We start from the raw sequence: 230,686 nt of genomic DNA, 5'->3' as shown, positions 1-230,686 counted from the left end.
AATCCACCCTGAACTTACCGGCAGAGAATCCTGGTTTTTTCCCTACTGGCAAAAACTAAACGGATACAGAGAGATTCTTGACTCGCTTACGCCAAGTATGCCTCGTTATTTTGAGGTGGTAGTGGGTATGGAAGCGTGTTTGGAACTGGTAAAACAGCTCACCAAATTATCCAATTTGAAACGTTTCAGCGCACTACCCGAGCAAAGCAACAATTTAAACGATATCGAACTGGAACCCCTGAAAGATATTAATACCGGCCACATAGATCTATCGGGAAGCGGACTGTCGTCAACTATCGAGCGAGCCAATATCCAACCCGCGCGCTTTGAAAATTTTTGTTCCGCTCAAATCAGGCATGCATCAATCCGCCCCAACACACTGGTTCTGATCCTCAGCAACCAAAAACCGCCCGATCTGGGCATTGTCAGAGCCCAGCAGGCCAACCCGAATGATGCTATCGGCTGGGCCCTGCTGGAAAAATTACCGGGAAACTTGCGAACCGTTGTCATCAGATATAACGAAAAAATTTGCCGTGGACTTTTACTGAGAAGAGCAAACGGAGCATTAAGCATCCTATTACCGGCAGCCCGCTATTCATCCGGAGATAAACTCGAGATAACCGGAGATAACCCCCGCATTCTGACGCTTGAACGGCTGGAAGAGACCAACGATCAATTTATTTGCTTTCAGGCGAGTGTTGATTGACTATGCCGTGCGGCACATGCGCCGAGGCAACATGCCGGGCTGCGGACTCACAATGTCCACGTTGATCGTCAAAAAAAATATCGGCGCCAAATGCATCCAAAAACTCGCCTTTGGACATACCGCCCAGAAATAACGCTTCATCAATACGAATACCCCATGCACGCAGCGTTCTTACCACTCGCTCATGAGCCGGCGCCGCTCTCGCAGTGACCAGAGCCGTGCGAATCGGAGAAAGGTCCTGCTCAAAATGGGTTTGTATATGCTGTAAAGCACTCAGAAAATCTTTAAACGGCCCGCCCGGTAACGGCTTTTTCGCCTCGTTCCGTTCATTTTCAGTAAAAGCCTGTAAACCTTGCTCCTGATAAATACGCTCGGAAGCATCCGAGAACAATACCGAATCACCATCAAAGGCAATCCGTAACTGCTCCGAACTTTTTTTCAGCGATGAGCCCGATAGAATCGTTGCCGCAGCAAATCCTGAATGCAAAGCCTTTGCTACATCATCGGCATTGGTCGACAAAAACAAATGCGCGCCAAAAGGCGGTATATAACCATAAGGCGACACACCACTGGTAAATGCCGCTCGGGTAATGTTCAGCTGAAAATGCGCAATCGAGTTAAAGACTCTTAAACCGGTATCGGCGCTGTTCTGTGACAATAAAATAACTTCAACCAGCGGCCCAATCTTACTCATATCATTGATGGCTAAAAACTTTTTGACCAGATCAAAGCCAAATCCGGGGGATAAGAGCTCATCTTCATGATCGATCTGATAACGGCAATACGCTTCTTTTCCCTGTTCTTCAAAAACACGATGAGATTCATTCAAGTCAAACAACGCCCGGGAAGAAACAGCGACAACCAGCTTATCGATTTTCATGGGTACTATCAGACTCACCGACTGGTATTGAACGTATATGAACGAACAACACCCTGATTGTCGAAGCGAATCACAAGATCTTTGGTTTCATCGTCTGCAAACAGCGAATAGCGATATCGTCCGTAAGTCCAGGTATTTCTTCCATCCTCGATACCCATTCGCCAAGGCAGCCCAAACATTTCCCTAACCTGCTGCTGAGTCGTTTGCCCAATCTTGATATCGGACACCCGGGAATTGGGAAAATCCTGACCAATCGTGGCGCACCCGTTGATTTGCAAAACGCCAAAGACCAAAACCAAAGCGCTTAAAAGCCGCTTGAATGCTGAAAATTGAACTGATAAACGAAATAAACTCATGATATTTAAAAAACCTTTTATTGAAAAAATGAACAATATAACAACCTTGCCCCAGCCCGATCAAATGTAGCCCTGATATTTTAAAAGCAAAAGTCCAGCCGTTATGCTTAAAGCACTACCTATTGTTGTCAGTGCAATAATTTCAGCCGCCATGGCGCCATGGCGAGTCATCTGTTTAGCCATGACAAAACTGGCTGATGCGCAAGGCACCGACATCATCAAAAACAGCAAACCCAGTTCCTGCGCCCTAAACCCCCAGCCGATTGCCATGACCGTCACAATAGCCGGCACAATAACCAGCTTAAAGATGGACGCCCAGATGACTTCTTTATGATTGGCTTTAAAACTGTCCCAATGTAAACTGCCCCCCGTGCAAAGCAACGCTAAAGGCAGCGTCATTTGAGAAAAATAGTGCCCCGAATTAGCCACAATTTCAGGAATGTCCACGGCAAGATAGGAGCCGGTAATTCCCAGCAAAACAGCTAGAACCAATGGATTTTTTAACAAACTCAGCCAATAGGAGGCTTTATCCGTTCGTAACACCAGAACCGCCAGAACATTGTATAAAACGGTCATCAAGGCCAAATAAATACTGGCTTTGGACAAGATCTGCTGACCATAGGCATTAAGTACCAGGGCTATACCCATGACCCCCATGTTGCCGCGAAATGCACCCTGCACAAAAACGCCTCGTTTTTCGCGGGTCACAAACAGCGCCGATGCCAACCATAACAGACCGACAATAATCACGGTGACGACAGCAGCAAACAAAATGAGCGGTCCATCCAGTGATTCACTCAGCGGCGTGGACACCGTGCCAAAGAAAAGTAGACAAGGTAAGGTGACGTTGAATACTATTTTATTGCCGACCGCTATAAAGTGATCATCAATCAGCTCTATTTTCCGGAACAGCCATCCCATACTCAGGATCAGCAGCGTAGGACCGGTCACATTTACAGCAAAAAATAACTGATCAAAATACATAGGAAGGAATTATCAGCGACTGCGCCTTAAGAGCGTATTGGTTTGACTTTCCGGATCAACTGAACGATGACCCGATTCGATGATGACACCCCGTTGCACCGTTTTGAAAAGCGAACTCGTTTAAAAGTACAACAAAGTAATTAACCCTATAAGGAATTATTCGATAATGCCGCATGTCTGAGTGTTTATCAACCCGGCTCCGGCAAACCCTCACCGCTTTACTTTAGGAATCAACGTGATTATGCGCTATTCATGGCTCTTCGTTCTTTTGTTATTGAACCTTCAAGGTTGCTCCAATTTGCCGGTGGCACTGCAAAATCCGCCTATCCCGGACCTGGCTTACCAGGACATCACGATGCAACCGGACAGGCATCTGAACAGGCCGGTTCGATGGGGAGGCACAATACTGGAAGTTCGAAATGAAGAACAATATACACAGATCGAAGTGCTTTACTACCCGTTGAGCAGCAACGGCAGACCGCAAGGTAATTCGGCAACAGAGGGACGCTTCCTGATACAAAGCCCGCGATTTCTCGATCCAGCCGTTTATCAAAAAGATCTCGATATAACCGTTGCCGGTTTATTTACGGGTGAGAGCGAAAAAAAAATTGGCAACAAAACGTTAAAAATCCCCATCATCCAGGCAAACACGCTTTATTTATGGCCTAAACAACAACCCCAATATTATTACTGGAACGAATTCGGTTACGGACCTTATTACAGTCCATTTTATTTCGGTTTCAGACCCTACCGGTACTATGGTTATCCCTATGACCGTTATTATTGGTAAGCGCGGCAGGTGTAAAAAGAGCCATCGGGTTATTTCATGACCTGATGGTGCTATTTTTATCCGCTAAAATGGGTTGAGTCTCCATTACAGCTCTTTTATCAAGCAAATACACCCAAGTTCCCTCTTCCCTGACCTTCAATGCCGTCAACTTTTTCCCTGCACATATTTCACTTAACGATTCGCCGCTAACCGGGTCATAGCAAATACTGTGCATGGAACACTGCAAATAGCGTCCCGACTCATCAAAAATGTTGCTTTCCTCACAATCCAATGCCCTGGGCATATGCACGCATTGATTCAAATAGCCGTATACCGCTCCGTTAAAACGAATCAGAATTGCGCCGAACGCGTTCCCCCGATACTTGATATTAAAAGAAAACTTACCTAATTCCGGAATTTGAAATCCCTGACAAATAGGTTCTGGAACTCTTTTTATTGCCATAGTGGTTCACCCCTGTTTTACATTAAAGCAAACATCAGGCCAGAGGTGAATAAACAAAGAAGAGCCGTCAGTAATCCCCCAATCTTTACTACAGGGACCTATTTTCGTATCCATTGAAATCAACCACCTACACCCTTAATTCAAAGCGGGCGAGTAGTTACCATTAACGACTTGATCATCCTTCAGTTAGCACCGGAATCTTGCCTATTTTAGCCTGCCATGCTTTGGGACCGGTGTTATGAACAGAAATACCGTTGGCATCGACGGCTACGGTTACGGGCATGTCTTCTACGACGAACTCGTGTATGGCCTCCATACCCAAATCGGCAAAAGCCACGATGCGGGCCTGGCGTATGGCTTTGGAAACCAGATACGCCGCCCCGCCCACCGCCATTAAATACACAGATCGGTGTTTTTTTATAGCTGCAATGGCTTCCGGGCCCCGTTCGGCTTTGCCTATCATGCCCAGCAAGCCGGTATTGTCCAGCAAGGCACCGGTAAATTTATCCATGCGTGTCGCCGTGGTAGGTCCCGCAGGACCGACTACTTCATCACGCACCGCATCCACAGGGCCGACGTAGTAGATAAATTTATTGGTGAAATCGACACCCTCCGGCAACGGTTTGCCGCGGTTAAACAAATCGATCAGACGCTTGTGCGCAGCATCCCGGCCGGTCAGTAAGGTGCCGCTCAATAACAACGTTTCGCCCGGCTGCCATGACGCAACGTCTTCCCGTGTCACTGTAGCCAGATTTACACGCCTGGCTGTTGTACCGGCATCCCAGGTCACTTCGGGCCAATCGCTTAAACTTGGCGCTTCAAGCTTGGCCGGCCCGGATCCGTCCAAAATAAAATGCGCGTGCCGTGTTGCGGCACAATTTGGAATCATTGCGATAGGCAGATTCGCGGCATGCGTCGGAAAGTCACGGATTTTTATATCCAGCACCGTGGTCAGACCACCCAGCCCTTGCGCGCCTATGCCCAAAGCATTCACTTTTTCGAACAATTCCAGACGCAGTTCTTCGACCCTGTTCTGCGGTCCGCGGGCTATCAATTCGTGGATATCGATGGATTCCATACAGGCTTGCTTGGCCAGTATCATTGCTTTTTCAGCCGTGCCACCGATACCTATTCCCAAAATGCCGGGCGGACACCAACCGGCGCCCATAACCGGCACCATTTTAAGCACCCAATCGACAATGCTGTCGGAAGGATTAAGCATGGCGAATTTGGATTTGGCTTCCGAGCCTCCGCCTTTGGCCGCGATTTCGACTTCAACGTGATCTCCGGGAACGATTTCCATGTGGACCACAGCGGGCGTATTGTCTTTGGTATTAATCCTTTTTCCGGCTGGATCGGACAAAATGGACGCTCTCAAGATATTGTCCGGATGCCGATAAGCGCGCCTAACGCCTTCATTAACCATATCGGCCACACTCATGTCGGCTTCCCAGCGCACATCCATACCGACTTTTAAAAACACAACGACAATGCCGGTATCCTGGCAAATAGGCCGATGCCCCTCCGCGCACATCCGAGAGTTTATGAGGATTTGAGCAATAGCATCCTTGGCTGCCTGACTTTGCTCTTTTTGATACGCCTCATGCATCGCCTGAATAAAATCTTTGGGATGGTAATAGGAAATAAATTGCAACGCATCAAACACGCTTTGAATAACATCGTCCTGGCGGATAAGAGTCATGGTTAATTCCTTGCTAAGTGAAAATGAGATTGTTCCCACGCTACTGCGTGAATAGTTGAATTCTTCCGGCTCATTTCAGTTTTTGCACAAAATCATTGCTGATACGACAGCCACCGACTTCAGGAAAATCAATGAGACTTTGCTCAAAATCGCGAAAAGCCGGATTCTGGAAAGACAGCCGGGCAATCTTGCCATTAACGATTTCATACTCCAGTGCGCCGCCTTTAGGCCAGGGTGATCCGTCTTGAGTGGTAAACAGCATCAACCCGATATGACCCAATGGTTTTCCCTGTTCAATTGCAGGCCTTGAACAACTCAACTCTTTGATAGCAAGCCAGTTGAAAACCTGTTCAACCTGCTGATAAGTCAGCACAACGCCCTCGCCGGAGATCGCAGTCACTCCCAGCAGATTTTCCAGACCGAAATCACCCAGATTATTTTGTAATAACACCTGGCCGTTGCCCTCTTTGGCAGTTGCAATCAACGGATAAATTTGCCGCGCCATTTCGGTTGGATTTTTATTATTGATCACGGCGGTTAATTGACGGCCAATGGATTGAACCGGTCCCACAACACTTTCCTGTTTGCGACGCCCTGTTAATAGCGTCTCCCAGGTTTCATCGGTACTGACCGACAAACCCATTTGCGCCATGGCGTCATAATCCGGTTTGGCCAGACAACCCGAAAAGCTCCTTTCGCGATACTGTTGCAGCGTACTCATTTTATAATCCCCCGCTGACAATTTGGCCGCAGGAATCGTATAGTTTTGCCAATCAGTTGAAGAACCCAGAAAATAAAACAAAACCGCATTGCGATCGTATTTATTGAAACCCAGCTCTCTCAAGACTCTTTTTAACTTGCGGCACTGACTTTCAACATCGGCGTATTTCTGCCAATCAGGCTGAAGATTGGGCTTGTCCGCCGAATCCACTTTTTCAATCAATGTTTTTAAATCGATACTGCCGTTTGCGGTTCGAATGGGCGAGCGCCATAGCTCATCGAGGCTGAGATCCTGGGCATTGGGTATATTTAACGAGGGATTTTTCAGCAGCAGTGTTCTACGCAATTCCGGATAAACTTTGAGTTCACCCAATAATTTGGGCTCGGAACTCAATATTTTGGTTGCACCATCGGCTATTTCGTATACAGGCAAACGGGTTTCATTCAGGACCACATCTTTACCCGACAAACGAATCAGCGATTGAAGGTTGTGGGTTTCACTGCTTACTTTTGCCGCCGAAGGAACCGTCTGAGCGGGGACGGGCACCTGCGCGCCAAATACCGGGGCGCCCTGAACCCACTCATTAGCCATTTTACCCATCACGGCCACGCCAAGCCCAACTCCGGTTATGGCCAATAAATTGGTCGTCGTATTGACGTCGCCGAGTAATTTGGTCACATTAGTATCGCTCTGATTACTGGTCACAAAGCTGTAATCAATGGCCGTTTCCTTACTCAAATCCAGTCTTAACCAGGGCGTTAATGCGGCTTTACGGGTCTCAAGGTTAAAATTACACTTGCCTGTCCCCGCTTTATAAACCAACGCAGTCACATCCTGCTGATAGTTAACTGCCTCGTTTTTGACCTTAAAAATAACTGCTGCAGACGTTTCATTCGTCTCATAGCTGGGTCCGATATCGGTGCAGCCTGCTTTTAAAGCATTGTCACCTTTTAATTCAAATTCAGAAATCAGCTGGACATAATAATCGTCGCCATTATCTGAAGTGATACCCTCCGAAGGTGCGAGAGAGCTGGCCTTAGGTACCGGATAATCAAGAGCCAGCTGCCTTGACGTGGTACAGCCGCCTAATACAACAGCACCCGCAACTAAATAATTTAAAAATCTAAATCTACTACACCACATGCTTTAACCTTGCTTCAAAGAAACATTACCCGGAAAGTGATAAACCTCATCACTTCTTTAACCGGTTGCTTTAAAAACTACAAACTTGGCATTGCCGGCAACCAGAGACACCTGCCTGAAAAGAGTTTTAAGTGTCTGATGGTAGCCCAAGTGCCGATTGCCAATCACCCACAAAGCGCCTTTTTTATTCAGTACTTGCCTGGCTTGCTTGAACATCCGGACGGCAATCATATCGCCCACCGTATGTTGTTGATGAAAGGGTGGATTACAAAGAATAACGTCCGCTGAACCGGGTTTAAATTCATTTAAACAATCGCCTGACCTGAATGTTGCAGCGCCGCGGTTACCGAACGCCGCGAGAAAATTTTCTCTTGCCGATGCAACTGCCATATAGGATTCATCGACAAAATGAATGACCGCTCCGGGATTTTTTGCAGACGCCATCAGACCTATCACGCCGTTACCGCAGCCCAAATCGATAATATCTCGGGCATCCGGCCACTGAGCCAGTTGCTCAAGAAAAAACCGTGCGCCTATGTCAAGACGCTCTCTTGAAAAGACATTGGCATGATTGACGATGTCAAAATCAGTGCCTTCCAGTTTGTAACAACCGGGATAAGGATTTACCGGTACCGGCAAACGGGAATCAGGCTTCACGTCAATCAGTCGCGCTTTCTTCCAAGCCAGCGAGGTCGTCGTAGGTCCTATCAGCGTTTCCAGCAAGGTCCATATCGAACCGGTTAAAGCCTTGACCATGCCGGCAACGATCAGCCGGGTGCCCGGTTTAAGCAATGGCCGCAAGCCGATTAATTGATGTTCCAGCAGGGCTAAAGTCTTGGGTGCTTTAATCAGAATCAAATCGAACAGGCCGGAAGGTTGATTCAAACTTGTCAAAAAAGTCACCTCATCTTTCGACCTGCCATTGGCATCCAGATTGATTCTGCTCGCCTGATGACTGAGATAAGAATCGGACCAGCCCACTGGCGCATAAGGTTGTAAAGCGACTGTCAAAGCCCCAAAGCCATCATTGATGATCAAAATGCGAGACCCGGCTTCAGGCAAGCCGTGTTGATTCAACTCATTCAACAGCAACTCATCTGCCGCATCCCAGGCTCTTAAGAGCTCATTCCTTCTGGCGGGCAACCGTGATAACACAAATTGTCCCTGGGGAACAATTATCCGATTATCTGCATTGCTTTCCAACTGCTTTACAACCACCATTAACACCTTGAAATTTTCCGGCTATTATACCCCAGCGCCGCGAAACGCCGATATCAAGATACGGTTGTCGCGCGCCTCTTAACCGGATAATAAACCTGATGACATGTATAAACGCACCCATTCAAACGCCTGATGACTTACTGATGGATCAACTCTGTCAAAATTTGGCCGAACAAGGCTGGGGAGTCCTTTTTGATTATTTTTCACCCATCTTGATTGAAGACCTTCGAAACGAGGTGATAAACCATGCCGGTTCAACCGGATTGACACAAGCAGGCGTAGGACGAGGCCTTGACTTTATGGTCGATCCATCGATAAGAAGCGATCAAACCCGCTGGTTATCCGGCGAGACAACGGCACAAAGCCTTTATCTGGAGCAAATGGAACACTTGCGCCAGGGCATCAATCGACAGCTTTTTCTGGGTCTGACCTATTTTGAATGTCATTTTGCGCTGTATGAGCCTGGAACGTTTTATGCCAAACATAAAGATAGCTTTAGGGGCGCAGCTAATCGGGTTCTGAGCACCGTCAGCTATTTGAATCCAGACTGGAAGGACGAGGACGGCGGCCAATTGATTCTCTTTGATCCGGAGTCCGGCGCACCAACAACGCGTATAAAACCCGAAGCCGGCACGCTGGCAGTCTTTCTCAGCGAAGAAATCGAGCACGAAGTTTTGATGTCTCATGCACAACGTTTCAGTATCGCAGGCTGGTTTAGAGTAGACCATCAACTATCCGGCTGATAAAGACACCTTTTGGCCAATTACTACAACTGCTTGATTTTTCGATAATTACGTGGACTAACCGCAGTTTTATTTTCATTTAAGTCGGGCTTGATTATAGAATGTCAGAAAGAAACACAAAGACACAATTAATGATGGAAACCATGCAACTGACGGTGGGTAAAAAATTTGATCACGACATACCTGATGAAGGTATGAGCATCGTTCTGGTTAACGGCGCGCCGTTGCTGACCTTCAATTTTTCAGTTACTAAAAAGCATATTGACTGCTTTTTGAACGGTTCTGCCTCATTTGGCTTATTTAACGAAAACGATACCTTGTTTTTTTTGTTCAAAATCGATAAGTTTCTGGACTGGTCGGATCTTGCCTTTACCATTCATTTGGCAGGCGATGAGAAAGTGGAAGACAATGAAGGCTATCTGCCATTTCATTTGGTGTTAGTGGAGTCGAAAACCAGCATCATCAAAGGCTTGAGGGTGGTTACCGTATCACCGGCTTTCAGGGCTTTGCTGAGCCGGATTACCCGGCAACAGGCCAATGAAAAATTCGATACGATCACCTATTACAAAAAAATAGGCGCAGCCTACAAGGCCTACCCGTCTGCGAGCGATATGCTAAAAAAAGCGTTGATCATCGAAAAAGGCGGCGTGACCTTACCCAAATGAAGTTTCCCAGTTTTTATAGGGTTGCCGAGGCTGGTTAGAGAACTCAGTTTGTAGTAATCATTGCCGTCGTTCCGGCAGCCCATGCAGAATGGCAGTCCGTTTTTGAAATTATTGGGAAACTTCAGCACTGAAATAATCAATAATGCTCTTCAATATACCCATAAGCCTTATTAAAAAGCTCCTTGTCCTTACCCAGTCCAAATTGCGCCAAAGTCAATAACAACGCTTTCTGAATTTCACGTGGGCCGCTATTGGATTTTTGCCAACCGTCAAAACGAGTCGCTTTAACGATCTTGTCTATCTGTTCCACGATGTCCTGAATCACTTTGGGTGTGCTATCGGGTCTGGTTTCCAGAAAGAGTTTAGTTAATGCCTGAATGTTGTCTTCTTCAGTGACTACTTTTTCATCCAGCTCACGTTCCAGATGTACTGCTTGCTTTGCAGCATCCAGCAGGCCTTTCAGCCAGTCTATGGCTTTGATAACCCCCGCTTCATAATCTTGACGTAGTTTTTCCAGACGTTCGCCCAGTGCAACAAACTTGGGATTTTCATGACCTCGCAAACGCCCCATCAGGTTAATTTCCAACTGCCTTGCGCGCTTTTCTTGTTCCTTTTCAGTCAAGGTAAAAACCGCATGTTCATCCATCATCAGTTCATCAATATCATCACGAATACGGGTTATATCGGTATTCTCGTGAATCATCTTGATCACTTCAGGCCCTAATGCCGCCCACACCAAAGCACCTGTTTGACCAATGGGTCGCACGGATTCATAGATCTGCGCCAGCCACGTAAAGTCTTGTCGATACGGCGCTAAAAACGGATCAGGACTAATCGCGGTCCACAGCTTATTTAACACACCAAACGCAGCCGCAAACGCATCACGTTTTTCATTGGTCGGTAAACATACTTGCGCGGCCATAATGCCGTCAAACCCGTCCACCGTGCGATCAATGTTGGGAAAGAATGCCAAGCACTTGTCCAGTTGCAGCGGAAACAGTTCTTTAAACGCCTCTATACCTTCAATCACTCCTTCTATTTCTTCCGGGTTATAGGCTAAAGCAGAACGTAAATTCTCAAACACACCGAGATAGTCAATGATCAACCCCATTTCCTTTCGGATGCCATCAATCTCAAACAGACGATTGGTGCGGCACATCGCTTGAAGCAAGGTATGGTCTCGAAGGGGTTTATCCAGATACATGCAATAACAAATCGGTGGATCAAAACCGGTTAATAATTTCGCGGTGACGATAAGTAGCTGTAACGCATGGCTTGGGTCTTTGTACTCTTCAATCAGGTCTTTTTGTTTTTGCTCGTCGCCATCAAAGTGTTGCCAGCGTTCAAAATCAGCTTCCTGAATCGGCAGTTCCAATTCTTGTTTCCAGCGCAACCAATCTTTATTCTGTTTGCCTTTCTTATCGCCTTCAGTGGCTTTTATCGGCGCTTGGTCAATATTCATAACCACCTCAACTGCATCAAAACCCAGACGATTGCCCAACAAGTAATACATTTGCATACAGGCTTCGCGGTCGTAGACCACCACCATGCCCTTCATCTTTTTGGGTTTAACGTGGCTGGCAAAATGCTCGGCAATATCCGCGCTGATGGCCTCCATGCGCTTGGGTGCTTTCAGTAAAATCGCAAGCTTACCTGCGCGTTTGGAAAGTGCCGCTTTTTCATCGTCATCCAGATTGTTTTCTGCAACCATTCGTTGAAATTCTTCGTCAATCGCTGTTTGATCAACACGCAATTCAGCCAAGCGCGGTTCAAACTTAACCGGATTGGTCGCGCCATCCCGAATCGACTGCTTATAGCTGTAGCGATTCATGTAACGGCCTTCATCTTCATCCGCACCGAACAGCTTGAAGGTATTGCGTTCCAGACTGGAAATCGGCGTACCGGTTAAACCGTAGAAATGCGCATTCGGCAACGCCCAGCGCATTTTGTCGCCTAACGAGCCTTCCTGCGTGCGATGCGCCTCATCCACTAACACGATGATGTTGTCGCGTGGATTCAGGCCGTTATGATCGTTGGCGTCAATTTCAACGTCTTTAAACTTAAAGATTGTGGTGATCAAAATGCCGCGACTATCTTGCTCAATCAGTTGCCCCAGCTTTTTACAACTGCGCACTTTGATCAGATTCTTTACATCCGCACCGCCAAAGGTTTCATTGATTTGCGTATCCAAATCGCGACGATCAACCACCACTAACACCGTCGGATTTTTTAGTTCGTTATCAGCACGTAACATACGCGCTGCATACAGCATCAATAGCGATTTACCCGAACCTTGAAAATGCCAGATCAGTCCTTTACGCGGATAACCGGCTTTAACCCGATCAACAATCTGTTTGGCCGCTTCAAATTGCGGATAGCGCGGTAAGATTTTTGCGCGTTTGGGTGGTGTGTTTTTGCCGGTTTTAATCGTCGAAAACAGCGCAAAAGAATGCAGCAGTTGCAACAGCGTTTGCGGATTCAACAAACCTTCGGCACTGTCCAGCACTGCCGCCAAGGTTAACGGAATCTCATCGCGTTGACTGGTTGTATGCCACGGCCCCCAGTCCTTAACACCCGCATTGACGGCACCATACGCAAAGGTTTTACCTTCACTGGCAAAGCACAATAAATTCGGCACAAAGAACGGTTCTACATTTTTCCAGTAGTGTTTTTGACCGCCCATAAAATCCGCTGCGCCATCCTGCCAACTGATGGAGGGCCGGGTAGCCGATTTCACTTCACCCACCACTAACGGAATGCCATTCACATACAGCACAATATCAAAATAGACCTCAGTGGCGGCAATATAATGAACCTGCTGCGACACCACAAAATGGTTGTTTTCAATCTGGTTAAAGTCAATCAGGTTGATGGTGACATGATCGCCATCTTGACCAAACGGCAAAGTCTTTTCCGCCATCAGCCATTCGTTAAAGTTTTCGTTGGCTTTAACCAGGCCGGTATGTTTGGCTTCTAAAATGACACCGCGCAGCTTATAAATTACTTCATCGGCATAATCGGGATTGGCGGCAATATCAGGATTTAACGAACACAATGCCGTCTTTAGCCATTCATCAACGAATATATCGTTGACCTGTTTAGGCAGAGCATCACCGTGACAGTAATTCCACTTTACACCGCTTAATTGTTTTAAGCGGTCAATAATTCCATTTTCGGTTACGGTTTGTTCTGTAAACATTTAATTTTCCAAGATTTGGTCAATATTAGGCAATGATTTCTGGGCAATTAAAATTAGTTCAAGTGTTTTATTAATTTCCTCTAAACAATCTGAAAATTTTATTTGATCAATCGTTGGAGGATAATCTATTACCAAATTTAAAAGCTCCTTTACTTTAACTCCCTGAGCAGTAGTGCCCGTAGTTCTAGTTGATAGCTTATGTTTAAATAATTTAGTTTGAAGCAGCCAAAAAAGAGTTTTCGATGATACCTTTTCTAAAACAGGGCGTAAGCAAACAGTCCTTTGCCCCAAAGCAAATTTATACGCTGGAGCAAAAGCTATATTTCCTAGCGGGGCTTCTGTTGTGAATAAAATATCACCTGGCATTGGCATGCCTCTGTTCATCCATAATAAGTATTTACTTTCAGGAATGTACTCTTTTGGTTCTTCGTTTATATATCCATGTCTAATATTTTTTGCTGTAATCAGAGGAACTCCCGAATCTGATTTTGGTGGACTTTTACCGCGATAATCAATTACCTCTTCCAATAAATCTCCTAGCTTGTCTGACTTCCACCTACTGTTTTTTCTATAAGATAAAATATTATTTATTGCTCTAAGGCCCGACTCAATAGCACTTTCATATTCAACATATAAATTGTGTCTTGTTTTGAATATGCGAACATAATTTTCCTGGTACTCTAAGTTCGGAATTAAGAAATTTTGTATGGCCAATATTTTCCATTTAATAGTTGGTGATAGAGAACCTTCTGAAATTGAAATGGCACGATTCATAAATACATCTGACTGCATATAAAACGGCAGAAACTCAGGTAACACTGTTTTTGGATTGGCTTCTAAAACCATAGCATGAGCAGAACAAATACAATCCCAATCTGCCACACCTAATTTACGTTGATACGCTCGGCGTTTACCAAAAATGATTTGGCCCTTTTTGACTAATAGTTTTTGCCCTGCAACATCGCTAGGTACGCCGTGCCGTTTTATCCGTAAGCTATCCGGGTCTAAGTGCTCAAGCCCAACATAGATATTTAAATCGGTTTCACTGGGTTCCACACGCTTGGAAATATGTTTTGCCATATCCCCAAACTTAACCATGCGCCAACCTTCCGGTAGCTGTTTGTCATTACTCATTCAAGTCCCTTTGTAAATATCGCCTCTATTACCGGCTTTTACTATAAAAATAAGCAATTTATCCGCTTCTAACTGATAAATTAAGCGATATTGACCTACACGCAAACGATATAAACCTTCATACCCTTGCATGATCTTTATATCCAGCTGCTGATTTGGAAAAGGGTTGTCTTTTAACAACTCTAATTTATCGGATATATCCTGACGCTGTTTTTCATTAAGCTTTTCAAGAAACTTGGTAACACTTTTATGCAGCAGCAAACGATAACTCATTTAACCGTTTCCCACTCATCAAACTCGCTGTAATCGCCTTGCGCAATTTGGGTTAAACATTTTTGGACATGGTGATGCTCTTCTTTTGTTAACTCATCATCGTCTAATATATGACAGCGCTGTTCAGGTAATAATTTAATAAAATCCAGAATAGTTTGATAACTATCATCTTCAACTTCTAACAGAATGGTTTTCATCGTTAATCCTCTTTATTGTCTCTGGAGTGTAACGCTTCACGATCAAACAGTTCAGTTTTAATACGGCCTAGATATTTTAGCAGCGCAGCCAGTGCTTTTGCTTTACGGTTTTGTTGATCTTCATCGTTAATTCTTTCAAAATCGACATCAGAACCCACATTAGGCATCTTGCTCAAAGCTACGGTAAAGTTTTCGTTATCCCGTTTATCTAAAACAACCAATCCAAATGCTTGAGACCCTTTAGGCGCCAAATTTTCTTCGGGGCTGTTGATTAAACCCTCTTGAGATAATTCATCATTCATAACCCAACTCCGCCAAACTTTTGAATAACGCCTCAGTCTGCTTTTTTAACTTCACCCGGCTGATTTTCCAGACTTCAATGGCGTGTTCGATGTCTTGCGCTTCGTGACCGCTATCGTTTTGCACATAAAGCGGAATAGACAGGTTGTGCTGATTCGCGCGAATATCCTCTATTGCCACCAATGCCGCGATAGTGGGCTGTTTGTCTGGCTGAAAGTACGCTTCGGTCAGTACGCTTAAATTTTCATCCGATAAACGACTATGCGCTCGTTCACGAGTGACGTGTTCCACACCGTTGATAAACAGGATTTTGTTTTGGCGGTCTGCGGGTTTATAACGACGCAGAACCACGATGCACGATTCCATCGGTGAGTTGTAAAACAAGTTGGGTCCTAGACCAATCACTGCTTCAATCCAATCCGCTTCAATGATTTGCTTACGAATTGCTTGCTCGGAATCTCTAAACAATACGCCATGCGGCCACAACATGGCAGCACGACCGGTTTTGGGATTTAAACTTTTGATGATGTGCGTATAAAACGCATAATCCGCGCAGCCTTGCGGCGGCACACCATACAGATTGCGACCATAAGGATCAGCGGCAAACTTATCGCGGTTCCATTTTTTGATGGAGTAAGGTGGATTGGCAAAAATGACATCAAACTGCTTGAGCTGATCGTTTTCAATAAACTTGGGTTCACTGAGCGTATCGCCACGCAGTACTTCAAATTCTTCAATGTCGTGCAAGAACATATTCATACGTGAAATCGCTGAGGTCAGTAAATTGACCTCTTGCCCATACAGCTTAACACTACGCCATTCCTTGTTTTGATTACGCAGTTCCATGACGCCGTTCAACAACATGCCGCCGGTGCCGCAAGTGGGATCATAGGCGGTTTCGCCAGGCTGCAAACCCATAATGCGCGTCATCAAATGCACGACGGTGCGATTAGTGTAAAACTCTGCGGCAGTGTGGCCGGAATCGTCTGCAAATTTTTTAATCAGAAACTCATACGCTTCGCCCAGATCGTCTTGATTGACGGTGTTGATGCCAAGAGGAATTTTGCTGAAATGCTGAATCAGATCAGCTAACAGGTGATCCGGCAGGCGCTCTTTGTTAGTCCATTGCGCATCACCAAATACACCATGCAAACGTTCGTTGCTGGACTCAATTAAGCGCAAAGCGGTTTGTATGGCTTCACCGATATTTTTGGTGGTATTGCGCACCACTTGCCAACGCGCTTCGATTGGAATGTTAAAGCGGTGAAACATCGGCATAGCGGCGTATTCCGCATCGCCCTCGTGAATTTGCAGTGCCTCGTTGTATTCTTCCAAATAGACATCCGACAGCCGCTTATAAAATAGCAGTGGAAAAATGTACTGTTTGTAGTCGGACGCATCTATTTGGCCGCGTAAATATTCTGCCGCGCCCCAAAGGAGGTCTTCTAGTTTCTTTTTGTTTAAGGTGTTCATGATTGTTTAAATTCCATCCTTATATATCATGGCTACCCTCTGAATAATGATCCTGCTGATAATTGCTATAGGCGATACGGGCTTTTTCTAACACGGCCTCTGTAAATGCGGAGCAAAGTGTGGCGGTGATATGCTCTTGTTCAAACAAATTGAATTTGGCACCTTCGGTTATATGGTTGGACAGTTGATTGAGTAAGTCATCTTTTTCAGACCGTGTGGCAAAGCACTCGCTCCAAATAAAAACTTGACTATCAAATGACAACGATTGAATGAAGTCGGCAACAGTTCGCTCTACATTCCGAGTTAACCTGCCAGCGCCAACAGCTAAGTCTGCGCCAATTTCAACCATTTTATCTGGATAAATGCCGCTATACAGATAGCCGTGGGTCTTTATATCCTCTGTAACAGCGACTACCAGGTTAGAAAATCTACTGGGATTTTTTATCATATTTCAAAGCCTTCTTTGATCAACAGGTCTTCCAGCTCTTGCTCAGCCTGCTCTAAGGCAGCCAGTTTATTTTTAAAATCCAACAAGGCTTGTTCCACGGTTATAGTTTCTTCTTCTAACGGTTTTTGTACGTAACGTGCAATGTTTAAGTTAAAGTCGTTTTCTTCAATTTCGGATAGATTGATCCAACGCGCGACACCTTCAATTTCCTTTGCATTCTGCGGTCCAGCTTGTTCCTGGCTTTGGTAGATTTGATAAATCTCGTCCGCTTGCGCAACCGATAAAGTGTTTTGCGCACGACCTTTGGTAAAGATTTCTTCAGCGTTAATGATCAGTACATGACTTTGATGGTCAAACGGACGTTGTTTTCTGAGTACCAGAATGCAAGCGGGAATACCGGTGCCGTAAAACAAATTCGTTGCAACGCCAATAACGGCCTCAATACGATTTTGTTCCAGCAGTTGTTTACGGATACGGCCTTCAGCGCCGCCACGGAATAACACGCCATGCGGGAGAACTACGGCCATGCGTCCGTTATCGTTTAACGAGGTAAACATGTGTTGTACCCAAGCAAAGTCGCCATTGGTTTGCGGGGGTAAACCAAATTGTTTACGTCCATAAGGATCGTTTTGCCAAAGTTCGTAGCCCCATTCGCTTAAGCTAAAGGGCGGATTGGCAATTACATTGTCAAAGGTTTCTAAATGATCGCCTTTGATGAATTTGGGATGACGCAGGGTATCACCACGCACAATGTCAAAATCTTCCATGCCATGTAGAAACAAATTCATACGCGCAATGGCTTCGGTGGTGAGATTTTTTTCTTGGCCTTTGATTTTTAACAAGCGAGGATCGCCGCCCTGTTCTTTGACGTGATGGATGGTTTCCAGCAACATGCCACCTGTACCGCAAGCAGGATCGTAAACGCTTTCACCGGCTTTGGGGTCAAGAATATTAACCATTAAACGCACGATGGTGCGCGGGGTATAAAACTCACCGGCCTTTTTATTGGCTTTATCGGCAAAGCGTTTGATGAGGTATTCGTAAGCACGACCCATGTCATCATCGCGAACACTGGATACGCCGAGATTCACTTTGTTGAAATGATTCAGCAGCGTGCCTAGCAATTCATCGGACAACCGTTCTTTATTGGTCCAACCCGCGTCGCCAAAAATACCGTGCAAGCGTTCATTAGCGAGTTCTATACCGCGAAATGCTTCTTTAAGCGCCTGACCAACATCTTTGGTTTTATTAAAAACCTGTTGCCAATGGCATTGTTCCGGAATTTGAATGCGGTGAAACATGTCGCCTTTAGCCAGCTCCGCATCACCGATTTGTGCTAACGCGTCTGCAAATTCTTCATCGTACACGTCGCAAATACGTTTGAAGAACAAGATAGGGAAGATGTAGGTTTTATAGTCTGAGGCGTCAATAGGGCCGGTAAGAATATGCGCGGCATGCCAAAGGTGGGCTTCCAAGTCCTTTAGGGTGATCAATGTCATTGCTATCCTATTAAATTTTCAAATACTTAACTGATTATAAAGATAATTCAGCTCTAACTTTTTTTCCCTAGTCGACCGCATCATTTCGGCAGAGCCTGCCCCGGTCAGGGAATGCCGGGGGATTGCCGAAATCCGGACCACATGGATAGCTCGAAGCTACCATCCATGGCACTGGATGCCCGTTTCCCGACGGGCATGACGGGCGCTTAGGGATTTAGCTGAAACATCTTGCTAATCAGGAAAAGTTTTGTATAAGAGGAAAGTTTAATCTAACGGCACATCCTCCACCATTAATACAATCGAACAAATTTTCAGAATGAACAGAGTAACAGGAAAAAAGCATCGCTTAGCCGTTATTGCTGAAGAAGACAGATATTATCAGTTATAGGGAAACATCCAGTTGATGAGCTTTTAACCCCCAACTGAACAGACTGGCAAAACGTTTGTTACCTTGGCGAATTCGAGGCAACATCATGGTTATCCAATAATACAAAAGGTTGAAGCCTATTTCGGGATGATCCCGCAAAAAAACCTTAAGCTTTGCCGCATCGATCACTGCGAGTTCACAAGGTGTAATTGTTTTAACCGACGCACTGTGCGGTTCGTCATCAAAAAAACAGGAATGCGCAAATTCTTCCCCGTCAAATAATTCGCAAAGCCCCGAAAGCATATTCCTGGATTCTGAAATCTGGACCTGAGTACACACTGAAACCTTGCCGCTCAGAATTGCGTAAATTTCATGACCGGCCTCGCCTTCCAAAATCACTAACTCCTCGGCTTCAAATGTCTTTTTGTACCAATTTTCCCCTTCATAAAATCCAGGATGATTCAGTAACGATTTTAGTGAATGGTAATGATGTGCAGCAGTCATAAATTTAGACTCAATCAAAAAATGTGAAATATGTGGGACAGTTAACATTATCAGTATAATTTTTAAATCAACACGCCGCAAATGCCTGTTAAATTCAAAGGGAAACACCATTACAGGTTTGCCAATAGCAAGAAACGGGCGTTACAATGACCCGGCCCTTATAAGGCAGATCCCGATGGGCCGTAACATGCGAGTATTCCGGCTCCGGAGACACAGAGACTGAAGTTCATCAAAGACAAAAACAATAAACTTCAGCCGCATCAAAGCAAAATAAAGTTACGCAACTTTTTGGAGAATCCTATGAAAAAATCAGTTTTTCTTGCCACCTTGACCTTAACCGCTTCCGCCGCTGTATTTTCAGGCGCAGTAAGTGCAAATGAAGTTTTTGACAAAAACTGCGCGTCTTGCCATAAAGGCGGGGGCAATATTATGAACCCTGCAAAAACCTTGATGAAAGACAGCCTTGATAAAAACGGCGTTGCAACAGTAGATGCAGTAAAAGCGATTGTTACTAACGGCAAAGCACCGATGCCCGCTTTTAAAGCCTCGCTGGATGAAAAACAAATTGAAAGCGTATCCGCTTATGTCATTGAGCAAGCTGGAAAAGGCTGGAAATAATTTCCTCATCATCAATGCTTATTACAGTTTAAAACTGAAGACGATTGAGTTTTCAAGCCAGAAACTGTCATCAGTGTGAATCAGACTATCCACGGCAGAATGCTTGCCGTGGATAGCAACCTGCACAAAATCATCAGTCATTTACCCCGTTCTTAAATGCCGAATCCAAATTCCGAGTATGCCAGATCTGACTCCGAGAGCGTCCTGGAACGCTGGGGAGTCAAATATTTTCATCGTCTCTCCGGAAAACTGAACAAACAACGAGAAAATAAGGCTCTGGATGCCAGCCTTTTTGACGATAGCATTCGTCACTTTTTATCCGTACTGATTACTGACTATGCCGCAATCATTGCCTTTTGTATCGGTGCGGCCACTACCATTCCCACAGTACTGGTGGAATGGTTTTATTTTGATTCGCTGGACTTTTACGCGTACATTTTCTTGCAGATTGGCGTTGCCTTGCTTTCGTTAATCATTGAATTGACCTTACTGTTCTGGCTGGGCTTGAAAACCGTTCACAGTATCGCCTGCTTAAGCCATTCCCAACCCTCTGAAAGCGATCCTTTGTTACCCGGAAACGATACTGTCGCCAACTTGCTGGCTCGCGCCGCATTGGAATTGCCGGATCCGGTTATCCGCTATTTGGGAATCGATCCTTTAAAATATGTTTCCAAACCCAAATTACTGATTATTGGTCTTCTTTATAAAGCCAAAGTGATTCTGACCAGCGTCGCAGTCAAATTTTTGTTAACGCGTATGGGCGGAAAATTAGGCTTGAGAAGCAGTTTCAGCTGGATAGCAATACCGATTACCGGCATCTGGGACGCCATCGTTATCTACAAAGTCGTTCGCGAAGCGCGGCTTAGAATCTTCGGGCACAGCCTGGTGCAATATATCAGTCAGGAAGTATTGACCCAGCAGGTTATGGATAAACTTTCAACCCAGGCCCAGGAAGGCGCCATCCGTGCCATTGCGACGATGATGGTGATGACGCAAAATCACCATCCGAACATGTTGATGCTGATCTATCGATTTAACAGTTGCTTTAACCTGGATCAGCAAGGTGATTACGATGACTGGCCTCTTTTTTTAGCGTTGCTGGGGCAAATGCCGGATGAAGAACGTTTTTTTCTTTTGGACCTGCTCTGCCTCGCGGCCGCATTTGATGGCCATCTGTCCAAAATGGAAAAGCAAGAACTACCCAAAGCGTTTGGCGACTACACAGCCATTTACATGAAACGCATCGAGTATTTAAAAAACCATTTGCTGAATGGCGAGCTAGTTGCAGCTCAATCCCTGTGCCAGTTAAATTTCAGGCCCGATATCCAATAAATCAGGCTCTGGGTGCGCTTGATCCGTTTCACATTTAATCAGCCGCAGCAAAATTGTCCGTCTCAAATAAAAAAAATTAATGTGCGACTGAACTCTTAAAACGAAGCACTGTCTTTCGTTTTGGAGATAGTAAAGGAATGCCCGGTCAATGCTGTACGGTACTTTTTGTGCAGTTGTTGATCGGGCTTTTCTGTATAAGAGCAGCTAACCCACCCTAAAAGCCATGCTTTTAACGTGGAATCGTCGCCTTTTTCAAGCGATCATTGATGGCTCGCCAGTCCTCATTCTCGGGAGGCTGCTCAACGACAATGATGTCTAGATTCAAATGATCCAATTGCCGTAAGGCCGCATAAAACATCTGCGCATAAGGCTCAGCTTTCAACGGCGCCTGAATGACATGCAGATTTTCTATTTCTGCAAACATTGACTGGTATAGCAAAACCCCCACTGATTTGCCTTCCGACGTTAATTCGTAAAGCATCTCATCCAAACGCGCTGAATTACACCGTATTGCAGTGGTTAACGGCGCATAGTGAACGGCCAAAAGACCGGGCGCTCGCAAGCCGGGTTTATTCATATCAGGAAACGACACTTCCGTCTGAAGAGCTGTCTCCAACTCCTCCAGACTGATATGGCCGGGCCTGATCAAAATCGGCCGTTTGCCGCTGAGATCGATGATTGTCGATTCAACACCCACCTGACAGTTGCCGCCATCCAGGATCATATCGACTTCATCGCCCAACTCTTCTTCGACATGATCGGCGCAGGTAGGACTGATGCGGCAAAAACGATTGGCCGATGGCGCCGCGATGCCGCCGCCAAAGAGACGCAGCAGATACAATGCAACCGGATGATTAGGAACCCGCAAGCCTATGGTTGACTGCCCGCCGGTAACTACCGACGGCACGTAAGCTTGTTTTTTTAAAATTATCGCCAAAGGTCCGGGCCAGAACTCCTGTGCCAATTTAAAAGCGGCATCAGGGATATCGATGGCCCAGTCATTTAATTGATGACTGTAAGCAAGATGAACAATCAGAGGATGATCGGCAGGACGTCCTTTGGCGCTAAAAATCCGCTTTACCGCCTCAGCATTACTAGCATCTGCGCCCAAGCCGTAGACTGTCTCGGTGGGAAATGCAACCAAGCCGCCCTGCTTTAATAATTCAGCCGCCCGCTCAATGGCGACCGAACTGGCTCTGATCGGTCTCATTAATTTGCGAAGTTGGATTCAGAAGGGTTGCCTGGCACACCGCTTATGATCAAGCGCTTCATTCAGGCACAATTTCTATCAGCACTTCATTCGGATTGGCCGGCTCACCCTTAACCACATGAACGGCTTTGACGATACCGGCAATCGGCGAGGTAATTTCGGTTTCCATTTTCATCGCTTCGGTTACCAGCACCGCTTGTCCTGCATCCACTTTTTGCCCGTGTTTAACCAGTACTTCAAGAATGTTACAAGGCATGCTGACCACCACATCACCCGGTTCACTGGGACGGCGGCGTTTGCTGGAAATACTGCCTTGAACCGCGCCTTGTGTACCGCCGTCGAGCACTATTTCATCCAGCGTTTCGACGACAATCTCTTCAGGCACGCCATCGACCATAAAATAAAAGTGACGCAGCGTTTGATTCTTAGGCCCCGCTCCGGTCACTTTGATGTGGTAAGCCTCTCCGTGCAATGCCACATTAAATTCGGTAGGCGCGGTTTTTAGGCCATTTTCAACCGGCGCTTCAAGTTCCAAAGGCTCTGCGACCAAATGATCAGTGGAACGTAATTCCAGAAATTGTTTGCCGATTTCAGGGAACATCGCATAACTCAAGACGTCCTCATCATTTTTGGCCAGATGAGCAATTTCCTGACGCAGATGTTCGAATTCAGGCTTGAGCAAATCGGCCGGACGGCATTCAATCAAGTCTTCTTTACCAATCGCCTTATGTTGTAATTCCTTGTTCACAGGTGCAGGAGCTTTGCCGTATCCGCCTTGCAAATAACGTTTTACTTCGTTGGAAATCGTGTCATAGCGCTTACCCGTCAGAATATTCAGTACCGCCTGAGTTCCGACGATTTGTGAAGTCGGCGTTACCAAAGGCGGGTAACCCAGGTCTTCACGTACTTTGGGAATTTCTCTGTACACTTCTTCGATGCGATCCAACGCATTACGCTCTTTCAACTGGTTGGCCAGATTCGAAATCATGCCGCCCGGCACCTGAAAAACATGAACCCGCGTATCCACGCCGGTAAATTCACTTTCAAAACGGCGGTATTTTTTTCTGACATTGGCAAAATAGGCATTTGCCGCTTCCAGTTTATCCAAATCCAGACCGGTATCATAAGGCGTGCCGCGCAGCGCGGTCACCAAACTCTCTGTAGGCGGATGGCTGGTGCCGCCGGACCATGAGGACAAAGCCGTATCGACATGCTCGCATCCTGCTTCAATGGCTTTAAGCTGGCACATTTCTGCCAAACCGGATGTCGCATGCGTATGTAAATGCAGCGGTAAATCCAGTGCGTCTTTAAGTGCTTTGACCAAGTCGCTAGCGGCAAAAGGTGTCAGCAGTCCGGCCATGTCCTTAATCGCAATCGAATCGCAACCCAAATCCGCCAACGCTTTGCCCAAAGTCACAAAACTTTTGACATCATGGACCGGGCTGGTGGTGTAACAAATGGTTCCCTGCGCATGCTTGCCGGTCGCTTTGGTCACTTCAATAGCGGTTTGGAGATTTCTGACATCATTCAACGCATCAAAAATACGGAATACGTCCATCCCGTTAGCTGCTGCTCGCTCAATGAACGCTTTAACAACATCATCGGAGTAATGACGATAACCCAGCAAATTTTGTCCGCGCAATAACATCTGCAAGCGGGTTTTAGGCAAAGCGGCTCTAAGCTTGCTTAGCCGTTCCCAAGGATCTTCTTTCAGAAAACGCAGACAGGCATCAAAAGTCGCCCCGCCCCAGCATTCCAAGGACCAATAGCCGATACTATCGAGCATCTCGCATGCGGGCAGCATGTCCTCAGTGCGCAGCCGCGTTGCAATCAATGACTGGTGTGCATCGCGAAGTATAACGTCAGTAATGTGTACTTTTTGCATCGGGTATTCCTAGGAAAAACGGATTCAAAGACCGGTATGCGCGGCCATGGCTGCAGCAATTACGCTGGCCAATACTTCAGGTCTGGGTTTTAACGAATAATTGACCAGTTCGGGATGACTTTCGACAAAGCTGGTATTGAAGCGGCCGGATCGAAACTCAGGGTGGCTCAAAATTTTCAAATAATAAGGGATCGTCGTTTTAATGCCGAACAAACCCATATCTTTGAGCGCTCTTTCCCCACGCTTGATGGCATCTTCCCAGGTATGCGCATTCACAATCACTTTAGCCAGCATGGAGTCATAAAATGGCGGGACTTCATAGCCGGTATAAATAGCTGTATCGGTACGCACACCCGGACCGCCCGGCGCGTAATAACGGGAAATATGTCCGAAACTGGGTAAAAAACTGTTTTTCGGGTCTTCGGCATTGACGCGAAACTGAATGGCGTAGCCCCTGCGTTTGATTTCCTCTTGCTTGAAACGCAAGGGTAAGCCGGCAGCAACCCGGATTTGTTCTTCGACAATATCCACGCCAGTAATGGTTTCAGTAATGGTATGCTCAACCTGAACGCGGGTATTCATTTCCATAAAGTAAAAACGGTCTTTGTCATCCAGCAAGAACTCTACTGTCCCCGCATTGGTATAACCCACCGCTTTGGCCGCCAACACGGCAAGCCCCCCGATATACTGGCGCTGAGCTTCATCGAGCTGGGGCGAGGGGGCTATTTCGATCAACTTTTGATTGCGGCGCTGAATGGAACAATCGCGTTCGTAAAGATGAATGGTATTGCCGTGATGATCGGCCAGCACCTGCACTTCAATATGCCTTGGATTGACGACACATTTTTCCAAAAATACGTCGGCACTTCCAAAAGCTTTGGTCGCCTCGGAAATAACCCTGTCGTAGTTTTGCAGCAATTCCTGCTGACTATCGCAGCGGCGAATGCCCCTGCCGCCCCCGCCGGACGTTGCTTTCAACATGATCGGATAACCGATTTGTTCCGCTATGGACAGTGCTTCTTCGACATTGGCAACATTGCCTTCTGAACCGGGCGTCACCGGAATACCGGCTTTAATCATTGCTTTACGGGCTTCGGTTTTATCGCCCATGCGATGAATGACATCGGGCTCCGGACCTATAAAAACCAGCCCACGGTCTTTGCAGATTTTAGCAAAAAGTGCATTTTCAGACAAAAATCCATAACCCGGATGAATGGCATCGCAGCCGGTTGCAGCAGCGAGGTTGACTAAGGCGTGAGGGTTAAGATAACCCGCAAGAGGTTCACTTCCTATGCAGTAGGATTCATCCGCCTTTTTGACATGCAGTGCAAAACGGTCCGCCTCTGAATAGATTGCTACCGAGCGAATGCCCATTTCTGCACAGGCCCTGATAATTCTGACAGCAATTTCGCCGCGATTGGCGATAAGAATTTTGCGTAACATAACAGCTGGAGACCCCGTAATGATATTAATTTGGTATCTGCTCACACCCTTCCATTTTATTGGGTGTAGACGCTTGATTTCAAAGGGCGCATAAATACATCCCTGAAGCTCTCTGCAACATCCCCGTTGCACAATCCTGTTCAATCAAGCACCTAAATCCTCTATTCCAGGTGAGCGAGTAGTTACTTAATTTGTAATGTTTCAGAGTAGGTTGGGTTAGCTCGGAGAGCCTAACCCAACTACCCGGTGCATCTTCTTCGTTTTGTTGTTTCGCTGGACAGTTACTTGATTTTAAGCATAAGCCAGTTAGCAACTTAAATACATTTAATTATTTTAACGGAATAGTTAAATAAAACTAAACGATAAAAGCCATGATAACGCCGTTAACCTATTCCTCGAAAAACCGATTTTAGCTCTCCAAATGCACTAAATGACCTAGAATATCAGACCGTTACAGAAATACACTATTCCCCTTGACTGTAAAAGTGCACGATCATAACCAGGTACTTTCATTTTCCAGGATAATATATACATCGTTAGGGTCGTTAGGTTATGGTTCTGCAACGAGCTATCGCCTTGAATACTTTCGTGGTTTTAACTTTTCCGTGGATAAACTTATTGTTAATGTACCGTACCAGTAACTACTCGCCCGCTTTGAATTAAGGATGTAGGTGCTTGATTTCAAAGGACGCGTAAACACGTCCCTGTAGCTCTCTGTAACATCCCTGTTGCAGAAGCCTTTTCAATCAACCACCTACACCCAATAAAATTGGAAGGGGGTGAGCAGAGACCCGTACTATTTATTTCTTCGAACAATTTTCAAATAGCTCTTAAGCGTTAAGCTATCGATACAGTTGTTCCACTTCATCCAGCATTATCTGTCCATTAGCAACAATAAATTTGATGAAGGCCTCGGCAACCGGTGAAAGTTGCTTGCCTACGCGGTAAACGACATACCAGGACCGCACATCAGGATAGCCCTGTACATCCAACTGCTTTAAAAAGCCCGTTTTCAATTCCAGCCACACGCAGTGGCGAGAGAGTATGGAAATACCCAAACCCGCCAGAACGCCTTGTTTAATCGCCTCACTGCTTCCCAACTCCATTGCCACTTTCATCGCCGCATTGTGGGAACTGAAATACTGCTCAACCGCCATTCGGGTTCCTGAACCGCTTTCCCTGATTAAAAAAGGCTGCTGCGCAAGTTGTTCAAAGGATATATTTTTGACATTCACCAACGGGTGATCCGGTGAAGCAATAACAATCAGAGGATTATCCAGAAAATCTACGGCCTTTATATCAAAGGCATCGGGCACATGCGCCATGATCACCAAATCATCTGCATTATTTTCCAGCCGCTCCAGTATTCGGGTGCGATTGGCAACCATCATGTTGAATTCTACATTAGGATAAACCCTTTGAAAGGCACCAAACAAATGCGGCGTAAAATATTTAGCACTGGTCACGATGGCGATACTCAACTTTCCCGCCATACCGCCACGCAGTTGCGTGAATCGCATATCCAGATGATTCAGTTCGTCAAAAATGCGGTGACAGACTTGCTGAAGTTCCAAGCCCGGCGACGTCAGGTATTTTTTCTTGCCGATCTGCTCAAATAGACTGACGCCCAGGGATTCTTCCAGAATTTTAAGTTGAATACTCAAGGCTGGCGGACTCAAATTCAACGCCTCGGCTGCTGCTTTAAAACTGGGCATTCTTGCTGCCGCATCGAAGAGTTGTAATTGATGTAACGTAATCCGCATCGGCATTATTTAGAAAAGTGATTTGACAGTCATTCTATGCCATAACGTTTGCGTTTTCGCCAAAATGTAACGCGACTCATACCCAGCATGCCGGCCGCAGCCTCAACTGACCCTGAAGACCGTTTAAGTGCCTCGCGGATAAAGTCCTCTTCATTTTTCGCCGTAAGGACAGGTGTCTGCAGTATCGGTTCCGGTTTGGCCGCTTCCCTGAATTCGGGGGGTAACTCACTCAATCTCAGACAAGCTCCCCGTCCAACGGCAAAGGCGTATTCTATAATATTATGTAATTCCCTGATATTACCCGGCCAGTGATAATCCAGCAAAACCCGCATCGCTTGCGGATCAATTTTTTCTATTTTTCTAAAATTCTGGGCGTTGTGTAATCGGATGAAATGCCAAAGTAAAAGAGGAATATCTTCTCTTCGTTCACGTAAAGAAGGCAAAAAAATAGGTACAACCCGCAAGCGGTACATTAAATCTTCACGAAATTGCCCTGATTTCACCTCTTCACGGAGCGAACGATGGGTGGCCGCAACCAGACGCACATCCACATCCAGTAATCGGTCTCCGCCAACCGGATAGTAATTTCGTTCCTGAATGACCCGTAATAATTTGGCTTGAAGTTCCAATGGCAGTTCAGCCACTTCGTCCAAAAAAAGCGTGCCGCCTTTGGCTCTTTGAAATAACCCCGGATGATCTTTGATGGCACCGGTAAAAGCACCCCGAACATGCCCGAATAATTCGCTTTCCAGCAAGTTTGCAGACAATGCCGCGCAATTGATGGCCAAAAAAGGTGCCTGCCTGCGCATACTGAGATCATGAATTGCCCGGGCAACCAGTTCCTTGCCGGAACCGCTTTCCCCTCTGACCAGAACGGTGGCTTCTGTTTGGGCCGCGTTCTGTATAATTTGAAATACCGCTTCCATTGCAGGCGACCGACTGATAATGCCATGAAAGTTTTGAGTGGGTTCAACAGGCTTGATGGCGGGCTGTTTGTCAGATTCAAGATCACGGTCAACGGCGACCCATGCAACAGCGCCGGCCAGTTCGCCATCAGGTCCAAACAGCCCCCGCTCTCTTACTGTCAGTTGCATGACTTTTCCGGCGTTAGATTGAAATTCGATCGACCGGATTAAAACATCATTCGGATAATCACGCGGACAAGCGATCGGCGATGGCTGCCCTAAAAGCTCAGTTTGCATGAAGCCGGTGATATCCTCAAGAGCCGGATTCCAGAACAGGACGCGGCCAGCTTCATCTACGGCATAAAAAGGCAGATCGTTGAATAATTGAAACAATCGCGCCAGAAGTTCGGCATCATTGAATTGCTCCATCCAGGTTAAAAAGGACTCATTCATTTACATGGGATCATTATGAATTATGCAACCGGTAAAGTTAAAAGCCAGCAATTCCCAGTGAGATGATAAAAAAGGGATGGCGCAAGCTTTGCGGGGATGCCGGCAGCAGGGATGCCGCCGCTCCCGTTGGATGGGTCTACGGCGATCCTCGCAAGGCCTACGCCAACCCTCAAAGCCACCTTAAAAGTTTAAACTGGGTATTTGCTGGTTAAAAGCCCCATTTAACGCGTGACATTACATTAAATCACTTTTGAAAATGCCGCATTCTTTTTAGCCAGATACCGGTCAAAAATCATACAGATATTGCGGATCAATAACCGCCCTGCCGGCAAGACCTTGATGCCGGATGATGAAACAACCAGCAGTCCGTCTGCCTGCATGTTTTCCAATTCGCGCAATTCTTTTGCAAAATAGTCATCAAATACAAGGGCAAACTGTTGTTCAATAGCGCCGAAATGTAATTCAAAATGGCAAATTAATTGGGTGATGACTTCGCGGCGGATTTTGTCATCCTGAGTTAACACCACGCCTTTAAATACCGGCAAATAATCCCGGCTTAAGGCCTGCGCATAGGTTTCCAGTTCTTTGGCATTCTGGATATAGGCATCCCCCACCCGTCCAATCGAGGTAATCCCCAAACCGATCAAATCGCAATCTGAATGGGTGGAATAGCCTTGAAAATTCCGATAAAGCTTGCCTTCGCGCTGAGCAACCGCCAACTCGTCATCCGGTTTGGCAAAATGATCCATGCCGATATAGACATATCCGGCCTCTGTCAGCCGTTGAATCACCGTTTGCAAAATAGCCAGCTTGACTTCAGCCGAAGGCAAATCGGCTTCATAGATCTGCCGCTGGGTTTTAAAACGCTGCGGCAAGTGCGCATAATTGAACACCGAGAAACGATCCGGCTCGACCGCCAAAATTTTATCCAGCGTGACCGAAAAACTTTGTACCGTCTGCAAAGGCAGCCCATAGATCAAGTCAATACTGGCCGATCTGAAACCTTCCTTGCGGGCAGCCGCCAAAACAGCAAACGTTTCCTGCTCGGATTGGATCCGGTTGACCGCTTTTTGCACATTAACGTCAAAATCCTGCAATCCCAAACTGATACGGTTAAACCCTAGCCGCCTGAGTTCAGCTATTGTGCTGTCGTTGGTTTCTCTGGGATCGACTTCTATTGAATACTGACCTTCATCATCGGATCTAAAATGAAAATGCTCACGCAGTGCGTTCATTAATGCCTGCATTTGAGCATTGTTTAAAAACGTCGGCGTACCTCCGCCCCAATGCAACTGATCGACGATCCGCTTACGGTCAAAAAGAGCGCCTTGCAAGGCAATTTCTTTTATCAAGTTTTGCAGATAAGGCTCGGAATGTTGCCGGTTGTTAGTAATAATTTTGTTGCAGGCGCAATAAAAGCAGACAGTATCGCAAAATGGGATGTGAACATACAAAGACAGCGGTCCGCCCCTGGCGTTGGAAAGTTCAATTTGGCGCACATAGTCTTGCTCTTCAAACCCGTCATGCAGTTCCAGCGCGGTTGGATAAGAGGTGTAACGGGGTCCAGCTGTATCGTAACGATTGATTAAATCGCTGTCGAAAGTCAGATTTTGATTCATTTGCCTGTATTATTTTTTGGGCTACACGTTGCTTGAGGCTAAGTTACTTTTTCACTATAACTTAAGAGCTGAATTCTAATTCAACCCGAGGTCAAAATGGTATAACAGGCCTGAGCATGCTCTGCCGCCGCCCGTCCCAGATCGGTCAAATAGCCGCCATCATGCCGCGTGACCAAGCCTTTATGAAACATACGCTCTACCGCATCAATCACCGAAGCATCCGCTGACTTATGGATCTTGATACCTTCTAAAGTCGTAGTCAGGTTATAGTGCAATAAAATGTTCAGCTCATCTACTAGTTCTTGTTTAAGCATAAAATCCCCTTATCTTGGTTAAAAGTGTTAACCGCACACGCTGCCATGAGTGGTAGCGAAACGCTAATAATACTTAGTTTTGCCGGGAAACGCTGAATAAATCTAACGTGAAAAAAGACTGATTCGCCTCAAACTAGACTGAACAAGGAAAAAAATTAACAACTGTTCAATTTTTGATTAACCAAAAACCATTGATAAACCATGTGTTTATTAAAATTTATGCTCATTATGCAATTCGTTAGAAAAAATTAAATTGCTTTCCTAAAATCAGCGTCTTATCATAGCCTTGTTTATTTCAACGCTGCGTTTGAGCGGCATATTAAAAAAGTAAGAGAGTGTTATGGCAAATCAAGTTACAGGTACCGTCAAATGGTTCAATGATGAAAAAGGTTTTGGATTTATTGAACAGGAAGGTGGTAAAGACGTTTTCGTTCACCACAGTGCAATTAACGGTTCTGGCCGTAAAACCTTGCATGAAGGCCAAAAAGTTACTATGGAAGTAACTCAAGGTCAAAAAGGCCCTCAAGCGGAAAACGTAACACCCGCTTAAAAAATAATCCAATTAAACTGCCCAATTAATTTTGGGCAGTTTTTTAATTAAAGCTTCAAAAATCGTTCTTGTTTACCGATGTCTGCTGACAAAGTGAAAATTCAAGTTCGAGGTCTAACGTATTCCTGCAAAAAAAATCACACGCTTCAAACATTACAGTCAGCTTTTATCAAACTGCCTATTCGTGTCGAAAGCTTTGACCTGAAAAATCTTTCTATTCAGGAAAAACACCGATAGCGCTATTTTTTCAATCCGCCAACAAAGCTTGGATTGCCTCCCTAAGTATGAATATCTGCAGCTTGCGATCAGGCAGCCTGATTTCTCATTACACGATAGTCCAATTAAATCTGCTCTGATCATCTTATTCGCGTTTATCAACTTAAATTTATTCTGATAAGATGGAATATTAGCCTCAAGAAGGTTTAAATCATTAACTCAAGGCGAATTACCTAAAGAATATGGCTCAATACATTTATTCCATGAACCGGGTCGGCAAAATTGTCCCGCCCAAAAAATATATTCTCAAAGATATCTCCCTGTCATTCTTTCCAGGCGCCAAAATAGGCGTGTTAGGCTTGAACGGCTCCGGAAAATCGACGCTGCTCCGTATCATGGCCGGCATTGACAAGGAAATTGAAGGCGAGGCAATACCATTAAAAGGCATCAATATCGGCTATCTGCCGCAAGAACCTCAACTTGATCCCACCAAAACCGTCAGAGGCAATGTCGAAGAAGCCGTCGCCGATATCAAAGCAATACTGACCCGTTTTGACGAAGTGAGCAATGCCTTTGCTGATCCGGACGCTGATTTTGACGCCTTACTGACCGAGCAAGCCGCGCTACAAGATAAAATCGAAGCGGCAGGCGCCTGGGAATTGGACAGAAAACTCGAAATTGCCGCCGATGCATTACGCTTGCCTGACTGGGACGCCGATGTCACCACGCTATCGGGTGGTGAAAAAAGGCGTGTAGCCTTGTGCCGCCTGTTGCTCTCAAATCCTGACATGCTGCTGCTTGATGAACCGACCAACCATCTGGACGCTGAATCGGTCGCGTGGCTGGAAAGGTTTTTACACGATTATCCCGGTACTGTCGTTGCAGTAACCCATGATCGTTATTTCCTGGATAATGTTGCGGGCTGGATTCTGGAACTCGATAGAGGTTCCGGTATACCGTGGGAAGGCAACTATTCAAGCTGGCTGGAACAAAAAGGCAAGCGACTGGAACTCGAAGAAAAACAAGAATCATCCCGCCAAAAAGCCATGAAAATGGAACTGGAATGGGTACGTTCAAATCCCAAAGGGCGTCATGCAAAAAGTAAAGCGCGCTTAGCCCGTTTCGATGAACTGGCATCTCAAGAAGTCCAAAAACGCAACGAAACTCAGGAGATCTACATTCCACCCGGACCTCGTCTAGGTGATATTGTCATAGATGCCGAAAATGTCAGCAAAGGTTTTGGCGATCGCCTCTTGTTCAATAATTTAAGCTTTAAGCTACCGCCCGGCGGCATTGTCGGCATCATCGGCCCTAACGGCGCCGGTAAAACCACATTATTCAGAATGATGGCCGGCCTTGAAAAGCCGGATGAAGGCACGCTGACGCTGGGACAAACCGTCCAGCTGGCTTATGTTGATCAGTTGCGTGACAACATGGATGCCGGTAAAACAGTCTTTGAAGAAATTACCGACGGATTGGACATGATTACCGTGGGTAAATATGAAACACCGTCGCGTGCCTATGTCGGACGCTTTAACTTCAAGGGCGCGGATCAGCAAAAAAGAATAGGCGATCTTTCAGGCGGCGAACGCAACCGCGTACATCTCGCGAAACTACTGAAAAGCGGCGGAAACGTTTTATTACTTGATGAGCCGACAAACGACCTTGATGTTGAAACTCTGCGCGCACTGGAAGACGCCTTGCTGGCTTTCCCCGGTTGTGCCGTGGTTATTTCGCATGATCGCTGGTTCCTGGATAGAATCGCTACGCATATGCTGGCTTTTGAAGGCGACAGCCAAGTCGTATGGTTCGAAGGTAATTATCAGGATTACGAAGCAGATCGCCACCGCCGATTAGGCAGTGATGCGGACAACCCGCACCGCTTGAAATATAAAAAACTGACCCAGTAAATGAGCCCCCCCTATCTGATCTAAACCTATTTTGGTTCAAGAAGGTGCGGGGGGTGTTTGGCGAGGATGTCGGCAGCAGGAAAGCTGCAGTCAAGCCTTCATGGACGGATTCACGGCGGACCTCTAAAGGCACATCCCGTCCCTTTATCAAAGTCGAAGATTTTTCAATATGAAAGGAATAAGTTAGACTCCGGTTATAGAAAATCAGAACAGAGGCCTGATATACCTTTCGCACTTCAAATTCCGGCAGTGTCTAAGGAGGCAACGGGTTGTTCGGCAAAGGCTTTGCCAGCATGGATGCTGGCATAGAGCCTACATGGATGTATTTACGGCGTCCTTTGACGGGCACCCCGGTGCCGAATTTCGATCTACGATGGGTACAAACAACTACCCACGCCTGGTCAACCGGGCAAAATGCACTCATGTTGCTTTATAAATTCGGCAATTTGGTTTCTGGCAAGCAATTTAACGGGTAAACACAAATCCTGAACAGTTAAGCCGCTTTGCTCTAGCGATTCCGTTTCCGCATAAAAAGCATTAACATCGTAAACTTCCAGTGCTTCGAAAATTGAGGCAGTCGCTTTCAATCCCAGTGCATCAGGACGCTGATTTTTTTTAATTTGAAATACGCCGTCATCAATAAACAGCAAAGACACAGCCTGATCAAAAGCTGCTGCGATCATGATCTGATCAAGCGCTTCCTGAACAGACACCCCACTCGCTGATTTGCTGATAATAAATAGAAACTTTTTCATCCGGCTCACGGGAAAACGATCAGTCGATCCGCTAATAAAGAAGCCTCGATCATTTGCCCCAGACCCGAAATTCGAAAACCTTCTGCAAGATCATTATCCAATTTTCCCTGTCTTTGGGCTTCATCCGGGTGTAATAAGCCCCGGCGTTGAGCCGCCGAAACACAAATGACCAAATCAATAGAGTGCGCCTGTGACAAAGCCGACCATAAACGCGAGAAATTCAGCTCATCGTCCGGCGGCGTGGAATAACGGTAACCGTGATAGATACCTTCCCGATAAAAAAATATCCTGATGACCTGATGACCCGCCTTTATCAGCTCACAAGCGAAACGATAAGCATAGTAACCGCTTTGTCCGGCAGTAGGACTGCTGTCGATCTGAAGAGTGAATTTCATTTTTTAAGGCCTGTTATGAGACACAAATTGCTAGACGGTCTTTCAAAAGATTATAATCGGCCACGATTTAAAACAAAATGCTGACCTGCCTTTTTCTCCCCTACTCGCTTGCTCGAACTCTGAATAATATCGCTGTTGTAGTAAGATTCATCATTCAAACTCACAGTTTGACTACCCCATAAAGGGAGCTTTCCGAGTGGCAACTGATCAAGCCAGCCTTAAACAAAGGAACCAAAATTCCGCCCTTATGTCCGAACTTTCATGATAAAAAATCCCGCTAAATTTTTTGCCGTTTATTTAGTCCTTGCAACATACAGCGCTGCAGCTCTTGACCTGGAACCCGAAAAATTCAATCTGCCGGATATCGGTGATTCTTCAGGTACACTGATTTCCCCGGTACAGGAACAAGAACTGGGTGAAGCTTTTTTCAGAAGCTTGAATTCACAGATTGATGTCAACCAGGATGTTGAAATTCAAGAGTACATTGAAACCATAGGCAGCAAGCTTGTTGCAAACAGTGATTCACCCGGCAATCCGTTTCATTTTTTTGTGGTTAATGATAATGCCATCAATGCGTTTGCAGGCCCCGGCGGCTTCATAGGCGTTAATTCGGGATTAATTTTAACAACTGAAGCGGAAAGTGAATTAGCCTCGGTAATGGCTCACGAAATTGCACACGTTACACAGCGCCATCTTTACCGCGCCTTCGAAGCCGCCAGCCGCTTGTCTATTCCAACCGCAGCAGCAACGCTGGCGGCCATACTGTTAGGCACACAGTCTCCAGAACTGGCTCAGGCCGCTATTGTGGCGGTCCAAGCCAGCAGCATACAATTTCAAATCGACTTTACCCGTGATAATGAAATGGAAGCGGACAGGGTCGGCATGCAGACATTGGCTAATTCAAAGTTTGATCCACGCAGTATGCCGATTTTTTTTGAACGACTACAACAATCAAGCCGATATTACGGACGCGGCATTCCTGAATTTTTAAGAACTCACCCGGTTACATCATCTCGAATCTCAGACACTCGGGGACGTGCTGAAAAATATCCTTATCAGCAATACCCTGATTCGCTGGGCTACCTCATCGCCCAGGCAAAACTTCGGGTAAGCACGAGCCATGATTTATCTTCAGTGCAAGACTATTTTAAAATCCGGCTTAACCAGGGAACGGTCCAACAACGAGCGATAGCCCGCTATGGATTGGGTCTGGTTTATTTGAAACAGCAACAATTTAACGATGCTGCCGTACTCTTTAAGCAATTGATGACCGAATATCCGGAACAAACTCATTATGTAACGGCAATGGCTAAAACGGCTCAAGAATCCCGTGACTACCCCGCCGCTCTGAATTTATATAAAAAAGCGCTCTTTCAGTTTCCGGGGAATACAGCGCTAAAAATGGATTACATCAGCACGCTTCTGAAGATAGGCAAACCGGAAGAGGCAAGAGAAATCATGCTGTTGCTAACCCCTAAAATCAAACAGAGCGCCCTTTATCTTAAGCTCCTGGCTCAAATTTACAGTGATTTACAGCAACCTGCGGAATCTCACCGTCATCTTGCCGAATACTATTACAAACTGGGGCAAAATGAAGCGGCAATCATACAAATTAAACTCGCTCAAAAGGCGGCCGGATTAAGCCAACATCTTTCTGCGATTCTAGATGAGCGCTTGGCATTTTTTATCAACGAAGAACGCGAGCGTAAACTTGACCGATAGATTGAACTGCCTATTCAAAACAATACACAGTTGATGAACTGAAACTTAATAACATGAAAAAGCATGGCAGCCACTGCCGATCAAAATACCTGATTCAGGCTTAATATGGATTGTAAGCTTATGATGAATAACTATGTTTTCGACACGAAACTATTATTTCATTTAATTTGACTTTTTTGATAGACAACACGTTTTTTGATGGTATAGAATGCTCGACAGCTAAACGGAGTGAGCCCGATTCTAAATCGGTAATGAGGAGGATAGACCAAATCGGTCTCGTAACAATAACAATAACAAACGAGTTAAAGCTTAGTTGTCCTTGAGTCAACAACGTTCATTCAATAATAATAATAACACCTGAACATGCCCGCGAAAGCGGGCTTTTTATTGCCTGAAATAAACCCAAACCTGCTTTTTCCGGATAAAAAATGGCGGTCCATTGACCGCCATTTCATAGAAAATCAAAACTCCCGATTACATACTCAAGCGCACGCCAATCCAACCGGCTCTGGGTGCGCCCGGCGCGACAAACCGGCCATCGTCATAAGCATCGCCCAATACTTCATCCGCTTCTCCGTAAACACCAAACGAGTTATAGCGTTTATCGAATATGTTGTCGACCCTGCCAAACACAGCAAAATTTTGGGTCACTTTGTATTCAGCCTTTCCGTTAAACAACCAGTAACCGCTTAATTTGCCGTGATTGTTGGCTTCGTCACCTCTGAAGAAGCGCGCACCGCTGTAAGTTCCATCCATGCCCAATGAGACCTTTTGCCACAAATCAACGCTGACGGCCGCTTTAAACATATGCTCGGGTATCCCGGGAATCCGGTCACCTTTTTCAACCATCACACCGTCTTCATTATCTTCATCAACGGGATCCTGAGTTTTAAATTTACTTAAAAAACGGGCGTTCAAATACGTATAATTCGCCATGAAATGCCAGTCATCTATACCGCTGAATAACTGAGGATAAGTGACCGAAGCCCCTGTTTCCACTCCGTAACGACGGGTTTTACCGACATTGTCAAAATAGCCCTCACTGATGCTGTCACCGCCACGCTGGAAAATAATATCGTTAGAATTGGTGGTATGAAAATAACCCAGATTCCATTTCAAATCGCCGCGCCCCAATAATTGATCCAAATCACCTCTGAATCCCCCCTCATAAGTTTTGGCCACGACTTGCTCAAGCGGTGGGTCGGCAACGAAGGAGTTCGGCAATTTACAAGGCGCTTCCGGATCGGCGCAACTCAATTCCATCGGCGACGGAATCCGGGAAGACTCACTGTAGCCCCCATAAACCGTCAAGTTGTCTAAAATCTTGTAGGTCAAGCCACCCGATGGATTCAGACGCTCAAAAGTATGAGAACCATCTAATGTTTTATCGGGATCGTTGATGTACTGATCAATCATATTGATATGAGAATAGTTGTAGCGCCCGGCAATAGTTGCACTCAATTTCTCGGTAATATCAAACGTATCGGTCAGAAAGACGCCCACCGTCGACGTATTGGTATCCAGGCGCACTCTGGATTCATCGATGAGCACACCGCTTTGCGTCGTTCCTCTTGACCGCGTTAATGAGCCCAATTCGGTATCGGATGAAAAATTGACTTTGGCATAGTCATAACTAACGCCGGTCGTTAAACTGTTTTTGTGTTTGAACAAGTCCTGACCAAAAGTTGCTTGCAAGGTTCCGCCACGGCTGCGCATATTGGTTTGACTGGTGTTGTTGGTTGCCCCTTCAACATCGTCGGAAGCAAGAATATCATTACCGAAAATATCGGCGACACGCGCTTCATCACCATCATCCTCTTCGCAAAGAAAGCCTGCATTACCGGCATCCTCACACGCTTCAAAATCACTGTCATCACCATTAAACGTCTTGATACGATTCTGACGAAAATAAGCATTACCGCTGAGTTCAATATCATCGGTCACTGAATAGCTGCCTTCCAGTTCGGAAAAAAACATGCGGGTAATCGTTTGATCCGGATGGGTAAAAACTGCTTTTTCATGCTCATCCAACAACTGTACCGGCACCGCACCGTTGCCTCTCAGATCGTTATCATTGCCGCCTAAAGTCAAATCCAGAGAGCCTTTATCGCCCCGCCAGCTTAAGGTGCCGAAAGCCTGATCGGCCTTGGTAGGAGAAAAATCCCGCCAACCCTCTTCTTCAAAATGATGTAGAGCTAAAAAATAACCCCAGGTACCGTTATTCCAGCCGCTGGTTAATTCCTCCGAATGCCTGTCCCAGGAGCCGCCATAAGCCTCAACTTGATGGCCTGGCGCAGAAAAACCGGTTTTGGTTCTGACCGAAATAGCCCCACCCAGACTGTTTAATCCGTAGACAGGGTTTGAGCCGGGATATAAAGCCATAGATTCGATTGCCCCTTCGGGGATCAAATCCCAGTTAACCGTATCGCCGAACGGCTCGTTAAATCGGACGCCATTAACATAGGTAGACAAGCCTTGCGGCAAGCCCAACAAAGGTGAGGCGACAAAACCACGGTAGTAAATATCGGGCTGTAACGGGTTATTTTGCGCTTCGTTGACGTGCACACTGCCAAGATAACGATTTAAATACTCAGCCAATGAAATAGCCTGAGCATTTTGCAGTTCTTCGGATGTTACAGTTTGAATGTTCGCGGGGATTTTATCGACAGGCACATCCGATCCGGGCAACGGCGTCACACCGATCACTTCCATAGTTTCCAGCTCCATCGCACTGTCATCAGCAAGAACTGTTCCGACGGTTCCCATAGAGGCGACACCCAAAACTGTGCAAAAAAATCGTTTCATTCCTTTTATCTCGTAAAAATCTGGATCGCTATGATATTCAGATGATTCAAACATAACTATCGGCCTTGAATAAAAAGGAAATATTCCTACTACCTTAGCGAATGCCCCCACGAAATTGAAGTGATTCAGCCTTAATTGTTTATAATAAGCACGACCAACGGTACTCTGATAGGTGATTGTCTGTTTACAGGCAACAGACCCGGCTAGAGTTCGAAGTGTTAACCAACCCAGCTCAAGGCCCACACTGCGTTTTTCTGACTCCTTGAGCAGCTTTTACATTCATTCACCAGCTCAGGGTACTTTCATGACTAACCCACCCATTGCCACAAAAATTCAGCAATTTTACGGCTCTCAAGTACAAAAAGTTCAACAAAGCGAATACTACAAAAAACTCATGGATATGCCTCCACCCAAAAGATGGATGACCTTAGCCGGAGTTTTTGCCGCATCCCAGGTCATCGTATTCGGTGGGCTTTATCTGATTTTCGGCAAAATAGTGGTCATCGGCTTCCTCGCCAGTATTTTGGCAGGCCTCGCGACAGGCGTCGGCGCCATACCTGCTTTATTTTTTACAAACATTTCCAGAAACCTCTTCAACAGCATGCTGGGCGCAGCCGCCGGTGTGATGCTCGCGGCAACCGCTTTTTCGTTGCTGGTTCCCGGCATAGCCTATGGCAATGAGATATGGCCTGGAAATGGCCTATGGGTGGTCTCGCTAGGCATGGTGATAGGCGCTTTGTTTCTTGACATTGCAGACCGCCAGTTACCGCACATCCATTTTGATGCGGCGCTGGATAACCAGTTAACTTCGTTAAAAAAGATCTGGCTGTTTATTATTGCCATCACGATACATAACTTTCCTGAGGGCATGTCGGTAGGCGTAAGCTTTGGCTCCGGTGATATGAAAAACGGAATCGTATTAGCGACGGCAATCGCCTTACAAAACCTTCCTGAAGGCTTGGCCGTAGCCTTGCCTTTGGTAGGACTGGGATACAACAAATGGCGAGCCGTTGGGATAGCCACAGCAACAGGATTGGTTGAGCCTGTCGGGGGATTGCTGGGGATTACCATGGTCACCGTGTTTTCACCTATACTTCCCATCGCCATGGGCTTTGCTGCCGGCGCCATGCTGTTTGTTATCAGCGAAGAAATCATCCCGGAAACCCATTCTAATGGCCGCTCGCGTCTGGCGACTTTTGCATTAATGATCGGTTTTATCATCATGATGGCTCTGGATAATATGTTGGGTTAACTCAGAACCTTTAAACACGACCCTCCCATTCCGAAAAAACGCGTCGCTTCCCATCATGCGACGCGTTAAACGACCTCAATCATTCAACTGCCCACTATCAACCTTTATGGAAACCGCTCAAATTGCATTGCAAAACCTGACAAACTCTTTTATGGCTATCAACTTCGCCGAGCTGTCCTTCACCGGACTGACCAGTTTTACACTGATCGCCGCCGCTGAAATCGGTGATAAAAGCCAATTGGTTTGCATGACCCTGGCAGCAAGACATCGGTCATTTCCGATTATTTTTGGTGCCATTGCGGCTTTTGCCTTACTGAATACCTTGGCGGTTATTTTTGGCGCAGCAATCGCCAGCTGGCTACCGGATTATATTGTTGCATCGACCGTTGCATTACTGTTTGCCGTCTTCGGTATTCATGCCTTGCTATCCAAGGAAGAAGAAGACGATGAAGTTATCAAGGAAAAAAGCGGGCACGGCATTTTTTTCACCACGTTTTTACTGATCACTTTAGCTGAATTTGGGGATAAAACCCAGCTAGCCGTTGTCGCTTTAAGCAGCACATCACAGCCCATTGCCGTATGGCTGGGGGCCACCTGTGCACTCACTTTTACATCGGCCTTGGGGGTTATTGCCGGTAGAACGATCATGAAAAAAATACCGTTGGTGTTACTGCATCGTATCAGCGGAAGTATCTTTCTGATTTTGGCCGCTGCCGCAGGCTATCAAGCTTATTTAAGCTTTGCCGTTTTATAAAAAACGGGCAAAACAAACGCTTTTGATTAGTAAGATTGTCTGATTACCATAAAATTTTCAGACAATCCCGGCACTCTGCTTTTTTAGCCGCGCGATAAAAATAAATAACCATGTGTTTCAATGCCTTAAATTCGCTTTAAACATCTGCCACCCTAGAATTTAACTAAAATTCCCACAATAGTTTTGACACAACACAGTCGACCATGATAAAAAGTGCCCTGTCGTAGATAATCACATCGACAGCATCCTTATAGTTTCAGCTATAAGGAATCCCCTTTGAGGAGAGGGGGTTTTTAATCATTATTAAAATAACAAAGAGGATATTAAAATGGCAGAAGCACAAGAAAAAGATAACTTTTGGTTATGGATCGGCGGAATAATTGTCGTGACAGTCGTCCTTGTTTTGGTGTTGAAAAGCAGAGAAACCGAGCATTTGGCAAGCGACGCTATACAAATCCAAAAAGCTGAAGTTGAAAAAACTTTTGCTAAAAGAAAAACTTCAAATACAGCTGTAGAATAAGTTATTCACCCCCGTTGACCTTCGACGGGGGTTTTTAAGCACCCCACAAGTAAGCCACAATTAACCCCCCTCTCTATAAAATATACTCTCCGCTTGATTAAAACTTTTTAATTGTGCTTAAAGCCTGCAATTTAATTTATACCTATCCAAACAGTGATTGATCGCTATCCAGTTGCTCTGTTTATGAACCAATTCAGATTCCCTGAAAACAAAGGATAAAGCCGCAGACAATGCTCTGCACCACTTTATACATACCACACACGATAACGCACCAAAACAATGCGCCAAAACACACCGAGTAGTACTTGACTTTCCAAGAGCGGTTCTAATTAAATGTTAACCTTTCCTGACCTTTTTAAGTACGCTCAGTAAAATCATCAAGATCCTTTCAAACAAAAAAAATCGCTAAGTCCAAAACGTAATCTTTTCTTCAGTTAAGGATATTCGCCTACCCTGCATAATAAAACCTCCAATTGGCATTTTTTATGCTTAAATCAGAGGAAAGTAACCACATAATAAAAAGTGACACTATGTCTAGTATCTGGGAAAACTATAAAACCGATAACGCCTACGATGAACTGATGTTTGCCGAATATCAACCGCGCGCCGTCAGCCATACGCTTTGTCAGTATCTAAACACCCTCAACAGGGAAGATATAGATAAACGAAAAACAGCAGCCGAACTTGCCATCCTGGAAATGGGCATTACCTTCACGGTATACAGCGATGAAGGTAATATAGATAGAGCTTGGCCGTTCGATATCATTCCCAGAATCATTGACGCGCGTGAATGGAAAATCATAGACAAAGGACTTAAACAAAGACTGACGGCATTAAATTGCTTTATCAGCGATGTTTACGACCAGCAAACCTTCATCAAGGAAAACCTGATACCGCGGGAAATAATAAGCAGCTCAAAAAACTTCAGAAAAGAGTGCGTCGGTATAAAGCCTAAACATAATGTCTGGGCAAACATCTGCGGCACCGATTTAGTGCGTGACAAAGATGGCATCATGTATGTACTGGAAGATAACCTGCGAGTACCCTCCGGCGTATCCTACATGCTTGAAAACAGGATCATTACCAAGCGCGTATTCCCTGAATTGCTTCAAGACATAGAGATCCTTCCTATAGATGATTACCCGACGCAATTGCATGAAATGCTTTGCTCAATCGCTCCTAATCCGAACGGTAAGCCTCAAATAGCGGTTCTGACACCCGGCATTTATAACTCGGCCTATTTTGAACATGCTTACCTCGCTCAACAAATGGGCGCTCAATTGGTTGAAGGTGGCGATTTGATAGTCGATGATGACGATTGTGTCTACATGCGCACCATTGAAGGTCACGAAAAGGTAGATGTTATTTACCGGCGTATTGATGATGACTTTTTAGATCCCGAAGTTTTCCGCAAAGACTCCATCCTTGGCGTGCCGGGTCTGATGCGGGCATGGAAAGCAGGCAATGTGGCCCTGGCCAATGCACCGGGAGCCGGAGTGGCTGACGACAAGGTTGTCTATGCTTACGTTCCTGAAATGATTCGCTATTATCTTAATGAAGAACCCATACTGCCGAACGTAGAAACCTATTTATGCAGCGATCCGGCGCATCTGGATTATGTTCTTAAACATCTGGCAGAACTTGTGGTAAAACCCGCCAATGAATCCGGTGGATATGGCATGTTGGTGGGACCTCATGCAACCGCCAAGGAAGTAGAAGCGTTTAGAAAAGTAGTGATGGGCAACCCCAGAAACTATATTGCCCAGCCAACATTAGCGATATCGACATCACCGACTTTGTGCAAAAATAAACTTGAACCACGACATATTGACCTGCGGCCTTTTATTCTCCAGGGAGAAAACACGTTCGTTACGGCCGGAGGATTGACTCGTGTCGCCTTGAAGAAAGGCTCATTGGTCGTCAATTCATCACAGGGTGGCGGCAGTAAAGATACCTGGATAATCAACATGGAGACAAACTGATGCTTTCTCGTTCTGCAGAGCGCTTATATTGGCTGGCTCGTTATTTGGAGAGGACTGAGAATATAGCTCGCCAAGTTAACGTGCACATGAATTTACTGATGGACTTACCCAAAGACGTAGAAATGGGCTGGCAGCATTTAATTCAAATCAATGGCTGCAAAGATGCATTCTATTCTCGATACAGTTCAAGCCAGGAAAGAAACGTAACGCGTTTCTTATTAACAGACTCAACGCACCCAGGCTCCCTACTATCCTCTTTGAGTTTTGCACGCGAAAATATCCGCACGTCTCGCGAACTGATGCCGGATGAAGCCTGGAGACAGGTTAACGAGCTTTACCTTTACAGCAATAAACAAATCGATGCGATAATTAACCGCCGAAGCCGAGTACTTTTTTTAAATGAGATTTTAGAGGGCTGCCAACGTTTCAACGGGCTTTTATCGGGCTATATGAGCCATGACAACGCTTACCGGTTCATTAGACTCGGCAGAAATATTGAGCGGGCCGACATGACCACACGAATACTCGAATTGGGCTCCATACTGTTATCGGAAGCCAGAAGCCCGAGCGCACGCCAATACGAGAACATACTTTGGATGAATATTCTGCAATCTCTAAACGCCCTGCTGATGTATCGCCGGCACGTTAGAAGCAGAATCAAGGATGATGACGTGCTTAATTATCTGCTTTTGGACGAAGCCTTGCCGCGTTCCGTCAATTGCTGTCTTTTTGAAATGGCTGACGCCATAAAATCGTTACCGAATCACAACCGGCTGCCTGAAAAATTGGCTGAACTCCAAGACTACGTCAAATTGATTGATACGCGGCAAACCACTCAGACACAGCTACGCGTAATACTGGATCATTTACAATCCAGGCTGGGTGTTTTACACGCTCAGATTGCACAACACTGGTTTCTAAACAGCACGCAGGATCAAATCCAATCTTCCCCCAAGACAGAAGAGCAAAACTCAGCTTAGGAATGTGCCAGAAACAAATCAGACAACCTGGAATTTAGCCTGACGTTGTATGGGCGGTTTTTCCGCCCTGAACCAATCTCTTTAGTGACCCACGTTATTCAGGAACGCTTCTTGAAATGACGGGTGATCAAGCATTTAATAACCGATTACAAATCAGCCAATAATGACTTGGATCTTGTTTTATCCAGTGCGGGCAGTCTTGAAAATGCTTCCCGCAAAGTTGCTTCCCAGCTTTTTCGAAGATTTAACATATAAGCGTTTTCCGATTCAAAGCAATAGTATTCGTCGAGCCTGTAACTGTCCTTTCGATAAATAACCATTTCGATAGGCGGCCCCACACTCACGTTACTACGAATTGTAGAATCCATAGATACCAGACAACACAGCGCCGCTTCGTCCAGATCACTGTCAGGCTTTAAAAAACGGTCCAATACCGGCTTGCCGTATTTTGTTTCACCTATTTGCAAAAAAGGGGTATGAGCCGAGGTGGTAATGTTATTGCCTTCAGCATAAATCATATAAGCGGCGGGCGGCTCATCGCCTATTTGCCCCGCAAGAATAAATGTCGCCGAAGGATTGAAAGCGGACTGCCCTTCTGCATCCATATGCTGTTTTTGTTTTTCAAGACTGACCTGCCCAAGATACTGGGCCGCTTCCGACAGATAATCCACTGTATTGATATTTATTTTTGCATCCTTGATTTTATCCCTTTTGAGCTGCTCCAAAACAGCTTGAGTCGTCGCTAAGTTACCCGCGCTCAATAAGACGATCGTCCTGTCCTTGGACGTTTCAAATGCGTGCATTTTTCCATAGGTACTGACGTTATCGATTCCAGCGTTGGTTCTTGAGTCAGAGACAAGAACAAGCCCTTCATTTAATGAGGCGGCGATACAATAAGTCATAATTAAATCTTTCTAAAAGTTAAAACGGTCATGCGGACCCTTAATGCCGGGTCTTTCTGATTAATTGGAGCAGTCCATACTTATAAGGCAAAATAAATTTTAATCGGGTAAACCTCGCTACGATTCCCAGTTTGATGATTAAGAGGGAGAGGCTTAAGCTTTGCGTGGATGCTGCCGCCAAAGCTCCCATGGATGGGTCTACGGCGTTCCTCGCAAGGCTTACGCCAACCCTCAAAGCCACATAAAAAGTTCATACTGAGAATTATTGTAAACCTCGCCAATTGCTGGATTTCTGATTTTTAAAAATGCTCAATCACCCCTATCGATCAGGAATCGTCCGTAAGGCCGGCTAATTTTGCCAAATACGCCATACGCCCTGATAACTGCTCAGGACTGTGCGCACGAACCGTGGCATGCGCCACTTTCCGGCCTTTTCTCGGCGCCTTGTTATAAAAGTGCGGATGAACATCCGATAAGCTCAGCAATTCTTTTAGCGACGGCAATCCGCCAATAAAATTCTGCATGGCTGAATAACCCAGAGGGGATGTCCTGCCCAGAGGCATACCTAAAATCGCTCTGAGATGATTTTCAAACTGGCTGGTTTCCGCGCCTTCAATAGTCCAATGACCTGAATTATGCACACGCGGCGCAAATTCATTGGCAACAAGATGGCTATCAACATCAAACAATTCGACCGCAATGACCCCTACATAATCCAGGCCACTGAGCAATCGGGTCGCAATTGACTCTGCCTGCTGTTGCAATGGATCATTTTCAGAACATTTGGCGACCCGCAAGATTCCGCCTTTATGATGATTTTCAGACAACGGATAGTAGGCTATTTCACCTGAAACACTTCGGACAGCAATGATGGAGACTTCCCTGCGAAACGGAACAAAGCCCTCCAATATGCATGGCGCGCCCATAAGCTCATCCCAACCCACTATCAGATCTGAAGATGAACGCAACAGGACCTGACCTTTACCGTCATAGCCCAGACGGCGGGTTTTCAGTAATGCGGGGTATCCAATTTTTGCAGCGGCATTTTCCAGATCATTCAAACTGTCGACAGCGGCAAATGGTGCCGTAGGAATATCCAGATCACGCAAAAAGTTCTTCTCTATCAACCGGTCCTGACCGATAGCCAGCGCTTTGGGAGCCGGATAAACCGTTGCATGTGCCGAAATAAAATCAATCGTCTCAGCCGGTACGTTCTCAAATTCATACGTGATCACATCGCATTGCTCAGCCATCTGCATCAATAAAGCATGATCAGTATAGTCACCCTGCAAATGAGTACCGACCTCTGCAGCGCAGACTTCGGATGCGGGATCCAAAAATAAGAACTCCAAGCCTAAAGGTTTGCCCGCCAAAGCCAGCATTCTGGCTAACTGGCCAGCACCAAAAATACCCACCATCATAAATCGAATTCTCTCGGATCTGGATTAGCTAGCACTGAATCAGTCTGTTGCAATCTGAACTGGCGCAATGCCTCTTTATGTTCCTGACATTTATTGCCCACTATAGCGGCCGCCAGCAAAGCTGCGTTGATCGCACCGGCTTTTCCAATCGCGAGGGTGCCGACTGGAATACCTGCCGGCATTTGCACAATAGACAACAAAGAATCCATGCCGCTGAGCGCTTTTGATTGCACAGGAACACCTAATACCGGAACCAGTGTCTTGGCTGCCACCATCCCCGGCAAATGAGCCGCCCCGCCTGCTCCGGCTATAATGACTTCCAGCCCTCTTGCCTCGGCCGATTCGGCATAGTTAAATAGTTTGTCCGGTGTCCGGTGGGCGGAGACCACTTCAACTTCGTGAGAAATACCTAACTGTTCAAGCTTTTCCGCCGCGTGACGCATTGTTTCCCAGTCAGACGTTGACCCCATAATTATCCCGACCAAAACACCGGCCATCAGTAAATTCCTCTCAACACCATCATCAATTGCACATGCAACAAATTAAAAAAGTTGCTAATTATACCTGAATTGACCCGGTTTAAAAATTTCTACTGTCTTAAGGCAAAAAAATAAATCTAATTCCAGCCCGGAAACCAACCCACACAGCTTAGAAACGGTTTGAACCTGTAAAGCCTTATAGATCGTCCTGGCAAATTAAACAAACATCGTAACTATTCAGCGAAACAACCAGGCAAAGGTGTTGCACCCTGTAGGTTGCGGTTGGCGATAGCCAACCCAACATTTAAAGCCAGGGTTTTAATTGTTGGGTTGCGAAAAGCAGGCAACCCGACCTACTCTGAGTGATTACCAAACATCATTGAAAAAACTTGAATAGACTGGAAACATTCTAACAACAATCACCCGCATGCAGCCGTACAGCAAGCTCGGCACGAATGCACCAAAATGAAGCACCAACGAACTTATGGTGCATTATTTTTAATAAAATGTATTATTTGCTGCTTGTTGAAGAGCGCTCAAATCTACCTATTGTTTATCGGATGTAAAAACTGGTTTTTTTACATAGAGTTAAAATAGCAATTAACAAATGGTTTACATTTTGCTTATAAAAAACAAATAATTCTTACTTTCGTAAAAACTCTAAAAATGAAACTGCTAAAGTGTGGCATACGTGATGTCGATGGCTTTAAAACGTTTCCCCCTTTTAACTTGTTAGTACGTTAAAAACTCAAAAATTTTCTCCAGTATCAAAACAATGTCATCAAAAACTTATAATCCTTGCGACTTGGTCATATACGGTGCACTAGGCGACTTATCCAGACGTAAATTACTGACTTGTCTGTACCGTCTCGAGCTATCCAATTTTATTGAACCTGAAACGTGTATCATCGGTATCGATAGAATGGAACTGGATTCACCCGGTTTTATTGAGATCGCTCATAAAAGCTTGCAGGAGTTTCTAAACACGGAACTGGATGAGGCCGTCTGGAAACGATTTTCATCACGGCTGTCATATTTGCAGATTGATCTGACTCAAATGGATCAATATTCCAAGCTTCAAGATTTCGTTGATCATTCGAAGCGCGTCATGGTCAACTATTTTGCCGTGTCGCCTGTGCTTTTCAAAAACATCTGCCAAGGGCTTGATCAATCAGGCGTTTTGAGCAGCACCTCCAGAATGGTAATGGAGAAACCGATTGGTCATGACCTTAAGTCTTCCCGTGAGATCAATGATGAAGTGGCCAAGGTATTCAAGGAAGATCAGGTTTTTAGAATCGATCACTATCTAGGCAAAGAAACGGTACTCAATTTACTGGCACTTCGCTTTGCCAATTCGATTTTTACAACCAACTGGGATCACAACACCATCGACCATGTACAGATTACCGTGGCAGAGGAAGTCGGGATTGAAGGCCGATGGGAATATTTCGATCACACCGGACAACTGCGGGATATGCTGCAAAATCATTTACTGCAAATATTGACTTTTGTTGCCATGGAGCCTCCCGCCACTCTCGAAGCCCAAAGTATTCATAGCGAAAAAATTAAAGTGCTAAAAGCACTGCGTCCGATCACCGCCAAGAATGTCAAAGAGAAAACGGTACGCGGCCAATACACGGCGGGTTACATGAAAGGCAAACCGGTACCCGGTTATCTTGAGGAAGAAGGCGCCAACACAAAAAGTATCACCGAAAGCTTTGTCGCACTGAGGGTTGATATCGACAACTGGCGCTGGGCCGGAGTGCCTTTTTACTTGCGGACGGGTAAACGGATGAACGGCAAAAGAACTGAAATTGTCATCAACTTCAAACGCCTGCCGCACAATATTTTTAGAGACAGTTATCGCGAATTGCCTCCCAATAAACTTATTATTCATTTGCAACCGAATGAGGGCGTTGAAATTCAGGTGTTAAACAAGATTCCTGGGATTGACGAAAACATCAAACTGCAAAAAACCAAGCTGGATCTCAGCTTTTCAGAAACATTTAAAAATAGCCGTATTTTTGGCGGATATGAGAAATTAGTGCTGGAGGCCATGCGGGGTAACCCTACGCTATTTCTCAGCCGTGAAGAGATCGAACAGGCCTGGACGTGGATTGACTCAATTCAGAATGCATGGACCCACCTGCTTGAATCGCCCATATCTTACCCGGCAGGAACCTGGGGGCCCATTGCTTCGGATTCTCTTCTGGCCCAGGATGGAAGAGCGTGGGAAGGCTGAGCAGAAAGATCAGTTAAACCGGCCCTTTGTCATATTCAGGAGACTAAAAGGACAGGAAGACAAATAAGCTATATATCCTATAAAGTTTGTATATGGTAAGAAAGAACTGATTAAATAAAATCCTGTAAGATAAAATTGAATCGTTCGTTATAACAACGCTTGTTTATAGAGCCGCAAAAGCGGCCAATCGAAGGAAGTAAGCTATGCACTCGGTATTAGAAAAAGTTACTCAGGATGTGATAAAACGCAGCCGCGAAACCCGCGCAGTCTATCTGGCCCGAATTGATTCTGCGGTATCGGACGGCCCATCGCGGGGAAGCCTCGGTTGCGGAAACTTAGCTCATGGCTTTGCAGCGTGTTCTGCCAGTGAAAAAATCGATTTGGCCGCGACAAAAAAAGCCAATGTCGCCATTATTTCCTCTTACAACGATATGTTGTCTGCGCATGAACCGTACAAAGACGCCCCTGCATTGATCAAAGCGGCCATCAGCGAAGCCGGCGGCATTGCTCAATTTGCATCAGGCGTTCCGGCAATGTGCGACGGGGTGACCCAAGGCCAACCCGGCATGGAATTATCCTTGTTCAGCCGCGATGTGATCGCGATGGCAACCGCAATTGGCCTGAGCCACAACATGTTCGATGCAGCGCTTTATCTGGGCGTTTGCGACAAAATTGTCCCTGGCCTGTTGATCGGCGCACTCACTTTTGGTCATCTTCCTGCTGTTTTTGTTCCCGCCGGCCCAATGACCAGCGGTATAACCAACAAGGAAAAAGCGCGGGCAAGGCAAAAATTTGCAGAAGGAAAAATCAGCCGTCAGGAATTGCTGGAATCGGAATCCAAATCTTACCATGGCCCCGGCACCTGTACTTTTTACGGCACGGCCAACAGCAATCAGATGATGGTCGAAATCATGGGCTTGCATTTACCTGGCAGTTCATTCGTCAACCCTTATACACCGATAAGAGATGAACTCACCAAGGCAGCTGCCAGACAGGTACTGAAATTTACCGCTCAAGGTAATGACTTCAGACCTATAGGGCATTTGATCAACGAAAAAGCAATACTCAACGCGGTTATCGGTCTTCTGGCAACGGGCGGTTCAACCAACCACACCATGCATTTGGTCGCTATCGCTCGCGCCGCAGGCATTATTTTGAACTGGGATGATTTTGATCAGCTTTCGCGTGCCGTGCCGTTGCTCGCTAAGATCTACCCGAATGGTCCGGCCGATGTTAACCATTTTCAGGCTGCAGGCGGCATGGGTGTCTTGATTGGCGAATTGCTGGCTAACGGCTTGCTCCATGAAGACATCATCACGATTGCTGATAAACCCGGCTTGAGTAACTATACGCAAGAGCCCAAAGTGATTGATGGCAAACTCACTTGGGAACCCTCCCCTAAAGCATCTTTAGACCCTGAAGTGATCAGCTCTGTTGCCAGTCCTTTTGCCGAAGGCGGTGGCTTGCATGTCATGCACGGCAATTTGGGCCGAGGCATTTCAAAGATTTCCGCAGTTGCCAAAGAACATCAAATTGTCGAAGCGCCAGCCTTGGTATTTGATGATCAGGATGATCTGATGGCTGCTTTCAAACGCGGCGAATTGGAGAAAGACTTTATCGCGGTCATCCGGTTTCAAGGTCCTAAATCAAACGGCATGCCTGAATTGCATAAGCTGACTCCGCCTTTGGGCTCACTGCAGGACAAAGGATTTAAGGTTGCCTTGGTCACTGACGGCAGAATGTCAGGCGCATCCGGCAAGGTACCTTCAGCCATTCATATGTGCCCGGAATGTGCCGATGGCGGCCCTCTTGCGAAAGTAAGGAACGGAGATATCATCCATTTGAATACGCAAACAGGCGAAATCAACGTATTGATCGATAAAGCCGAATTCAACGCTCGCAAACCGGCTATCAACTCTGCTAAAGATCACCATCATGGCATGGGCCGCGAGTTATTTGCCGGTTTCCGTCTAAATGCCACTTCGGCGGAAAATGGTGCCAGCAATTTATTTTTCAATGATTAACTCAGGAAACTAAAAAAACTCATGGAACAGAATCCAAGCCTTAATAATACCGGCGACATGAACTTTTACTCGCCCCACTTATCTTCTGATAGTGGAAGCTTGAATAGCTCTTTTTGAAGGCTTGATGAATCAAAATTGAAGGATGCTGCGTCATTTTGCAAACACAGCGAACTGAATAATTTAACTTTCTGAAATACGGAACCGAATGAATCAAATTAACTGGAAAATCAATCCTAAAGATGTTCTTAGCGCCGGACCGGTAATGCCCGTAATGGTCATTAAACAACTGGAAGATGCCGTTCCTCTGGCTAAAGCCCTGGTCGCAGGCGGCATAAGAGTGCTTGAAATTACGCTGCGCACACCTGTTGCACTTGAGGCTATCAAGGAAATCAGCACCCATGTCAAAGACGCCATTGTCGGAGCAGGCACTATTCTGACTCCCGAACAATTAGCCGCCGCTGAAGAGGCAGGTGCCGTATTTGCCATCAGCCCCGGACTTACGCCTCGACTGTTGGAAGCCGCCTGTAAAAGCAGGATTGCGCTGATACCCGGCATTTCAACGTTATCCGAACTAATGATGGGCATGGAATATGGCCTGGACCATTTCAAATTTTTCCCTGCTTCTGCAGCGGGCGGCGTCAATATGTTAAAAGGCATCGCTGGCCCTATTCCTGCTGCTACTTTTTGCCCCACCGGCGGCATATCGGCGGATAACTACAACGAGTATTTGAAACTACCCAATGTAGCGTGCGTAGGCGGTTCCTGGCTTGCGCCCGATGAAGCCGTCTCTACCAAAAACTGGCAAAAAATAACAGAACTGGCTAAAACAGCCATAGCAAATGCCGTGTAATAGTTCCAGAGAATTAAACATTTTTGGTAACTACTCGCCCGCTTTGAATCAAACGGAATTATTCAGCTAACAAAATGTAATGGGTAATAACTCATCCGAACGCGGTCAGACCGACCGGGGCCGGATGACATACGAATACTTAACCAGAAGGGCTATGCCATGACTGATGATAACCATGTAATTTTACAGAACGAAACCACGAAAACGTCTTGTGAACTGCCCGTTTTATCGGGAACCATAGGGCCCGATGTGATCGATATACGAACGCTAAGCCAAAAAACCGGTATGTTCACGTACGACCCAGGCTTCACTTCAACCGCAAGTTGCAGTTCCACCATCACCTATATAGATGGCGACCAAGGCGTTCTGCTGTACCGGGGCTACCCAATTGAACAGCTCGCGGAAAAATGTGACTTTCTGGAAGTGTGTTACCTGCTGCTTAAAAGCGAGTTACCTACCGGTAGAGAAATGCAGGGCTTCGTTAAGGAAGTTACGTATCACACCATGGTGCATGACCAACTGACCAACTTCTACAAAGGCTTTAGACGTGATGCTCACCCTATGGCAACCATAGTAGCGGTCGTGGGTGCATTATCCGCTTTCTACCATCATGAACTGGATATCAGATGCCCGATTGACCGTAATTTATCGGCTATTCGATTGATTGCCAAAATGCCGACCATCGTTGCCATGAGTCATCGTTACAGCACCGGCATGCCTTTCATGTACCCACAAAATCGTTTGGGCTACGTTGAAAACTTCATGCACATGATGCATGCCACGCCTTGTGAGGATTATGTTCAAAATCCTGTTCTGGTCAGAGCGATGGACAGAATCATGATTCTTCATGCTGATCATGAACAAAACGCATCGACCTCGACGGTCCGTTTGGCGGGTTCCAGCGGCGCCAATCCCTACGCCTGCATCACTTCCGGTATTGCCTGTTTATGGGGTGCCGCTCACGGCGGGGCGAACGAAGCCGTCTTGAGAATGCTCGAGGAAATCGGTGATAAATCAAAAATTGGCGAATTCATAAAACGCGCCAAGGATAAAAATGATCCTTTCCGGCTAATGGGCTTCGGCCACCGCGTTTATAAAAACCATGACCCGCGCGCCAAACTGATGCGCAATACCTGTCATGAAGTGCTTACCGAACTGGGACTGCACGATGATCCTCTGTTTGAACTCGCACTTGAACTGGAACGCATTGCTCTGGAAGATGATTATTTCATTGAAAAGAAGCTGTATCCTAATGTCGACTTCTATTCCGGCATTGTGATGCGCGCGCTGGGCATACCTACAGTCATGTTCACCGCTATCTTTGCAATGGCCAGATCCGTAGGCTGGATTGCTCACTGGGATGAAATGATTTCCGATAAAGAACAAAAAATCGGCCGCCCGAGACAATTGTATAAAGGACCCGCCAAACGCGATGTGATAGCCATTAGCGGGCGTTAATGGTTTATACTATCGCGCTTAAAAACCATTGCCGGTTCTTTGATGTTATTTTTAACTAAACCAATAAGAATCGGCTGCGATTTAACCACGTAAAATTTACAACTATACTCCGCGCGGAGTATAAAACTCTGACACAAAATCAGATATCGCGTCTGACGATGGAGCTAAAAATAAATGACAAATAACACCATCCCTGCGGTTAGTGAACAGGAAGATATTGATCCAGTAGAAACTCAGGAATGGATTGATGCACTTGATGCGGTTCTGGAACATGAAGGCAAGGATAGAGCCCAATATCTCATTGAGAAATTAGTGGCAAAAGCCCGCCAATCCGGGTCACAAATTCCTTTCAGCGCAAATACCGCCTACATCAATACTATTTCCCTAGACCAGCAAATACAGTTTCCCGGAGACATAACGATCGAGCGGCGGATCCGGTCCTATATACGCTGGAATGCCATGATGATGGTACTGAGAGCCAATAAATATAGTAATGTCGGCGGCCATATCGCCAGTTTCGCATCGGCGGCAACCCTTTATGACATTGGTCACAACCATTTTTGGCGGGGTGCATCAGAGACTAATGACGGGGATCTTGTCTATATCCAGGGGCATTCGGCACCGGGTGATTATGCCCGCGCTTATCTGCTGGGCCGTCTAAACGAAGAACAATTGGATCGTTTCCGGCAGGAAGTTGATGGAAATGGCTTGTCTTCTTATCCGCATCCCTGGTTAATGCCCGAATTCTGGCAATTTCCAACTGTCTCGATGGGCCTGGGACCCATTATGTCGATTTATCAGGCTCGTTTTATGCGCTACCTGCAAGATCGCGGATTTGCCCAAACCGAAGGTCGTAAGGTCTGGAGTTTCCTGGGAGACGGCGAAACTGACGAACCTGAATCGCTAGGCGCTATCGGCATGGCGGGACGGGAAAAACTCGATAATCTCATTTTTGTCGTCAATTGCAATCTGCAACGTCTGGACGGACCGGTACGAGGCAACGGCAAAATTATTCAGGAACTTGAAAGCACGTTTAGAGGCGCCGGCTGGAATGTCATCAAAGTCATATGGGGCCGCCATTGGGATTCGCTCTTCGCGAGAGACAAGGACGGCTTACTGGTCAAACGCATGATGGAATGCGTTGACGGTGACTACCAGACTTTTAAAGCTAAAGACGGCGCATACGTCCGCGAATATTTTTTCAATACACCTGAACTGAAAGCGATGGTCGCAGATTTATCCGATCTGGATATTTGGCAGCTCAATCGGGGCGGACATGATCCGATGAAAATATATGCCGCATTTAATGCCGCTATAAATTATAAAGGTCAACCTACCGTCATTTTAGCCAAGACCATCAAAGGCTATTCAATGGGTGAATCGGGCGAAGCGCAAAACACCTCGCATCAACAAAAGAAAATGAGCGGCGATTCGTTAAAACGTTTCAGAGAACGTTACGAACTCCCCATTGATGAAGAAGATCTTGAAAAATTGCCTTATCTGAAATTTGCCGAAGACTCCAAAGAAATGGCGTATATGCGTAAACGCCGCGAAGAACTTGGAGGCTTTCTGCCCAACAGAAGAGCAAAGTCCACACCGCTTGAAATTCCAGTTCTGGATACCTTTAAATCCTTGCTGGAAAGCACCGGCGAAGGGCGAGAAATTTCCACGACCATGGCTTTTGTGCGCATGCTAAACATCCTGGTCAAGGACAAAAACATCGGCAACCGCATTGTTCCGATCGTGCCCGACGAATCGCGCACCTTTGGTATGGAAGGCATGTTCAGACAACTGGGCATCTGGTCTCAGGTCGGTCAACTTTATACCCCGCAGGATGCCGATCAGTTGATGTTTTACAAAGAATCCAAACACGGACAGGTTTTACAGGAAGGCATCAATGAAGCGGGCGGAATCTGTGACTGGATTGCAGCCGGTACATCTTATTCGACACACAATGTTCCATTAATTCCGTTTTTCATTTTTTATTCAATGTTCGGATTCCAGCGGATAGGCGATTTGATCTGGGCAGCAGCCGATCAACGCACGCGCGGTTTCCTGCTGGGCGGCACCGCTGGCAGAACAACCTTAAACGGAGAAGGTTTACAGCATGAAGACGGACACAGTCATATTTTTGCCAGCTCCGTTCCGAACTGCGTTTCCTATGACCCCACTTACGCCTACGAAGTCGTCGTCATTATTCAGGACGGTATGCGCAGGATGTACGCCGAACAGGAAGATATCTTTTATTACCTGACGGTCATGAACGAAAACTATGAACATCCGGCGATGCCGCAAGGTATCGAACAGGATATTCTTAAAGGTATGTATTTGTTCAAACCAGGCGGCAAGAGCAAAGCACCCCGCGTTCAATTACTGGGTTCGGGAACCATATTCAGAGAAGTGGTTGCAGCTGCGGAATTGCTTAAAGCGGACTGGAAAGTTGAAGCGGATTTATGGAGTTGTCCAAGTTTTACTGAATTAGCAAGAGATGGTCAATCATGTGATCGCTGGAATCGCCTGCATCCTACTGAAACCCCTCTCAAACCCCACGTCAAACAGTGCCTGGAAAATGCCAAAGGTCCTATTGTTGCAGCAACTGATTATATTCGTCTTTTTGCCGATCAAATTCGTCCATATATTTCAGCTCCTTACACAGTCTTGGGTACGGATGGCTTTGGAAGATCCGACAGCCGCGAAGCGTTGCGCCGTTTCTTTGAAGTCAACCGGTATCATATTGTGGTAACTGCATTAAAAAGCCTTGCTGATGCCGGAGAAATTGAATTGACCACAGTTAAAAACGCTATAACCCAGTACGGCATCAACCCAGACAGCCCTGCACCCTGGCGCTTATAACAAGGAACCGGCAAATGAGTGATTTAATTGAAATTAAAGTACCCGATTTAGGCGGCGCGACCGAGGTCGAAGTTGTTGAAGTTCTGATTAAGCCGGGCGATAGTATCGCCCCTGAGCAGACGCTGGCGGTGATGGAAAGCGATAAGGCGACGATGGATTTGCCCTCTACTCAGGCAGGAACCATTGTAGAAGTCAAAGTCAAAGTTGGCGATAAAATATCACAAGGCCACATCATTGCTTTATTCAAACCCGGCGAGAGTCTGAAAACCGAGACCGTTATTCCGGCCCAGACTCCAAAAGCCGAAGCCCCGGTAGCATCGGTTGCGGAAGCACCGATCCCGGAAGCAGCAGTTGAACCGGCAAAACCAGCTCCGGCGCCTCCGGTTGCAAGCCTTCAACCGGTTTCGATCGATACCACCGGCCAGGCAAAACCCCATGCAACTCCAGCAGTGCGATTATTTGCAAGGGAGCTGGGTATTGATCTATACAAAATCGCCAAGGGCACAGGACGAAAAGGCCGTATCCTCAAGGAAGATATCAAATCGTATGTAAAACAAACCTTGAATACCGCCCCTCAAGGCGGAACAGTGGGCATACCCGCGATTCCAGCGGTCGATTTTACTCAGTTCGGTGAAATTGAAACATTGCCTTTGAGCAAGATCAAACGCCTGACCGGACAAAATCTGACTCGAGTCTGGCTAAACCTGCCGATGGTGACCCATCATGATGAAGCGGATATCACGGATCTGGAAGACTTTCGTAAATCAATCAATAGCGAAAACAAGGAAAACAAGTTAACAGGCCTGATTTTCATCACCAAAGCGCTAGCCACGGTCATGAAGCAATTTCCCCAGTTTAACGCGTCATTATCAGCAGATGCCGGTAGCCTGATTTTCAAAAAATACTGTCATATCGGAATTGCTGTCGATACTCCAAACGGCCTTGTGGTTCCTGTTTTACGTGATGTGGACAAGAAATCCATTTTCGAATTGTCGTCCGAACTGGCCGAACTCAGCGAAAAAGCTCGTGCAGGCAAACTAAAACCTACAGACATGCAAGGCGGCTGCATGACTATTTCCAGCCTGGGCGGCATCGGTGGTACGGCTTTCACACCCATAGTCAATGCGCCTGAAGTGGCCATTCTCGGCATCACGCGGGCTAAAATGCAACCGGTATGGGATGGCAAACAGTTTGTGCCGCGATTGATACTGCCGCTGGATCTAAGCTACGACCACCGCGTCATTGATGGCGCAGAAGCCGCCCGGTTTATGGTCACGCTAAGTAAACTATTGAGTGACATCAGGCGTTTCATGCTCTGAGTGATCATCTGAATAATTTTGATTGACGCAACCCCCTCGTTTTACACGCGGCTGCCTGATTGCAATCGCATTGAACCAAAATAGGAACACCTCATGACCGATAAAGCAGCATCCCCTAATGAACAAACAGAAGTGCTTGTGTTGGGCGGCGGCCCTGGCGGATATACGGCAGCCTTCAGGGCGGCCGATCTGGGTAAACAAGTTATCCTCGTTGAACGGTATCCGGTTCTGGGCGGCGTCTGCCTCAATGTCGGCTGTATTCCTTCCAAGGCCTTGCTGCATATGGCGCAGATTATTCATGAGGCACAGGAGTTTGCTCATCACGGCGTCGAGTTTGGCCACCCGCAACTGGATTTGGACAAAATCAGAAGCTGGAAAGAAAGTGTCACCAAGGGCCTCAACACAGGATTGGACAGCCTGATCAAACAACGCAAGATTACGCTAATACAAGGTTCGGGCCATTTTATCTCCGCCAATGAAGTCCAGGTGGAATCGGCTGAAGGAACCCGCGTAATTCGCTTTGATAACGCCATCATCGCAGCCGGCTCTCAACCTACGAAAATACCTGTATTCCCTAATGATGACCCTCGTCTTTGGGATTCGACTGATGCATTGAATCTGCAGACTATTCCCGAAAAATTATTGATCGTTGGCGGCGGTATTATTGGCCTCGAAATGGCAACGGTTTACCATGCCCTGGGCTCAAAAATCAGCATTGTTGAACTGATGGATCAAATCATTCCGGGCTGTGATAAAGACTTGACCCGGCCTCTACAAAACCGTATCAAAAAACAATACGACAATATTTGGCTGGAAACACGCGTCACAGCAATTGAATCTCAGGAAGAAGGCCTGAAAGTCTCTTTCGAAGGTAGCAAAGCACCAGAAACAGAAGTTTTCAACGCGGTGCTGGTGGCAGTAGGTAGAAGGCCTAACGGCAAAAAAATCGGTGCTGAAAACGCGGGTATAGAAGTCAATGAACAAGGCTTCATTCCGGTCGATAAACAGCAACGCACGAATCTTCCCCATATTTTCGCGATCGGCGATATCGTCGGCAATCCCATGCTCGCTCATAAAGCAGTCTACGAAGGCAAAATCGCTGCCGAAGTTATTGCCGGACACAAAGCGGCGTTCGATGCCATGACCATTCCTTCTGTAGCTTATACGGATCCTGAAGTTGCGTGGATGGGGCTGTCCGAAAACCAAGCCAAAGAACAAGGCATAGAATATGATAAAGGCGTATTCCCTTGGGCTGCCAGCGGACGCTCATTGAGTATGGGCCGCAGTGAAGGCATGACCAAAGTGCTTTGCGAAAAAGGAACCGGGCGTATCATTGGCGCGGGCATTGTCGGTCCGCATGCAGGCGATCTGATCGCCGAAGCCGTCCTGGCTTTGGAAATGGGTGCCGATGCTGAAGATATCGCTTTATCCATTCACCCTCACCCCACGCTTTCCGAGACTTTAGCGTTTGCAACCGAAGTAGTCACAGGCACCATTACCGACCTTTACCTCGGTAAGAAGCGTTGATCGGCCTCTGATATGAAATTAAGTTTTCTCGCTTCCCATGGAGGCAGTTCAGCCAGGCAAATAGTAACAGCGATCCGTCAAGGCGAATTAGCCGGGTATGAAATCGGCATCCTTATTACCAATAATAAAGATGCCCCCATTTACCCATGGTGCATCGATAATCAGATTACAGTTCACCATATCAGCGCCAAAACCCATCCGGATAATGAAGATCAGGCAATCAGGGACTGTTTAGTTGAATCCCGCACTGACCTGGTCGTGTTATCCGGTTACATGAAAAAAATCGGCCCGCTGACCTTGTCGACGTTTGCTGACAAAATCCTGAACATACACCCTTCCCTGCTACCAAAACACGGTGGGCAAGGTAAATACGGAGACTATGTTCACGCTTCGGTTTTACAGTCCGGAGATGGGGTTTCAGGCGCGTCTGTTCACTGGGTGAACGGCGCCTACGATGAAGGCCCCGTATTATTACAGGAAGAAGTGCCCGTTTTTCCTGGTGATACGATTGAGACGCTGGGTCAGCGAGTTCGGGCCATCGAAGCTGAACTCTACATCAAAGTATTGAAAGACATTGCCCCCCGCTAACCTTTACTTCATCCAGCCCAACCTTGCCAGCTTGTATCTGCTTGAGTCAAGTCAACGTCTTATCACTTGTCAAATGACTGTACTTGTAATGGCTAGGGATTCGATTTTTGCTTAACTTTTTACCCACCATCTCCTTCAGCCCGGAATGATCGATAGGTAAAGACGCAACAATTTGTGTCTTTACCGGTCCAGGTATTTAATTTTTTGTCTTTGCGCCTAGCGTAATCCCTTCTGCCGCCTATGCTCAGGCGCAAAAAACAAATCAAAATAAAATCAAGTTTACAAATGACTAGATGCTCATTTTAAACTCTGATAAATTGCAACCAATTTATTAAAAAAGTGTGAAGGAGGATGCAAAAAGAGTAGTTAACATATTTGCTTAGTAAACCATAAGAAAAACAATTACTAACATTTTAGGGGAACAAATAATGGCACTTTCAAAAAAATTAGGCGCAGAATTTATCGGCACATTCTGGTTGGTATTAGGGGGTTGCGGCAGCGCAGTCCTTGCAGCTGCTTTTCCTGAAGTGGGCATCGGACTTATGGGTGTTTCATTCGCTTTCGGCTTGACCGTCTTGACGATGGCTTATGGTATCGGCCATATTTCAGGTTGTCACCTTAATCCGGCCGTTTCAATTGGACTTTGGATGGGAGGCCGGTTCGGCGCTAAAGAACTGGGGCCTTATATCGCAGCTCAGGTTTTAGGCGGCATAACAGGCGCAGCGATTCTCTATCTGATTGCAACAGGTAAAGCAGGATTTGATCTGAGCGGCGGTTTTGCGTCGAACGGTTACGGTGAGCACTCACCCGGCGGATACAGTCTTGTTGCAGCATTAGTCACTGAAGTCGTCATGACCTTCATGTTTTTGATGATCATTTTAGGTAGTACTGACAGCAGAGCTCCCCAAGGTTTTGCCCCCATTGCAATTGGCTTAGGGCTTACATTGATTCACTTGATCAGTATTCCTGTCACCAACACATCAGTTAATCCGGCAAGAAGCACTGCTGTCGCAATTTTTGCAGGTGACTGGGCTCTGTCTCAATTATGGCTGTTCTGGGTCGCGCCTATCTTAGGTGCTTTGCTTGCTGGCGTCGTTTATCGCTGGTTAGGGAACACAGATCAAGCGTAATAAGCAAGACAAATCTCTCCACAGAACGCAGCGATCTTACAAATACTGTGTCTCTGTGGAGTCTTATCCTGCTTATTTTATTAATCCTAATCCGCAATTTCAGTCCACTGACATCCGTCTTTTACGATGGGGGCAGTATGGTGATTGCCGATACCCTCGGCAATTAACGCAACTACCCGGTCATCTTTGGTATAACCGACATGTGCTTCAAGAGGATTGGCAACTTTTCCAAATCCAAAAGCATCGATCACTTTGGCAACATTGATATTTACGTTAGTTACATTAACGCACAGCCTGGAATCAAGATATTTATCTACAAATCCGTATGGTATTGCATAACTCAGTAAATCATTCGGGTCACTGAAAGCAATAATGGAGGTTTCTTTGACTGCCTTCAATTCGTATTTATCACCTTCCGGCTCACAGTAAGCTTCGTTCTGCCCTGTTACTTTTGGCAATTCCCGCCCCAACTGTAGCATCGGCAGTTGGTTCGACAACATAAAGATTTGAAATCGACGATCATGTAAAAAGTTCCTTACCCTGTCAATCGCCTTGATTTTGTAGACGCCATTGGAGTGTATTTCAGGCTCATCCAGCATGGAAACCAATCGCTGCAAGCCATCGATTGTAATCCGACTGCCTAAACTATGGGATATGAAAACGAAGTTATCATTCAGACTTTTTTCATAACTCCTATCCGATGTGCAGGTATGTTTACCGGATTTTGGTAAATCCTCCCACCCACCCAAGCCCATCCAACAAAATGCCTGTGAGAAGGCCATCAGGATATATTTTCTGCTTTCACCTAAATAGATAATAGGATCAGGGCCGGTATCATTGGAAAACTTCTTCATCATGTCATTGACTTCTGCACGACGAAAAGAATATTCACCGGAATTATCAAAATCAAGCAAGGCTTTTTCGCTACGTGTAATTTCCGACCAAGTCAGTTCGTAAAAAAGTAATTCTTTGCTGCCATCCTCATTTTGCAAACGTGTAATTCGCAAATTACCCATATCTTTTTTAGGAGCTAAAGGTGACGATAACTTGATATCCCGATAGGCGCTTTGCTTTGCTGTTACCTTGAGCTCACCACCCAGTTTCTCAAAGAACTCGGTAGCATAGCCCGGCAAGCGATCACCAACACCATGAACCATCAACACTTTCGTTTTACTGGAACTGTTGGCCAATCCTGGCTCGATTCCGTCAAATGCTTTACCTTTAACCTGACAAACCCGCGTATCTTGTTCATTCGACTTCTCGAGCACAGCTTCAGCAATACCTTTACCAAAACTCGTACAACCGGATATAGAAATCATGCCCGCTATGCCGAGGAAAAATAAATAAGCTCTGCTATTTATGTAATGTCTAGTCATAATCATTAGTTCAGTTTTGTTGATGCGCATTTATAAGAGAGGTGGATAACCTGATTGATAGTCTGCGCGAAATTATCTTTTTCTTCACTCAATTCAAGTACTTAAACAGCTATTCATAGCAAGCTAAATCATAATTAATTAACCCTATTATGCCATCTTTAATTGTTTTCATGTATCTGCTCACCCGCTGCAATTTTATTGGGTGTGGAGGATTGATTGAAAAGGCTTCTGCAACAGAGATGTTGGAGAGAGCCACATGGACTTTTTCAAGCATCCTTTGAAATAAATCACCTACACCCTCAATTCAAAGCGGACGAGTAGTTACGTTTTCATAGAATAAAGCCGTCCGGAAATACACCCACGCATAATTTTTTGCTGAATCTTTATTCATTTCTATCTAAAAAGTATCTATTTTATTCAACAAGAACGTTAATTTATAGTAGAGTATTAGCACTTGTTAATATATAGGTGATGTCTTGGATAACTTTACCCCTCTTTCCTCATTTTCCGGCGGGCTTCTTATCGGTCTCGCAGCAACGCTTTTACTTTTATTTAATGGCCGAATAGCGGGCATTAGCGGCATCATGAGTGGCCTGATAAGCCCCAGCAAAGGAGAAATACTCTGGCGTCTCGTTTTTTTGCTGGGCCTTGTTCTGGGCGCCCTGCTTGTTAAAGCCCTCATACCTGAGTCGATAAAAATAAGAGAAGGCTTTCCTTATGGCCTACTGACCATAGGAGGCTTCCTGGTCGGTTTCGGTACACGCATGGCTAATGGCTGCACAAGTGGTCATGCGGTTTGCGGCATTGCGCGTCGTTCAAAACGCTCGATTGCGGCAACGCTCACCTTTATTGTTAGCGGCATGTTAACCGTATATCTTTTGCGTCACATTATAGGTCTTTCAGTATGAACAATAATGCTATTGCTCTTATGTGCGGGATTACTTTCGGAGCAGGTTTGACACTAAGCCAAATGACTGATCCAGCCAAAGTGCTTGGTTTTTTGGATATTGCCGGAAATTGGGATCCTAGCCTTATATTCGTCATGTTGGGTGCATTAACGGTAACGATGATCAGTTTCAGGCGGATTTTAAAAAAGCCGTCGCCTCTTTTGGCTCAGCGGTTTGTGATTGCCAGTAGAACAGCCCTGGATAAACCTCTCATTTTGGGTTCTGCTATTTTCGGCATAGGCTGGGGAATTACAGGTTACTGTCCGGGTCCTTCAGTTGCTGGCTTGGGACTTGGCAACACCGAGGCACTGATTATGGTCTGCGCTATTTATGCAGGCTTTTGGGCTCATGGAAAAATGAAAGTGTAACCGGATTTCAAGGAAAGAGGCGCTGAGCACTCGCTCAACGCCTCGACTTAATTAATGCCTGGATTTGGCGGATACATAGCCAATGAGTGCCAGCACGACACTCAAACCATACCACATAGCCATTGGCCACTGGGATACTGATTGAACAGTGCCCTCATTGGCAAATTCATTACTGGCCATAGAGGAATTTTCTCCAAGCAACATCAGTAGAACCAAACAACTAAAAATAACGTTTTTTCTCATCTGTTTTTGCATAGAATCGCCTCAAATTAATCTCGCATCTTTCCGTCTTATTGAATGAATTCCTTTTTAGGTGCGGAGTAAATTCTATGAAAACAACCCCTAAAAAGCCATAGTACTCGCGTACTAGAATATCAATAACATGAAGTAAATCATATAATTAGTGTGATGCAGATCATATTTACGACAATCAGCCCAATTGAAGGCTATTTATTGAGTCAAACAAGCTCGATCTGCATCAAAAAACAATAACGATAAAGCAGCTTTTAGATTAAATGCGCCCATAAATCATGCTCATCCGCTTCCTCAATTTCAACATCAACCCACTCGCCGACATTGAGGTGTGTTGCACCATCAATAAATACCTGACCATCGATTTCAGGCGCATCAGCTTTACTTCTGGCGACAGCCCCTTCTGCAACGACCTCATCAATCAAGACAGTTTCAACACGACCGACTCTCTGTTGCAACCTGTCAGCACTAATTTCTGCTTGATGCGCCATAAAACGAGCCAATCTTTCTTGTTTGATTTCCTCAGGTATCGAATCCGGCAGGTCATTGGCTACCGCACCTTTAACCGGCGAGTAAGCAAAACAACCGACCCTGTCCATCTGCGCTTCGGTCAAAAATTGCAGCAAGTCTTCAAATTCCTGTTCCGTTTCTCCCGGAAAACCCACGATGAAAGTACTGCGCAAGGTCATATCGGGACATGCACTACGCCAGGCTTTAATGCGTTCCAGATTGTTTTCAGCAGCAGCGGGACGTTTCATCAACTTAAGAATTCGGCTGCTGGCATGTTGAAAAGGGACATCCAGATACGGCAATATTTTACCTTCAGCCATCAAAGGCACTACTTCATCAACATGGGGGTAGGGATAGACGTAATGCATCCTCACCCAAATATCCAATTCGCCCAACGCATTGGCCAAATCGTAAAAACGGGTTCTGTATGCATTGCCGCGCCAGTTTCTCTCCTGATATTTAAGATCCAAACCATAAGCGCTGGTATCCTGAGAGACCACCAACAATTCTTTGACACCGGCATTCGCCAAACGCTCGGCTTCCAGCATGACTTCATCAATCGGACGGCTGACCAAATCACCGCGCATGGACGGAATGATGCAAAAGGTACAGCGATGATTGCAACCTTCGGAAATTTTTAAGTAGGCGTAATGCCTAGGCGTCAATTTGATGCCTTGCGGCGGCACCAGACTGATAAACGGGTCATGCGTCGGCGGCAAATGTTCATGCACTGCAGCTACCACTTCTTCCAGCGCATGAGCACCGGTAATGCTCAACACTTGCGGGTGCCTGGCCCTGATCTCATCGGCTCTCGCCCCCAGACAACCGGTCACAATAACGCGACCGTTTTCAGCCAACGCCTCGCCAATACTGTCCAGCGATTCTTCAACAGCCGCATCAATAAACCCGCAGGTGTTAACCACCACCAAGTCAGCTTCTTTGTAAGAAGGTGATACCTCGTAACCTTCCGACCGGAGTTTGGTCAATATTCTTTCGCTGTCAACCAAAGCTTTAGGACAACCCAGACTGATAAAACCGATATGTGGCGCACTCATTTATACTCTCATCAATTACTGTAAAAAAACGCTTAAAACTTTAATCAGGACAATCCGCCAAAACAATAGCCCGTTTCGGGGCCGGATAGCCTTCGCAGGTAAGATTAAAATCATCCGGATCAAGAAAATCCTTCAAAGAATGAAACTGCATCCATTCGGTAGAACGTTGTTCCTCAATTGAGGTAACACTGACATCAATAACCCGGCAATTAATAAAACCACAACGTTTCATCCACCCCAGCAAGGTTTCGCAACTGGGCAAAAACCAGACATTCCTCATTCTTGCATAGCGGTCTTCCGGGACTAAAACCTGACCTGACCCACCATCAATCACAAGGGTTTCCAAAACCAGTTCACCACCCGGGCGCAGACATTCCTTCAACTCAAGCAAGTGGTCGATAGGCGAACGCCGGTGATACAAAACCCCCATTGAAAAAACCGTATCAAAAGCTTTCATGCCATACGGCACATCTTCAATACCCACAGGCAATCCATAAATAGGGGCATCGCCGTGCAGTTGCTTGAGCAATTGAAACTGCATGATATTAAGCAACAGCGGATCAATACCCACCACCATTTTTGCACCCGCCCCCAGCATGCGCCAGCAGTGATAGCCGCTACCGCAACCGACATCCAGGACCAGCCTGTACTTAAGAGGCTTAATGTGACTTTTTAGACGATTCCACTTCCAATCCGAACGCCATTCAGTATCAATCATCACCCCAAACAGGTCATAAGGACCTTTTCGCCAGGGATGAAACTGTTTTAGGCAATCAATAAAAAACGCAGGGGATAAGGTATCCAGATCGGCTGAAGCCCCTATCTTGACAACACCCGCATCCAGTTCAATCAGCGAAGGTTTTAAACCCGATAACGCATCAATCAAATCACGCCATTTTTTTGAATTGCCATGCCGTTCCGGATCTAACGATTTTTTAAGCTGGTCAGGCAAGCTGTCCGCCCAAGCCTGAGCACCTGCCTCCCGCAGCATGTCATATAAAGGTTGATAGCCGTTCATTTCAGCGCATTCATTGACTCAACATTAAAATCTCGGCACTGATGAATCCGCCATTCAGCAAGTGTTTCTGATGTATAACCCTGAGCTTTTTTAAAGGTGTGGTGCATGTCTATTTGAAGTTACTGCTGTTGCGGATTGTCGAATGTGAGCTTTTGGGACAAAATTAAAATGCCTCCGGGCAGCAGTCCCTGATGTCCTCGCCAGACCAGTAGGTGTGCTTATCGCATCAGTACCCGGAATTTTTGCGAATCATTCAGTCATGGCTGGCGAGCTATTGACGGGCACAATTCGGTATCGGGGACTTGAATTTGATGCGTCAGGGCAAATGAAACTGCGGCCACTATCAGATGCCTGCCAGTCAAAACTGATGGCTAAAAAAAGCCAACCCTTCTCCTAAAACAAGAAGGGTCGGCTACCGAAATTATTTCAAATACGGACCCAATGAAGCCCAGCAATAATCAGCGTTTTCCGACTGGCATTTCTATGTTCCAAGGTTGAGTTAAGATTGGCCGGATGGGTTACCTGCGAGCGCTTCCCGGTTCCGGTCGGCTAAACCATCAATAATTGCCGACAGGGAACCTTTATTTTGTAAATCATTTTGAAATGTCGTGCGGTAGTTGGTAACCAAACTGACACCCTCAATCATGATGTCGTAGACTTTCCACTGACCATTACTCAGTACCATACGATAATTCACACCTATCGGCTGAAGGCCGGGCTGTAATATTTCAGTTCTGACGACCGCTTTCTTATCATCAGCGCCGAGTTTCAGCGGAAGAAAGCGTACCGACCAGTCTTTAAATTCAACAAAAGCACGTGAATAGGTTCTGACCAATAACGTTTGAAATTCCTTTTTGAACCGCGCGCGTTCGTCCTGTGGCGCATCTTTCCATATCTTTCCCAACACCAATGCAGAAATCCGGTTGAAATCGACATGCGGATAAATCACTGACTCAACAAATTGATTAATTTTTGCAAAATCCTTGGTAAAAGCAGGATCCTGCATGTTTTGTTTCAATTGTACCGAAGCCTGTTCAATCGCTTTCTGCGGCGCCAAAAGGTCTGCCGCAAGCGCGTTTGACAATGGCATAACCAACAATAACGAAGCCCATAAGAGCAAGCCATAAATGCCAGAGCGATGATTTTTCATAGTACCCTCAAAAAAATACAAACAACAAAAAATAAATTTAGCACGGCTTCAAGCCCTGCTCACAAAAGCCCGATCTGATTAAGTGAAACTCGTTTCAGAAACTCTTGCAGTCAACCTGAGCATGATTTCAAAAGTGTAAACATTCCCTGTTACAATGCGGACTTAAAATTTAGTCCATTGCCGAACTCACAGACCCAACCGCCAAGATGACGCATAATACCATCAAATTTCCTTCTACACGCATGAGAAGAATGCGTTTTGACGCTTTTTCACGTCGATTAATGAGCGAAAACAAACTCACAACCGATGATCTGATTTATCCCATGTTTGTCACGGAAGACCATAACATCAAACAGGCCATTCCTTCCATGCCCGGAATCGAGCGCTTCTCTCTTGATTTGCTGCTCGAAGAAGCGCGTGAACTCTGCGTACTTGGCATACCTGCCATTGCCCTGTTTCCGGTAACACCTTTAGACAAAAAATCGGATGATGCCGCAGAGGCCTATAATCCTGAGGGTTTGGTGCAGCGCAGCGTCAGAGCGCTGAAAACCAACTTCCCTGAATTGGGCATCATTACCGATGTTGCCCTGGATCCTTTTACTTCGCACGGCCAGGATGGACTGATCAATGAAAACGGCTATGTCATCAATGACGAAACGGTGGCCGTTTTAACTCGGCAAGCACTCTCGCATGCCCAAGCCGGTGCCGATATCGTTGCCCCTTCCGACATGATGGACGGAAGAATCGGCGCTATCCGCGATGTATTAGAGCAAAATGGCTTTATCAATACCCGCATTTTGGCTTACTCGGCAAAATATGCCTCCAGCTTTTACGGCCCGTTCCGGGATGCGGTTGGCTCAGCAGCCAACCTCGGCAAAAGCAACAAAAACAGCTACCAAATGGACCCGGCCAATTCGGATGAGGCGCTACGCGAAATCCAGATGGATCTGGAAGAAGGCGCGGATATGATCATGATCAAACCTGGCATGCCTTATCTGGATATTATCCGAAGAGCCAAAGACCAATTCGGCGCGCCCACTTTCGCCTATCAGGTCAGCGGCGAATACGCGATGCTCAAAGCCGCTTCGCAAAATGGCTGGCTGGAAGAAAGAGCCGTGGTGCTGGAATCGCTTCTGGCTTTTAAACGGGCGGGCTGCGACGGGATATTGACTTATTTTGCCAAAACAGCGGCGCACTGGTTGAAAGATGGCTGAGTAACATGAAACAAGCGCATTACGTTTTGAGTGTGCGAATCAATTCGCACCGGAAACTTTTATCGTCAACATTGATCGGTGTTACTCCGCTAAATTAACTTTCAACCACTTAACCCATTAGGAAACGCTTATGTCCGAAGACGAATTTATTTCCGAAAGACGCCGCAACCAGATTGAGGAAATCCTGCTGGTATTACTGATCATTTTATCCTTAGCAGGTGTCGGGCTAACCGATTACGACCCCAGTGATGGTTATTTTTACTGGCTGTTCATGATGATCGTGTTTGCATTTTCCGCTATGTTTATCGCGTGGTTACAAAGCAAACATGAAGTTGACGACCTTAAATCCATTTTACGCGAACAATCACTCCATTGGGGCGTCTCGATGTTGATCGTAGGCGCCGCCTTCATGGTCCAAAAATCCGGACGTATCGACCCAGCCAGCGCCGGTATCGTTATCTCTTTAATTCTGTCGCTTTCGACCATACTGGACGGCATTAGAATCGGCTGGCGTTTCAGCCTGGTCGGCTTTTATCTGGTCATTTCGGCCGTATTAGCCTCTTATACGCCCCATTCGATCTGGCAGGAAATTTTAGTCGCATTCACTATCATTGGCGGTACCGTGTTATGGGAAATGCAGTCACGAAAAAAGGCTGTCGAATGAAAAACCGTTATGCCGTTTTCGGACATCCCATCAAACACAGTAAATCGCCGCTGATACATCACGCTTTTGCCGAACAAACCGGACAAACTCTGTCCTATGAGGCGCAAGACGTTCCGGCAGAACAGTTTGAAACAGCCGTCAAAGACTTTTTCAATCAGGGAGGTAAAGGCCTTAACTGCACCATTCCTCTCAAAGAACTGGCCTGGCAGTATGCGGATATTCTTTCGCCCAGGGCGCAAGCGGCCAAAGCAGTCAACACCCTCGCGCTTCAGGAAGATGGCATGATCTTCGGTGATAACACCGACGGCATCGGACTGGTCCGCGACCTTACGATTAACCACAATATCCAGCTAGAAGATTCCCGCATTCTGATTTTAGGCGCAGGCGGCGCCTGCCGCGGCATCATCCGACCGTTGCTGGATCATAAACCGCAAACGCTGTCTATCGCCAATCGAACCGCATCCAAAGCTGTCACTTTGGCAGAGGAATTTTCAGGTCTGATAGCCATTAAAGGCTGCAGCTTTGATGAATTGACCGACCGGCAGTTTGATTTGATCATTAATGCGACCGCCGCCAGTTTATCTAATGATTTACCACAGCTTCCCTCCGGCCTGCTGGCTGACAACGGCAGCTGCTACGATTTGGCCTATGCTAACGAACCAACACCCTTTGTTCATTGGGGAAAAATCAATAATGCCATCAAAAGCCTGGATGGCCTGGGTATGCTGGTGGAGCAGGCAGCTGAAGCTTTTTTTATCTGGCGCGGCATCAGGCCCGAAACACAACCGGTCATCGCTATGCTTAGAAACGCTCATGCTGTAACTTGAGCATCTGAACCGGTTCCAAATTTAACTTGCCCTTGATACAAGCGGCCTCACAACACTACGGTAACCACTTACCATGATTAATGATTACGAAGAAGACTATCTGGAAGAAGACGATGACGAGTACATTGAGTACGCGGTACGACCCAACAAAACGCAAATCAAACGTGAAATTGCCGCTCTGTTTGAATTGGGTGAAGAAATGGCCGAATTGTCCAATGCCCAACTCAATCAACTGGATTTGCCCGCCGAGTTGAAAAGCGCGGTAATCCTGGCAGCAGGCATGCCGCCTAAAGGTGCGCGTAAACGCCAGCTCAAATTTATCAGCAGTTTACTGCGCAATGCCGATTCGGATGCCATCATCGAAAAGCTGGCAAGAATGAAGACACAAAGTGCTCATGCGGTCAGAGAGCATCACAAAGTCGAAAAATGGCGCGATCGTCTGATCGCTGAAGGCAACGACGCGTTGACTGAATTACTCGAAGATTGCCCGGAAGCCGATCACCAGCACTTAAGACAACTGATAAGAAGCGCCCAAAAAGAAACAGAATTAGCAAAACCGCCCAAATCATCCAGGCAGCTCTACCATTATTTAAAAGAATTATTCGAAAGGGTGTCAACCGAACAGGAGTCAACACCGGATGACTTGACTTGATAGCAATTAATTCCTGCTACTACCAACTCGATAAGGTGCGCCATAGGATGCTGCCGTGCTACGAGACGCATCGTTCGCGATCGTTGCGGTTCGTAAACTCACCGCAACCTACGACTTTTTAGCTCAAATTTTGCCGTCGCTTCTTTCATTTCCAGGGTTTTGGCCAGACGATACCTGTGAACTTCTTGAAATAGCGTCGGCTCGAATGTCAGGTGTACGTTATTTCAACGCTGACTTTTCATGGTACTGAACAAGCAAGATACTTTTTCACATTGCCAAACTTTAAGTTTTCTACATCCTATTCCGAATAGCCGTAATATGCAGCGCTTTTTAACTGCTGAACCGGAGTGTTGGCCCACGAAAATCAAGGTTTTTTTTGAAAATCCGGCAAAGCATTAGTTTTTTCATCTAAAATCATTTTCAATATTTGAAAACACCGGAAAGGTTTATATGGCAATTTTACGCTGTAACAACTGCAACTATTTACGGGAAGTGCCTAACGAACATGTAGGTAAAACCGTAAAATGTCCGGTATGCGATCATCCTGCTCCAATTCACGATGCGGTGACACTGGTTAAAAAAGTCATCGAAAAATACCAGCTTTTGCTGACTAAATATCAAGAACTGGAACAGCCCAATGCTTCGCCAACAGAAGCCGTCTCTTCAGTCAGTCCGCACATAGTCAGCCGGGATAAACTGCTTGATTTGCATAACACAACGGCGATGACCAACAGCGCTCAGTTCAAACCCATCATCGACTGGTTCAAAAACAGGGAAATTGACGTTGACGTCAATTTACAGGCTTTGGATACTCAGGGTTTTTATGATGAAGTCGCTATAGAACTGGGAGACAATCATGAAGTTTTGCAAACCGTTTTGGAAAAAATCAAGAAAGCTCAGCGCAATGATTATTCATCAGTAATGATTAATATCAGCAATCAAAGCCAGAAAGAAATCAAAATCATCACCGATTTCTGCAGAAATTTGTACGATTATGCTTTTGTAGCCCGATACTTTTATAACAAAAAAGAAAAAAAGATTCATCTCACGCTGCAAACGGCCTCAACCATTGTTAATTTCTTTAATGGCGAATGGCTGGAATGGTATGTCTTCATGAAACTGGTGAAGGTTTTTTATGAAAAAAAAGGGCTTTTTTCTTGCTTGAGAAGTTTTGTGGTCAACTTTTCTAATGAAGATAAACACGAAATCGATATTTTCTTTCTGATCAACCACCGTACCCCGCTGTTTATCGAGTGCAAATCCGGTGAATTCAGGTCAATGATTGAAAAATACAACAAACTCCGTAAAAGACTGAATATCGACAAAGACAAATTTTTGGTGCTGGTTTTAGGGATCAACGACGAGCAAACCAATGGCTTAACCAATATGCACGATGTCACGTTTGTTAACGAAAAGAATTTTATTGATCATATTGCGCAGTTAAATCCCTGATAGACAGCCGACCAGGGCCAGATTTCTGTCAGTCTGAGTGTGAGAAGGGTTAATGACTTGACTGCAAAACCACCTCCAGCATCGGCACTTCCCATTGCTCGACTTTACAACGCGACCGGTAGTCTTCTTCGGAATCGGATTTATACCGCGTAATCATGGCAATGACGGTGGCTGATTGAATATTTTTATAACGCTCCTGCCATTGCTGACTGGCGTTTTGGGAAAGCACGGCGATCGTCATCTGCTCTTTTTGCACGACGATTTTGCCGTTTTGCTGCGCTATAGTTACCGATGAACCGGCACTCAGACTCGCCAGTTTATTATAAATGGGATGGCGTTCCGAAAAGCTTCCGGCATAGCTTAAATCGAAATCTTTCAACCCCAGAAAGGCATAGTCCTTTTTAACGGGCGGCAAGACTTCAGGCTCTTCAATCACCACTTGGCGTTGCACACTAAAATCACCTTTTAAAGAGGGCAGATAAGGATTTCGTAAATCCAGCCTTTGCATTAAACACAGCGTTTCTTTCGCCCGGGTCATGGCGACATATAATAAACGCCGCTGTTCCTCTGAGGCGGGCAATGTCCAGCCACCGTCAAGCACAAACACATGAGAAAATTCCATCCCTTTCACTGAATGAACAGTACTGAGAAAGACGCCCTGCCCCAACCGGCACTCTTTGCGCTGTTCGGCCAGTGACTCACAGAGATATTCCAACAGTTGTTGCTTGCCGGTATCTTCATCGCCGGTTTCCGCCTGCCATTGCAGCAACAGTTGCCTGAGCTGATTTGCCCAGGTATTTGGCTCGCCGGTTTCAACATTTTGCAAAAAATCCAGCCAGTCCCCGGATTTACAGACTTTTCGATCGCTGAGTTTGATTGCCTTGAGCAAGGCCAGGTTTTCCCGGATGCGAAACGGCGGAGGCTGAGCATCTTTAGGCAAGGCCAAACTCAGTGGGATGGCCTGCGCTTCCAGGCATGCTCGGACCGGATTCAACAGCCGCCACTCTGTGGTCAACACCGCACATTGCCGCCATTCAAGACTGTTATCCAGTTGCCGCATACGCAACAACTCGTCGACCAGCACTTGGGCTTGCTGCATGTCATCCCGGCACGTCAGAATCTGCACCCGGCCATGGACTAATGGATCGAGTTTTTCCCAACGCCCTCCGGCAGCCAGGCTTTTTCGTCCCCGGTTAATCCTAATCGGATGCTGCTGTTTCATCCGGTCGCGATTTTGTTCGATCAACTGATTGGCGGCAGCTATGATATGCGCACTGGACCGGTAGTTTTCGACCAGATACTGTGGGTAAGCCTGATAATCCTTTTCAAATTGGCGAATAAAGCCGATGTTGGCCCCCCGAAATTGATAGATATTCTGATCGTCGTCACCTACCGCAAGGAGGGTTAACCGGCTGTCTTCGTCTTGCTTTCGCCCGGCTATAGCGGCAATCAGTTCATACTGGCATTCGTCGATATCCTGATACTCATCGACCAGAATATAGCGATACCCCGCCAATAAACGGTCCCGCATTTCATCGCAGCCCAGATTCAAACAGCCCTGTTGCCCGTTCAGCAAGTCAATCGCCTGACGAATCATGTCCTGAAAAATCAATTCGGCACCGAATTCATGGGTCTTCTCCACGCCGGTCAAGGCATGACCGGATAAACGCAGGCTCAGTCCGTGATAGGTTTGGATGGTAACTAATTTAGCTTCTGGACCGACCAGATCAAACAGCCGCTGTCTTAATTCAGTTGCGGCATTACGGTTAAAACACAGCACCAGAATACTGCGTGCAGGCACTTGTTTAACCCTTAACAAATACGCACAGCGATGAATCACCACGCGCGTCTTGCCGGAACCCGGACCAGCCAGAATCAATAAATTTTGCTCCTCGGAACTGGCCACCATCGCCTGTTGTTCCGGATTTTGAAGATCACTGACAATACGCTGGAATGATTGCTGGCTGGTTGCCCGATCCAGAATTTCTTTTCGCCCCTGAAAATAGCGTTTTACAAATTCGGTTTTATCCTGAGAAAAATACGCGACGACAAAAGCCAATGCCTGGCCAATTTTTTCCAGCCCTTGCCGCGCGTATTCATTCATGACATGAACTTGAAAAATACGCTCGCTGTAATGTTGCGACAAAGGCTCATAGTCACCTTTGCTGTATCGCCGCCGTTGCGCTTCGGGCAGCACCCGGATTGTCATCGCCTGCCGGAATACGGCCAGCCCCTTTTGCAGCGTGATGATTCTTTGTTCATGCAGAAAATTAAGTCCGCGTTCCACTGCCGCCAAAGGGTCTGTTAACTCAGAACGCATGTGGATATCCTGATTCAGCGCCGCCAGTAAATCTTCCACCGAGAATTCCACTAACAAATCGGCTCCGGGCTTGGTTTCGTCCGGTATTTTTTGCAATAGCGCATTCAAAGAGATTTGGGCCACTGCCTGGCGCCGTTCGATAGTGCGCGATAAGGCCCGCCAACCCCGGTTGAGCTTGATCCGGTATTGATCCTGTGAAACATGACGGATAAACAGGCTGCCTCTGCTGCCGGCCAGACCTTGTCCGTCCTTGCTCATGGACACCAGCAACAATCTTAACACTTCCGGATTACAGTCTTTAAAGCCCTGGTCCAGCAAGTGTTGATTGACATGGCGTAATGACAGATTTTGCCATTCTTCGGGACCGGCATCGGGTGCTTGCTCCTGCAACAGATTGACCAACGCATTTTCCAGAGAGCAGATTTGTTCCAGCAGCGAACTCGACGCATTGGCGATTTTGTAACGAACAAACGCGGTCAACAGCAGATTTTTTTGAATGATGCCCGCAGAGGACATATCGTATAAAGTCCGGATAACCCGCTGACTGGCTGTTTCGTTGATTTTGTTTTGCCCGGGTTCGTTGTTTTCTTCGGAAAACTCGCTTAACAACGCCAACTCATCGGCACTGAAGCCGTCATCACTGTCGGCATTAAATAACGCATCCAGTATAGCCAGCCAGCGCTTTTGCTGACGCTCGGACAAACCCAACGTGGCGATTTTCTGCTGCGCTTCGGCAAGATTTTTAACCAAGGGCCGGCCTTGAAAAACCTGGGTTTTATTTTCGTTACGTTCAACAAAACCGGTCCGCTCCAGCCACGAGATTGCAGTCATCACTTTGGTTGGAGCATCCGGATCTTCAGCTTCAAACGTAGTATCGACTGCTTCATTCTGCAGTATTTCCCCGGCAGTAATGACGACATTGCCGGATTTATCCTTGCGGACCCCGCGCAAACCCTTGAGTATCTGCGCAATGTCGCGCTGATTGAGCTGCGAAGACGCCGACAGTTTAAACTGGCTGTCGATGTCATTTTCATCAAAGAGTAAAATACATTCGGCTTCGTTCTGATCACGCCCCGCCCTGCCCGCCTCTTGTAAATAATTTTCCAGCGAACCGGGAATATCCGCATGAATCACCAGCCGGACATCTTCCTTATCGATACCCATGCCAAACGCATTGGTCGCCGTGATGACACGGGTTCTGCCGCTGATAAAGTTTTCCTGGATATGCTTTTTTTCAGCGGCATTTTTCCCGGCATGAAACGCCTCAACCTGCCAATCCTGATGCTGTAAAAATTCGGCAATGGCTTCAGTTTGTTTGCGTTTAGCGCAATAAATAATGGCACTGCCACCATTATTTTCGGCCAATCGCTCATGAAGTAAGCGGTTGATGCGTGGATATTTATCGACACTGTTGACTGTTTGCACTTCAAACTGCAAATTGTTTCGCTCGACCCCACCCTCAAATAGTTGTAGATCCTGGGCTAGATTAGCCTTGAAATAATCAATGATCTCATTTTTGACATCCTGCTTGGCCGTTGCAGTAAAACATTGCACGGGCGGTAATAAAGCGTGCTGTTTTTCGGCAAATTCCTTGATAAAACGTGCGGCGTATAAATAATCAGGCCTAAAATCATGTCCCCACTTTGACAAACAATGCGCTTCATCAAAAACCCAGCAACCGATTTCCCGGTGCTCGATCGCATTTTGAAAACCCGTATTCCGCAGCTGTTCCGGCGATACATAGAGCAACGCAATATCACCCATTTGTATGGCTTTTATGACTTCGCCGCGTTCCGGTGCAGTCAGCATGCCGTATAAAGCAGCAACGTTGGGTGCCCCGGTTTTGTTGCGCAGATTATCGACCTGATCTTTCATCAAGGCCTGTAACGGCGAGATCACAATGGTCAGTACGCCGCGTCGCTGATAACGCACCAGTGCCGGTAATTGAAAGCACAAGGATTTTCCGCCACCGGTAGGCAACACGGCAAACAAGGGCATATCCGCCATTCCTGCCTGGACAATACTTTGTTGAAGACTGCCCCCTTCAGCATTTTCCGGCTGTGGCCTGAAAGCAGAAAATCCGAAATAGCGCTGTAATTGAGAGACAGGATGATGCGTCTCCTGACAATAAATACAGTCCGTCGATTGACAGGGAATATCGCGTAATTGCCGTAATGCCGGCGCAACTGCCTGAAACTGTTGACGAACCCAGGGCGGCAATACCGAATTACCGCCCGAAACCCGTAACCAGGCCAGACAATAGGCTAACGCGGGACGTAATTCAGGATTCGGCAAATAGGATAAAATCACTTTATTGAAAGCGGTTTTGCAGACCTTCCCCAGTGTCTCTTTCTTGAATAAATCAAACGCAGAACCGGCAGTCAAAGGCTGCGCATCCATGACCTGAAAAGCCATCTGCAAACCGGAAAAACGGGGTTGACCGGAAAATGCATAATGATAAAAAGATAATAATTGCCCATCGGCCTGCTGGGCCTGAAAAGCTTCCCATTGATCTTGAAACAGCGACAACGCGATCTTCGCATCCGCAACAGGATCACTCAAACTGTCCCGCAATAATTTGTAATTTTTGACCAGGCGATGATAAGGATTTTCAGGAAAAGCCAGCGGCGACAAAAATAAAGTATCGATAACCGGTTTATTTAGAAAGCCAAGCTGCTGATCGACAGCCAGACACAAAGGCAGATCATGCAAAATAAGATTATGACCCAATACAAATCGCGCATCAGTAATAAACTGATCCAGTTCGCCAAGGACATGATGAATCTTAAACGGGACTTGCCGGTTAAAAACCCGGTCCTGAAAAACCGCACCAACAGCAAAAATCTCTCCGTTGTAATTGGCTTCCAAATCCAAGCTGCACAGGGTGTTAGAAAAGCTTTGCCAATCCATTGTTATTAATTCACTGTAATTTTAGTCATCATGCTGTACATAGGAACATACGATAGTTGCAATGCCGGCATCCTGCTCTGGAATGATGAAATTATGTTCATGACCGTTTATCAGAAAACAGGTAGCGGGATTCCCAACTGAACCAAGTCGAGAAACTTTAAAGGACACTACTGCACTACTGTAAATCCGATGAAATTTAAAAACTCATGCGTGACAATTAGGATATTACTGATAAGGTGTGAGACACTTTAGCAACAAAACAACAATTTGTGCCTATTTGATCACAAATTGATCTAAAACCCTGTTCTGTACAGCTGACGTTTAGGAAACATCTGATATCCTTTACCAAAAGATGACAAAAAAGGTGAATACCATGAAAATTATAATAAATAGCAGTAACCCCGACATATTAAATACTTTGGCCCAAGACTTTAATGGCAACAGCATCTACGGAGTAGAGTTTATTCTGGAAGATTTGTATGAAAGCAACAAAAAAGAATTATTCAAAAAAGAATCTGACAATTTCGACTGGTTCGGATTGTCTGACTTGTGCATCTAAAACTTTAAAATCCAATACCTAATAGTGATTATTTCTTCATTCTAAGTGCCTGACCTCCTCATCAGGCACTTATATAAAAACATGCAAACTGTTTCCATCGCATTAATTCCTTAAGCCGTTTTGCTCATGCAGGTTTGACCCGCAGAGTGAAACTTTTCAGCTGCCTGTTCAATATCGGTTAAACCATACTGGTCTTTTATCACGTTAAGTCCACCCTCAGCCAGCTTGATAAAATCGGACTCATGCCCTGAGTCCAAATATCTGTACAAATTGTCAATATTTTCTTCTTCGATATTCACCCCATTGATGCGTGCATAAGCGAGTATAGCCAGACGGAAAGTTCTGTTATCCGGGCTGATGAAGATTTTTGCTGTGTTCCCCGCGGTATTAATGCCGGGCTGGTCTGGAAAATCCAGCGGATTACGAAATATATTTGGCAAATCCGATAGCACTTGGTCCGGCGAGCTATGCAGCTCATTTAGCAACTGAATTAATGTGCGCTTTACGTCGCTTTTCACCTGTCCGGTTTTCAATAAATTAAAAGCTTCTTTCATTTGCTCTTCAGTTAAAGGCAAAGTGCTGTTTGCCCCTTCTTTCAGCTTAACTTTGAAGTTATCGTAAGATAAATCCATCGATTCACTATTCCCCGCTTTTAAAAAGCAAGAGGTCTGAATATCAAACGCGTCAGCTTCCAAAACATCGCCCGAGTTTAATTTTTTACTGAGTGAAGCCAGTATTATTTGTTCCGAGAGATTGATCTTGCTTGATAGCGTATCGTTGGATTTTGTGCTCATACTGGAGCACGAACTCAAAACGAAAGTTAATGCCAACATCAAAATAGACAGCCATTCATATTTACTTTTCATATCCAATACCTCTGAAAAATAAGTTTTGACACCGCTTGGTTCTACTCCTAAGCAACGTTACCAGACCACCGGCTGTTAAAATCCAAACCGCACTAATGAAAGAGCTCAGCAGAGACTGTTAAAGGTAAAAACAGGGAATCCAAAGCAAAGCTTAGTGGCAGATCAACCAAGGGATAACGCGGCGGTATCACTTTAAATCGGCTTAGCGCGACATCATTTCGGGCTATAGCCGCCCAATCAAGCCGTGTTCCACTGCAGATAAACACCCGCTCATAAAGTGGAATATCTGTTTCTAATGTTTTAAATGTCGCGCATCCGGTCAACATTGCAAAGCCAATTCCACTGTGTAACAGGCGCTTTAACATATCCTTTACCCTTTGAAGTTCGAAATAGCGGCATGGGGCCGGGTTATTATTTTTCGTAATAAAGCGGCTACTTAATTGACAATATCAGTCCCTTCCCCAGATCAAGTTCCAGCGAACAGCGCTCTTTTCCACAAGCACCATCACTGTAACTGAATTGCCGCTTTGACTGACTAATTTCTTGGTCAAAAATTACCACTATGTTTCTATAGCGGCCGCCCAATCCATTCGCATTAAAATAACGATCAAAGTTATCCGCCAGTGCCTTTGCGGCCTTGTCATAAACAACGCTGATTTGGGCCCGTCCCTTAGCTTCCAGATTTTTGGAAACGTCTTGCTTCAGTTGGTCAATAAGCGCTTTACCATCGGGTCCAAATAAAAACTGACGCCCACTTTCCCGTACTGTTGAAAATTCAAAAGCGACCGGAGTGGATAAGTACAGTTTCGGAACATGAATATGAATGCTATCGTTTTCAATAGTATGCTTCAGCTCAGCCAACTTGACGAAATACCTGTAATTCGCAACGAGTGAGAGTTTGACATGCGTATCTCCTACAGGTAGTCCAAACACATGCCTGTATTTTTCAATCGTGAAATCTTCATTACCAGCCAGTCTTGCGACAACATACTCATCCGCCCCTTCCAGGGAAATAAACCGGCTGAAGCTTTTACTCACTTCCTGCGTATCCACCAAAGCTATGCGGTCGCCAAAAAACCACCAGACCATTACAATCAGGGCGAACAAACCGATGATGCGGCTGACGAATACATTAATACCTTTAATCATATTTTCAGTAAAAAATTAATAGCTCATCCCGGCTGATCGAAAAAAACGTCTGGTATCCAAAAGGTGGGGATGTCTTTGGCGAGGATGTGCGGCATGGAAGCTGCCGCTAAGCCCCCCTTAGCCGGGTTCACGACGGTCTTCGACTGGCATATCACGCACTGTTAACAAAGTCGTACGAATTTTCAGTATGAAAGGCGTAAAACAGATACTCATTGTACCTTGCCGGAGTTCAGGACACCCGATTGGAAGTGAAGACAGCCCGGCAAAATCCGAACATCCAGCTTGACCGACTGAATCGACCTGCCCTTGTCCTGCGCCTTATCGAGTTTATCGACCAGCAGATTCAGCAATGCCTTGATTTCTGGCCGATACAGCCACTGCGGCGCAGTCATTGTCACATTTTTTCCTCGGCTTCAAATTCAAGCCTGGTTTGCTGGCGAACCTGTTGACGGCGATGTTCCCACAATTCACGCAGCTTATCGGGATTGAGGTCGCGCTCATCAGATTCAGAAATGAAATCGACCTCACCGTTTCCCTCGGCCTCGGTACGTGTAAAACTCCATTCCTTGGTAAATTCGGTTTTGATCGCTCCTGCGTGTTTGGTCGGCATTGCGCAAATCAATTGCATGCCGAGACTGTCCCTAATAAAGCGGATCACGTCATGAGCACGCCGCTCGTCCATTTTTGCAAAGGATTCGTCATTCACCAGCAATTTCAGATTCATGCCTTTATCGAAATGTTTCAGGCGATTGGTCACCACCGCAGCCCGGACGATATAGGCCGGGGTTTCAAGCTGCCCGCCGGAACCGGTGCCCCACTCTGAAAGCGCGACACGCGAACCGCTGTCTGAATCCTTCCATATTTCATAGCGGCGGTAGTTACGGTAATCGGCCACCCGTTGTAATTCCTTCAAAGCACGCTCCTGATCTTCCGAAAGCAGAAAGCCGACCAGCCGATCGCGAATTTTACACTGTTCAGGGCTCAATTCGCTGGTATCAAAAAGATCGCCGGACTCCTGCGATTCAGACATATCGTAGGCTGCACAAAAGAAATCGTAATATTCCTTAAATTCCGGCACCCACACAGACCAATCCAGCTGAAACCGATCGGTGCCGAATTTCAGCCGGTTCAATTCCGCATTTAAAATCTTCAAGGTGCTCACGCCTTGATCGACAGCATTACGGATTTCGTAACAAAATTGCTTGGTGAATACATCCTTGAATGAAGATTCAGCGGTACGCAATTTATCCAGATTTTTGACGAAACCGATTTCCCGCTGGTCGCGCAGCTGCTCTTTAAGCCGCTCGAATAACTGAACCAGCTGACGATAATGCCCGCTAAAGTCGGTACCGCGTAATTCGCTATCGTAGTGTAAATGCAGCAGCTCATAACTGCGGGCATGCTGATTGTACTCGGCAATTTTCTCGTGCACCTTACTGTAGGCGCTGTTGGCTTCTATCAGTTTGGCGGTGTGATCAGCCTGCAACTGGTCATTCGAAATCTGAGAAGATTCGACGATTGCGTCAACCGCTTGCAAAAGCGCAGTCAGAGACTGGCTTTCATTGACCGAACAGATCGATTTTAAGGGTTGCAGACTCATGTCGATCTGTTTTTGTTTATCAGCCAAGCCTTGTTCCAGCGACGCCGACCGCTGTTGCTGCTGTTCTTTGGCTTTCAGGTATTTGCCTACTTCCTGGTTACCGAGGTTCACCTGTCTTTCCAGATCGGCAATCAGTTGGTCCAGCGTGTCTTTCTCAGCTTCCAGCTGGTCGACTTCGGTCAAATCCAGACGCGCCAGATCGGCATGAGCGGCTTGTCTGTCATGAACAGTCTGCTCCAGTCTGGCAGCATCGGCAAAATCCGGTTCTTTCAACTCTCGCAGCGAGTCCAACAGTGCGTTTAGCTGCTTGCCTTCGTCTTTTAATAGCTGCAGTTCCTGTTCGGCGTTGCCGTGCGCCTCCAGCGCATTTTGACGCGCCTGACGCTGGGCTTCCTTGCCGAATACCAGCACATCGGTATCGCCGGTAAACAAAGTGCGCGAACCGGCAGCTTTACCGTCTTTCATGACTCCGCGCGGCGTGACGCGGAGCTGTTCGACGTTATCGACCTTGACAACATTGCCGTATTGTTCGACCAGATAGGCATAAGCCAGCGGATGTTCGGTATGCAATTCGTGGATAATGGCGTCTTTGGGGACGCGCTCCGGTTTGGCGTTGCGTTTACACAACGAACCCTGGATCACCTTGGCGCGCAAATGCTGCTTCCTTACAAATTCTATCGCTCGTGACTCCCAGTCTTCATCAACCACAAAGTTAAAGCGTGCACCGGCAATATAACCTTCAATGGCAGGCTGCCAGGACAAATCCTTGGGTTCGATCAGATCGCACAGCACCTGTGCCCGGGCAGCCGGCAGCTCGGAACGAAAGGCTTTTAGCGCCTGGGTGATTTCCCGCGGATAATCGGCTCCGCCTTCGGCTAGATTGGCCTTGCGCTGAGCCAGATTTTTTTCCCGCTCTTGAGCCTCGTCCAGTTGCTTATGCAACTGCCCAAGCTGACTATGAACGGTGGCGACAAAACTGTTACGGGTTCCGGTTAATGCTTGATACAGTCGCTCAAACCCTTCGTTCAAGCCTTCTAAAGCTCGCACCGTAACCAATACATCGCGCGGGTCCTGTCCGACCAGCAATTGTTGTTCAAGCTCCCGGCAGGGCGTATGTCCTATCGCAGCCATCACGTCTGCCAACAGCTCTGCCGCTAACGATAGCTCGCGCTTGGATGTAGGAAATGCCATACCGGTAATCGCCTGCGCAGCAGATTGTAAATGCCCTGCCTGTTGAAGCGCTTTTTGCAGATTGACAACCGCCGCATTGGCTTCAATCTGAATCGATTCAAGACGTTCTGTAATGCGGCGTTTCTGATCCGCAGCTGCAATGCCGCTCAGCCGGGCAGCAAGCTGGATTTGACTGTCAACATAAGCTTTCCTGTCGCGGTTCAACCCGTCTATTCGCGCATTGGAGTCCTGGATATTTTTTTCCAGTGCGGTCATGGCTGCTTTGGCTTGCTGTATCTGCAACTGATCGCCCTGCAAGGCGCGCTGAGAATGCGCAAGCTGATACTGAACGGCAGTTTCATAAGCCATAATGGCTTTAGTCAGCGTTTTTTCGATGCTTTCAAGCCTGACCACATTCGCCTGCAACCTATCGCCTTCTATGCGCAATTGATGCACCTGCCGCATCAAACCGCTGATCTGGCTAATCCGCTGCGGCAATTGCTGGAGATCGTATTCCAGAATCTGGGTTTTCACCAGATCATCGACGCTACCTATAGGCTTATGGGCGATAGACTGACTCCAGGCTTTGGCGGCCAGTTCCGCTTCCGAAAACGAAACGTTGCGCTGGCCGCGAAAACGGCCATACAACTGACACAGATATTCGCGCTTGGCATCTCGCAGGTTCAGCACCTGTGCATAGCGAGCTTTAAGGTGATTTTCTAGTTTCTCGACCTCGACAACACACATATTGCCGTTATCGTCGTAATTGACCAGATCACTCAAGCGAAGCTCGGCATCATCGATCAGCAATAAAGCCAGACGTTCCTGTACCGCCTGACGGCGATCACCGGATCCATCCACGCGCACTGCAGCGCCAACCAGCGCGGTAAAGGGCTTGCCCACTTCGCCGCTATCAGGCTTAAACACCGCCGCCACATAGCCGTGCGCGCCATCGGGACGAGCAAAAAGATTATCTTCGGCACCGGCGATATAAGACCACAGGGTGCGCTTGCTTTTTCTGCCGCGTGAAGTTTGCGTGGTTTCATCCTGCCCGGGGTTATAGCTGAAGATATTTTGATGGGCAGCAGTCATCACTGTTTGCAGCGCATCCAGCAGCGTCGATTTACCGGAACCGGTTGGACCGGTCAGCAATGTCATATTGCCCATCGCGTATTCGTCGCTGCGCAAGGCGCCCCAGTTAACCAGAATCAGTTTATCCAGTTTCATAGGCTGTGTTCTCCAATTTCCGGCTCACTGACTGCTTCGGCAAAGCCTTCAGCCTCCAATGCCGCCGCCAGCACATCTTCACCGATGATACCGAGAATAACCGGACGAATTGCAATCAGCGCGTCTTCATCCTGCATAGAGAACAACGCGCCGTATTGAATAAGGCGATGCCGCTTCAAATCTTTAAGCAGTCGGTCGCGGTCACCCAGATTATCCGGCAAAGGCCGTTTAATCTGGATGTGCAGGGTGGTCGCCAGTTCCTCGAAACGAATCAGCACTTCACCGTCATCGCTCAAGCGTCCCCCACCTTCCGCCAGTCCTTGCTGATATAAAAACCGCAAGGCCAACGCTGCCGCAACGAAATCGGCAGACAACCTAGCTCTTAACGAAGGAGCTGGATCATTATCATCCTCAGCTAATCCGGGAATCTGCGCGCCAGGCGCATAAAGCCTGAAGAATTCATTTTGCAGATCGTGGATCAGCCGAAAGCCGGCGAGAGCAAAATATTCGGTCAACAGATTTTCAATGCGGCAGGCATCATCGTAGTAACGTTGTTCGACGCCGTCTTCGTCGCGAACGATAATGCCCCAGGCAAAAAGGCGCGAGGTGATTTCCTGAAAACGGTGCAATTTAAGATTTTCAGGTTCCAGCCGGTCAAGCAGAATTTGAGTCAGCGTCATGGTTAAATTCAATATGGTAGTCGCTTCCTGTGTAGTAATCGTTATGAAACCGCTGGCCACGCAATTGTGTGACCTTCAGGGTTTCATCGCGGGATGATCGCACAGCTTCAACCATCTGCATGTTTTGCAATACATCCGATGCAGTCTTTACAGGCAGGTTGGAGAGCCTGATCGAACGTTGCTGCAAGCGTAATTCTCGACGGATGTAATCAACCACGTCCTTATTGGACAGCGTAAAAGCCGCCGCCTCGCTTCGCTGCATGGCCGCCTGCAAGCGCGCATCGCGGCTGACTTTGGGCAAGGCGGTGACGGTCAGTGCCTTGCGCCGTTGCGAGGCGCTGCGCAATTTGAACGCCGCCGGGTCCAGCAAACGGATTTCGCAGGCGGCAATATCGGTACCTATGCGTTCTAAAAACAGGGTTTGCGCTTCGCCTTCAAGCATTGCGGTCTGGGCGATGGCGCGGCTATAAGCTTGACGGCTTTGACCGCCCTGAAGCATTAATGCCTGCTGGACGATACTGGCCGCGCGGCGCATGTAAATATTCATTGCCTTGATCAATTCCGGGTGTTTTGCGGTACAGGCCACTTCAACCCGGTCTTCGATGCGATCCAGCAACCAATCGAAAATCGCGGTATCGGCCCGTTCTTGATTGGCCCAGACGGCAATATCCTGCAACTGGCTTTCGAAGGCATTAAACTTGTCGCTTTGCAGATTGCGCAAGCGGCTCAAACTATCGCGAATCGCCTGACGATGGCGCTCGACGTTATCGGCAGTCAGCTGCTTTTTAAATTCTTTTTCGAAACGGTCCAGAAAAGCGATAAATTCTTCCCAGGGTGTACTGGACGCCTCCGTCATCAAGCGGCGCACCAGTTCCTGAAAATAATCGACGCCCTCCGACAAATCACTGATGATTTTTTCAGCATAATCATAGGCATCGACCAAATCATATGCATCGATATTTTTGCGCGCCGCTTCCAGTGCATTCCGGCAGCTCCGGACATTACGCTGACGGCTACGGGATCGCAGGCGATCCAGCGACCACAAAGCTTCGGCAAACAATTTGCCTGCCCGGGTAAAGCGATAGGCGGTAACCAAACCGGCACGGTCGCCAAAGGTTTCCAGCCAGCCGTCTTTCAGCAGCGCGCGGACCAGCGCGTTGGTCAGTTGCTGATCGTCAGCATTATCCAATCCAGACAGTTCACCCTCGTCAAAAACGGTGTCGGCCACAATATCATTGATCAATACCTGCACGGTAGGCGCCAGCAAATCCTTTAAATTATCGCGGGTAAGATTCTGCGAATAATCGGCACTAGGCCCATGAAGACTTTCATACAAGGTGCGAAGACAAGCCACCACCAGTTCGCGGCGTTTTCCATTCAACGGACGAAAAAAATTCTGTCGTTCAGCTTCAAAAAACACAAGGTATCCAAAAGTTTCTTGTTTTAACGCTCACCAAAATAATTCCCCAAAATGCTGTTTGTCTGGCTAACACGACTGAATGTCCGGGCCGATTATATCAAACATATAAAGCATCGCAGGCTTTAGCAGGTCGCTAACCCCCGAATACATTACATAACGGTATACCGGTAACATTTGACGTGACCACGTCCGGCTTGGAAGTCTAAGACTATGAAATAAATATAAAATATCAACTCTGCGGTGATTATTGCGCCTAAATCGAAGATTAAAACCAAGCGAAGTATGCTTTGGCAAAACAACTATTCAAACCTTAGAAAGCGAAATAGACTTTGTGAAGTTCTTACACCTTTTCATCAACAACCAGGACCTAACCGTCTCAATCCGCATTGAAAGTGAGTTCTGTAAGTAGTTGTCCTAATTTCAACACGTCATGTTCTGTGATAAAAAACACTCCATTATTCAAAGATCAAATTTGCCGATTGATTGAATTATTCGCCAAACAACGGCGAGAAGTTACATTAAGCGCATTTCTTAAAGACAACTGATGCCACGCTCCAAATCAAAATGGACCATTTTGGCGGCACCAGACTATTTCTATAGGTACGAAAGACTTTAAGTGGTTGGGGGCTAGATCATCCTCAGTATCGAACTAATCCTTTTTCAGTGAGGCCTGTCCATGAACGCCGTATTTAACAACGCTAACATACGCCTGCTATTGGTTGACGATGACCGTTTCGACCGCCTCGCATGCAAACAGGCGATCACCCAGCATCAGAACTTCAACTGCCTGTTTATCGAAGCAGAAACCGGTAATCAAGGTCTTGAGCTCGCACGCACTCAACACCCCGATTGTATTTTGCTGGACTACCAGCTTCCGGATATAAACGGTGTAGAGTTTCTCGCCGAACTCGCTGACGGTTTGGGGAAATTGCCAATTCCGGTGGTGATGCTGGCTGACTCAAATAATCCCTCCATCATAGCCGACGCACTCAAGATGGGAGTAAGCGACTATGTAGTCAAAGGCTGGAACTGGGAATCCCTGCAATGGCTATCAGGCACTGTGTTTCATATACTGCGGGAAAAGCAGGCCATTAAAGATAAGGAAGAGGCTTTTATAAGACAGCGTGAAGCCGAGGAAAAATACCGCAAACTAGTGGAACAAATTCCAGCCATTACCTACATTGCTTCTCTGGAAATTCCGGGAAAACTGCTCTATCTCAGCCCACAAATTCAACAGTTGGGTTTTGCCGACGAATACTGGCTTAATGACACTCATGGATTGCTCAAACAGGTTCATCCTGACGATTTATCGGTCACGATAGAAGCTTATGCACACACCTATGAATACCATGCGCCATTACGGTGTGAATACCGATTGATGGGAAGTGATGGCAAGCCTCGCTGGTTTTTGGACGAGGCCAACATCATACGCGGCCAGCAAGGCGAGAGCCTTTTTCTGCAAGGCATATTGGTCGATATCACCAAAAGCAAGGAAACCGAACAAGAGCTTTATTTTTACCGTCAACACCTTGAAGAACTCGTAGCTGAACGTACATTCCAACTGGAAAAGCAATGCGCCAGTCTGAAATCGGCCAAAGACAATCTGAACAGGGCTTTTTCACGGCTCAGACAGACAAACTCGGATTTACGGGCCAGCGAGCAGCGCTTCCGGCTCCTGCTGGAATCGGCTGGAGAAGGTATCCTGGGGCTTGATGCCGCTGGATGCTGCACCTTTGTCAACCGGGCGGCACTGGCAATGCTGGGCTACACCCCAGAACAAATCCGGGGACAAGACATCCGTGTATTACTGAACCACGTCTGCACGCCGGAGTTGAGTACATGCCCGGAACAAAACACCTCCTGCGAAAGTATTGCACATCGCTGTACCGGAAAATTCCACCGTAAGGACGGCCGTATTTTGCCCGTGGAATGTTCATCCTATCCGATAGAAATTGACGGGCGGATCGACGGTACCGTACTGATGTTTTGGGATGTGACCGAATCTCAAGCCCTGATACAGAAACTGTCTTATCAGGCCAGCCACGACCCCCTCACCGGACTTGTCAACCGGATTGAATTTGAAAAACGCATCAGCAGGGTCATGGCGAGCGCTATCAAAGATCAGTCCGAACATGTGTTGTGTTACCTGGATCTTGATAACTTCAAGTTTATCAACGACACTTGCGGTCACGCCGCCGGCGACCAATTACTCAGCGCATTGGGTGCCGAGCTTTCGTCCAAGCTGCGGCAGCGCGACACCCTGGCAAGGCTGGGCGGCGACGAATTTGCCTTGCTGCTGGAACACTCCAGGCTTGAACAGGCCTGGAGTATCGCCAATGATCTCTGTGAAAGTATAAGAAACTTTCAATTTACCTGGGCAGGCAAAGACTATTCGGTTAGCGCGAGCATCGGCATAACCGCATTGACACACGCTGATCTCGATATAACCGCGGTGCTATGTACCGCTGACTCCGCTTGCTACATCGCCAAGAAACAGGGTGGAAACCGGGTACACAGCCTCAAAGCCGGTGATGAGGCTCTTGTGCGGTAACCTTTGAACCTAGAATAACCAGTTTAACGTTCCCAATCGCTTTCATCCTGAGCCCACTCGATGCTCGGAATTTGGGATACTCGCCCAATCGCTTGGTTGTGAAACTCGCTCATGCTTCGACCTATTCAGCACGAACGAATTTGAGGCCTACAAAATACGCTTAACTTAAAGACAGTGGGAATAGGCAGCACATCGCCATAATGTTGGCTGCCGAGTTGATGTCAGCCATGAGACGCTGTGCTTGATTTTAAGGCTTAGAAAGCAGTTGCAAATAAACTAAAACTTACACACTGCAAACATCAGATTAACGTTGAGACAGCCGCTAACCGGATGCCTTGGCGCTGGCGAAAACCGATCAACGGCATGATACCCCGTGACAATAATGTGGTTATCTGAGCTTCATTCAATAGCATTTCCACACAGGGTTGTAATAACTTCTCTCCGTCCTGATCAAAAGCGAATGCCGGAATATCGCTGAAAAAGAAGGCCTCATCGCCGCTTTGTTCCTCGCTGTTTTTGATAATGCCCCGGGTGCATAAGAATGCCGGATGTCCCCAAAGCAATTCTCTTGATTGGGGTATGATTGAGCATTCTTCAAAATCGAAGGTATCAATGGGATTACGTTTGTTGCCATAAGGCAGCCGCAGTAAATAGCGGGGATAAGCAAGCACAACCCGGTCTGCGTTAATTTCGTTGAAAAACTGCTCCCATTGCGGGACCTTGTCGGATCTATTCAAAATAGTGTTTTCTATAAACGAGGCGTGAACGCCTCCCAGTAAACAGCTGTTGCATGTTGCTGCCAATTGACTGAAATAGGTTAACAAGGCTTTATCATCCTCACTGCCTGAAAAATAATAATCCCCGGCTAACAGAAGGGTCTGCTGATCGCCGTCTCCGGCCTGTAACTGTTGCAGTAATTTTTGCTCAAAAACGCAACTGCCTCTTTTCTGCTCGGCTAATAATTCGTCTTGACGGATATCCACCAGAAAATAGGTGCGCCTGTCACCTGAGTCTTCATTTACCAGCGCTTCTGTGGCCATCCATAACGCTTCCAGATTCTGAAAAGACGGGCTGTGCAGCTGCGTTTGCAAAAACCGGCTGATTGTCACATCGATCACGTTGATCAAAGCCTCATGCTCCGGCTTAGTCTCTTGACTGATATAAGGCGACACGATCTGATCAATGAACCCTTGGACTGAATCTGTTTTGTCTGCGGCATTTTCTGATTTCTTACCCAGCAGGCGCTGCAGCAGATCTTCCTGGGTTTCGGAAATTATTGGCGAGTGAGCAGCATGATCGCTTTCAGTTACGACCGGACGAAAAGCGTTTATTTTCGCAGCCGCCTGCGCAGCTGTTTTTGTGTTGCCCAACTCACTTTTTAATTGCAGCAAGTCTGTCAAAATGGGGACTTTGTCAAACCAGGCATCGGGATGAAATGCTTCGCGGGTTTTAAACTGCAGCGTCAAACCGGAATTTATTTCAATCATCGGGTTTATCTGCGTCATCACTTGATCAAAGTTATCGATATTAATTTCTCTGATTTTGCGCTGTTCCCAGGAGATAGCGGACTGACCGGAAAAACCCCCTAAAATATAAATTCGAAAACCGGTATCAACAGGTATTTTATGAGCCGGATTAAGGGTCTTAAAACCCATTTTAAAATCAATTCTGCCGGGCATATTCATTCCTCTTTTGTAATCAGTGGACAGTATCAAAACCTGAAGTTTCCAAGTTATTATAGGGATGTCCAGACTTGTAGCGGATTATTTGCAGCCCAAGCACCTTGGCAGCCTGTTTTTGAAAACGGAAAACTGTGAGCTTCACAAAAAAGGGTATTACTGTGCAAAACTCGTAGAATGCAAACTTTGACGAAAAGGGCCTTGACTGATGATACGTACAGGCAAAATGATGGGTTTTAGGATCTTAAAAACGGAGGGCTATTCCAAATGAATTCAGTTTCTCTCCGGACCCGGTTCAAATGTGCATTAACGTTTCTAATCCTGATGATAATTCCTTTCCCCGTTACCAGTCTAACCGGCTTTATCGTGGTGATATTCAGGCCCGTTTGGTTTAAAAAACTCGTTGATATTATTTATGCGGATAAGAACCGCTGATACCCGAAAATTTCCAGACGGCAAGACTCACTTGGACTCGCCCATTTTTATGGTTGTGCAATCTGAAACGTCTGATCGCGGTAGTTAAGAACCAGGCTCTTGGGAAGGATCTCTTTAATATCGACCTGATCTTTGGTTTGCTGCCCTGCCTTATATTTGACCATGTTGATGATGACAAAACGCTCAGCAGGATCTCTGGCATAAACAAACACATTGATCGCCATTTTTGGGACCGATTGCCGAAAGTCATCCGGCAATTCCGACAAATAGGGTATTTTATTGACTGCTTGAGGCGCGAGTTCCGGTTGTTGATCTTCTACCAAAGCGATATCTGTTATGTCTGCCGGGACCGGCTCACTGTCCTGAGCAAAACCCGGATTATCGGGGACAGATGCCGGTTTACCCGCCTCTACAACCGGATCCTTCATTTTAACCGGGGCTGGTTTAGCTGGAGTGGTTAAAACGGGCTTTATCGGATTCTCCTTAGGTTTGCTGGTTGCTATCCGCTCAGTTGATTGAACAGGCTTAGGGGTTGGCAGACTTTCCCTGATTTTGGGCAGTTCAATCGGCTTAATTTTTGGTTGGTCTTTAGATTCACTATCGGCCAAAACGACAGGGGAAGCTGATGGAGCAGGGTCAACCCTTGACGGCTCGGGTAAATTTTGAACATACCAGATGATGCCTGCAATAGCCGCCACATTACCCAAAATCGCTAAAGCAATCCAGCCAATAACTGAGCTCTTGCGCTCGGGCGGGTGCATCAGAATTCTGTTAGTCACCGATTCAGGCTGCTTGGACTGGCGTTCCTGCTCTGATTTTCGTAAGGCATTAAGAATGTAAGACATGGTATTAATCGGCAATTATTAAACGAGGCGAGTTTGATGAGCTTGCCACGTTGTCGAGATAAAAAAGCGTTCGAGTCCCGGCAATACCGTCCTCAGTTAAATGATGCTGCAACTGAAAAGCCTTGACCCGTTTTATCAAGTCGCTATCAAAAAAACGCGGATCACTTGCCTGTTCATCAATGCCATCATTAGCTGTCAGCTGCTGACGTAACCAAAGCACAGACTCGGACGTTTGACCCGGATAAATCGCCTGGACATCAGGAAACGGCGATTGCCAGATGGTCAGGTAACGGCCGTTCCAGTAACGCAGCACATCAGCAACAGGAAAACTCACTTCCTGGCCAAATTGAAAAAGCGCCTGGCCCTCTTTTATCCCGGTCATCAGCACGTAACGTTTGGACTGATCTGTGGAGTCGAAATCCAGAATGACAGGCCGCCTCATTGACATCAGGTCTTTCCAGGTAGCAGATCCGCTGACACAGATAAAACCCTGCTTCTGCAGCGTAGCACAATCTGCACTGCCGGAAACAGGTGGAGTTTGTCCCCAAACTTTCAAGGCATTTTCAATCCCCGCACTCAATGTCAAACCCCTATTGGCAAGCCAGGCATCAAATTTTTCGGCCGGTTTAGCAGGCTGAATGACTACGGGGGTGATTGGCGGCTTTGTATCTACCCGTGCTTTATTTTTAGCAACAGCCGCTACTGCAGACGGCTTCGGCAGCTCCTTAACCGGTTCGATTGTTGATGCCAGTCTTATCCAACGATCCAGATCTTTGTAATAAAACGTACCGAATGCGACGCAACTTAACAGCAACAGGGTAAACAGCAACATTTTTCGTGAACTCAGCCCGCCGAAGGGTGCCAAGGTCTCACGCGCTGCGGCATTGATGATGCCGGGTGTGATGACGCGTGAATTGTTGGCATAAGCGCCCAGCAAGGCACGGTCGCAAAGGATATTGATAATTCTGGGAATGCCTGATGAGTATTGATAAACTTTTTTGATCGCACCGACTTTAAATAGCTCGGTATCGCCATTGCAGACATAAAGCCGATGCCGGATGTATTCGCGGGTTTCAGCGAGTGATAACGGCAGCAAATGATAACGTGCGGTAATTCGCTGATTGAGCTGGCGTAATTCCTGTTTTCTAAGCAGCACTTTCAGCTCAGGCTGACCCACAAGAATAATTTGTAATAATTTGCTCTTGCTGGTTTCAAGGTTGGTCAACAGACGAATCTGTTCCAATACTTCCATACTCAAATTCTGCGCTTCGTCTATCAGCAATACGGTCCGCCTGCCCTTGGCATGGGCTAACAGCAAATACTGATTTAGCGCATCGACCAAATTTTTGAGTGAGGGTTGCGAAGTGTTGTAGTCAATATCAAGTTCATCGCAAATAGTTGCGAGCAATTCCAGCGCATTCATTTTAGGATTCAATATCAGGGCGATATCAACATGCTTGGGCAAATCCTGCAACAAACAGTGGCATATGGTCGTTTTTCCGGTGCCCACTTCACCGGTCAGTGCAACAAAACCCCCACCCTCGTTAATGCCATATAAAAGATGGGCCAAGCCTTCCTGATGCCGGGCACTCATATACATGAAGTGCGGATCAGGCGCTATCGAAAACGGGTATTCGGAAAAATTAAAGTATTGTTTATACAATTTAGGGGGTTGCCAAATTAGGAAATCACGATGCGTTCTTATTCTAACTCTACTTTAAACAAAAACCGAGTTTCCGCTAACCCGTTGACATTGTAGGAAGAGCACAAAAAACAGATAATTTAAGTTTATTTTGTAGGAGTGGGCCATGCCCGCGCTTGAACTTTAGGTCGCGGGCATGGCCCGCTCCTACTCTGCTTCTTCGCATCCAGGCAATCCCAGCAGGGGTAACGCTATGAACAGAATTCATAAGTTCGATAATGTTTCGAATTTAGCTGAAGCTTGAAAGCAATCAGGATGTAACATGTTGTATGTTACCCGCAAACTAACCAAGGCAAAAAAATGAGCATCAAATCCAGTTTATTAAAAATAGCCATAAAACTGACTCCAAACATAGTGATTGTCTGGGTCTCAAATTTCATTCTCAAGGGAATTGTGGAATTAACAGAGTTTAATTTTGATGTGGACGCACCCAAGCTCTATGTTCAAATTAAGCTTTACGGTGAAGAACAAACGATTGACGTTTGTGTCGAGGATTTTGCCGTATTTAATGATGGAGAATCCTATAGAGTGATCATTCATCATGCGACATCTGACCGTCCCTGGCTGAATAATTTATTATCCCGCATCATTGGAAAAGCCTGGAAAATCCCAGCTATACCCAAATTGACCTCACAACTTGAAATTGTTGCCGAACTGTTCAAAGCCAAACCACCTGCGCTGGAAAGAATCGATTAAGCTTAGCCGTCAATTCAATACGATCCGTTCGCCCTAAGCGCCGTCTTAGGGCCTGCAAGCCATGTCGGCGGTTCAGTCAGGTTCTAAGTTGAAAACCTGACTCAAAGCGCCGATCTCGACAACCGGATTTGTTTTACGCCACCAACGCATTCCATGCCGGAATGACGGCGTTACTATCCTTTCAACAACTCACGCGAACAGTTCATTAAAAAACAAGCTGATTTCTAATTTCTTAAATGCCCATCCCCATAAGCCACCCATTTGTAAGTCGTCAGCTCGTCGGGTCCGACCGGACCCCGCACATGCAGTTTATCGGTGCTGATGCCGACTACCGCCCCCAAACCATAATCGCCGCCACCTGACAATCTTGTTGAGGCGTTAATCATGACGGAGGCTGAATCAACCTGCTCTTCAAATTGCCGGGCCAACTTCAGGCTTTGCGTCACAATGCCGTCGGTATGTCCCGATCCATAGTGATTGATATGGTCAATGGCTTCATCAATATCGTTGACGATCTTGACCGAAAGGATTGGCGCCAGATACTCGGTATGCCAGTCTTCTTCTGTCGCAGGTGAAATAGTGGGCAGTAGCTTTTGCGTCTGTTCACAGCCACGCAGTTCAATTTTGTTCGAAACCATTGCCATATGAAGCAGCGACAACAGATGTTCGGCACAATGTTGATCGACTAACAGCGTTTCCAGCGCGTTACAGACCTGAACACTATGGCATTTGGAATTAATCGCGATGGCGACAGCCTGCTCCGGGTTCGCATCGGCTGTGATATAGAGATGGCAAATCCCATCGTAATGTTTGATAACAGGAATACGCGTGCCTTCGGCAATGCGCTTGATCAGCCCTTTCCCGCCGCGCGGAATCAACACATCAATATAGTCATCCATTTCGAGCAGCTGACCCACCGCCTCGTGACCGGGTGTCCGGATGATCTGTATCGCATGCTCCGGCAGGCCTGCATTAACAGCGCCTGCTATCATTGCATCAGTGAGTACTGTGTTGGTCAGCAGCGCTTCCGATCCGCCGCGCAAGATGACGGCATTACCACTTTTTATACACACGCTGGCCGCATCGGTTGTGACATTTGGGCGCGACTCATAAATAATGCCGATGACGCCTAGCGGCACCGATTTTTTGTAGACCCGCAGCCCTTCAGGATTAGTGTGTCCGGCCAGTATCCGATTGAGCGGGTCCGGCAGTTGCGCTACTTTTTTTAATCGGGACTGCATGTATTGAAAGGTTTTGTCGTCTATAGACAGACGCTTGATCATCGCCTCCGATTGCCCTTCATCTCTGGCTTTGATGATTTCCTGAGCATTAATTTCCAGCACCTGATGTTTAACCGACTCAAGCGCGTCAGCCATTTTAGCCAGGGCAAGATTACGCAATGACTCAGGCGCTGATGATAACTGGCGTGCCGCAACGCGGCTTTGCCTGGCAATGTCTTGAACAGTAGGAGTACTCATGTGTTTACAATTGACCGCATTGTGAGAGGATTAAAACTAAAGCGTTTAAATTCACATTCTATGACATACGTACTTTATCCAAAACCTAAGAAAAACATTTTTTATCAGTCTGTTGCAGCGGTGGTCCTGTTATTGAGACAGCAGAAGAAGTCCTAACGAAATATGCAGACAACTGTAAACGTTCAACGCGTCCCTCTAATGACTGAAATGTGAGCTAACGGTCGCCCTGTTTTATGTATGCTATTGCGATACTTGGGTTAGTTCTGATATTTCAAGTGCGTGTTCCATCTCAATAGCGAGCTACATAACTGTATTTTCTATAGACCTTTCAAATACATGGCTCACACCCAGATTAGCCCTACCCTGTTTACAGTGGCGACATAAGGTGAGCCCTCTAAAATGTATGGTACAATTGCTATCAACACCTGAATTAGTGAATAAGAATATGTTTTTAAAAGACTTTTATAATATACAGGATGGCAATGTCACTATTGCCACCGAACATGCCAGCATGTTCGCCAAAGAAGTGGCGCATGATTTCAACCCCTTACATGATGTCGATGCCAAACGTTTTTGCGTGCCAGGCGATTTACTGTTTTCGCTGGTGTTGGAAAAATATGGCCTTAGCCAAAATATGCACTTTGTCTTTGCCGGCATGGTCGGACATGGCCTGTTATTAAACTTTCCCGACACCGAAGCCGAGCGGTTTGATGTGACCGATAGTCAAGGCAAACCCTATTTGCAAGTCGAACGCTCAGGGGAGATGAGTCGAGATTCAACATTGATTGAAAGTTTTATTCGCGATTATGTGGCTTTCTCGGGACAGAATTTCCCCTATGTACTGGTTCCTTTATTAGCCAAGGAAAATGTAACTTTTAATATCAACAGGCCGTTAGTGATATACGAAAGTATGACTCTAACATTTGATCATCTTAACTTTCACCAAGCGTCCGTTAAGATGTTGGAGCCGAAGATAGAAGTCAACGGCAAGCGCGCATCGGCTTATTTGCATTTTCAGATCAACAGTGGCGATGAGACAGTAGGTACAGGCTTTAAAAAGCTGGCGATCAGTGTGACGAATGGTTTTGAAGCAGAGTCGATGCAGGTTTTTGTCAATGAATATTTGGCCAAGAAAAACGCTTATCAGGGCAATTTAGCTGTAACAGCCCATCAAGAGCAAAGTAATTTCAACCAGATCTAAACAAAGGTCACAAGAAACGCGCCCTCAACAGGCGCGTCAGCACTGCAGGATCATTGATCAAAGCACGCAGAGCCTTATTTCAGGCGAAGTAGGTAGTTAATTGAGCGCGGGAGTATGGAGTCCCTCCGACTCGAGTGGCGTAATGGAAAAAGGAATGCAAGCCATCTATTTGAAAGAAGGCGTGGTTCAAAATCGGTTAATGCCCCTAATCTCGGCTTTTCTGGTTGCCAACCATTGGTATGCTTTGACTGTTTTCTTCCGGCTTAACGCTACTTAACCGCTGCATACAGTTTATGCGCTGCTCTTCCATTTATACCCATCGTAGATCGAAATTCGTCATCGGGGTGCCCGTCAAAGGACGCCGTAAAACCATCCATATGTAGGCTTTATGCCAGCATCCATGCTGGTAAAGCCTTTGCTGAACAACCCGTTGCCTCCTTAGGCACTGCCGAAATTTGAAGTGCGAAAGGTATACATTGTTCCTCTAAACGCTGCGGCTCTAGGGAACAGATAAAACCAGCGCTATAAAATTGAACAATGGACAAGGTTAAAAAGAAGCTTACAACAGCTCAGAAATGTGCAAGAAAAAAGACAAAAGAAGAAAATCAAAAGAAGTACCTCTGTGTATTCGTGAATGGCAAGCAAGTAACAGTAAAAAGACCGCCCATGATCGAAGGAATTGATGCTGACGAGTACATCCAGCAAAATGCTGATCCCATTTGGCTGCATCAATACGGCTTGTGGGAATACATAAGGGACGAGGGAGAAAAGCAAGAAGCCGATACTGAGGACAGGGATAAACGGTAATGCCATTTTTTTAAAATGGGCAAATTCTCCCAACTGTTTGACAAGCCGAAAACGATAAATTGAATGTCTCAGTCCGATAATCAAAACGATCAAGCAAAGCTTCCGGACCAGAGTCTTGCTTGTAGTTTCGCGCAAACTTTCGAACAACACCGGCAAAAGTTAAACGACATCGTTGAGTCGCACCTTGATGAGGCTAAAAACCGTGTCACACCCGTCTATTTGGCGTATTTTTCTTCAACAAGTGTCGTCTTAAGCCGCCATTGGCGACACCGAGGCGATATTCCCAAGGAGTTAGCTACCTTACCTCGTTCTGCTTGGGGCTTTATCAAGTCAGCCGCCACCCGGAAGAAAAATCAACCTGATAAACAACTCAATTCTGTTGCTTTATCGGGTAAGCAACTTAAGTTGTATTCCGCGATTGAAGTCGATTTGCTTGATTTACCCGGCTTGGACAAAAAGCTCCAGGATTATGTGGCTCATTATCAAGCTAATTTCGAGGCCCAATTGAGTGATTTGCTTGACGGACTGCCCACCCATCAGCGTGAAGACGTTGAGAGACAACTCACCCATCATATTGAACGAATGTCTGTTCCTGTTGAAGGTTCACGAGAAGCCTTGATGTTTTTATTGACCGGATTACTCGGGAAAGGTCTGGGAGCCAGTGGCTTTGGCAGCAGCATCGCTACTGGGCAAGCTGCTGCAACAGCGATTTATACCAGCAATCTGTCCTGGTGGGGCAGTTTATGGGTGAGTCTAACCGGAGTTCCTGCTTGGGTAGGTTGGGTTGGGGCAACCAGCGGATTAATGGCCACCCTCATCATCGCGCCTTTTTTATCACCTTTGCTGGAAGTTGGCATCAATCGATTTCGAGGCAAAAAGATGTTACTTGAAATCATTGAGCAAGTGAGGAAGCGTGTCATCAAACCACCAAACGATGCGGTCGATGTTTTAGGCAAGTTGGCGGTCTATCTGCAACTCCTTCCGGATATTATTCATTTTGCGGCAAAGATCAAGCCATGATTGATAGCGTATAAGTCCTTTTTCCAGGCACCATCGCCTTGAAAGGCTAACCATCACGATGATTTTGTGGCGTAATGGGTAACGGTATAGATTTGACGCAATGTTATTAACACGAATCTTACGATACATTTCACAATCGCTATGAGGCATTGAGCTGATGGGAATCACTGCACAGTCTTCAAATGGGAAAAATACTCAGACCCAAATTTTCTTGGTCACCGGGGCGATAGGCAAGGTTATTGCCCGGCAATTGACTAACCTACAAGATTCCAAGGTTGCATTAGTATGCCGCGATCAACAGAAAGCGGTACTGGCGGACAATTAAATAAACTCTCTGACCGGAAATGCTGAAGTGAGCTATGAGCTTGCAGACTTAAGCAGGTATGAACAAATCCACTACTTGGCAAAACGGTGGCAAGGGCCTTTACATGTTTTTTTATCAACAATGCTGCTTCATCTCTACACCGAGCGCAGCTTACGTGAGCGGGTATTTGCGATACTTGAAGAGGTCATGCCCGACCGTGCGAGCGGGAAAGGCCAAGCGAACCGCCAAACCGGGCGGCCCGGCATAGAGCAGTGGAAGATACTGGTGTTGGGCGTTCTGCGCTTAGGTCTAAGTGTGGATTACGACCGGGTTCAAGGGTTAGCCAACCAACACAAGACGATTCGGCAGATGCTAGGACACAGCGATTGGCTGGACGAGCACTGCTATGAGCTGCAAACCATCCGGAAAAACGTCAGTTTGTTCACGCTTGAGATTCGGGATCGCATCAATGAGGAAGTCGTCCATACGGGACACCAAGCGTTAAAAAAAACGCTGAAGAAAGCCTGAAATCCCGCGCTGATTCCTTTGTGGTCAAAACACACGTGTATTTCCTCACTGACATCAATCTGCTGTGGGATACCATCCGCAAAACCCTGCACACCTAATAAGCTGTTTTGTGCGATGCATTGGATTTAATCGAATGGCGCCAAAGCGCCTATCACTTGCGGTGTTTAAAAAAAGCTACCGGCTGATTCAAAAACTCAAACACTCCTCCTCGCAAGATGAAGCCAAGCGTCAGGCCAAGCAAGACGAGATCAATGCCGATTATCAAGCCTACATCGACCAAGCGGAAGTTTATGTGCAACGCGCACGTGTTGACTGGCCCATGTCTGAATCGCGAACAGAGCGTCCCCTTTGCGTTGTTAACGGAACTCGAAACCTACCTGACGAAGACAAAGGCGGGTGTTCCCGTGGAACTGGGCTTACGGGCGGCTGTTGTCGAAGATCAACACCGCTTTATTCTGCACCATCACATCATGGAAAAAGCCACCGACGATCAAATTGCCGTCCCTTTGGTTGAACAAACCCAAGCCTGCTTTCTGCGATATCCGCATGATTAACATTAAAACCAGAACCCCATAAATTATTTTGTATTGCAGCAACTTGCAATCCGTTGACATATAGCCTGACTGTTTCACTGCCGCCTCCAATCCCATCTCTATCCCACATAACAGCGATATGATTCCAATCGTTCAGTTTTGGTAAAAATGTGGCCGTTGCCTGACATGTCTGTAAGTTGCCGCACTTAGACATATGGATGTGGTGATCTCCAAAGCTTGCGTGCCCCATCGGGATGGCTTTATGGCGTACAAGAGCGGGCATGTCGGGTCTGTTGTTTGAGCGGACACTGTAGAATTGATCATTACATACTGAAACTGATGAATTCATTTTGTGAAGATGTGGGGTTAATCTTTGGCCTTACGCATCAGATTGATTTTTTTCACAAGTGAAATATTTCGGTTGTTGGATTTCGTTCTACGGAACCAACCCAACCTAACCCATGTATACCTTTGTTTTTGGCTATGTTCGCGTTATTAGTTGAAAGCACTTCAACGCCGTCATTCAGGCATGGATTGACGAAGCCGTTAAACCGTGTAAGCGAATAGAGGTCACAAGGATGTGAAAGTCCAACGCCATCCATGGCTTCTGGAACTCGGCAATCCATGCAGAGGCAACACCCACTATTAACGCGAACACACCCTTGTTTTTGCTGCTTAGCTGAATGGTTTTAAACTGAAAAGCTATTCAGCTATGAGGCCAAAAGCCGATCCAACGTGCGAATATGCTCTTGTTGGGCGGGTAGCAGCTTCGTTTCAATCAAAGATTGAACATCTGAGGACAGCTCAGTATCTTCCAACGCTTCTTCATAGTTCTCAGCGCCACTTTTCTCGCCCACCTGTAAAGCCTTGAATGCTGCATCTTTACCCAGCAGATTGGCACTTCCCTGGACTATTTTGGCCCAAGTTCCCCAAGCACCTGAGTCTTCGCAAGGCGTGCCTCCCAGTCTAGTGATCAATGACTGTAAGCTGGACACCGCGTCTTTATGACTTTCATAAATCGGCTTCAATGCTTCTGATTCGCTGAGTCCGGCATCCTCACGAAGCTTTTCCAGGGCCTGTTCATAAGTTTCTGTTGCAGATAATTCATCTTTCAGAAATTTGTTGAGTGTTTCAATGTTATGCATAATAAAATCTCTCTATGTTTATGGTTTTGATGTAAGCGATTGAATCAGTGATAGCATCAAGCTTAAAGAGACGTTTCCTCAGTTGAGGAAATATCCTCGGCATGAGCCTGTTCGAAGATTTCTTTGGCTTTATGGATCGCTTCGCTGCTGGTCGTATGCACGGAAATCAAGGCGCTGCCTCCGGTGATTTTTCCTTCGTAGCGTTTGGCTTCATATTCAGGGATACCCAGCCCGATTAAGGCTCCAGTCAAACTACCAGCGGCCGCTCCCACTGCTGCACCGCTCAATGCTCCCATGATGGGGCCTGCAGCGATAAACGGACCTACACCAGGAATAGCCAGACTGCCAATACCGGCTAACAAGCCAATGAGACCGCCGGCGCCAAAACCTACTGTTCCTCCTATAGCCGCCCCTTCCGGCGCTTTGGTGTGCTTTTCATGAGCAAAATCCTGGGTAGAGGATTTGTCGGGAAGGAGTACAGATATATCGCTGGTAGAAAATCCCCCATTCTTTAGACTTTTAATAATGCTCTCTGTCTGATCGATACTTTGGGCTATACAAAAAACTGCTTTACTCATGGGATTCTCCTTGGATTTAAGGGGCCTTGATTTCAAGTTGATTGTCTACCTGCACTACGCCGGGTGTCTCTGTGGCTATTTTATGCAGCTTCAAGCTTTCCACTTCAGTTTCAACCGGCCCACGCAAAGTCACTACACCATGACGAGAAATGATTTTCGCATTCTGCGCATTGACTGAAAGTGTTTCATCCTTGACTACAGCTTGCCGTATGGTGGCAGTAATCTTGATGTCATGTTCGTTTTCTTTTTGATCGGCCGGGGTTAAATTGGCGTCATCCTTGTCGCGAACATTTCGCCCGGTATTTTCCAATTCCGCACCGGCCTCCGCCAATTGGAATGAGGTATTTTGTTCGGCTCCAGCGGTGCCAGTCATGATGACTAGACTGCCCGTTAAAGTGACCATACTTAAAAGTAATCGTGTAGACATAAATAACTCCTTTGGGTTTGTTGTTTTTGTAAGAATGTTGCCTTCAATGACGACTCAGGGCTTTACTACCTGAATGAGAAGAGGCAGATGCTTTCCTTGGGTCATTGGGGTGTCTTCCTCTCCTGTTTGGACGAAATCGAATAGCGGCCTAACTAGTTCACGAATATGGCTATTAAAATAATGATGGGAATAGGAATGCCGAGAAAGTACAAAAGTATTGAACGCATCACTTGTCTCCTGAGTTTTTTGGTTGGAAAACACTAATACTGGTCACGCTGTTGGCCCCCGAATATTGCCGCGTAGCTGGCAACGAATGCGCCGGACGGTAATGATATGAAGAACCACGATGTTGGAAAGTATTGAACGAATCACGATCGGTAGTCTGTACGCCATCACACATTGAGAGATTCTGATGTAGTTGGACATCGCATCATCCTCTGGTTTCCCAATCAGGAACCGTGGATTAGCGTGATTTTCTAAATCAAAGTTGCTGATGAAGTCATTGTGTGGAGATGTCTAAATGAATTAAACCCTGCATTAATTCCACTGGGATTAACAGCGGAAAAAAGGGTCATCCATTAGCCTGTCGTAGTCAATTTGCGACATACTCATCATACATATCTTTTTTTCTAGCCTTCGCAGGTCGCTTATGAGCACTGCAAACCGAAAGTCTAGGGCTAAATACCCCCTTGCGTAGCGAGAAATCTACTTTACCTCACTGAGCCGCCAATAAGGGCGCCATTAAATCACGGCAACACAATTTCAATTTTTAGATTCTAAAAACCTGTCCAGCATTTGTTGATTTTTTATGGGGCCGAGTAGTTACTTAAACTGATGTTTCCCAATAATTTCAATAACGAACTGCCAATATGCCTGGGCTGCAGGAATTATCGATAGGGCCTGCAAAACGGTGGCAAACCCATTTAATAAAGCACTGTTAGCCTTAAACAGAGGCGTCATCCCGGCATTCCCTGCCGGGATGACGGCAACTATTAATGCAAACTAAGTTCTATAACAAGCCAGGACAAACCTATAAAAACTCGGAAACTTCAGTTACTTAAAAACTTTTATTTAAAAGCCGGTAACGTAAAAAAGCCAGCGCGAATCAATTTGAGTTCACGCTGACTTCATTTAAAAACTGCTTGCTAAGGCTAAGAAGATTGAAAAAACCTACTCAGTTTCCGCGCCCAAAAGCCGATCCAAAGTTCTAATATGCGATTGTTGAGCAGGCAGCAGCTTCGTTTCAATCAAAGTGTGAATATCTGATGACAGCTCACTCTCCTTCAACGCTTCCTCATAAGCTTCGGCGCCGCTTTTTTCTCCGCTTTGTAATGCCTTTAGGGCCGTTTCTTTTCCCAGCAGATTAGCGCTGCCCTGGACTATTTTTGCCCACGTTCCCCAGGCTCCTGAATCCTCACAGGGCGTTCCTCCCAGTCGACTGATGAGTGCCTGTAAACTGGAAACTGCCTGCTTATGATCCTCATAAATGGGCGTTAGAACCTCCGCTTCGCCAAGTCCGGCATCTTCTCGAAGTTTGTCCTGCGCCTGTTGATAGGTTTCTGTTGCCGATAATTCATCTTTCAGAAATTTGTTGAGTGTTTCAATGTTGTGCATGATATAACTCCTGGGTGATTAGTTTTTGATGACGTGCCAGTGCATCATCGATGCTTAAACTGACGCTTCCCCTGTCGAAGAAATATCCTCGGCATGAGCCAGCTCGAAGATTTTTTTCGCTTTATCAACGGCTTCGCTGCTGGTCGTATGGACCGAAATCAAAGCATTGCCGCCTTCGATTTTTCCTTCATAGCGTTTCGCTTCATACTCGGGGATGCCCATGCCGATTAAAGCACCCGCCAAACCCCCGGTGGCTGCGCCTACTGCCGCTCCGCTCAGGGCGCCCATGATGGGTCCTGCGGCGATTAACGGACCGACGCCTGGAATAGCCAGAGCACCTATACCGGCTAACAAGCCGAGTACTGCGCCAGTGCCTAAACCCACTGACCCACCAATAGCAGCGCCTTCCGGCGCTTTGGTGTTCTTTTCATGCGCAAAATCCTGGGTGGTGGATTTGTCGGGAAACAGCACTGATACATCATTGTGGGAAAATCCCGCGGTAATCAGGTCATTAACGATGCTCTCTGCCTGACCGGTGTTTTGGGCGATACAAAATACTGCTTTACTCATGGCGTTCTCCTGAGCCTTTACGGCGCTTTAATTTCAAGTTGATTATCTACCTGCACGACGCCGGGTGTTTGCTTGGCGATAGCATGCAGTTTGATTTTTTCGGCTTCACTTTCAACAGGCCCACGCAAAGTCACCACGCCATTTCGGGTGATGATTTTTGTATTTTGCGCATTGACTGATAGCGACTCATTTCTAACCACGGCTTGCCGGATGGCCGCTGTGATGGCGATATCGCCTTCGGTTTCCTTTTGATCTACCGGGGTTAAAGTCGCATCATCTCTGTCGCGAACATTGCGCTCGGTGTTTTCCAGTTCCGAACTGGAGCCGTTCGCCAAATAGAGGACGGCACCCTGTTCGGCTTGAACGGAACCGCTCATCAGGAGTAGGCTGCCGGTTAAAGTGAACACAGCTAATAATAAGTGTGTAGACATAGTAAGCTCCTAAATAGTGAGTGTTTCTTTTCGAAATTGGTGAATGGCCTCGGCTTTATCCTTTTGATTCAACAAATGGCCACCCACTTTGCCTAACTACAAACGGCATCATTAATCCGCTGATGCTCGGTAAAACAGGTTATCGTAGGCAACCCGATCGATGGTCTAGCGACTGCTTATCAGACGGCTTAACAGAAAACCGGCTCCAACGGCTATACCTAATGAAGCTGCAGGGTTTTTATCAATGTAAACCCGGCAATTTTCTAAAAATTTCTGCTCCACATTTTTTAATTGCTCGCCTTTTTGACCCAGCACTTCTGCCGCCTGAGTGGTTGCATTAGCTACTTTGTCAACAGCTGAATGGACGCCTGATCTAAGTCGGTCGACAGTCTCATCGACTGTAGTGGTCTTCTCTGCTGCTTTCATAATGTATTCCTTGATAAAAATGAAATTGGATTAGTTAAGTTTTAAAATCTGATGCTTTCAAAACACTGCGATCCAATGATGGCAAACTGACATTTACAACCTTTTGAATGGCTGCAGGTGGACTGACGATTAATGATTGAACAACAAATAAATAATAATCAAAACAATCGTCGGCACACCCACGAGCCAGCCTATAAAATATTTACCCATAACACATCTCCGCTAAAATATGCGTGTAATAATTGGTTAATTGTTGACTTGGCGTACCTTCAAGCATGCTGTCAAGTAACACGATTATGCACGTTGACAAAAAGTGTAATGGAAAGGGGCCCTAGATTCTGTACGTTGTCAAACATTGGAGATAAACTATTTTTAGCTGACCCCGACGCTCGTTTTTTTAAAATTATTTTGATCTCCCAAATTTCTTCTTTAGATCAATCTTCCTTCGGTAACCCCTCCACTACCTGTGTTCATGACCAGATAACTTAAAGACTCATTGCCAGGCCCAGCGAGAATGTAGCGCTTGGCGCCCGATGGTATAGCTCGACTTAAAATGCCGCCCTTGTCATCTACACCTCCCTACGCACTTCCCGGAATGATGCTGAAGATGGACTCCTATTGCAGACCTGCCGGATGGATAATCCGCCGCCATGACTTTGTTGCAGGAGTCCATTGCCCAGGAGGTTCTGCAGTATGCCTGCAATGCCACCGGGCCAATCTCGATCGATGATCATTTCATAAATCCGGAGTCTGCTGCCGTCACCGGTTCGCAGGGGTTCAGAGCCCGCAAAAAAATCCTCCGCTATGTTTGTTTGCGAACCGACTAAACGGACTGACGAACTTACTATGGCCCTAAGTGAGATGGACCATCGCCTAAGGACATAGCTTCCCAGCCGGTCCTGCGAGGTTGGCAGCCTGCTCCATTCCGCAGCCGTAAAGGGCCGCGTGACTTGGAATTCCCAAGTCTGACCTTTAATATTTTTGAGGATAAAGTTATGACCAAGACCGCGCATAAACCCGCCATGCAGCACGAAGAGGACGCCATCACGTTACTTACTGAAGATCACAAGAAGGTAAAAAAAACTGTTTGCGGAGTTTGCCAAACTCGCCAAGGACAAGGGAAACGATAAAGCAAAAGCAGAAGTAGTTCAGCAAATATGCATGGAACTGAACATCCATACCCAAGCCGAGGAAGAAATATTTTACCCGGCGGTTCGCGCCGCCCTCAAGGACGATGAATTGATGAACGAAGCTGACGTGGAGCATGCCGGAGCCAAAAACCTCATTGCGCAACTTGAGGCAATGACACCCGCACACGACCACTACGTAGCAATGGTTATCGTACTCGGCGAAATGATCGATCATCATGTCAAGGAAGAAGAAGAAAAAATGTTTCCAAAAGCTAAGAAAGCCAAGGTCGATATTGCCGCGCTAGGTGCAGCAATGAGCCAACGCAAGCATGAGTTGCAGTCGGAGAGAGGCGAAGCCGAAAAACCGGTCAAGGCCAGAAAAGCCCAATCGCGTTGAGTATTACCCACTGGGCAATCTGTTTAGGCCGCCCTGCGGCTTCGTGAATCCCGGTGCCGGTACTAACTAATCGGTGGCATTGGCACAGGGGCCGCAAAGTAAGTCAAGAGTAAAATACAACTTAAAGAGACGAGGAAATTACTATGGAAATTACAGACAAAGCAACTAATTCCGCCAATGAGGCTGTCGATAAGGTCGCCGATGCAGCCAGCCAGGCTGCGAAATCGCTGGGTGAAAAAGGCGAACAACTGAAAAAAACCGAGCAGCAATGGATGAAAGATTGCCGCGGTTATATCAGTGAGAACCCCATGCTGTCAGTGAGTATCGCGGCAGCGGCGGGCTTTCTGCTGAGCCGCCTGGTTAGCCGAACTTAAACCGAACGTTAAATATCATGAAGCCGAATGCCGCAAATGAGACTAGAGGCTTTAATAGAGAGGAAACCACCATGGAAATCATAGACAAAGCGGCTAATACCGCAAATGAGGCTATTGATAAGGTCGCCAACGCAACCAATCAAGCCGCAGAAGCGCTCGGTAAAAAAGGCGAGCAACTCAAAAATGCAGAGCAGCAATTGCTGGAGGATTGCCGCGTTTATATTCGTGACAACCCCATCACGTCGGTGGGTATCGCAGTAGCGGCCGGTTTTCTGCTGAGCCGCCTGATAAGCCGAACTTAGACCTGACGTTAAATATTATGAACCCGAACGCCGTAAATGAGACTTGCGGCTTTAAATAAAGAGGAAACCATTATGGAAGTAGTAGACAAAGCGGCTAATTCCGCAAATGAAGCTGTCGATAAGGTCGCCAACGCAACCAATCAAGCTGCAGAAGCGCTCGGTAAAAAAGGCGAGCAACTCAAAAATGCAGAGCAGCAGTTGATGGAGAATTGCCATGTTTATATTCGCAACAACCCCATCAGGTCGATGGGAATCGCAGTGGCGGCTGGCTTTTTGCTGAGCCGCGTTGTGAGCGGCCGTTAGACCGTCAAACCGTATGAAGCACGACGCTTTAAAGCATGACACGCCGGTTCAATGTGAAACGCGCTGCGATCCGGGGAGAAGTTCCGATATGCGGGAAGAATCTCAATCGCTATGGCTTGAGCTGGGAGGGCTAATCCACGATCGTTTTCGGCTTGCTGCGCTGGAGTTGCAGGGGGCAAGCAAGAGCGTCGTGGATAGGGTTGTGGCCGGAGTGATGGTGGGTGTGTTGCTGATGGGCGCCTGGCTAGGTCTCATGGCCGCGGCCGTGCTTGAATTCGTCAAGCATGACGTCTTGGCAACGAGTAGCGCTCTACTGATTGCCGTCGCTTCCAATTTGCTGCTGGTCCTTATACTGTGTAGCGTGATACGCCGTAAGCGTCGCCATCTACAATTTCCCGCGACCCTCCGCAGTTTTCAGACCACGCCCTCTGGGCAACGGGATACGGAAAAGACATGATCAATGCCTCCCTTCTAAATGGCAACAATCCTCCGTCTCTGAGGGCTCAAATCAGGGCCGCGGAGCGAACGCTATTGTATCGTCAACAAAGGGTCGGTGTTAGCACCGCTACGCTGGTTCGAAACATCCACAGAGAGGTGACCGCTCCGCTCACTTTACTGCTGGCGGGCGGCATCGGTTTTATCCTGGGCGAACTTACCCGGCGCCAAACCACCCCATCCACTGGCGCTGCCGGTAAGCTACCCACTACCAAGGCGACACCCTTGACGACTGGACTGAACCTCATGACCTCGATTCACAAGTTATACACGGCCTTGCCTATAGCCTGGATGTTGAAGTCCTTCCATCAATAAGCTCAAGATGTCGAGTAATTTGGTTTTAAGCTATCAGGGCCACAAAAGGAAATGGGCTCATGTTAGTTTCATTTCTAAACAGTTGAAAATCAACAAAGGTTTTAGGAGTCAAATCACTATGAATAAAATTTTTCAAACAATGTTTAAGTGGAAATTTAGTATCTTTGTTTTGATTGCATTTACCTTATCAGGTTGCCCACTCACTGTGAACTTGAATGTTTCAACGGACAAACCCATTTCCCTGGTTATTGATAAACCGATCGAGGTGAAACTGGGGGCCGACGTTGCGTTAACCCAGATGCCGCCAGTAAAATTAGGGGTCGCAAAATAGAAATTAACAAATTAAGCCCACTAAGCCGATAGGGATTTGAGTATTTTCCCCATCGATTCCTGAGTTATAACCTGGAGTTTTTACAAAAAAAGTCAGTCCATCAATTGTTGTCAATGGTTAACAAAATTGAGCCAGTATTGGCTGAAATTAAGCACCCCACCCCATCCCGCCCAACATCAGGATCGCCAACCGGGAACCGGGACCAAGGTGAAAATGATATCTGCCAATCAACCAGAGACCTGATTATAAAGATGTTTCAGCTCTAACACTTTAACTGTATTCGAGCGCGTCATTCCCGCAGGGATTGCCGGAGCCGTTAGACCGCGTAAGAGAATCTCGGTCACATGGATAGCTCGAAGCTTACCCTCCATGGCATTGGATGCACGTTTCCAGACGGGCATGAATAGTATGCGCGTTAGCGTACCGACCGCGTCTTGATGTTTCGCTTAGAGTTTGCTTGGCCTTAAGAGCCCCGTAACGTGCCGAGTAAATTGGTAATCTTACCGAGATTGTTTTAAGGAATCGGAGAATAGTATGAAAACAACAAATCCCATTGAACAGTGTTTTTTTGAGTACGACATTCTTGGATACCTCCTTTGCGGTCAAAGAAACGCAGAAGGAACTCAAGCGCGAGAGCCGAGAAGAGTCATCAGCCGAGCGTGCCCAGGCGCAACAGGTGATTCGGCCCGCAAGACTGTCGGGTTACCCGCCGCTTCGCTTTCAGGCCATCAGTGAAGCGTCGATCCGCATACCAACGGCCAGAGGGCAAACTTTACGTGATTTTATGGCGATGAGCATAACCATGGTTAGCATTATTGCAACGTTCCTGATAACAGCACTCGGTGTGCTGCTGGTCGCGAATTTAAGTCTCGGTGACAAACCGATAGACCGTCACATTGAAACGCTCTACACGGTTGCCGATTCCCAATTCCTGAGGTCTATGGGTAGTCTGTTAGGGCCGCCGATTATTGAGGGCAATCGTGTCCAAGCGCTAGTGAACGGTAACGAAATCTTTCCTGCGATGCTGAAAGCCATCCGCGGCGCGCAGAAAACGATTACTTTCGAGACTTTCATTTATTGGTCCGGCACCATCGGCCAAGAGTTTGCCGAAGCACTAAGTGAGCGGGCACGGGCCGGCGTTCACGTGCATGTCATGCTCGATTGGCTCGGCAGCGGCGATATCGACGAAACCTATGTCACGCTGATGGAGGAGGCTGGGATAGAAGTGCTCCGCTATAATCCGCTGCGCTGGTATACGCTTGCCAGGATGAACCACCGAACTCATCGCAAACTCCTGGTGGTCGACGGTAAAATCGGTTTCACCGGTGGCGTTGGAATCGCCATACCTTGGACCGGAAATGCGCAGGATCCAGAGCATTGGCGGGATACGCATTTTCGTATTGAAGGCCCAGTGGTCGCGCAAATGCAAGCGGCGTTCCTCGACAACTGGATCGAAGTCAGCGGACACGTATTGCACGGCGCCGCCTATTTTCCTCCGATCGAACCGGCCGGCGCACAGGTCGCGCAGGTCTTCACGAGTTCGCCTGGCGACGGTGGCGAAAGTGCGCAGCTGATGTATCTGTTGTCGATCGCCGCGGCAAAAACTTCGGTGCAGCTCTCGATGTCTTATTTTGTTCCTGATAACGTTGCGGTCAACACGTTTATCGCGGCAAGAAAGCGCGGAGTTCGCATACAGATGCTCGTCCCCGGCCCTTACATTGACCGGAAACTACTCCGGCGCGCGTCGCGTTACGAGTGGGGTCCTTTGTTGCGCGCAGGTATCGAGATCTACGAGTACCAGCCGACGATGTTCCATTGCAAGGTAATGATCGTGGACAAGATTTGGACATCGGTAGGATCGACCAACTTCGACAGTCGCTCGTTCAGCGTCAACGATGAAGCGAACCTAAACGTCTACGACGCCGAATTTGCGCGCATCCAGGTGCGTATTTTCGAACAGGATTTGCGCGATTCGCGCCGCATAACACTGGAGGAATGGGAGAGTCGGCCGTGGAGAGACAAGGTACTGGACAGCCTCGCAGGACTCTTTAGTTCACAGTTATAAGAGGCATCAAGTGAAAAGGCCCAAAGCTATCGCCGAGGACATTTAAGAAGGAAGGGGTTGTTATCGTGAGCTGTCGAGGGATTAATTGCTACTCGGGTGCGCCTTGAATTCATCGTGCTTAACCCCAGGTAGGGTAAGCCTTACGAGGACGCCGTATACCCATCCCCGCAAAGTTTAAGCCTACCCTTTTTTCATCAAACTTAAAAATTGCTGCGGCTCAGCAATACGCCTTTTATTTGTTTTTCTTCAGATCGTCCTTGAGATCACCCCATCCCGCCCGGCCCTTGCCGACGTTCTTTTGGACATTTCCCTCTACTTCCATATCCTTGTCATCCAGTATCTTACCGGTGGTTTCCTTGACTTTACCTTTGGCTTCTTCAACTCGGCCTTTTACTTGATCTTTGTTCATGAGTGTCTCCTGGTAATTAATTTAGCCATGACCCGATAGTCGTGACCAAAGCCCGGAATAATGTATCCCATCGCTTAATACCCGTTCTACACTTTAAACTGAACGCGTTCGGTGTGGCAACGCACACAGATTCTTAACTGCACAGACTCTTTCAAACCGCTTGTCTGGCCCCCTGTGTCAGGATAGATAAAGAATCAGCCTATACAACTGCCTCATGAAGGTGCGGCTTCAGTGGTTGCCTATCGCCGACCTCAACCTTCATCTGCCGCGTAGGCAAAACCGGCCCCAAAAGGCCGACAGGTTGCGATAGCAACCTGCCAATACCGGCTCGATTTATCAGAACCCTACTCCTATCGGGAAACTCGAGGCATATTGCCGGTATGCGATAGTATGCGCGTTAACGTACCGACCGCGTCTTGATGTTTCGCTTAGAGTTTGTTTGGCCTTAAGAGCACCGCAACGTGCCGAGTAAATTGGTAATCTTACCGAGATCGATTTAAGGAATCGGAGGATAGTATGAAAATAATAAATCCGTTTGTAACCATACTTTTTTTGAGTGCGACATTCGTCGTTCCGTCTTGTGCGGTCAAAGAAACGCAGAAGGTACTCAAGCAAGAGAGTCGTGGAGAGTCGGCCGAGCGTGTCCAGACGTGCAATGAGTCGATGCAGCGGGTGACCAGGGCCAGCAAGATCATCGGGACCCCCGTGAAAAACCCTAAAGGAGATAACCTTGGCAACATCAAGGAATTAGTACTCGATCCTCGGAGTGGCAAAGTAGTCTATGCCGTCGTTTCTTTCGGTGGAGTATTAGGTATGGGGGACAAGCTCTTTATTGTTCCGTGGAAGGCACTGAATGGGTCGCGCGATAAGGAGTATTACCTGCTTGATTTGGATAAAACCACCTTCACATCAGCTCCGGGATTTGATAAGAAGCAGTGGCCGGATAGTTCGAATGAATGGGAACTGCAGCGCGAGGGGCTCAATCAGTTTTATCCCAATAAACCCTGAAAAATGGTTTCAATGGTGCAGGGCCACAATCATTGAAATGATTTGGCAATAGCTTGCAATAATCATGAAGTGAAAAGGTGAACACATCCCGGGTGGAATCGACAACACCATTATTGATTGGCCCCATGAAGTACTGACTTCAGTCGGCATGAGCCTGACCAAAGGCCAAAAGGTAACTGGTTCAGTCCAAACGATTTCAGTCATTATCTAAATTGAATTAGTTAAGTCGTTACATTGCCTTTACCCATCCCGGAGAAGCAGAATGCACCAACGTTTCATTTTCGTCCGCTCGTCGTTAATACAGAATCTTGAAGCCTGTGGTGATATGTGCCGACATTGCCGGAACAGGGAGGCGTCGCTCCCCATCCGACGCTAACAACGCCGAACCTTAAGCTAATACCTTCTGTCAACTTAGCCCGACCAAATGCCGGACTTGCTTGGCAACAGCATATAGTAGGCGCCCTCCGCTATGCCGAAATTTGAAGTGCGAAAGGTATAAACAGGTTACTTCTCCGAACTCCTTTAACTTTAGTGAGCGACACCGCACAGACGTTAGCCTCCAGAACAGTGAAACTAAAATCGTCCAACTGTGGATTAAAAGGGTAGCAATATAAATTAACCACTGTTTTTAATCTTAAACAGGAGCAAAATTATGAACACTAAACCTATGCAATCATGCATTGATGCCTGCACCAAGTGCTATCAGACTTGCTTGCAGACCGCCATGAACCATTGCCTTGAAACCGGCGGTAAGCATGTTGAACCGAGCCATTTCCGGCTAATGATCAACTGTGCGCAGATCTGTCAGACTTCGGCTGACTTGCAATTATCCGGCTCGGAATTTGTTGCACACTACTGCGGCCTTTGCGCTGAAGTGTGTGAAGCTTGCGCCAAAAGCTGTGCCGAATTGGGAATGACTGATTGTGAAAAGGCTTGCCGGGATTGCGCGGCAAGCTGTCGCGCTATGGCAAGCCATTAAAAGACGCTTTATTACGTCTAAGATGCACGCAAAATCCAGTTCTATTGATGGATTTAACCGTGACAACTTAGTCATGCAATTTCAATAGGTCCTATGCCGCCACGCAAGCAGACACCCTCGTCGACGTTGACCGGACCCCCTCACTTGCGAGTGCTTTTCCAGTAAGGCAACGCGTCCATTACCCACCTCGTCGCGACGGCAAGTTGCCGTCGCGCAAAATTAATTGGAGATTCATAATGACCAAAGCACATACAGGGGCTCAACCCGTCAAGGGCAAACCGGCAAAGTCCGGGCCGGAAGAAGTAGTCGTTTCAATCGGCAACGGCGGAGAGTGGCACCAAACGGCCAGCGGCGATCAGCCTGCGTTGACCACGAACCAGGGTTTACCGATTTCCGACAATCAGAACTCACTGAGAGCCCATCCGAGCGGTCCGACACTGCTGGAAGATTTCATCCTGCGGGAAAAAATCACCCATTTCGACCACGAGCGCATTCCTGAACGTATTGTCCACGCTCGGGGCACAGGCGCACATGGTTTCTTCGAGCTTACCAAATCCCTGGAAAAATACACTACCGCCAAAGTGCTGACCGAAGTGGGCGAAAAAACGCCGCTGTTCACGCGCATCTCAACCGTAGCAGGCGGGTCCGGCTCGCGAGATACTCCCCGAGATGTTCGCGGCTTCGCCGTCAAGTTTTATACGAAAGAGGGCAATTGGGATCTGGTCGGCAATAATATCCCGGTGTTCTTTATCCAGGATGCCATCAAATTTCCCGACCTGATTCATGCCGTTAAAATGGAGCCTGATCGTGGCTTTCCTCAGGCAGCGTCAGCACATGATACCTTCTGGGACTTTATTTCACTGACACCGGAAGCCATGCATATGGTGATGTGGGCGATGTCTGACCGCACCTTGCCGCGCTCGCTGCGGATGATCGAAGGCTTCGGTATTCATTCATTCCGTCTGGTCAATGACGCTGGCGAATCGACTTTCGTGAAATTTCACTGGCGGCCGAAACTCGGTTTACAATCGACGCTCTGGGACGAGGCGGTCAAGATTGCCGGAGCCGATCCCGACTTTCATCGCCGTGATTTATTTGAAGCGATTACAGCCGGGGATTTCCCGGAATGGGAATTGGCGGTTCAGCTATTCTCCCAGGAGGAAGCCAATGCCTTCCCGTTCGATCATCTCGATTCGACCAAATTGATACCGGAAGAATGGGTGCCGTTGCAAGTTATCGGGCGCATGGTACTCAACCGCTGGCCGGATAATTTCTTCGCTGAGACTGAACAGGTGGCATTCTGTCCGTCCCATGTCGTGCCCGGCATTGATTTCTCGAATGATCCATTATTGCAGGGGCGTCTGTTTTCTTATCAGGACACCCAGTTATCACGCCTCGGTTCGCCGAATTTTCATCAGATACCCATCAATGCACCGCAGTGTCCGTTCGCCAATCATCAGCGCGACGGTCATATGCAAATGGCGCAACCGACCGGCCGCGTGTCCTACGAACCGAATACCCTGGCAGCGAGTTCCCCGCGCGAGCAACCGGAGGCCGGCTTTTACAGCACGGCGTTGGCCGAGAGCGGCGTAAAGGGGAGGATTCGGCCGGAGAGTTTTGCCGACCATTACAGCCAGGCACGGCAATTCTATCTCAGCCAAAACGTCGTCGAACAGGCCCATCTTGCCTCCGCGTTGGTGTTTGAGCTCTCGAAAGTCGAGCATCCGCACATCCGCGAGTCCATGGTCGGTCACTTACGCCTTATTGAAGAGGACCTTGCTCAACGGGTTGCCTGCGGTCTCGGTATGAGCGAGCTGCCACCAGAACCCGCTTCGGCTGTTGCAGTTCAGGAGTTAGATCGATCCCCGGCGCTGCAACTGATCGGCAAGATGAAGGACACGCTGGAAGGCCGTGCAGTCGGGATACTGATCGGGGACGGATCGGACGCGGACAGCATCAAGGCTGTCCAACAGGCAGTCACAGAAGCCGGCGCAAAAGTGAAGATTATCGCCGCTAAAATCGGCGAAGCGAAACTCGCCGATGGCTCCCTTTTGAAAGTCGACGGGCAATTAGCCGGTACGCCGTCAGTGATGTTCGACGCGGTCGCCCTCATTCTCTCCGGAAAAGCCGCCGCATTATTGGGCAAGGAAGCCGCCGCCATCGATTTCGTGCGCGACGCCTTCGGTCACCTGAAAGCGATTGGCGTTGACAAGGGCGGCGAAGCCTTGCTGAAAGCAGCGGGGATCGAACCAGACGCCGGTGTGATTGCACTCGATACCCTGGATCGCTTTAGCTTTATTGCCGCAGCCAAGACCCGTCAGTGGGACCGGGAAGCCAGTGTCAGAACACTCGCTTGATAAGAATGCCGTTGCTCTTGGGTGTTAACTCCCCTTTCTAGTTTCAGGTGTAGTATTCATTATTACGCCTGAATTGGTGAAGCGGGATTTATAGCATCCATTCCGGATTCCACCCGTTTCGGAAACTCATCTTCGCTATACTTCGCGCGGTGATGTTTATAGATTTATGGCAAGGCTATTTTGTTCGAGAGCAAGACGCGGAAACGGTCGTTAAGCTAAGCTATATAGCTGTTTTCGCAAAGCTTGCGCTACTGGTTCCGCCCCTTACCTACATCCATGCAGGTAACGCAGCTATGGTACAAACGAACGCGTCAGAAAACCGTAAAGGTAGCCGCGCGATCTATATGATAGGATGACGAACCGATTCATTTGCTTCAACTTATTTTTCATGCAAAAAAATACCCCTTATATTCTTTTTCTGACCCTTGTAATGTTGGTAACGGTGTCATTTTTCCTACTGATTAAAGATTTTTTATTAGCCTGTTTTTGGGCCGTCATTCTGGCAGTCGTTTTTGATCCCGTTTATCTCCGGATGAGGCAATATTATAAAAACTCAGAAGTACTGCCGTTGTTTTTAACCATGATGATGATTATTCTGGTTTTTGTTATCCCTTTGCTGACTATCGCTTTGATGATTACCGAGGAAAGTACAACCCTTTATCAAAAAATTCAAGACGGGGAAATTAATCCCCAAAGTTATTTTCAAGAAACACTCGCGCTTCTTTTGCCAACATTCAATAAGTTTTCACATATGGAAGCATTAAGCGTTGGACAGATAAGCGCCTCCGCAGGGAATGCCTTTGCACAAGCCGTAAAATATATCGCCCAACAAGTCCCGGCATTGACCCAAAACCTGTTAGCTCTGATCGTTCAATTTGCCTTGGCCTTCTACATTCTGTTTTTTCTATTGCGGGATGGTCATCAAATAATAAGAAGACTCATCTCTTTAATACCTATCGGTGACGGAATTGAAAAAGAATTATTTGAGCGTTTCACCAGCGTAGCCAGAGCGACTGTTAAAGGCGGTTTAATCGTTGCTATTATTCAAGGCAGTATTGGGGGCTTTTTATTTTGGTTTGTAGGGATTCCCGCTGCATTTTTATGGGGTATGTTAATGATAATTTTATCTTTATTACCTATAGGTAGCACGCTAATTTGGGGCCCCGCTGCGGTTATTTTATTGTTACAAGGTCAAACGTTAAATGCGGTTATCGTTTTGGCGGTCGGCATTTTAGTCATTGGTATGATTGATAATTTTCTGCGGCCACGGCTGATAGGTAAAGACAGTAAAATGTCGGATTATCTAGTACTGGTATCCACTTTGGGTGGATTAACCTGGTTTTCCTTAACAGGATTTGTACTGGGCCCTATAATTGCGGCGTTATTCGTTACCTGTTGGGATATCATGGGACAAGAAAGCCAGGCCAGTAAACGTAAAGCTTAATCAGCGTTATCAATCACAAAGGGTATTCATTAAACCCGATATGGTTTAGCTTCAAAAATGCCTCGATTTCGCTCAGATATAAAAATTCTTTAATCGCCCGACGATCTTCTGTCAGGAAATCGTCGCCATCGCGAAGATACAAAGTATGCATTTGTTCAAAGGGTTCCTGCTCGGTTGAGCCTGATTCGATCTGATTTAAGCGATCGCTGGTGATACCTGTAGCCTGTTCTCCAACCCCAGCATCAATAGCTTGAATTTGTCTATGTTCACATTAATCGTTGGTATCACCCCGTCACGGATTGCCGGAGTCCAGAAGCCATGGATGGCGTTAGACTTTCACATCCTTGTGGCCTGGATTCGCTTACGCGGTCTAACGGCTCCGGCAATCCATGCCGGAATGACGGCGTTGAAGTCCTTTCAATTACTAACGCGAAAAGTGCCTTGAATTTCACATGCCCGCTTTAAGCGCCTAGCAAGGATTGGGAGATCAAGCGTCATGATGGATTACCGAATTCATCTTCATTGGAAAATATCAAACTGGTCTTCGTTTGTGTTTGTGTTTGTCTTTTTACCCCGCTTGGCTTTTGGCTTATCGAGTTTTGAAGTGGCTTTTACAGCGGCGCGGCGAGGATCGGAAATGTCTTTAAAAAAGTCCGGTAACGAAGTCATGTGTTCAGCGGTCAGCATCATGTTAGGCGATTGAGGTTGATAACGGGCGTCTAAGAGGGGGGGTCGCGAGCAGTGCTTGCGCATCCGCTTGCAAGGGGCGAACGAAAACCAGCTTGGATGCCTGTTCGTTAGCACTATAACCGTCATTCGTACGCCGATAACCTTGGGTTTGCCCCACGCAATGCCAATTTGCCGCACGGTAAACCGTGCCGTGAAAGCGTGAGGGGTCAACGAAGGTTTCCAGCAGCAGTAACTTTTTGCCAAAATGCGTCTGCCAATCGGCAGAGATGCGTCGTTGGCTGAGGGATAAGACTTTGGAGCCCAGGTTGGGGTAGTGCCAGTCAGGCAAGATGAGAAAGCGGCTATTGTTGGCAATAAAATTCAGACGACTGTATTGATGCCGGTAACGCCAACCAATCCAGCGGTCTCTGGCGCTACATTTCCAGGCGGCTGCGGAAAAGCTAAGTTAGACTGCCCATGCTTCGACATAGGTGGCAACATACCAAAGCGTAGGACCAATCTTGGCCAGATCGCCCAGGTAGTGATGTTGTTGCATCAACTCCCGATAGCGTGACTCTTCGATTTTGGTGGCGGGACGAACGGACAAGTGCTCAAGATTGATTTTCATGAGCCGTTTTATACTATGAAATAGCCACTATGTTCAGATAGGAGGCTAACGCTATGAATGTTCTATCAAATACCGATAGGACAAATTCATCCTGTTTATGCCCCCTTGCGCTATATACAGTGTTAATTTCATTTAATCCTATTACCAAAGCCCCAGGTCCTGATAGCGCTGTCGCTTGGCTTCCAGCTCTGTTGATTCTCTAGTCACACGCAGAGCATGTCTTAAGTAACCGACAGAAGCAGAATAATCGCGCATTTGCTCGCAAACTTGAATGAGTCGTATCAAAACCAGCGGTTTACTCGGAGACTTACGATTGATTGTCTCTAACATTTCACGTGCTGCAGGGAAGTTGGCTTCCAAGCCAAACAATGTTGCCAACAAGAAATCCAGTTCCAACGATTCGCCATCCAATGCAATAGCTTCCTTTATGAGTATTTTTACACGGTCAGTTTTTCGGAGGGACAAAAAGGCCTTGATAGCCAGCAACCGTATCGCTTTGATATCGGCGCCTTCAATAGTGCTCTGGTATTCGCGATCGAATATTTCCTCAAACTCAAACAACCTATTCGCACGATAAAGAGCATTCAGATGCTGAAGCAGCGCTTCAAAGTCGTGAGTGCGGACAAACTCTGCCCCCGCTATCTTCGCCGCCTTCAGGTAATCTTGAGCCTCCAGGGCTTCAATGACTGAAGTTGACCAATCAGTATTAACATTTCGACTTGACGATGAAATTGCATATAGCGGGTTATTTAGTTGGTGTTGTCTCACCAACTCAAAAGCGGAGCTCAGGGTTTTAATATCAGGGTATCTGTCCGATGGCTCTCTTGCCATACAGCGAAGAATTAATTCGTCAACTGAGGCGACGATATTGGCGTTGATTTCGCTGGGACGCTTAAATGGTGCATGGCGCCGCACTTGAGAAGGCGTATCATGCGGAAGTTGCCCGGTCAGTAACTGGTACAGAAGGACACCGAGACTGTATATATCGCCTCTTAGCAAGTCTTCAAACGACCCTTTACGCGAAACGCTATCTGAAAACTCAGGCGAGGCTTACAAAACCGTACCACCATTTTCTCTGGTGCGAACATAAATTTTCTCGGGAAGTGCGGAACTTCCGAAGTCGGTCAATTTAACTAGATCATTTGCTCCAACCAGAATATTGTGCGGTTTTATATCACCATGCGAGATAGGTGTAGGCAACGCTGCCAGAAATCCGACCGCATCAAGAACTTGTGCATACATTCCAAACAGCCGCTCGAACGTGTTGCCAAAATGTTGATTCCTTTGCTCCAGTTTTTGAGCGAGGCTTTGGCTTGGAAAATACTCCATCTCAATAAAGAACCACTCGTTCTCTGGTGGAATTCGCCCCATGTCGAAAATGCGCACTATATTTGGATGGGAATCTATCGTCAGAAGTTCTTTTCCCTCTGCAAGCAGGCGATCATCTTTTGTCAGATCCTTGTTGGGTATCTTTACCGCTACGATCTCGCCATCAGCCAGTTTTTCGGCCCTCCACACCCCCCTGTGCCAATACGGTAAATGTCAACGTAGTTGTCGCATGAGTTGAAAATTAATGAACGGTAGTGTCGGTATTTTTTACCGCACTATCGCTCGGTTTATCGGGATTTAAACAGACTTCTGCCTGCCATTCCCAGTTTCGGGTATTACGACTCCAGCGCTCCGGTTTTTTGGCTTTAGCGGCCTCGTAAACGGCCTTGCGTTGCTTCAGGATCGCCCGATCTTCACCCCTGTGGCGTTGCTCAGGCGTTACAAATTGAATGCCACTATGCCGATGCTCATGGTTGTACCAGGCGACAAAGTCGGTTACCCAGTCCCTGGCGGCGGTGACCGAGGCAAACGGTTGGGTCGGATACTGGGCGTCGTATTTCAGCGTTTTAAACAACGACTCGGAATACGGGTTGTCGTTACTCACCGCCGGGCGACTCCGTGAGGGTGTGACGCCAAGCTGCTGCAAGGTTGCCAGCAGCGTTGCCCCTTTCATCGGGCTGCCGTTGTCGGAATGTAACACCAACTGGTGCGGTGGAATCCCTTCTCGTTGGCAGAGATCCGTGATCAGATCGGCCGCCAGTTCGCTGTTTTCTTGTTCATAAACTTGCCAGCCGACAATCTTGCGACTGAAGATATCCATGAACAGATACAGATAGAAAAACTGGCCTTTGATGAGGCTGGTCAAATAGGTGATATCCCAACTCACCAGTTGTTTCGGTGCCGTCGCGATGAGGGCTTTCGGCTTACTACGCTCGACCGATGGACGGCAGGCATGACGGTGTTTGACTTGTTTCGCCTCGCGAAAAATGCGGTAAATCGTCGACTCCGAGGCATAATACTCGCCGCGTTCGGCCAACATCGGCACGATCTGATGCGGTGTTTTGTCTTTGAACTCATCGCTGTTGGCTAGGGCTAATACCTGAGCGCGTTCTTCGTCACTCAAACGATTACAAGGCACGTGTTGACGGCGCGTGCGACCGTCAACCGGCACGGCTTCGGGACGTTGCCAACGTTGTAATGTGCGTAGCGGTAGCCCCATCACCTCGGCAGCTTTGGCTTTACGGGCTCCGTGATCAAACGCTTCGTTAAATAAGGTGAGTAAATGGGTGCGTTCTGCAAGAGGGATCATGGCGCCTTTTCCTCCCAGAACGCGTGGCACTTTTTTTGAAGAATCAACAAAGCGGCGGCTTCTGCCAAGGCTTTCTCCTTGCGTTGCAGGTCTTTCTTCAGTTGTGCAATCTCGTTCTCCAAGGGTTTCAAGGCTTTCCTTGAGACTTGGCTGGGTTCGGTGGCCTCAAGAGGTTTAATAAAGTCTTGTTGCCACGTTTGCAGGTGATGGGTAAACAAGCCTCGTTCACGGCAAAAGGCATTGAGTGCTTCGCCTTCCAAGCCCGCGCTGGCTAGCAAGGCTTCAAACCGTTGTTCCCGAGTCCAGTCTTTAGGACGTTGTTGATTCATAGTGTTTGTTGTTGATTTGGATCGTGTCTGTTTAAGCCAGCCTTTCAGAGTAAACACACTGATAGTCAATTCATCGGCAATCGATTGAATACTTTTATCACCGCGTTGCAATACTTTACTCAGGGCTTGCTGTTTAAATTCTTCACTATAACGGGTTTGCATTTTGTACCTCTATAAAATTTTAGAGGCGACAACTATCCTGACACTGAGGGATTCAATGACGAATCGCTAATGCCGTCATCGTCAGAACCCTGAAGTTGATGCGATAGCTCTCCCGCGAGAATCATCTCTAAAGACGCTTGCGTGGCACAAGTCATAGGCTGAGACGTTAACTCAACTACCCAATCCAAAGAGGGAAAAATACTTCCCTCTTTGTAGGGTGGCAGCAAAAGCAGTGTACATCCGGGCTGACGACTCCAAGCGATGCCTTCCGCTTGCAGCTCTGGTGATGCCTGCAACTGCTCACCCGCCATTAAAACAAACCCCTCCTTGGGAAATGTCTGCTCCGATGACGGCGAAATAGCCAACAGGCTGGCTAAAAATCGGCCTCGCCGAGTAGCTTGCAATTCCGGGGATAGATAAAGATTCACTCACCGGCCCCAAAATAAAGCTGCATTTTCAGGATGTCCTTATTGACCAGAGCCTCCTTGTTAATGGCCAATTAAACTGAGCCAAAAATGGCCATTAATTTTGAGCCACTTTTTCAGACTTTCATTTTAAAAATAAATCTGAGACAGTCCCCGAATTTTTTCCGGGAGTGACATGAAGGAGTGGCTTGTGATTCATAAGATCAAATCGTTATACGATAATGGCAACGGCTTAACAGAGCGTAAGATTGCTAAAGAATTGGGACTATCCCGCAATACCGTCAGCAAATATTTAAAAATGCCTGAACCCGTCATATCTGAGCAGTTGTCAGAAACCGACAGAACCAAAAAACTGGATGAATACCGCAGCTATATTGTTCATCTCTTGCAAACTTATCCCGGCCTGTCGGCAGTAAAGGTGGCGCGAAAACTCAAGGCAAAGGTTGACCAATTGGCTGTCTCTGATCGTTCGGTGCGCCGCTATATTCAAACATTGAAGGATGAGATTAGCTTCAAGCAAGCGCGTTATTACAAGCCCGTACTCGATATGATGCCGGGGGTGCAATGTCAGGTTGATGGCGATGAATTGCGTGGCGTAATGATTGCCGGCAAAGAAACGACCGTGTATTTCATGGTGTTTGTCCTGTCTTATTCCAGGCTGATGCATGTCTCTGTGTCATCTCAGCCAATCGACACGCAAACCTTGATTTATCAGCATGATGCCGCGTTTCGTTATTTTGGCGGCAGGCCGCAAGAATGCGTTTATGATCAAACCAAACTGGTTGTCATTAATGAAACCTTCCGCGAGCTGGAGTTAAACCAACGCTTCTCTCAATACGCGACTGCGGCAGGTTTCCATATCCGGGTTTGTGAGGGTTATGACCCGGAAAGCAAAGGCAAGGTGGAAGCCGGGGTTAAATATGTCAAACAGAATGGCTTCTATGGTGAAGAATTCAACGATTGGCAGGCACTGGAAAACTATTTAAAGGATTGGCTGGATACCCTTGCTAATCAGCGTCTCCATGGTTCAACACAGCAACAGCCTCAAGTGCATTATGACCGGGAAGAAAAAGACAAAATGCAGTCTTATTTGACGCCTGCCTGCTTACCGCATCAGGCGGTAGCCTCCGAAACCCGACAGGTTGATAAAACCAGCCTGATTTCCTGGCAATCGAATAAATACTCGGTGCCCATGGCCTATCAATCCGCCAAGGTAGGTGTAGCGGTTCATGCAGGGCAACTGCTGATTACTGATCTGGCCAGCGGTGACAGGATTGCTGAACACGTTATCTGCCTGGAGAAAGGTCAGCTCATTAAAAACACCCATCATTACCGGGATAGGCAGCAGCGTGTTGAGGCGCTGGAAGCCGCACTAGAACAGCAGTTGGGCGCGCGTGCCAGTCAGCGGTTATGCGCGCTATTGAAGGCCACCTCACCGAAAATCTACAAGGATCAGTTAGTGGGCGCCAAGCAGATCATCGCCGCCCATCTGGTGAACTACGGTGCTATAAACGCTGATTTGTTAGCGCGTATTCTGACGGCACCGCGCTTAACGGCGACTCAGTTCCGCGCGCTGCTCGATGCTTACCAATTGAATCCTGAACGCGTGTCCGCAGCAAGGGTGGGGCACAACCTGACCCTGCCCAGGCAGCCAGCGCCTTGGCGCATTAAGCTGTCCTTAATGGCCAATTAACCGGTCAGGGAGGCAGCCATGTCGTCCATTGATAGCGTTGCCCATAAATATCGCGGCTTGTACCTATCGGCTATTGCCCAAGGTTTGGAGACGGTGCTTGGCCAAGCTGAAACCCATGCGGTCTCCTATCTGCATTTTGCAGAGACCTTGATAGAGCTAGAGCTACAGCAGAGGAATGGCAAGCGTATTGAACAAAACCAACGGCGGGCGGGCTTTCCCGTGCATAAAAGCCTGGATGACTTTGATTACGTCTTTCAAACCAGCATCAGCAAACGGGAGGTGAACAGTCTTTTAGACTTTGGTTTCCTTGATAACAGGGAAAACGTCGTGTTCATTGGTTCACCGGGTGTCGGTAAAACACATTTGGCTATTGGCCTGGGCCTTAAGGCCATAGCGTCCGGTTACAAAGTGTATTTCAGTACGGCGCTGACCTTGATTGAAGCCCTGGAATTAGCGGAATTAAAAGGCGAGCTGAAAAAGAAGATTAATCAGCTACTGAAATTTGATTTGTTAATCATCGATGAACTCGGCTATCTGCCTATGAACAAACAAGGCATGCATAACCTGTTTCAACTGATTAACGCCTTGTATGAATACCGGTCCATCATCTTGACGACGAACAAGGAATTTACCCACTGGGGAGAGTTCTTCTTTGACGGTAATGTCGCCGTAACCATCGTGGACAGAATCATCCATCATTCACACATTTTTATGCTGGGAGGGGAAAGCTATCGACTGAAATCAAAGCTGAATAATTAATTTTTCTCTGGAAAAGTGGCTCAAAATTAATGGCCGAAAATGGCTCAATTCTGTTGGCCATTGACAACACGGCATCAATCGTCGCTAACTGGTTCATACTGTCTTATCCTGGTTTTTATCGACTCATTAATCCTTCGGCGCCTCATAACCGGGAGCGAACTCTGCGCTGGATACGCCATAGAGGGCCAAGTGATTTCTTAACCATAATCGATATTCCTTTCTTAGCAGCTTATGTTCGGCCGAGCAATCCACCAGCCATTGGCGCAATACGTATCCGGCGACTGCTGCTCTCAACTTGAGATGTAACAAACCGCCTGTCATTCCATAATCGTTTTCGATGATCTCGGGATGCTCTTGATTGGGATGTGGTACCAGATCCAATTCGACGATTCGATTCCATTGAATGTCTGCACTCGATTGTTCATGAGGCACAACCGGGCTGTCTTCAATTAGCTCACTTCTCAAAATACGCGTAATGACAAGATCCAGAAATATTTGCCGCTTTCTATCGAATGCGCGGACATGCCAGCGTAAACCATCGTTCACCAAGGCGAACGGAATAATTTCTCGCGTCGACAATCCGCTGCTATGCGAGGTGTAATCGATGCTGACGACTTTTTGTTGATGTATCGCCCGGGTAATCGGAGCCAGTATCGCCACGGATGGCTGGTTAAGCAGTTTCGGTAATTCACAAGTAAGCAAAAATTCGCTACCTGCCACGTTACCTTCACCGAATCCGCGTGTTAATGCTGTCAATACACGTTCTGCGGAGTGAGTAAACGCCGGCGAGAAGGCTTTGCCAATCACATAGCATTTAGATTTGTTATCGAATTGGATATTGTCCGAGAACAACTCTCGATATTGTGCAAAGTCTCTGGTCGCTACCGCTGGTGCTATGCCGAACCGCTGTATTAAGTCTTGTCGCCCCACATCACCCAGAAAATACAAACGAAATTCGATAAAGATGAGCCTTTCCCGCTGTGCGTGGCTCAGTGCGTCCAGGGTTGATGTTGATTGTGTTGCACTATTCATAGCGTTGCATTCTAAAGACTTTAGCGAATAAATCAACTTTTTGAACAATTTACATGATCTTTTTGATTATGTAGTATTTTCATTAAGATCAATATTATTAACCTATAGGAGGTGATATGGCTACAAATCCACCCGCAGGCGATGGCCACCGCAATGGTGCCGTGCGTGAACGCTCACAAACCCAAACGCCTTCAGGCCATTGGTATTCTCGTTAAGTCCACGCTCTGAATACATCGATTTTCATAACCCCCGGTAAACCGATAGCTTATGACGATGGAGTTTGGCCAGGCGCAAAAAACAAGGAAGATCAAATTGTGGTGCTAAATCGTATTGCTCAGTCAGTCGTAGAGGGGCAGCGAGGGCTTAATCCCAAATATGTTTTTCCATATAAAGAAAAGCGATTGGAGCGAATGCATACCACGGCATGGAAAAATGCGTGGAAAAATGCAAACCTTCCTTGCAATGGTTCTTACAACAAGGGGCCTCATAACTTGAAGCACACTTTTGGAAGACGATTAAGAACAGCGGGGGGGTTCATTTGAAACACGTAAAGTTTTTTTGCATCATACTACGGGAGATATCACGACACATTATTCTTCGGCTGAACTGAAAGAATTGACTGATGCTGTTAACAGCATTTGCGACATGGAAAGTGGTGTTTCTCTTACCGTGCTGAAAAGAACAAAAGCTGGCTAAGATTTAATACCGGGTCACGCAAGGAAATTTTGAGCACAAAAAAACCAGTCGCCCTAGCAAGTTAACTGGTTGATTTATATATTTATTGATGGTGGGTCGTGTGCGATTCGAACGCACGACCATCGCATTAAAAGTTCGATTCAAACAACTATCAAGCAACTGCATACTACTTAATACTCCCTATAAACAACAGCTTATCAGTAGTGTGGCGTCGTGTAAAGTTGTTAAAAGTAGTAAGCTGCAGTATGAACCACTGTAGTTTTTACTGTAGTTTTTCCCATGAGACAGGTGTTTAATGCGATGAACTGGAATTGGTCAGATCGATCAATTAAGTGTTATGAATAATCTTTCGCGTTAGTCAATTTGGCGGCCTGGAACCTCGCTAAAGATAATGCGACGAACCATGAAACAGCCATAATAGCTGTAACAGTTGCTTGATAAATCGGAGTGTTGATATGAGAACGATGACTTCATTAGATGCCCAAAACCACTTCGGTGAATTTATCGATACATCGCAACGGGAACCGGTTTTGATTACGCGCCGCGGCAAACCTGTATCAGTCATGCTTTCTACTGCCGGAGACCCAGCCAAAACGTTGCTGCAAGTTATGAAAATGATTAGCGAGTTGTCGCCCTTGATAGGTGACACTGCTGTAAAAGCGTTTGATCAGCTTTCACAAAATTGGGCAATACCGCCGAACAAGACGGCTTAACCGAAGAGGACATCAACGCATTCGTACATGCCAACCGTTGAATCGAAACGTATAGTAATCGACACCAGTCTAGCGATCAGCGCTGCCATCTTACCCAAGTCGATTTCCAAAAAGGAATTTTCACTGACTCTAAAACAGTTTCAGTTAGTCTCTTCTGATTCTACTTTGGCCGAGTTGATTGATGTCATCTACCGAGCCAAGTTTGAGAAATACCTGACGGATGAAATGCGTTTGGAACTTTTAACAGTTGTGGCTCAAGCAACAGAATTGATCAAAATCCGCTCAGCTATTAAAGATTGTCCAGATCCCAAAGATAATCAATTTTTAGAATTGGCTATTGATGGAAAAGCGAGTTTAATCTTGAGTGGCGATCCTCATTTGATTGATATGAATTCTTATCGAAACATTTCTATTCTCGGTCCTGTAATCATTATGGTTTCAGGCCTGATGGGTAGTTTGCTGTTTCCAAGATTCCGACGGGTGTCTTCGGATAAAGTGAGTACGCTTGAGATTTATTTGCCACTTGTCTGATGATAACTGGTATTGCTTTAACTTGGGAGCTCAGAAAAGGGCCAAAACAAACGGAACAAGATTGGTGATGGCAGCAGTGACCATGGCAATAAAGGTTAATTGCATGCCTATTATCCTTTTGGGTATGTCTCCCGCTGGGATGGCTATGGCATGAATCAATCGCCCTGCAATCATCATCAACGCACCTAACGTCAGTAACCAAATCGGCGCTTGATTGATCTCGGCTACCAGCAGTAACAGCAAGAAGAAGGGCACGTACTCTGAGAAATTGCCATGGACTCTGATAGCAGTTTCCAGTTCTGACTGGTTCCCCGTGCCGACCGGTACTTTGAATTCCCGTCGCTTTTTAATAACTCGAAAAGCTAGACCTATGTAAATCGGTAGTAATGCGATCATTGTTAGAGCTGTTACAGGAGCGACAATAGCCATGATTGGTATCCTCGTCAAATGTGTGCTCAATTTCTGAGCTTGATAGGCCATCCAGCTTAGTGGGCTGCAAGCGCTTCGTCAATTGAAGAGAGCATCTCGTTCTGGACAACATGCCTGTTATGAATTTTCACCTTTTCCGTCACCAGGTCTGCTAAGTGCAGCCGAACGACTTCATCCACGAAGTTGAAATTTTCATCCCTGTTCCAGCAAGATAGGTTCTTAGCGCAACAATCTTGACTGAAATACCTCGAACGGTCAGGATTGCGGATTTCAAAGCTTGGCTATCCATCGCTATTATTGAGGTCTACTCATTTCATTATCCGCAAATGTGACCGCGCGCAGTATATCTATTCGTTAAGCACTTTGATTCCACAGGTGATTGATTACTTATCCGTATTCCGAACCAAAACAGCCACCAGTTCCGAAAGACATTCTGCCACCGATTCCGGCATGATTGCGTCGGTAGATGTTGAGGGCTTTTGAATGAGCGAATTGCTGCAATCGACCCAAACCGGTCATAGGCTCCCAATAACTTACCGTCCGGTTCTTCTCGGAAAGCGGACAGTTGTATTAGCGAACCAACTGGCACTTCTGTTAAGTTACAGACAGTCATAAATTTTACACAATCAATCGAAACTGATCTCATCGATATGTGAAGCGCCTGGTTATGAACGTTTCGGTGCCGATAAAAGCACAGATGACCAGAACCACCTCAAGCGTATCCACAGTTCGGCTCGGCCTTTAAGGGATCGACGATCGTGAAAAAATAGACCCCGCCTTCAACAGTGTGAGGTTCTTTCCATGCCTCGTCTACGATCGCTTGATCACCCTATTGCTGAGACGATTCACGCAGATAGCGTCCGGCAACCCAGCCGCGGCGGCTGGGATCGTCGCGCATAGATACCTGGCACCAACGCTGGCCACCCTGCATTTTGCAACCGTGATTGCGCAGCACGGTTCCGCTGAGCAAACCAACGACCACACCGGCTTTGGCGGAAGGCTTCGACCTCAGGTTAAGCGCGTCGCCAGGAGCTAATTCTATTACCTCCCAAAAGTCCGGTCCGCCGGCAAGCCCATCGGCAAAGTCGTTGCTGGTTGCGGGCGGTATTTCGTGATTTTGGTCGCCGCTATGGCTATTGACGCTAACACCCTGTTCGCGTAGGTAAGACGCAACGGCCTTATCGGCGCGGCTACGATCGCTTGTGCTGTAACTGCTGCCGCGGGTGATAAGCCCTCCGCTTTTATCGTAAAGCGCGACGCAACCACCCGGCATACGCACTTCAACTTCACCCGAACTGCGGGACACGACCTCGGGTACACCGTCCATATGGGGGGGTTGAGGATGGGCTATTGTTGTGGGCAATAACGTTGTCCGATATTAAACTTAAAAAAGCGATGGCGAAAAAGGCGGGTATTTTTACTTGCATGCACGGACACTTAATTAGAATAAGTTTTAACCGGATGAAAAAACCGAAATACTGGTCGTTTGAAGAATGAAAGTCTGAAATTAAATACGCTCCATGTCGGAGTATGGTTTAAGGTACGCGATGTACACCCTGGATTCATCGCGTCTCCTTGGATAACGCCAGTATGAATCGAATCAATCGGCCAATCCGCGCCTGATCGGCATCCATCACCACATACAGATGATAATCGCCGTCCTCCGGAAGCTTTGCTACTAAATCGCGTGGGACTTTAGCGCCTTTTGTTGATTAGCAACCTCCTCTACACCACATCCATTGGCCGACGCGCCTGCGGGTCCTCTCCGGGTTGCGCCACCGGCAGGCGCACCGCCGGGTCTCCAATCAGGGAATAGCCGCGGGCGTCGTTGTTGGCGGTCCAGATCCCGGCGAGCTCATAGGGGTCGGACTGCTTTCCGAATTCGATCTCCTCCAGCTCGTCGGTCAGGACCGTCGAGAGTTCCGCATAACGCTCGTTGAAGTACTCTAGGGCCGAGCCCACCGGGTACCCATCCAGCAGGCGGTGCAAGGTGCTGCGGAAGACCTCTGTCTGGTCGCCCGCCTTCTCCCATCGGAAGGAGTAAGTCCAGGCCCGCTCCACGTGCCCGATCGCCGCGAGCGCCCCGCCTCGGGGCAGGCCGAGCATTCGGGTCGGCAGCGCGGCCATAAAGGGCTTAGGAGCAATCGGGCTGCGGTCCTTGAAGGCCTGCTTGGCAAAGTCGTCCAGGTCTGGGGTACCCGCCCCGTAGCAGGCGAAGAAGAAGGCGATGAGTCCCCGTAGGTTGGTGTCGGCGGTCAAGTCATCGCCCGCGAAATAATAGTCCGGAGGGATCGGTCCCCGATGAGTGCCGGGACCCGGCCAGTCCTGGCATAGGAGCGCCCCCTGGTGCGGTAACTGGCGCGGGCTGCCCAGGGGAAACTCCATGCCGTGGCTGGCGGTGAAGAGGAGGGCCGGGGTCTCGTCGCCCCCGAGCAGGCGCCCCAGCCTGGACTTGGTGGCCTCCTCCCCCATCACCGCGCCGAAGGTCCAATCGGCTAGTTCGGCGCTCAGCTTATCCTTGAGGGGTGTCACCAGATGCTTGGCGCTTAAGCTTGTGGCCTGATCCATGGGATTGGCGACGCCGAAGAAGCGCACCAGGCGCGCGACCTTTAGCGGGCGGGTCTCGGACTCCACGACACTGCGGGCATAGTGGGCGTATTCGTCCAGCGTTTCGAAATGGATGCGCCCCACAGCATACTGGACATCGAGCTGGGACTGGAAACGGAAGGGGATCCGCTCGGGGCTGCCGCAGATCAGGAGATAATAAGGCACCTTGTCGGGGTCCGCGGGGCCGGGGCCCACCTTGTGACGGGCCAGGAAGGCCGACTTGGTTTCGTCCGGCCGGTGTCCCGTGGCTCCCTCGTAGACCCGGAAGCGCTCCCCCGCCTGGGCGGCGCGAAGATCCAGGAGCGGGGCCAAGGCTTCCTTGATGGCCGGGTCAGCGTCATGGGCCAGGATCAGGCCCCAGCCAGTCTGGTCCAGGCGTTTGGGATCCACGCCCTCACGGACCCCCAGATGCTTCATGCCACGGGTCTGGGTTCGGTAGCGCAGTTCGTTCAGGTTCTCGGGCTTGCCCTCGCCCTTGATGAAGGCGGTGAGCTCGGCCGCGGTCATCGGCGGCAGTTGGAAGTCGCCGTTGTCGCCATTGATACCGTTGAAATAGAGCAGGTTTTCGGGCTGTTGGTCTGGCATGAGTGGCTCCTGTAGTAGTTAGGTAGCCCTCAGTGTCAGGATAGTTGTCGCCTCTAAAATTTTATAGAGGTACAAAATGCAAACCCGTTATAGTGAAGAATTTAAACAGCAAGCCCTGAGTAAAGTATTGCAACGCGGTGATAAAAGTATTCAATCGATTGCCGATGAATTGACTATCAGTGTGTTTACTCTGAAAGGCTGGCTTAAACAGACACGATCCAAATCAACAACAAACACTATGAATCAACAACGTCCTAAAGACTGGACTCGGGAACAACGGTTTGAAGCCTTGCTAGCCAGCGCGGGCTTGGAAGGCGAAGCACTCAATGCCTTTTGCCGTGAACGAGGCTTGTTTACCCATCACCTGCAAACGTGGCAACAAGACTTTATTAAACCTCTTGAGGCCACCGAACCCAGCCAAGTCTCAAGGAAAGCCTTGAAACCCTTGGAGAACGAGATTGCACAACTGAAGAAAGACCTGCAACGCAAGGAGAAAGCCTTGGCAGAAGCCGCCGCTTTGTTGATTCTTCAAAAAAAGTGCCACGCGTTCTGGGAGGAAAAGGCGCCATGATCCCTCTTGCAGAACGCACCCATTTACTCACCTTATTTAACGAAGCGTTTGATCACGGAGCCCGTAAAGCCAAAGCTGCCGAGGTGATGGGGCTACCGCTACGCACATTACAACGTTGGCAACGTCCCGAAGCCGTGCCGGTTGACGGTCGCACGCGCCGTCAACACGTGCCTTGTAATCGTTTGAGTGACGAAGAACGCGCTCAGGTATTAGCCCTAGCCAACAGCGATGAGTTCAAAGACAAAACACCGCATCAGATCGTGCCGATGTTGGCCGAACGCGGCGAGTATTATGCCTCGGAGTCGACGATTTACCGCATTTTTCGCGAGGCGAAACAAGTCAAACACCGTCATGCCTGCCGTCCATCGGTCGAGCGTAGTAAGCCGAAAGCCCTCATCGCGACGGCACCGAAACAACTGGTGAGTTGGGATATCACCTATTTGACCAGCCTCATCAAAGGCCAGTTTTTCTATCTGTATCTGTTCATGGATATCTTCAGTCGCAAGATTGTCGGCTGGCAAGTTTATGAACAAGAAAACAGCGAACTGGCGGCCGATCTGATCACGGATCTCTGCCAACGAGAAGGGATTCCACCGCACCAGTTGGTGTTACATTCCGACAACGGCAGCCCGATGAAAGGGGCAACGCTGCTGGCAACCTTGCAGCAGCTTGGCGTCACACCCTCACGGAGTCGCCCGGCGGTGAGTAACGACAACCCGTATTCCGAGTCGTTGTTTAAAACGCTGAAATACGACGCCCAGTATCCGACCCAACCGTTTGCCTCGGTCACCGCCGCCAGGGACTGGGTAACCGACTTTGTCGCCTGGTACAACCATGAGCATCGGCATAGTGGCATTCAATTTGTAACGCCTGAGCAACGCCACAGGGGTGAAGATCGGGCGATCCTGAAGCAACGCAAGGCCGTTTACGAGGCCGCTAAAGCCAAAAAACCGGAGCGCTGGAGTCGTAATACCCGAAACTGGGAATGGCAGGCAGAAGTCTGTTTAAATCCCGATAAACCGAGCGATAGTGCGGTAAAAAATACCGACACTACCGTTCATTAATTTTCAACTCATGCGACAACTACGTTGACATTTACCGCATCTGTGATCGGGTTGGCGGCGAGTTCCTCCACCACCGAGTCGCTCAGCCGGCCCGTCAGGGCATGGGGGTCATCGGTGCGCTCCCGGCCGTCTTTGTCGAAGCTGATGAGGAAATAGCGGCTGTCGCTGCCGGGGATAGTCTCGATGGTCATGGCTTCAATCTCCTGATGTCACGTGCACACGGCACAAATGGGTAGCCCCGCTCGGGACCTGTTGACAAACTTCGAAGGAGGACAAGCCCGCTTGCCTGACTTGATCGTTGTGCATCAAGTCGCGGACATACTCGCTCGACATGCTCTAATCACTCTCCTGCACCTGATGGTCTGCAAAATCTTTAAGGGTTCAGTGAGGGAAATGTTGTGTTCGTAGTTGTCACGGTGCCACCTATCGAACTGGTACTGCTAGTGATAATTGCAAAATTTACCAAAATAGTCTACAAAAATGACAGATTTCATGACGCAAGCGGCGTTATCTATCTACATTGGATGCGTTTAGTCAAACGACAGAAATGTTTCATAGGATTTATAACCAATCGCTATTGTAAGTTACGCGGACTAACTAACGATAACATTGGGACTAAGTACTGAGATAGCGTTGCTCTGTGAGCCTCTCCGTTGCTCGATATTCAACACAAACTCTTTAGTTCTTGGAATGAAATGATCTGGCAGTTTAAATCTCCTAAAAATTCCACGGTCAGAACAGGCTACTTTTGGGAAGTCGAAAACGGGCTGAAAATCTTATTGTATAAGGCTTTCATGAAAATTCTATGAAACATTTCTGTCGTTTTATTAAACGCACCTAGTGTACGTTTTCGTTCTTATTGGTCTTCAAACTCCGATTTTACACAAAACCATTATGAATTTAAGAACGGTTTACGGACATTAGACAGTTTGAACCCTTTTGTCTAACGTTGAAAACAACTCCCTTTTTTTTAGTGGCTGTCATGGGCTTTAAAACACCCAAACATTATACAAAAAGAACCTATCTACTACCCCTGAAAATTATTTAACATAATGCCCGATATTTTAAACATATTGGGTGGTTGCTGAAGGGCAGCTTTCAGGTTTATTGCTGCCGTCAATTGAGCTTAAACGGCGGGCAGCTTTTGGCCGACAGGGGCCGACCAAAGCTGGGTATCAATCGGTATGCCTGGCGGTTTTGATATTTAAATCAATCGGTGGCATATCTCATCAGAATATGCATTATTTCATACCGTTCTTAAAAAATCTCAATCACATATACCTACCCTGAGCTTACTTCATCCGCGAGTAGACCTTGCGTCTACTCGCGGATGAGTGCGCTTGCTTTTGTCATTCAACGCATGACGCCAGACGTCAGCGTTGGTCTTTTCCAGCCGGATGGTAGTCCTGGAAGTATCTGTGCGCTATTGCGTTCAGCTATCCAAGAATACCTCCGGCATTTTTGTTTAGGAGTATTAGCGATGGGTATGCAATGTCCGATTTGTCGATCACATCAGGTGATTACGTTAGACCGCGCCAAGCGAATGGGTGGCACGGTCGGTGCCGTCGGCGGCGCCATGAGCGGTTGGGTGGCCTCCAGTTCCGGTGCCGCTATGGGTGCCGAGCTTGGCGCGACCGTAGGTTTATTGGGCGGTCCGGTCGGAGCCGCTGCCGGATCAGTTGGCGGCGCTTTGATGGGTGCTTTGATCGGGGCCACCGCGGCGGGTGTGACCGGCGCCAAGCTGGGCCAGGTCATCGACCAAAAGGTGTTACACAACTACGTGTGCCAGGATTGCGGATTGCAGTTCGGCGATGCCGATGAACCGTTGGCGTGAGGAGGAGATGAATCATGGCACATTTACTGGAACAAATGGCCTATGTCGGCCAAATGCCCTGGCATGGCCTGGGCAATCTACTCGCCCCCCAACAGCCCCTGGAAGTCTGGGCCAAACAAGCCGGTATGGACTGGCAAATTCAAGAATCCGAAGTTCGCTTCATGGCCGATCAGGTTGGTCACCTCGGCACGATCCATACCTTTGCGGACCAAAAGGTGTTGTACCGGTCCGATACCAAGCAGGCTTTGTCGGTGGTATCTAATCGTTATCAAATTGTGCAACCCCGCGAGGTGTTAGAGTTTTATAGGGACTTAACCGAGATTGCCGGTTACGAACTGGAAACTGCCGGTGTGTTGAAAGGCGGTAAGAAGTTCTGGGCTTTGGCCAAGACCGGACAAGCCGCCAGTCTGAAAGGCAGCGATCAGGTCTATGGCTATCTGCTGTTGGCCACCTCCTGTGACGGCACGTTAGCGACCACAGCGACGCCCACGACCATTAGGGTAGTTTGTAACAACACCTTGACCATCGCGATCAATGGCGCAACGCAAGCGATCAAGGTACCGCACAGCACCAAGTTCGATGCCCAAGCCGTTAAACAGCAATTGGGCGTGGCGGTCTCGCAATGGGAGTCCTTCATGTACCGGATGCGCACACTGGCAGAGCGCAAAGTAAAATCGCATGAAGCGATGAACTACTTTTTGCGTGTGCTGTGCGAATCGCCGTCCGTGAATGGCGAGCCGGTGGCCTTGAGTAACGAACGGGCACTCAAAAAAGTGCAAAGCCTGTACGAAGGTCAGGGCCACGGTGCCGATCTGGAGTCGGCCAAAGGCACCGCCTGGGGCTTGCTCAATGCAGTCACCGAGTATGTTGACCATGAAAAACGGGCGCGCAGTACCGAGAGCCGCATGGATTCCGCCTGGTTCGGCCAAGGCGCGACTATCAAGCACAAAGCCCTGGAGGCGGCCTTAAAGCTGGCCGCTTAATCCAGAGGGACTCACGCTTTAACCCTGACATAACGCTCATGGCATAACGCTCACACCTTAACACCCACCCCTGACAAAACGCCTGGTCAGCTTTAGGGCTGACCGGGCGTTTTTGTGTCTGTTAGTCCGTGCATTTTGTCTTTCAAGCTATTTTACTTAACCACTCAGGAGGTCACCATGACCGAAACCGCTTTACAAATCACACCTATCCAGAAGGCCAAACCCGCCTTGCGTCTGGTTAAAACCAAAGATATGCCGCGCGAAGACTGGCTGGCCATCAGAAAACGCGGTATTGGCAGTTCCGACGCCGCTGCAGCCGTCGGCTTAAATCCTTACCAATCACAGCTGGAACTGTGGCTGGAGAAAACCGGCCGCGATGACAATCTGCCGAAAATCGATCCACACGATGAAACCAGTCCCACCTACTGGGGCAATCTGTTAGAACCGATTGTGGCGGCGCATTACCGGCAACGAACCGGACACAAGGTCCGCCGTATCAATGCCGTACTGCAGCACCCGCATCCCCACTTGTTTTGGATGCTGGCTAATATCGACCGCGAAGTGGTAGGTTGTGACGAGGTACACATCCTGGAATGTAAAACTGCCGGTATTAACGGAGCTCGGTTATGGCGGGACGGGGTACCGGAATACGTGCAGTTACAGGTACAGCATCAATTAGCCGTCACCGGTAAAGCCACGGCGGATGTCGCGGTATTGCTCGGCGGTCAAGCCCTGGAAATCCATCGCATCCACCGTGACGAGGCCTTGATCGCGCGGTTGATTCAACTGGAACAACGCTTTTGGCATTACGTGGAAACCGATACACCACCGCCAGCAGACGGTTCGGAATCGGCGGATTTAGCCTTGCGCTGTTTGTATCCGCACGACAGTGGCGCAACCCTGGATTTCAGTCAGGACGTTCCACTTTCGGCGACCTTCGCCGATTTAGTCAATGTCCGGCAAAGCCTGGCGGAATTGGAACAGCAAGAAGCCCTGTTCAAGCAAACCTTGCAGCAAGCCATTGGCGATGCCAGCAAAGCCACCTTTGAAACCGGCTCGGTGACCTGGAAGAAAGCCAAGGACAGCGTCGTCTTGGACACCCCCCGTCTGCTCAAAGAGCAACCGACCCTGTTACAGCAGTATGCCACCACCAAAACCGGCAGCCGGCGTTTCCTCGTGCAAACCGCCGACTAGCCCGTCAACGCAACAACCCAAACCAACATACCACCGCCCTGAACGGGGAGAGATCCCGGTTCAGGACGGTATGTTTGCTGTTTAGCGTCAACACGCACAGGAGTTCATCATGTTAAAAGGTTTAGTCATTTCCCCGCCAGTCCTTGGCCGGATTTCTATCGGCAAGATCGTCGAAAAGGACGGTATGCGCTTACCGATGAAAGAAGATCAATTTACCCTCACCATTCAGTTACAAGGCAGAGACGGCTGGATAGCGCACCCCTTTGACAGCACTTTGCGCACCCAGCAAGGCGGTAAAATTCGCAGCATACCGATTCGCTTGCTGTTTAACGAGCCGGATTTAAACTTTCGGGCCGAATACAGCTTGTTCGATCGAAAAACCGGTCGGCCATTGTGCGTCGGTAACGGGGAAACCTGTCGGCGCAAAACAGATGAGGGTATTGTCTGTCTGCCGTGTCCGGCACCGGAAGGGTGCGGCCTGGCCCAAGCCGGTGCCTGCAAACCCTATGGCCGTTTAAATGTATTGATTGGCGATGACGATCCGTTAGGAAGCTTTATCTTCCGGACGACCGGTTTCAACAGTATCCGCACCTTAACCGCTCGCTTGCAATACTTCAAGGCCCTTTCCGGCAATCGGCTGTCGTGCCTGCCGCTGGAATTGAAATTGCGCGGCAAAACCACCCGACAAAGCCATGGCTCGGCGATCTATTATGTTGACATTACCTTACGCGGCGATCAAAGCATTGAAGAGGCGATCCACGCCGCGAAGCAGATCGAAGAACAACGCCACGTGTCAGGCTTCGATCAAACCGCGCTGGATCAGGCCGCACGCGTGGGCTTTGGTAATGGCGCGTTTGAGGACAATGAAGAGGACGGTTCGACGGTCGTCGAAGAGTTTTTTCCGGAAGAGCCGACTGAAGCCAGCGCTGTCCAGTCAATGCCAAGGCCCTCTTTAGCCACCCAACTGGAGACGAAAGCTCGGCAGTTGCAAACACCTGAGTTACCCACGCTAACTTTGCCAATCCCTAACGCGCGGTAACGCCGCGTTGTTTTACTGACTCGGTGGCTTGAGTTCTGCCTATCCGTGGAACGCTCGTCCTCTTTGACTAAGACCCGCCATCCTGCATCTCTCGTCATCGACGACTTTTAATCCCGATCCCATCACAGCCGTCTCTTAACGGAAATGCGGGAAATGTTTCAATTATTTTTTAACAACCCTACCGGAACAACGCCTTTTCCCGGATGGGAAAAGGCGTTGTTCGGGCTTTCATAATCACGGGAGAAAACCCATGTTATACCTTCGAGGCGCCAATAATCGGTACCGAGTGGCAGATGAAGACGATGTGATCTTCGAAGCTATCCAAATATACAACCGCTGTTTCAGCAAAGGCGAACCCTTGACCAGTCCGGATAAAGCCAAGGACTGTATCAAATTAAAACTGGCACCGTTCAAACACGAAGTGTTCCTGTGTTTGTTTTTAGACAACCAGCACCGACTCATTGCCTGCGAAGAATTATTCAGAGGGACCCTTGACGGGGCTAGCGTATACCCGCGCGAAGTGGTCAAAGCCGCTCTTCAGCATAACGCGGCGGCCTTGATCATGGCGCACAATCACCCGTCAGGCATCAGCGAACCCAGTCAAGCAGACAAAGTGATTACCGACAAACTCAAAGCGGCCTTGGCCTTGGTCGACATCCGCGTACTCGATCATTTCGTCGTCGGGGAAACCGTCTATTCCTTTGCCGAGCACGGCTTGTTGTGAGGGGACCCTAATCACGGAGTTTGGGCCTGTCATTTTCACTCCATCAGGGAAATACCCTGATGGAGGTTTTTTCTTTTTTTTGAGCGAAACCAGCATGACCACTCTAATCGAGAAAGCCAAAACTGGTCGGCCCGGGTAACTTTCCAATTTAGTTAGTTAACCCTGACTCACTTGACTGTTCGGTATTAGGCGAACAAATTGTCATTATGACCGCGTAACTACGTACGGCCAATATTCGCCAGATGAAAAAAAGTGCCGGTGGCAAATTTCAAGCCAAAAGCAGGCGGAGGCTGTGGTGAGTTTACGAACCGCACCAATCGCGAACGATGCGGTGCACGCTGTTTACATCATCCGGGCTGACCAAGGTTTGTTGTCAATCAATATTCGCGCAGGGTAACCGATTTTATCGGCAACTTCTCCAAATATCAGCTGTTCACAATACAGCTACGTTAAACTATTACTGAATATCGAATTCCAGACCTGGTTTGACTCGATAGAGAATTCGAACTCCACCCTTATTGGTTGCCTCCTCCAAAATCTCAAAATATTCTGATTTTTCAGCAATTTCCCTAAGTGTTTTACATCCATGTCTTTTTTTTATCCAAATCAACTCATCCGCCAGCCAACTTTCATCAACATTTTGATGAACAAAAACACGAGCAGCATCCAATACGGCCCATCCATTATCACGCTTTCTTTTAATTGCAAATACTACTAGCCAAGCGATATGACGACTATCCCTTAATGGTGAGAGCTCAAGTTCTTTCCACCCCTCATCAGTTGTCAAATACTCTGATAGTTGCTTCCCAGCTTCCTGAAAACTCTCAGTAATAGATTTGATAAGTTCAAACTCTGGAAAAACCCTTTCCCTTTGCTGATCTAAATATTGCTCGGCAGCCTTTGCACTTTCATAATTGCCAAAGTTCCATTTTGGTAAAAAATGATGAATCAATTCATTTCGTTCTGCTATCAGTGCGGTGAGTGCATACTTTCTTTGATTATAAAAATCCTCATCACAAAGCATCGGACCTCTTGTAAAAGACATCACGCATTTTGAAGCTTCATCAGAAACACTATTATCATCACCTTGCTCATAAGTTGTAAAACTATTTTCTACAAAATGTTTTGCAACGTTTCCAAGAGTCTGGTTGACAAAGGTATTTTTTCGCTCTTGCAGATTTGATTTCATTTCTCCTTGGGCACGGAAAAATTTAATATCTTGATGTATCAGCATATATTTCAACATGTGTTCAATCTGCTGGAACAAAATAACGTTCCTACCCAGTTTTCTTTGTACTTCCCTTATCAAATCTTCCAATTGAATATTAACTTCCATTAATCACCAAAACTTTTGAATATTTTAAGCCCGCTCCGATTAGCGATAGCTTAATTGGAGGAATGTTGACTTCGAAATGTACGATTACACAAGCTAATCGCACCTACATTTTGAATGGCAGCCTATCTGCCTTTTCTTGTCTTTTCAAATCAATCTTCATCGGCTGCTTGGGGTCGTTAGCCACCTTTGAAACCTCGTACACATCTTAACCAGTTACATATCCTAGTCGAAAATTGTTTCACTGGCTAAGTTGCTTAATCTGGAGCAGTGCGTTGTTGGCATTGTTGTATTCATGCGCAATTGCGGTAACTAGGCCTCCATTTTCCAGAAGCAGCGTTGGAAAACCTTTTACATTCAGTGTTTGAGTGAGTTTAATTTCCTGCATGAGCGCTTGGTTGTCGGCTGAGCTTTTCATGTCTGCTTCAAAGCATTCGTGATCTAATCCAATATCCGATGCCTACTCAAACAGCGTGGACAAATCGGCTGGATTTTTGGCGTCTAAATAATAAGCCTGCTGTATCGCTAAGATCATAGCCTCTTCCTTACTAAAATCTTGATTTCGTGCCGCAATGACAGCGCGGCAGGCAGCATACGTGGATCGGCGTGGTGTGCATACTGTCCAAAAATCGAAATTGAATGCAGTGCCAGGTAAGGTTTGCTGAATCTTCTGCCAAATTCCCTTTAACTTCACTTGCATCTCAGCCGGCATGGGTTGATCCGTTATTTTATTGAAAAATCAATAACTCACACTATCAGCAATGAAAATCACAGTGACTAACTTTGCATATCATATGGAGAGAATATCTTTCCACGCATTAGTTATTCATCTGCATACGAACCAGCTTATGCGTTTCATTTATTAATTGATTTAGGAACATAGTATGTCTACAAATAATCCAAAAGATAAATTCGCACGATTAAGAGCGATTGCCAACGGTGAAGCGAATGGAAGCTCAAACGACAAGGCTAGGCACTGGAATTTTGAACGAGATGGCGATATTTTGGGCACTATTAATGGCGTCCATAGCTTTGAGCACCCTGTGTACGGCGAGCAACATACAGTAACCGTGAAACTCGCTGATACAGGTGAACTCGCCTCGGCTTTTTTAAGTGGTTGGTTACAGGAAGGCATGAAACGTAAACAGGCTGAAGTGGGCGACTCAATCCTTATTAAGTTTTTTGGTAAGCAACCCGGTGAACGCTTTAATCGCTATCAACTGGAGATCGAGAAAGCCAATCCTAGCTACCCATCTGAATTCGATGCGATGAATTTTTAAACACAAGTAACGTACTGGTTTAGGCCAGTACGTTACATTTGTCCGGATCATATCTGACAGTGGGTTTGTATATTTGCCAAAAGATCATTAAGGAAGCGCTGAACAAATCAAACTGCAAGCCCGCCTTGCGACCCAAGCGTAATTTTTTACAAAAATGCGTTTACGGATCGTTCAAATAGCCCCAGTTCATGCGTTTTTATTCCCGTCTACTGTGTTTCGGCGCACGGTAGACGGATTTCGGCCTAGGCCGCCATCAACTGGCGGCGCAGCAGATACAAATTGGCCAAACCCACCAGCCAGTTCACCTGGGCGGTGTTCTTCTCCAAGCCTCGGTAGCGAGTCTTGCGAAAGCCGAACTGGCACTTGATGATCCTAAAAATGTATTCGACACGGGCTCTGACCGACGAGTATTTGCGGTTGCGCTTACGCTGGCTGCTCGATAGGTTTTTGCCGGGCTTGCGTTTGTCGTTGACGCACCAACTCAAACCCAGATGCCGCGAGCCTTTTTTTATAATCATCGCTGGTGTAGCCGGCGTCGGCAAAGATGACTTGATCGTCTTCGCGGAGCAGCTTGGGTAATTCCTCGATGTCAGCCGTGTTGGCCGCAGTCACCGTTACGCTGTGTACGGCCCCTGAATTGACGTCGGCGCCGACGTGGATTTTCATCCCGAAATACCACTGGTTACCTTTCTTGGTTTGATGCATGTCCGGATCGCGTGTTTGATCCTGATTCTTGGTCGAGCTGGGTGCGTGAATAATCGTGGCATCGACCATCGTGCCCTTGGAGGCCAACAGGCCTTGGTTTTTCAGGTGGTCGTTGACCGTCGATAGCAGCACCTCCGTCAACTTGTGCTTCTCCAGCCAGTGACGGAAGTTGAGAATCGTGGTTTCGTCCGGCAGCGCTTCGGTGACGCTACCAAAACCGGCAAAACGCCGAATGCTGTCGATTTCATACAGCGCATCTTCCATTTGTCGGTCCGAGTAGCTGAACCATTGTTGCATGCAGTAGATACGGAGCATGCGATTCAGGGCCATCGGCTGCCAGCCACGGCGGCCACTCTTCGGATAATGCGGCTCGAGTTGGGCCAACAGTAACGTCCATGGCACCAGTTGCGCCATTTCCGCCAGAAATTTTTCCCGCCGGGTTTGGCGTTTTTTGCTGGCATATTCAAGTTCGGCAAAACTGGTTTGGGTGGGGGTATTCATCGGCTTGTCTCGGTACGATCAGATAGAGGCTATTATCTCATCTCCTGGCGGGGGATTTATTCAGCGCTTCCTTAACTCGATCCTGTTTCAAAGATCCCTACACAAACTTATCGAGAAACCTCACTGATTTTTTACAGCATAACGTCGCATCAAAAAAGGGATCTAACATCATGTGTGGGGTCCAATGGGAAGGGCTTGAATCTGGTGACAATTGCTGTCCAAAATGCCAGGAGCATCTCTTTACGAAAATCATGAAATAGCATATTTCTCATTCCCAGGTAACAGTAGCCCCGTCCGGAATAGCGATATAAAACGAATGACCATCTTGACTCGCGAAACTTCTTGGTCGAAATAGATTCAACTGCGGAAAATGCGTATTTCCTTGAGAGCGGTGATATAAAATTAATAATACCAGCAACCCTGCGCTGGCATTCAGAACATTCTTCAGGTTAGCTTGTTTAAAGTGTTCAGCTCTGTGGTGTTTGACTTTGTTATTGCCTGTCCACCAATCAGGAGGAGAATCTGGTTCGTGCCAATTTGACCAAGGACGAAATTCCAGTCCAAAGCGCGGAATTTCAACCAACGAATCCGGTAATGTAGGAAAAGCTTCACATAAAACCGATTGATATGCATTGATGCTACCGGCACTGCGAGTAGCATCAATAATACGGCATAGCCCCTTCGCTAAAACATCTGCCTCTGAAGCGGCAGTCATGAGCAGTCGCGCTAACTCAATCGAATAAACACTTTCGTTGTCCGGTGAAAACTCGATCCAGCGAGAAATCCCAAGAATGTCTAATTCCAGGCAAAGAAAGTAGTTTAAATGGGGATGAACATCGTGATGGATTATTGCCATTTTTTTTGCGGTTCAAATCAGTCCTTTCAAGTAACACGGAACAAGCCGCCCAAGAGTCCAACTCGTCCGCCCAGTTTAAGAAACATCCAACCACCCAACTAAACTAGCCGAATACGGTTGTCCTTCTTTTACGATCCCCCGAAACTTAAGTTCCCGCTCAACAACAGTCTCTAATTTGGGCAGTAACGCCAGGTTATTCTCGGAAGCATCATTCGCTGGTTTTTGAAAATAGGCTTCCGCATGCTTTTCCACAATCGGCAGCCGGTTCCCATTCTGATCAACTGCGAGTTTTAATATTGAATGAACATCATGCCCCTTGTCGTTATGGGTTTCTATTTCCCAAATCGACAAAACACCATTGGTTCCGTTAGCCTTGACCGCAATACCAATTTCTTCAGCAGGAAGCTGCCGGTAACGTCTTAAAAGCGTTTCAATAAAAGGGTGATCCAAGCCAACCAGATGCAAATGTTCGGATTCATTCGCCTTATCTCTGTCTACCGTGAACTGAGCCATTAGCTGATTTTTGTCGTCCCGCAATTCATAGTGAACATCATCAACTCGCGTGAATTTGTAACTATCCTGGTCGCATGCCTTAACGATGAAATCAACCAACTCGTCCATGCTCTCGCTGACCTTCGATAACGGCGCATAGTCATCCAAACTAAAGCGTTCCAAATCCTGGAATAACTCAAAAACGACATCCCGCGCTTGGCTGGCATTCCGCATCGCGGCATCCAATTCTAACCGGGTACGCTTTAATTCAGGGTCTTGCAAGGCTTCTGCGTATAACTCCTGGTATTTGATACGCTCCGACAATTGACCCAATATTTGCGAGCGCAAATCTTCCGCCACGTTGCCGCGCTCATCGACTTTGCCCAGCGTCAACGCAATTTCCTTCAGCTTGTCATCCAGCAACAGATAAATCCGGCCTTCGATGGTATCACCCAACACCAGGTTATAAACCTGCGCCGTATCGCGTTGGCCGTAGCGATGAATTCGGCCAATCCGTTGCTCGACATCCATCGGGTTCCACGGCAAATCAAAATTAAACAAGATACGCGCATGCTGGAGATTGATCCCTTCGCGGCCAGCAGCGGTGCAAATCATAACCCGCGGCCCGTTGGCTTGTTTAAATCGCTTCTCGGCGGCGACCTTACTGCCATGGTCACCACCCTTTAATACCACAATTCCTTGGTCTGGATAAGCAGCGTCTATGCGCTCGCTGAGCATTTCCACCGTCCCCAAATAGGTGGCAAAAATGACGACTCGCTCTTCAAGATTCTGTTCCCACAATACACCCAACGCCCCAATCAATTTATCGACCTTGGTTTCCTGGCTCTCCGGAAAAAATTGCAGCAATTCTTTAATACGCAACCTTTCTTCCGGCAAGGCGACAGCAATCACATTCATCGCCATCTCTTCAGCCGCAGCGGTTTCGACCTCATCGCTGTATTCGTCGGATGCCAATGCTAGTTCGTCTTCATCGAGTTTCTTCAATACTTTCAGCTTGGCATCACTGAGGATACGATCGACTTCAAGGTCATCGATACGCTCATTACTCAAACCAAAGTCAACGCGGATAATTTCCTTGGCTTCCCGAAAAGCTTGGTCCCTTGCTTCAATATCCAAATTCAGATCATGCATCAGACCTTCATGGATCGTTAGCGCCAATAACCTGCGGCGCAAGGTACGATACACAGCGGCAAAGCTTGAAGCGGCGATTTTTTGGAAAATGGTCATAACGAAGCCCAGCGCCCGACCTTTGCCGCCCATCTTCTTGGCCAGCGCAAAACCATCACGCAGGTATTCGTTCAACGCTTGATAAAACAGCCGCTCCGCATCGGACATGACAAACGCTTCGGTATGAACCCAACGCCGAGCAAACAGCGTCGAGCCATCAGCGCGACAGGCATCCGCCTTGGTACGCCGAATCACCACGGAATTTAACCGATGACGATGCTCCAGCATTTCAACTTCGTCTTCGAACAGAATAGGGTCTAAAAGCTGAATCAATTTCCAGAAACGGAAATGATCCCCTTGGTGCGGCGTTGCGGAAAGCAGAATTAAATCGCGGCTATGGTCACGCAGGGTTTCCGCCAGTTTGTAATTCTGGGTCTTCCTGATTTTATTGCCCTGTTTATAGGCCGTTAAATGATGCGCCTCATCAAACACCACCAAATCCCACATTGGGGCATCCAATAACTTTTTGATTCGTTCGGCCCGCTTGAGGGTGTCAATGCTGGCAATCAGCAAATTGTGCTTGGCAAACGCGTTGGTTCGTCGGTCGCTGACATCGCCTTCGCGGCCAAAGATTTCGAAGTTTAAATTAAAGACTTCGTTTAACTCGCGATGCCAGTTATTTACCAAACCGGCAGGCACCACCATCAAAGCCCGTCCTAATTCACCCCGGCTGGCTAATTCTCGAAGGATCAACGCGGTTTCAATTGTTTTACCCAGCCCCACTTCATCCGCGATCAAAAACCGGCGCGGCATCGAGGTAGCGACATGATGAGTCAAAACCACCTGATGCGGCAGCAGATCGATTTTTGCAGAGGTTAACGAACTGGCGCTATCCAATAACGGCAATTCATGCGCTTTCCAACATAACCAAGCCTTTATCGCCCGTTGTTCGCCGCCACGCGCATAAGTTACGACGGTTTCATTACGGCCTAAAACCGGTTCCAGCGCCGGTAACGGAACTTGCCGCTCACCATCGGCAAAAAATACGCGCGCGTAACCATCTGCCAGGCTAATGACAACGCCTTGGCCAAAAGCCGCGTGCTTGACGCGATCACCGGGTTTTATCTGCATCATGATTTACGAAATTCGCGGGTGATAAAGACCGAGCCATTGCCCTTGTTGCGACTCAATGCGCCTCACGCCGTTTTGCGCTCCGTTCCAGATACAGCGTCCGATCGGAAAGGTTTGATCTTTATATTTACCGCTCAACCACCAGTCGTAACTGATTTCACCGGCATTCTCTTTCCAGCGGCTTTTATCCGCCATCCAAAAAATCAAAGCACAGCGATCAAAACAGGATTGAAAGCTTTGAATTTTGCTATAGACCTGCTGTTCCACCCAGTCAACCGCTTCATCCGGTTCCAGCGCATCGATCATCACATCCAGGCCAGCAACCATCAGCGCGTCGTTATTGATAAACGGAATCTCGTCTTCCGGCCAATTGGTTTCGTAAAATTCAAAAAATCGCCGCAAACTGATGACCTTATCGGTCGCTTGCAAATGCCCCAGAGTGTCGCCATCCCACAAAATGCTGATGCCTCGGCGTTTCCAAACATCATCGTTCAACGCCTGATTCATTGGGCCCCCGATGAAAATTTAATCGCCAATACTTGATTGCAAACTGTTTGTTGTTTCATTCACTGATCCCTGCAACTAATACTCACTCACTCGCCCGCTTCACGCAAAGCAAAATCCACAACCTTATCGCTCAACCAAATACCCCGTTGCCGCATCCGCTGCACGGCATCCGCAATCTTGACAGGATAACCCAGACTCTTGGCTTTCAACAAAATGCCAATCGATCCGGTCAACGTAAGACCGGATAAGCGCGCAAAACGGCGGCCGACGCTCTCATCAATCGCGACCAAAGGAATGCCTTCCTGCAAAGCCAACTGAATGACAGCCGCTTCTCCGGCATCTAAAGAGTTTCGCAACAAGGGCGGAAGGGAGACAGGCTGATTTTGTTTGAATAACCAATCGGCCTGTTGAAATTCGCTCACCGCAAAACCATCGGCGCCGCCAACGTGGATTTCCCGACACACTTCCCAAGGCACCCACACCCGGCTATACAACAACGGCAGCATGTCCAATGTGCCGGTCGCCGCGATCAACGACAGGATGGGCGTGGTGTTGATGACAATTTCCTTGGTATCAGGCATTGCTCATATCCGCCAGCAATTCATCCTCGCTCAAATCAATAGCAGCCACACCGTAACGGTGTAAATCCAGCAAAAACTCCACCCGTTCCATGCCCACCAACACGGCGGCCATACCGCTGGAAATGCGCTTCATTTCATACAGTTTCACCGCCATCGCCATCTTGGCCTCATGCTCGAACTGCGACGGCGATTGTTGCAGGGCATCGGGTAATTGTTCGGGATAATTAACGATCAGTTGCATCTTGGCTCTCCAATAAAGATTAAACGTCGGCCCAGTTAGTCCATGTCAAACAACGACATTTGTTTTTGAATCACAGCCTGATGCTGTGCAGCCCAATTGTTATACAGTTGTCGGGCAGTGATTGCGGCATTTCGTAATTCCAAACTGCCGCCCTTTGTGACCAGCCAACCCAATAAATCGCCCAAGGCAGGATGCGGCTTGAAGTCTTCATCCAACAGCTTTTTAACCTGAATCCCACTATCCGGGTAACAAGCGCCAATCAGCAACATGGCTTGATCCATGTCTCTGCTTAAGGACTTGGCTTTTTGGCTATTGGCTTGCGCAAATGTCAGCGGGGACAACCAATGGAAGATTTTTTTCTTTTCCTCACACCAACCCCGTTCGACAAAATCACTGGGGCCTATGCCGGTACCGCGCAAGAACTTCTGCATATGGTCGCGCGGCACTTCTGGCGTACCAGCAAAAATACGCAAAAATTGCCGCGTGATGGGTTCGCAATTGACCGGCGTGCTGCCGGATTCGCCTTCATCCTGGTCATCCAAAATTTGATTGATACCGACCAGCGCTTCTTTAACGGTAAACTCCCGGCCTTCTTCGACATAGACTTGTCCGTAATGGCGGGAAAAATACTCCAACGCTTTACCTCGCTTAATCACCTGAATATCAGCCCTGGGTAAGCCTTCGTTTTGATGATGTTCCAGAATATTCTGCAATTGCCGAACATCCGACAAAATTCTGCGGCGCAGTTTGGCCCAACTGATGCGAGTGGGTTCTTCCGTGCGTTTTCGACAGACATGAATGATGTCGTATTCAATCTTTTGAGAACCAAACTGTGCTTTATCACCTTTGGTTTCATCGCTTCTAACTGGATAAGTGGCCTCAAGATAAAAGCCAGCCTGGAATAAACTTTCTAAAACATCAACCCAAGGATCATCTTCACTATGGTGAAATGTAAACGCCAGAATTCCAGATCGTTTGAGAAGTCGGTGAGCTTCCTTCCAACAATTTGTTAAAACTCTCTTATAGAAATCATCGGCATCATCTGGATTGCGGGCTTCATTCGCTACTGCTTCTAATGTTTTTGGCGTAAATTCAGGATTAAATATTTCTGGATATTTTTCTTTTAACAAAAGTCTCAGCCAGACATATGAAAAATCTGCAAACTCTGCATATTGAAATAATCCACTAAACGGGGGATCAGTCACAACCAAATCGATACTATCAGAATCATACTGTCGTAATTCAGTTGAAGACCCTTGGGATATTGCTTTATGGGGCAATAAACGATCACCAGGATAGACTTTAAAACTCTTTGATTTTATCTTGCCAGAAAGTTCTTTGTTTTTTGCTTTAATTAGTTCAGTGGGAACTAATTCCCAAGGGTTTTTCATCCAAGGAATAGATTCAAGTATTGGATTCTTTGCTGATCGCCAAGGCCCATAACCTATCGGTGAAAAAACTCCAACTTCAATACAAATATTTTTCTGGTTTAGATTGTTATTTGAAAGAAATGGGGCAAAGTGATCTTTCGATTTATGCCAAAAGCAAAACATATTTTGATACGTGAGATATTGTTGAAAAGCTCCTAGAACAAAGTCAATTGCCTCAGATGTAAAACCATGGGCTTCATCAATAGCCTTTAAGATTAGCGAGTGCAGAATTAATTGACGAGGATTAAAAAGGTGCTCCCATTTGCTATAGCCATGCTTTGGCAAGGGGTCTTTAATATGCGTTTTCAATCCATATGGAATTTCAGATTTTGGCCAGTATTTTTTTAAATCATCGTCCTTTCTTACATGCCATTCGATTATTGCAGCATTTAATCGTCTAACATCTTTGTTACTTGGACAAATAAAAAAACGCCCCCTATACGGGTTATCGGATTTCTCCAATTTTGCCGAATACCCCTGAATCGCTAACAATGAGAAAAAAGCAGAATCTCCGCTTTCTTGAAGAGAATGAAGCGTTTTCTGTTCTTTACCACAAGTATCTGCTTGACAAATAAAATGCGCATCCTTGGGTATGCAGCCTTGATTAGTTTCTAATGGGCGACTATCAAGATAAACAGTCGAATCTAAGGCTCCACGGACTTCTATAAATGTCTGGCGTTCATTCCTGGCAATATTCCATCGACATGTTCCTTCAATATCACTGTTTACGGCTCCACCAAGCATGCCTAGCTTATCTTTGCCAGGTATTCCTCTTAGCCAATCTGGATGAATTAATAAGGTTAATTCAACTTTTTTATTGTTAAGCAGTTTTTTAGGTAACAAAATCGATTCATTGGTCTTGGCCGCTTTGAAATCCTGGTACTCATGCTGGCAACGCGGACAACGGTAATGACCTTCACTATCCATGAGCGCATACGGCACTTCCGAATCAGTGACCACCAACGGCACGTCCGGTGCCATGCGTGCTTCTCGCTGTTCGACATCGAATGATTCATGACATTTGCCGCAGCTTACGCCCAGCCAAGCTTTTATCGATAGTGATTTGATTGCCACTACAGGGCTGGACATCAATGGGGTCCTATGCCCGCAACCAGGCACGGAACAAGGCCCATGTTTCGCCCAAAAGGTGTAAATCACTTCCGGCCCTTCGTAGGCATAGTCTTTGCGCTCGTCAGGTGTCAGCGCCAAGGGATCGAAGTTATCGCCCATCACTTCGTTGGTCGATAACTTCGTCCAAACGCCTTTTTCACCGTTCGGGCCTTCGCAGGCGTAAAACGGCATGATTTGAGGCTTAACTTCCCGCTCGATATGATCGAACAGCTTTTGCACTTCATCCAGATCGACATCGGCTAATTCGTTTTTTACCACCAGCCAGGCGACGGGATTCAGGTCGTTACCGACCATCTGCATCCCCAAACGCGCGCCCTCCACCAAGGTCGTGCCGCCACCCATAAATATGTCGGCCACCTTCAATTTGCGGAAGGCTTCGTTGTGTTGGTGATTACCGTAATAAGAATCCCAAACCAATTTAGCGGCTTCCGCCGGATCATCCGGCGCTTTGGTAGCAGCCGCAATCAAGATCGAGCGAAACACACTGGACCGTCGACGCGCCCACCATTTGGACATTTGATAAATAGGCTTACCCGCATTGCCTTCAATTTGGGCAATCTGATTGATCGGTAATATCGGAAAATCCACTTCCAAACAGGTCTTTGGCCGATTCGGATCGCTAAAATCCACGGATTCCAAATGCAACTCCGCACCCGCGTTTACCGCTTCCGCAACTTGTTCAGCAATGATTCCAGCTTGGGTTTTGCTAGCCATTTCGTTCCTTAATTGGTTTTGTCTTGTTGTGCATCCCAGGTGATACCCGAACTATGCATCAATGCTTGTAATTTAGGGTATACATAGTGATGATCGTCGGGCTTTTCCTTGTCTAATCGTGATTGAATAAATTCAATCCATGACTGCCTGGTTTCGCTAAGATGGTTTTTAGTTAACTCAAAAAACTCAGCAATATATTCAGGTATGCCGCCAGCGTAGTTTATTTGAACATTTTCTTTCGTTGCAGTGATAGCTTCGATGACTTGTTCTGCGGATAGAAAGGGTGCTATAGGTAACAACGTAGTTCTAGCAAAATATTCAGCATTTCTAAAATTATTTGAATTTGAGAACATTTCAATCGCCTTGCCTGATAAATATTTGCTAGGGCTTTTCTCGATAATTTCTATTTTTGCATGATTAGATAGCCGCTCATATAGCTCTAAGAGGTTGTTCTGCAGATCTTGTATATCCATACAGAAGTATGGATTGTACTTCCGAATAACAGATAGATCATCGTTTTGTAATGACCCAATGAAGCTACTAATCTTAATTCTTTGGGCTTGCTGTAGCTTATCCCACACACCAGGGTCGGCCCGTAGCAGTAAAAAGATGGCTCCAATATTATGATCATTAAGTTGTTCGAAAATTGAGCCTATTTTTTGTTGGATAACATCCGAATAAATCTCTGAATGAGCCCGTGCAATTGCTTGAATGCTGAAAATAATTCGCTCAGGATAAGAGACATCCTCGCTAAACAACTTTTTAAGAAGAACAATCAAAAGATTTCTGACAAATGCTACTTTTGCTCGTCGCAAATAGCGGTCATTCAAAAATTCAAACACTTCCTCTTGAGTTTGAGGGAATGCTCTACTTTCTAAGTCAGCACATACTTTATCTATGGCACTTTTGCCCTGAACAGGCTGCCTTTGTAACAAATGTAAGATAGAGTGAACGATATGACTTCTGACCAACTCTGGTGTTGGTTGAAACAGTAATTGATTATCGGTATATGTAGGATGGGCACATAGATTACGGTCTTCCTTAAGCCGCTCTAAGTCTTTATGCTCATCGACAGAAATAAACTCGAAGTCCTCTAAGGCTCTTTTTAATAAGGAATTTTCTAAATCTTGTAGCTTAGGTATATTTTTATTTTTAATTTGAGCATCAAAATTTTTTATGAACGTTACAGCCCCATTGTCATTCTGAGTATCTAGTTCACGAAGTTTAGAAACGATGTCATAACAAACAGCAATCCATGTCGAAGTAATGGCTGCGCGGTATGCTCCTGTCCGATAAGCAATAATCGCTTCTTGTACATAGCTTGCTGAATTTTTATTCCGTACTGAAAGTAACAGATCATCTAAATCGGTTAAATGATGCTGTCTGATCATTTCGATAACTCAATATATGGCACCGCCATTTCTAACAAGGAAAGCCCACCATGCGTCAACGTCGGATAACCGCCTTGGCTTTTCCATTTTTTTCGTCCCAACACAAGATGCCATTCGCCGTGCTGGGTTGTGATGGTTTGCGTCAGTGGCGGAATCCAGCAGTGGCTGTTGGCATTTGCGGGTGATTGAACGGAGCGACCGCTTTTGAAATTTTCCTTCAAAAAATCGGCCTGATCTTTGTGCACGACATCGGGAAATATTCCGGAATGGGCGTAACCATGGTCTGAGGTAATTACTAACCTGCGCCCGGTTGCGAGACGATCGACAAAGTGCCAGAAATCATCGGATGTTAGCTGTTCAGCCGCGGATTTCGATAGCTTCCGATAGCCATCGCCATTGTCGGATAAATCGTGCATCTGACTATCCGGCCAGTGATGCCAAAAAATGATATTGGGATCGGCTTTGATCAGGCTTCCGCAATCGACAAAAGGCATGTCGGTGGCTTCGGTCCAGGCATATGGGAAATAAGGGCTTTTCGTTAAATTATGCTCAAGCCCCGATCGTTGGCCGAACCCCAATGCTTTGGCAAATGGGTTGGTATTGGCGGGTATTTCTGCGGCGGTAACGCATGATTTGTGCAGGCTGAAGCCGCGTTGCGCGGCTTGCTCTATCAGCCAAGGCAATTCACGCAAAGATAAGGCATCCAAAATTAAGATGGCTTTGCCATTAGAGCGTTCTGCCCAAAATTGCTTGAGTTGTTCGCTGGTTCGTGGCGCTGCGCTTTCAAATTGTTGCCATAATTCCCAGGCGCTGCCTGAAAGAACGTTGTCGAGCTTTTCGATGCTTTTATCCCGCTCGGTGGTGATGGCATCCACCAAATCCGAACGTATTGGCGGTGAAAATGTCTGGTGCAGGAACTGAAAAATCGCTTGCCATGCTTGATAGGCAGGCAAGTTGAATACCTGGGTAATTAGCGCTTGATCCATTGCTTCAATCCTTTTCCAAATCCAACGAGTAGGTGATTCCGTCAGGCAGTTTTTTCAACAATTCTTGCAATTGCGCCCCGGTCATTTTGTCGATGGACACCTTGCATCCATAGACCTGGCTTCCTGGATTGATGCCCCAGCCTTCCAGTTTGCCAAGCAAATTCAACGAGGACGTTGCAGGCGCGTTTAAGCGAGTTCTGTCACGAATCCCCGAACTGGTTCCACCAAATAAACCAAAACCGGTAGGCTCGTTCCCATTATTGCCGGTTGTTTGTTCTCCAGGTTTAGGATTTGTTGTGGGTGGCTCCGGGGGATTTAAAGGCGGCACGACGACACTGCCACCACTAGAAACGGTCGTGCCCGGTTCGTGAAGCGTGGTTTCTTCTAATTGTCTGCCCGATGCCAAACGGCCTTTCATACGCTGCCAGGCTTCATCCTCGCTTTCGCCGGGCCGTCTTTCCAGTAGCTCTCTACCCAGCAAGTTGATAGCGATGGTACCTTGGGCACATAGCCGAATGATTTTTTCTTTCGCCTCAACTTCACCTAACCAAGGTACTGATGGCTCACCACCCGATTTAGGCTCTTTGAGCTGGTTTAATACCTGCGCGACAGAGTGATTGCTTTCAGCGCTAGCAAGCACGAGCTCCTTGAATTCTTCCGGTATAAACAGTTCTCGCTGTATATGTTCTTGAATAGCAGACAAGATTTTGCTGCCTTCCGCGTTGTGGCTTGTTGTGATGAACTCGCATTTTTGTGGATCAGCAAAATTCCATATCTCAAGTATTGCAAAACGATCAAAGCGCTTATTCAGTTGGTCGCGCAATTCCTTTTGATACTTGATGTGCAGGCTTGAGTATTCGGAATCTGCTTTTTTCCATTGCGCAGCTAAAAAAACAGCACGAGCGAGCACCAGCAATGATTTGTCATAGAACACGTTTTCCAAGACTTTTTGAGCCAATAAAAAACGCACGGTATTACGGTTTTTAGGAACATAGGCTTTGAGCCATTTACCTAATTCCGCATCGCTAACATTGCTGGAAGGGAGGACGATTACTGGAATGCGATTATCCCAGTTTTGAGGTTGATCCCGCTCGTCAATGTCGCTCCATGGATCGCTGCTCCAGCTCCGTTTAAGAATAAGCACTCGATAGCTCTGCGAGGCATCGCCCGAACCAGCCAGTACATAACGAATTTCATCCGCCAAGTAGTTTTGATCTTCACCTTTCTCGAACAAGCGATCATTTTTGGCGTGCGCCATTAATTTAGCTTGCGGATTTTCTTCATTCAGAAAAATTAGGCGATTGCCTTTTCGGTGAATGTTAAAGCTGTTCTCTTCAACTAAAGCCAGTTCTGCCTGAAACTGATTATCATCAATGGGTTTATGGCGAGTGATGTCTACTTGCAATTCATGCGCTTCCGCACCGGCCATGGATTCAATCGACAACGAACGAAGCCAAAGCGAGCTCAGTATCGGTTCCAGATACTTGGTGGGGGTACCTAAACTGGCGGTAGCATCTCTGACCGCTTCATAGTTGCGCAGTGCCTTATCTCTGAGATTGCGCTGCATTTGATTGGCAACCGAATCTAGCAACGAAGACACGCCGCTGTTTTCATTGGTAATCGAAAAATCGGCGGCGGTGATGATCGGTGAGTCTTTGCCTGCTGTTTTGAAGACATCCACCAAGATTCTGATCAAATCCCGAGTTTCTTGGGTTTCTGTTGCGATCAACACTTGATCGTCAAGCAGCTTTAGCAGATGAGGCGCATAGGGCCAGGCATCGATAAACTCCTGCTTTACTTTCTCATGATCAGCGCCGGAAATATGGTTGAGCCGCAAGTATTCATTGACGTGGTTGACGATGACGGTTTCTATGTCGCTGTCGTTGATCTGCATCCGATTTTCGAACAGCCGATACAGTAATAGCTTTTGGCGATCTTTTTTAGCTTGCGGACCTTTGAAGTCGATCCGTACAGGGTTGACGCGGAAGATTTGCTGGGCTGCATCGGATACTCCATCCCTAACCGACACCACCAACGCCAGCAGTTCAGGATTTTTTTCCGCAATTTCTGAAAGAATCTGGATGAAGTTGAATGCCCAATTGCGCCACGGGTATTGTTTATTGTTGGTGAGGCCTTCGTACCACGTCTGGAATTCGTCCAGAATCAGTAGCGTGGGTTGCTGTTGAAACAATTCAACCAATAGTTCATAGCCTGGCACTTCGGTCTTGTTGTCTCCTTGGCCTAACCATTTCCCTTTAATAAAGGCCCCATTAGGGTGTTTATCAAAGAGCAAATCCCACAAGAATTTATAGTTGTGTAAATGCAAGCTCTCAACGATGACATTCAGGTCTGTTCGCAGAGCAAGGCTTGCGATGGCCGGGTTACCAAGTCTTACAGACCAATCATCGAGCCAATTACGACCGACGACACTGTCTCTAAGCATATGGGACAATGCGGCCATCAAATGCGATTTACCCTGACCACGCGCGCCGATGATTACCGTCGGGCGTGACTTGCCCGGTTCTACGGCCTCAATGGTTTTTAGCAGATCGATAGACGGATAGGTGATGTTGAGAAAATCACTTGCTGGCTTGTCCAGCGCACCGGTACCCTGCCGGTTGGTAAAGTCGATGGTGGTTCCGCTTAATCGCTTTCCTGTGAATTCACTGCGTAGATTGAGGCCAAGCATCCTATTTCCTTAAATTAGACGTTTGACATGAATTTTAATGGATAGGGAGTAATTAAACCAATGCAGATTGTCTTTACGCTGTTCTATGTCGTCCTTTTGAGTGTGTAGGTCCACAAAATCAGGTCACCTAAACCCAAAAAAGTTAAAAGTTTATCAAATAACCACGAGTACCCAGTCGAAAAAGCTTGTCCGTATTAGGGCAGACCTATGGAAATGCAGGCTCCAAAGAGGACCGGAAACCTGGGTAATCAGTTTTAGGGATTTATCGTGTCTCCGAAATGTCGGGCTATCCGTCCGGTTTAGAGCGTCAATGACTATCAGCCTCGCATGTTAGCCAAGCTCCCAAGAAAACCCCTAATGATATGGAGAGTGCACTCTCCTTATCTTGCATCGATAAACCACACTGTTCATTGATGCGTCTTTGATATTTTTGGAGCTCCTAATGTTCGACAACTACGAAACAAATCCCGACTATGACCGCATTGATGAAAACGGCAAGGATAAATTTGCCAAGCTAAAAGCCATGGCAGTAGGCGAGTTAACAGTACAACAGCCTCTTCATTGGCATCACGAGGAACACAAACCGCTGATCGGCACGATCAAAGGCTTTGGTGAATTTATTCATGACCGGTACGGCCTACAGAAAACGATCATCGTCGAACGAGAGAACGGCGAGGTAGTTTCAGCATTCATGAATGCCTATATCGCCAATGGCATGGAAAGATCACATGCACAGCCCGGCGACAGTGTCTTGATCCAGTTGCTGGGTAAAGCCAAAAGCCAGGATGGCAATCAGTACAATCAATTACAAGTGTATGTAGAAAAAGCTAACTATTAAGCGGCACACAAGGCACTGGCATTAAGCCAGTGCCTTGTAAATGCTGCATATCGGACTTACTGTGATTGTAACTCTATGTTGAGTTGGTTCAAACATAGATCAAAATAAAAAAACTTCGCTATTCGCTATGTATTTTTATGAAGCCTATTTTATTACCGTGATTTTTGCGTACCCATCCATACTCAAGTAACATCGAATCAAGGCAATCTTTAAAACGTTTTCTCCGAGACGCTGTAGTCTGGGGTATAGTTTCTGGAATAATTTGACTAATCGTAAGAACGACAGTCTCATAATTGTTATCCCATTTGAGTGCAGGGTGTTCAAGGCCCCGCATGATAGTATTCGCAATTTCCATTGCTTTTGCTTTGACATTCATCCTAGGAGACATCTTTTCAAGTTGACGGTGCCCCCTCCTTTCGATTTTAGCAGTGCCTTCATCTAAATCGACTTCCCAATAGTGAACATCTGCTCTGCTAGAGCCATTGACGGTTGCTCCGTGTCGCTCAAGTTCAAAATGCAAAATAGGCGGCTTCCAGTGTAGATTTTCAGCTCGATAAATTTTATCCCAGTAAGTGTTATGTTCGCCGCTACCTTTCAGGTGTGGCCAACATTCTCGTAATAAGTCGAGTACTTTCGAACTTGATTTACCTGTTATCAATAGATCGTTAGCTGGTAGGTCTTTTAAAAAGTTGATTAAAACCTGAATTGGAATATTAGGAGTAGTCATATTGTCTGATCGAGCGACCTGAGTTTTCTAATTATTTGTATCTAAAATCTAGCATTGGGTATCAGGATTGCCCATTGCACCTATTTCGTTCAAATACCCAAAGTAAAAAAGTAACCTTAAATACCCTAGAAACATAATAGACGAATGTTTGATATTTGATATGAGTAGTTCCTCACAATTCTAGAGTTGTATATTCACAAATTCGGCCAAAACCCGCCGGGCGAGTTAACTTTCCAATCTAAATAGTTAAGGCATTCTGTGGTCCAATTGAATGCCCGTTATTCGGCGAACAATTTGACATTATCAGTGAGCCACCTACCGCCATTAGCATTCTGTAATTGAGGTAACAGATCACATTCCTGTCTGGCAGGTTAATTTGGAGAACTAAAAGTTGGCAAAATGCAAACTTTTACCGATAAAAAAACTAATCAATTCACTCATAGCTTTTATGGTCACGGATAAATGAAACACGAGATTCAATGGAAATAAACTAAATCTATCATTAAATTTAATGATGTTTTATATCGCGGACTCTACAAACTAATTCATTCAATAAAAACGGTGCCACCTTCAGGAGCACCAAGATCACTGAATTCAGAAGATGATAGGTCGCCGCAGCCGTTCAACATGTCATCGGAAAGGCCTCTTTTCCAGCTTATCAATCTATCGAGCTTCATATCGAAGGTAACGAATTCGGCAGTTATTACTGGGTAATAGACATAAACATCTTTTGTTTGACCAATCCTATATGCTCTGTCGGTTGCTTGATCTTCCTTAGCCGGGTTCCAGGTGCGGGTGAAGTGAATAACATGGTTTGCCGCCTGGATGTTGACGCCAAAGCCAACGGCTAGTGGGGAAAGAATAATAACGCCAAATCCTGGCTTTTCCTGAAATGCCCTAATTCGTTTTTGCCTGCTATTGGTTGCCGATGAAGCAGCCGATGTAGAGCCATTTATAATATCGGGTAATACTTTAAAACGCTCAGCAATATAAAGCTGAAGTTGCCGTTGTAGATCCAGGAACTCTACAAATAGGATAACTTTATCGTTTCGCTCCCGAATATCGGCTAATAATTCTAGAAGCCATTTTAATTTTGGGGATTTAATTTCTCTTTCTGATAACGGCTCATCAAATGCGGCTTTAGCGCCCACCGGATAGGGACTTGTGCAAAGTTGTCGTAAATATTGAATCAGCCCTAAGTGATTTTTTATGGCATTATCGTTTTGTTTTTCATGATAGGCTTGAATAACCTGCCGATATAACTCTCTCTGATAAGTTGACAGCGGTAATGAGCGACAACTCTCAACTTCGATTTTACTGGGAAGATCTTTAGCCACTTGTGCTTTAGTGCGCCTAAGCGTTTGCGGTTCAATCAATGCCCTTAACTCATTAACACGGGCAGTTTCTTCTTCTGTTTTAGCTTCAATAGGTCGGCGATAGCGTGAGCCAAAATCATTTAAAGCACCCAAGAATCCAGGCTGAATAAAGTCAAACAGGCACCATAAATCAGCCAGTGAATTTTCTACCGGTGTTCCTGTGCACGCAATTTTCAGTCGAACATTTTGCTTTTTAGCTGAGCGGGTCACCAGTGCATTTGGGTTTTTAATTTTCTGAGCTTCATCACAAACCATAATTGACCAATGCTGAGAAGCTAAAGAAAGCTCTAAATCTCGCAAGGTTTCATAGGTGGTTAAAACCACCTTGGCGTTTCCTAACCAATTTGGAACTAAGAATTTAACCAATCCCTCGCGCACTAATTGAGGGTCAATTTCTGACTGGTCAAGTTTTTGATCCTTTAACTGATTGCCATATAACATCAAGACAGACATGGCCTGAGGCTTAAAAAACTTATCTATCTCTTCTTGCCAGTTTTCCAGTAACGATACAGGAGCCACAATCAGGACAGGATCAATATTTAGTTCTTCTTCAATGCAACCTGCAATAAATGTAAGGATTTGCAGCGTTTTACCCAAACCCATGTCATCAGCTAATAATGCGCCTCGGCAATGTTGTGGAGCATGACGCCAAAGATGTTGGAGCCATGCGACGCCTTGTAGTTGATGGTGTTTGAGACTGACAGATTCACGTAAAACACTTGGTAATCTAGCCTGACTATCGCTAGGCAACTCCAATGCTTGCTTTCTATTCTCTTGATAATCAACCGCATAAATATTGCTCTTTAGCAATAATGATTGAGAGGGGGCTTTTTGTTGTTTAGTAGAAAACTCGCCTTTTCGTATCTGTTCTTCAGTGGTTTGAATGACTTCTAGAATTTGTTTAGCTTCGGCAACCGACACGGGCTTATCAATACCTGGAATAGAAATCACATCTAATTGCTGTTGTTCTGCTTGATCAATAGTTTCTTGAATAGATTTTCTATCGCTATCACTTAATTGGATATTTATAGGGATTGCCGAATTTTCTGGCATAAAAGCCAGGCCAAATTCGACATTGGATGGCACCCAACCGTTTTCGTCAGCCTTTCTGGCAATAAACGGCGAAACATAGTTTTTTTCAACGCCAATACCTTCTATGCGCTCAGAGTAACGGCCCAGATTAAAAATATCAGCATAGGCGACACTAATATGGGGTGCGGGCATCCATTCCGAAAGCAGTAGTTTCAGGTTTGCAAGTTGGTATTCAGCATCGCCCAAAATTTCAAGTTCATAGCCTTCCCATGCTATGCATTGAAAGCCCTCTTGAATATGTCGTTCAAAGCGTTTGATAAAACTTTCCAGCTTCTTGGTATCTGCAAACGCATAGCGATTGGTTTGTTGACTTGCAGATGATATTGATTCGATGAGTAAGCCTACGCCAATAATCCTACCGTTTTCGTCATTCTTAACATCAATAAAAAACTGTTCAAACTCAATGCCGGCAACTTCCCTGGCTTCTTCAAATTGAGCTTCATCAATCACGGCGACAGCATCATCCCCCAACGCGGCATAAGGATTTCGAATGAAGGCTTCTGCGCGTTGCCCTGCCACATAACGCCCCGGCCAACGACGCAATTCTTGTAACACTGCGCGAACTTGAGGCGAAACCAGGACTTGAATAATACCTTGGCCATCTGGAATGTCGTAACGTTCAGGTACAGTGGTGTATTTATCAAACGTATCAAGCCATTGCGGCGGAGCCCCATCAAAATGGGGTTCTACCTGGACGGTTTTATTGCCTACACTGGCTGATTTATGTAAATGCAACAATAATTTTTCTGGCGACAAAACTACCGTGCGCTTTAAAAAATCCACCATTGGCACTTTTGCAGAGCAAGCATAACGACGTATTAAACTCCACTTTTGCCGATTAACCAGTGGAGTTCTGCATTCTTGAGGTAGAGAATAAAAAGTACGCACTTCACTAACCAAACGCCAAACTGGTTCTGTTAAGAGGAATTGATGGTCTTGATACTGGATAACTGCGCCTGTAACCTCAGGTGCCATTTGAAGCTTGTTCCCCGGCGGACTGACCCAGTCACTCAATGTAATGCGAAAATCTAAATCTTCCAAAGATCCTTGGCTGGCAAGACTGGGACGTAAATCTGAAAATTCAGGCAACTTCAGCAGCTTCAGTAATTCATTTGAACTACCCGCTTCATCTGTCAAAAGCTGATATAGGGAATCCCAATTTAAAAACAACTGATTTTCGAGAGGTACTAAATGACCCAATTCCTCAATCTGATTAAGTAGGCTAATGCTGGATGAATCTTGGCCAAAATAATGCCATTGATTCGGCCAGTCAGCTAATTCAGGCTCAACACCATAATAAATACCGTCGTTTTTAAACCGGATAGTCAGATGATGGGATGGTTCAGTAACAGCCTGTTGATGACGTGCCTTGAATGACCATAACTTGTTAAATTCCATCATTCCAACCACCACCCGCGTCCTTCTTTATATCGAAAACCTACGCTTTTTAGCATGGTCGATGCCGGTTCATGTGTTTCAGAAGCACGTACCCAAAATGCTCCACCTTTGTCTCTATGATCATCAAAATGCAGGTTATGTGAAATACAGAACTCTTGTAACTGCTTAATGTCAAGAGGCTTAGCCTGCTCATTCTGGATAGGTATTGAGTGAACTCTTGGCTTTACAGACGGCACTGTCGAACTCGAAATATGAGAAGCTACGATTGATGAAACGGGTTTAGGTTTGTTTTCGCCAGGTGTTGCATTGGCGTGATAACGCAAAAAATCAGTAAACTCCCCTTGCCAACCTTCTCGATGTGACAATGTTCTGCGATGACCTGGATGTTCCTTGTTTTTGAGCCCATCTTGTGTACCTAACACCGATTTTTGTCCAAACTTGAATGGAAGATTATCTGCCAAAAATACATGGCACGCGTTGTTCTGCTTGCCAAACTCAATGAAGACATAGCCACCAATTCGCATTAAAAAAGCATTATCTTGATTGTAGGAACCTCCTTCCAAAGCCATATACCGTCCAGCCATATTCTGACGAATACGCTTGTAATCCGGCTTATTGTTGTAAAGGCTGTGCTGCCCCAATGCCAGCCAGATGTCATCAATCGCTTCGGCGTATTTAAGCCAAAATTCCATTCGCTTCCGATCGGCTTGGCCGTCAGCCTGCAATAACTCAAAAAAATCTTGGATAGTGCGCCGTTTCAGCCACAAACTCACCATGTTAGTGGCTGCCTCACCAATCTGACCATACCACATTGGTTTATTAGCTTCCAACCAAGGACTTTTCCATTCCCTTAATGCAGCTTCTCGAAGTGTATGGTGTTCAGTATGGACTTTGCAGACTACATAGCGTCTAAGTAACAGGGAAAGCCCCTTTGTGATTAACAATGAGTGCCGTTCCAGAAGTTTTACCAAGGGCAGCACTTGCAACACAAACTCGGGATCCTTTAATGCCGTTGCCGCTTGAACCTGAGCCAATATCAACTCATTCATCACCCAAGTATCGTCATCAACTCCCAATCGGTTTCTAAGCTCCTCAATAACTGACATATCACCTCCCAGCATGGCCTTTCCATAAGGCTTGCAAGGGTTATCAGCAAGCAAGTTTCGGTGTTCGTAAAGGGCTTGCGACCATTCCGTTACCGGCTTTTGTTTATTTAAAGCCTTGCAGTTTTGGGCCAAAAATTCCCGTAACGCAAACCAGTTTTTTCGGCCGTAAATATTGTCAGTCTGCAGACCCGGATAGCGTAAATATCCTTTCAGCAAACCCTGATAACAGCGTCGAAACTTACGCGGTTCTGGTTGTAAAATTTCAACTTCTTTAAGTAACTTAGGGAACAAAGTTTCATGTTCAATAACTTGAGTTAACGGCGTACCGTAAGGTGACGACACGCCAAAGCAAACGAGTTTAATGTCGCGATAAGTGAGTAAATGATGGTTTTTTAGATACCCAATCACTGCTGTCGCAATCCCTTGCTGATCACCCGAACCTCTTGAAATGTCGCCATACTCAGTCTTTAAGCGTTGCGTGGTTCGGGCCATTTCTGCAGATAAATCCGGGATAGGAGAAGCAAGGGCTTCGGCATTGATTTGCAGCAAACGGTGACGAAAGGTGGCAATTGAATTCATGCGGGCATTTCCAAACTATTGCTTTCGCTTCGTTGCTGGTAGGAATATTTGCTCATAAAATCATCACTGATTTTGTTGTATCAGCAAGATTAGGCGGGTATTTCACAAACAGGCATCAGCTTAAGGCGTTGAGCGCGACGCGCAAATTACGGTCATCGAAGGTCACAAATGCACTGCAAGCCCCAGACGTCGCCAAATGGAAAGCATCTGGAAATTCAAGGCCCCCACGGCACTATGTAATGGCTATTCTGAGCGAAAGCTCATCTTCAAACACGATATTCGGCAATTCTTGCAGATGTTCGAAAACGGTCATGACTTATTCAGCCGGAAAGTGAAATTTTTCAGCTTGGGTCAATACCCAGAAAAACTCAAGCAACACCGTTTTCATCACAAACAGTTCGGGTTCGTCAATGAAAATGCGCAAAGCAAAGGGTGATTGCAGAGCATCATCTTGAGCAAAATAACGCACCAAAATATTGGTATCGACCAACTGCGCCGCGCCTTTGGCAACGACAGCGTCCAGTTCCTCCAAAGGCACTGTGGACCCGGTATAACCTAAAATTTTGGGGCCTTCTTCAACCCGTGAAGTTTTATTTTTTTATCCGGGCGCAAAACTATAGAATCAACTCGGCGTTCAAAAGCCAGCTCAGCCCCAGGTTTTAAGCCCAATGCATATGAGATTGTCGGGAATGTGGACATCGCCGTGAATGGATAATGTAAACATATAGATTCTTCTCAAAAATAAATTCTGAGTACACAAAATGTATTATCGGTCTTATTAGGTCGGATGTGTATGAGAATTTATTGAAAGTTAACAGAAAGCGGACACGGAAATAGGCTTCATGCAGAAATTTCGTATGTCCTGTGGGTAGTTTTTGTAAACCGAAAAACATTATGTGTTCTCCCCATCAAGGCCAAGTCCTGTAAGGGCTTCTTGTGCAGGAGTAAAACCTTGTGCGGCTGCTTTTCTGAACCAGATTACCGCTTGCTTTCTATTTTTTCTTACGCCTTCGCCGTTGTAATACATAGCACCTAAATTGAATTGCGCAGTTTCATCACCTTGCTCGTCTGCTTTGCGATACCAGAAAACGGCTTGTTCATAATCTTGTTCGATCCCAAGGCCATTGGCATACATTACTCCTAAATTGTATTGTGCCTTAGCATAATCTTGATCAGCCGCTCTGCTATACCAAAACACAGCTTGTTCGTTATCTTGTGGTACACCGCGACCACTTTGGTACATCACACCTAAATCTCTTTGCGCTCTTGCATCACCTTGTTCAGCAGCTTTACAAAGCCAGAATGCGGCTTGTTCATCGTCTTGCGATACTCCGTACCCTCCGGCGAATATCCCGCCTAACTCTCTTTGTCCAATCGCATCAAATTGTTCAACAGCCTTGCAATACCAGAAAATGGCTTTTTCATAGTCTTGTGGGACACCAAGACCGTTGGCGTACATTATTCCTAAAGCTGATTGTGCACTGGCGTAATCCTGATCTGCGGACTTGCGATACCATAAAACGGATTGCTCATTGTCTTGTTCTATACCATGACCGATTTGATACAGAACTCCTAAGATACATTGCGCGTCTGCGAGGCCTTGTTCAGCGGCTTTGCGAATCCAGAACATAGCTTGTCCATCATTTTGCTCTAGGCCGTCGCCACTGAAATACATCCCCCCTAATTTACATTGTGCAATTGCATCACCCTCTTCAGCTAGTTCATGCAATCGCTCATCAGTCCAGTTAATTCCAAGCTCTGTAAGTGCGTCTTGCGCATCCACATTACCTTGTTCAGCGGCCTTGGAAAACCAAAATTCCGCTTGCTTCCTGTTTTTTCTTATCCCTTCACCGCTATAGTACATGGCACCTAAATTGAATTGCCCATCTGGATTACCTAATTCGGCGGCTTCGCGATAACAAATTACGGCTTGTTGATAGTCACCGATGCTATACGCAGTCCCACCTAGTGCCGTAAGCAGATTCGCATCCAGCTCTTTGTGTAAACTATCAAATAACTCTTCTACATTTTGGCCATTATCTTCCTCAAAATCGCTATCTAAAACCTGATTTTGGTTGAGGCTATCCCTAACCAATTGATAAACCTGTATCACATCATTAGCCTTCGCAGCAAAAGCTTTATCTGATCTGGCATCAATACCTTGAGCTCTTAGCCTTATTAGGCATTCTCGCTCAACGGCTTGAACATCTTCAAAATAATCATGACATAGAAGATGGCTGGGCAAAGGCAACTCATCCAGCCAATCCTCAGGCTCCTCCTCCGTTGCGGTCAAAATCATGTTGTAAGGCGGATCTTCCAGCATTGCAATACAAATATATCCGGCCATGTTTTTTCCTAAAGGGCACAAGTGCCAAAGTTATTCTCGATAGCCGTGGGCGGAGTCCGAGATGGTTCTTTAATACCTCTAAATTCCAGCCTTAATTCGATCCGACGACTTTCTTCCAGGGTGTCTTTTTGCGAGTTGGAAGAATAGCCACCAACTAAAAACAATTGCCGAATATCTTCATGCTGCTGGGGTGACAATTCTTCTTCACCGGCATCGGCTTTAGCTAAGAGTACGCAAAGCACCCGCTGACTGCGTTGCATACTCAAATTAAGGTTGAGCAGATAACTGCCGCGTTTATCGGCAAAGCCTTCTACGACAATGCGTTTTAGCCAATCGTTGCCCAATTCGCTATTGGCAATTTCAAGTACATGGGGAATAAAGGCGCGCAGTAAGCGTGCTTGATCTTTATTAAGTTGGTGACTGGCAGTATCAAAGCGGGCGCGGTCACCAAAATCAACCGTCTGCCGATCACGGTTAACGTGAATGCCTGAAAATTGAGGATCTTCTTGTGCAGCTTGTTCTACTTTATCAAGAAGTTTTTCAATGGCATCCTTGCGGGCATCAGCAGCACGCTGTTCTTCGGAAACGGTTTTGGTAACTGCTAACAAGGCAACGCTCATTACCAGTAAAAACATAACCATTAGTGCGGTCATTAAATCTGCAAAGGAAATCCAGAAAGGCTTTTCGGCTTCGTCTTTGAGTTTTTTGCCAATAGTAATCCGTGTGCCGAGCATAGCCTATCCTCGTGCCGGAATTTTTTCGGCTACTTCACCTAATTCTTCAATGGCGGATTTTAAATAATCAACTGCATCCTTGAGTTCCTTTTGGTAGGCAGTATTACTCGATTTAAGCCCTTTAACTACGTTGCTGGCAAATTCTTCGTGTGCGTTAGCAAGTTCATCACAGACTTCTTTAAATATGCCGTCAACTGACGATTGCGCCTGCCCCCTGTGTCAATATGACCTGAGACACCTACCCCTCGGAAATTAGAGTATAAAGGTAGGCCAGAATTATGAGCAAATCAAAAGCAGAGACCATGGAATCACCACAAGTAACTGCGCCGGAGGTCGCGTTGGAAGACGCCCGTAGGGCGGCTGAAAACGCGACCTCCGGCGCGCGGCCCGACCCAGAGGTGGTTGCCACCGCCCAGCGCCGACAATTTACCAGCAGCGACAAGCGCCGTATCCTGGAGGCCGCTGATCGCTGTACCCAACTGGGTGAGATTGGCGCTTTATTGCGCAAAGAAGGGATTTATTCCTCCCATCTGTCCACTTGGCGTAGGCAGCGTGCTGCCGATGAGCGCGCCGCGTTGGCGCCGCAAAAACGTGGGCGTAAGGCCGACCCTGCGCAGGCCGAGGATCGTCGTGTGCACCAACTTACCCAGGAAAATGAGCGTCTGCGCCGCAGACTGGCTCAGGCCAATGCCATTATTGATGTCCAAAAAAAACTTTGCGTCTTGTTCGGTCTGTCGACGGACGAGACGCCGAGCGAGTCCAGCTGATGCAAGCCCTTAACCAGTTAGCCCCGGAGGTCGGCCTGGCGGCGGCTTGCGCGGCCCTGAATTCGAACCGCAGTTCGGTCTATCGCGAGGATGCCCGCCGGCGCCTCTTGGTGCCTGTGCCGGTAACGCGGGTGCCTCGTCCGTCCGTCCCGTTGGCTTTCTCGACCAGTGAGCGCCAGCAACTGCTGGCGGTGCTTAACAGCGAACGCTTCGCCGATTGCTCGCCGTATTTTGTCTATGCCACCCTGCTGGACGAGGGGCGCTACATCGGCTCGGTGCGCACCTTGTACCGCGCCCTGGAGGCGGACGGCCTGTCGGCGGAGCGCAGGCGCCAACGGCTGCACCCGGTCTATACCAAGCCGGAACTCCTGGCCACCGCGCCCAATCAAGTCTGGAGCTGGGATATCACGAAACTCAAAGGCCCGGCCAAATGGACCTGTTTCCACCTGTATGTGATCCTGGATATTTATAGCCGCTATGTGGTCGGTTGGATGGTCGCTCCGCGGGAAACCGCCGAACTGGCCGAGCAGCTCATCGCCGAAACAGTGGCCAAGCACAACATCACGCCGCATACGCTGACGCTGCATGCCGACCGCGGTTCCAGCATGCGCAGCAAGCCGGTGGCCGCCTTGCTGGTCGATCTGGAGGTCGCCAAGACCCATAGCCGGCCTTATGTCTCAGATGACAATCCCTATTCCGAGGCCCAGTTCAAAACCCTGAAATATCGGCCTGATTTCCCCGTCCGCTTCGGATGCCTTGAAGATGCCCGCAGCCATTGCCAACGCTTCTTCCAGTGGTACAACCAGTCCCATTGCCACTCGGGCATCGGTTACATGACCCCGGCCACCGTCCACTTCGACCAAGCGGCTGCGGTATACCAAGCCCGCGCCAAAACCCTGGAGACGGCTTTCCTTGCCAACCCAAAGCGATTCAAAGGACAGTGCCCCTTGCCGCCCCGCTTGCCTAACGCCGTTTGGATTAATCCGCCTATTAACACAAAGGGAGAAACTTGACCCATAAATACACAACAGTTAGACACTAAATAAAACAACTGGGTGTCTCAAAGTCATTGACACATTCCGCTGTAACAGATGATCGGCAGATTGTTTGATCTGGTTGACCAAAGATTGCGATACGGAAGCGTCATTTTTTGCCGTTTCGACGGTGGCTTTTAATTCTTCAACCATTTGCGACATGGCTTTACCGGCATTGTTGTAATCATTAAGCGCAGTTTGCACTGTGCTGGCGACATTGTTCAATGCAATTGAGGTAGTGGCCATTTTATCGCTCACTGTACCTGTCTGTTGTATAACACCAGAGACGCTGTTTCCGGCTTGAGCAAAGTTGTCGGCAGCTATAGCTAGTGTTCCTGCACTGTTTTCCATGCGCTGAGTATTGTCTTTGGTAATCTCACGCATAGAAGCTACAGTGGCTTGCATGGAAGATACAGCGTTATTTGTTTGTTCAATCATTGATTGAACCTGAGCTGTTAAATCATTTGTTAATGTTGAAGCAACTTGAGCCAATTGTTCCTGCTGATATTTATGGTTATTTGCTGCGCTATTAGCCTGTTGCTCAAGTTGTCCAGCCAAAGTGCATATTTTTTCAGACATGACTTCTAATGCTTGCTGAAGCTGGTCATTGGTTTCGGATTGTGACGTTTTCACCATATCCCGTAACTGATTAACAAACTCTACCATTGTATTATTTAAGGTTAGCTGACGAGTTTCCATTGATTCAAGAGCAATGCTCAAGCGTTCACTCATCACATCCGCTGCGTTTTTACCCGCATCATCCAGATTATTAGCAAGTTGATCAAAGCGTGAAACTGTAGATTGCATAGCTGTGGTGGTTTGTTGTAATAACTGACTGATGTCGCCCATTTGCCCGCCAAACATATCTTTCATTTGCTGAGAAAATGTGATCAGCACTTCATTTAGCACACGAGTAACCGCTTCGCCATTTGTGTCAGTCGTGGTATTTACAGCTGAGGCAATTTTTTGAAGTGGTTCACTCAAACTATCTGAAATAGCTTGGGCAATGCGGTCACCACTCTGTTCAGTTGTGACTATCTGGGCTTTAGAACTTTCTGAAAAGCTGCCAGCAATAGCTTCGGTTTGCTGGCGGATCATTTCTGTCAGCATTTCCTTCAAGTCTGAAACCAATGCATCTTTAAGCTGTGCGGTTTGGGTCGCACTACTCTCCCCGGCTTTAACCAATCTAGCCAGATATTCTTCGCCCGCCCCACCTTCAAATAAACTATCAAGCAATTGGCATAAATCTTCAACTTGCTTAATTCGACCAGTGACACACAATTTTTCGACTAAGGTAGTAAACATCGCCAAACCAATGGCAGCCGCTGACATGTAAAAAGCCTCGCGAACTCCCAGAATCAGCGTATCAAGGCTAACACGCACTTTTTCAGGGTCACTACTAACAGAAAAACTTGATAGACCACGCAACAAGCCAATAAAAGTACCCAGTATACCAATACCAGTCAGAATTCCGGGTTGATGTTTGAAATATTCAGTTTTAAGTTCTATGGCAACCAGAGTTTCGACATTAAAGAAGACTTCAGCTGGAACAGTTGATCGCCAGCGAACCACTCGCTCTTGCCCCATGTCATCCGCTGCGCTTTGTGGATGTAAGGTTTCTGCGAACTCCGACCAACAATGACTGAGTTTTTGCGAGGTCATGATCTGTTTGCCGATCAGCTCCACATTAATTGCTTGACCGTCGCTCTTCAGATTTCGTAGCTTTTTTATAGTTTGCCTTAAATCTTTACTTAAACGGTATGAAGGTATGAGAAATTTGAATAAAAAGTATCCAATTAAAACAATGATGATCGAACCTAAAACCCATAAATGCCAATAGGCTTTCAGGTTTCCTGCATTGATTAAATCCATTACAGCTCCAGTTATTGCCAATATTGCCTATCGCGATCAAGAAATTTGATCGAAATTCAGAGTGATCTTTATTTGAAATCCACCTGAATTATCCAAAGTGGTTACTCATCAATTAGTAGCAAAGGCGTGTTACTATCTGCATCTAACGTTTCAACTCCGCGAAGCTTGCGTTCTCTGACCTTGGTATTTGTCGTTTGTATGATTTCCAAGGGAGTGGACGTTGAATTGATGTGTTTGTGAACGGAAGAAACGGGTCGAAACCAGAAAGTTAGCTGTTAATATTCCCGTATTGCGACGAGTTTAATAATTCGTTCATCTTCGGGGTGTTCGTTGTCGGTAGCCAGAACAGGATCAAGGCAGACGTTTTTGGGCGGATCATCCGGCAACAGCTTTTCATAACTCCTTCATAAGCTTTAGTGGAGAGCAAGGAAAGTATAACGATCGTTCTGTTCATGACCACCACCCCCAGTTGAATCCAGTCTCGATAATAGTGTAGCGCTAATCTTTATTTGACGCCAAGCTCAAGCGGAAGCCCAAGTTGAGAACTATGCATCGCAGATAGATGCCATCGCTCTTAACTGAAGAAACAGACAATGCATCGGCTTAAGGGCGGGTGCATTAAAGTGGACCCAAAATCCGACAAAATCTTTTTTAATTTCATCGAAAGGGGTTTCAATCAATTCGTTCATCGTTCCTCCATTCGCTGGTTGGAAACCTGTTTTGGATTTTTCAAGTGACAGGCCTGGGCTGCTATAGACTTAAATGATTATTTAAGTAAAAAGTATCGGCAATAGCAAGAATAAAAACATCGTCTACACTCAAGAGTGTGGAAACAACACAGGAATTGCTTATGGGTGAATCTTAAATGCAAGTCGTATAACGCTGTTTTCGATCGTCTTACCGGACGATAAATTATCATCAACGATACGGTTATCCACAGGTTTTGTGGATAACCCTGTCTTTAATTTGTCAAATTTGTCCACAACACCCCTTCCCTTCCACCATCGAGTTAAATTGACTAAAATCTGGCCAACATTTTTGCAGGACAATTCCAGGTATCCGGAAACCTTTGCCGACGCCGTCGATCGGCTCATCGAATTTCTGAGTGGTGAGGAAAAATTGGCGATTGCGGGCATGCCGGAGGAAGATCTGATCGATTTGCACTTTAATCTTGGCATGACGTTCCGGAATGCTTTCGGGCTGCACGGAGAAGGAAGCAAACTGCTAGATTACTGTGTCCAGACTTTACATCCCGGAACTTCATATAATTCGGTTCATCCAGATGATGCTTATGGGGTGATTATGGAGAAGATTGCAGTATGATTAACAAAGGGACGCTGATCCGCTGGCTTGATGACAAGGGTTATGGCTTTATAAAACAGGACAACGGCGAACAGGATGTTTTCATCCACATTTCGGCTTTAAAAGGCATGAGCCGGAAGCCTATTATTGGCGATGTCATTCTTTATCAGCTCGGCTTTGACAATAGCGGTAAAACACGCGCGGTCAATGCCAAAATAGAAGGCGTCAGTCAAGCTCTGACCTTGGCCGCCTTTGAAGATCGCAAACTGTCCAAGCCTTCACCGGCCAGGTTAAAACCATACATATCGCCGGCGAACTTTAGTAAACCACAAAAGCGCTTTAATCCATTCCCTATTCTTATTGTCATTGTGCTCGTTACCGTCGGTTATAAAGCGTTTTCGAAACGCAAAGATATCACCCTATCAACCGATATTCCCTCAGTTGAATACCAACTAACCAGGAAAATCGAGCCACAGTTCCAATGCCAAGGCAAGGTGCATTGCTCACAAATGACTTCTTATGAAGAGGCCGTATTCTACCTGCGTAATTGTTCAGGCACCAAAATAGATGGCGATGGTGACGGCATCCCTTGCGAAAGTCAGTTTTGATCAAACACAGGCAGTGGACCAACGGTTTATCGAACTATTAAAAGCTATCAACCCGGCAGGCATTATGAAGAAAGAGATCCAGAATATTTTTATAGCTTATGTATTACTTTCGGCATCATCGCTTGCGCATGCCGAGGGATCCTTGTTGAAAGAGCTTGGCAGTCTCATTGGCAATATTGGCTCAGGTGTTGGCGAAGAAATCGGCAACAGCATGGCAAAGCAACAGCCGCAATGGATTACGATCGAACCCGGCAGCAAAGAAGAATGTATTGCCAAAGCCGGTGGCGTCCTGAACAACACTTACATGCGTTGCCGTAATGGCCGCCAAGAACAGGTCCGGATTGGTGCTGATGGTAAAAAAGTTGTGCTTAATGAACGTCCTATCCCGAGGCACTGATGGATGTATCCCAAATTCTTATACAAGCTTTTGCCTCATCAGTAAGCGATTATTGGTGGCTGATTCTCCTCCTTATCTTCGTCGCCTTCTTAAAATCGCCATTCATGAAAGGCGTTTTGGGTGAGTTTCAGGTCAATCTGGCGGCTAAATTCTTTCTCGACAAAAACATCTACCGGTTGTTCAAGAACGTCACCCTCCCAACCGAGGACGGAACCACCCAGATCGATCATGTCATCGTGTCCCGATATGGCGTGTTCGTCATCGAAACCAAGAACATGAAAGGCTGGATTTTCGGCAGCCCTCAACAAAAAAACTGGACTCAAAAGATTTACCGGCATACCAACCTATTCCAGAACCCACTGCATCAAAATTACAAACATACTCAGACGCTGCAATCGGCGCTGGAGCTTGATCCTGGAAATGTGTTTTCGCTGGTTGTCTTTGTCGGCGACAGCACATTCAAAACGCCGATGCCGGACAATGTGGTTAACGCCGGTGGTTATATCCGGTTTATCAATAGCAAAATGCAACCGATCCTGAGCGATAGTGAAATAATGGCTATTTACTCCAAGATTGAATCCGGCCGGTTAGAGCCGTCGATTAAAACGCACCGGGAGCATGTAAAGCACGTTAAAACGATCATTGAGGAAAAACAGCGTCCGGCTGATGTTAATTCATGCCATAAATGCGGCAAGCCGATGGTAATGAGAACGGCCCGAAGTGGAGCAAATCAGGGTAAGCAGTTTTTGGGGTGTTCCGGTTTTCCGAAGTGCCGAGCTATGAGACAAGTATCATGAATATTGGCGATCGGCCAAAACCTGCCACTGAGGATGTTGACGAAATTTTCCATCCCTAAGTTCGGTGAATGGAAGCTATTCGGCAACCAACCTTACGTCCTTTTGGGCTCCACCCGGCCATTATGCGAAGTTTCCTTTTATGAGCAGCGGCTTTGGCACAACCATGATCTAAGCTGGCTTTAAAGCCTCTACCTCGCACGCAATCTTTGCATAATTTCCATGATTTAAAACAAGCTTTCAAATACACCCAAATGGAGCAATATCAACGATTATTCCAGTCGATGTCATCAGACGTGTCGAATTCTCATTTTTTATCGACATCATGGATAAATTCCGCGTGATTGTTTCCCTGTTGGAAGCAATATTTAAGTAGAAAAAGCTATCTGTAGTACTGAGGGTTAGTTTCTGAATGGAACTACAGAAAACGACTCCTGCAGTTTGCAAAAATTATGACCAGCTTTTTATCTGGCTGCCTTGCTCAATCCGCTATATTCCTAGCGTCAACTATGAGAAACCAAGACAATGTGCATAAAAGGAAACTTCACATAATGGCCGTAATGCAAAGCTTTGCATTACGGCCAAAAGCTGACCACCACGCTTTTTAAATCAATGGAAGGTGACTGTCTCAGAGCAGTCACTCAACGGTCACGCTCAACGGTGGCAATAGAGCGTAGCGGAGTTGACGTCCGAGTGCTGCGCCTTGTTATGCTATTAAATTCTCTGTCTGTAGAAATTCAAAGAACCTGTCCAAAATTTTCTTGTTACGGTCAATTACTTCTTTCTCTTCAAATTCATCGAAACCAATGAGATCGACTATCTCAGAGATTTTACTCGGGTCTTTGTAATTTCCACGCCTCTGCTCACCGCTATATATTTTCTTTTTGTCGTCAAATCGGTAGTCTGAGGCTTTGATATTAATACTGCTTTCAAGCAACACTTTATTTCCTAATGAATCAAGATTGCTTTCAGATTTTAAGCCTCCTTCCATTTCTTGTCGCTTTTTCGAATAGATATGTTCTAAGTGAAAAATTTCATTCAAGCCAAGAAGATTCTGATTAGGAAAAGTAAAGGCATACCAAGTAATCATTGAGCGTGTTGCGCCCCTCTGATTAGTGAAAACGTAATTTTCAAAAGCAGTACGTGCTTGAATTCCGTTAAATTTATATTTAGAAAATGTGGCTTCACCACCATTTACGATATTAACCATCTCATCATATACAGGTGTACGCAACGCGTTTACGCCGGGATTGGTTATAGCATAAGCAAAAATGAAAGCGGTAATTTTATCCAAAAACTTGCAGAACTTTGCGTCCTCCAGCATTCCATCTTCAGTTCTGTTTTGCAAAAAATATACGGATACTATATGTTGCCACATCCCATTCGGAGCATAATTCAGCACAAAAAATTTCTTGAGGACATTGTCCGAAAAACGTTTTTTATCTTGATCGGATACACTTTCCCAGAACAACGCAAGTGCCTTCAGCTCATCAATTGTATGGGATTGTTTTAGATACTGGTATTTATTACGCTCATAAAATTTTCGCAAGGCTTCAGTTGTTGAGCTTTTGTTTCCTTCTTTAGCACGTAAGAAATACATATAACGTGCGAATAACTCATCCATCGGTGTGCCAGTGATTGGCTTGAATACTGAATTTGTTATTTCCTCAAGCTTTTTCCACTCAGAAATAAACTCATCTTTATTGCCGAGGGAACCATAGTATTTATAGAATTGAGCCTTGAATATATCTGCATCTGACAGTGGCAGACCACGATCATTAAGTGTCGAAAATATACGAAGTGCCGTATCCTGTGACTCAGCTTCAATAGGAAGAAGGATGCAATTACCCAAAATACGGGCAGGCAAATAGGGGAAATAAGCCGGAAATGTTTGCAAAAAATCATCAATTTTTTTCTGGAAAAATTGATAGTTCAAAACATATTGACTTTTGCTATCTTGTTTAACCATTCCGGTACGAAGCAGTTCAAGAAATTCATCTTTGTCATTATCAGTGGCTACTTCAGAATCTATTTTAAGGGTATTTTTATCGGCGTTATCGAACTCATCTGTTTTCCAAATACACTTTTCAATCCGAGCGCGGGTACTTTTTGAATTGCTGTCTTGCATATTAGCGAACTTGTCATAAAAAGCCCGCAAGATAAGCATTAATGTTGTAAGTCGCTGCTGACCATCAATAACCTCTGATTTACTACCTTCGTTTTTATAGGTAACAATAGAGCCAAGAAAATACTCTTCATTTTTATCAAACGCTTCGTAATTATTATCAGGGAATGAGAATAAAAAAATGTCATCCCAAAGAGTTTGGCATTGCTCATCATTCCACGCATAAGGGCGTTGATAGTCAGGTATAAGAAAATCTGCTTTTCTGTCCGAAAGCAGATCGAATATAGTTTTTTGATCTACATTGAGTTTTGACATCCTATTTTCCTATAGTTGTATTGCATAACGCCAAGATTAACTTGCCGGATGATTTATCGTCCAGAATCAATTCCGCCTTCGGTCAACAGGTAAATATCATTTCTTTTAATGGCATGATGACGGAGCGGGTAAGCTGATTGTAGTCTCGTGAACCGCAAACGATTTGTAAATCGTTATAGAACACTGTCGTTTTTGTGGGTTTCTGACCATGACCACCGGTTGTTTTAAACCTGTCCAGGCAAAGTGTAGTGCTCATTTTTATTTGACGCCAAGCTCAAGCGGAAGCCCAAGTTGAGAACTAGGCATCGCAGATAGATGCGTTAGCTTGTAACTGAAGAAACAGGCAATGCATCGGCTTAAGGGCGGGTGTGTTGTCTCTTATGATTTAAGCTGGCAGTCAAGTAAGCCTATCGGAGCGGTTTAGATGTTCTCAACGGATTCGAACGATCGTGGCCGGCCTGATAAGCGTTTATTAGCTGCTTGTAAAATAAGTGCTCCGCCATACTATCTATGAAAAAGATTTAGCTCATCCATCCTGGGATTTTTTGATCAGGAGTCTGTATGTCGGTAAACATATGGTGATCTGAAGACACGTTGACATCCATAAGATAGAGGGATGCCAACGGCCATCACGGGTACAGGAATTTATTACGCAGCTCTTGGTCGACCCACAGAACCAGTTCTTGGTGGCAGTATTTTCCCACGCCCGAAGGTTCTCCCATTACCTTCAGCCATAAGACGAGCGTAATAATCAACTTTGATGAGATACGCAGCGGTTTGTTTAAGGTAGTTGATCTTCTCCACCTCACTGTAGTGGATCAGCCCGATACCGCATTGTTTGTAGTCTTTCTTGTGGGCATTGCAGTTCCAATAGGTACCGCGCCTATTCGTAATAACGGAGTGCCAGTATTCCCCGACCGTCCAAGCAAAGCAGACATCATCTCTGACCAGAGACCCATCCAGGAATAAGATGAGATGGTAGTGAAAGCCTTTCTCTGGACCGTATTCTAAAGACCAAATGTAGCCAACAACGGGATCGAAGAGGCTATTCATCTTCGCGTTGTTCATCAAGTGTTTAAAATCATGCTTCGCCTCCCAAAACTTATGGGTGATGTCACTGAGACTTTGGATGGTATTGCCTTTGTTGTAGCCTAAATCGATCCTGATCACTTGCAGGCGTGAGTAATGTTCGAATAATGAGTCGATATAGCGCATCATGCCTTCGTGATTTTTCTTTGCTGTACGTTGGGCTTTATGGACCAGTTCTTTGATTTCTGAGCTCTGAGCAACCTCTAGGATTTGTTTGACACAGGTTCGCATCCTGATAATGAGGTCTAACATCACTTCATAGTCCACGCCGATCTGATACAGGTCATTGGTTTTGTTCAGTGATCGATGACCGTCAAGAGCTGGCTTAAGATTGAAATCGACGACGTTTCTGATGAAGACGCCGATGAACGGATGAAAGTCGTGTATCGGGAACTGTTCAAGGAGTGCGTAGAGATACTGTTCAACAGTATGCCCGATAGATATCGCTAACTGAGTCGGTTGCACCTGTAACAAGCCATTACCCTGATCTGTGACGATGTAGAGCGGGTCATTAGGTTGACTGATGATGGTTTGTGTCAGTTGGCCGATGTGAGCGAGTTGATCGCTTAAGTTGTTCATAATAAACCTCTTGGATTAAAGGGAGTTAGATATGAACCTGCGCTGGCTTGATAGTGATTTGATGGATTGTTTTGAGCAATCCATCTTTTCTAAAAACTGGTAATAGTATGAGAGAGTGCTAAGTCTGCTTCTGTTGGATGGTTGAGTAGTTCAAAGGGTATCGAGAGGGTTTTAAGACGTAGAGATAGGTGGACTAATAAGAGTATTAAAGTGGCTATTATTTAATAACATATAATACAAAATTATCTTGTCTTAAAAATCCCTAACGTTCCTTGAGAATAATACTCACGAGATACTTGAGCGCTAGCAAAAATAAAATCCGTTTTTTATACCGAGTTAGTGCAGGTCCATACTATCTACATAACTCTCTTTTTTTACATTTATCCCTTAGACATATACACCGCTAATTGAATGCATTAATGGTCAGATCAAAATTCCTGAGTCCGTTCTTAAAGCCTGCTAGCTCTAATTTATAATGAGGCTACTCATTCCGAGTAAAAATCCTCATCTCCCCCCAATACTACTTGCTAAATCTGCTAGATTAGCGGAATTAGCAAGTAAATACAGTCTGACCGGATCTAAAATGCTTGGGATTTAGGCATCAATAGAAAAAAAGAAAAGCTTATTTCAGGTAGAATTTATTCTCAACTGGATATCAGGGTACTCGCTGCGTTCTAATTATTTAAGCAAAAGTTATCATTAGAAAGGCATAAAATATACCTGCACCTAAATGCCTTGCAATTAAAATACGCAAATCGAGTCTCAACTTGCGACACTTTCTGAAGGCTCATTAAGTAGTTCCTTGATAAAATCGACAATTTGTTGCTGCTGATGCTCATTAACCACATCAATACCCAACTGAACTGTCCAGTGCTTTTTAGTCTGTTTCGCCTGCCCAATCGTCCTGCCATCTTTATTCCGGATAAGTTTGTCATCGGTAACGTGATTTAATCCGTAGACGTCCTTGAGCGCTTTTTGAATAAACTCATTAATTTTGGATTGCTGAAGTTTGCCATCCCGGAATGTGTCAATGACATTGAGACACCAAGTTGTTTTATTTAGTGTCTAACTGTTGTTTATTTATGGGTCAAGTTTCTCCTTTGTGTTATTAGGCGGATTGATCCAAACGGCGTTGGGCAAGCGGGGCGGCAAGGGGCACTGTCCTTTGAATCGCTTTGGGTTGGCAAGGAAAGCCGTTTCCAGGGTTTTGGCGCGGGCTTGGTATACCTTAGCCGCTTGGTCGAAGTGGACGGTGGCCGGGGTCATGTAACCGATGCCCGAGTGGCAATGGGACTGGTTGTACCACTGGAAGAAGCGTTGGCAATGGCTGCGGGCATCTTCAAGGCATCCGAAGCGGACGGGGAAATCAGGCCGATATTTCAAGGTTTTGAACTGGGCCTCGGAATAGGGATTGTCATCCGAGACATAAGGCCGGCTATGGGTCTTGGCGACATCCAGATCAACCAACAAGGCGGCCACCGGCTTGCTGCGCATGCTGGAACCGCGGTCGGCATGCAGCGTCAGCGTATGCGGCGGGATGTTGTGCTTGGTCACTGTTTCGGCGATCAGCTGCTCGGCCAGTTCGGCGGTTTCCCGCGGAGCGACCATCCAACCGACCACATAGCGGCTATAAATATCCAGGATCACATACAGGTGGAAACAGGTCCATTTGGCCGGGCCTTTGAGTTTCGTGATATCCCAGCTCCAGACTTGATTGGGCGCGGTGGCCAGGAGTTCCGGTTTGGTATAGACCGGGTGTATCCGTTGGCGCCTGCGCTCCGCCGACAGGCCGTCCGCCTCCAGGGCGCGGTACAAGGTGCGCACCGAGCCGATGTAGCGCCCCTCGTCCAGCAGGGTGGCATAGACAAAATACGGCGAGCAATCGGCGAAGCGTTCGCTGTTAAGCACCGCCAGCAGTTGCTGTCGCTCACTGGTCGAGAAAGCCAGCGGGGCGGGTGGACGAGGCACCCGCGTTACCGGCACAGGCACCAGGAGGCGCCGGCGGGCATCCTCGCGATAGACCGAACTGCGGTTCAAATTCAGGGCCGCGCAAGCCGACGCCAGGCCGACCTCCGGGGCCAACTGGTTAAGGGCTTGCATCAGCAGGACTCGCTCGGCGTCTCGTCCGTCGGCAGACCGAACAAGACGCAAAGTTTTTTTTGGACCTCAATAATGGCATTGGCCTGAGCCAGTCTGCGGCGCAGACGCTCATTTTCCTGAGTAAGTTGGTGCACACGACGATCCTCGGCCTGAGCCGGGTCGGCCTTGCGCCCACGTTTTTGCGGCGCCAACGCGGCGCGCTCATCGGCAGCGCGCTGCCTACGCCAAGTTGACAGATGGGAGGAGTAAATCCCTTCTTTGCGCAATAAAGCGCCAATCTCACCCAGCTGTGTACAGCGATCAGCGGCCTCCAGGATACGGCGCTTGTCGCTGCTGGTAAATTGTCGGCGCTGGGCGGTGGCAACCACCTCTGGGTCGGGCCGCGCGCCGGAGGTCGCGTTTTCAGCCGCCCTACGGGCGTCTTCCAACGCGACCTCCGGCGCAGTTACTTGTGGTGATTCCATGGTCTCTGCTTTCGATTTGCTCATGATTCTGGCCTACCTTTATACTCTAATTTCCGAGGGGTAGGTGTCTCAGGTCATATTGGCACAGGGGGTCCTTGAGTAATGCCCACGCTGTTTCTAAAGATGAAAGTACTGAACTGGAATTTGAATGATCACCCAATATTTTTTTAATCTGATCTGCTGCAGTACGTGATAATAATGCCGGATCACGATTGAGGTCGTTCAAGATGAACGCGGGTAGGCTGTCGAACGCCAAATAACGGTACATGTCGGTACGATTAATGCCAATCGCCTCAGCGAGGTTTGTTTTGTTTGGAAATTCATTCTCTATGCTTCGAATGGCCTTACCGATTTCGTAATCGCTCAAATCGTCCCGGACTATATTTTCTGCCAAGGCATAAATCGCTCGGCTCTTATCTTCAACTGTCCTCACGATCGCTTCGATTTGTGGCTTTTTCAAAATAAGATGAGCTCGCCATCGCCGTTCGCCTGCAATGAGTTGATAACCAGCTTCTGTTTTTTGAACAATGATAGGTTGAAGTAAGCCGTTTTTATGAATTGACTGTACGAGACTGTCCAATGATTCATCAGAATAATGCGTGCGTGGCTGGTGGGGGTTTGGCTCTATCTGATCAACATTGATCAGGCAATAGTGTCCCTTAAGGGTACTCTGAGATTTAAAATTGGAAAGGAATTCTTTAGCGTCTACGTTTAGCATATTTTTGAAAAGAAATGATGGGTGGCTATGTGCGGCTCATTCAGCTAAGTTTGCCGGAATGAGCGGCTCTACTGCCAGGGAGATTGACTAGGCAGCCAACGCTATTAAGCCGCTGACTCCGGTAAAGGCTAAACTGAGCCCCAGCGAAAAGCATGTATTTTTTAACGCCGTTTTTATAAAAACGGCGTTTTACCTAGATAAACTAGGTTTTTTGGCATTTTTACAGATGCAATGTTTTTTATCGGCAATTAGGATTAAATTGAACAGGGTTTTTAAAATACTTACCGTCGAAGCCAATCAGGAGCACGTGGTGGAGAACAAGAAAATCAAGCGCCTGCTGAATAGCCTTTCTCGGCTCTTCCATATCTTTGAAGGGCTTTATTTGTTGCAACCGTTTTTTAAGCTCTTGAACTGTGTAAGCGCCATTCTCGCCCTTGCCAACAAATACGTTAAAAACAGCGGCCAGTTGCGCCACATCACTGATTAGTCCTTTGCGTTCACAGTAATTTCTCACGCCAGTTATCAGTTCATTGAAAATGTTGATCGCCATTACAACAAACTCATTTGGTATAAATGGGTCATCCAATTCACTTTCAGGCGGGTTATCCGTATGGAGTAGAAACAAATTCGATGCTATGCCCATGATTTGCATTTTCGTTTTTCCAACTACCCGTTGCAAAATAGGATGGGACAGTTCCTCGCCAGATCGCATTTTGTATTCCAATTCCTGCTCGAAATGTGCAATATGCCGCCAACCATCACCAGATATCTTCAAAGTAATTAGTGAATCGTGACATAATGCATTTTCGTCATCGACATAAATTTTAAAAAACTCACACCTTTTTGCGTATTGTTCAAGAATATGGTCACCGTTTATTTTGTCGGTAATTCTGTTGCGGTAACCTATGGGTGAAGGTTCGCTTATCATTATGGAACGTTCTGCTAACCCGGTATTGCCACTTGCTTCTAAAAGACTTCCAATAACCCCCTCTTGGGCAAAGATGACGATAGCGCCACAAACTCGACCGCTGTAGGACTTACTGCCAACACGATTACTATTCACATATCCACCTTCGCGTCCATTGAGGAGCAAATCGTTGTTGTTGAATTTGGGATTTTGACGTAGCCCTAAAATTGAATTTACAAATCCTTGCTCTGATGTGGCAGCAAAAAAGAATCCGTCAGTAGTCGTTAACATCGCGTCTAATGCTGCAGACGTGACATTGGATATTGGCATCATGTTTTGCAATCGATCAAAATTCTTCTTTAGCTTCTTAATCAAATTCTTCGTTTCTGCTATCTGTTTCTTGTTGTATGCCCTGTCTTCTCTCGTTGTGCATCCCGCAAGCGATTCGTCCAATTTGTCCAATTGCTTTTCTTGATCTTCAATGGCAGCTTTGATTTGCGAAATCGTTGGCTCGATCATCTTTGTCAGAGGCTCGATTAACATTCCTAGGGCGAGTGACTTAGCTGAACCAGAACTTTGCTCTAAAGCCGCATACAAACCAATGGCAACAGTGCGCCCATCTTTATATGCACATTGATAACGCTTACTGGTCATTCCACTAAATACGCTCAAAGTAAGGATAATATTGGTGCCGTTAGAGATGTCCGTTTTGTGGCTAATATATTGAGGTAGTTTAAGAGCCAACGAATCTTTATCGTGGTAACAATCTTCCAGCTTTAAATATTGTTTTGGTGATGAATTATCTAACAGAACATCCATATCTATGTTTGGAGTCGGATAACTGATATAGTTTTGAACAGGAGGAGGTAAATAGGGTGACGGTTGGCACGAATATCCTTGATATTGTTGATTTTGAAATGGCTGTAGCTTAATTTGTGGTTGGGGTTTAGACTGAGCTTGTAATTTAGCCATATTAATTCGCAGGTCTGACTCCCAATTCAGTGCTTTGTTTACATCTCCTCCGTGGTAGAAATGTGCATAAATGTCAAAAGCATGGTCAAGTAAAAAACCATCGAAAGTGTGAATTTCAATAATGCCTATTAGGTTGTCGAATTTGATGGAAATCGTCAGACCATTTGGGTGATAATATCTAGACTGAAGAATATTACCTAAATACTCAAATTCTGATGAATTGTTGTCTGCTATAAAGTCCACGCCTATTAGTAGAGCATTGATACTGTATGCGCTATTGAAAATTTCTATTTTCTGACCGTACATATGGTCTAAAGGTTTTTCGTACATAAATGTTTTCTCAATAAATTAAACTAATTTATGGCGAACAGAATCTATTTTTAGAAGATTCATAATCGCCGCTTTAATTGGATTGATCGCTGAGTATTGACCGTAGATATTTGGCCATGAAAGTTGATTGATTTATCTTTTAAAAGACGAAAAGCGATAGTCTCGCGTTCAAATCTCTCAATCACCCCACTAATAACTAAAACGCACGCTTTGACTGATTATGCGTTAACGATTTTTTATATCCATCGCTTCCCACAAATAACAAGAACATACACGTTTGTTTTTATTGTTGTTTTTCTGTTTTTAAAAACTCGTTTATTGTTAGAAATGGCTCGGCATGAACAACTGACTATCTGTGACCAATATCCCAAATCGGTAGTCAGTTGCATGCCCGCGAGATCGATTTAAATTAGGCCCCTCTACGATTTGCCAGACAGGTAATAAATGTCGGAATGTGGACCAGAAATTTCCGGGAATTAATTTGCACAAAGGCCATCTGGAAACCGTTGGATTTTCGGTTTCTAAAGAGCCATTCAAATTCTGTAGGTTTCAGTGGATTTTCTGAACGCGATTTAAATGCTGCGATCGAGCAGTATTCGTCTAACTCTGAGTTAATTGGGTTTGTTTGCATTTTGCCTCCTTGTGGCTCTACGTGATGACTAAATATTGCATAAAACCAGCGTAGATCGATGGACCGGGAATCACCTGTTTTTCGGTCCAGTTCTGGCATTTAGAACTTGAGATGCGCAAACTTGCGTTCGATTGATTTTGTTGTTTTAGGAAATATTGGCTTTCAGCAGAGTCATGGAATGCCGATTTGCGGCAAGAGTTTTGGAGTCGAAATGACTTGTCGTAGCTGGTAATGCGGGCGAGAAGACTTGATTGAGCATTAATCTTACGTCGCGCTCAAGTTGATCGTAACGGCCTATCGGCACCACGTATGCATCTACCTTAATTTGTTGCATCCTTTGATTTTTTCATCAGGAGTGGATATGGCCGACACATCGAAATGGCGTCAGCATATAGACGCGTGGCAGAGTAGTGGTTTATCGTAGTTGGAGTACTGCGCGCAGCAACAGATTAATTTCCGCACCTTCACTGCCCGGTTGAGCGAGTATCGAAAACTGCCTTCCGTGGATTCAGTCGGTCTGATACCGATTCACATTGAATCGACCGGTGTTGACCTGATCGTCTTTAAACACGCTCAAGGCCATCAACTTGAATTTTGTCCGGCCGGCTGGGTAGCGGAGTTGTTGCGATGTCTGGCTTGATCGAGTATCCGGCACGGATTTAGTTGGCGGTGGCGCCGGTGGACATGCGGCTTGGTCTGGATGGCTTGTCGGCCATTGTGCAGCAGAGTCTGGGTTACTCGCCCTGTGCCGGATCGGTGTTTATCTTCCGTAACCGGGCCGGCAACCGATTGCGACAGTTTCTGTGGGACGGCAATGGCGCGTGGTTGTTTAAGCGTCGTTTACATCAGGGCAGTTTGAGGCGGTGTTTACGATGACTTCGAACTGACACACAAGGTGGCCTCGTCATGATGATAGTGCGTCTGATCATGCCTGAGACTGTTTATCTTTTTGTCGTCCGTGACAAAAGTTCCTACTTTGTCGTCGAACTGCGCAATTGCCGCTCTATAATTTGCGCCACATTTGTTTCTATAATTCGGTTGGCCCAATCTTTAGTCGATTTTCTAGCACGATCACAAGGATCGTAGCCGTTCATTGGATCATCAGGAAACAACAGGTTTTGAATCATTTGACCTTTAAAATCATCCTCATCATTACCACCATAAAGCCACATAAATTTTAAATCTAGATAAGGAATGCATTTAAATTTGACCCAATTTTTCAATTCCTCTGTGTCAATTTCTGTTACTTTAGATGTGTATCTATCTTTGGGCTTAATAGTCTTTCGCATCGACTCCAACCAAAGGCGGAAATCCTTTATCAAAACTTTATCAGGCGCATTTAGATCAACTGAGATTTCGAATTGACTATACTTGCGACGCTTTAAGAGCTCTCGCCTATTTATTGCATGCGGCCTATTTGCTAACTTAGCAAGTTCTCTATTACAGTCCCCTTTATGCCAGAAGCTTTCCCCGTGCTTACATGCCTCTACTAGCTCATTGTCAACAAATTCGCGTTTAAATATCTTCCATAATTGCAAGGAAGTAATGCTTTCCACGCTAGACTCACTAAGTTTCGCGTCACGTTGCGTAAATGCCTCGGAAAAGCTTAGACAGCGATATGATCCTCTCTCCACAAAACCACTCTTTATTCCATTTATCAAATTTTCTTCAAAACAAAATTTCAAACCAGGCGCGTATTTAATTAGATCGTGCATTATTGTCCTAATTTGAAGTTGCCAATGCCAATCCTCAAGAGACATAGAAGCATATCTGTCGTAATTATCTACATTAAACCAGCTAAAACAATAATCATTAACCATAGTAAAACCTATCAACTATGCCCAATGTCTAAGTGCAAAGCCTTATTCATAGTTTCATTTAAAATAGTATTTTTATGCTCGGTGCATAGATGTGCATAGCGGTCAGCGCTGATCAGGCTTTTATGTCCTAAAATTTCCGCAATTTCCTTCAGCGTACGACCATCGCGCGCCAAGGTTGATGCAGTATCATGACGAAGGTCGTGCCAGCGGAAATTTTTGATATTCGCTGCTTTTAAGCAATTAGCCCATTGTTTACGATAATCCATTGGTTTGTCAGGGTTGATTTCCGAAGGAAACAGAAGATTGCCACCAAGTTCACGACATTCTTTGAGTTCATCCAGGGTGATCGTCGGTATTGGGCTGTGTCTTGGGGAGCCATTTTTGGTGTCGTGTAATATAGCCAAGCCACGATCAAAGTCTATGTCGGTCCATCGTAATTGCTCTAATTCGCCTTTACGCATGCCGGTAGTCAATGCCATTAGCACTTTAAGATAAAATTTGCCGCCAATTTCTTGGGCTGCTCCGGAATGTGTCAATGACTTTGAGACACCCAGTTGTTTTATTTAGTGTCTAACTGTTGTGTATTTATGGGTCAAGTTTCTCCCTTTGTGTTAATAGGCGGATTAATCCAAACGGCGTTAGGCAAGCTGGGTGGTAAAGGGCACTTTCCTTTGAATCGCTTTGGATTGGCGAGGAAGGCAATCTCCAGGGTTTTTGCGCGGGCTTGGTATACCGTAGCCGCTTGGTCGAAATGGACGGTGGCCGGGGTCATGTAACCGATGCCCGAGTGGCAATGGAACTGGTTGTACCACGCGAAGAAGCGTTGGCAATGGCTGCGGGCATCTTCAAGGCATCCGAAGCGGATGGGGAAATCAGGCCGATATTTCAGGGTTTTGAACTGGGCCTCGGAATAGGGATTGTCATCAGAGACATAAGGCCGGCTATGGGTCTTGGTGACCTCCAGATCAACCAACAAGGCGGCCACCGGCTTGCTGCGCATGCTGGTACCGCGGTCGGCATGCAGCGTCAGCGTATGCGGCGGGATGTTGTGCTTGACCACTGTTTCGGCGATGAGGTGCTCGGCCAGTTCGGCGGTTTCCCGCGGAGCGACCATCCAGCCGACCACATAGCGGCTGAAAATATCCAGGATCACATACAGGTGGAAACAGGTCCATTTGGCCGGGCCTTTGAGTTTCGTGATATCCCAGCTCCAGACTTGATTGGGCGCGGTGGCCAGGAGTTCCGGCTTGGTATAGACCGGGTGCATCCGTTGGCGCCTGCGCTCCGCCGACAGGCCGTCCGCCTCCAGGGCGCGGTACAAGGTGCGCACCGAGCCGATGTAGCGCCCCTCGTCCAGCAGGGTGGCATAGACAAAATACGGCGAGCAATCGGCGAAGCGTTCGCTGTTAAGCACCGCCAGCAGTTGCTGGCGCTCACTGGTCGAGAAAGCCAACGGGGCGGACGGACGAGGCACCCGCGTTACCGGCACAGGCACCAAGAGGCGCCGACGGGCATCCTCGCGATAGACCGAACTGCGGTTCAAATTCAGGGCCGCACAAGCCGCCGCCAGGCCGACCTCCGGGGCTAACTGGTTAAGGGCTTGCATCAGCTGGACTCGCTCGGCGTCTCGTCCGTCGACAGACCGAACAAGACGCAAAGTTTTTTTTGGACATCAATAATGGCATTGGCCTGAGCCAGTCTGCGGCGCAGACGCTCATTTTCCTGGGTAAGTTGGTGCACACGACGATCCTCGGCCTGCGCAGGGTCGGCCTTACGCCCACGTTTTTGCGGCGCCAACGCGGCGCGCTCATCGGCAGCACGCTGCCTACGCCAAGTGGACAGATGGGAGGAATAAATCCCTTCTTTGCGCAATAAAGCGCCAATCTCACCCAGTTGGGTACAGCGATCAGCGGCCTCCAGGATACGGCGCTTGTCGCTGCTGGTAAATTGTCGGCGCTGGGCGGTGGCAACCACCTCTGGGTCGGGCCGCGCGCCGGAGGTCGCGTTTTCAGCCGCCCTACGGGCGTCTTCCAACGCGACCTCCGGCGCAGTTACTTGTGGTGATTCCATGGTCTCTGCTTTTGATTTGCTCATAATTCTGGCCTACCTTTATACTCTAATTTCCGAGGGGTAGGTGTCTCAGGTCATATTGACACAGGGGGCTCGGATTAGGCGAATCTTTTCTTGATCGGATAAAAATCGAACGACCTTATTGTTGACGGTAAGTGAGCGGACTTTTTTGCAGGGATTTTCGTCGATATACTGATCCAAAATGGAGTCATCTTCCTGCTGACGGGTAGCGAAGTCCAAAATTGACGAGAGAACTGCGAGGTGTTTATTGTATGTGGCAGGGGCGAGTAATCGCTTACATTTCAGCTTGGAGCGGATAAGGTCGGGAGTGATTTCGGTCAGAACGGTTTTACCAAGTTGAACGCTCCACCACTGTACGAGTCGGGCACGATCGTGATCTTTGCCAGACCACCAAGTCATGTATTCATCAGAAAGGCGAACAAAAGGGATTACACAAGGGCGGACGCCTTGAGCTTCGTGTTCTTGATACTCATGAACAGAACGAGTACCCCAAGTACGGGCATCTTGTTTACGTCGAAAAGTTTTTGTTTTGATTCCCTTACCAGATTTGGTAAGAATGGTACGATAACGGGTTTCGCCGTTTTTGAGATCAACTTTGATGATATGAAAGTTAAGCATCTGTGTTCCTCAGAATGAGGTTAAAACATAACTACTGTAGTTATCACTGTAGTCGGTGGTTTTAGTACACAGTTACTAAAGCTTTCAAATCCTTGAAAACTTTTTTATTTCAAAGTGTTATGATGGTGGGTCGTGTGCGATTCGAACGCACGACCATCGCATTAAAAGTGCCTTCGTTGTTTTTTATTTCCTTTTTTTTCAATAACTTAGTACCTGGCTTTTCGTTCGCAAACCTAATAAAGCCTAACTGAACCTACATTAAAATCGTCAAAAAATCGCCATAGTAAAGCTACCGAAATGCTAGCTTTGCTATGGTTTCGCATTCGGTTGTTCCAATTGATATATCCAGCCGATTGAAAACACATGAACCATCCTTCTTCATGCCAATCGCATTGTCTCTGATCAGATTTAACCATCCCACCACATTATAATTTTCAGATAGCTGGCAATCATGCTGCTAGAAAAATATAAGTTTTCTTCCTCGAGATTTACTGCGTTTTCAATTTACGATGAGTCCGAGTCAACAAGGTTCGAATCAGCTTGGCTATTTAAAGCACTCTAGTCAAAACCATCAGCATTACTGACTAGGAGCTCTAGCCAAATTTGATTCTTCATAACTTTATTCTGAAGGATTGTCATTTTATGAACTACCCATCGTATCCACAAAACCCAGATTATTCGCTTCCCCAACAAGTATATATAAACCCTGCACCTATTCCGCAAAATTCAACATCCAAAAAAACAAAGTCAGAGAGTAACATTGACCTCTTGCACAAATACCTGAGCAATCCTGAATTAAACGAAGGAATGATACAGTTAAGAAAAAGTGTGTTAGGAACTAAGTACGTTACATTTTATTATAGAATTTTATTTTGGGACAATATACAGCTTATTGAACTAATTAAAGCGGCTGCATACTCAGGCTCAATGCGGCAAATCACCGAAAAAGAAATCAAGATTGCTTGCTCAATAATTTCTGGAAACCCAACATTATGGATCCAAGACACCGAAGCAGAACGCATTCTGCACATTAGAATTGCTCACCTCGTTGGGGGCGGTATTGCTTATTTTTTTTCCAACAATAACTATTTCACAATTAGGAGCGGTTTCCTTCCTTGTAAGGCTTATTTCCCAGAGGGCATGGTTAACATTCCAGCTCCCCATCCGGACTATTTAAACAAACCTCTATACTATAATTATCAATCAAGCCCTGGGTTCAATTATTTAATTGACCTTATCTGCAAACAACTGAAACTTCCCGAGGAGTGTTTTTTACTTGTTTTATCATGGTTGATTCAATCTATTATTGGACAAAGCTATACATTACTGGAATTGACCGGGGAGTCAAAATCGGGTAAGACAACGGCACAAGAAATTTTAAGAAAAATAATTGACCCTAATATCCAACTGACAAATAAAGCCCCACGGTCAATCGCAGAGCTTGAACGACAAACCATGGAGGGCCATGTCTTAAGTTATGACAACGTAGAAATACTACCAGACGAGGTTCAGATTCGTATGGCCGAAATAATGACAGCGAAGGGAGCCAGAATTACAACTCCTATCGGAAATGCTAAGTCTCTTGGCGATTTTTTTGTTAATCGCCCAATTCTATTGAATTCCGATACGTCTATTGTAACAAATGAAAGATTACTGACTAAAAGTCTGACTATTGAGTTGAAACCTCAGACAGATAAGATGCACAATATCGCAATTGGCGAGAAATACATTGATGACGCGCGCCTGGAATTGCTCATACTTACAAAATACGTTGCTAATTTTCATCCTACTCAGGACATTCCAATATGTAACTATTTGGATATGCATGAGATTGCTGAGATTGGCATGAAGCTCAGCATGATTATTTATAACAATACCAATGAGTTCGAAGCCCAATTAAACTTATTAGCTACGGAACAAATATTTGCTTCGCTAGAAGAAAACAAGACTGCCAACTTGATTCACTTTTGGGCAATTGATAATCCAAACTCAACCAAGGAAATGGCTGCGATCGATTGGCTTGATGAGATCAAACCCTATATAGATGAAAGATTGAAGCAACCGTCAATTACCCCAAAGAAATTTGGCAGCGATCTTAAAAGAGCCGCACCGGTTCTTCGAAAGTTTGGAATTGACTGTACCTCTCTCGGCAAACGTGGCTCCAATTGCAAATGGCGAATCACCACCGCTAAAAAAATCGAAATGCAGGACAATTTTTTTGAGACGAGTCATTCGTCAATGGCTGAAACAAGGCTCAATGAGATGGTGCCGGAGCAGCCAAAAGAGCAATTGTCCGTCACAGTTGTAGAGCTTGATCGTGATGAGGCAAATTCGCACCTGGATCAGGATGCATCTTTGCCGCATCAGAAACTCGCTAAAGCTCAGAGCAAAATGCCGGAATTAGAGGTCAGAAAACACAAAAAATACGCTCACAGTAGCGACTTGAATAGGCCTGACTTAACCGTACGGATAGCGCTGAAACCCGCTGATATTTGACGAATTTCATCAGACCGCTGCTCCCAGCTGGTCCACTGCATCGTGTGTTGAACCCTATTTCAATTGCCGCAGTGGCGCCAGTTTGGTGGCGTCTTACTTTTCTTCATACGCACTGACGTAATGGATTACTAGAAAGTCCAGGAAGGATTCCCGCTTGCCCAGCAAGTTGGATACTCGCGCAGCCCCTGCTATTTTCAGCGACACATCAGCCAGCGCGGGACCGCTTTATGCTGCTCAGGTTGTGGCTTCGGTCATTATAACGTTTCAAACCAAGTTTTGATTTTCAAAGCCATCAGCTTACGTCGTTCCTCCAGAAAGACATTGAAATCAGGTATCTCACCTTCCAACATCGAAACCGGGATGCAGTTCGTAACTAAGTTGGCGGCAAGATCGTCTTTTGTAGTGATACCACCATATTTCTTAGCACCACCATTACACTGCTCTCCTAGTTCGGCAAAATATACTGCCGGTGCTTTAGAGCCTATCGCAATATTAATCTCACTTTGCGCGACAACATAATTGGCAATTTGGTTGTAGGTGCCCCGTGATAAGCCCATGCCCTTTAAGTGCTGGCGCGGATAAACATGATGTATGTCAGCTCTGTTAAGCAATAAATCCGTTACCGTGATATCTCGCGACAGAAAGCCTTTGTCCCCTAATTTGACTTGTGCAGCTTGGTAGCACAAGAAGTAAGGGCTGTTGATGGATGACGTATCCATAAACTGCGGCAACATCCCAGTCCAAAAGCTATCGGGTAATTCATTCGGAATGACAGACTCCACATAATTCACCAAGCCGCGACTGCTAATTTGCCGGATGTCGAAATCAAAGGTCGATTCCGGTGATCCGCTATAGCGTCCGCGCAGCATCGACATTACAAACCAGCGTCTGACCAGACTTTCTAATTCAGCGGGCGGCACCTTTTCGGCGCGGCCCCGTAGATAAATAATGTAGGCAAAATTGACGGCGTTACGACCACCGATCAAACCGCTGGTAATAAATCCGGCAGAACGCAAGATCATGGTGATACGGTCAAAATGGGTTTTGTTGACGAAAGCTAAAATTCCATTCTTCAAACGGGCAAAGGAGTCTTCCGCAATGGCATCTTCAAATTGCTTCGTCTCGAAATTCCTGCCGGAAAGCAAAGCCACCAAGTCTTGTAACTTACCCCTGCCAAATTCGGAGGTAAACGCCACCCGCAACATGTCGGTGTAGGTCGGGTCGTAAATGTCATCATTGACGTCGGCAATCCATTTCATCTTGTCAAAGAAATCGGAACCGACAAAAGCCAGGTCATTTTTCTTAATCTTACTGATAAAGTCAGGCGCAACGGCCAGGTGGCAGAAATAATCAATGGCCTTACGCAGCAAGTTGCCGCCATAGGTTTCATTCACTGCAATTTTCGACATGGCAAAATCAGCTTGAGATAAGGGTGAACCTGCGGAATTGACCCGAATAAATATTTCGGTCACTGTATCGATATCCAAATCTTCGGCCAGTTCGATGATGCCGACATGGTTGTGAATGATGCCGCGTAGCTTCTCGATGACTTTGAATATCTTGTCTTGAGAGCAACTCTGATTCGCTTGGCAATAGTCACTGACCAATTGAAAAACGCTGGTGGCTGGATTGAAGACGCTGGCGACATCAGGCAACCAAGCAACATTTTTCCGGATAGCCGGATTTGCAACTTCGAAGGATTCTTCTTGTGGATTGAAGGCGATGCGAATCTGCACCGTCTCGTAATCTTCATTCAACACTTCCACACCCAGCAAAGACGCCATTAAGGCCGTTACGCGTTGTTGGCCGTCGATCAGAATGCGCTTACCGGTTGATGTTGTGCCATCCTTCAGTTTGACATTTGGGTTGCGCCAGGCAATCAGATAACCCACCGGATAACCCTGGTACAGCGAATCGAGCAGGTTGCGCACCTTGGTCGCTTCCCAAACGAACGGTCGTTGAATCTCGGGTATCGCAATCTCGCCAGACTTCACCCAGGTCAGCAGTGTTTCAATGGGATGCGGAGTGACCGAGTATCGCTGGGTAGACATTTATTAACTCCGTTTAATGGAAAGATTGAGCGTCATTAAGTACGTTTGATTTTGCTAGGGTTCGATTTGAAAGTTCGGTAATTGCAATGCATCGGCGGGCGACAGAATCTTTACGCCCAGCGATTGTAAAGCGTTTGCCAGAACCAATAAATCCTGATCACCGGTAACCAGCCAAGGTGCGTTAGTGGCTAAAGCAGCGTGGATAAACTTGTCATCGTCGGGATCACGCGAAAAAGTTTTCTGCTCGATTTCCGGTGGTACGTTGGCCCAAAAGGCGGCAGCGTCAATGTCACGTAACAGTTGTTTGCGGTGTTCCAGGCTCAGGTAACGATCAAACTTGGGGCGCCATAAGCGTTCCTGTAATTCGGCAAAAGTAGCTAACGTGAAAACCGGTCGACCATAGCTAACCACCTGTCGGGTCAAAAACGCCGGTGCGCCAGCTTTACTCAGAAAACCGCTGATCCAAACATTGGTGTCGATGACCGCGATTAGACCTGCACCTTCAGCTTTCATCCGCCAGTAACTGTTCGAGGATGTCCGGTGTCATGCCGGCTTTTTCTGCTGCTTCGGCAGTTTCGTCCATGGTTTTGCGCAAGCGGTCGGCATAATAGGTCCGCATAGCTTCATAGTCTTCGGCACTGACCATCACCCCGACCACCCGGTCATGACGCGTTACCCGAACCGGTTCGCGTTGAGCGATGTCGAGGAATTCGCCAAAGCGGGTTTTAGCTTCGTTGGCGGTAAAGGTTTGCATGGTAGCCTCCTGAGTATGACGGTCTGTTCTGGCTAATTTAGTCCAAATCGTTCGATTTGGTCAACTTAAGCTTCGGGAAGTTCCGTCAACTTTGAAGCTGATTGCTGAAAGCCTAGTGCAGAAGCGATTTCTTCGTTCGTTAAGAGCAGCGCTTTGGGTTGCTCGAGGGCTTCTAGGCGCTCGCTCTCTACAGTCATTTTGCTAATAGCGGAAACTATCCCGCTATCGGCTTTGAGCATTTTGATGACGTGTTGCAAGAATCAAAAAGCAATTTTGCCTGTGCGGATATCTCCTGGATGATGCCACGACATTGACGACATTATTTGCCCAAAAAACCAAAAAAACGCTTCTTTTGGAGGGCTTTTTTATCGAAATCCGGATTTTAATGTCGTCAATGTCGTGCTAATCGGCTCCCATCTGATATTGGTTATCAATAAAATTTTATCGGCAACGGGGTATCAATTGGAGTTGTGCACTAACTTGGTATAAATCTTCAGGTTTGTTTTTACTAGGTGTCCAGCGTCAATCGTTACCGATGATCCTGGATGCCAAGTGTTTTATATGGCAGGGTACTTTTGGAGTTTATGATATTAATATTATTAATACATAATTCTCCTACACCTACTCATGCCATCCCTCGCTACTACCCCTAATCCACTTCTTACAGGTGCTTAGGGTCCTGTGATGGTTTACTTCAAATAAACCATCACATACGCATCCCAATCCTATCGCCATTGCCTGACCATGAACTGCCTGTCGTAAGTAGTGCTCTCCATACTATTACGGCATCCGTTACTGCATAAACGCCATCGATGTTTTTAAATCACTTCAATCAACGAGGCCGTTATGAACACAACCGCAATCCAACAACAACACGACTACACCCTCAGCAACATCATCCACAGCATCCTGTGTCAGGAACATCAGCAGCAGCCGACCCTTGCCTTGGATCACATCAAGAACCTCATGCCGATCATCCAGCAGTTAAAAGACGACTGCTTGTTTAGTGTCACGGCAGCTGAAGACGGTAGCAAACACACCACTACGTCACTGCTTGCCCGTGCAGTGATCGTCACCCTGGCTAACTGCATGGAACAGGTAGCCCGTTACTATCCCCTGTACACGTTTAACCCCTATCTCAATATCTTTGCTAAACATGCCGATACTGCCGGTTTGATCGAAAAGGTACGACGTCACGAAGCCTTGAATATCCAGAGCGGTGTATATAACACCGATCAGACATACAACAACTTCGTCGATATGGCGACAGGCATAGACGATTTCATGTATCAAGTCAGACAAGAGATGGGTAGTCGGGGTTTTAAAACTCTGATCTACAATGCCAATCATGCATCATGGAATGCGTATGAACGGTTGCTGGCATATATAGATGCCTTGTTTAACCGCTACGCTCGACTCCTGGTGTTGCGGGTTGATCTGGGTTATCAGTGGGATACCGTTTGGATAGAACAAGACTGGAATACACGATACTTTGAAGCCAAACAGGATCTCAAGCGGTTCCTTGATAATATGGATTCCAATAAACTGTTTGAAAATGTGGTGGGGTATGCATGGAAACTTGAATGTGGTCCGGATAAAGGCTGGCATTACCATTTCCTCTTCTTTTGCGATGGTTCACAGGTCCGAGAAGATGAAACATTGGTCATGCTTATCGGTGAATATTGGAAAAAGCTAACACAGAACCGAGGGGTTTATTACAACTGCAATGCTTGTAAAAACCAGTACGAATCCCTCGCCATCGGCATGATCAATTACTACGACCATCATCTGATCGATGCCTTGAAAAGTGCTGCGAAGTACCTTACCAAGGTTGACCACATCGCCAGGGCCTTAGTACAAGATAACGGCAGGACCTTTGGCCGTAAGGAAATGCCTAAACCTAGAATTCAAAATAGAGGGCGACCACGATCATTCGATAACATGTTGAACATTTAAACAACTCCGATACTCCGATAGGCTTACTTGACTGCCAGCTTACGGCATAACCGACAATGTACCCGGCCTTAAGCCGTTGCATTGTCTGTTTCTTCAGTTACAAGCCAACGCATCTATCTGCGATGCATAGTTCTCTACTTGGGCTTCCGCTTGAGATTGGCGTCAAATTAAAATGAGCACTACACTTTGCCTGGACAGGTTTAAAACAGGTGGTCATGGACAGCAACCAAAAAAACGACAGTGTTCTGTAACGATTTGTAAATCGTTTGCGTTTCACGAGGCTTCTATCCGCTTATATACTCCGTCATCATGCCATTAAAAGAAATGATATTTTAGCTGTTGACTGAAGGCGGAATTGATTCTTTACGATAAATCATCCGGCAAGTTGACATTTAAAATCATAAGTCAAAACTTCTTCGAGCCCCCTGTGCCAATATGACCTGAGACACCTACCCCTCGGAAATTAGAGTATAAAGGTAGGCCAGAATCATGAGCAAATCAAAAGTAGAGACCATGGAATCACCACAAGTAACTGCGCCGGAGGTCGCGTTGGAAGACGCCCGTAGGGCGGCTGAAAACGCGACCTCCGGCGCGCGGCCCGACCCAGAGGTGGTTGCCACCGCCCAGCGCCGACAATTTACCAGCAGCGACAAGCGCCGCATCCTGGAGGCCGCTGATCGCTGTACCCAGCTGGGTGAGATTGGCGCTTTATTGCGCAAAGAAGGGATTTACTCCTCCCATCTGTCCACTTGGCGTAGGCAGCGTGCTGCCGATGAGCGCGCCGCGTTGGCGCCGCAAAAACGTGGGCGCAAGGCCGACCCGGCTCAGGCCGAGGATCGTCGTGTGCATCAACTTACCCAGGAAAATGAGCGTCTGCGCCGCAGACTGGCTCAGGCCAATGCCATTATTGATGTCCAAAAAAAACTTTGCGTCTTGTTCGGTCTGCCGACGGACGAGACGCCGAGCGAGTCCTGCTGATGCAAGCCCTTAACCAGTTGGCCCCGGAGGTCGGTCTGGCGCCGGCTTGCGCGGCCCTGAATTTGAACCGCAGTTCGGTCTATCGCGAGGATGCCCGCCGGCGCCTCCTGGTGCCCGTGCCGGTAAAGCGGGTACCCCGTCCGTCCGTCCCGCTGGCTTTCTCGCCCCATGAGCGGCAGCAATTGCTGGCGGTGCTTAACAGTGAACGCTTTGCCGACTGCTCGCCGTATTTTGTCTATGCCACCCTGCTGGACGAGGGGCGCTACATCGGCTCGGTGCGCACCTTGTACCGCGCCCTGGAGGCGGATGGCCTGTCAGCGGAGCGCAGGCGCCAACGGATACACCCGGTCTATACCAAACCGGAACTCCTGGCCACCGCGCCCAATCAAGTCTGGAGCTGGGATATCACGAAACTCAAAGGCCCGGCCAAATGGACCTGTTTCCACCTGTATGTGATCCTGGATATTTTCAGCCGCTATGTGGTCGGCTGGATGGTCGCTCCGCGGGAAACCGCCGAACTGGCCGAGCAGCTGATCGCCGAAACAGTGGCCAAGCACAACATCCCGCCGCATACGCTGACGCTGCATGCCGACCGCGGTACCAGCATGCGCAGCAAGCCGGTGGCCGCCTTGCTGGTCGATCTGGAGGTCACCAAGACCCATAGCCGGCCTTATGTCTCAGATGACAATCCCTATTCCGAGGCCCAGTTCAAAACCCTGAAATATAGGCCTGATTTCCCCGCTCGCTTCGGATGCCTTGAAGATGCCCGCAGCCATTGCCAACGCTTCTTCCTGTGGTACAACCAGTCCCATTGCCACTCGGGCATCGGTTACATGACCCCGACCACCGTCCACTTCGACCAAGCAGCTACGGTATACCAAGCACGCGCAAAAACCCTGGAGATTGCCTTCCTCGCCAATCCAAAGCGATTCAAAGGACAGTGTCCCTTGCCGCCCAAGTTACCCCGCACCGTTTGGATCAATCCGCCTACCAACACCAAGGGAGAAACTTGACCCATAAATACACAACAGTTAGACACTAAATAAAACAACTTGGTGTCTCAATGTCATTGACACATTCCGGAGCCGGGTTGATTTCGTAGGGTTTGAGGGTCCGCAACCGACCCCTATGTATAGTACCCAACTATGTATAGAAGTGATCTATTTCGACTGGCAACCCGCGCATTGTCAGAGATGACTGACAGCGTGCTTTACATAATTATAGTGCTTGAAGAAACTGCAACAGTGCATCATCATCCGGTTGGTAACGGTAGCTTGGCTCCCCTGGCGACTGAAGTCTGGCCAAGGCCTTGTTCTTCATCGCCAAGTCGGCCTCTACATACCGATGGGTAGTGGTGGTGCTTTCATGTCCCAGCCATAAGGCAATCACGTTAAACGCCACGCCAGACTGTAGCAGATGCATAGCTGTCGTGTGCCTTCTATGTCGTTCAAGACATAGTCGACACTATCTACCCTTCCTGACTATGTCGAGTCACGTTAAGGCCTCAGTAGGCATGCTCGGAATTTAATACACCCGGCGCCTTAAGACCTATCCGAGTACCCGACATAGTTTTCGGCTAAAGACTGTTGAGAAAATTTAGTAATTTATCACCGGGTTGATAACGTTCCAACTTGCCCTGTGGCGGTGTCGTCCTGGCGAGTGCCTGCTCTTTCATCGCAAGTGTTGCCTCCAGATAAATCTGGGTTGTCTCAACGGATTCATGGCCGAGCCACAAAGCAATCACAGAGCGATCAACGCCCGCTTGCAGTAAGTCCATGGCCATGGTGTGCCTCAATCGGTGGACAGTGACACGCTTTTGTCCAAGTGAAGGACACCCATTGCAGGCTGCCATGCGATGCTTGTTCAGCAGGTACTGAACGCCATGGACACTGAGCCGGTTGCCTCTCGCGTTGGGAAACAGCACACCCTCATCACCTCTTTGTGGTTCTCGCAGCCAGGCTTTTAATACGGAGAGTGTTGATCTTGCCAGAGGAATACAGCGTTCCTTTCGGCCCTTACCGATTACCCGCACATGAGCGCCGACTCCCAAGACAAGGTCCTCACGTTTGAGTCCGGTCATCTCGGATAACCGCAAACCCGTCTGTACTGCCGTTAGCATGAACGCATGGTCGCGCCGCCCGGACCAAGTGCTGCAATCGGGCGCGGCGAGTAACGCATCAACTTCCGGACGGCTGAAAAAACTGACCAAGGTTCGTGTGAAGCGCTTGCTGGGGATGGCAAGCACTCTCTGGATCTGGGCAGCATGAGTAGGCAGTTCGAAGGCGGCGTAACGAAAGAAGGAATGGATTGCCGTGAGCCGTAAATTACGGCTGCGGACGGTTAGGTCTCGCTGCTTTTCCAGTTCATCCAGAAAGGCCACAATCAACGGGGCATCAATCTGCTCGACATTAAGGCGTGACGGCGGTTGATGCAAGCGCTCTTGAGCGAAGATCAGGAATTGACGGAAGGTATCTCGATAAGAGCGGATAGTATGAGGACTCGCCTGGCGCTGCTGCATCAAACGTTGGGTAAAGAAACGCTCCAACAGGGGCGCTAAACTGTTGGCAGTGTTCATGACCGGCCCTCCCAGTGCTGCTCAAGGCGGCTCATCGCCTCCCGCATCAGCTCCGGCGCACTCTCTAAATACCACTGCGTATCGGCAATGTGAACATGGCCGAGGTAGGCCGACAACAAAGGCAGACGGCGCTCGGGATCCTGATCGTGGCGATACCAGTTCACTAGCGTATTCGTTGCAAATCGGTGTCTCAAGTCATGCAATCGAGGGCCGTGACAGTCGGTCGCGTTGCGCAATCCGATTTGCCGAGACAATGCGTAGAAAGCGCGATGGATCTGGCCATTGTCCAACCGATTGCCCCAACTGGAGACAAACAAGTAGGTAGAAACAGGCCGTCCTGCCCAATGGCGTTCGCGTCTGGCGATATAATCTGCCAGCACCTTGCAGGTTGAGGCATGCACGGGCACCAAGCGGGTTTTACCGAACTTAGCGTTGCGGATCGTCAACACCCCGGCTTCAAGGTCGATATCTTGAAGTTCGAGATTGCGGGCTTCATTGAGACGCAGACCTGAAACACTTAACAGTCCGAACAGGCAATAATAGACCCAGGGCAGTAAAGCACCGTTTTTGTAACGATGCGGCATTTTTAGCGCAGCCTGCAGTAAGTTGGTAATCTCTTGATTTGAGTAGAGATAGGGTCGAGCTCGCTTTGGCTTGAACGGTAACAAACCGGGCAGTGGAATCTCCGTGCGAGGATCGCTCGAACTACGATAACGGGCAAATCCACGCACGCAGCTTAATCGTTGAGCCCAATAGATGGGTTGAGCCTTCACAGCTTGTTGCGCCCAGGCAAGCGCTAACGCCTGGGTGATATAGGTCGCGTGCTGTTGCTCCATAAAGGTGACAAAATCGAGCAAAGCTTTACCCGCTTCCCGCAATTGGAAACCCAGATTACGCCGCAGAGTCAGGTACTCGGCAACGGCTTGCCGAAGCGTGTTCATAGTGCACCTCCCGGCCAGGGTAGAGCCAGCGTACGCAACGCCTCAAGATCAACCTTGGTATAAATCATCGTGGTCTGGGGATGGCGATGACCCAACACGTCGCCAATCTCGCCTAGCGAGGCGCCCTGCCGCAGCATCTCGGTGGCCAAGCCATGACGAAACTGATGCGTTCCATAAGTGGGCGCTTTGATTCCGGCGCGCTTAAGCGCATGACGAACGATAGAACCAATCGCACCGGCACCCCGGAACCCGCGGATGGGCGCCTTGGCGCGCAAAAAAACACGCCGGCTACCACTCACCGGTCGTCCATCTCGCAGATAGGCAGCGATCGCTTTACCTACCGCAAAGGGTAAGGGAAATTCATGGCGCAGACCGCTCTTGGTCCGCACGCTGAAGGTACCGGTGTTCCAGTCGATTGCATCGAGTTCAAGAAGCGCCACTTCGCTTGACCGTAATCCCAGTCGAGCCAGTAACAGCAAAATGGCATAGTCGCGACGTCCTACCGCCGTATGCTGATCAATGCCTTCCAATAACTGCTTGACTTGGTCTGGCGAAATAGCACGAGGAATCGATGGCATCGACCAATTAGGTATAACCGGAACCGCGGCCGCCAAATCCAACGACATCTCACCGCGATAGTGGGCGTACTTCAGGAAGGAGCGCAAGGCACTGGTCATGAGCTTGGCTCGTTTCCTGTGCAACCGCTGTGCTTGGTGCTGAACAAAGCTCACGACATCGCGGGCAGACAGGTCTGAGAGTGTAACCGGTCCGTCGCCGAAGCAATCCTTAAGAAAATGGCTGATGAACGGCACGTAGTTGACAATCGTTGCTTCAGCCAGGGCACGCGCCTCGCGCAGGTATTGCTCGTAGGCCTGCGCACAGTGCTCCGCCGGCGTGAGTCGAGGCTCCGACACTTTTTCTGTGGGAATCAGACCCTCACCACGCAAAAAGCCAATGAGATGACTGAGTGCCGCAGCATCACCCCGACATGGCTGCACCTGCCGGGCGCGGTCCCGTAAATACAGCCTTGGATGATCGGAGGAAATACAATGTAGCTCAATGCCCTTTAGTTTAAGCCATTGACTAAAGTCCGCGGCTAGATGAACCTGCCGATGAATTGTATACAGCGCATAGCCCTGAGCGCTAATGAAATCCGCAAATGAGCCAATATGAGCCGCAAGAGGGCCCAAGGGAATTTGCGATAAAACGACTTGGTTATTGATACGATATTTCATGGTGAACTCCTCCCCTACACGAGGCTGATGAAAGGAGCTCAAACTATATCGATAAAATGAGGTGTGTTTGCAGGGAATACACGATCGGCGAGGCCTTACAAGAGATAGTCAGGAAGGGTAGATAGTGACGGATGGTGTGAGGCGATATCTTTCGCTTGGACAGACTACTCATCGTCTGGGCGGCAAGCTCGACTGCAATATTGAGTCGCTGGGTAACATTGCAACGAGTCATCGGCTGACCATCTCGATTCGGCAGTAACGCGGCATCAGCATCTAATGCTGGATTACGTTTCAACCAAGCTCTGATTTCCTGGACCGTGCTTTTCCATAAAGGTGTCGAGCGTTGCTTGCGTCCCTTACCACGCAAGTGGACACAAGCCGATTCGCCCATGACGACATCGCCGACTTTGATACCAATGATTTCGGAAACCCGAGCGCCGGTGTTGTAAAGTAAGGTCAGTAATAGATGGTCGCGCTGGGATGTCCAGGTTTCACCGGGTTGGCCCAATATGGCTAACATCTCCTCGCGGCTCAGAAAACCCAGCATGGGTCGTTCGAACCGTTTCATGGGGATACCCAGCGCCTGTTCAATTACGAAAAATGACGATACGTCGCGTCGGGCGGCGAATTTCAAAAATGCGCGTAAGGCTGTCAGCCTCAAGTTCCGGCTACGCACGGTGTTGTGGCGTTGCAGTTCCAAGTGGTCCAGGAAGGCCAGGATCAAATCCGGGGTAATATCGGCCAATTTCACTGCCGTTGGCATTTTCCCCAGGCGATGCTGGGTGAAATCCAGGAATAGCAGCATGGCATCCCGATACGAGGCAATCGTGCGCGGACTCATGGCGCGTTGATTGACCAGATATTCGGTAAAAAACTGCTGGACCAAAGCCGAGAAGGAGACTGGATGGGGTGCTGTGGCTTCAGTCATGACACACCTCCGGTAACTGCGCAAAGGCTTCAAACCGATTGGCTGCCACGGCCATCAGCTCGGGAATACCCGTCATATACCAGTAAGTATTGGTGACCATGGCATGCCCGACATAAGTGGATAAAGCCAGCATCTGTCGGTCGACATCCATGCCTTGTGCCTGCCATAGCAGTATGCGGCGAACAACAAACGTATGGCGCAAGTCGTGAATGCGCGGACCATGATGGGCACCGCGATTGATCCAGCCCAATTGCTCACGTAATTGGATAAACACCCGATGAACCTGCCGAGAATCCAGTTTATGCCCGAGGAGTCGTCCCCGCGTACTGATAAAAAATGGCGTATCGTCCGTGACAGGGATATGGATGTCGCGTTGCGACCGATACTGTTTAAGCGCCTCTACCGTACTGGGATGAAGCGGTACATAGCGCGATTTGGCAAACTTGGTTTGCCGTATGGCAAGCATGCCAGTCTTTAAGTCGACATCAGAATCCAGTAAATGCAAGGCTTCGGAAATTCGCAGCCCCGTCGACGCGAGTAACCCGAACAATGTCTCGTAGGTAGCACCCCGCAAGCCTTGAATAAAGGAATCCAGGTTATGCGCGGCGGCCAGCAAATCGATGATCTCCTGCTCAGTATAAATATGCGGAGCCAAGCGCTGGCCGACTCGGCCAAAGATGCTGTCATCAGGTACCTCGGTGCGCGGTTCAAATTGTTGTAGGTAGCGGCAAAAGGAACGCAGATTCTTCAGTCGCCTGGCCCATGTGGCAGGATCATCGCTATGACCCTGGTCTTGCCGTGCCCAGTCTGCCATCAGCTCGACGGTTAGTGGTTCTTGGGTGTTCAAAGCATCAATATAATGAGCAAAACTGATGATTGAGTAGCCAGGCGAGCGCAAGCCAAAACCTAGTCGACGCCGTTCACGCAAGTAATTTTCGGCATGGGTTGTCATCGTAATAGGTATATTCATGATGCACTCCCAGGCCAAGGCAAGGCGACCGTTGCCAGGTTCTGGCTGTCGAGTTTGGCATAAACCAGTGTGGTATTGAGCGAGCGATGCCGCAAGACATCCGCCACTTCTTTGAGGGAGCTACCACTCTCCAGGAGTCTGCTGGCCATGGTATGCCTCAGCAAATGAGACCGCGTGTAGGGCAAGCCCGCTCGCGCATAAGCCTGGCGGATCGACTTCCGGATCAAATCAGGGCCGATAGGCTGATCGCGTGGCGCTATGTTACGAACGAACACCGCACGGTTACTGGTGGGTGGTCGTTCATACGTCAGGTAATCGGCAATCGCTTGACCGGTGGCCGCTGGTAAGGGCATGACATCTTCACGCCGTCCCTTGGTGCCATGTAGAGTAATCGTCGCCGCCGACCAATCGATGTCATCCAGGCTAAGATAAGCGACCTCGCTACTGCGCAGGCCCAGATCCAATGCGCAATGCACGATGGCCGCCGTTCGAAGCGCCGCCAGGCTATCCTGCGTAAGTGCGCTTAGCAAGCATTCTACTTCGTGCTTGGTCAGCGTTTTCGGTAGCGAGGCTTGTTGCCAGTTGGCCGGAAAACTGGTGACGCCGATCAGATGATGAACTGCATCGCCCAGGGTGGCGCGATAGCGAAAATAGCCGCGTAATGCCGAAACCGATGCACCGATACTGGCCGCCACGGAACATCGCGTGCTTTGGCTGGCTATGAACTGCTGAATCTGGTTCGGTTTGATCTCGGCAATCACCACTTCTCGATCGGCAAACTGCGCCAATAGCAGACAGCGAACGATACCAAGATACTGCTTACGTGTTGTGGCAGCGAGTCCGCGCACATGGCTCATGTGACCATCGAATCGTCGAAGTTCCTCGTCTACGGGCGTTTGGCCTATCGATGGATCGCCGATGATGGCATTGGCACGCAGGATTTTCAGCAAATGTCCCAGCGCCGCATGTAAATCTTTGGCATAAGAAAATGCCGGCTGCTCGCAGCAACAGCTTGGCAGGTGGTCATTTAGAAAATGTTGGATTAGCTTTTCATCGATGGTTTTGACATCAATATGGCTTTCGGTGATCCACTGAGCAAAATGCGTCAGTCCGGCAAGGTAATTATCAATGGTGTGGGATGCATAGCGGCAATCAAACAGGTGCAGCATAAATGCATCAACGAAGGGTGCCAATTGGCTGTCAAACAGCCAATTGCTTGTATGGTGATCAGATTTCATTCGAATCTCCTGAGGTGGGTGAGATTCCACTACAGGAGACAGGTAAAACTATGTCAAGCTAATGGCAGAGATAGCGTTCAATATCGCTGACATCGTGCCTTGCAGACTATAGCCATTTGGAGCTATACATAGTTGGGTACTATACATAGGGGTCGCTATGGATAGCTATCCATAGCGACCCTAAGGTGACATCCATAGCTTTGCGTTTAATGTCTGCAGTACTTCAATGAGCTGCCCTTCAATGCCACAGCTCAAACGCGGCAAAGCTCCTGGCTGTCATCACCGAGGCAAAGCTCTCTCCTCACGGGCGTCGCGGCTTGTACAGCATGCGAATGATCAAGAGTCATAATCAGGAAGCCCTTTGTCAAATTGGTCTTACGCAGTTGTACGCCCATTCCTAGTTTCAAATTTTTGCCTGGCAGATATAGCGTCCAACTCGCAGAACTGTTTCTTCATGCTTATTGGCATAGTACACACCCAAGATGCCTTCCTCATTGGCTGTGAGGTAACGCCAAGTGCCTTCTTCCAGCATGAGCTCCTTGAATAGCTTTGCATCCTGACTCACGTAAATGGCCGAGCTGTTGTTTTTCGTGAAGAGGCTCAAGTTTTTCAGAGGAAAGTACTCGTCAACATACAGCCTCGTTTCTTGCTTGCTCCATTCGTAGCCTTTGTCCGAGGTTAACATCTCGCCTCTATTGAAATACACCAGCCCGTCGCCGATGTTGGCAAGTAAGTTACTGTCACGGAAAGAATTTGTGCTTCCACCCCAAGTACAATCTTGCCATGCCTTGCCCGCTCCGTAATACATAACGAACGGAGGCGTTTCAGGTTTCTTTTTGTTTCGGATATAGGACCAGTCGTATTCACAGAAAGCCAATAGCGCTGTTTTCCCCGGAATGGAACAGATCGCATTAGCTTCTACTCCTTCAGAAAGTCGCGGCGTCTGATCCCAAGGTTGCCATGGCCCATCAAGAGTTTGCGCGCAATAGAGAATGACTTTTTTGTAGTGATCAGTTTTCGTGGAATCAGAGAAGAAACCTTTTTCGGTATAACAGTATTCTTGATGTTGATAAGCACACCATAACCATAGGCCATTGAAATGAATAATTTTTTCAAAAAAAATACGGCCATCATAGAATGGCAGTTTCGATGCTTCCGGTGCAGAAGTATGCTGCCAAGTAATAGCATCGCTGGAGTAATAGAATCCTTCGTCACGCGCCCCCGACCGTTCGCCGTTAGTGATCATCCATACGCCATTGACGACGTTGATTTCCTTAAAATAGATTTGGATGTCTGGGACATCGAGTTGTACTTCTTGCCATTGCTCCCCGTCTTCCCTACGATAAAACACTTCGTCTGAATCAATCCTTGCGACGATGAGCCAAATCTTACCGTCTGTCTTGATATAACGAATCTTGTCCGGTTCACAGGGTGGATTCTCGACTTGTTGCCATTCGATACTGAACAAGTGTTCCTTACCATCCTTCATGATGGTTACGGACTGCTTTTCCAGTTTTTCTAGCTGCTGTTGATGCAGATACTCCGCTCGCTTCTGTTCTTTGAACTTGAGGACGGATTGATCGAAACTTCCTTTAGCAAAAAATTCGAGTTGCTCCTTGGCGCCCTCACAAGCCTGGGAAAATGCGTCCAATGTGCCATTGATTTTATTATAGTAGTGCTCAAATTGATTACCCCAATCCTCATTATTAACCGAGTGATCCAAGTCGAAATCAGAATAGGGGATCGAGTCGTTGAACTCGAACGAAGGAAGGTTCCAGCGAGAAATCTCGCTATTCGCTTGAGATAACGCGGAACGCTTCTCTGAAAGAAAACCCTCCGCCTTCTTGCGGAACTGATTAAGGCCGGAGAGTGCAAGCTTTCGTCCTTGGGTACACACAGTGGCAGCAGCTTTATCGGTTAAATTGCTCAATAAACCACCGTCGGAAAAGCTGAAAAATACCGCATGCTCCATACCTTTTCTGTAAACTTCGTCCATCTCCAAGCCAAAACGAATAATTTCCCATCCTATTATATTGAGTCGTTTGATGGTCTCCGCGAAGCACTGATCAAAGCCAAAACCACGGTATCGTATGACATTTTTCCAACCTTGCGTATGGGAGGCTAGCTTGCTAACTGCATCCAGCACCTGAGACGCATCGCTTCCACTGATGATCACCAGCATGTTTTGAAGGCATTCCTTCAATTGATCTGGCTTGAGGATACCGATTATCGTCTTGATTTGTGAATTTTCAATCGACTTATCTGCTAGCGTCAGAAGGAAAAACACATCGAGTAACCATGTATATTTTTTATCGTCATCATCAAGCAGAGACTGCATGATCGGCTGGTATTCGTTATGCTTACGTGGATTATCGGCTAGTTCGATAATTTCTTTCTGCAGTTCAGGCAAACCGGACTTTTCCGCTAAAAGCGCGATAAACTCGCGAGCAGTCTCGTTCAATGACGCTGAATTTTCAACACACAACGCGAACAGAAGAAGATAATTGCGTTTCGATTCGTCGCTGTCGTTACTATCGAGAAATGTATGTGCACTGATTTCCGGAAGTGAAGAAATCAGCGGAACGACCTCTGGCTGAGATTCCTCTATGCCCTCGTCTTGCATGACATTCAGCCCATGTTCCTCCTTGTACACTTCAATAGCGAGCTGACTGCCTCCGATCATTTCGCAAATTAAATTACGAATGCTATATGTCGAGGAAAGCCCCGAGAATTCATCACCAAAAAACTTCGCTATAATTTTTTCGCGAGCCTCGTCGCTATTGCACAGTTCGTCGTCGCCGATTAAATCGACTATCTTCTCGTAGTGATCAGAAAGAAAATACAGAGCATTGAAACCAATGCCGGAAATATTCTTTTGAATGTAGTCCGAGTCCAGAGTATGTTCGTCAAACGATAAATCGATCATCATGCGGTACTGGTCAATACCAACGACTTCTATTTGGTCAATAAGCTCACTAATGAATTCCAGGAGTTTGATGTCCTCGTCGCAGTTGATATCAAGTTTCTCAAGCGTTGTTACAAGATAGTTGCTGATGTCGCGCTCGGCCAAAAGGACATTCTGATGGCTACGCATAAAATCGTATGTCAGACGTAAAATGAGTACCGTTTTCGGAATGGATTTGAAGCGGCGCTTATTCGCTTCGACGTTGAGAGACCAGTTATTGAAGCTAGTATTGTTTTCAACATGCCGTAGTCGGTTGTCAATCTTGTCGATAGCCTGTTCGAGGAAATCCCTAGTTTCAATGATGTATTCATTCATCGCGCCGAGATTGTTGCGGATGACGGCGATACTCTGAGCGTTGATTAGATTCTGCTGCTGCAGTTGTTGCAGGTAATGCCAAGCAAACTTTTGCATCTGCAGCATATCCTGCTGATTTAGCAACTGGTTTTCTTTCGTTTTGCCTGTGATGGCGTTGGCGAGACGATTGAAAAATCCAGCCTCGGATTGCTTGGCAAGCCTCTCCTGGCTCGTCGCTACCAATCTCGCAGCATCAAGCGCTAACTGCTGAGTAAAGGCAGCATTAGCTTTGTGTTTGCTAACCAAGGCATTGACTGCCTCAAGTTCAGCCCCTTCCAACTTTGTCTCAAAAATTTGCTGTTGTTCTGCTTGGTTCATTTTCTGTGTCAGAGGTTATTAATCTTATTTTTCAAGCGCACACTTTGCGCTTGCATAGTCTTGATTTGATGCGCGAAATGTTGCTCGGACAAATACAATCCTTTTTGGAATTCGGCATAATAGCCTTGGGAGAGATAAAGGTATCTCAAAGACTCGTGCGCGTTGATTCCATTGCTGACAACCTGTTGCGTGGCGGCAAGTGTGAGTCGAAAGGTTTTCTCGACGTGGTTGTCCAGCGCGATCGTCATCGCGAGTGATGTGATCATACCCCCTACTAAACTTCCAACGAGCGCGCCTACTGGTCCACCCAATCCGCCTATTGATGCTCCTACCGAGGCACCAACAACTGCAGCACTGGTTTGAAAAACATTCTTACCAGTGCGGGATTCCAATTCTTCAATGGTCATTTTGCCTGCAGCGTACAAAACAATGCATTGCACCGCATCCACAGCGCAGATTGTCAATCCGGCAACAGCTCCCGTTGCAAGACTGGTCTGGAAGGCTGACCCTGTGAAAAGTTCCGGAAGCGCACGCGCTGTCATAGAGACACTTGCGGTTGCTGCACCAGCCTTTAATGCGCTGTCACCGGCGGCGATTGCTGTATCCCGCATGATACACAGCGCCGCTTGCTCTGCGGTGATTTCTCCATCCCTTAGTTGCTTTATGCTTTGGAATGTGTTGATACAGCCAGCGGTCACCGCAGTGATAATGACCGCAGAACCTGCTGCTCGTATGCTTTGCTGGACTGTAGCTTTGTTCAGGTAACCGTTCTGCATGTTTTCGTGTAACTCTTTGCCCGTTTTCGAGCCGGTTCCTAACTGTTCTGCATCGCGCCTACTCAACGGAGTTGACTGGACCCCTTCAACATCGAGTTTTCCGGAAGTGTTATCGCGTACCTTTTCAGCCGCTCGTGAAACATCAGGCCGTGTTTGCTGGTTTTTCAACGCGGCCTTGTTCGCGGAAGTCTTAATATCATTAATCTGATCAGAAGGTCCCACAAACAAATCGCTTTTCTCATAACGATGAACACCGTCTTTGCTGGAGCGGAATGCCTTTTGCGTCTCATCCCCATTTTTGAAATATTTCAATTGTGCGCCAAGCACCTGCTCCCCATCCTTCATCACAACGATGTCGTGTATTTCATGATTTGTCTTTAGCGGCCAATTTGCGAACTTATCAGTAAAAGCACGTACATCATTATCTTTCAGGATGGCATCCAGGTTGAATGACTCCCCATGAAAGGTTTCAGCGGCAAAACCTCCTTTAGTTGCGCTGTTTTGCGCAGTTGCTGAAATATTACCCATGATGGTATTAGCTTGATTGATTTCACCAATCATCTGGCCAACTTTTTCTGCAGCCTGCGTCGGCCAAATTGGACATGCACTGATTGACTGGCTTATCGCTTTTTTACGTTCATTATTCATACAACCTCCTCACTAAAAGATTAGTAAAGTTACGGCAACTACATTGTAATTATTAGCGAGAGAGATCATTACTTGAGAGTGTCTAATTAGCCACATCATCATCAGTAAGCGGTTCACCACAAAGGATTTCAACACAACTCTAGGTTGTGATGATCGCAGAATCATACTCCGAGAATTGTGGTTCATTGCTCATTTTCGCGGGAATTCTTACGGTCCCTCTCTGTCATCCAATCTGCGATGAAAATTGCTGTTAGAAGTTTTCACGTTACACTTGTTTGCTTGCGCTAGGCGGTTGAATCGCAGCATTCTTAGCGTAATATTCCGGATAGGCAGCGCCGCGATTTTCATAAGCGGCTTAGGCTTAGGCTTTATCTGGATTTTTGCATTCAATTTATTGGCGGCAATTAGCCAGTTTTCAGTCATTGACAAAGGCCTGCTCTGTGTCGGCAATTGGCCGATACCCAACACTCAACAAAACCACAGAAGCTATTTTCCGAGCACCAAAAACAGCATTCACAAGGCACTGGCTTAACGCCAGTACCTTGTGTGCCGCTTAATAGTTAGCTTTTTCTACATACACTTGGAATTGATTGTACTGATTGCCATCCTGGCTTTTGGCTTTACCCAGCAACTGGATCAAGACCCTGTCGCCGGGCTGCGCATGTGATCTTTCCATGCCATTGGCGATGTAGGCATTCATGAATGCTGAAACCACCTCACCGTTCTCTCGTTCGACGATGATCGTTTTCTGTGGTCCGTACCGGTCATGAATAAATTCGCCAAAGCCTTTGATCGTGCCGATCAGTGGCTTGTGTTCCTCGTGATGCCAATGAATAGGCTGTTGTACTGTTAACTCGCCTGCTGCCATGGCTTTTAGCTTGGCATATTTATCTTTGCCGTTTTCATCAATGCGGTCATAGTCGGGATTTGTTTCGTAGTTGTCAAACATTAGGAGCTCCAAAAATATCAAAAACGCATCAATGAACAGTGTGGTTTATCGATGCAAGATAAGGAGAGTGCACTCTCCATATCATTAGGGGTTTTCTTGGGAGCTTGGCTAACATGCGAGGCAGATAGTGATTGGCGTTCTAAACCAGACGGATAGCCCGATATTTCGGAGACTCGATATATCTTCAAAACTGATTACCCAGGCTTCCGGTCCTCTTTGGAGTCTGCATTTCCATAGGTCTGCCCTAATTCGGACAAGCTTTTTCGACTGGGTACTCGTGGTTAGCAAATCCCCACCCCCTCTTTTATAGTTAAAATTGGCTGCCGTTTGCTTTTGATGAAACCTTTGATTAGAATCCTTATCACCTCGAAAAACTCAATTTAATGCATTCTAACCTCTGGTTTGTCTGAAACGACTTTTGTGGTTAAGCTTTAAGGCTGAACATCGTTCCTAGCACTCTATAACCACAGGCTTTCGACCAACGAATGGAAATCATCGACAACATCAACCACTTACTGGGTGAAAACCTGAAACGGACGATCAAGTCGAATGCCAAGCTAAAAATTGCCGCGTCGTGCTTTTCTATTTTCGCCTATGCAGCGCTGAAGAAAGATCTGGAAAAAGTTGAGTCGCTGGAGTTCATCTTCACCTCACCCACCTTCGTACCCCACGAAGCCACCGACAAAATCAAAAAAGAACAGCGTGAATTCCATATTCCCAAAGCAGGCCGAGAACGTAACTTCTACGGCAGCGAGTTTGAAATCCAGCTCAAAAACAAGCTGACGCAAAAAGCCATTGCCAAAGAATGCGCGGACTGGATGCGACGTAAAGCCACCTTTCGCTCCAATCGCAGCAAAGCCCCCATGCAACAATTCGCCTGTGTGGACAACAAGCAGGATGCCGCTATCTATATGCCTCTGCATGGTTTTACTGCGGTCGATTTGGGCTACCTTAAAGGTGACGCGGTTTCCAACATCGTCAACAAAATGGACGAGCCGACCAGTACCCGGGTTTTCCTGAGTTTGTTCGATCAAATTTGGAACGATCCAGAAAAGTTGGAGGATGTTACCGCCCGACTCTACGACCACATTGCTTCGGTCTATCAAGAAAACTCACCCGAACGCATCTATTTCCTGATGCTCTACAACATCTTTAATGAGTTTCTGGAAGACCTGAACGAAGATGTATTGCCGAACGACCGCACCGGTTACCAAGACAGTTTGATCTGGAAAAAGCTGTTCAACTTCCAAAAAGACGCGGCCACCGGCATCATCAATAAACTGGAAACCTACAATGGCTGCATCCTGGCCGATAGCGTGGGTCTCGGTAAAACCTTCACTGCGTTAGCTGTCATCAAATATTACGAACTGCGTAACCGGTCCGTATTGGTGCTGTGTCCGAAAAAACTGGCGGATAACTGGCTGACCTACAACCGCAATCTCACCACCAATATTTTCGTCAAGGATCGTTTCAACTATGACGTGCTGTGCCATACCGACCTATTGCGCACCAGCGGCGAATCCTACGGCATCCCGCTGAACAGGATCAATTGGGGCAACTACGATCTGGTGGTCATCGACGAATCGCATAACTTCCGCAATAACGACGCTTACAAGGATAAGGAAACCCGCTATCAAAAGCTGATGAATACCGTCATCAAGCAAGGTGTCAAAACCAAAGTGTTGATGCTGTCCGCCACGCCGGTCAACAACCGCTTTGCCGACTTGCGCAATCAATTAGCCTTAGCCTATGAAGGCGATTCGGATAATCTCAATCAAAAGCTCCGTACCGAAAAAGACATCGAAACCATCTTTAACCGAGCCCAGGCCGCATTCAACTTATGGTCTAACTTGCCACCGGAACAACGTACCGCCGCCACCATACTCAGCGCGCTGGATTTCGACTTTTTCGAACTGCTCGATAGCGTCACCATCGCCCGTTCCCGCAAACACATAGAGACCTTCTACGATACCGCCGACATCGGAAAATTTCCGGAACGCTTAAAACCGCTGTCGTTTCATTGTCCGTTGACCCTGCGCGACGACGTCATCGGTTTTAATGAGATTTTCAATCAATTGTCTCTGATGAAACTGGCGGTCTATGCGCCGATCAGTTACATCCTGCCCAGTCGCTTGGCCAAATATGAAGCCTTGTATGATACCCAAGTCGGTGGCGGCAGATTGAAGTTCAAACAGTCCGACCGGGAAAAGAGCCTGCAAGCCTTAATGACCACCAACTTGCTGAAACGTCTGGAAAGCTCGGTCCAAGCCTTCCGTTTGACCTTGCAAGGTTTAAAAGCTAATCATCAAAACACCCTCGCCAAAATCGACGACTTTCTTAAAACCGGCCATGCCGCCAACTTTGCCGATACCAGCGCGGCCTTCGAGAATGTCGACGAGGACGACGAAAACTTCCCCATGCCCGACGATGCCAGCATCGGCAGCAAGGTGCAGATCAATTTGGCCGATATGGATTTACCGTCCTGGCAGCACGATTTAAGCGCCGATTTGTTCGTAATTGATGCGCTTCTGGCGGAGATGAATAAGGTTAAACCCGAAGACGACGCCAAGCTGCAGCACCTGATAGAGCGGATTCACGCCAAGCTGGCCAACCCCATCAACGCCGGCAATAAAAAAGTGCTGATATTCACCGCCTTCGCCGATACCGCCCATTATCTTTATGCCAATCTGGCGGAAAGTCTGTTAGCCAGCCATCATCTGCATACGGGCAAAGTCACCGGTAGCGACAGCCCTAAATCCACGCTGAAAAAAACTTACGACTTCCAATCTCTGCTCACGTTGTTTTCGCCACGCTCCAAAGACAAAGCCGCCATTCTGCCTAACGAAACCGCAGAGATAGACATTCTGATCGGCACCGACTGTATTTCCGAAGGCCAAAACCTGCAAGATTGCGATTATCTGATCAACTACGACATTCACTGGAACCCGGTTCGCATCATTCAGCGCTTTGGCCGGGTGGATCGTATTGGTTCACAAAATAGCTGCATTCAATTGGTCAACTATTGGCCCGACATCAGCCTGGACGAATACATCAATCTCAAGGAACGCGTCGAAAACCGGATGATGATCGCTGACGTCACCGCCACAGGCGACGACAACGTGCTGGTTACGCAATCCCATGATGTGACTTACCGCAAGGAGCAATTGCGGCGTTTGCAGGAAGAAGTCATTGAAATGGAAGACTTGAAAACCGGCGTGTCGATCACCGACTTAGGGCTAAACGACTTTCGGATGGATTTACTCAACTACGTCAAAACCCATGGCGACCTTGCCAACATTCCCAGTGGCATGCATGCCGTCGTACCCGCCACCCCTTCTATTGGCCTATTGCCCGGCGTGATTTTCACCCTGCGTAATCGCAACCACGGCATCAACATCAACCAACATAACCGCCTGCACCCTTATTACCTGGTCTACATCGGTCAGGACGGCGCCATCATTACCGATCATACCGAAGTCAAACGCTTACTCGATTTAGTCCGCACCGCTTGCAGAGGTCAAGCTCAACCGATCAGCACCGTTTGCCGCTTGTTCAATCAAGCCACCGAAGACGGTCGCAACATGCACGCCTATTCAAACTTGCTGGATCAAGCCATTCGTTCGATGATGGACGTTAAAGAAGAAAAAGATCTGGACAGCCTGTTTAGCGGCGGTCGAACCACCGCATTAGTGGATACCATCGCAGGGTTGGATGATTTTGAATTAATCGCCTTCATCGTAATACAGGGCAATGCATGAATGCCGCCTTGTTCGCTTACCCTAAGCAAGCTCAATATGGCCGGGTGCTCAGCAAAAACAAAATCTACAAACACGCCGTACCCAGCGCGGCGATCAAAACCCTATTCATCGAACAAGTCGAGCAAATCGTCTGGCAGTTCAAACTGGCGCCGGAAACCATCAATCTGCCCGCCAAACCGGCCGTCCCGGAAATCCAAATCTTCGATGTGACGCTTAAAACACCGGCGCTGGATCATGAAGTGTTACGCTGCATAGATAAAGCCATTCCGTTTCCGATCATTTTTCAATTGCTTTACGACCAGCGTATTCAACCAATAGCCACCTACAAACGACCCAATGAAGCGGATACAGCCAAATGGGTCATTGATGGGTACTTTTCGGCGGGTTGGTTACCAGAAGATACGATACGCGAACCCTTGCCAATTGCCCTGGATTTGCAGGCTTTATACGAACAATTGCTCCGCAAACTGTTACCCTTACCGCAGCGCGCACAAGAACCATTAAAAGAACATGTCGCACGCATCAACCAATGGCAAGGCAAACAAAACGAATACCAAAAATACCAAACGCGGCTCAATAAGGAAAAGCAGTTCAACCGCAAGGTTGAGATCAACGCCCAAGTGCGCCGCCTGAAAACCGAACTAGAACAGCTAGCCAGCTAATACCGAGAAACACCCCACATGGACAAATTGAAACTGCATACGCCGGACTTTACCGATGCCAACATCGTCAAGCTCGCCGAGTTATTCCCCAACTGCGTCACGGAAAGCCTGGATGCTCAAGGCCAACTCAAACGGGCGATTGACTTTGATTTATTGAAACAGGAACTGTCCAGCTCGCTTGTCGAAGGTCCGCAAGAACGTTATCAATTGAATTGGCCCGGCAAGCGAGAAGCGCTGTTGACCGCCAATGCACCCATTGCCAAAACCTTGCGCCCCTGCCGCGAAGAAAGTGTCGATTTCGACACCACGCAAAACCTGTATATCGAGGGCGACAATCTGGATGCACTGAAACTGCTGCAAGAGACTTATTTGGGCAAGGTCAAGTTGATTTATATCGATCCGCCGTATAACACGGGTAATGACTTTATTTATGAAGATGATTTTGCCGAGGATAACGCCGCCTATTTACAGCGGTCTAATCAGAAAGATGAAGTGGGGAATCGCTTAGTTGCGAACAATGAATCGAATGGACGGTTTCATTCTGACTGGTTGACTATGATGTATACGCGCTTGAAACTGGCTAGGAATTTATTGCAGGATGATGGGGTTATCTTTATCTCGATTGATGATGGTGAAATTGCAAATCTTAGAAGACTTTGTGATGAGATTTTTGGCGAAGAAAATTTTGAGGCTGATATTGCATGGCAAAAAAGGTATACAAGAAGTAATAATACTGTTGATTTTACGACTGTTGTTGAGCACATTATTGTTTACTCAAAGTCAGAATCGTTTGTTGTAAATCTGTTGCCAAGATCGGACGAAGCAGATGCTCGTTATACAAATCCTGACAATGATCCACGAGGCCCATGGAAGGGTGCGTCATTCCTAAATCCAGCTTCTCCTCAAGAAAGGCCAAACCTCTGTTATCCAATTCAAAATCCGTTTACAAAAAATATTACAAATCCAACAACTAACGCATGGCGAAGATCAAAAAGTGAATTTGAGCGATTAGCTTCCGAGAATCTCCTGTATTGGGGAATTAATAGGACACAGGATGTTCCTTCCATTAAGATGTTTTTATCTGAGGCGCGAGGTTTAACACCAATCAATTTTTGGGGGCATGAATATGCCGGGAATACCGATCAAGGAACCCAAAACTTAGAAGAGTTATTGGGGAAAAAGATTTTTAATAATCCGAAACCAATATCTCTCATAAAAAGAGTTCTTGAGCACGCTTCGCAATTCGATGATTTGATTCTCGATTTCTTCTCTGGCTCAGCCACTACCGCCCACACAGTAATGCAGCTCAACGCTGAAGATGGTGGCAAGAGAAAATTCATCATGGTTCAACTACCAGAAATTTGCGATAAGAAGACCGAAGCTTACAGAGCTGGTTATAAAACCATAGCCGAAATCGGCAAAGAACGCATTCGCCGCGCCGGACAAAAAATCAAACAAGACAACGCCGATAAACCCGGTATAGACCAATTAGACGTTGGCTTCCGCGTATTGAAAGTCGATAGTTCCAACATGAACGACATCTACTACACTCCGGATGCGCTGAAACAGGGTGACTTGTTCAACTTCGTCGATAACGTCCGCGTGGATCGCACTGAAGAGGACTTGTTGTTTCAAGTGTTGCTGGATTGGGGTGTGGATCTAAGCCTGCCGATTACCCGCGAAACCATTGCTGGCTTATCGGTACTGTTTGTTGATGGCAACGCCCTCGCCGCCTGCTTCGACGACACCGGCGGCATTACCGAAGACTTCGTCAAGCAACTCGCGGTCCGCCAACCGATGCGCGTGGTGTTCCGTGATGCCGGTTTCGCCAGCGACAGCGTCAAAATCAACATCGAACAAATCTTCAAGCTGCTGTCGCCCAGCACGGAAATAAAGACAATCTGAGAAGGAAAAACCATGAAAATCGAAACCTTGCGGATAAAAAACTTTAAAGCCTTCAAGGATGTTGAAATGCTGGATATTCCCAGCTTTTGCGTGATTGTCGGTGCCAATGGTACGGGTAAAAGTACCCTCTTTAACGTTTTTGGTTTTTTAAAAGATGCTCTTACCACCAACGTAACCACGGCGCTGATCAAACAAGGTGGAAACCGAGGCTTTAGAGAGGTGAGGACTCGAAACAGCCAAGAGCCCATTGAAATTGAAATTAAATTTCGAGATAAGCCCGACAGCCCCCTGATAACCTATTTTCTTCAAATAAACGAACAGCATGGCAAGCCTGTAGTTGAACGTGAAATATTGAAATATAGGCGTGGCAGTGGTGGACAACCCTGGCACTTCCTGGATTTCTCTGAAGGTAAAGGTGTTGCGGTGACGAATGAGCTGGAGTCTGTCCGTGATGTCAATGAATTGAAACGGGAAGAACAATCACTTAAATCTCCCGATATACTCGCGGTTAAAGGCCTTGCACAATTCGAGCGCTTTCCAGCCGTGGTGGCGCTCGGAAATCTGATTGAAAACTGGCATGTTTCAGACTTTCATATCAGTAAGGCAAGGCCCGAACAAGAAGCGGGCTTCGCTGATCATTTATCCCGCGAAGGAGAAAACTTATCTCTGTTCATCCAGTATTTATATCAGTTTCACCGAAGTGCTTTTAACGAAATCATTTCAAAAATTAAACATCGTGTCCCCGGCATTACTAGTGTCGAGACAAAGACTACAGAAGAAGGCCGAGTGCTGTTGAAGTTTCAAGACGGCGCCTTTGAAGATCCTTTTTTAGCCAGGTATGTTTCCGACGGTACGATAAAAATGCTGGCTTATTTAACGCTGCTTTACGATCCAATCCCACATCCATTGTTATGCGTTGAAGAGCCGGAAAATCAACTCTATCCAAAGTTGTTGTGGGAATTGGCCGAAGAGTTTAGAGCTTATTCACTGCGAGGTGGTCAAGTGTTTGTTTCCACACATTCGCCTGATTTTTTGAACGCCACGCAACTTGAAGAAGTGTTTTGGTTGGTTAAACAAAACGGTTACACTCAGATAAAAAGGGCCTCTCAAGATGAGCAAATTGCCGCCTACATGAAAGATGGCGATCAAATGGGTTACCTCTGGAAACAAGGATTTTTTGATGGAGTTGATCCTGAATGACTTATCTGGTTTTTTTGCTGGAAGAACCTTCAGCAGCAGAAATGTTGAAGGGGATTTTGCCAAGGCTATTACCGGCTGAGATTGCCGTAAAATATATTGTCTTTGAAGGGAAACAGGATTTGGAAAAGCAGTTGGAACGCCGATTGAAAGGTTGGAACCAGCCCAATTCCGCTTTTTTAGTCATGCGCGATAAAGACAGCGGCGACTGCGTGATGATTAAAAATCGTCTCATGGAGAAAGTGATGGCTACCGGAAAGCAAGATTCTACTGTCGTGAGAATTGCTTGTACGGAATTGGAAAGTTTTTATTTGGGTGACCTCAAGGCTGTTGAGGATGGGCTTAACATGCCAAACCTTGCCAAAAAACAGAACGTTAAAAAATTCCGTACGCCTGATTTGCTTTCGAACGCATCAGAGGAACTGTTTAAACTGACAGATAGAAGGTATCAAAAGGTTTCCGGCTCCAGGGAGATAGGGCCTCACCTGAAGATTGATGGATCCAACAATTCCCATAGTTTCAATGTATTGTTAGCAGGTATCGACAAACTGCTTGGAATGATCGCATGAAACTCAAATTTAAGAAGCAAGCATACCAATCTCATGCGGTTGATGCCGTGGTCGAGTGTTTTGCCGGACAAACTTACAGCAGCGGCTTTAAATATCAAATTGACCCCGGCCGCAGTGCCCACGGTCAATCGCAGGATGGCTTATTGGAGCATGCGGGATTTCGCAACGAGGCGATTGCGCACAGTCAGACACAGTTGTTGGAGAATATTCGCGCCGTGCAGCGCCGGCAAAATCTGCCCATTTCCGATGCGGTGGTAGTCGATAAGAAAACCGGCTGCACTATCAATCTGGATATAGAGATGGAGACTGGTACCGGGAAGACGTATTGCTATATCAAAACCCTGTTCGAGCTTAATAAACGCTATGGCTGGAGCAAGTTCATCATCGTGGTCCCCAGTATTGCGATAAGAGAAGGCGTTTATAAAACCCTGCAAATTACCGCTGAGCACTTTCTGGAAAACTACGGCAAGAAAGCCCGGTTTTTTATCTATAACTCCAAGCAATTGCATAACCTGGAAAGCTTTTCGTCGGATGCCGGTATTAACGTGATGGTGATCAATGTCCAGGCGTTTAATGCTACCGGTAAAGATGCGCGGCGGATCAATGTGGAATTGGACGATTTTCAGTCCCGAAAGCCGATTGATGTGATTAAGAGCAATCGCCCGATTCTGATTTTGGATGAACCGCAGAAGATGGAGGGCACCAAGACGCTGGAGTCGTTGAAGGAATTTAATCCGTTGATGATTTTGCGTTATTCGGCAACCCACAAAACCGAATACAACAAAATCCATCGACTCGATGCGCTGGATGCGTATAACCAAAAACTGGTCAAGAAAATCCAGGTACGCGGCATTTCGTTGAAGAATCTGGCAGGCACCAATGCCTATTTGTATTTGGGCGGTGTCGATATTTCCAAAACCAAGCCGCCGGTGGTCAGTGTTGAACTGGAAATCAAGCAATCCAGCGGTATCAAGCGGGTGTTGCGCAAGCTCAACAAAGGCGATAACTTGTTTGAGCTTTCCGGCAATCTGGATCAGTACAAAGGCTTTGTGGTCTCAGATATTAATGCTAACACCCAAACATTGAGCTTTACCAATGGCGTTGAATTGGTGGTTGGCGAAGCAACCGGCGATTTAGACGAATCCGCCTTGCGCCGCATTCAAATCCGCGAAGCCATCAAAGCCCATTTCGAAAAAGAACAGGTGCTGTATCAGCAAGGCATCAAGACCTTGACACTGTTTTTTATCGACTCGGTTGCGAAGTATCGGCAATACGATGCAGCGGGCGAATCAACCGGTGAATATGCGCAAATCTTTGAAGAAGAATATCAGTTAAAGCTCAATGAAGTGCTTAGCTTGGACGACAACCCCTATAACGATTATTTGCGTGGCATTTCTCCCGGCAAAACCCATCAGGGTTACTTTTCAATCGATAAGAAAAGCAAACGCTTAATTGATCCGGAAACCGGGAAAAAATCCAGCGAAACCGACGATGTCGATGCCTATGATTTGATCCTGAAGAACAAAGAGCGGCTATTGTCACTGTCCGAGCCGGTGCGTTTTATCTTTTCTCATTCGGCTTTACGTGAAGGCTGGGATAATCCCAATGTGTTTGTGATCTGCACCTTGAAGCACAGCGACAATACCACAACCCGTCGGCAGGAAGTTGGGCGCGGCATGCGGCTTTGCGTCAATCAAATTGGCGAACGTATGGATCACCCGGCAACCGTGCATCAAATCAATGTACTGAGTGTCGTAACCAGCGACAGCTATACCGAGTTTGTTTCAGGACTGCAAAGCGAACTCAGCAATGCTTTGTCGGCCCGTCCGCGTGTGGCCGATGAGAAATATTTTACCGGCAAGGTGCTGCGTACTGCCGATGGCGATGTCGAAGTGACGCCGCAACTGGCGAAGCATATTTACAAATATCTACTGAAAAACGATTACACCGATGCCGAAGACAAAATTGCTCCGGCTTATCACGAAGCCAAGGAAACCGGCAATTTGGCAGATCTACCCGCCGAACTGACTCCCTATGCGACGCAGGTATTTGAACTGATCGACAGCGTGTTTACCAACGCGTCTCTACCAACGATTGAGGATGATCGCAAAGCCAAGCTCAATCCACTGAACGACAACTTCGATAAGAAGGAATTTAAGGCGCTGTGGGAAAAGATCAATCGCAAAGCGGCTTATGCTGTGGATTTTGATAGCAAGGAGCTGGTTAAAAAGTGCATCCCTGCCCTGAACGCTGAGCTGAAAGTCAGCCACTTGCTGTACACCGTAGCGACCGGCGAACAAAAAGAAGATGTCACTTACGATGCGTTAAAAGCCGGTGAAACGTTCGTGACCGGCAGAACCGAAACCGGCAAACTGAATAATTCGGTGCATTCTGCTGTGAAGTACGACTTGATCGGCAAACTTACCGAAGCCACTCAACTGACCCGCAAAACGGTCGGCAGCATTCTGCAAGGGATCAAACAGGACACGTTTCATCAATTCACGATCAATCCGGAAGACTTTATTGCCAAGGCCGCACGCTTGATCAACGAACAAAAAGCCACCGTCATCATCGAACATCTGTCCTACGACGAAATTACCGAAAGCCACAGCACCGATATTTTTACCCAGAATCAGCAAAGGATCGACATCACCAAGGCCGGCGAAAAACTAAACCGGCATATCTACGATTACGTCGTCACCGATTCCAAGATCGAACGTGAATTTGCTAAAGCGTTAGATATCAGCGAGGAAGTGGTCGTCTATGCAAAACTACCGAGAGGCTTTTTTATTCCGACTCCGGTAGGTGAATACAATCCGGATTGGGCTATTTCTTTCAAGGAAGGCACGGTCAAGCATATTTACTTCATCGCCGAAACCAAGGGATCTATGTCGTCGATGGAGTTAAGAGCGATAGAACAATCGAAAATTGAATGCGCCCGAAAGTTCTTCTCGAAGATCACGTCGGAGCAAGTGAAGTATGAAGTGGTGGATAGTTATGGGCAGTTGATGGGGTTGGTGAAGTAGGCAGGGTCGATGGTTATTGGTAATGTTATTTTATAATTGTAGTGTAAAGATGTTCATGACATTTTGGACAACAATTACCGCCCGCCTCGGGTCCTTCCCATTGAATTCGGCACATAACGCATTTGAATCGGACTATTCTATGGGTCGAGAAAGGCGGCCGATTCGTTAGAATTCCAGGCAGAGGAATGTCCTTTGAAGAGCCCTTTATGGGAACAATTCTATACTCAAGGATATTTCCTTGACACTTTAAATTCTCAATTGCCGCATTGGCCTTGTGTTTAAATTAGCATATACATTGTATCAAAAACGACGAATGGAAAAATTATGACCACCTACGTATATAGACTTACATTGAATGATAGTGAGTGCATCATGATGGAAGCTGCATTAAAGCTTATGATTAAGCATTGCACAGAGAAACTGGCTCAAGGGGAAGGAGCTCCGAATTGGGCTCATAAAAATTCAGCGGAAAAAGTTTTAAGCAAATTATATTCAGATACAAACCAAAATAGTGGAAACAATTTTGGGTGAGTTTAAATAAATGACACTAAATTCCCATAGACTTTTGCTGAATGCGCTATCCAATAAGACTTCTAGCTTAATTTTTACTTCTCAAAAATAGCCCATATTGAGCCAGTTTAGGCTAGCTTAAGAGCTATAGCTAAATCTGGTGTAGCCCGACTTGAAGAGAAGTGGCGTTCTCTGCTGAAATAAGATTCTTGATATCAAATAATAGCATTATTCAGAAACGCCATGAACAAAGATAAAGCAAAAGAATGGGAAATACAAAGGCAATTAATAATTGATAGGATCAGGTCTTGTAATTTGCATCAAGCCTAGTTTATGCAAGCACGTATTTGCAAAATTCAAGACCTGAAACCTTGCCCCTAACGTAGAAATAACCGGCGCTGCGCGGCTTTATCGCTTAGCGTCCGTGTGGACTGCCGGGTTGGGCCACAGGCAGCAAAGACCGTGCAATGAGAGTGACCATACGAAGCCATGCTCACTGCTTGCTCTTGCTTACAAACCCTGGAATGGTGAACACGTCGATTTCCGTTCTGCGGACACGGCGACTTGCAGGTCGATGTGACGCCAATCCAGTGGCCGGCTTGTAAATATCCAGCCCGCGACCGAGTTTGAAGAGAACTCCATGGTCACACACGACACAACGATCGTGGATGGTCGGGTCGACCTTGATTGTCAGGGTAGTACCGAAGTTTCTGAAAAGATCATCGCCGACTTCCGCCATGACCCTGACATTTGTTGCGGCCCCTTCCTCCCATGTACCTGTTGTCAGGACGAGAATTTCTTTGGGTCGGGCGGCCTCGGCAGCCACCAGCAGAAACTCTTTCAAATTGCGGATTTGGTGAGGTGCCCCAAGATATGGGTCGATCAACGCAATGCGCAAGCTCCCGCCAATTAGTGCTGGGGCGAAAATCTTATCCATTGGCCAACTGCTGTCGCCATCATTCAAGCGAAACCGGGTAAATGTTTCCGTGGCACGGTGTTGGATTTCGTCAAACCATTCACCGCTGACCGCATCCCCCTCTTCGACAGATTGAACAGGCGATGAACTCTTTGGCAACGTGACGTTTGACTGAACCGCAATGGCAGCTGGCTCAGCAACTTCACCAAGAAGTCGAGCACAGGAATCAATAATCTTAATCAGTTCGGCAGACAGCAAATTGCTTTCCTGATCGAATGCTTCCCTTTGCCCGCCGATCGTTGAGGTTGCTGCTGCGCGAATATCTTGTTCCGCGTTAGCAAGGGTAGCCTGGACTTCGCTAAGCGCATTTCGCGGAACACCTTCAGCCTCCACCATGAGAAAGTCACCAAACGCGCCACTACGAAAAACTAGGTGGGCGGTAAGCGCTTCTTGAAGAAGGCGCTTGACCTCCGTGTAGAAAGCGCGGACCTCCCGAGATTGCTGATAAGTCGTACCCCGTCCAAAAATATCGGAAACACTTTCTCGTGCCGCTGAAATCTTGTTTTCAACCTCTTCCGAAACAAAATCGTCGAGGAATGAGACTATCTGTTGTTCTTCGCTCGTAATGAGATCGTTGGCAGCTTTGAGAGATTTATCCAGCGATCCTAAGAGCGTCTTAGTCAGGTCGAACGGCAGGTTTGTTCCAAGGTCTAAATTGCTTGCAATGTTTTCGCTAGTGTGTGACAAGGTCGCTAAGTGCTTCTCGAAGAGACCAACGAAGGTAGCAAATTGCTCAGTCATTTCCGAAAGGATCTGCTGAACTTTGGGAAATATCCGGTTGGCTACGCGCGACTGGAGATCGTGCATGTACCCCCAACTACCCGACCTCCGTGTCCGCCAGTGTTTGCCAACGTCGTTCAACTGGAAGCTGTCAAGTTCTCGCTCTGCCAGAAGTCCTATCGTTTCGATAATGTGATTGTTCTGCTTCCTGCGCGCATCGAGATTCTGCTTGAGGACGGCGACTTGCTCAACGGCTGCAAGTTGAAATCGATCCCGAGCAGATTCAAACTCGACGCGAAAGATGGCAAGCCTTTGTTCAGCCACCTCCCCATCCTTGATGTCGCGCAATGCTGCTCGGCGGTTCGCAACAATCGTAAGGAGTTCTTCCAGTACGGATTTTGTGCCACCGGCAATGTTGTGGGCAACCAGAGCTAAGCGTGATTCGGTGGACAGAAGTTGAAGCAGTTGCTTCTTCATCCGTTCGATTCCACCAGGATCATCCTCGTGGATTCGATGCTCGATATGCTTCCCGGCCTTTGCGTCACGATGATTGGCTGCGGAGGTAAATGCCAGCCCGACGACCCCAAGCTGCTCACGATAGCGCCGCATCGCTGGGGAATCCTCGCCACTCAATTCGTTAAGCGTTTTCTCGATTTCATCGCGAATCCGTTGTTCTTCGTATCGAATTCTGGACGTTATGGATTCTGGGTCTTCGTCGTTGGAGTCCGCATTTCTGAGATGCTGTTCGTAAGTTTGATCAACCTGCGTGATTACAAAAATGAGTTGTTTGACCGTACCCTTTCGGAGGAGTGTAAGCAGAAAGTCCTTTTCTGACTGACCATAAGCCACGCCGGACTTGGTGAGAAATAAAACGGCATCGACATCCTCGACAGCCTTTTCAGTGAGGCTGACGCGGAACCGTTCTGTGTCATCCAGACCGGGTGTATCGATGAGTAAAACACCTTCATCAAGAATCGGCGCAGGCGATGCAATTTCAATTCTTTCGACGAGGCAGTGCAGTGGTCGAGTCCCCGAAGTGAATTCCTTCAGCTTTTTGCGGAACGCATTTTCTGCCGACTTGTCATCAGACTTACCGAGCAAGATTTCAATGCTGTGCCCGCCCGGCTTCACGTATATCTTTTCAAGTCCAGAAAGATCGAATACCTCGATGATCTTGCCATCGCTGTTCTTGCGGGGCTTGTCGATAAAACTCTCCCACATCTTCACACGGTGGGCATCGACATGCTTTGCATCTTCCTTATGGAGACTCTTAATGGCATCCCATGATTCGCGCCCTACAAACCTGATCGTCGCCTTTACAGCGTTACCGTGACGGAACGTGGTGACGGCCGCCGTCTCAGGACTCGTATCCTCTCCTGCTAGTCGTGCGCCAAGCAGTTCGTTCACGAATGATGATTTCCCCGCTTTGAAACGGCCTACGACAGCGACGCGATAGTTTTCAGGAACAACCTGGTTGGTGAGCAACGAACTGAGCAACTCGGCCGCACGCGCACAGTCCTTGCCAATGCCCCAGGCTGGTTCGTTGGTGTTCTGTACCTTGCGGACGAGTAGGTCTCGAATTTCCTCGACGCGCCCACGCAGTGCATGAATTTCAGTCCGAAGCAGTTTTGGCGATTTCATGTGCTGTTTTCCTTAGAGTAAACACGAAGTTCCGCAGTCAAACGCACCCAAAGCGGACAAAACAGAAAGTCGGCGCTGGCGGGACGGCGATGTCATGGGATTTGAGGGGCCCAACGTATAGCTAACCGGCGCTGCGCAGCTTTATACCGCAGTGTCCAGCGGCCAAAGGGAGCGAGGTTGATCGCCGGGCTAGCCCGCGGGTTCATTGGACAGCCTTTCGATAGGCCACGTATGGCTGGAACAGCGCGACAAATCCGGAATCCGCCAAAGCGAAGAGCAATTTCCAGATAGGCTATGAACGTGACGTTGTGCCATTCGTCGTTAATCGGTGGATCGTCGGCAACAGCGGGAACAGCGACGATGGACCACATACCGCCACTAAACATCTGCCTTGTGATAAAAATCCGGCGCAACTGGAACTTGGTAGGGTAAACCAATAGAGATAGGTTCTTCGCGGTCAGCGATGAAATCATCCAGTTCGAAGATGGCGCTCGATGGCGGAAAAACAATTAATGGGTCTGGGTATTCACAACCCTCCCAGTTGGGATGTGAACCACTAAGGTCGGCGCTCCCAACCCACTGAAAAAAAAGCTTTGTTGCTAATGAGATTATACCAATCTCGCTTTCGATTCGTTCGATAGCTTCGTCGGTTCCTAGTTCTACCCATGGGAGGACTTCATCAGGGCGGTCGAAGATGAAACCTTGGTCAATCAGACGGCTGACCAATTCGGTTATCGCGTGGCCTACAGCGTCAATTCTGTTTGTCATCATGGCAGGTAGAAGGGCTAACAAGTTATTAAGCTGTCAACAGTATATCTATCACGAAACCTGGGTTGCAACAATAAATTTGTGAGCTGCAAGGATTTTCCCCTTCCACAAATCATCCAAACTGCGCAAATTGGTGAAATTAGCGGTGGTCATGTTGACTGTTAGTGCATCATTCAGTCATCCAGGCGTTTGAAGCACAGCTTGGTCAGAGCAATCTTCCAGATCAAGAAAGCCGAGATTTTCATAAGTGGCTTAGGTTTTATTTGGATTTTTTGAAGCAAAGCAAATCATTGTCGGCAATGAGCCAGTTTGCATTCAGTGGCAAATGAGTGTTCTGTGGCAGGTATTGGCCGTTAGCCAAACTTCATTTTGCTATATTCATTACTATAAAGCTGTCAGTCGCGACAGGAACATAACTCAAATGAGTTGTACGATGAAAAGATTGTATGCCATCAATACGTTGGCATGCGAACTTTCTGACAACGTCATGACATTAACCATCAAAGAAACGAGTACTTGCTTGTATGTAATAGTCATGATCTGACCTCATAAGATTAAATTTATGCATTTATTGGGTTGAATCCGCCTAATGAAAAAGACAACCGACAGTCAAATAATTTTGATTAGCAAGTTATTTCAGCTTAGTTCATAAGCCCTTCATACCCGCCCAGACACGAGCATCCAGCGCCCTATCCATGGGGTCTGGATTTCGGCAATTCCTTACTGAAATGAGGTGATTGACAACCGGTAAAGCGTTAGAACTGAAACATCTTGCTAATCAGGTCGATTTTTAATTTTGATTAACGACAGCTCAATCATAAAATCGACATCGGGCCAACCGCATCACCCATATGGGTGATGCATAAAATTGCATTTTGGGACAACATTATGTCTGAAGAATCATTGGATCACGTTATTAACGCGTTATATGAAGCCGTTCTCGAGCCCGATAAATGGCAAGAGGCTGTCGGTTTGTGTGGTCAATTTGCTGGGGGTATTGATGCGCAAATGTTAACCACCGACAAAATTCAAAATCGAGTGCTCTTTGCCGTGATAGCCGGAGAAGCCTTTCCTTTGCAATTTAGTCTCGATTATGAGCAGCACTATGTCAAGATAGATCCACATGTAACTCTGCTGCGTAACCCGTAAGACGGATTCGCCGATAGGCAATCCTCCAGGCTTTAAAGTGTGTTGGCGTTTTGCTATCGCGAAAACGCCCTACCAGTTATCGATTCTTAGATAGGTTTGTGTTTAATTTACCAAACTTGCTCCGTCAGTACAGAAGAAGCAAAATCGACACTTTGCGGCCAATCCCTTTACTACGGATACCATGGATATGGTCAGGTCTTGTAATTTGCATCAAGCCTCGTTTATGCAAGCACGTATTTGCAAAATTCAAGACCTGACACCTTGCCCTTCAAAAAACCGAGGGATGCATTTATCGGGTTTATTGGTGCACTAAATTTTCCTAAACGCTTTCAGAAAATTAGCTGGGTGATTGTGAAAACGGATGTGATCAGGGGAGTTTAAGCGTTTTCTATTTTCAGTGAATGCGGGAGCGATATAGCCCCATTCCGCAGTTCGTGAGAAATAAATCACGTAGTCGATTTTTGCTCCCTTCCACTTGTTTTCAACCGTGATCGAATTGTCACTCGACTCAACAGTTTTGACTTGTATGCGATAGTAATTGGTATCGTCGGCAACCACCAAATCTGTTTTTTTGCCGTGATCTATTGCAGGAATTAGTACTTCCCAGCCATCACCCGTAAGCCAAGCGCTGACGAGATTTTCATAGGAAAGCTGTTTGTGGGCAGCAAGAGTTTCTTGTTTAATCTTTGAATTTTTTACAGGCATAAGCATTACCTTGTTTAAGGGTTAATGCCGTATGACATCCGTTCAATGCGGGGCCTTATGTATACGGTCCGAGGTGACCAATGTGCCTAACCTCCCGGTAAACATCAAGTAGCTACAATGCAGTAGTAATGAGTAGCAAAGGTTGCCAAACCTTACAAATCAGGTGTTTTCCATATCTTTGTATTAAGTCTACTCGCAGCGACAGCTGACAGGTGATGTGTTGAAGGTTTAGAATAATTTCCAATTTGCGTTTTGTCAACGGTTGATTGATAACATATTTTGCCGGTGTCATTACTGATTGAAAGCCGCGTGAATGCCGGACAATTATTCGAATCGCCGATACACCGCCATCAACTCCTGCCCATTAGGAGTATAGCGATGAGACAGTTTTTCGGTTTTAGGCTTCCAGGTTTAATCAATTTGGGAAAGCGGCGATTGATTTAGTCAACGGTTTGCATCAAAGGCCGGTAAATGTCTTCCAGTGTCTAATTGCATAAATCCTTGCAATGCAAAGATCCAATAAAAACATAATGTTAACCTTATAAATAATAGCGTTTATTTACGCAACTAACCACTAGCAAACGAGGAGCAATGTGGGTGATGATACGGCTATCCTGATTGAGTTGACCGAGTCTGTAATTGATAGCGCGTTTTTATTGCGGTTCGTGTTGGGCATAGGGATGAATGCGGGATGCCATCGTGCTTTTAGATATCGGCGCTGCTTGATACCCGCAAACGGAATTTTTGAATGGGAGCGCCTTAGCGGCAAACAGGCTTTCCACATCCATCGAACCGATCAGCAATTGTTTGCTTTTGCCGGGCTTTGGGAACACTGACAGTATGAAATTGAAGCTCAGTATTCCTGCTGTCAATGGTCAACGAATTGATGAAACCGATTCATGAGCGGGTGCCGGTGATCCTCACACCAGAGAATTATCATCAATGATGGGATAAATCGGCTGATCCTGAGCAGGCTTTCGCGTTAAATGATGTGGACTGACATGGCGACTACGCTAGTCAGCGACTGGGTCAATAATCCACGGTATGATGACGAACGTTATATTCAAATGCCCTGACTGTATTGAGTAAGCGTATTGCTTAAAATCGAAGCTGGATTCTGGGAATGTTTGACCGGTCGATAGCGACCCCTAGTTGACACTCGAAGCCTTGCGATCAATGTCGGCATGTATCCAATGAGCTGCCATTCAACGTAAAGCTAAGGTGCGCCGCGCTTTTGCTGCGTCCCTTTCGAACGCCGGGTTAGGACTCACCAAAACTTCCACCATGACTTGGCTTTCGACTTATAGAAGGCTTGAGCGCCAGAATCTTGAAACTGTCTTAGGCGTTCATCGAGCAGGGCGTAGAGTTTTGGAAAATCTACGTTGCTTTCTGGCCCAAGGACTGCGCTTGGTACTTCGAATGAGACTTCTTCAAGATACCGATCGTAGTAGTACTTTGTGAATGCGTTGCCTTCTTCATTCAAGTTCCATTCACCAAACTTCCAGTCGAGATACTTTTCAAAATACTCACTCATCGACATTTGTCCATCTCGGATGGAAGCAAGCGCATCTGCATCCGACACAAGAAGATCTTTGGATAGGAAGCCCTTTTCAATGCACCACTTGATATAGACCGCTATGTGCGTGCCCGCATACTGTTCGTCTAGGTTATTCGCGAAACAGCTATCAGTGTGCCAGTATCCTTGGTCGTATGACATGGTTGTGAGTCCTAACGTTGAAGGTAACCGGCGCTGCGCGGCGCTTTATCGCGCAGCTTCCAACGACCGAAGGGAGCGAGGTTGATCGCAGGTTTGGGCGTCATTTCCAGAAGCACCACCAAGGTTTGGCATCGGCAGACGAGGAAATCTTGCGGAGAACTTCGAAGCCTTCGTAGTCGATGCCAGGAATGTTTTCATCGTGCTTGAAACCGATAACTTCTTTGGCCGCGTTTAGTGGGATGTCGAAGTAGTGGTCAACGCCAGCCTTTTCGCCACCATCCGCTTCCTGTGCTTCCTTGTGCTCCGCAACCATGGCTTCAAATCCGTGTGGCAGGATACCAGAAGTCTTTAAGTGAATGGGGCCATTTTCACCGACATGTTCCGCACGCCATACCTGATTGCCGCCGGCCCAATACTCGGCGGAACTGGACATCACATGCTCCTCGATTGAGCAAGCAACCACGGGAAAGTGTTCAGACAAAGGCCCCAGAATCTTTGGTTGCAGGAAGCGGCTGTCGCACCCACGCGAAACTATGAGGAACCAATTTGTGGAGAGCGCATAGCTCGATAGAGGTTCGCGCGCATATTCACACGATTGACCAGTGCGGACGTAACCAAGCTGCTGGAGTGCCTCGACCGCATCGGAGGTTTGAACTGAAAGTAAGGATAACGAGTAGCCCATGTTATGACGCCCAACGTAAAGCTAAGCCGACCGTTGTAGCGTAGCGGAAGCCCCCTGTGCCAATATGACCTGAGACACCTACCCCTCGGAAATTAGAGTATAAAGGTAGGCCAGAATCATGAGCAAATCAAAAGTAGAGACCATGGAATCACCACAAGTAACTGCGCCGGAGGTCGCGTTGGAAGACGCC

At 47.0% G+C, this 230,686-nt stretch carries 197 protein-coding genes, 1 tRNA gene and 2 pseudogenes (2 of these 200 running past the window's edge); 84 read left to right on the top strand and 116 right to left on the bottom strand.

What is annotated here, in order from left to right:
• On the top strand, positions 1-706 hold the final stretch of the coding sequence (locus tag GO003_RS12755) for a hypothetical protein (protein ID WP_159656385.1). It extends 803 nt beyond the left edge of the window; 706 of the gene's 1,509 nt are visible here — the last part of the coding sequence; its start codon lies beyond the left edge, outside the window; its stop codon occupies positions 704-706.
• Here GO003_RS12755 and GO003_RS12750 read toward each other — a convergent pair.
• The 3 genes from GO003_RS12750 to GO003_RS12740 are packed head-to-tail and all read right to left on the bottom strand — an operon-like array spanning position 678 to position 2,926.
• On the bottom strand, positions 678-1,586 hold the full coding sequence (locus GO003_RS12750; protein WP_159656387.1) for a 5'-nucleotidase: 909 nt from the start codon (positions 1,584-1,586) through the stop codon (positions 678-680). The genes GO003_RS12755 and GO003_RS12750 overlap by 29 nt on opposite strands.
• A 14-nt stretch (positions 1,587-1,600) precedes the next feature.
• Positions 1,601-1,942, bottom strand: a complete 342-nt coding sequence (gene bamE, locus GO003_RS12745; protein WP_159656389.1) for an outer membrane protein assembly factor BamE domain-containing protein — start codon at positions 1,940-1,942, stop codon at positions 1,601-1,603.
• Positions 1,943-2,002: 60 nt separating this feature from the next.
• Positions 2,003-2,926: an AEC family transporter gene (locus GO003_RS12740; RefSeq protein WP_159656391.1), complete on the bottom strand. Its 924-nt coding sequence runs from the start codon at positions 2,924-2,926 to the stop codon at positions 2,003-2,005.
• A 241-nt stretch (positions 2,927-3,167) separates the two neighbouring features.
• On the opposite strand from GO003_RS12740, the gene GO003_RS12735 reads away from it, so the two are divergent.
• The gene (locus GO003_RS12735; protein WP_159656393.1) at positions 3,168-3,716 is read left to right on the top strand and encodes a Slp family lipoprotein; all 549 of its coding nucleotides are present in this window, start codon (positions 3,168-3,170) and stop codon (positions 3,714-3,716) included.
• 34 nt (positions 3,717-3,750) lie between these two features.
• Here the strand turns inward: GO003_RS12735 and GO003_RS12730 are convergent, their stop codons facing one another.
• The 4 genes from GO003_RS12730 to GO003_RS12715 all read right to left on the bottom strand — a co-directional run bounded on the left by GO003_RS12730 (position 3,751) and on the right by GO003_RS12715 (position 8,945).
• Positions 3,751-4,158: a Rieske (2Fe-2S) protein gene (locus tag GO003_RS12730; protein ID WP_159656395.1), complete on the bottom strand. Its 408-nt coding sequence runs from the start codon at positions 4,156-4,158 to the stop codon at positions 3,751-3,753.
• Between the two features lie 175 nt (positions 4,159-4,333).
• Positions 4,334-5,860, bottom strand: coding sequence for a fumarate hydratase (locus GO003_RS12725; protein WP_159656397.1), 1,527 nt, complete (start codon positions 5,858-5,860; stop codon positions 4,334-4,336).
• Between the two features lie 70 nt (positions 5,861-5,930).
• Positions 5,931-7,724 (bottom strand): hypothetical protein, encoded by a 1,794-nt coding sequence (locus GO003_RS12720; protein WP_159656399.1) that lies wholly within the window; start codon positions 7,722-7,724, stop codon positions 5,931-5,933.
• Positions 7,725-7,781: 57 nt separating this feature from the next.
• Positions 7,782-8,945 (bottom strand): methyltransferase, encoded by a 1,164-nt coding sequence (locus GO003_RS12715; RefSeq protein ID WP_159656401.1) that lies wholly within the window; start codon positions 8,943-8,945, stop codon positions 7,782-7,784.
• A 98-nt stretch (positions 8,946-9,043) separates the two neighbouring features.
• On the opposite strand from GO003_RS12715, the gene GO003_RS12710 reads away from it, so the two are divergent.
• Complete coding sequence (locus GO003_RS12710; protein WP_159656403.1) at positions 9,044-9,688, top strand: 2OG-Fe(II) oxygenase; 645 nt, start codon at positions 9,044-9,046, stop codon at positions 9,686-9,688.
• A 101-nt stretch (positions 9,689-9,789) separates the two neighbouring features.
• Positions 9,790-10,353 (top strand): hypothetical protein, encoded by a 564-nt coding sequence (locus GO003_RS12705; RefSeq protein WP_231088973.1) that lies wholly within the window; start codon positions 9,790-9,792, stop codon positions 10,351-10,353.
• 136 nt (positions 10,354-10,489) lie between these two features.
• Here GO003_RS12705 and GO003_RS12700 read toward each other — a convergent pair whose 3' ends face one another.
• From GO003_RS12700 to GO003_RS12660, 9 genes are all read right to left on the bottom strand, one after another.
• Positions 10,490-13,552 (bottom strand): type I restriction endonuclease subunit R, encoded by a 3,063-nt coding sequence (locus tag GO003_RS12700; RefSeq protein ID WP_159656405.1) that lies wholly within the window; start codon positions 13,550-13,552, stop codon positions 10,490-10,492.
• Positions 13,553-14,686 (bottom strand): restriction endonuclease subunit S, encoded by a 1,134-nt coding sequence (locus GO003_RS12695; RefSeq protein ID WP_159656407.1) that lies wholly within the window; start codon positions 14,684-14,686, stop codon positions 13,553-13,555.
• Positions 14,687-14,959, bottom strand: a complete 273-nt coding sequence (locus GO003_RS12690; protein WP_159656409.1) for a type II toxin-antitoxin system RelE family toxin — start codon at positions 14,957-14,959, stop codon at positions 14,687-14,689.
• Positions 14,956-15,156 (bottom strand): hypothetical protein, encoded by a 201-nt coding sequence (locus tag GO003_RS12685; protein WP_159656411.1) that lies wholly within the window; start codon positions 15,154-15,156, stop codon positions 14,956-14,958. Before GO003_RS12685 ends, GO003_RS12690 begins: the two co-directional genes overlap by 4 nt.
• A gap of 2 nt (positions 15,157-15,158) precedes the next feature.
• Positions 15,159-15,458, bottom strand: a complete 300-nt coding sequence (locus GO003_RS12680) for a hypothetical protein (RefSeq protein WP_159656413.1) — start codon at positions 15,456-15,458, stop codon at positions 15,159-15,161.
• Positions 15,451-16,929: a type I restriction-modification system subunit M gene (locus GO003_RS12675; RefSeq protein WP_159656415.1), complete on the bottom strand. Its 1,479-nt coding sequence runs from the start codon at positions 16,927-16,929 to the stop codon at positions 15,451-15,453. Before GO003_RS12675 ends, GO003_RS12680 begins: the two co-directional genes overlap by 8 nt.
• 19 nt (positions 16,930-16,948) lie before the next feature.
• Positions 16,949-17,377, bottom strand: a complete 429-nt coding sequence (locus GO003_RS12670) for a hypothetical protein (protein ID WP_159656417.1) — start codon at positions 17,375-17,377, stop codon at positions 16,949-16,951.
• Positions 17,374-18,876: a type I restriction-modification system subunit M gene (locus GO003_RS12665; protein WP_159656419.1), complete on the bottom strand. Its 1,503-nt coding sequence runs from the start codon at positions 18,874-18,876 to the stop codon at positions 17,374-17,376. The genes GO003_RS12670 and GO003_RS12665 overlap by 4 nt, the downstream gene beginning before the upstream one ends.
• Before the next feature lie 382 nt (positions 18,877-19,258).
• A complete protein-coding gene (locus tag GO003_RS12660) occupies positions 19,259-19,747 on the bottom strand; it encodes a cyclic nucleotide-binding domain-containing protein (protein WP_159656421.1) in 489 nt (162 codons plus the stop codon).
• A gap of 300 nt (positions 19,748-20,047) precedes the next feature.
• Here GO003_RS12660 and GO003_RS12655 point away from each other — a divergent pair, with 300 nt between their 5' ends.
• Complete coding sequence (locus tag GO003_RS12655; RefSeq protein ID WP_159656423.1) at positions 20,048-20,365, top strand: c-type cytochrome; 318 nt, start codon at positions 20,048-20,050, stop codon at positions 20,363-20,365.
• A gap of 156 nt (positions 20,366-20,521) precedes the next feature.
• The gene (locus GO003_RS12650) at positions 20,522-21,697 is read left to right on the top strand and encodes an LBF_2804 family protein (protein WP_159656425.1); all 1,176 of its coding nucleotides are present in this window, start codon (positions 20,522-20,524) and stop codon (positions 21,695-21,697) included.
• 229 nt (positions 21,698-21,926) lie between these two features.
• Here the strand turns inward: GO003_RS12650 and GO003_RS12645 are convergent, their stop codons facing one another.
• From GO003_RS12645 to GO003_RS12615, 7 genes are all read right to left on the bottom strand, one after another.
• The gene (locus tag GO003_RS12645) at positions 21,927-22,907 is read right to left on the bottom strand and encodes an L-threonylcarbamoyladenylate synthase (RefSeq protein ID WP_159656427.1); all 981 of its coding nucleotides are present in this window, start codon (positions 22,905-22,907) and stop codon (positions 21,927-21,929) included.
• Positions 22,908-22,965: 58 nt separating this feature from the next.
• The gene (gene oadA / locus GO003_RS12640) at positions 22,966-24,792 is read right to left on the bottom strand and encodes a sodium-extruding oxaloacetate decarboxylase subunit alpha (protein ID WP_159656429.1); all 1,827 of its coding nucleotides are present in this window, start codon (positions 24,790-24,792) and stop codon (positions 22,966-22,968) included.
• A 24-nt stretch (positions 24,793-24,816) separates the two neighbouring features.
• On the bottom strand, positions 24,817-26,235 hold the full coding sequence (locus tag GO003_RS12635; RefSeq protein ID WP_159656431.1) for an acetyl-CoA carboxylase biotin carboxylase subunit: 1,419 nt from the start codon (positions 26,233-26,235) through the stop codon (positions 24,817-24,819).
• A gap of 842 nt (positions 26,236-27,077) precedes the next feature.
• The gene (locus tag GO003_RS12630) at positions 27,078-27,998 is read right to left on the bottom strand and encodes a LysR family transcriptional regulator (RefSeq protein WP_159656433.1); all 921 of its coding nucleotides are present in this window, start codon (positions 27,996-27,998) and stop codon (positions 27,078-27,080) included.
• Between the two features lie 29 nt (positions 27,999-28,027).
• Entirely contained in the window at positions 28,028-29,356 is a 1,329-nt protein-coding gene (locus tag GO003_RS12625) for a sigma-54 interaction domain-containing protein (RefSeq protein ID WP_206444673.1), read from the bottom strand.
• Positions 29,357-29,595: 239 nt separating this feature from the next.
• Complete coding sequence (gene hemN, locus GO003_RS12620; RefSeq protein WP_159656435.1) at positions 29,596-30,975, bottom strand: oxygen-independent coproporphyrinogen III oxidase; 1,380 nt, start codon at positions 30,973-30,975, stop codon at positions 29,596-29,598.
• An 80-nt stretch (positions 30,976-31,055) separates the two neighbouring features.
• Positions 31,056-31,289 carry a TIGR02647 family protein gene (locus GO003_RS12615; RefSeq protein WP_159656437.1) on the bottom strand — a complete coding sequence of 78 codons (234 nt, stop codon included), beginning with the start codon at positions 31,287-31,289 and terminating at the stop codon, positions 31,056-31,058.
• A gap of 340 nt (positions 31,290-31,629) precedes the next feature.
• On the opposite strand from GO003_RS12615, the gene GO003_RS12610 reads away from it, so the two are divergent.
• Positions 31,630-31,839: a cold-shock protein gene (locus GO003_RS12610; protein WP_159656439.1), complete on the top strand. Its 210-nt coding sequence runs from the start codon at positions 31,630-31,632 to the stop codon at positions 31,837-31,839.
• Between the two features lie 458 nt (positions 31,840-32,297).
• Positions 32,298-33,965 (top strand): energy-dependent translational throttle protein EttA, encoded by a 1,668-nt coding sequence (ettA, locus tag GO003_RS12605; protein ID WP_159656441.1) that lies wholly within the window; start codon positions 32,298-32,300, stop codon positions 33,963-33,965.
• Between the two features lie 401 nt (positions 33,966-34,366).
• Here the strand turns inward: ettA and tusC are convergent, their stop codons facing one another.
• A complete protein-coding gene (gene tusC / locus GO003_RS12600) occupies positions 34,367-34,720 on the bottom strand; it encodes a sulfurtransferase complex subunit TusC (RefSeq protein ID WP_159656443.1) in 354 nt (117 codons plus the stop codon).
• 5 nt (positions 34,721-34,725) lie between these two features.
• Positions 34,726-35,115, bottom strand: coding sequence for a sulfurtransferase complex subunit TusD (tusD, locus tag GO003_RS12595; protein ID WP_159656445.1), 390 nt, complete (start codon positions 35,113-35,115; stop codon positions 34,726-34,728).
• Between the two features lie 261 nt (positions 35,116-35,376).
• On the opposite strand from tusD, the gene GO003_RS12590 reads away from it, so the two are divergent.
• On the top strand, positions 35,377-36,837 hold the full coding sequence (locus GO003_RS12590; RefSeq protein WP_159656447.1) for a M48 family metalloprotease: 1,461 nt from the start codon (positions 35,377-35,379) through the stop codon (positions 36,835-36,837).
• 474 nt (positions 36,838-37,311) lie between these two features.
• Here the strand turns inward: GO003_RS12590 and GO003_RS12585 are convergent, their stop codons facing one another.
• Complete coding sequence (locus tag GO003_RS12585) at positions 37,312-39,642, bottom strand: TonB-dependent receptor (RefSeq protein ID WP_159656449.1); 2,331 nt, start codon at positions 39,640-39,642, stop codon at positions 37,312-37,314.
• Between the two features lie 394 nt (positions 39,643-40,036).
• Here GO003_RS12585 and GO003_RS12580 point away from each other — a divergent pair, with 394 nt between their 5' ends.
• The 5 genes from GO003_RS12580 (at position 40,037) to GO003_RS12560 (ending at position 45,130) form a co-directional block, all read left to right on the top strand.
• Positions 40,037-40,894 carry a ZIP family metal transporter gene (locus GO003_RS12580; RefSeq protein WP_407942123.1) on the top strand — a complete coding sequence of 286 codons (858 nt, stop codon included), beginning with the start codon at positions 40,037-40,039 and terminating at the stop codon, positions 40,892-40,894.
• A 151-nt stretch (positions 40,895-41,045) separates the two neighbouring features.
• Positions 41,046-41,648, top strand: a complete 603-nt coding sequence (locus GO003_RS12575) for a TMEM165/GDT1 family protein (protein WP_231088972.1) — start codon at positions 41,046-41,048, stop codon at positions 41,646-41,648.
• A 328-nt stretch (positions 41,649-41,976) separates the two neighbouring features.
• Positions 41,977-42,168 (top strand): hypothetical protein, encoded by a 192-nt coding sequence (locus GO003_RS12570; protein WP_159656455.1) that lies wholly within the window; start codon positions 41,977-41,979, stop codon positions 42,166-42,168.
• A 530-nt stretch (positions 42,169-42,698) separates the two neighbouring features.
• Entirely contained in the window at positions 42,699-44,150 is a 1,452-nt protein-coding gene (locus GO003_RS12565) for a circularly permuted type 2 ATP-grasp protein (RefSeq protein WP_159656457.1), read from the top strand.
• The gene (locus GO003_RS12560; RefSeq protein ID WP_159656459.1) at positions 44,150-45,130 is read left to right on the top strand and encodes an alpha-E domain-containing protein; all 981 of its coding nucleotides are present in this window, start codon (positions 44,150-44,152) and stop codon (positions 45,128-45,130) included. The genes GO003_RS12565 and GO003_RS12560 overlap by 1 nt, the downstream gene beginning before the upstream one ends.
• Before the next feature lie 146 nt (positions 45,131-45,276).
• Here GO003_RS12560 and GO003_RS12555 read toward each other — a convergent pair whose 3' ends face one another.
• The 3 genes from GO003_RS12555 to purE all read right to left on the bottom strand — a co-directional run bounded on the left by GO003_RS12555 (position 45,277) and on the right by purE (position 47,950).
• The gene (locus tag GO003_RS12555; protein ID WP_159656461.1) at positions 45,277-46,032 is read right to left on the bottom strand and encodes a peptidase; all 756 of its coding nucleotides are present in this window, start codon (positions 46,030-46,032) and stop codon (positions 45,277-45,279) included.
• Positions 46,033-46,358: 326 nt separating this feature from the next.
• On the bottom strand, positions 46,359-47,453 hold the full coding sequence (locus GO003_RS12550) for a 5-(carboxyamino)imidazole ribonucleotide synthase (protein WP_159656463.1): 1,095 nt from the start codon (positions 47,451-47,453) through the stop codon (positions 46,359-46,361).
• Entirely contained in the window at positions 47,450-47,950 is a 501-nt protein-coding gene (purE, locus tag GO003_RS12545) for a 5-(carboxyamino)imidazole ribonucleotide mutase (protein ID WP_159656465.1), read from the bottom strand. Before purE ends, GO003_RS12550 begins: the two co-directional genes overlap by 4 nt.
• Positions 47,951-48,707: 757 nt before the next feature.
• Here purE and zwf point away from each other — a divergent pair.
• From zwf to aqpZ, 9 genes are all read left to right on the top strand, one after another.
• Positions 48,708-50,174, top strand: coding sequence for a glucose-6-phosphate dehydrogenase (zwf, locus tag GO003_RS12540; protein ID WP_159656467.1), 1,467 nt, complete (start codon positions 48,708-48,710; stop codon positions 50,172-50,174).
• Positions 50,175-50,377: 203 nt separating this feature from the next.
• The gene (edd, locus tag GO003_RS12535) at positions 50,378-52,198 is read left to right on the top strand and encodes a phosphogluconate dehydratase (protein ID WP_159656469.1); all 1,821 of its coding nucleotides are present in this window, start codon (positions 50,378-50,380) and stop codon (positions 52,196-52,198) included.
• 205 nt (positions 52,199-52,403) lie between these two features.
• A complete protein-coding gene (locus GO003_RS12530) occupies positions 52,404-53,048 on the top strand; it encodes a bifunctional 4-hydroxy-2-oxoglutarate aldolase/2-dehydro-3-deoxy-phosphogluconate aldolase (protein ID WP_159656471.1) in 645 nt (214 codons plus the stop codon).
• 159 nt (positions 53,049-53,207) lie between these two features.
• Positions 53,208-54,506 (top strand): citrate synthase, encoded by a 1,299-nt coding sequence (gene gltA / locus GO003_RS12525; protein ID WP_159656473.1) that lies wholly within the window; start codon positions 53,208-53,210, stop codon positions 54,504-54,506.
• A gap of 174 nt (positions 54,507-54,680) precedes the next feature.
• Positions 54,681-57,359 (top strand): pyruvate dehydrogenase (acetyl-transferring), homodimeric type, encoded by a 2,679-nt coding sequence (gene aceE / locus GO003_RS12520; protein ID WP_159656475.1) that lies wholly within the window; start codon positions 54,681-54,683, stop codon positions 57,357-57,359.
• A gap of 14 nt (positions 57,360-57,373) precedes the next feature.
• Entirely contained in the window at positions 57,374-58,678 is a 1,305-nt protein-coding gene (aceF, locus tag GO003_RS12515) for a dihydrolipoyllysine-residue acetyltransferase (RefSeq protein ID WP_159656477.1), read from the top strand.
• Between the two features lie 93 nt (positions 58,679-58,771).
• Complete coding sequence (lpdA, locus tag GO003_RS12510) at positions 58,772-60,205, top strand: dihydrolipoyl dehydrogenase (protein WP_159656479.1); 1,434 nt, start codon at positions 58,772-58,774, stop codon at positions 60,203-60,205.
• 12 nt (positions 60,206-60,217) lie between these two features.
• Positions 60,218-60,793 (top strand): phosphoribosylglycinamide formyltransferase, encoded by a 576-nt coding sequence (purN, locus tag GO003_RS12505; RefSeq protein ID WP_159656481.1) that lies wholly within the window; start codon positions 60,218-60,220, stop codon positions 60,791-60,793.
• A gap of 428 nt (positions 60,794-61,221) precedes the next feature.
• On the top strand, positions 61,222-61,923 hold the full coding sequence (gene aqpZ / locus GO003_RS12500) for an aquaporin Z (RefSeq protein ID WP_159656483.1): 702 nt from the start codon (positions 61,222-61,224) through the stop codon (positions 61,921-61,923).
• An 86-nt stretch (positions 61,924-62,009) separates the two neighbouring features.
• Here the strand turns inward: aqpZ and GO003_RS12495 are convergent, their stop codons facing one another.
• A complete protein-coding gene (locus GO003_RS12495; protein ID WP_231088971.1) occupies positions 62,010-63,329 on the bottom strand; it encodes a hypothetical protein in 1,320 nt (439 codons plus the stop codon).
• Positions 63,330-63,775: 446 nt separating this feature from the next.
• Here GO003_RS12495 and GO003_RS12490 point away from each other — a divergent pair, with 446 nt between their 5' ends.
• Positions 63,776-64,207, top strand: coding sequence for a YeeE/YedE family protein (locus tag GO003_RS12490; RefSeq protein ID WP_159656485.1), 432 nt, complete (start codon positions 63,776-63,778; stop codon positions 64,205-64,207).
• The gene (locus GO003_RS12485; RefSeq protein WP_159656487.1) at positions 64,204-64,614 is read left to right on the top strand and encodes a DUF6691 family protein; all 411 of its coding nucleotides are present in this window, start codon (positions 64,204-64,206) and stop codon (positions 64,612-64,614) included. The genes GO003_RS12490 and GO003_RS12485 overlap by 4 nt, the downstream gene beginning before the upstream one ends.
• Before the next feature lie 51 nt (positions 64,615-64,665).
• Here GO003_RS12485 and GO003_RS12480 read toward each other — a convergent pair whose 3' ends face one another.
• The 4 genes from GO003_RS12480 to GO003_RS12465 form a co-directional block, all read right to left on the bottom strand.
• A complete protein-coding gene (locus GO003_RS12480; RefSeq protein ID WP_159656489.1) occupies positions 64,666-64,869 on the bottom strand; it encodes a hypothetical protein in 204 nt (67 codons plus the stop codon).
• Positions 64,870-65,120: 251 nt separating this feature from the next.
• Entirely contained in the window at positions 65,121-66,431 is a 1,311-nt protein-coding gene (rimO, locus tag GO003_RS12475; protein ID WP_159656491.1) for a 30S ribosomal protein S12 methylthiotransferase RimO, read from the bottom strand.
• Positions 66,432-66,471: 40 nt separating this feature from the next.
• Entirely contained in the window at positions 66,472-67,449 is a 978-nt protein-coding gene (gene cmoB / locus GO003_RS12470) for a tRNA 5-methoxyuridine(34)/uridine 5-oxyacetic acid(34) synthase CmoB (RefSeq protein ID WP_159656493.1), read from the bottom strand.
• Positions 67,450-67,948: 499 nt separating this feature from the next.
• Positions 67,949-68,599: an MlaC/ttg2D family ABC transporter substrate-binding protein gene (locus tag GO003_RS12465; RefSeq protein WP_159656495.1), complete on the bottom strand. Its 651-nt coding sequence runs from the start codon at positions 68,597-68,599 to the stop codon at positions 67,949-67,951.
• 206 nt (positions 68,600-68,805) lie between these two features.
• Between GO003_RS12465 and hemB the strand changes: the two genes are divergently transcribed.
• The 5 genes from hemB (at position 68,806) to GO003_RS12440 (ending at position 73,408) form a co-directional block, all read left to right on the top strand.
• Positions 68,806-69,813 carry a porphobilinogen synthase gene (gene hemB, locus GO003_RS12460; protein WP_159656497.1) on the top strand — a complete coding sequence of 336 codons (1,008 nt, stop codon included), beginning with the start codon at positions 68,806-68,808 and terminating at the stop codon, positions 69,811-69,813.
• 130 nt (positions 69,814-69,943) lie between these two features.
• Positions 69,944-70,477 carry a hypothetical protein gene (locus GO003_RS12455; RefSeq protein WP_159656499.1) on the top strand — a complete coding sequence of 178 codons (534 nt, stop codon included), beginning with the start codon at positions 69,944-69,946 and terminating at the stop codon, positions 70,475-70,477.
• Positions 70,474-71,304, top strand: a complete 831-nt coding sequence (aroE, locus tag GO003_RS12450) for a shikimate dehydrogenase (protein ID WP_159656501.1) — start codon at positions 70,474-70,476, stop codon at positions 71,302-71,304. Before GO003_RS12455 ends, aroE begins: the two co-directional genes overlap by 4 nt.
• A 73-nt stretch (positions 71,305-71,377) precedes the next feature.
• On the top strand, positions 71,378-71,956 hold the full coding sequence (gene yjgA, locus GO003_RS12445) for a ribosome biogenesis factor YjgA (RefSeq protein ID WP_159656503.1): 579 nt from the start codon (positions 71,378-71,380) through the stop codon (positions 71,954-71,956).
• Between the two features lie 450 nt (positions 71,957-72,406).
• The gene (locus tag GO003_RS12440) at positions 72,407-73,408 is read left to right on the top strand and encodes a hypothetical protein (RefSeq protein ID WP_159656505.1); all 1,002 of its coding nucleotides are present in this window, start codon (positions 72,407-72,409) and stop codon (positions 73,406-73,408) included.
• A gap of 49 nt (positions 73,409-73,457) precedes the next feature.
• Here the strand turns inward: GO003_RS12440 and GO003_RS12435 are convergent, their stop codons facing one another.
• Positions 73,458-78,638 (bottom strand): RecQ family ATP-dependent DNA helicase, encoded by a 5,181-nt coding sequence (locus GO003_RS12435; RefSeq protein ID WP_159656507.1) that lies wholly within the window; start codon positions 78,636-78,638, stop codon positions 73,458-73,460.
• A gap of 373 nt (positions 78,639-79,011) precedes the next feature.
• On the opposite strand from GO003_RS12435, the gene GO003_RS12430 reads away from it, so the two are divergent.
• Complete coding sequence (locus GO003_RS12430; RefSeq protein ID WP_159656509.1) at positions 79,012-79,197, top strand: hypothetical protein; 186 nt, start codon at positions 79,012-79,014, stop codon at positions 79,195-79,197.
• Positions 79,198-79,307: 110 nt separating this feature from the next.
• On the opposite strand, the gene GO003_RS12425 is transcribed toward GO003_RS12430, so the two are convergent.
• The 7 genes from GO003_RS12425 to GO003_RS12395 all read right to left on the bottom strand — a co-directional run bounded on the left by GO003_RS12425 (position 79,308) and on the right by GO003_RS12395 (position 87,309).
• Positions 79,308-80,063 (bottom strand): hypothetical protein, encoded by a 756-nt coding sequence (locus tag GO003_RS12425; RefSeq protein WP_159656511.1) that lies wholly within the window; start codon positions 80,061-80,063, stop codon positions 79,308-79,310.
• A 92-nt stretch (positions 80,064-80,155) separates the two neighbouring features.
• Positions 80,156-80,428: a YceK/YidQ family lipoprotein gene (locus GO003_RS12420; RefSeq protein ID WP_159656513.1), complete on the bottom strand. Its 273-nt coding sequence runs from the start codon at positions 80,426-80,428 to the stop codon at positions 80,156-80,158.
• Between the two features lie 67 nt (positions 80,429-80,495).
• Positions 80,496-81,212 (bottom strand): hypothetical protein, encoded by a 717-nt coding sequence (locus GO003_RS12415; protein WP_159656515.1) that lies wholly within the window; start codon positions 81,210-81,212, stop codon positions 80,496-80,498.
• A gap of 209 nt (positions 81,213-81,421) precedes the next feature.
• Positions 81,422-81,604 carry a hypothetical protein gene (locus GO003_RS12410; RefSeq protein WP_159656517.1) on the bottom strand — a complete coding sequence of 61 codons (183 nt, stop codon included), beginning with the start codon at positions 81,602-81,604 and terminating at the stop codon, positions 81,422-81,424.
• Positions 81,605-81,606: 2 nt separating this feature from the next.
• Positions 81,607-85,209, bottom strand: coding sequence for an ATP-binding protein (locus tag GO003_RS12405; RefSeq protein ID WP_159656519.1), 3,603 nt, complete (start codon positions 85,207-85,209; stop codon positions 81,607-81,609).
• The gene (locus tag GO003_RS12400; protein ID WP_159656521.1) at positions 85,206-85,889 is read right to left on the bottom strand and encodes a DUF4194 domain-containing protein; all 684 of its coding nucleotides are present in this window, start codon (positions 85,887-85,889) and stop codon (positions 85,206-85,208) included. Before GO003_RS12400 ends, GO003_RS12405 begins: the two co-directional genes overlap by 4 nt.
• Complete coding sequence (locus GO003_RS12395; protein ID WP_159656523.1) at positions 85,864-87,309, bottom strand: Wadjet anti-phage system protein JetA family protein; 1,446 nt, start codon at positions 87,307-87,309, stop codon at positions 85,864-85,866. Before GO003_RS12395 ends, GO003_RS12400 begins: the two co-directional genes overlap by 26 nt.
• Positions 87,310-87,985: 676 nt before the next feature.
• On the opposite strand from GO003_RS12395, the gene GO003_RS12390 reads away from it, so the two are divergent.
• Entirely contained in the window at positions 87,986-89,860 is a 1,875-nt protein-coding gene (locus tag GO003_RS12390; protein ID WP_159656525.1) for a GGDEF domain-containing response regulator, read from the top strand.
• Positions 89,861-90,159: 299 nt separating this feature from the next.
• On the opposite strand, the gene GO003_RS12385 is transcribed toward GO003_RS12390, so the two are convergent.
• The 3 genes from GO003_RS12385 to GO003_RS12375 all read right to left on the bottom strand — a co-directional run bounded on the left by GO003_RS12385 (position 90,160) and on the right by GO003_RS12375 (position 94,482).
• Positions 90,160-91,539 carry a type VI secretion system contractile sheath domain-containing protein gene (locus GO003_RS12385; RefSeq protein WP_159656527.1) on the bottom strand — a complete coding sequence of 460 codons (1,380 nt, stop codon included), beginning with the start codon at positions 91,537-91,539 and terminating at the stop codon, positions 90,160-90,162.
• A 482-nt stretch (positions 91,540-92,021) separates the two neighbouring features.
• Positions 92,022-92,819 (bottom strand): general secretion pathway protein GspB, encoded by a 798-nt coding sequence (locus tag GO003_RS12380; RefSeq protein ID WP_159656529.1) that lies wholly within the window; start codon positions 92,817-92,819, stop codon positions 92,022-92,024.
• 4 nt (positions 92,820-92,823) lie between these two features.
• Positions 92,824-94,482, bottom strand: coding sequence for an ExeA family protein (locus GO003_RS12375; protein WP_159656531.1), 1,659 nt, complete (start codon positions 94,480-94,482; stop codon positions 92,824-92,826).
• A gap of 339 nt (positions 94,483-94,821) precedes the next feature.
• On the opposite strand from GO003_RS12375, the gene GO003_RS12370 reads away from it, so the two are divergent.
• Positions 94,822-95,217, top strand: a complete 396-nt coding sequence (locus tag GO003_RS12370; protein ID WP_159656533.1) for a hypothetical protein — start codon at positions 94,822-94,824, stop codon at positions 95,215-95,217.
• A gap of 224 nt (positions 95,218-95,441) precedes the next feature.
• Here GO003_RS12370 and GO003_RS12365 read toward each other — a convergent pair whose 3' ends face one another.
• Complete coding sequence (locus GO003_RS12365; RefSeq protein WP_159656535.1) at positions 95,442-96,695, bottom strand: glutamate-5-semialdehyde dehydrogenase; 1,254 nt, start codon at positions 96,693-96,695, stop codon at positions 95,442-95,444.
• Between the two features lie 445 nt (positions 96,696-97,140).
• Between GO003_RS12365 and GO003_RS12360 the strand changes: the two genes are divergently transcribed.
• From GO003_RS12360 to GO003_RS12340, 6 genes and pseudogenes are all read left to right on the top strand, one after another.
• Positions 97,141-97,896 carry a DUF3581 family protein gene (locus GO003_RS12360; RefSeq protein WP_159656537.1) on the top strand — a complete coding sequence of 252 codons (756 nt, stop codon included), beginning with the start codon at positions 97,141-97,143 and terminating at the stop codon, positions 97,894-97,896.
• Positions 97,897-98,050: 154 nt separating this feature from the next.
• On the top strand, positions 98,051-98,173 hold the full coding sequence (locus GO003_RS26180) for a hypothetical protein (RefSeq protein WP_269144385.1): 123 nt from the start codon (positions 98,051-98,053) through the stop codon (positions 98,171-98,173).
• Positions 98,174-98,433: 260 nt separating this feature from the next.
• On the top strand, positions 98,434-98,703 hold the full coding sequence (locus tag GO003_RS12355; RefSeq protein ID WP_159656539.1) for a hypothetical protein: 270 nt from the start codon (positions 98,434-98,436) through the stop codon (positions 98,701-98,703).
• A 63-nt stretch (positions 98,704-98,766) separates the two neighbouring features.
• Entirely contained in the window at positions 98,767-99,723 is a 957-nt protein-coding gene (locus GO003_RS12350; protein WP_231088970.1) for a hypothetical protein, read from the top strand.
• Positions 99,724-100,180: 457 nt separating this feature from the next.
• Positions 100,181-100,642: pseudogene (locus GO003_RS12345) on the top strand (ISNCY family transposase); the annotation flags it as partial.
• Between the two features lie 203 nt (positions 100,643-100,845).
• On the top strand, positions 100,846-101,109 hold the full coding sequence (locus GO003_RS12340) for a hypothetical protein (RefSeq protein WP_164505739.1): 264 nt from the start codon (positions 100,846-100,848) through the stop codon (positions 101,107-101,109).
• Positions 101,110-101,798: 689 nt separating this feature from the next.
• Here GO003_RS12340 and GO003_RS12335 read toward each other — a convergent pair.
• From GO003_RS12335 to GO003_RS12300, 8 genes are all read right to left on the bottom strand, one after another.
• A complete protein-coding gene (locus GO003_RS12335) occupies positions 101,799-102,233 on the bottom strand; it encodes a DUF2383 domain-containing protein (protein ID WP_159658503.1) in 435 nt (144 codons plus the stop codon).
• Between the two features lie 62 nt (positions 102,234-102,295).
• Positions 102,296-102,811 (bottom strand): hypothetical protein, encoded by a 516-nt coding sequence (locus tag GO003_RS12330; RefSeq protein ID WP_159658504.1) that lies wholly within the window; start codon positions 102,809-102,811, stop codon positions 102,296-102,298.
• Positions 102,812-102,827: 16 nt separating this feature from the next.
• Entirely contained in the window at positions 102,828-103,238 is a 411-nt protein-coding gene (locus GO003_RS12325; RefSeq protein WP_159658505.1) for a BON domain-containing protein, read from the bottom strand.
• Positions 103,239-104,408: 1,170 nt separating this feature from the next.
• Positions 104,409-104,852 (bottom strand): DUF2383 domain-containing protein, encoded by a 444-nt coding sequence (locus GO003_RS12320; protein ID WP_159658506.1) that lies wholly within the window; start codon positions 104,850-104,852, stop codon positions 104,409-104,411.
• Positions 104,853-104,906: 54 nt separating this feature from the next.
• Positions 104,907-105,422 (bottom strand): hypothetical protein, encoded by a 516-nt coding sequence (locus GO003_RS12315; protein ID WP_159658507.1) that lies wholly within the window; start codon positions 105,420-105,422, stop codon positions 104,907-104,909.
• 17 nt (positions 105,423-105,439) lie between these two features.
• A complete protein-coding gene (locus GO003_RS12310) occupies positions 105,440-105,853 on the bottom strand; it encodes a BON domain-containing protein (RefSeq protein WP_159658508.1) in 414 nt (137 codons plus the stop codon).
• A 165-nt stretch (positions 105,854-106,018) separates the two neighbouring features.
• Positions 106,019-106,279, bottom strand: coding sequence for a DUF883 domain-containing protein (locus GO003_RS12305; RefSeq protein WP_159658509.1), 261 nt, complete (start codon positions 106,277-106,279; stop codon positions 106,019-106,021).
• Between the two features lie 569 nt (positions 106,280-106,848).
• The gene (locus tag GO003_RS12300) at positions 106,849-107,013 is read right to left on the bottom strand and encodes a hypothetical protein (RefSeq protein ID WP_159658510.1); all 165 of its coding nucleotides are present in this window, start codon (positions 107,011-107,013) and stop codon (positions 106,849-106,851) included.
• 261 nt (positions 107,014-107,274) lie between these two features.
• Here GO003_RS12300 and GO003_RS26175 point away from each other — a divergent pair, with 261 nt between their 5' ends.
• From GO003_RS26175 to GO003_RS12260, 9 genes are all read left to right on the top strand, one after another.
• The gene (locus tag GO003_RS26175) at positions 107,275-107,409 is read left to right on the top strand and encodes a hypothetical protein (protein ID WP_269144384.1); all 135 of its coding nucleotides are present in this window, start codon (positions 107,275-107,277) and stop codon (positions 107,407-107,409) included.
• Positions 107,363-107,806 carry a hemerythrin domain-containing protein gene (locus GO003_RS12295; protein ID WP_331001663.1) on the top strand — a complete coding sequence of 148 codons (444 nt, stop codon included), beginning with the start codon at positions 107,363-107,365 and terminating at the stop codon, positions 107,804-107,806. The genes GO003_RS26175 and GO003_RS12295 overlap by 47 nt, the downstream gene beginning before the upstream one ends.
• A 143-nt stretch (positions 107,807-107,949) precedes the next feature.
• Positions 107,950-108,180 (top strand): DUF883 family protein, encoded by a 231-nt coding sequence (locus tag GO003_RS12290; protein WP_159658512.1) that lies wholly within the window; start codon positions 107,950-107,952, stop codon positions 108,178-108,180.
• A 71-nt stretch (positions 108,181-108,251) separates the two neighbouring features.
• Entirely contained in the window at positions 108,252-108,482 is a 231-nt protein-coding gene (locus GO003_RS12285) for a DUF883 family protein (RefSeq protein ID WP_159658513.1), read from the top strand.
• A gap of 72 nt (positions 108,483-108,554) precedes the next feature.
• The gene (locus tag GO003_RS12280; protein ID WP_159658514.1) at positions 108,555-108,785 is read left to right on the top strand and encodes a DUF883 family protein; all 231 of its coding nucleotides are present in this window, start codon (positions 108,555-108,557) and stop codon (positions 108,783-108,785) included.
• Between the two features lie 88 nt (positions 108,786-108,873).
• Positions 108,874-109,242 (top strand): phage holin family protein, encoded by a 369-nt coding sequence (locus GO003_RS12275; protein ID WP_231088968.1) that lies wholly within the window; start codon positions 108,874-108,876, stop codon positions 109,240-109,242.
• Positions 109,239-109,595: a hypothetical protein gene (locus GO003_RS12270; protein WP_159658516.1), complete on the top strand. Its 357-nt coding sequence runs from the start codon at positions 109,239-109,241 to the stop codon at positions 109,593-109,595. Before GO003_RS12275 ends, GO003_RS12270 begins: the two co-directional genes overlap by 4 nt.
• 118 nt (positions 109,596-109,713) lie before the next feature.
• The gene (locus tag GO003_RS12265; RefSeq protein ID WP_159658517.1) at positions 109,714-109,926 is read left to right on the top strand and encodes a hypothetical protein; all 213 of its coding nucleotides are present in this window, start codon (positions 109,714-109,716) and stop codon (positions 109,924-109,926) included.
• Positions 109,927-110,509: 583 nt separating this feature from the next.
• Positions 110,510-111,991: a phospholipase D-like domain-containing protein gene (locus GO003_RS12260; RefSeq protein WP_206444758.1), complete on the top strand. Its 1,482-nt coding sequence runs from the start codon at positions 110,510-110,512 to the stop codon at positions 111,989-111,991.
• Between the two features lie 232 nt (positions 111,992-112,223).
• On the opposite strand, the gene GO003_RS12255 is transcribed toward GO003_RS12260, so the two are convergent.
• The gene (locus GO003_RS12255; protein ID WP_159658518.1) at positions 112,224-112,400 is read right to left on the bottom strand and encodes a CsbD family protein; all 177 of its coding nucleotides are present in this window, start codon (positions 112,398-112,400) and stop codon (positions 112,224-112,226) included.
• 516 nt (positions 112,401-112,916) lie between these two features.
• Here GO003_RS12255 and GO003_RS12250 point away from each other — a divergent pair.
• From GO003_RS12250 to GO003_RS12235, 4 genes are all read left to right on the top strand, one after another.
• Positions 112,917-113,408, top strand: coding sequence for a PRC-barrel domain-containing protein (locus GO003_RS12250; RefSeq protein WP_159658519.1), 492 nt, complete (start codon positions 112,917-112,919; stop codon positions 113,406-113,408).
• 652 nt (positions 113,409-114,060) lie between these two features.
• Positions 114,061-114,387: a four-helix bundle copper-binding protein gene (locus GO003_RS12245; RefSeq protein ID WP_159658520.1), complete on the top strand. Its 327-nt coding sequence runs from the start codon at positions 114,061-114,063 to the stop codon at positions 114,385-114,387.
• 236 nt (positions 114,388-114,623) lie between these two features.
• Positions 114,624-116,744: a catalase gene (locus tag GO003_RS12240; protein ID WP_159658521.1), complete on the top strand. Its 2,121-nt coding sequence runs from the start codon at positions 114,624-114,626 to the stop codon at positions 116,742-116,744.
• Positions 116,745-117,132: 388 nt separating this feature from the next.
• Positions 117,133-118,188 (top strand): AI-2E family transporter, encoded by a 1,056-nt coding sequence (locus tag GO003_RS12235; protein ID WP_159658522.1) that lies wholly within the window; start codon positions 117,133-117,135, stop codon positions 118,186-118,188.
• 13 nt (positions 118,189-118,201) lie between these two features.
• Here GO003_RS12235 and GO003_RS12230 read toward each other — a convergent pair whose 3' ends face one another.
• Positions 118,202-118,339, bottom strand: coding sequence for a hypothetical protein (locus GO003_RS12230; protein ID WP_159658523.1), 138 nt, complete (start codon positions 118,337-118,339; stop codon positions 118,202-118,204).
• A gap of 345 nt (positions 118,340-118,684) precedes the next feature.
• Here GO003_RS12230 and GO003_RS12225 point away from each other — a divergent pair, with 345 nt between their 5' ends.
• A complete protein-coding gene (locus GO003_RS12225; protein ID WP_159658524.1) occupies positions 118,685-118,891 on the top strand; it encodes a hypothetical protein in 207 nt (68 codons plus the stop codon).
• On the opposite strand, the gene GO003_RS12220 is transcribed toward GO003_RS12225, so the two are convergent.
• From GO003_RS12220 to GO003_RS12195, 6 genes are all read right to left on the bottom strand, one after another.
• Entirely contained in the window at positions 118,880-119,275 is a 396-nt protein-coding gene (locus GO003_RS12220) for a Druantia anti-phage system protein DruA (protein ID WP_231089195.1), read from the bottom strand. The genes GO003_RS12225 and GO003_RS12220 overlap by 12 nt on opposite strands.
• 48 nt (positions 119,276-119,323) lie before the next feature.
• Positions 119,324-119,485, bottom strand: coding sequence for a hypothetical protein (locus tag GO003_RS12215; protein WP_231088967.1), 162 nt, complete (start codon positions 119,483-119,485; stop codon positions 119,324-119,326).
• 141 nt (positions 119,486-119,626) lie between these two features.
• Positions 119,627-120,484, bottom strand: coding sequence for a hypothetical protein (locus GO003_RS12210; protein ID WP_159658525.1), 858 nt, complete (start codon positions 120,482-120,484; stop codon positions 119,627-119,629).
• Positions 120,485-120,535: 51 nt separating this feature from the next.
• Entirely contained in the window at positions 120,536-121,003 is a 468-nt protein-coding gene (locus GO003_RS12205; protein WP_231088966.1) for a serine/threonine protein kinase, read from the bottom strand.
• A gap of 52 nt (positions 121,004-121,055) precedes the next feature.
• Positions 121,056-122,614 (bottom strand): IS3 family transposase gene (locus tag GO003_RS12200; protein WP_231088858.1). Its coding sequence is split into 2 segments (ribosomal slippage): positions 121,056-122,152 and positions 122,152-122,614, totalling 1,560 coding nucleotides; the frame shifts between segments, so codons are not numbered across the junction.
• Positions 122,615-122,646: 32 nt separating this feature from the next.
• A complete protein-coding gene (locus tag GO003_RS12195) occupies positions 122,647-123,042 on the bottom strand; it encodes a hypothetical protein (protein WP_159659457.1) in 396 nt (131 codons plus the stop codon).
• A gap of 187 nt (positions 123,043-123,229) precedes the next feature.
• Here GO003_RS12195 and istA point away from each other — a divergent pair, with 187 nt between their 5' ends.
• Positions 123,230-124,732 carry an IS21 family transposase gene (gene istA / locus GO003_RS12190; RefSeq protein WP_331001638.1) on the top strand — a complete coding sequence of 501 codons (1,503 nt, stop codon included), beginning with the start codon at positions 123,230-123,232 and terminating at the stop codon, positions 124,730-124,732.
• An 18-nt stretch (positions 124,733-124,750) separates the two neighbouring features.
• Positions 124,751-125,491 (top strand): IS21-like element helper ATPase IstB, encoded by a 741-nt coding sequence (istB, locus tag GO003_RS12185; RefSeq protein WP_231088825.1) that lies wholly within the window; start codon positions 124,751-124,753, stop codon positions 125,489-125,491.
• Positions 125,492-125,617: 126 nt separating this feature from the next.
• Here istB and GO003_RS12180 read toward each other — a convergent pair whose 3' ends face one another.
• Both GO003_RS12180 and GO003_RS12175 read right to left on the bottom strand, forming a co-directional pair.
• Positions 125,618-126,523 (bottom strand): helix-turn-helix transcriptional regulator, encoded by a 906-nt coding sequence (locus GO003_RS12180; RefSeq protein WP_159657972.1) that lies wholly within the window; start codon positions 126,521-126,523, stop codon positions 125,618-125,620.
• Between the two features lie 785 nt (positions 126,524-127,308).
• A tRNA-Ser gene (locus tag GO003_RS12175) sits at positions 127,309-127,400 on the bottom strand.
• 274 nt (positions 127,401-127,674) lie between these two features.
• Between GO003_RS12175 and GO003_RS12170 the strand changes: the two genes are divergently transcribed.
• On the top strand, positions 127,675-127,932 hold the full coding sequence (locus tag GO003_RS12170; protein ID WP_159657971.1) for a type II toxin-antitoxin system Phd/YefM family antitoxin: 258 nt from the start codon (positions 127,675-127,677) through the stop codon (positions 127,930-127,932).
• A gap of 27 nt (positions 127,933-127,959) precedes the next feature.
• Positions 127,960-128,463: a putative toxin-antitoxin system toxin component, PIN family gene (locus GO003_RS12165; protein WP_159657970.1), complete on the top strand. Its 504-nt coding sequence runs from the start codon at positions 127,960-127,962 to the stop codon at positions 128,461-128,463.
• A gap of 30 nt (positions 128,464-128,493) precedes the next feature.
• Here GO003_RS12165 and GO003_RS12160 read toward each other — a convergent pair whose 3' ends face one another.
• The 3 genes from GO003_RS12160 to GO003_RS12150 form a co-directional block, all read right to left on the bottom strand.
• A complete protein-coding gene (locus tag GO003_RS12160) occupies positions 128,494-128,892 on the bottom strand; it encodes an MAPEG family protein (RefSeq protein ID WP_159657969.1) in 399 nt (132 codons plus the stop codon).
• Positions 128,893-129,721: 829 nt separating this feature from the next.
• Positions 129,722-130,255 (bottom strand): SH3 domain-containing protein, encoded by a 534-nt coding sequence (locus GO003_RS12155; protein ID WP_206444719.1) that lies wholly within the window; start codon positions 130,253-130,255, stop codon positions 129,722-129,724.
• 362 nt (positions 130,256-130,617) lie between these two features.
• Positions 130,618-132,084 (bottom strand): C25 family cysteine peptidase, encoded by a 1,467-nt coding sequence (locus tag GO003_RS12150; RefSeq protein ID WP_159657968.1) that lies wholly within the window; start codon positions 132,082-132,084, stop codon positions 130,618-130,620.
• Positions 132,085-132,160: 76 nt separating this feature from the next.
• Here GO003_RS12150 and GO003_RS12145 point away from each other — a divergent pair.
• Positions 132,161-133,719 (top strand): IS3 family transposase gene (locus GO003_RS12145; protein ID WP_231088858.1). Its coding sequence is split into 2 segments (ribosomal slippage): positions 132,161-132,623 and positions 132,623-133,719, totalling 1,560 coding nucleotides; the frame shifts between segments, so codons are not numbered across the junction.
• Between the two features lie 8 nt (positions 133,720-133,727).
• Here the strand turns inward: GO003_RS12145 and GO003_RS12140 are convergent.
• Positions 133,728-133,910 carry a hypothetical protein gene (locus tag GO003_RS12140; protein ID WP_159658924.1) on the bottom strand — a complete coding sequence of 61 codons (183 nt, stop codon included), beginning with the start codon at positions 133,908-133,910 and terminating at the stop codon, positions 133,728-133,730.
• A gap of 1,139 nt (positions 133,911-135,049) precedes the next feature.
• Between GO003_RS12140 and GO003_RS12135 the strand changes: the two genes are divergently transcribed.
• From GO003_RS12135 to radC, 5 genes are all read left to right on the top strand, one after another.
• Positions 135,050-135,553: a hypothetical protein gene (locus GO003_RS12135; protein WP_231088965.1), complete on the top strand. Its 504-nt coding sequence runs from the start codon at positions 135,050-135,052 to the stop codon at positions 135,551-135,553.
• 14 nt (positions 135,554-135,567) lie between these two features.
• Positions 135,568-136,536 (top strand): DUF932 domain-containing protein, encoded by a 969-nt coding sequence (locus GO003_RS12130; protein ID WP_159658925.1) that lies wholly within the window; start codon positions 135,568-135,570, stop codon positions 136,534-136,536.
• A gap of 177 nt (positions 136,537-136,713) precedes the next feature.
• On the top strand, positions 136,714-137,730 hold the full coding sequence (locus tag GO003_RS12125) for a YqaJ viral recombinase family nuclease (RefSeq protein ID WP_231088964.1): 1,017 nt from the start codon (positions 136,714-136,716) through the stop codon (positions 137,728-137,730).
• 109 nt (positions 137,731-137,839) lie between these two features.
• The gene (locus tag GO003_RS12120) at positions 137,840-138,769 is read left to right on the top strand and encodes a recombination directionality factor (RefSeq protein ID WP_159654910.1); all 930 of its coding nucleotides are present in this window, start codon (positions 137,840-137,842) and stop codon (positions 138,767-138,769) included.
• A 250-nt stretch (positions 138,770-139,019) separates the two neighbouring features.
• Positions 139,020-139,493 (top strand): RadC family protein, encoded by a 474-nt coding sequence (gene radC / locus GO003_RS12115; protein WP_159654908.1) that lies wholly within the window; start codon positions 139,020-139,022, stop codon positions 139,491-139,493.
• A gap of 457 nt (positions 139,494-139,950) precedes the next feature.
• On the opposite strand, the gene GO003_RS12110 is transcribed toward radC, so the two are convergent.
• The 3 genes from GO003_RS12110 to GO003_RS12100 all read right to left on the bottom strand — a co-directional run bounded on the left by GO003_RS12110 (position 139,951) and on the right by GO003_RS12100 (position 141,538).
• Complete coding sequence (locus tag GO003_RS12110) at positions 139,951-140,829, bottom strand: hypothetical protein (protein WP_159654906.1); 879 nt, start codon at positions 140,827-140,829, stop codon at positions 139,951-139,953.
• Positions 140,830-141,067: 238 nt separating this feature from the next.
• Entirely contained in the window at positions 141,068-141,277 is a 210-nt protein-coding gene (locus tag GO003_RS12105) for a DsbA family protein (protein WP_331001662.1), read from the bottom strand.
• Positions 141,278-141,286: 9 nt separating this feature from the next.
• Complete coding sequence (locus GO003_RS12100) at positions 141,287-141,538, bottom strand: thioredoxin domain-containing protein (RefSeq protein WP_159654902.1); 252 nt, start codon at positions 141,536-141,538, stop codon at positions 141,287-141,289.
• 172 nt (positions 141,539-141,710) lie between these two features.
• On the opposite strand from GO003_RS12100, the gene GO003_RS12095 reads away from it, so the two are divergent.
• Positions 141,711-142,106 (top strand): hypothetical protein, encoded by a 396-nt coding sequence (locus GO003_RS12095; protein WP_159654900.1) that lies wholly within the window; start codon positions 141,711-141,713, stop codon positions 142,104-142,106.
• Between the two features lie 242 nt (positions 142,107-142,348).
• Here GO003_RS12095 and GO003_RS12090 read toward each other — a convergent pair.
• From GO003_RS12090 to GO003_RS12045, 10 genes and pseudogenes are all read right to left on the bottom strand, one after another.
• Positions 142,349-143,312: pseudogene (locus tag GO003_RS12090) on the bottom strand (IS5 family transposase).
• A gap of 268 nt (positions 143,313-143,580) precedes the next feature.
• A complete protein-coding gene (locus GO003_RS12085) occupies positions 143,581-144,168 on the bottom strand; it encodes a hypothetical protein (protein WP_159654898.1) in 588 nt (195 codons plus the stop codon).
• Between the two features lie 75 nt (positions 144,169-144,243).
• Complete coding sequence (locus GO003_RS12080; RefSeq protein WP_206444630.1) at positions 144,244-146,982, bottom strand: DEAD/DEAH box helicase; 2,739 nt, start codon at positions 146,980-146,982, stop codon at positions 144,244-144,246.
• Between the two features lie 3 nt (positions 146,983-146,985).
• A complete protein-coding gene (locus GO003_RS12075) occupies positions 146,986-147,486 on the bottom strand; it encodes a 5'-nucleotidase (RefSeq protein WP_159654896.1) in 501 nt (166 codons plus the stop codon).
• 86 nt (positions 147,487-147,572) lie between these two features.
• Positions 147,573-148,067, bottom strand: coding sequence for a DUF3368 domain-containing protein (locus tag GO003_RS12070; protein WP_159654894.1), 495 nt, complete (start codon positions 148,065-148,067; stop codon positions 147,573-147,575).
• The gene (locus GO003_RS12065; RefSeq protein ID WP_159654892.1) at positions 148,060-148,308 is read right to left on the bottom strand and encodes a UPF0175 family protein; all 249 of its coding nucleotides are present in this window, start codon (positions 148,306-148,308) and stop codon (positions 148,060-148,062) included. The genes GO003_RS12070 and GO003_RS12065 overlap by 8 nt, the downstream gene beginning before the upstream one ends.
• Before the next feature lie 35 nt (positions 148,309-148,343).
• A complete protein-coding gene (locus tag GO003_RS12060) occupies positions 148,344-151,088 on the bottom strand; it encodes a DUF1156 domain-containing protein (protein ID WP_231088962.1) in 2,745 nt (914 codons plus the stop codon).
• 503 nt (positions 151,089-151,591) lie between these two features.
• Complete coding sequence (locus GO003_RS12055) at positions 151,592-152,974, bottom strand: hypothetical protein (protein WP_159654888.1); 1,383 nt, start codon at positions 152,972-152,974, stop codon at positions 151,592-151,594.
• Positions 152,971-153,960 (bottom strand): alkaline phosphatase, encoded by a 990-nt coding sequence (locus tag GO003_RS12050; RefSeq protein ID WP_159654886.1) that lies wholly within the window; start codon positions 153,958-153,960, stop codon positions 152,971-152,973. The genes GO003_RS12055 and GO003_RS12050 overlap by 4 nt, the downstream gene beginning before the upstream one ends.
• Before the next feature lie 4 nt (positions 153,961-153,964).
• A complete protein-coding gene (locus GO003_RS12045) occupies positions 153,965-156,649 on the bottom strand; it encodes a DUF499 domain-containing protein (protein WP_159654884.1) in 2,685 nt (894 codons plus the stop codon).
• A 442-nt stretch (positions 156,650-157,091) separates the two neighbouring features.
• Between GO003_RS12045 and GO003_RS12040 the strand changes: the two genes are divergently transcribed.
• Positions 157,092-157,487: a hypothetical protein gene (locus GO003_RS12040; RefSeq protein ID WP_159654882.1), complete on the top strand. Its 396-nt coding sequence runs from the start codon at positions 157,092-157,094 to the stop codon at positions 157,485-157,487.
• A gap of 118 nt (positions 157,488-157,605) precedes the next feature.
• On the opposite strand, the gene GO003_RS12035 is transcribed toward GO003_RS12040, so the two are convergent.
• The 6 genes from GO003_RS12035 to GO003_RS12010 all read right to left on the bottom strand — a co-directional run bounded on the left by GO003_RS12035 (position 157,606) and on the right by GO003_RS12010 (position 166,846).
• Positions 157,606-158,214 carry a hypothetical protein gene (locus GO003_RS12035; protein WP_159654880.1) on the bottom strand — a complete coding sequence of 203 codons (609 nt, stop codon included), beginning with the start codon at positions 158,212-158,214 and terminating at the stop codon, positions 157,606-157,608.
• Positions 158,215-158,759: 545 nt separating this feature from the next.
• The gene (locus GO003_RS12030) at positions 158,760-162,083 is read right to left on the bottom strand and encodes a DEAD/DEAH box helicase (protein ID WP_159654878.1); all 3,324 of its coding nucleotides are present in this window, start codon (positions 162,081-162,083) and stop codon (positions 158,760-158,762) included.
• On the bottom strand, positions 162,080-163,765 hold the full coding sequence (locus GO003_RS12025; protein ID WP_159654876.1) for an EH signature domain-containing protein: 1,686 nt from the start codon (positions 163,763-163,765) through the stop codon (positions 162,080-162,082). The genes GO003_RS12030 and GO003_RS12025 overlap by 4 nt, the downstream gene beginning before the upstream one ends.
• Positions 163,766-164,081: 316 nt before the next feature.
• Positions 164,082-164,303 carry a PIN domain-containing protein gene (locus GO003_RS12020; protein ID WP_159654873.1) on the bottom strand — a complete coding sequence of 74 codons (222 nt, stop codon included), beginning with the start codon at positions 164,301-164,303 and terminating at the stop codon, positions 164,082-164,084.
• A gap of 354 nt (positions 164,304-164,657) precedes the next feature.
• Positions 164,658-166,112 (bottom strand): SEL1-like repeat protein, encoded by a 1,455-nt coding sequence (locus tag GO003_RS12015; protein WP_159654871.1) that lies wholly within the window; start codon positions 166,110-166,112, stop codon positions 164,658-164,660.
• 8 nt (positions 166,113-166,120) lie between these two features.
• The gene (locus tag GO003_RS12010; RefSeq protein ID WP_159654869.1) at positions 166,121-166,846 is read right to left on the bottom strand and encodes an OmpA/MotB family protein; all 726 of its coding nucleotides are present in this window, start codon (positions 166,844-166,846) and stop codon (positions 166,121-166,123) included.
• A gap of 302 nt (positions 166,847-167,148) precedes the next feature.
• Between GO003_RS12010 and GO003_RS12005 the strand changes: the two genes are divergently transcribed.
• A protein-coding gene (locus tag GO003_RS12005; protein ID WP_407942122.1) for an IS3 family transposase occupies positions 167,149-168,626 on the top strand; the annotation gives its coding sequence in 2 pieces (ribosomal slippage) (positions 167,149-167,592 and positions 167,595-168,626; 1,476 coding nt in all).
• An 18-nt stretch (positions 168,627-168,644) separates the two neighbouring features.
• Here the strand turns inward: GO003_RS12005 and zorA are convergent.
• Positions 168,645-170,519 (bottom strand): anti-phage ZorAB system protein ZorA, encoded by a 1,875-nt coding sequence (zorA, locus tag GO003_RS12000; RefSeq protein ID WP_159659449.1) that lies wholly within the window; start codon positions 170,517-170,519, stop codon positions 168,645-168,647.
• A 545-nt stretch (positions 170,520-171,064) separates the two neighbouring features.
• Positions 171,065-171,208, bottom strand: a complete 144-nt coding sequence (locus tag GO003_RS11995) for a hypothetical protein (RefSeq protein WP_159659450.1) — start codon at positions 171,206-171,208, stop codon at positions 171,065-171,067.
• 325 nt (positions 171,209-171,533) lie between these two features.
• On the opposite strand from GO003_RS11995, the gene GO003_RS11990 reads away from it, so the two are divergent.
• From GO003_RS11990 to GO003_RS11975, 4 genes are read left to right on the top strand one after another with little or no spacing between them, the layout of a single operon-like run.
• Positions 171,534-171,842 carry a DUF6794 domain-containing protein gene (locus tag GO003_RS11990; RefSeq protein WP_159659451.1) on the top strand — a complete coding sequence of 103 codons (309 nt, stop codon included), beginning with the start codon at positions 171,534-171,536 and terminating at the stop codon, positions 171,840-171,842.
• Positions 171,839-172,429, top strand: coding sequence for a cold shock domain-containing protein (locus GO003_RS11985; RefSeq protein ID WP_159659452.1), 591 nt, complete (start codon positions 171,839-171,841; stop codon positions 172,427-172,429). The genes GO003_RS11990 and GO003_RS11985 overlap by 4 nt, the downstream gene beginning before the upstream one ends.
• Positions 172,389-172,826 (top strand): hypothetical protein, encoded by a 438-nt coding sequence (locus GO003_RS11980; protein ID WP_231089239.1) that lies wholly within the window; start codon positions 172,389-172,391, stop codon positions 172,824-172,826. Before GO003_RS11985 ends, GO003_RS11980 begins: the two co-directional genes overlap by 41 nt.
• Positions 172,826-173,623 carry a nuclease-related domain-containing protein gene (locus GO003_RS11975; protein WP_159659539.1) on the top strand — a complete coding sequence of 266 codons (798 nt, stop codon included), beginning with the start codon at positions 172,826-172,828 and terminating at the stop codon, positions 173,621-173,623. Before GO003_RS11980 ends, GO003_RS11975 begins: the two co-directional genes overlap by 1 nt.
• A gap of 703 nt (positions 173,624-174,326) precedes the next feature.
• Here the strand turns inward: GO003_RS11975 and GO003_RS11970 are convergent.
• From GO003_RS11970 to GO003_RS11950, 5 genes are all read right to left on the bottom strand, one after another.
• Positions 174,327-176,060, bottom strand: coding sequence for a DUF262 domain-containing protein (locus GO003_RS11970; RefSeq protein ID WP_159657356.1), 1,734 nt, complete (start codon positions 176,058-176,060; stop codon positions 174,327-174,329).
• A 648-nt stretch (positions 176,061-176,708) separates the two neighbouring features.
• Positions 176,709-177,728 carry a YagK/YfjJ domain-containing protein gene (locus GO003_RS11965; RefSeq protein WP_159657351.1) on the bottom strand — a complete coding sequence of 340 codons (1,020 nt, stop codon included), beginning with the start codon at positions 177,726-177,728 and terminating at the stop codon, positions 176,709-176,711.
• A gap of 1,080 nt (positions 177,729-178,808) precedes the next feature.
• Positions 178,809-180,292, bottom strand: a protein-coding gene (locus GO003_RS11960) for an IS3 family transposase (protein WP_407942121.1) whose coding sequence is annotated in 2 segments (ribosomal slippage) — positions 178,809-179,881 and positions 179,881-180,292 — 1,485 coding nt in all. Because the reading frame shifts where the segments join, the coding sequence is not laid out codon by codon here.
• A gap of 46 nt (positions 180,293-180,338) precedes the next feature.
• Positions 180,339-181,010: a ParB/RepB/Spo0J family partition protein gene (locus GO003_RS11955; RefSeq protein ID WP_159658489.1), complete on the bottom strand. Its 672-nt coding sequence runs from the start codon at positions 181,008-181,010 to the stop codon at positions 180,339-180,341.
• Between the two features lie 238 nt (positions 181,011-181,248).
• On the bottom strand, positions 181,249-183,219 hold the full coding sequence (locus GO003_RS11950) for a DUF3987 domain-containing protein (protein ID WP_159658490.1): 1,971 nt from the start codon (positions 183,217-183,219) through the stop codon (positions 181,249-181,251).
• 1,300 nt (positions 183,220-184,519) lie between these two features.
• Here GO003_RS11950 and tnpB point away from each other — a divergent pair.
• Complete coding sequence (gene tnpB / locus GO003_RS11945; RefSeq protein ID WP_331001637.1) at positions 184,520-184,726, top strand: IS66 family insertion sequence element accessory protein TnpB; 207 nt, start codon at positions 184,520-184,522, stop codon at positions 184,724-184,726.
• 95 nt (positions 184,727-184,821) lie between these two features.
• On the opposite strand, the gene GO003_RS11940 is transcribed toward tnpB, so the two are convergent.
• The 4 genes from GO003_RS11940 to GO003_RS11925 all read right to left on the bottom strand — a co-directional run bounded on the left by GO003_RS11940 (position 184,822) and on the right by GO003_RS11925 (position 188,379).
• Entirely contained in the window at positions 184,822-185,670 is an 849-nt protein-coding gene (locus tag GO003_RS11940; RefSeq protein ID WP_159658491.1) for a DUF6387 family protein, read from the bottom strand.
• Between the two features lie 11 nt (positions 185,671-185,681).
• Positions 185,682-186,206, bottom strand: coding sequence for a site-specific integrase (locus tag GO003_RS11935; protein ID WP_159658492.1), 525 nt, complete (start codon positions 186,204-186,206; stop codon positions 185,682-185,684).
• A 56-nt stretch (positions 186,207-186,262) separates the two neighbouring features.
• Positions 186,263-187,740 (bottom strand): IS3 family transposase gene (locus tag GO003_RS11930; RefSeq protein ID WP_407942120.1). Its coding sequence is split into 2 segments (ribosomal slippage): positions 186,263-187,294 and positions 187,297-187,740, totalling 1,476 coding nucleotides; the frame shifts between segments, so codons are not numbered across the junction.
• 69 nt (positions 187,741-187,809) lie between these two features.
• The gene (locus tag GO003_RS11925) at positions 187,810-188,379 is read right to left on the bottom strand and encodes a hypothetical protein (RefSeq protein ID WP_159654705.1); all 570 of its coding nucleotides are present in this window, start codon (positions 188,377-188,379) and stop codon (positions 187,810-187,812) included.
• 642 nt (positions 188,380-189,021) lie between these two features.
• Here GO003_RS11925 and GO003_RS11920 point away from each other — a divergent pair.
• On the top strand, positions 189,022-190,875 hold the full coding sequence (locus GO003_RS11920; protein WP_159654703.1) for a hypothetical protein: 1,854 nt from the start codon (positions 189,022-189,024) through the stop codon (positions 190,873-190,875).
• Positions 190,876-191,129: 254 nt separating this feature from the next.
• Here GO003_RS11920 and GO003_RS11915 read toward each other — a convergent pair whose 3' ends face one another.
• Genes GO003_RS11915 through GO003_RS11905 form a run of 3 tightly spaced genes read right to left on the bottom strand, consistent with a single transcriptional unit; the run spans position 191,130 to position 193,680 of the window.
• Complete coding sequence (locus tag GO003_RS11915) at positions 191,130-192,926, bottom strand: GmrSD restriction endonuclease domain-containing protein (RefSeq protein WP_159654701.1); 1,797 nt, start codon at positions 192,924-192,926, stop codon at positions 191,130-191,132.
• A 54-nt stretch (positions 192,927-192,980) separates the two neighbouring features.
• The gene (locus GO003_RS11910) at positions 192,981-193,439 is read right to left on the bottom strand and encodes a putative toxin-antitoxin system toxin component, PIN family (protein ID WP_159654699.1); all 459 of its coding nucleotides are present in this window, start codon (positions 193,437-193,439) and stop codon (positions 192,981-192,983) included.
• Positions 193,429-193,680 carry a type II toxin-antitoxin system Phd/YefM family antitoxin gene (locus GO003_RS11905; protein WP_159654697.1) on the bottom strand — a complete coding sequence of 84 codons (252 nt, stop codon included), beginning with the start codon at positions 193,678-193,680 and terminating at the stop codon, positions 193,429-193,431. Before GO003_RS11905 ends, GO003_RS11910 begins: the two co-directional genes overlap by 11 nt.
• Before the next feature lie 846 nt (positions 193,681-194,526).
• Between GO003_RS11905 and GO003_RS11900 the strand changes: the two genes are divergently transcribed.
• Entirely contained in the window at positions 194,527-195,636 is a 1,110-nt protein-coding gene (locus GO003_RS11900) for a YagK/YfjJ domain-containing protein (protein ID WP_159654695.1), read from the top strand.
• A gap of 513 nt (positions 195,637-196,149) precedes the next feature.
• Positions 196,150-197,627 (top strand): IS3 family transposase gene (locus GO003_RS11895; RefSeq protein WP_407942119.1). Its coding sequence is split into 2 segments (ribosomal slippage): positions 196,150-196,561 and positions 196,561-197,627, totalling 1,479 coding nucleotides; the frame shifts between segments, so codons are not numbered across the junction.
• A 205-nt stretch (positions 197,628-197,832) separates the two neighbouring features.
• Here GO003_RS11895 and GO003_RS11890 read toward each other — a convergent pair.
• The 10 genes from GO003_RS11890 to GO003_RS11845 all read right to left on the bottom strand — a co-directional run bounded on the left by GO003_RS11890 (position 197,833) and on the right by GO003_RS11845 (position 210,511).
• On the bottom strand, positions 197,833-198,036 hold the full coding sequence (locus GO003_RS11890) for a site-specific integrase (RefSeq protein ID WP_231088961.1): 204 nt from the start codon (positions 198,034-198,036) through the stop codon (positions 197,833-197,835).
• A 154-nt stretch (positions 198,037-198,190) separates the two neighbouring features.
• On the bottom strand, positions 198,191-199,189 hold the full coding sequence (locus tag GO003_RS11885; protein ID WP_159656713.1) for a site-specific integrase: 999 nt from the start codon (positions 199,187-199,189) through the stop codon (positions 198,191-198,193).
• Entirely contained in the window at positions 199,186-200,130 is a 945-nt protein-coding gene (locus GO003_RS11880; protein WP_159656715.1) for a tyrosine-type recombinase/integrase, read from the bottom strand. Before GO003_RS11880 ends, GO003_RS11885 begins: the two co-directional genes overlap by 4 nt.
• Complete coding sequence (locus GO003_RS11875) at positions 200,127-201,365, bottom strand: site-specific integrase (protein ID WP_159656717.1); 1,239 nt, start codon at positions 201,363-201,365, stop codon at positions 200,127-200,129. The genes GO003_RS11880 and GO003_RS11875 overlap by 4 nt, the downstream gene beginning before the upstream one ends.
• Positions 201,366-201,408: 43 nt before the next feature.
• The gene (locus tag GO003_RS11870) at positions 201,409-202,293 is read right to left on the bottom strand and encodes a tyrosine-type recombinase/integrase (protein ID WP_231088960.1); all 885 of its coding nucleotides are present in this window, start codon (positions 202,291-202,293) and stop codon (positions 201,409-201,411) included.
• Entirely contained in the window at positions 202,286-203,263 is a 978-nt protein-coding gene (locus GO003_RS11865) for a tyrosine-type recombinase/integrase (protein WP_159657609.1), read from the bottom strand. The genes GO003_RS11870 and GO003_RS11865 overlap by 8 nt, the downstream gene beginning before the upstream one ends.
• Entirely contained in the window at positions 203,260-204,501 is a 1,242-nt protein-coding gene (locus GO003_RS11860) for a site-specific integrase (protein WP_159657607.1), read from the bottom strand. Before GO003_RS11860 ends, GO003_RS11865 begins: the two co-directional genes overlap by 4 nt.
• Before the next feature lie 403 nt (positions 204,502-204,904).
• Positions 204,905-208,138 (bottom strand): hypothetical protein, encoded by a 3,234-nt coding sequence (locus GO003_RS11855; protein ID WP_159653295.1) that lies wholly within the window; start codon positions 208,136-208,138, stop codon positions 204,905-204,907.
• Between the two features lie 8 nt (positions 208,139-208,146).
• Positions 208,147-209,562 carry a hypothetical protein gene (locus GO003_RS11850; RefSeq protein ID WP_159653297.1) on the bottom strand — a complete coding sequence of 472 codons (1,416 nt, stop codon included), beginning with the start codon at positions 209,560-209,562 and terminating at the stop codon, positions 208,147-208,149.
• Between the two features lie 553 nt (positions 209,563-210,115).
• Positions 210,116-210,511, bottom strand: coding sequence for a hypothetical protein (locus GO003_RS11845; RefSeq protein ID WP_159653301.1), 396 nt, complete (start codon positions 210,509-210,511; stop codon positions 210,116-210,118).
• A 485-nt stretch (positions 210,512-210,996) separates the two neighbouring features.
• Here GO003_RS11845 and GO003_RS11840 point away from each other — a divergent pair, with 485 nt between their 5' ends.
• The 7 genes from GO003_RS11840 to GO003_RS11810 all read left to right on the top strand — a co-directional run bounded on the left by GO003_RS11840 (position 210,997) and on the right by GO003_RS11810 (position 222,159).
• Positions 210,997-214,269, top strand: coding sequence for a helicase-related protein (locus tag GO003_RS11840; RefSeq protein ID WP_159653303.1), 3,273 nt, complete (start codon positions 210,997-210,999; stop codon positions 214,267-214,269).
• Complete coding sequence (locus tag GO003_RS11835; protein ID WP_159653305.1) at positions 214,266-214,931, top strand: DUF4391 domain-containing protein; 666 nt, start codon at positions 214,266-214,268, stop codon at positions 214,929-214,931. The genes GO003_RS11840 and GO003_RS11835 overlap by 4 nt, the downstream gene beginning before the upstream one ends.
• Before the next feature lie 153 nt (positions 214,932-215,084).
• Positions 215,085-216,836 (top strand): site-specific DNA-methyltransferase, encoded by a 1,752-nt coding sequence (locus GO003_RS11830; RefSeq protein WP_206444593.1) that lies wholly within the window; start codon positions 215,085-215,087, stop codon positions 216,834-216,836.
• Between the two features lie 12 nt (positions 216,837-216,848).
• Positions 216,849-218,036: an AAA family ATPase gene (locus tag GO003_RS11825; protein WP_159653309.1), complete on the top strand. Its 1,188-nt coding sequence runs from the start codon at positions 216,849-216,851 to the stop codon at positions 218,034-218,036.
• Entirely contained in the window at positions 218,033-218,602 is a 570-nt protein-coding gene (locus tag GO003_RS11820; RefSeq protein WP_159653311.1) for a DUF4276 family protein, read from the top strand. The genes GO003_RS11825 and GO003_RS11820 overlap by 4 nt, the downstream gene beginning before the upstream one ends.
• Positions 218,599-221,628 carry a type III restriction-modification system endonuclease gene (locus tag GO003_RS11815; protein WP_159653313.1) on the top strand — a complete coding sequence of 1,010 codons (3,030 nt, stop codon included), beginning with the start codon at positions 218,599-218,601 and terminating at the stop codon, positions 221,626-221,628. The genes GO003_RS11820 and GO003_RS11815 overlap by 4 nt, the downstream gene beginning before the upstream one ends.
• A 372-nt stretch (positions 221,629-222,000) precedes the next feature.
• On the top strand, positions 222,001-222,159 hold the full coding sequence (locus GO003_RS11810; RefSeq protein ID WP_159653315.1) for a hypothetical protein: 159 nt from the start codon (positions 222,001-222,003) through the stop codon (positions 222,157-222,159).
• Positions 222,160-222,631: 472 nt separating this feature from the next.
• On the opposite strand, the gene GO003_RS11805 is transcribed toward GO003_RS11810, so the two are convergent.
• Both GO003_RS11805 and GO003_RS11800 read right to left on the bottom strand, forming a co-directional pair.
• Positions 222,632-225,475, bottom strand: a complete 2,844-nt coding sequence (locus GO003_RS11805; protein WP_159653317.1) for a dynamin family protein — start codon at positions 225,473-225,475, stop codon at positions 222,632-222,634.
• 378 nt (positions 225,476-225,853) lie between these two features.
• Positions 225,854-226,267, bottom strand: coding sequence for a hypothetical protein (locus GO003_RS11800; protein ID WP_231088959.1), 414 nt, complete (start codon positions 226,265-226,267; stop codon positions 225,854-225,856).
• A gap of 864 nt (positions 226,268-227,131) precedes the next feature.
• On the opposite strand from GO003_RS11800, the gene GO003_RS11795 reads away from it, so the two are divergent.
• Positions 227,132-227,392 carry a hypothetical protein gene (locus tag GO003_RS11795; protein WP_159653321.1) on the top strand — a complete coding sequence of 87 codons (261 nt, stop codon included), beginning with the start codon at positions 227,132-227,134 and terminating at the stop codon, positions 227,390-227,392.
• Between the two features lie 309 nt (positions 227,393-227,701).
• Here GO003_RS11795 and GO003_RS11790 read toward each other — a convergent pair whose 3' ends face one another.
• Positions 227,702-228,097, bottom strand: a complete 396-nt coding sequence (locus GO003_RS11790) for a group I intron-associated PD-(D/E)XK endonuclease (RefSeq protein ID WP_159653322.1) — start codon at positions 228,095-228,097, stop codon at positions 227,702-227,704.
• A 593-nt stretch (positions 228,098-228,690) separates the two neighbouring features.
• Between GO003_RS11790 and GO003_RS26400 the strand changes: the two genes are divergently transcribed.
• Complete coding sequence (locus GO003_RS26400) at positions 228,691-228,933, top strand: SOS response-associated peptidase family protein (protein WP_231088958.1); 243 nt, start codon at positions 228,691-228,693, stop codon at positions 228,931-228,933.
• Between the two features lie 431 nt (positions 228,934-229,364).
• Here GO003_RS26400 and GO003_RS11780 read toward each other — a convergent pair whose 3' ends face one another.
• Together GO003_RS11780 and GO003_RS11775 are read right to left on the bottom strand one after the other, a co-directional pair.
• Complete coding sequence (locus tag GO003_RS11780; protein WP_159653323.1) at positions 229,365-229,814, bottom strand: DUF7832 domain-containing protein; 450 nt, start codon at positions 229,812-229,814, stop codon at positions 229,365-229,367.
• Positions 229,815-229,914: 100 nt separating this feature from the next.
• Positions 229,915-230,496 carry a hypothetical protein gene (locus GO003_RS11775; RefSeq protein WP_159653325.1) on the bottom strand — a complete coding sequence of 194 codons (582 nt, stop codon included), beginning with the start codon at positions 230,494-230,496 and terminating at the stop codon, positions 229,915-229,917.
• 142 nt (positions 230,497-230,638) lie between these two features.
• On the opposite strand from GO003_RS11775, the gene GO003_RS11765 reads away from it, so the two are divergent.
• The gene (locus GO003_RS11765) for an IS3 family transposase (protein ID WP_407942118.1) occupies positions 230,639-230,686 on the top strand; it runs 1,430 nt beyond the window's last position. Within the gene, positions 230,639-230,686 belong to an annotated coding region that runs on past the window's edge; the region does not span the whole gene.

Origin of the sequence: Methylicorpusculum oleiharenae, assembly GCF_009828925.2 — a bacterium.
Lineage (GTDB): Bacteria > Pseudomonadota > Gammaproteobacteria > Methylococcales > Methylomonadaceae > Methylicorpusculum > Methylicorpusculum oleiharenae.
This window is presented reverse-complemented; position numbering and strand designations above follow the sequence as displayed.

Coding starts and splice junctions, on each gene's coding strand:
- GO003_RS12750 (WP_159656387.1), bottom strand. CDS start 1,586: ATGAAAATCGATAAGCTGGTTGTCGCTGTTTCTTCCCGGGCGTTGTTT.
- bamE (WP_159656389.1), bottom strand. CDS start 1,942: ATGAGTTTATTTCGTTTATCAGTTCAATTTTCAGCATTCAAGCGGCTT.
- GO003_RS12740 (WP_159656391.1), bottom strand. CDS start 2,926: ATGTATTTTGATCAGTTATTTTTTGCTGTAAATGTGACCGGTCCTACG.
- GO003_RS12735 (WP_159656393.1), top strand. CDS start 3,168: ATGCGCTATTCATGGCTCTTCGTTCTTTTGTTATTGAACCTTCAAGGT.
- GO003_RS12730 (WP_159656395.1), bottom strand. CDS start 4,158: ATGGCAATAAAAAGAGTTCCAGAACCTATTTGTCAGGGATTTCAAATT.
- GO003_RS12725 (WP_159656397.1), bottom strand. CDS start 5,860: ATGACTCTTATCCGCCAGGACGATGTTATTCAAAGCGTGTTTGATGCG.
- GO003_RS12720 (WP_159656399.1), bottom strand. CDS start 7,724: ATGTGGTGTAGTAGATTTAGATTTTTAAATTATTTAGTTGCGGGTGCT.
- GO003_RS12715 (WP_159656401.1), bottom strand. CDS start 8,945: ATGGTGGTTGTAAAGCAGTTGGAAAGCAATGCAGATAATCGGATAATT.
- GO003_RS12710 (WP_159656403.1), top strand. CDS start 9,044: ATGACATGTATAAACGCACCCATTCAAACGCCTGATGACTTACTGATG.
- GO003_RS12705 (WP_231088973.1), top strand. CDS start 9,790: ATGTCAGAAAGAAACACAAAGACACAATTAATGATGGAAACCATGCAA.
- GO003_RS12700 (WP_159656405.1), bottom strand. CDS start 13,552: ATGTTTACAGAACAAACCGTAACCGAAAATGGAATTATTGACCGCTTA.
- GO003_RS12695 (WP_159656407.1), bottom strand. CDS start 14,686: ATGAGTAATGACAAACAGCTACCGGAAGGTTGGCGCATGGTTAAGTTT.
- GO003_RS12690 (WP_159656409.1), bottom strand. CDS start 14,959: ATGAGTTATCGTTTGCTGCTGCATAAAAGTGTTACCAAGTTTCTTGAA.
- GO003_RS12685 (WP_159656411.1), bottom strand. CDS start 15,156: ATGAAAACCATTCTGTTAGAAGTTGAAGATGATAGTTATCAAACTATT.
- GO003_RS12680 (WP_159656413.1), bottom strand. CDS start 15,458: ATGAATGATGAATTATCTCAAGAGGGTTTAATCAACAGCCCCGAAGAA.
- GO003_RS12675 (WP_159656415.1), bottom strand. CDS start 16,929: ATGAACACCTTAAACAAAAAGAAACTAGAAGACCTCCTTTGGGGCGCG.
- GO003_RS12670 (WP_159656417.1), bottom strand. CDS start 17,377: ATGATAAAAAATCCCAGTAGATTTTCTAACCTGGTAGTCGCTGTTACA.
- GO003_RS12665 (WP_159656419.1), bottom strand. CDS start 18,876: ATGACATTGATCACCCTAAAGGACTTGGAAGCCCACCTTTGGCATGCC.
- GO003_RS12660 (WP_159656421.1), bottom strand. CDS start 19,747: ATGACTGCTGCACATCATTACCATTCACTAAAATCGTTACTGAATCAT.
- GO003_RS12655 (WP_159656423.1), top strand. CDS start 20,048: ATGAAAAAATCAGTTTTTCTTGCCACCTTGACCTTAACCGCTTCCGCC.
- GO003_RS12650 (WP_159656425.1), top strand. CDS start 20,522: ATGCCGAATCCAAATTCCGAGTATGCCAGATCTGACTCCGAGAGCGTC.
- GO003_RS12645 (WP_159656427.1), bottom strand. CDS start 22,907: ATGAGACCGATCAGAGCCAGTTCGGTCGCCATTGAGCGGGCGGCTGAA.
- oadA (WP_159656429.1), bottom strand. CDS start 24,792: ATGCAAAAAGTACACATTACTGACGTTATACTTCGCGATGCACACCAG.
- GO003_RS12635 (WP_159656431.1), bottom strand. CDS start 26,235: ATGTTACGCAAAATTCTTATCGCCAATCGCGGCGAAATTGCTGTCAGA.
- GO003_RS12630 (WP_159656433.1), bottom strand. CDS start 27,998: ATGCGGATTACGTTACATCAATTACAACTCTTCGATGCGGCAGCAAGA.
- GO003_RS12625 (WP_206444673.1), bottom strand. CDS start 29,356: ATGAATGAGTCCTTTTTAACCTGGATGGAGCAATTCAATGATGCCGAA.
- hemN (WP_159656435.1), bottom strand. CDS start 30,975: ATGAATCAAAATCTGACTTTCGACAGCGATTTAATCAATCGTTACGAT.
- GO003_RS12615 (WP_159656437.1), bottom strand. CDS start 31,289: ATGCTTAAACAAGAACTAGTAGATGAGCTGAACATTTTATTGCACTAT.
- GO003_RS12610 (WP_159656439.1), top strand. CDS start 31,630: ATGGCAAATCAAGTTACAGGTACCGTCAAATGGTTCAATGATGAAAAA.
- ettA (WP_159656441.1), top strand. CDS start 32,298: ATGGCTCAATACATTTATTCCATGAACCGGGTCGGCAAAATTGTCCCG.
- tusC (WP_159656443.1), bottom strand. CDS start 34,720: ATGAAAAAGTTTCTATTTATTATCAGCAAATCAGCGAGTGGGGTGTCT.
- tusD (WP_159656445.1), bottom strand. CDS start 35,115: ATGAAATTCACTCTTCAGATCGACAGCAGTCCTACTGCCGGACAAAGC.
- GO003_RS12590 (WP_159656447.1), top strand. CDS start 35,377: ATGATAAAAAATCCCGCTAAATTTTTTGCCGTTTATTTAGTCCTTGCA.
- GO003_RS12585 (WP_159656449.1), bottom strand. CDS start 39,642: ATGAAACGATTTTTTTGCACAGTTTTGGGTGTCGCCTCTATGGGAACC.
- GO003_RS12580 (WP_407942123.1), top strand. CDS start 40,037: ATGGATATGCCTCCACCCAAAAGATGGATGACCTTAGCCGGAGTTTTT.
- GO003_RS12575 (WP_231088972.1), top strand. CDS start 41,046: ATGGCTATCAACTTCGCCGAGCTGTCCTTCACCGGACTGACCAGTTTT.
- GO003_RS12570 (WP_159656455.1), top strand. CDS start 41,977: ATGGCAGAAGCACAAGAAAAAGATAACTTTTGGTTATGGATCGGCGGA.
- GO003_RS12565 (WP_159656457.1), top strand. CDS start 42,699: ATGTCTAGTATCTGGGAAAACTATAAAACCGATAACGCCTACGATGAA.
- GO003_RS12560 (WP_159656459.1), top strand. CDS start 44,150: ATGCTTTCTCGTTCTGCAGAGCGCTTATATTGGCTGGCTCGTTATTTG.
- GO003_RS12555 (WP_159656461.1), bottom strand. CDS start 46,032: ATGACTTATTGTATCGCCGCCTCATTAAATGAAGGGCTTGTTCTTGTC.
- GO003_RS12550 (WP_159656463.1), bottom strand. CDS start 47,453: ATGATGGTGGGTATTTTTGGTGCTGGCCAGTTAGCCAGAATGCTGGCT.
- purE (WP_159656465.1), bottom strand. CDS start 47,950: ATGGCCGGTGTTTTGGTCGGGATAATTATGGGGTCAACGTCTGACTGG.
- zwf (WP_159656467.1), top strand. CDS start 48,708: ATGTCATCAAAAACTTATAATCCTTGCGACTTGGTCATATACGGTGCA.
- edd (WP_159656469.1), top strand. CDS start 50,378: ATGCACTCGGTATTAGAAAAAGTTACTCAGGATGTGATAAAACGCAGC.
- GO003_RS12530 (WP_159656471.1), top strand. CDS start 52,404: ATGAATCAAATTAACTGGAAAATCAATCCTAAAGATGTTCTTAGCGCC.
- gltA (WP_159656473.1), top strand. CDS start 53,208: ATGACTGATGATAACCATGTAATTTTACAGAACGAAACCACGAAAACG.
- aceE (WP_159656475.1), top strand. CDS start 54,681: ATGACAAATAACACCATCCCTGCGGTTAGTGAACAGGAAGATATTGAT.
- aceF (WP_159656477.1), top strand. CDS start 57,374: ATGAGTGATTTAATTGAAATTAAAGTACCCGATTTAGGCGGCGCGACC.
- lpdA (WP_159656479.1), top strand. CDS start 58,772: ATGACCGATAAAGCAGCATCCCCTAATGAACAAACAGAAGTGCTTGTG.
- purN (WP_159656481.1), top strand. CDS start 60,218: ATGAAATTAAGTTTTCTCGCTTCCCATGGAGGCAGTTCAGCCAGGCAA.
- aqpZ (WP_159656483.1), top strand. CDS start 61,222: ATGGCACTTTCAAAAAAATTAGGCGCAGAATTTATCGGCACATTCTGG.
- GO003_RS12495 (WP_231088971.1), bottom strand. CDS start 63,329: ATGCGCATCAACAAAACTGAACTAATGATTATGACTAGACATTACATA.
- GO003_RS12485 (WP_159656487.1), top strand. CDS start 64,204: ATGAACAATAATGCTATTGCTCTTATGTGCGGGATTACTTTCGGAGCA.
- GO003_RS12480 (WP_159656489.1), bottom strand. CDS start 64,869: ATGCAAAAACAGATGAGAAAAAACGTTATTTTTAGTTGTTTGGTTCTA.
- rimO (WP_159656491.1), bottom strand. CDS start 66,431: ATGAGTGCGCCACATATCGGTTTTATCAGTCTGGGTTGTCCTAAAGCT.
- cmoB (WP_159656493.1), bottom strand. CDS start 67,449: ATGAACGGCTATCAACCTTTATATGACATGCTGCGGGAGGCAGGTGCT.
- GO003_RS12465 (WP_159656495.1), bottom strand. CDS start 68,599: ATGAAAAATCATCGCTCTGGCATTTATGGCTTGCTCTTATGGGCTTCG.
- hemB (WP_159656497.1), top strand. CDS start 68,806: ATGACGCATAATACCATCAAATTTCCTTCTACACGCATGAGAAGAATG.
- GO003_RS12455 (WP_159656499.1), top strand. CDS start 69,944: ATGTCCGAAGACGAATTTATTTCCGAAAGACGCCGCAACCAGATTGAG.
- aroE (WP_159656501.1), top strand. CDS start 70,474: ATGAAAAACCGTTATGCCGTTTTCGGACATCCCATCAAACACAGTAAA.
- yjgA (WP_159656503.1), top strand. CDS start 71,378: ATGATTAATGATTACGAAGAAGACTATCTGGAAGAAGACGATGACGAG.
- GO003_RS12440 (WP_159656505.1), top strand. CDS start 72,407: ATGGCAATTTTACGCTGTAACAACTGCAACTATTTACGGGAAGTGCCT.
- GO003_RS12435 (WP_159656507.1), bottom strand. CDS start 78,638: ATGGATTGGCAAAGCTTTTCTAACACCCTGTGCAGCTTGGATTTGGAA.
- GO003_RS12430 (WP_159656509.1), top strand. CDS start 79,012: ATGAAAATTATAATAAATAGCAGTAACCCCGACATATTAAATACTTTG.
- GO003_RS12425 (WP_159656511.1), bottom strand. CDS start 80,063: ATGAAAAGTAAATATGAATGGCTGTCTATTTTGATGTTGGCATTAACT.
- GO003_RS12420 (WP_159656513.1), bottom strand. CDS start 80,428: ATGTTAAAGCGCCTGTTACACAGTGGAATTGGCTTTGCAATGTTGACC.
- GO003_RS12415 (WP_159656515.1), bottom strand. CDS start 81,212: ATGATTAAAGGTATTAATGTATTCGTCAGCCGCATCATCGGTTTGTTC.
- GO003_RS12410 (WP_159656517.1), bottom strand. CDS start 81,604: ATGACTGCGCCGCAGTGGCTGTATCGGCCAGAAATCAAGGCATTGCTG.
- GO003_RS12405 (WP_159656519.1), bottom strand. CDS start 85,209: ATGAAACTGGATAAACTGATTCTGGTTAACTGGGGCGCCTTGCGCAGC.
- GO003_RS12400 (WP_159656521.1), bottom strand. CDS start 85,889: ATGACGCTGACTCAAATTCTGCTTGACCGGCTGGAACCTGAAAATCTT.
- GO003_RS12390 (WP_159656525.1), top strand. CDS start 87,986: ATGAACGCCGTATTTAACAACGCTAACATACGCCTGCTATTGGTTGAC.
- GO003_RS12385 (WP_159656527.1), bottom strand. CDS start 91,539: ATGCCCGGCAGAATTGATTTTAAAATGGGTTTTAAGACCCTTAATCCG.
- GO003_RS12380 (WP_159656529.1), bottom strand. CDS start 92,819: ATGTCTTACATTCTTAATGCCTTACGAAAATCAGAGCAGGAACGCCAG.
- GO003_RS12370 (WP_159656533.1), top strand. CDS start 94,822: ATGAGCATCAAATCCAGTTTATTAAAAATAGCCATAAAACTGACTCCA.
- GO003_RS12365 (WP_159656535.1), bottom strand. CDS start 96,695: ATGAGTACTCCTACTGTTCAAGACATTGCCAGGCAAAGCCGCGTTGCG.
- GO003_RS12360 (WP_159656537.1), top strand. CDS start 97,141: ATGTTTTTAAAAGACTTTTATAATATACAGGATGGCAATGTCACTATT.
- GO003_RS26180 (WP_269144385.1), top strand. CDS start 98,051: ATGCAAGCCATCTATTTGAAAGAAGGCGTGGTTCAAAATCGGTTAATG.
- GO003_RS12355 (WP_159656539.1), top strand. CDS start 98,434: ATGGACAAGGTTAAAAAGAAGCTTACAACAGCTCAGAAATGTGCAAGA.
- GO003_RS12350 (WP_231088970.1), top strand. CDS start 98,767: ATGTCTCAGTCCGATAATCAAAACGATCAAGCAAAGCTTCCGGACCAG.
- GO003_RS12340 (WP_164505739.1), top strand. CDS start 100,846: ATGTGCAACGCGCACGTGTTGACTGGCCCATGTCTGAATCGCGAACAG.
- GO003_RS12335 (WP_159658503.1), bottom strand. CDS start 102,233: ATGCATAACATTGAAACACTCAACAAATTTCTGAAAGATGAATTATCT.
- GO003_RS12330 (WP_159658504.1), bottom strand. CDS start 102,811: ATGAGTAAAGCAGTTTTTTGTATAGCCCAAAGTATCGATCAGACAGAG.
- GO003_RS12325 (WP_159658505.1), bottom strand. CDS start 103,238: ATGTCTACACGATTACTTTTAAGTATGGTCACTTTAACGGGCAGTCTA.
- GO003_RS12320 (WP_159658506.1), bottom strand. CDS start 104,852: ATGCACAACATTGAAACACTCAACAAATTTCTGAAAGATGAATTATCG.
- GO003_RS12315 (WP_159658507.1), bottom strand. CDS start 105,422: ATGAGTAAAGCAGTATTTTGTATCGCCCAAAACACCGGTCAGGCAGAG.
- GO003_RS12310 (WP_159658508.1), bottom strand. CDS start 105,853: ATGTCTACACACTTATTATTAGCTGTGTTCACTTTAACCGGCAGCCTA.
- GO003_RS12305 (WP_159658509.1), bottom strand. CDS start 106,279: ATGAAAGCAGCAGAGAAGACCACTACAGTCGATGAGACTGTCGACCGA.
- GO003_RS12300 (WP_159658510.1), bottom strand. CDS start 107,013: ATGATCATCGATCGAGATTGGCCCGGTGGCATTGCAGGCATACTGCAG.
- GO003_RS26175 (WP_269144384.1), top strand. CDS start 107,275: ATGACCAAGACCGCGCATAAACCCGCCATGCAGCACGAAGAGGACGCC.
- GO003_RS12290 (WP_159658512.1), top strand. CDS start 107,950: ATGGAAATTACAGACAAAGCAACTAATTCCGCCAATGAGGCTGTCGAT.
- GO003_RS12285 (WP_159658513.1), top strand. CDS start 108,252: ATGGAAATCATAGACAAAGCGGCTAATACCGCAAATGAGGCTATTGAT.
- GO003_RS12280 (WP_159658514.1), top strand. CDS start 108,555: ATGGAAGTAGTAGACAAAGCGGCTAATTCCGCAAATGAAGCTGTCGAT.
- GO003_RS12275 (WP_231088968.1), top strand. CDS start 108,874: ATGCGGGAAGAATCTCAATCGCTATGGCTTGAGCTGGGAGGGCTAATC.
- GO003_RS12270 (WP_159658516.1), top strand. CDS start 109,239: ATGATCAATGCCTCCCTTCTAAATGGCAACAATCCTCCGTCTCTGAGG.
- GO003_RS12265 (WP_159658517.1), top strand. CDS start 109,714: ATGAATAAAATTTTTCAAACAATGTTTAAGTGGAAATTTAGTATCTTT.
- GO003_RS12255 (WP_159658518.1), bottom strand. CDS start 112,400: ATGAACAAAGATCAAGTAAAAGGCCGAGTTGAAGAAGCCAAAGGTAAA.
- GO003_RS12250 (WP_159658519.1), top strand. CDS start 112,917: ATGAAAATAATAAATCCGTTTGTAACCATACTTTTTTTGAGTGCGACA.
- GO003_RS12245 (WP_159658520.1), top strand. CDS start 114,061: ATGAACACTAAACCTATGCAATCATGCATTGATGCCTGCACCAAGTGC.
- GO003_RS12240 (WP_159658521.1), top strand. CDS start 114,624: ATGACCAAAGCACATACAGGGGCTCAACCCGTCAAGGGCAAACCGGCA.
- GO003_RS12235 (WP_159658522.1), top strand. CDS start 117,133: ATGCAAAAAAATACCCCTTATATTCTTTTTCTGACCCTTGTAATGTTG.
- GO003_RS12230 (WP_159658523.1), bottom strand. CDS start 118,339: ATGCATACTTTGTATCTTCGCGATGGCGACGATTTCCTGACAGAAGAT.
- GO003_RS12225 (WP_159658524.1), top strand. CDS start 118,685: ATGATGGATTACCGAATTCATCTTCATTGGAAAATATCAAACTGGTCT.
- GO003_RS12215 (WP_231088967.1), bottom strand. CDS start 119,485: ATGAAAATCAATCTTGAGCACTTGTCCGTTCGTCCCGCCACCAAAATC.
- istB (WP_231088825.1), top strand. CDS start 124,751: ATGTCGTCCATTGATAGCGTTGCCCATAAATATCGCGGCTTGTACCTA.
- GO003_RS12180 (WP_159657972.1), bottom strand. CDS start 126,523: ATGAATAGTGCAACACAATCAACATCAACCCTGGACGCACTGAGCCAC.
- GO003_RS12170 (WP_159657971.1), top strand. CDS start 127,675: ATGAGAACGATGACTTCATTAGATGCCCAAAACCACTTCGGTGAATTT.
- GO003_RS12165 (WP_159657970.1), top strand. CDS start 127,960: ATGCCAACCGTTGAATCGAAACGTATAGTAATCGACACCAGTCTAGCG.
- GO003_RS12160 (WP_159657969.1), bottom strand. CDS start 128,892: ATGGCTATTGTCGCTCCTGTAACAGCTCTAACAATGATCGCATTACTA.
- GO003_RS12150 (WP_159657968.1), bottom strand. CDS start 132,084: ATGCCAGACCAACAGCCCGAAAACCTGCTCTATTTCAACGGTATCAAT.
- GO003_RS12140 (WP_159658924.1), bottom strand. CDS start 133,910: ATGACCATCGAGACTATCCCCGGCAGCGACAGCCGCTATTTCCTCATC.
- GO003_RS12135 (WP_231088965.1), top strand. CDS start 135,050: ATGAGTGCGCTTGCTTTTGTCATTCAACGCATGACGCCAGACGTCAGC.
- GO003_RS12130 (WP_159658925.1), top strand. CDS start 135,568: ATGGCACATTTACTGGAACAAATGGCCTATGTCGGCCAAATGCCCTGG.
- GO003_RS12125 (WP_231088964.1), top strand. CDS start 136,714: ATGACCGAAACCGCTTTACAAATCACACCTATCCAGAAGGCCAAACCC.
- GO003_RS12120 (WP_159654910.1), top strand. CDS start 137,840: ATGTTAAAAGGTTTAGTCATTTCCCCGCCAGTCCTTGGCCGGATTTCT.
- radC (WP_159654908.1), top strand. CDS start 139,020: ATGTTATACCTTCGAGGCGCCAATAATCGGTACCGAGTGGCAGATGAA.
- GO003_RS12110 (WP_159654906.1), bottom strand. CDS start 140,829: ATGGAAGTTAATATTCAATTGGAAGATTTGATAAGGGAAGTACAAAGA.
- GO003_RS12100 (WP_159654902.1), bottom strand. CDS start 141,538: ATGCCGGCTGAGATGCAAGTGAAGTTAAAGGGAATTTGGCAGAAGATT.
- GO003_RS12095 (WP_159654900.1), top strand. CDS start 141,711: ATGTCTACAAATAATCCAAAAGATAAATTCGCACGATTAAGAGCGATT.
- GO003_RS12085 (WP_159654898.1), bottom strand. CDS start 144,168: ATGGCAATAATCCATCACGATGTTCATCCCCATTTAAACTACTTTCTT.
- GO003_RS12080 (WP_206444630.1), bottom strand. CDS start 146,982: ATGATGCAGATAAAACCCGGTGATCGCGTCAAGCACGCGGCTTTTGGC.
- GO003_RS12075 (WP_159654896.1), bottom strand. CDS start 147,486: ATGAATCAGGCGTTGAACGATGATGTTTGGAAACGCCGAGGCATCAGC.
- GO003_RS12070 (WP_159654894.1), bottom strand. CDS start 148,067: ATGCCTGATACCAAGGAAATTGTCATCAACACCACGCCCATCCTGTCG.
- GO003_RS12065 (WP_159654892.1), bottom strand. CDS start 148,308: ATGCAACTGATCGTTAATTATCCCGAACAATTACCCGATGCCCTGCAA.
- GO003_RS12055 (WP_159654888.1), bottom strand. CDS start 152,974: ATGATCAGACAGCATCATTTAACCGATTTAGATGATCTGTTACTTTCA.
- GO003_RS12050 (WP_159654886.1), bottom strand. CDS start 153,960: ATGGATCAAGCGCTAATTACCCAGGTATTCAACTTGCCTGCCTATCAA.
- GO003_RS12045 (WP_159654884.1), bottom strand. CDS start 156,649: ATGCTTGGCCTCAATCTACGCAGTGAATTCACAGGAAAGCGATTAAGC.
- GO003_RS12040 (WP_159654882.1), top strand. CDS start 157,092: ATGTTCGACAACTACGAAACAAATCCCGACTATGACCGCATTGATGAA.
- GO003_RS12035 (WP_159654880.1), bottom strand. CDS start 158,214: ATGACTACTCCTAATATTCCAATTCAGGTTTTAATCAACTTTTTAAAA.
- GO003_RS12030 (WP_159654878.1), bottom strand. CDS start 162,083: ATGATGGAATTTAACAAGTTATGGTCATTCAAGGCACGTCATCAACAG.
- GO003_RS12025 (WP_159654876.1), bottom strand. CDS start 163,765: ATGAATTCAATTGCCACCTTTCGTCACCGTTTGCTGCAAATCAATGCC.
- GO003_RS12015 (WP_159654871.1), bottom strand. CDS start 166,112: ATGGCCGGATATATTTGTATTGCAATGCTGGAAGATCCGCCTTACAAC.
- GO003_RS12010 (WP_159654869.1), bottom strand. CDS start 166,846: ATGCTCGGCACACGGATTACTATTGGCAAAAAACTCAAAGACGAAGCC.
- zorA (WP_159659449.1), bottom strand. CDS start 170,519: ATGGATTTAATCAATGCAGGAAACCTGAAAGCCTATTGGCATTTATGG.
- GO003_RS11995 (WP_159659450.1), bottom strand. CDS start 171,208: ATGAACGAATTGATTGAAACCCCTTTCGATGAAATTAAAAAAGATTTT.
- GO003_RS11985 (WP_159659452.1), top strand. CDS start 171,839: ATGATTAACAAAGGGACGCTGATCCGCTGGCTTGATGACAAGGGTTAT.
- GO003_RS11980 (WP_231089239.1), top strand. CDS start 172,389: ATGGCGATGGTGACGGCATCCCTTGCGAAAGTCAGTTTTGATCAAACA.
- GO003_RS11975 (WP_159659539.1), top strand. CDS start 172,826: ATGGATGTATCCCAAATTCTTATACAAGCTTTTGCCTCATCAGTAAGC.
- GO003_RS11970 (WP_159657356.1), bottom strand. CDS start 176,060: ATGTCAAAACTCAATGTAGATCAAAAAACTATATTCGATCTGCTTTCG.
- GO003_RS11965 (WP_159657351.1), bottom strand. CDS start 177,728: ATGAACAACTTAAGCGATCAACTCGCTCACATCGGCCAACTGACACAA.
- GO003_RS11955 (WP_159658489.1), bottom strand. CDS start 181,010: ATGCTAAACGTAGACGCTAAAGAATTCCTTTCCAATTTTAAATCTCAG.
- GO003_RS11950 (WP_159658490.1), bottom strand. CDS start 183,219: ATGTACGAAAAACCTTTAGACCATATGTACGGTCAGAAAATAGAAATT.
- GO003_RS11940 (WP_159658491.1), bottom strand. CDS start 185,670: ATGGTTAATGATTATTGTTTTAGCTGGTTTAATGTAGATAATTACGAC.
- GO003_RS11925 (WP_159654705.1), bottom strand. CDS start 188,379: ATGCTTAACTTTCATATCATCAAAGTTGATCTCAAAAACGGCGAAACC.
- GO003_RS11920 (WP_159654703.1), top strand. CDS start 189,022: ATGAACTACCCATCGTATCCACAAAACCCAGATTATTCGCTTCCCCAA.
- GO003_RS11915 (WP_159654701.1), bottom strand. CDS start 192,926: ATGTCTACCCAGCGATACTCGGTCACTCCGCATCCCATTGAAACACTG.
- GO003_RS11910 (WP_159654699.1), bottom strand. CDS start 193,439: ATGAAAGCTGAAGGTGCAGGTCTAATCGCGGTCATCGACACCAATGTT.
- GO003_RS11905 (WP_159654697.1), bottom strand. CDS start 193,680: ATGCAAACCTTTACCGCCAACGAAGCTAAAACCCGCTTTGGCGAATTC.
- GO003_RS11900 (WP_159654695.1), top strand. CDS start 194,527: ATGAACACAACCGCAATCCAACAACAACACGACTACACCCTCAGCAAC.
- GO003_RS11890 (WP_231088961.1), bottom strand. CDS start 198,036: ATGCATCTGCTACAGTCTGGCGTGGCGTTTAACGTGATTGCCTTATGG.
- GO003_RS11885 (WP_159656713.1), bottom strand. CDS start 199,189: ATGAACACTGCCAACAGTTTAGCGCCCCTGTTGGAGCGTTTCTTTACC.
- GO003_RS11880 (WP_159656715.1), bottom strand. CDS start 200,130: ATGAACACGCTTCGGCAAGCCGTTGCCGAGTACCTGACTCTGCGGCGT.
- GO003_RS11875 (WP_159656717.1), bottom strand. CDS start 201,365: ATGAAATATCGTATCAATAACCAAGTCGTTTTATCGCAAATTCCCTTG.
- GO003_RS11870 (WP_231088960.1), bottom strand. CDS start 202,293: ATGACTGAAGCCACAGCACCCCATCCAGTCTCCTTCTCGGCTTTGGTC.
- GO003_RS11865 (WP_159657609.1), bottom strand. CDS start 203,263: ATGAATATACCTATTACGATGACAACCCATGCCGAAAATTACTTGCGT.
- GO003_RS11860 (WP_159657607.1), bottom strand. CDS start 204,501: ATGAAATCTGATCACCATACAAGCAATTGGCTGTTTGACAGCCAATTG.
- GO003_RS11855 (WP_159653295.1), bottom strand. CDS start 208,138: ATGAACCAAGCAGAACAACAGCAAATTTTTGAGACAAAGTTGGAAGGG.
- GO003_RS11850 (WP_159653297.1), bottom strand. CDS start 209,562: ATGAATAATGAACGTAAAAAAGCGATAAGCCAGTCAATCAGTGCATGT.
- GO003_RS11845 (WP_159653301.1), bottom strand. CDS start 210,511: ATGTTTGACAACTACGAAACAAATCCCGACTATGACCGCATTGATGAA.
- GO003_RS11840 (WP_159653303.1), top strand. CDS start 210,997: ATGGAAATCATCGACAACATCAACCACTTACTGGGTGAAAACCTGAAA.
- GO003_RS11835 (WP_159653305.1), top strand. CDS start 214,266: ATGAATGCCGCCTTGTTCGCTTACCCTAAGCAAGCTCAATATGGCCGG.
- GO003_RS11825 (WP_159653309.1), top strand. CDS start 216,849: ATGAAAATCGAAACCTTGCGGATAAAAAACTTTAAAGCCTTCAAGGAT.
- GO003_RS11820 (WP_159653311.1), top strand. CDS start 218,033: ATGACTTATCTGGTTTTTTTGCTGGAAGAACCTTCAGCAGCAGAAATG.
- GO003_RS11815 (WP_159653313.1), top strand. CDS start 218,599: ATGAAACTCAAATTTAAGAAGCAAGCATACCAATCTCATGCGGTTGAT.
- GO003_RS11810 (WP_159653315.1), top strand. CDS start 222,001: ATGATGGAAGCTGCATTAAAGCTTATGATTAAGCATTGCACAGAGAAA.
- GO003_RS11805 (WP_159653317.1), bottom strand. CDS start 225,475: ATGAAATCGCCAAAACTGCTTCGGACTGAAATTCATGCACTGCGTGGG.
- GO003_RS11795 (WP_159653321.1), top strand. CDS start 227,132: ATGTCTGAAGAATCATTGGATCACGTTATTAACGCGTTATATGAAGCC.
- GO003_RS11790 (WP_159653322.1), bottom strand. CDS start 228,097: ATGCCTGTAAAAAATTCAAAGATTAAACAAGAAACTCTTGCTGCCCAC.
- GO003_RS11780 (WP_159653323.1), bottom strand. CDS start 229,814: ATGTCATACGACCAAGGATACTGGCACACTGATAGCTGTTTCGCGAAT.
- GO003_RS11775 (WP_159653325.1), bottom strand. CDS start 230,496: ATGGGCTACTCGTTATCCTTACTTTCAGTTCAAACCTCCGATGCGGTC.